The organism is Protaetiibacter sp. SSC-01, assembly GCF_014483895.1.
Lineage (GTDB): Bacteria > Actinomycetota > Actinomycetes > Actinomycetales > Microbacteriaceae > Homoserinibacter.
In genome coordinates, this window is the sequence record NZ_CP059987.1 from 565,417 (window position 1) to 795,222 (window position 229,806).

General features: G+C 71.5%; 204 protein-coding genes, 4 tRNA genes and 2 pseudogenes (2 of these 210 cut by a window edge). 141 read left to right on the forward strand and 69 right to left on the reverse strand.

The window, feature by feature from the left end:
* The 3 genes in view from H4J02_RS02665 to H4J02_RS02675 are tightly spaced (each overlapping or abutting the next) and all read right to left on the reverse strand, a layout consistent with a single transcriptional unit that may run on beyond the window.
* Positions 1-101, reverse strand: partial view of a DUF6262 family protein gene (locus H4J02_RS02665; RefSeq protein ID WP_222942203.1) — the 5' end (the start) only. The gene continues 322 nt to the left of window position 1, outside the view; only the first 101 of its 423 coding nucleotides appear in the window; its start codon is at positions 99-101; the stop codon falls past the left edge of the window.
* Complete coding sequence (locus H4J02_RS02670; protein ID WP_187675585.1) at positions 94-2,013, reverse strand: site-specific integrase; 1,920 nt, start codon at positions 2,011-2,013, stop codon at positions 94-96. Before H4J02_RS02670 ends, H4J02_RS02665 begins: the two co-directional genes overlap by 8 nt.
* The gene (locus H4J02_RS02675) at positions 2,006-3,070 is read right to left on the reverse strand and encodes a tyrosine-type recombinase/integrase (RefSeq protein WP_187675586.1); all 1,065 of its coding nucleotides are present in this window, start codon (positions 3,068-3,070) and stop codon (positions 2,006-2,008) included. The genes H4J02_RS02670 and H4J02_RS02675 overlap by 8 nt, the downstream gene beginning before the upstream one ends.
* A 79-nt stretch (positions 3,071-3,149) precedes the next feature.
* Here H4J02_RS02675 and H4J02_RS02680 point away from each other — a divergent pair.
* The 4 genes from H4J02_RS02680 to H4J02_RS02695 all read left to right on the forward strand — a co-directional run bounded on the left by H4J02_RS02680 (position 3,150) and on the right by H4J02_RS02695 (position 5,543).
* Positions 3,150-3,221, forward strand: a tRNA-Thr gene (locus tag H4J02_RS02680).
* A gap of 15 nt (positions 3,222-3,236) precedes the next feature.
* Positions 3,237-4,196 (forward strand): DMT family transporter, encoded by a 960-nt coding sequence (locus H4J02_RS02685; RefSeq protein ID WP_187675587.1) that lies wholly within the window; start codon positions 3,237-3,239, stop codon positions 4,194-4,196.
* Positions 4,197-4,327: 131 nt separating this feature from the next.
* Positions 4,328-4,768 carry a cupin domain-containing protein gene (locus H4J02_RS02690; RefSeq protein ID WP_187675588.1) on the forward strand — a complete coding sequence of 147 codons (441 nt, stop codon included), beginning with the start codon at positions 4,328-4,330 and terminating at the stop codon, positions 4,766-4,768.
* A 148-nt stretch (positions 4,769-4,916) separates the two neighbouring features.
* Positions 4,917-5,543, forward strand: coding sequence for an alpha/beta hydrolase (locus tag H4J02_RS02695; RefSeq protein ID WP_262406186.1), 627 nt, complete (start codon positions 4,917-4,919; stop codon positions 5,541-5,543).
* A gap of 27 nt (positions 5,544-5,570) precedes the next feature.
* Here the strand turns inward: H4J02_RS02695 and H4J02_RS02700 are convergent, their stop codons facing one another.
* Positions 5,571-6,125 carry a nitroreductase family protein gene (locus H4J02_RS02700; protein WP_262406187.1) on the reverse strand — a complete coding sequence of 185 codons (555 nt, stop codon included), beginning with the start codon at positions 6,123-6,125 and terminating at the stop codon, positions 5,571-5,573.
* Positions 6,125-6,544: a peptide-methionine (R)-S-oxide reductase MsrB gene (gene msrB, locus H4J02_RS02705; RefSeq protein WP_187675589.1), complete on the reverse strand. Its 420-nt coding sequence runs from the start codon at positions 6,542-6,544 to the stop codon at positions 6,125-6,127. Before msrB ends, H4J02_RS02700 begins: the two co-directional genes overlap by 1 nt.
* 95 nt (positions 6,545-6,639) lie before the next feature.
* Here msrB and H4J02_RS02710 point away from each other — a divergent pair, with 95 nt between their 5' ends.
* The 6 genes from H4J02_RS02710 (at position 6,640) to groL (ending at position 11,981) form a co-directional block, all read left to right on the forward strand.
* Positions 6,640-7,680 carry a DUF2332 family protein gene (locus H4J02_RS02710; protein ID WP_187675590.1) on the forward strand — a complete coding sequence of 347 codons (1,041 nt, stop codon included), beginning with the start codon at positions 6,640-6,642 and terminating at the stop codon, positions 7,678-7,680.
* Between the two features lie 67 nt (positions 7,681-7,747).
* Positions 7,748-8,053 carry a DUF3263 domain-containing protein gene (locus H4J02_RS02715; RefSeq protein WP_187675591.1) on the forward strand — a complete coding sequence of 102 codons (306 nt, stop codon included), beginning with the start codon at positions 7,748-7,750 and terminating at the stop codon, positions 8,051-8,053.
* Positions 8,054-8,629 (forward strand): LytR C-terminal domain-containing protein, encoded by a 576-nt coding sequence (locus H4J02_RS02720; protein WP_187675592.1) that lies wholly within the window; start codon positions 8,054-8,056, stop codon positions 8,627-8,629.
* 210 nt (positions 8,630-8,839) lie between these two features.
* Positions 8,840-9,040 (forward strand): cold-shock protein, encoded by a 201-nt coding sequence (locus H4J02_RS02725; RefSeq protein WP_187675593.1) that lies wholly within the window; start codon positions 8,840-8,842, stop codon positions 9,038-9,040.
* 110 nt (positions 9,041-9,150) lie between these two features.
* On the forward strand, positions 9,151-10,197 hold the full coding sequence (locus tag H4J02_RS02730) for a DUF3048 domain-containing protein (protein ID WP_187675594.1): 1,047 nt from the start codon (positions 9,151-9,153) through the stop codon (positions 10,195-10,197).
* Positions 10,198-10,361: 164 nt separating this feature from the next.
* On the forward strand, positions 10,362-11,981 hold the full coding sequence (gene groL, locus H4J02_RS02735; RefSeq protein WP_187675595.1) for a chaperonin GroEL: 1,620 nt from the start codon (positions 10,362-10,364) through the stop codon (positions 11,979-11,981).
* A gap of 350 nt (positions 11,982-12,331) precedes the next feature.
* Here groL and H4J02_RS02740 read toward each other — a convergent pair whose 3' ends face one another.
* The 3 genes from H4J02_RS02740 to H4J02_RS02750 are packed head-to-tail and all read right to left on the reverse strand — an operon-like array spanning position 12,332 to position 15,123.
* The gene (locus H4J02_RS02740; protein ID WP_187675596.1) at positions 12,332-12,622 is read right to left on the reverse strand and encodes a WXG100 family type VII secretion target; all 291 of its coding nucleotides are present in this window, start codon (positions 12,620-12,622) and stop codon (positions 12,332-12,334) included.
* 9 nt (positions 12,623-12,631) lie between these two features.
* A complete protein-coding gene (locus H4J02_RS02745; protein ID WP_187675597.1) occupies positions 12,632-14,389 on the reverse strand; it encodes a cell wall metabolism sensor histidine kinase WalK in 1,758 nt (585 codons plus the stop codon).
* Positions 14,390-14,430: 41 nt separating this feature from the next.
* On the reverse strand, positions 14,431-15,123 hold the full coding sequence (locus H4J02_RS02750; protein ID WP_187675598.1) for a response regulator transcription factor: 693 nt from the start codon (positions 15,121-15,123) through the stop codon (positions 14,431-14,433).
* Between the two features lie 120 nt (positions 15,124-15,243).
* Between H4J02_RS02750 and H4J02_RS02755 the strand changes: the two genes are divergently transcribed.
* From H4J02_RS02755 to H4J02_RS02765, 3 genes are all read left to right on the forward strand, one after another.
* Complete coding sequence (locus H4J02_RS02755) at positions 15,244-16,491, forward strand: NAD(P)/FAD-dependent oxidoreductase (protein ID WP_187675599.1); 1,248 nt, start codon at positions 15,244-15,246, stop codon at positions 16,489-16,491.
* Between the two features lie 82 nt (positions 16,492-16,573).
* On the forward strand, positions 16,574-17,377 hold the full coding sequence (folP, locus tag H4J02_RS02760; RefSeq protein WP_187676395.1) for a dihydropteroate synthase: 804 nt from the start codon (positions 16,574-16,576) through the stop codon (positions 17,375-17,377).
* A complete protein-coding gene (locus tag H4J02_RS02765; RefSeq protein WP_262406188.1) occupies positions 17,356-18,117 on the forward strand; it encodes a pyrimidine reductase family protein in 762 nt (253 codons plus the stop codon). Before folP ends, H4J02_RS02765 begins: the two co-directional genes overlap by 22 nt.
* Positions 18,118-18,704: 587 nt before the next feature.
* On the opposite strand, the gene H4J02_RS02770 is transcribed toward H4J02_RS02765, so the two are convergent.
* The 3 genes from H4J02_RS02770 to H4J02_RS02780 all read right to left on the reverse strand — a co-directional run bounded on the left by H4J02_RS02770 (position 18,705) and on the right by H4J02_RS02780 (position 22,715).
* The gene (locus H4J02_RS02770) at positions 18,705-20,342 is read right to left on the reverse strand and encodes a DNA repair helicase XPB (protein WP_187675600.1); all 1,638 of its coding nucleotides are present in this window, start codon (positions 20,340-20,342) and stop codon (positions 18,705-18,707) included.
* Between the two features lie 245 nt (positions 20,343-20,587).
* A complete protein-coding gene (locus H4J02_RS02775; protein ID WP_187675601.1) occupies positions 20,588-22,462 on the reverse strand; it encodes a helicase-associated domain-containing protein in 1,875 nt (624 codons plus the stop codon).
* Positions 22,452-22,715: a multidrug ABC transporter ATPase gene (locus tag H4J02_RS02780; protein WP_187675602.1), complete on the reverse strand. Its 264-nt coding sequence runs from the start codon at positions 22,713-22,715 to the stop codon at positions 22,452-22,454. Before H4J02_RS02780 ends, H4J02_RS02775 begins: the two co-directional genes overlap by 11 nt.
* A 52-nt stretch (positions 22,716-22,767) precedes the next feature.
* Between H4J02_RS02780 and H4J02_RS02785 the strand changes: the two genes are divergently transcribed.
* Together H4J02_RS02785 and H4J02_RS02790 are read left to right on the forward strand one after the other, a co-directional pair.
* The gene (locus tag H4J02_RS02785) at positions 22,768-23,148 is read left to right on the forward strand and encodes a cold-shock protein (RefSeq protein WP_187675603.1); all 381 of its coding nucleotides are present in this window, start codon (positions 22,768-22,770) and stop codon (positions 23,146-23,148) included.
* A gap of 4 nt (positions 23,149-23,152) precedes the next feature.
* Positions 23,153-23,806 (forward strand): DUF3027 domain-containing protein, encoded by a 654-nt coding sequence (locus H4J02_RS02790; RefSeq protein WP_187675604.1) that lies wholly within the window; start codon positions 23,153-23,155, stop codon positions 23,804-23,806.
* Here the strand turns inward: H4J02_RS02790 and H4J02_RS13965 are convergent.
* Positions 23,747-23,920, reverse strand: a pseudogene (locus H4J02_RS13965) (DUF2530 domain-containing protein); the annotation flags it as partial. The gene H4J02_RS02790 and the pseudogene H4J02_RS13965 sit on opposite strands and share 60 nt — an antisense overlap.
* Before the next feature lie 9 nt (positions 23,921-23,929).
* The gene (serC, locus tag H4J02_RS02795) at positions 23,930-25,039 is read right to left on the reverse strand and encodes a phosphoserine transaminase (RefSeq protein ID WP_187675605.1); all 1,110 of its coding nucleotides are present in this window, start codon (positions 25,037-25,039) and stop codon (positions 23,930-23,932) included.
* 57 nt (positions 25,040-25,096) lie between these two features.
* Between serC and H4J02_RS02800 the strand changes: the two genes are divergently transcribed.
* From H4J02_RS02800 to H4J02_RS02830, 7 genes and pseudogenes are all read left to right on the forward strand, one after another.
* On the forward strand, positions 25,097-25,789 hold the full coding sequence (locus tag H4J02_RS02800; protein ID WP_187675606.1) for a metal-dependent transcriptional regulator: 693 nt from the start codon (positions 25,097-25,099) through the stop codon (positions 25,787-25,789).
* 338 nt (positions 25,790-26,127) lie between these two features.
* A complete protein-coding gene (locus H4J02_RS02805; protein ID WP_187675607.1) occupies positions 26,128-26,625 on the forward strand; it encodes an HNH endonuclease in 498 nt (165 codons plus the stop codon).
* Between the two features lie 245 nt (positions 26,626-26,870).
* Positions 26,871-28,016, forward strand: coding sequence for a CHAP domain-containing protein (locus H4J02_RS02810; protein ID WP_187675608.1), 1,146 nt, complete (start codon positions 26,871-26,873; stop codon positions 28,014-28,016).
* A gap of 67 nt (positions 28,017-28,083) precedes the next feature.
* A tRNA-Arg gene (locus H4J02_RS02815) sits at positions 28,084-28,155 on the forward strand.
* A gap of 446 nt (positions 28,156-28,601) precedes the next feature.
* A pseudogene (locus H4J02_RS02820) lies at positions 28,602-28,796 on the forward strand (transcriptional regulator); the annotation flags it as partial.
* A 72-nt stretch (positions 28,797-28,868) separates the two neighbouring features.
* Positions 28,869-29,270 carry a hypothetical protein gene (locus tag H4J02_RS02825; RefSeq protein ID WP_187675609.1) on the forward strand — a complete coding sequence of 134 codons (402 nt, stop codon included), beginning with the start codon at positions 28,869-28,871 and terminating at the stop codon, positions 29,268-29,270.
* 57 nt (positions 29,271-29,327) lie between these two features.
* Positions 29,328-29,678, forward strand: a complete 351-nt coding sequence (locus H4J02_RS02830) for a DUF488 domain-containing protein (RefSeq protein ID WP_187675610.1) — start codon at positions 29,328-29,330, stop codon at positions 29,676-29,678.
* A 1-nt stretch (position 29,679) separates the two neighbouring features.
* Here H4J02_RS02830 and H4J02_RS02835 read toward each other — a convergent pair whose 3' ends face one another.
* A complete protein-coding gene (locus H4J02_RS02835; protein WP_187675611.1) occupies positions 29,680-30,834 on the reverse strand; it encodes an SLC13 family permease in 1,155 nt (384 codons plus the stop codon).
* 100 nt (positions 30,835-30,934) lie between these two features.
* On the opposite strand from H4J02_RS02835, the gene H4J02_RS02840 reads away from it, so the two are divergent.
* Entirely contained in the window at positions 30,935-31,405 is a 471-nt protein-coding gene (locus H4J02_RS02840; RefSeq protein WP_187675612.1) for a GNAT family N-acetyltransferase, read from the forward strand.
* Between the two features lie 15 nt (positions 31,406-31,420).
* On the opposite strand, the gene H4J02_RS02845 is transcribed toward H4J02_RS02840, so the two are convergent.
* Entirely contained in the window at positions 31,421-32,044 is a 624-nt protein-coding gene (locus H4J02_RS02845; RefSeq protein ID WP_262406189.1) for a bifunctional 2-polyprenyl-6-hydroxyphenol methylase/3-demethylubiquinol 3-O-methyltransferase UbiG, read from the reverse strand.
* A gap of 181 nt (positions 32,045-32,225) precedes the next feature.
* On the opposite strand from H4J02_RS02845, the gene H4J02_RS13970 reads away from it, so the two are divergent.
* Positions 32,226-36,104 carry an AAA family ATPase gene (locus H4J02_RS13970; protein ID WP_397420147.1) on the forward strand — a complete coding sequence of 1,293 codons (3,879 nt, stop codon included), beginning with the start codon at positions 32,226-32,228 and terminating at the stop codon, positions 36,102-36,104.
* Positions 36,105-36,687: 583 nt separating this feature from the next.
* Here the strand turns inward: H4J02_RS13970 and mscL are convergent.
* Both mscL and H4J02_RS02860 read right to left on the reverse strand, forming a co-directional pair.
* Entirely contained in the window at positions 36,688-37,107 is a 420-nt protein-coding gene (mscL, locus tag H4J02_RS02855) for a large conductance mechanosensitive channel protein MscL (protein ID WP_187675614.1), read from the reverse strand.
* A gap of 49 nt (positions 37,108-37,156) precedes the next feature.
* Complete coding sequence (locus tag H4J02_RS02860; RefSeq protein WP_187675615.1) at positions 37,157-37,744, reverse strand: 5-formyltetrahydrofolate cyclo-ligase; 588 nt, start codon at positions 37,742-37,744, stop codon at positions 37,157-37,159.
* A 60-nt stretch (positions 37,745-37,804) separates the two neighbouring features.
* Between H4J02_RS02860 and galU the strand changes: the two genes are divergently transcribed.
* The 12 genes from galU to H4J02_RS02920 all read left to right on the forward strand — a co-directional run bounded on the left by galU (position 37,805) and on the right by H4J02_RS02920 (position 45,568).
* Complete coding sequence (gene galU, locus H4J02_RS02865) at positions 37,805-38,734, forward strand: UTP--glucose-1-phosphate uridylyltransferase GalU (RefSeq protein ID WP_187675616.1); 930 nt, start codon at positions 37,805-37,807, stop codon at positions 38,732-38,734.
* A gap of 47 nt (positions 38,735-38,781) precedes the next feature.
* Positions 38,782-39,426, forward strand: coding sequence for a GNAT family N-acetyltransferase (locus H4J02_RS02870; RefSeq protein ID WP_187675617.1), 645 nt, complete (start codon positions 38,782-38,784; stop codon positions 39,424-39,426).
* Positions 39,427-39,476: 50 nt separating this feature from the next.
* Positions 39,477-40,502 (forward strand): hypothetical protein, encoded by a 1,026-nt coding sequence (locus H4J02_RS02875; protein WP_187675618.1) that lies wholly within the window; start codon positions 39,477-39,479, stop codon positions 40,500-40,502.
* A gap of 62 nt (positions 40,503-40,564) precedes the next feature.
* Positions 40,565-40,637: transfer RNA gene (locus H4J02_RS02880), tRNA-Ala, on the forward strand.
* Between the two features lie 165 nt (positions 40,638-40,802).
* On the forward strand, positions 40,803-41,693 hold the full coding sequence (locus tag H4J02_RS02885; RefSeq protein ID WP_222942204.1) for an ABC transporter ATP-binding protein: 891 nt from the start codon (positions 40,803-40,805) through the stop codon (positions 41,691-41,693).
* A complete protein-coding gene (locus tag H4J02_RS13975; RefSeq protein ID WP_187675619.1) occupies positions 41,690-42,541 on the forward strand; it encodes an ABC transporter permease in 852 nt (283 codons plus the stop codon). Before H4J02_RS02885 ends, H4J02_RS13975 begins: the two co-directional genes overlap by 4 nt.
* Complete coding sequence (locus tag H4J02_RS13980; protein ID WP_187675620.1) at positions 42,534-42,776, forward strand: helix-turn-helix transcriptional regulator; 243 nt, start codon at positions 42,534-42,536, stop codon at positions 42,774-42,776. The genes H4J02_RS13975 and H4J02_RS13980 overlap by 8 nt, the downstream gene beginning before the upstream one ends.
* A 290-nt stretch (positions 42,777-43,066) precedes the next feature.
* A complete protein-coding gene (locus H4J02_RS02900; protein ID WP_187675621.1) occupies positions 43,067-43,210 on the forward strand; it encodes a hypothetical protein in 144 nt (47 codons plus the stop codon).
* 26 nt (positions 43,211-43,236) lie between these two features.
* Complete coding sequence (locus H4J02_RS02905) at positions 43,237-43,644, forward strand: nitroreductase/quinone reductase family protein (RefSeq protein ID WP_187675622.1); 408 nt, start codon at positions 43,237-43,239, stop codon at positions 43,642-43,644.
* Positions 43,641-44,078: a MarR family winged helix-turn-helix transcriptional regulator gene (locus H4J02_RS02910; protein WP_187675623.1), complete on the forward strand. Its 438-nt coding sequence runs from the start codon at positions 43,641-43,643 to the stop codon at positions 44,076-44,078. Before H4J02_RS02905 ends, H4J02_RS02910 begins: the two co-directional genes overlap by 4 nt.
* Positions 44,079-44,101: 23 nt before the next feature.
* Complete coding sequence (locus H4J02_RS02915; protein ID WP_187675624.1) at positions 44,102-44,566, forward strand: DUF3817 domain-containing protein; 465 nt, start codon at positions 44,102-44,104, stop codon at positions 44,564-44,566.
* Positions 44,567-44,626: 60 nt separating this feature from the next.
* Entirely contained in the window at positions 44,627-45,568 is a 942-nt protein-coding gene (locus H4J02_RS02920) for a metal ABC transporter solute-binding protein, Zn/Mn family (protein ID WP_187675625.1), read from the forward strand.
* 98 nt (positions 45,569-45,666) lie between these two features.
* Here the strand turns inward: H4J02_RS02920 and H4J02_RS02925 are convergent, their stop codons facing one another.
* The 4 genes from H4J02_RS02925 to H4J02_RS02940 all read right to left on the reverse strand — a co-directional run bounded on the left by H4J02_RS02925 (position 45,667) and on the right by H4J02_RS02940 (position 48,701).
* Positions 45,667-46,380 (reverse strand): hypothetical protein, encoded by a 714-nt coding sequence (locus tag H4J02_RS02925; RefSeq protein WP_187675626.1) that lies wholly within the window; start codon positions 46,378-46,380, stop codon positions 45,667-45,669.
* A 118-nt stretch (positions 46,381-46,498) separates the two neighbouring features.
* Complete coding sequence (locus H4J02_RS02930; protein WP_262406191.1) at positions 46,499-47,338, reverse strand: carbohydrate kinase family protein; 840 nt, start codon at positions 47,336-47,338, stop codon at positions 46,499-46,501.
* On the reverse strand, positions 47,335-48,072 hold the full coding sequence (locus H4J02_RS02935) for a FadR/GntR family transcriptional regulator (RefSeq protein WP_187675627.1): 738 nt from the start codon (positions 48,070-48,072) through the stop codon (positions 47,335-47,337). The genes H4J02_RS02930 and H4J02_RS02935 overlap by 4 nt, the downstream gene beginning before the upstream one ends.
* A 137-nt stretch (positions 48,073-48,209) precedes the next feature.
* Positions 48,210-48,701 (reverse strand): hypothetical protein, encoded by a 492-nt coding sequence (locus H4J02_RS02940; protein ID WP_187675628.1) that lies wholly within the window; start codon positions 48,699-48,701, stop codon positions 48,210-48,212.
* Positions 48,702-48,818: 117 nt separating this feature from the next.
* On the opposite strand from H4J02_RS02940, the gene H4J02_RS02945 reads away from it, so the two are divergent.
* From H4J02_RS02945 to H4J02_RS02990, 10 genes are all read left to right on the forward strand, one after another.
* A complete protein-coding gene (locus tag H4J02_RS02945; RefSeq protein WP_187675629.1) occupies positions 48,819-49,820 on the forward strand; it encodes a LacI family DNA-binding transcriptional regulator in 1,002 nt (333 codons plus the stop codon).
* Between the two features lie 142 nt (positions 49,821-49,962).
* Positions 49,963-50,808 carry a class II aldolase/adducin family protein gene (locus H4J02_RS02950; RefSeq protein WP_222942206.1) on the forward strand — a complete coding sequence of 282 codons (846 nt, stop codon included), beginning with the start codon at positions 49,963-49,965 and terminating at the stop codon, positions 50,806-50,808.
* A 5-nt stretch (positions 50,809-50,813) separates the two neighbouring features.
* Positions 50,814-51,941 carry a multiple monosaccharide ABC transporter substrate-binding protein gene (gene chvE, locus H4J02_RS02955; RefSeq protein WP_187675630.1) on the forward strand — a complete coding sequence of 376 codons (1,128 nt, stop codon included), beginning with the start codon at positions 50,814-50,816 and terminating at the stop codon, positions 51,939-51,941.
* Positions 51,942-52,031: 90 nt separating this feature from the next.
* Positions 52,032-53,561: a multiple monosaccharide ABC transporter ATP-binding protein gene (gene mmsA / locus H4J02_RS02960; RefSeq protein WP_187675631.1), complete on the forward strand. Its 1,530-nt coding sequence runs from the start codon at positions 52,032-52,034 to the stop codon at positions 53,559-53,561.
* Between the two features lie 29 nt (positions 53,562-53,590).
* Positions 53,591-54,835 carry a multiple monosaccharide ABC transporter permease gene (gene mmsB / locus H4J02_RS02965; RefSeq protein WP_187675632.1) on the forward strand — a complete coding sequence of 415 codons (1,245 nt, stop codon included), beginning with the start codon at positions 53,591-53,593 and terminating at the stop codon, positions 54,833-54,835.
* 219 nt (positions 54,836-55,054) lie between these two features.
* Positions 55,055-57,085 (forward strand): glycosyl hydrolase family 28-related protein, encoded by a 2,031-nt coding sequence (locus H4J02_RS02970; protein ID WP_187675633.1) that lies wholly within the window; start codon positions 55,055-55,057, stop codon positions 57,083-57,085.
* Between the two features lie 15 nt (positions 57,086-57,100).
* Positions 57,101-58,075, forward strand: a complete 975-nt coding sequence (locus H4J02_RS02975; RefSeq protein WP_262406192.1) for a LacI family DNA-binding transcriptional regulator — start codon at positions 57,101-57,103, stop codon at positions 58,073-58,075.
* A 101-nt stretch (positions 58,076-58,176) separates the two neighbouring features.
* Positions 58,177-59,493 (forward strand): MFS transporter, encoded by a 1,317-nt coding sequence (locus H4J02_RS02980; RefSeq protein ID WP_187675634.1) that lies wholly within the window; start codon positions 58,177-58,179, stop codon positions 59,491-59,493.
* A complete protein-coding gene (locus tag H4J02_RS02985; RefSeq protein ID WP_187675635.1) occupies positions 59,490-61,931 on the forward strand; it encodes a glycoside hydrolase family 3 protein in 2,442 nt (813 codons plus the stop codon). The genes H4J02_RS02980 and H4J02_RS02985 overlap by 4 nt, the downstream gene beginning before the upstream one ends.
* Positions 61,931-64,498, forward strand: a complete 2,568-nt coding sequence (locus tag H4J02_RS02990; protein ID WP_222942207.1) for a family 78 glycoside hydrolase catalytic domain — start codon at positions 61,931-61,933, stop codon at positions 64,496-64,498. Before H4J02_RS02985 ends, H4J02_RS02990 begins: the two co-directional genes overlap by 1 nt.
* 42 nt (positions 64,499-64,540) lie before the next feature.
* Here H4J02_RS02990 and H4J02_RS02995 read toward each other — a convergent pair whose 3' ends face one another.
* On the reverse strand, positions 64,541-65,983 hold the full coding sequence (locus H4J02_RS02995) for a rhamnulokinase family protein (RefSeq protein ID WP_187675636.1): 1,443 nt from the start codon (positions 65,981-65,983) through the stop codon (positions 64,541-64,543).
* Between the two features lie 6 nt (positions 65,984-65,989).
* Positions 65,990-68,029, reverse strand: a complete 2,040-nt coding sequence (locus H4J02_RS03000; RefSeq protein WP_187675637.1) for a bifunctional aldolase/short-chain dehydrogenase — start codon at positions 68,027-68,029, stop codon at positions 65,990-65,992.
* Positions 68,030-68,289: 260 nt separating this feature from the next.
* On the opposite strand from H4J02_RS03000, the gene H4J02_RS03005 reads away from it, so the two are divergent.
* The 5 genes from H4J02_RS03005 to H4J02_RS03025 all read left to right on the forward strand — a co-directional run bounded on the left by H4J02_RS03005 (position 68,290) and on the right by H4J02_RS03025 (position 74,098).
* Positions 68,290-69,828: a sugar ABC transporter ATP-binding protein gene (locus H4J02_RS03005; protein WP_187675638.1), complete on the forward strand. Its 1,539-nt coding sequence runs from the start codon at positions 68,290-68,292 to the stop codon at positions 69,826-69,828.
* Positions 69,825-70,811, forward strand: coding sequence for an ABC transporter permease (locus H4J02_RS03010; RefSeq protein WP_397420148.1), 987 nt, complete (start codon positions 69,825-69,827; stop codon positions 70,809-70,811). The genes H4J02_RS03005 and H4J02_RS03010 overlap by 4 nt, the downstream gene beginning before the upstream one ends.
* Complete coding sequence (locus tag H4J02_RS03015; RefSeq protein ID WP_187675639.1) at positions 70,808-71,863, forward strand: ABC transporter permease; 1,056 nt, start codon at positions 70,808-70,810, stop codon at positions 71,861-71,863. Before H4J02_RS03010 ends, H4J02_RS03015 begins: the two co-directional genes overlap by 4 nt.
* A 54-nt stretch (positions 71,864-71,917) precedes the next feature.
* The gene (rhaS, locus tag H4J02_RS03020; protein ID WP_187675640.1) at positions 71,918-72,952 is read left to right on the forward strand and encodes a rhamnose ABC transporter substrate-binding protein; all 1,035 of its coding nucleotides are present in this window, start codon (positions 71,918-71,920) and stop codon (positions 72,950-72,952) included.
* 141 nt (positions 72,953-73,093) lie between these two features.
* On the forward strand, positions 73,094-74,098 hold the full coding sequence (locus H4J02_RS03025; protein ID WP_187675641.1) for a LacI family DNA-binding transcriptional regulator: 1,005 nt from the start codon (positions 73,094-73,096) through the stop codon (positions 74,096-74,098).
* Positions 74,099-74,180: 82 nt separating this feature from the next.
* On the opposite strand, the gene H4J02_RS03030 is transcribed toward H4J02_RS03025, so the two are convergent.
* Positions 74,181-74,537 (reverse strand): L-rhamnose mutarotase, encoded by a 357-nt coding sequence (locus H4J02_RS03030; protein WP_187675642.1) that lies wholly within the window; start codon positions 74,535-74,537, stop codon positions 74,181-74,183.
* Between the two features lie 4 nt (positions 74,538-74,541).
* The gene (gene rhaI, locus H4J02_RS03035; protein WP_187675643.1) at positions 74,542-75,708 is read right to left on the reverse strand and encodes an L-rhamnose isomerase; all 1,167 of its coding nucleotides are present in this window, start codon (positions 75,706-75,708) and stop codon (positions 74,542-74,544) included.
* Positions 75,709-75,833: 125 nt separating this feature from the next.
* Here rhaI and H4J02_RS03040 point away from each other — a divergent pair, with 125 nt between their 5' ends.
* Positions 75,834-76,838, forward strand: coding sequence for a LacI family DNA-binding transcriptional regulator (locus H4J02_RS03040; protein ID WP_187675644.1), 1,005 nt, complete (start codon positions 75,834-75,836; stop codon positions 76,836-76,838).
* A 73-nt stretch (positions 76,839-76,911) separates the two neighbouring features.
* Entirely contained in the window at positions 76,912-77,628 is a 717-nt protein-coding gene (locus tag H4J02_RS03045) for a hypothetical protein (protein ID WP_187675645.1), read from the forward strand.
* Between the two features lie 125 nt (positions 77,629-77,753).
* Here H4J02_RS03045 and H4J02_RS03050 read toward each other — a convergent pair whose 3' ends face one another.
* The gene (locus tag H4J02_RS03050; RefSeq protein WP_187675646.1) at positions 77,754-79,187 is read right to left on the reverse strand and encodes a helix-turn-helix domain-containing protein; all 1,434 of its coding nucleotides are present in this window, start codon (positions 79,185-79,187) and stop codon (positions 77,754-77,756) included.
* Between the two features lie 107 nt (positions 79,188-79,294).
* On the opposite strand from H4J02_RS03050, the gene H4J02_RS03055 reads away from it, so the two are divergent.
* The 4 genes from H4J02_RS03055 to H4J02_RS03070 all read left to right on the forward strand — a co-directional run bounded on the left by H4J02_RS03055 (position 79,295) and on the right by H4J02_RS03070 (position 84,138).
* Positions 79,295-81,127 (forward strand): phosphoenolpyruvate carboxykinase (GTP), encoded by a 1,833-nt coding sequence (locus H4J02_RS03055; protein WP_187675647.1) that lies wholly within the window; start codon positions 79,295-79,297, stop codon positions 81,125-81,127.
* Positions 81,124-82,101: a class II fructose-bisphosphatase gene (gene glpX, locus H4J02_RS03060; protein WP_187675648.1), complete on the forward strand. Its 978-nt coding sequence runs from the start codon at positions 81,124-81,126 to the stop codon at positions 82,099-82,101. Before H4J02_RS03055 ends, glpX begins: the two co-directional genes overlap by 4 nt.
* Positions 82,102-82,225: 124 nt before the next feature.
* Entirely contained in the window at positions 82,226-82,897 is a 672-nt protein-coding gene (locus H4J02_RS03065; RefSeq protein ID WP_187675649.1) for a GntR family transcriptional regulator, read from the forward strand.
* 5 nt (positions 82,898-82,902) lie between these two features.
* Positions 82,903-84,138: an alpha-hydroxy acid oxidase gene (locus H4J02_RS03070; RefSeq protein WP_187675650.1), complete on the forward strand. Its 1,236-nt coding sequence runs from the start codon at positions 82,903-82,905 to the stop codon at positions 84,136-84,138.
* Positions 84,139-84,219: 81 nt separating this feature from the next.
* Here H4J02_RS03070 and H4J02_RS03075 read toward each other — a convergent pair whose 3' ends face one another.
* On the reverse strand, positions 84,220-84,654 hold the full coding sequence (locus tag H4J02_RS03075) for a MarR family winged helix-turn-helix transcriptional regulator (protein ID WP_187675651.1): 435 nt from the start codon (positions 84,652-84,654) through the stop codon (positions 84,220-84,222).
* Positions 84,655-84,692: 38 nt separating this feature from the next.
* On the opposite strand from H4J02_RS03075, the gene H4J02_RS03080 reads away from it, so the two are divergent.
* Positions 84,693-84,947, forward strand: a complete 255-nt coding sequence (locus H4J02_RS03080; protein WP_187675652.1) for a hypothetical protein — start codon at positions 84,693-84,695, stop codon at positions 84,945-84,947.
* Positions 84,948-85,042: 95 nt separating this feature from the next.
* On the opposite strand, the gene msuE is transcribed toward H4J02_RS03080, so the two are convergent.
* A complete protein-coding gene (msuE, locus tag H4J02_RS03085) occupies positions 85,043-85,621 on the reverse strand; it encodes an FMN reductase (protein WP_187675653.1) in 579 nt (192 codons plus the stop codon).
* 166 nt (positions 85,622-85,787) lie between these two features.
* Here msuE and H4J02_RS03090 point away from each other — a divergent pair, with 166 nt between their 5' ends.
* Positions 85,788-86,204, forward strand: a complete 417-nt coding sequence (locus tag H4J02_RS03090) for a pilus assembly protein CpaE (protein ID WP_187675654.1) — start codon at positions 85,788-85,790, stop codon at positions 86,202-86,204.
* A gap of 30 nt (positions 86,205-86,234) precedes the next feature.
* Here H4J02_RS03090 and H4J02_RS03095 read toward each other — a convergent pair whose 3' ends face one another.
* The gene (locus H4J02_RS03095; RefSeq protein ID WP_397420149.1) at positions 86,235-87,638 is read right to left on the reverse strand and encodes an MFS transporter; all 1,404 of its coding nucleotides are present in this window, start codon (positions 87,636-87,638) and stop codon (positions 86,235-86,237) included.
* A 62-nt stretch (positions 87,639-87,700) separates the two neighbouring features.
* Positions 87,701-88,603 (reverse strand): DUF4349 domain-containing protein, encoded by a 903-nt coding sequence (locus H4J02_RS03100; RefSeq protein WP_187675656.1) that lies wholly within the window; start codon positions 88,601-88,603, stop codon positions 87,701-87,703.
* 191 nt (positions 88,604-88,794) lie between these two features.
* Between H4J02_RS03100 and H4J02_RS03105 the strand changes: the two genes are divergently transcribed.
* Genes H4J02_RS03105 through H4J02_RS03115 form a run of 3 tightly spaced genes read left to right on the forward strand, consistent with a single transcriptional unit; the run spans position 88,795 to position 90,875 of the window.
* Positions 88,795-88,992: a hypothetical protein gene (locus tag H4J02_RS03105; RefSeq protein ID WP_187675657.1), complete on the forward strand. Its 198-nt coding sequence runs from the start codon at positions 88,795-88,797 to the stop codon at positions 88,990-88,992.
* A gap of 50 nt (positions 88,993-89,042) precedes the next feature.
* Positions 89,043-89,828 (forward strand): alpha/beta fold hydrolase, encoded by a 786-nt coding sequence (locus H4J02_RS03110; protein WP_187675658.1) that lies wholly within the window; start codon positions 89,043-89,045, stop codon positions 89,826-89,828.
* A 60-nt stretch (positions 89,829-89,888) separates the two neighbouring features.
* Positions 89,889-90,875 carry an aldo/keto reductase gene (locus H4J02_RS03115; protein WP_187675659.1) on the forward strand — a complete coding sequence of 329 codons (987 nt, stop codon included), beginning with the start codon at positions 89,889-89,891 and terminating at the stop codon, positions 90,873-90,875.
* Between the two features lie 199 nt (positions 90,876-91,074).
* Here H4J02_RS03115 and H4J02_RS03120 read toward each other — a convergent pair whose 3' ends face one another.
* The 4 genes from H4J02_RS03120 to H4J02_RS03135 are packed head-to-tail and all read right to left on the reverse strand — an operon-like array spanning position 91,075 to position 96,293.
* A complete protein-coding gene (locus H4J02_RS03120; RefSeq protein WP_187675660.1) occupies positions 91,075-91,929 on the reverse strand; it encodes a hypothetical protein in 855 nt (284 codons plus the stop codon).
* Between the two features lie 27 nt (positions 91,930-91,956).
* Positions 91,957-93,876 (reverse strand): polysaccharide deacetylase family protein, encoded by a 1,920-nt coding sequence (locus tag H4J02_RS03125; protein WP_187675661.1) that lies wholly within the window; start codon positions 93,874-93,876, stop codon positions 91,957-91,959.
* 6 nt (positions 93,877-93,882) lie between these two features.
* Positions 93,883-94,932 carry an NAD(P)-dependent oxidoreductase gene (locus H4J02_RS03130; protein WP_187675662.1) on the reverse strand — a complete coding sequence of 350 codons (1,050 nt, stop codon included), beginning with the start codon at positions 94,930-94,932 and terminating at the stop codon, positions 93,883-93,885.
* Between the two features lie 8 nt (positions 94,933-94,940).
* Positions 94,941-96,293 (reverse strand): nucleotide sugar dehydrogenase, encoded by a 1,353-nt coding sequence (locus tag H4J02_RS03135; RefSeq protein WP_187675663.1) that lies wholly within the window; start codon positions 96,291-96,293, stop codon positions 94,941-94,943.
* 260 nt (positions 96,294-96,553) lie between these two features.
* Between H4J02_RS03135 and H4J02_RS03140 the strand changes: the two genes are divergently transcribed.
* Positions 96,554-97,819: a glycosyltransferase family 2 protein gene (locus H4J02_RS03140; RefSeq protein ID WP_187675664.1), complete on the forward strand. Its 1,266-nt coding sequence runs from the start codon at positions 96,554-96,556 to the stop codon at positions 97,817-97,819.
* On the opposite strand, the gene H4J02_RS03145 is transcribed toward H4J02_RS03140, so the two are convergent.
* Both H4J02_RS03145 and H4J02_RS03150 read right to left on the reverse strand, forming a co-directional pair.
* The gene (locus H4J02_RS03145) at positions 97,820-100,498 is read right to left on the reverse strand and encodes a LuxR C-terminal-related transcriptional regulator (RefSeq protein ID WP_187675665.1); all 2,679 of its coding nucleotides are present in this window, start codon (positions 100,496-100,498) and stop codon (positions 97,820-97,822) included. It abuts the gene before it with no gap.
* A gap of 81 nt (positions 100,499-100,579) precedes the next feature.
* A complete protein-coding gene (locus H4J02_RS03150) occupies positions 100,580-101,794 on the reverse strand; it encodes an MFS transporter (protein WP_187675666.1) in 1,215 nt (404 codons plus the stop codon).
* Positions 101,795-102,083: 289 nt separating this feature from the next.
* Here H4J02_RS03150 and H4J02_RS03155 point away from each other — a divergent pair, with 289 nt between their 5' ends.
* Both H4J02_RS03155 and H4J02_RS03160 read left to right on the forward strand, forming a co-directional pair.
* Positions 102,084-104,549 (forward strand): ribonucleoside-diphosphate reductase subunit alpha, encoded by a 2,466-nt coding sequence (locus tag H4J02_RS03155; RefSeq protein ID WP_187675667.1) that lies wholly within the window; start codon positions 102,084-102,086, stop codon positions 104,547-104,549.
* 131 nt (positions 104,550-104,680) lie between these two features.
* On the forward strand, positions 104,681-105,682 hold the full coding sequence (locus H4J02_RS03160) for a ribonucleotide-diphosphate reductase subunit beta (RefSeq protein ID WP_187675668.1): 1,002 nt from the start codon (positions 104,681-104,683) through the stop codon (positions 105,680-105,682).
* A gap of 52 nt (positions 105,683-105,734) precedes the next feature.
* Here the strand turns inward: H4J02_RS03160 and H4J02_RS03165 are convergent, their stop codons facing one another.
* Positions 105,735-106,139, reverse strand: coding sequence for a pyridoxamine 5'-phosphate oxidase family protein (locus H4J02_RS03165; RefSeq protein ID WP_187675669.1), 405 nt, complete (start codon positions 106,137-106,139; stop codon positions 105,735-105,737).
* Positions 106,140-106,258: 119 nt separating this feature from the next.
* On the opposite strand from H4J02_RS03165, the gene H4J02_RS03170 reads away from it, so the two are divergent.
* The 4 genes from H4J02_RS03170 (at position 106,259) to H4J02_RS03185 (ending at position 109,675) form a co-directional block, all read left to right on the forward strand.
* Complete coding sequence (locus tag H4J02_RS03170; protein ID WP_187675670.1) at positions 106,259-106,714, forward strand: VOC family protein; 456 nt, start codon at positions 106,259-106,261, stop codon at positions 106,712-106,714.
* Positions 106,715-106,723: 9 nt separating this feature from the next.
* Positions 106,724-107,377 carry a pyridoxal 5'-phosphate synthase gene (locus H4J02_RS03175; RefSeq protein ID WP_187675671.1) on the forward strand — a complete coding sequence of 218 codons (654 nt, stop codon included), beginning with the start codon at positions 106,724-106,726 and terminating at the stop codon, positions 107,375-107,377.
* A complete protein-coding gene (locus H4J02_RS03180; RefSeq protein WP_187675672.1) occupies positions 107,374-107,862 on the forward strand; it encodes an ATP-binding protein in 489 nt (162 codons plus the stop codon). The genes H4J02_RS03175 and H4J02_RS03180 overlap by 4 nt, the downstream gene beginning before the upstream one ends.
* 115 nt (positions 107,863-107,977) lie before the next feature.
* Positions 107,978-109,675, forward strand: a complete 1,698-nt coding sequence (locus H4J02_RS03185; RefSeq protein WP_187676403.1) for an ABC transporter ATP-binding protein — start codon at positions 107,978-107,980, stop codon at positions 109,673-109,675.
* A 387-nt stretch (positions 109,676-110,062) separates the two neighbouring features.
* Here H4J02_RS03185 and hrpA read toward each other — a convergent pair whose 3' ends face one another.
* Positions 110,063-113,836: an ATP-dependent RNA helicase HrpA gene (hrpA, locus tag H4J02_RS03190; RefSeq protein ID WP_187675673.1), complete on the reverse strand. Its 3,774-nt coding sequence runs from the start codon at positions 113,834-113,836 to the stop codon at positions 110,063-110,065.
* 160 nt (positions 113,837-113,996) lie between these two features.
* On the opposite strand from hrpA, the gene H4J02_RS03195 reads away from it, so the two are divergent.
* Genes H4J02_RS03195 through H4J02_RS03210 form a run of 4 tightly spaced genes read left to right on the forward strand, consistent with a single transcriptional unit; the run spans position 113,997 to position 116,624 of the window.
* The gene (locus tag H4J02_RS03195) at positions 113,997-114,647 is read left to right on the forward strand and encodes a hypothetical protein (RefSeq protein WP_187675674.1); all 651 of its coding nucleotides are present in this window, start codon (positions 113,997-113,999) and stop codon (positions 114,645-114,647) included.
* Entirely contained in the window at positions 114,647-114,943 is a 297-nt protein-coding gene (locus tag H4J02_RS03200; protein WP_187675675.1) for a transcriptional regulator, read from the forward strand. Before H4J02_RS03195 ends, H4J02_RS03200 begins: the two co-directional genes overlap by 1 nt.
* Positions 114,940-115,824, forward strand: a complete 885-nt coding sequence (locus H4J02_RS03205; protein ID WP_187675676.1) for an ABC transporter ATP-binding protein — start codon at positions 114,940-114,942, stop codon at positions 115,822-115,824. The genes H4J02_RS03200 and H4J02_RS03205 overlap by 4 nt, the downstream gene beginning before the upstream one ends.
* Positions 115,821-116,624, forward strand: coding sequence for an ABC transporter permease (locus H4J02_RS03210; protein WP_187675677.1), 804 nt, complete (start codon positions 115,821-115,823; stop codon positions 116,622-116,624). The genes H4J02_RS03205 and H4J02_RS03210 overlap by 4 nt, the downstream gene beginning before the upstream one ends.
* On the opposite strand, the gene pntB is transcribed toward H4J02_RS03210, so the two are convergent.
* Positions 116,615-118,033 carry a Re/Si-specific NAD(P)(+) transhydrogenase subunit beta gene (gene pntB / locus H4J02_RS03215; protein WP_187675678.1) on the reverse strand — a complete coding sequence of 473 codons (1,419 nt, stop codon included), beginning with the start codon at positions 118,031-118,033 and terminating at the stop codon, positions 116,615-116,617. The genes H4J02_RS03210 and pntB overlap by 10 nt on opposite strands.
* Positions 118,030-119,598 carry a Re/Si-specific NAD(P)(+) transhydrogenase subunit alpha gene (locus H4J02_RS03220; protein ID WP_187675679.1) on the reverse strand — a complete coding sequence of 523 codons (1,569 nt, stop codon included), beginning with the start codon at positions 119,596-119,598 and terminating at the stop codon, positions 118,030-118,032. The genes pntB and H4J02_RS03220 overlap by 4 nt, the downstream gene beginning before the upstream one ends.
* 148 nt (positions 119,599-119,746) lie before the next feature.
* Between H4J02_RS03220 and H4J02_RS03225 the strand changes: the two genes are divergently transcribed.
* Positions 119,747-120,577 (forward strand): aldo/keto reductase, encoded by an 831-nt coding sequence (locus tag H4J02_RS03225; protein WP_187675680.1) that lies wholly within the window; start codon positions 119,747-119,749, stop codon positions 120,575-120,577.
* Here H4J02_RS03225 and H4J02_RS03230 read toward each other — a convergent pair.
* Genes H4J02_RS03230 through H4J02_RS03255 form a run of 6 tightly spaced genes read right to left on the reverse strand, consistent with a single transcriptional unit; the run spans position 120,574 to position 124,780 of the window.
* A complete protein-coding gene (locus H4J02_RS03230; protein WP_187675681.1) occupies positions 120,574-121,323 on the reverse strand; it encodes an MBL fold metallo-hydrolase in 750 nt (249 codons plus the stop codon). The two genes, H4J02_RS03225 and H4J02_RS03230, sit on opposite strands and share 4 nt — an antisense overlap.
* Complete coding sequence (locus H4J02_RS03235) at positions 121,320-121,859, reverse strand: hypothetical protein (RefSeq protein WP_187675682.1); 540 nt, start codon at positions 121,857-121,859, stop codon at positions 121,320-121,322. Before H4J02_RS03235 ends, H4J02_RS03230 begins: the two co-directional genes overlap by 4 nt.
* On the reverse strand, positions 121,856-123,355 hold the full coding sequence (locus H4J02_RS03240; protein WP_187675683.1) for a hypothetical protein: 1,500 nt from the start codon (positions 123,353-123,355) through the stop codon (positions 121,856-121,858). The genes H4J02_RS03235 and H4J02_RS03240 overlap by 4 nt, the downstream gene beginning before the upstream one ends.
* The gene (locus H4J02_RS03245) at positions 123,348-123,641 is read right to left on the reverse strand and encodes a hypothetical protein (protein WP_187675684.1); all 294 of its coding nucleotides are present in this window, start codon (positions 123,639-123,641) and stop codon (positions 123,348-123,350) included. Before H4J02_RS03245 ends, H4J02_RS03240 begins: the two co-directional genes overlap by 8 nt.
* The gene (locus tag H4J02_RS03250) at positions 123,638-124,456 is read right to left on the reverse strand and encodes an ABC transporter ATP-binding protein (RefSeq protein ID WP_187675685.1); all 819 of its coding nucleotides are present in this window, start codon (positions 124,454-124,456) and stop codon (positions 123,638-123,640) included. The genes H4J02_RS03245 and H4J02_RS03250 overlap by 4 nt, the downstream gene beginning before the upstream one ends.
* Positions 124,457-124,459: 3 nt before the next feature.
* Positions 124,460-124,780, reverse strand: coding sequence for a hypothetical protein (locus tag H4J02_RS03255; protein WP_187675686.1), 321 nt, complete (start codon positions 124,778-124,780; stop codon positions 124,460-124,462).
* A gap of 152 nt (positions 124,781-124,932) precedes the next feature.
* Between H4J02_RS03255 and H4J02_RS03260 the strand changes: the two genes are divergently transcribed.
* The gene (locus tag H4J02_RS03260; protein WP_187675687.1) at positions 124,933-126,774 is read left to right on the forward strand and encodes a thioredoxin domain-containing protein; all 1,842 of its coding nucleotides are present in this window, start codon (positions 124,933-124,935) and stop codon (positions 126,772-126,774) included.
* Between the two features lie 343 nt (positions 126,775-127,117).
* Here H4J02_RS03260 and H4J02_RS03265 read toward each other — a convergent pair whose 3' ends face one another.
* The gene (locus H4J02_RS03265) at positions 127,118-128,014 is read right to left on the reverse strand and encodes a sulfurtransferase (RefSeq protein WP_187675688.1); all 897 of its coding nucleotides are present in this window, start codon (positions 128,012-128,014) and stop codon (positions 127,118-127,120) included.
* Between the two features lie 9 nt (positions 128,015-128,023).
* Entirely contained in the window at positions 128,024-128,740 is a 717-nt protein-coding gene (locus tag H4J02_RS03270; protein WP_187675689.1) for a DUF4386 domain-containing protein, read from the reverse strand.
* 114 nt (positions 128,741-128,854) lie between these two features.
* Here H4J02_RS03270 and H4J02_RS03275 point away from each other — a divergent pair, with 114 nt between their 5' ends.
* From H4J02_RS03275 to H4J02_RS03285, 3 genes are read left to right on the forward strand one after another with little or no spacing between them, the layout of a single operon-like run.
* Complete coding sequence (locus tag H4J02_RS03275; protein ID WP_187675690.1) at positions 128,855-129,331, forward strand: hypothetical protein; 477 nt, start codon at positions 128,855-128,857, stop codon at positions 129,329-129,331.
* The gene (locus H4J02_RS03280) at positions 129,324-129,539 is read left to right on the forward strand and encodes a helix-turn-helix transcriptional regulator (RefSeq protein ID WP_187675691.1); all 216 of its coding nucleotides are present in this window, start codon (positions 129,324-129,326) and stop codon (positions 129,537-129,539) included. The genes H4J02_RS03275 and H4J02_RS03280 overlap by 8 nt, the downstream gene beginning before the upstream one ends.
* A gap of 50 nt (positions 129,540-129,589) precedes the next feature.
* Complete coding sequence (locus tag H4J02_RS03285) at positions 129,590-130,087, forward strand: DUF3060 domain-containing protein (protein ID WP_187675692.1); 498 nt, start codon at positions 129,590-129,592, stop codon at positions 130,085-130,087.
* A 54-nt stretch (positions 130,088-130,141) separates the two neighbouring features.
* On the opposite strand, the gene H4J02_RS03290 is transcribed toward H4J02_RS03285, so the two are convergent.
* Genes H4J02_RS03290 through H4J02_RS03300 form a run of 3 tightly spaced genes read right to left on the reverse strand, consistent with a single transcriptional unit; the run spans position 130,142 to position 133,870 of the window.
* The gene (locus tag H4J02_RS03290; RefSeq protein WP_187675693.1) at positions 130,142-130,750 is read right to left on the reverse strand and encodes a CoA-binding protein; all 609 of its coding nucleotides are present in this window, start codon (positions 130,748-130,750) and stop codon (positions 130,142-130,144) included.
* Between the two features lie 4 nt (positions 130,751-130,754).
* Positions 130,755-132,104, reverse strand: a complete 1,350-nt coding sequence (locus tag H4J02_RS03295) for an O-acetylhomoserine aminocarboxypropyltransferase/cysteine synthase family protein (protein WP_187675694.1) — start codon at positions 132,102-132,104, stop codon at positions 130,755-130,757.
* A gap of 41 nt (positions 132,105-132,145) precedes the next feature.
* Positions 132,146-133,870: a dolichyl-phosphate-mannose--protein mannosyltransferase gene (locus H4J02_RS03300; RefSeq protein WP_187675695.1), complete on the reverse strand. Its 1,725-nt coding sequence runs from the start codon at positions 133,868-133,870 to the stop codon at positions 132,146-132,148.
* 136 nt (positions 133,871-134,006) lie between these two features.
* Here H4J02_RS03300 and rsmI point away from each other — a divergent pair, with 136 nt between their 5' ends.
* From rsmI to H4J02_RS03345, 10 genes are all read left to right on the forward strand, one after another.
* Positions 134,007-134,813, forward strand: a complete 807-nt coding sequence (rsmI, locus tag H4J02_RS03305) for a 16S rRNA (cytidine(1402)-2'-O)-methyltransferase (RefSeq protein ID WP_187675696.1) — start codon at positions 134,007-134,009, stop codon at positions 134,811-134,813.
* A 101-nt stretch (positions 134,814-134,914) separates the two neighbouring features.
* Entirely contained in the window at positions 134,915-136,507 is a 1,593-nt protein-coding gene (metG, locus tag H4J02_RS03310; RefSeq protein ID WP_187675697.1) for a methionine--tRNA ligase, read from the forward strand.
* Complete coding sequence (locus H4J02_RS13985; protein ID WP_262406193.1) at positions 136,504-137,424, forward strand: TatD family hydrolase; 921 nt, start codon at positions 136,504-136,506, stop codon at positions 137,422-137,424. Before metG ends, H4J02_RS13985 begins: the two co-directional genes overlap by 4 nt.
* On the forward strand, positions 137,421-138,245 hold the full coding sequence (rsmA, locus tag H4J02_RS03315) for a 16S rRNA (adenine(1518)-N(6)/adenine(1519)-N(6))-dimethyltransferase RsmA (RefSeq protein ID WP_262406194.1): 825 nt from the start codon (positions 137,421-137,423) through the stop codon (positions 138,243-138,245). Before H4J02_RS13985 ends, rsmA begins: the two co-directional genes overlap by 4 nt.
* A gap of 13 nt (positions 138,246-138,258) precedes the next feature.
* Positions 138,259-138,786, forward strand: coding sequence for a DUF4287 domain-containing protein (locus tag H4J02_RS03320; RefSeq protein ID WP_187675699.1), 528 nt, complete (start codon positions 138,259-138,261; stop codon positions 138,784-138,786).
* A gap of 68 nt (positions 138,787-138,854) precedes the next feature.
* Positions 138,855-139,787, forward strand: coding sequence for a 4-(cytidine 5'-diphospho)-2-C-methyl-D-erythritol kinase (locus H4J02_RS03325; RefSeq protein WP_187675700.1), 933 nt, complete (start codon positions 138,855-138,857; stop codon positions 139,785-139,787).
* A 338-nt stretch (positions 139,788-140,125) separates the two neighbouring features.
* Positions 140,126-140,485 carry a helix-turn-helix transcriptional regulator gene (locus H4J02_RS03330; protein WP_187675701.1) on the forward strand — a complete coding sequence of 120 codons (360 nt, stop codon included), beginning with the start codon at positions 140,126-140,128 and terminating at the stop codon, positions 140,483-140,485.
* A complete protein-coding gene (locus H4J02_RS03335) occupies positions 140,482-142,143 on the forward strand; it encodes a SulP family inorganic anion transporter (RefSeq protein WP_187675702.1) in 1,662 nt (553 codons plus the stop codon). The genes H4J02_RS03330 and H4J02_RS03335 overlap by 4 nt, the downstream gene beginning before the upstream one ends.
* Before the next feature lie 46 nt (positions 142,144-142,189).
* Positions 142,190-144,178 (forward strand): ABC-F family ATP-binding cassette domain-containing protein, encoded by a 1,989-nt coding sequence (locus H4J02_RS03340; RefSeq protein ID WP_187675703.1) that lies wholly within the window; start codon positions 142,190-142,192, stop codon positions 144,176-144,178.
* Between the two features lie 121 nt (positions 144,179-144,299).
* Positions 144,300-145,085 (forward strand): SDR family oxidoreductase, encoded by a 786-nt coding sequence (locus H4J02_RS03345; protein ID WP_187675704.1) that lies wholly within the window; start codon positions 144,300-144,302, stop codon positions 145,083-145,085.
* Between the two features lie 273 nt (positions 145,086-145,358).
* On the opposite strand, the gene H4J02_RS03350 is transcribed toward H4J02_RS03345, so the two are convergent.
* Complete coding sequence (locus H4J02_RS03350) at positions 145,359-146,372, reverse strand: YafY family protein (RefSeq protein ID WP_187675705.1); 1,014 nt, start codon at positions 146,370-146,372, stop codon at positions 145,359-145,361.
* A 99-nt stretch (positions 146,373-146,471) separates the two neighbouring features.
* On the opposite strand from H4J02_RS03350, the gene H4J02_RS03355 reads away from it, so the two are divergent.
* The 7 genes from H4J02_RS03355 to H4J02_RS03385 are packed head-to-tail and all read left to right on the forward strand — an operon-like array spanning position 146,472 to position 152,958.
* Positions 146,472-146,897 (forward strand): VOC family protein, encoded by a 426-nt coding sequence (locus tag H4J02_RS03355; RefSeq protein ID WP_187675706.1) that lies wholly within the window; start codon positions 146,472-146,474, stop codon positions 146,895-146,897.
* Between the two features lie 54 nt (positions 146,898-146,951).
* Positions 146,952-147,962: a 3-oxoacyl-ACP synthase III family protein gene (locus H4J02_RS03360; protein ID WP_187675707.1), complete on the forward strand. Its 1,011-nt coding sequence runs from the start codon at positions 146,952-146,954 to the stop codon at positions 147,960-147,962.
* The gene (locus tag H4J02_RS03365; protein WP_262406195.1) at positions 147,959-148,771 is read left to right on the forward strand and encodes a glycosyltransferase family 2 protein; all 813 of its coding nucleotides are present in this window, start codon (positions 147,959-147,961) and stop codon (positions 148,769-148,771) included. Before H4J02_RS03360 ends, H4J02_RS03365 begins: the two co-directional genes overlap by 4 nt.
* A complete protein-coding gene (locus H4J02_RS03370) occupies positions 148,768-149,919 on the forward strand; it encodes a cytochrome P450 (protein WP_187675708.1) in 1,152 nt (383 codons plus the stop codon). Before H4J02_RS03365 ends, H4J02_RS03370 begins: the two co-directional genes overlap by 4 nt.
* Positions 149,916-151,568: a class I adenylate-forming enzyme family protein gene (locus H4J02_RS03375; protein ID WP_187675709.1), complete on the forward strand. Its 1,653-nt coding sequence runs from the start codon at positions 149,916-149,918 to the stop codon at positions 151,566-151,568. The genes H4J02_RS03370 and H4J02_RS03375 overlap by 4 nt, the downstream gene beginning before the upstream one ends.
* On the forward strand, positions 151,565-152,473 hold the full coding sequence (locus H4J02_RS03380) for an NAD(P)-dependent oxidoreductase (RefSeq protein WP_187675710.1): 909 nt from the start codon (positions 151,565-151,567) through the stop codon (positions 152,471-152,473). The genes H4J02_RS03375 and H4J02_RS03380 overlap by 4 nt, the downstream gene beginning before the upstream one ends.
* A gap of 50 nt (positions 152,474-152,523) precedes the next feature.
* On the forward strand, positions 152,524-152,958 hold the full coding sequence (locus H4J02_RS03385) for a siderophore-interacting protein (protein WP_187675711.1): 435 nt from the start codon (positions 152,524-152,526) through the stop codon (positions 152,956-152,958).
* Between the two features lie 323 nt (positions 152,959-153,281).
* Here H4J02_RS03385 and H4J02_RS03390 read toward each other — a convergent pair whose 3' ends face one another.
* A complete protein-coding gene (locus H4J02_RS03390) occupies positions 153,282-154,526 on the reverse strand; it encodes a cytochrome P450 (protein ID WP_262406196.1) in 1,245 nt (414 codons plus the stop codon).
* Positions 154,527-154,631: 105 nt separating this feature from the next.
* Entirely contained in the window at positions 154,632-156,083 is a 1,452-nt protein-coding gene (locus H4J02_RS03395) for a sugar transferase (RefSeq protein WP_187675712.1), read from the reverse strand.
* A gap of 135 nt (positions 156,084-156,218) precedes the next feature.
* Between H4J02_RS03395 and H4J02_RS03400 the strand changes: the two genes are divergently transcribed.
* The 14 genes from H4J02_RS03400 to H4J02_RS03465 all read left to right on the forward strand — a co-directional run bounded on the left by H4J02_RS03400 (position 156,219) and on the right by H4J02_RS03465 (position 172,299).
* Positions 156,219-157,598 carry a polysaccharide biosynthesis tyrosine autokinase gene (locus tag H4J02_RS03400; RefSeq protein WP_187675713.1) on the forward strand — a complete coding sequence of 460 codons (1,380 nt, stop codon included), beginning with the start codon at positions 156,219-156,221 and terminating at the stop codon, positions 157,596-157,598.
* A gap of 16 nt (positions 157,599-157,614) precedes the next feature.
* The gene (locus tag H4J02_RS03405; protein ID WP_187675714.1) at positions 157,615-158,232 is read left to right on the forward strand and encodes a low molecular weight phosphatase family protein; all 618 of its coding nucleotides are present in this window, start codon (positions 157,615-157,617) and stop codon (positions 158,230-158,232) included.
* 76 nt (positions 158,233-158,308) lie between these two features.
* Positions 158,309-159,778 carry a lipopolysaccharide biosynthesis protein gene (locus tag H4J02_RS03410; RefSeq protein WP_187675715.1) on the forward strand — a complete coding sequence of 490 codons (1,470 nt, stop codon included), beginning with the start codon at positions 158,309-158,311 and terminating at the stop codon, positions 159,776-159,778.
* A gap of 52 nt (positions 159,779-159,830) precedes the next feature.
* Positions 159,831-161,579: a 2-succinyl-5-enolpyruvyl-6-hydroxy-3-cyclohexene-1-carboxylate synthase gene (gene menD / locus H4J02_RS03415; protein WP_187675716.1), complete on the forward strand. Its 1,749-nt coding sequence runs from the start codon at positions 159,831-159,833 to the stop codon at positions 161,577-161,579.
* Complete coding sequence (locus tag H4J02_RS03420; protein WP_187675717.1) at positions 161,576-162,673, forward strand: NAD-dependent epimerase/dehydratase family protein; 1,098 nt, start codon at positions 161,576-161,578, stop codon at positions 162,671-162,673. Before menD ends, H4J02_RS03420 begins: the two co-directional genes overlap by 4 nt.
* A gap of 131 nt (positions 162,674-162,804) precedes the next feature.
* Positions 162,805-163,959, forward strand: coding sequence for a hypothetical protein (locus tag H4J02_RS03425; RefSeq protein ID WP_187675718.1), 1,155 nt, complete (start codon positions 162,805-162,807; stop codon positions 163,957-163,959).
* Positions 163,960-164,032: 73 nt separating this feature from the next.
* Entirely contained in the window at positions 164,033-165,172 is a 1,140-nt protein-coding gene (locus H4J02_RS03430) for a polysaccharide pyruvyl transferase family protein (protein WP_187675719.1), read from the forward strand.
* Positions 165,169-166,257, forward strand: coding sequence for a glycosyltransferase (locus tag H4J02_RS03435; protein WP_187675720.1), 1,089 nt, complete (start codon positions 165,169-165,171; stop codon positions 166,255-166,257). Before H4J02_RS03430 ends, H4J02_RS03435 begins: the two co-directional genes overlap by 4 nt.
* Before the next feature lie 61 nt (positions 166,258-166,318).
* Positions 166,319-166,996, forward strand: coding sequence for a WecB/TagA/CpsF family glycosyltransferase (locus H4J02_RS03440; RefSeq protein WP_187675721.1), 678 nt, complete (start codon positions 166,319-166,321; stop codon positions 166,994-166,996).
* Entirely contained in the window at positions 166,993-167,997 is a 1,005-nt protein-coding gene (locus tag H4J02_RS03445; RefSeq protein WP_187675722.1) for a glycosyltransferase family 2 protein, read from the forward strand. The genes H4J02_RS03440 and H4J02_RS03445 overlap by 4 nt, the downstream gene beginning before the upstream one ends.
* Before the next feature lie 100 nt (positions 167,998-168,097).
* A complete protein-coding gene (locus H4J02_RS03450; RefSeq protein ID WP_187675723.1) occupies positions 168,098-169,882 on the forward strand; it encodes a DUF4012 domain-containing protein in 1,785 nt (594 codons plus the stop codon).
* 92 nt (positions 169,883-169,974) lie between these two features.
* Positions 169,975-170,493: a hypothetical protein gene (locus H4J02_RS03455; protein ID WP_187675724.1), complete on the forward strand. Its 519-nt coding sequence runs from the start codon at positions 169,975-169,977 to the stop codon at positions 170,491-170,493.
* Positions 170,494-170,598: 105 nt separating this feature from the next.
* Complete coding sequence (locus H4J02_RS03460) at positions 170,599-171,327, forward strand: CPBP family intramembrane glutamic endopeptidase (protein ID WP_187675725.1); 729 nt, start codon at positions 170,599-170,601, stop codon at positions 171,325-171,327.
* Positions 171,328-171,564: 237 nt separating this feature from the next.
* The gene (locus H4J02_RS03465) at positions 171,565-172,299 is read left to right on the forward strand and encodes a hypothetical protein (protein WP_187675726.1); all 735 of its coding nucleotides are present in this window, start codon (positions 171,565-171,567) and stop codon (positions 172,297-172,299) included.
* Positions 172,300-172,358: 59 nt separating this feature from the next.
* Here H4J02_RS03465 and H4J02_RS03470 read toward each other — a convergent pair whose 3' ends face one another.
* Positions 172,359-172,850 (reverse strand): MarR family winged helix-turn-helix transcriptional regulator, encoded by a 492-nt coding sequence (locus H4J02_RS03470; RefSeq protein ID WP_187675727.1) that lies wholly within the window; start codon positions 172,848-172,850, stop codon positions 172,359-172,361.
* 64 nt (positions 172,851-172,914) lie between these two features.
* On the opposite strand from H4J02_RS03470, the gene H4J02_RS03475 reads away from it, so the two are divergent.
* Together H4J02_RS03475 and H4J02_RS03480 are read left to right on the forward strand one after the other, a co-directional pair.
* Positions 172,915-173,901: a nucleoside hydrolase gene (locus H4J02_RS03475; RefSeq protein WP_262406197.1), complete on the forward strand. Its 987-nt coding sequence runs from the start codon at positions 172,915-172,917 to the stop codon at positions 173,899-173,901.
* A gap of 38 nt (positions 173,902-173,939) precedes the next feature.
* Positions 173,940-174,011, forward strand: a tRNA-Gln gene (locus H4J02_RS03480).
* 254 nt (positions 174,012-174,265) lie between these two features.
* On the opposite strand, the gene H4J02_RS03485 is transcribed toward H4J02_RS03480, so the two are convergent.
* From H4J02_RS03485 to H4J02_RS03500, 4 genes are all read right to left on the reverse strand, one after another.
* Positions 174,266-174,511, reverse strand: coding sequence for a hypothetical protein (locus tag H4J02_RS03485; protein ID WP_187675729.1), 246 nt, complete (start codon positions 174,509-174,511; stop codon positions 174,266-174,268).
* A 74-nt stretch (positions 174,512-174,585) separates the two neighbouring features.
* Positions 174,586-174,903 (reverse strand): hypothetical protein, encoded by a 318-nt coding sequence (locus tag H4J02_RS03490; protein WP_187675730.1) that lies wholly within the window; start codon positions 174,901-174,903, stop codon positions 174,586-174,588.
* A 52-nt stretch (positions 174,904-174,955) separates the two neighbouring features.
* Positions 174,956-175,837 (reverse strand): RNA polymerase sigma-70 factor, encoded by an 882-nt coding sequence (locus tag H4J02_RS03495; RefSeq protein WP_262406198.1) that lies wholly within the window; start codon positions 175,835-175,837, stop codon positions 174,956-174,958.
* A gap of 85 nt (positions 175,838-175,922) precedes the next feature.
* A complete protein-coding gene (locus H4J02_RS03500) occupies positions 175,923-176,384 on the reverse strand; it encodes a MarR family winged helix-turn-helix transcriptional regulator (protein WP_187675732.1) in 462 nt (153 codons plus the stop codon).
* Positions 176,385-176,478: 94 nt separating this feature from the next.
* On the opposite strand from H4J02_RS03500, the gene H4J02_RS03505 reads away from it, so the two are divergent.
* The 4 genes from H4J02_RS03505 to H4J02_RS03520 all read left to right on the forward strand — a co-directional run bounded on the left by H4J02_RS03505 (position 176,479) and on the right by H4J02_RS03520 (position 180,254).
* Positions 176,479-177,429, forward strand: a complete 951-nt coding sequence (locus tag H4J02_RS03505) for an RNA polymerase sigma-70 factor (RefSeq protein WP_187675733.1) — start codon at positions 176,479-176,481, stop codon at positions 177,427-177,429.
* A gap of 90 nt (positions 177,430-177,519) precedes the next feature.
* On the forward strand, positions 177,520-178,470 hold the full coding sequence (locus tag H4J02_RS03510; protein WP_187675734.1) for an alpha/beta hydrolase: 951 nt from the start codon (positions 177,520-177,522) through the stop codon (positions 178,468-178,470).
* A gap of 55 nt (positions 178,471-178,525) precedes the next feature.
* On the forward strand, positions 178,526-179,242 hold the full coding sequence (locus H4J02_RS03515; RefSeq protein ID WP_187675735.1) for an alpha/beta fold hydrolase: 717 nt from the start codon (positions 178,526-178,528) through the stop codon (positions 179,240-179,242).
* Positions 179,243-179,297: 55 nt separating this feature from the next.
* Complete coding sequence (locus H4J02_RS03520) at positions 179,298-180,254, forward strand: alpha/beta fold hydrolase (protein WP_187675736.1); 957 nt, start codon at positions 179,298-179,300, stop codon at positions 180,252-180,254.
* Positions 180,255-180,305: 51 nt separating this feature from the next.
* Here H4J02_RS03520 and H4J02_RS03525 read toward each other — a convergent pair whose 3' ends face one another.
* The 5 genes from H4J02_RS03525 to H4J02_RS03545 all read right to left on the reverse strand — a co-directional run bounded on the left by H4J02_RS03525 (position 180,306) and on the right by H4J02_RS03545 (position 183,992).
* Positions 180,306-181,052, reverse strand: a complete 747-nt coding sequence (locus H4J02_RS03525; protein WP_187675737.1) for an SDR family oxidoreductase — start codon at positions 181,050-181,052, stop codon at positions 180,306-180,308.
* A gap of 82 nt (positions 181,053-181,134) precedes the next feature.
* On the reverse strand, positions 181,135-181,554 hold the full coding sequence (locus H4J02_RS03530; RefSeq protein WP_187675738.1) for a GNAT family N-acetyltransferase: 420 nt from the start codon (positions 181,552-181,554) through the stop codon (positions 181,135-181,137).
* Positions 181,544-182,296: an SDR family oxidoreductase gene (locus H4J02_RS03535; protein ID WP_187675739.1), complete on the reverse strand. Its 753-nt coding sequence runs from the start codon at positions 182,294-182,296 to the stop codon at positions 181,544-181,546. Before H4J02_RS03535 ends, H4J02_RS03530 begins: the two co-directional genes overlap by 11 nt.
* An 89-nt stretch (positions 182,297-182,385) precedes the next feature.
* On the reverse strand, positions 182,386-183,543 hold the full coding sequence (locus H4J02_RS03540; protein WP_187675740.1) for a family 1 glycosylhydrolase: 1,158 nt from the start codon (positions 183,541-183,543) through the stop codon (positions 182,386-182,388).
* A gap of 98 nt (positions 183,544-183,641) precedes the next feature.
* Positions 183,642-183,992 carry a metalloregulator ArsR/SmtB family transcription factor gene (locus tag H4J02_RS03545; RefSeq protein ID WP_187675741.1) on the reverse strand — a complete coding sequence of 117 codons (351 nt, stop codon included), beginning with the start codon at positions 183,990-183,992 and terminating at the stop codon, positions 183,642-183,644.
* Between the two features lie 84 nt (positions 183,993-184,076).
* On the opposite strand from H4J02_RS03545, the gene H4J02_RS03550 reads away from it, so the two are divergent.
* From H4J02_RS03550 to H4J02_RS03565, 5 genes are all read left to right on the forward strand, one after another.
* On the forward strand, positions 184,077-185,441 hold the full coding sequence (locus tag H4J02_RS03550) for an FAD-dependent oxidoreductase (RefSeq protein WP_187675742.1): 1,365 nt from the start codon (positions 184,077-184,079) through the stop codon (positions 185,439-185,441).
* A complete protein-coding gene (locus tag H4J02_RS13990) occupies positions 185,438-185,851 on the forward strand; it encodes an arsenate reductase ArsC (protein ID WP_262406199.1) in 414 nt (137 codons plus the stop codon). The genes H4J02_RS03550 and H4J02_RS13990 overlap by 4 nt, the downstream gene beginning before the upstream one ends.
* Entirely contained in the window at positions 185,848-186,360 is a 513-nt protein-coding gene (locus tag H4J02_RS13995) for a GNAT family N-acetyltransferase (RefSeq protein ID WP_262406200.1), read from the forward strand. Before H4J02_RS13990 ends, H4J02_RS13995 begins: the two co-directional genes overlap by 4 nt.
* 202 nt (positions 186,361-186,562) lie before the next feature.
* Positions 186,563-187,672, forward strand: a complete 1,110-nt coding sequence (locus H4J02_RS03560; RefSeq protein WP_187675743.1) for a YbdK family carboxylate-amine ligase — start codon at positions 186,563-186,565, stop codon at positions 187,670-187,672.
* A gap of 52 nt (positions 187,673-187,724) precedes the next feature.
* Positions 187,725-188,942: an FAD-dependent oxidoreductase gene (locus H4J02_RS03565; RefSeq protein WP_187675744.1), complete on the forward strand. Its 1,218-nt coding sequence runs from the start codon at positions 187,725-187,727 to the stop codon at positions 188,940-188,942.
* A 16-nt stretch (positions 188,943-188,958) separates the two neighbouring features.
* Here the strand turns inward: H4J02_RS03565 and H4J02_RS03570 are convergent, their stop codons facing one another.
* Positions 188,959-189,549, reverse strand: a complete 591-nt coding sequence (locus H4J02_RS03570; protein ID WP_187675745.1) for a hypothetical protein — start codon at positions 189,547-189,549, stop codon at positions 188,959-188,961.
* 245 nt (positions 189,550-189,794) lie between these two features.
* Here H4J02_RS03570 and H4J02_RS03575 point away from each other — a divergent pair, with 245 nt between their 5' ends.
* From H4J02_RS03575 to H4J02_RS03585, 3 genes are all read left to right on the forward strand, one after another.
* Positions 189,795-190,964, forward strand: coding sequence for an MFS transporter (locus H4J02_RS03575; RefSeq protein WP_187675746.1), 1,170 nt, complete (start codon positions 189,795-189,797; stop codon positions 190,962-190,964).
* 62 nt (positions 190,965-191,026) lie between these two features.
* A complete protein-coding gene (locus H4J02_RS03580) occupies positions 191,027-191,542 on the forward strand; it encodes a PadR family transcriptional regulator (protein WP_187675747.1) in 516 nt (171 codons plus the stop codon).
* A gap of 4 nt (positions 191,543-191,546) precedes the next feature.
* Positions 191,547-193,259 carry an AarF/ABC1/UbiB kinase family protein gene (locus tag H4J02_RS03585; protein WP_187675748.1) on the forward strand — a complete coding sequence of 571 codons (1,713 nt, stop codon included), beginning with the start codon at positions 191,547-191,549 and terminating at the stop codon, positions 193,257-193,259.
* Between the two features lie 62 nt (positions 193,260-193,321).
* On the opposite strand, the gene H4J02_RS03590 is transcribed toward H4J02_RS03585, so the two are convergent.
* The 3 genes from H4J02_RS03590 to H4J02_RS03600 are packed head-to-tail and all read right to left on the reverse strand — an operon-like array spanning position 193,322 to position 197,190.
* Positions 193,322-194,590 carry an APC family permease gene (locus tag H4J02_RS03590; RefSeq protein ID WP_187675749.1) on the reverse strand — a complete coding sequence of 423 codons (1,269 nt, stop codon included), beginning with the start codon at positions 194,588-194,590 and terminating at the stop codon, positions 193,322-193,324.
* Entirely contained in the window at positions 194,587-195,702 is a 1,116-nt protein-coding gene (locus tag H4J02_RS03595) for a DNA glycosylase AlkZ-like family protein (protein ID WP_187675750.1), read from the reverse strand. The genes H4J02_RS03590 and H4J02_RS03595 overlap by 4 nt, the downstream gene beginning before the upstream one ends.
* A 3-nt stretch (positions 195,703-195,705) precedes the next feature.
* Positions 195,706-197,190 (reverse strand): peptide MFS transporter, encoded by a 1,485-nt coding sequence (locus H4J02_RS03600; RefSeq protein ID WP_187675751.1) that lies wholly within the window; start codon positions 197,188-197,190, stop codon positions 195,706-195,708.
* A 134-nt stretch (positions 197,191-197,324) separates the two neighbouring features.
* Here H4J02_RS03600 and H4J02_RS03605 point away from each other — a divergent pair, with 134 nt between their 5' ends.
* From H4J02_RS03605 to H4J02_RS03615, 3 genes are read left to right on the forward strand one after another with little or no spacing between them, the layout of a single operon-like run.
* Positions 197,325-199,652, forward strand: a complete 2,328-nt coding sequence (locus H4J02_RS03605) for an alpha-galactosidase (RefSeq protein ID WP_187675752.1) — start codon at positions 197,325-197,327, stop codon at positions 199,650-199,652.
* Positions 199,649-201,100, forward strand: a complete 1,452-nt coding sequence (locus H4J02_RS03610) for a glycoside-pentoside-hexuronide (GPH):cation symporter (protein WP_187675753.1) — start codon at positions 199,649-199,651, stop codon at positions 201,098-201,100. Before H4J02_RS03605 ends, H4J02_RS03610 begins: the two co-directional genes overlap by 4 nt.
* Positions 201,087-202,973, forward strand: coding sequence for an alpha-glucosidase (locus H4J02_RS03615; protein ID WP_187675754.1), 1,887 nt, complete (start codon positions 201,087-201,089; stop codon positions 202,971-202,973). Before H4J02_RS03610 ends, H4J02_RS03615 begins: the two co-directional genes overlap by 14 nt.
* A gap of 90 nt (positions 202,974-203,063) precedes the next feature.
* Here H4J02_RS03615 and H4J02_RS03620 read toward each other — a convergent pair whose 3' ends face one another.
* Complete coding sequence (locus H4J02_RS03620) at positions 203,064-205,160, reverse strand: glycoside hydrolase family 18 protein (protein WP_187675755.1); 2,097 nt, start codon at positions 205,158-205,160, stop codon at positions 203,064-203,066.
* A gap of 148 nt (positions 205,161-205,308) precedes the next feature.
* Between H4J02_RS03620 and glmU the strand changes: the two genes are divergently transcribed.
* The 15 genes from glmU to H4J02_RS03695 all read left to right on the forward strand — a co-directional run.
* Positions 205,309-206,745, forward strand: a complete 1,437-nt coding sequence (gene glmU / locus H4J02_RS03625) for a bifunctional UDP-N-acetylglucosamine diphosphorylase/glucosamine-1-phosphate N-acetyltransferase GlmU (RefSeq protein ID WP_187675756.1) — start codon at positions 205,309-205,311, stop codon at positions 206,743-206,745.
* 259 nt (positions 206,746-207,004) lie between these two features.
* Positions 207,005-208,015, forward strand: a complete 1,011-nt coding sequence (locus H4J02_RS03630) for a TerC family protein (protein WP_187675757.1) — start codon at positions 207,005-207,007, stop codon at positions 208,013-208,015.
* 31 nt (positions 208,016-208,046) lie between these two features.
* Positions 208,047-208,577, forward strand: coding sequence for an FHA domain-containing protein (locus H4J02_RS03635; protein ID WP_187675758.1), 531 nt, complete (start codon positions 208,047-208,049; stop codon positions 208,575-208,577).
* Between the two features lie 188 nt (positions 208,578-208,765).
* Complete coding sequence (locus tag H4J02_RS03640) at positions 208,766-209,608, forward strand: PP2C family serine/threonine-protein phosphatase (protein ID WP_187675759.1); 843 nt, start codon at positions 208,766-208,768, stop codon at positions 209,606-209,608.
* 1 nt (position 209,609) lies between these two features.
* Positions 209,610-210,926: an FHA domain-containing protein gene (locus H4J02_RS03645; protein WP_187675760.1), complete on the forward strand. Its 1,317-nt coding sequence runs from the start codon at positions 209,610-209,612 to the stop codon at positions 210,924-210,926.
* Positions 210,926-212,626, forward strand: a complete 1,701-nt coding sequence (locus tag H4J02_RS03650; protein WP_187675761.1) for a serine/threonine-protein kinase — start codon at positions 210,926-210,928, stop codon at positions 212,624-212,626. Before H4J02_RS03645 ends, H4J02_RS03650 begins: the two co-directional genes overlap by 1 nt.
* Positions 212,623-213,357, forward strand: a complete 735-nt coding sequence (locus H4J02_RS03655; RefSeq protein ID WP_397420150.1) for a hypothetical protein — start codon at positions 212,623-212,625, stop codon at positions 213,355-213,357. Before H4J02_RS03650 ends, H4J02_RS03655 begins: the two co-directional genes overlap by 4 nt.
* An 86-nt stretch (positions 213,358-213,443) precedes the next feature.
* Positions 213,444-219,038, forward strand: a complete 5,595-nt coding sequence (locus H4J02_RS03660) for an Ig-like domain-containing protein (RefSeq protein WP_187675762.1) — start codon at positions 213,444-213,446, stop codon at positions 219,036-219,038.
* A 45-nt stretch (positions 219,039-219,083) separates the two neighbouring features.
* Complete coding sequence (locus tag H4J02_RS03665; protein WP_187675763.1) at positions 219,084-220,052, forward strand: MoxR family ATPase; 969 nt, start codon at positions 219,084-219,086, stop codon at positions 220,050-220,052.
* Between the two features lie 2 nt (positions 220,053-220,054).
* Positions 220,055-221,341, forward strand: a complete 1,287-nt coding sequence (locus tag H4J02_RS03670) for a DUF58 domain-containing protein (RefSeq protein ID WP_187675764.1) — start codon at positions 220,055-220,057, stop codon at positions 221,339-221,341.
* Positions 221,338-223,770 carry a transglutaminase domain-containing protein gene (locus tag H4J02_RS03675; RefSeq protein WP_187675765.1) on the forward strand — a complete coding sequence of 811 codons (2,433 nt, stop codon included), beginning with the start codon at positions 221,338-221,340 and terminating at the stop codon, positions 223,768-223,770. The genes H4J02_RS03670 and H4J02_RS03675 overlap by 4 nt, the downstream gene beginning before the upstream one ends.
* On the forward strand, positions 223,767-228,266 hold the full coding sequence (locus tag H4J02_RS03680; RefSeq protein ID WP_187675766.1) for an FtsK/SpoIIIE domain-containing protein: 4,500 nt from the start codon (positions 223,767-223,769) through the stop codon (positions 228,264-228,266). Before H4J02_RS03675 ends, H4J02_RS03680 begins: the two co-directional genes overlap by 4 nt.
* 118 nt (positions 228,267-228,384) lie before the next feature.
* Positions 228,385-228,681, forward strand: a complete 297-nt coding sequence (locus tag H4J02_RS03685; RefSeq protein WP_187675767.1) for a WXG100 family type VII secretion target — start codon at positions 228,385-228,387, stop codon at positions 228,679-228,681.
* A 90-nt stretch (positions 228,682-228,771) separates the two neighbouring features.
* Positions 228,772-229,107, forward strand: coding sequence for a hypothetical protein (locus H4J02_RS03690; protein WP_187675768.1), 336 nt, complete (start codon positions 228,772-228,774; stop codon positions 229,105-229,107).
* Positions 229,104-229,806, forward strand: partial view of a hypothetical protein gene (locus H4J02_RS03695; protein ID WP_187675769.1) — the 5' portion only. Its footprint extends 629 nt past the window's final position; 703 of the gene's 1,332 nt are visible here — the first part of the coding sequence; its start codon is at positions 229,104-229,106; its stop codon lies off the right edge, out of view. The genes H4J02_RS03690 and H4J02_RS03695 overlap by 4 nt, the downstream gene beginning before the upstream one ends.

Consider the following 229,806-nt stretch of genomic DNA (forward strand, 5'->3'; position numbering starts at 1 on the left):
ATGGCTTTCCTCTGCTTGTCGAGCCGTCGAACGGCAGCACGAACCGCCGTCAGCGATCGGTCTGATCGAGCCCGTGCGGCGTCCGTCAGATGCTCAGGCAACTCCGGCCTCCCCCTGGTCGCGACGCTGGATCTCCTCCAGGCTCGCGATGAGCTTCGTGAGCGCGAGGAAGGGCTTGCGGTTCTTCTCGACGATGCGGGTGTGGCCCTCGACCTCGGCCAGCTCCATCATCTTCGCGTGGTCGTCTCGTTGATCGCGGAGAACAGGCAGGTAGTCCGGGGTCGTCATGAAGAGCGGACAGTACAGGCAGGCATTGGCGTGTTCACACGTCTCGCCGCAGGGCATTCCGCAACGACCGTTCGGCAGCGCCTGAGCGGCGCCCCCGAGGAAGGCATGGGTCCACGCGGCCTCTTCCATGAGGCCGGTGGGCCGCTCAACGAGCTCACCGGTGTTGGTGACCGCCCGCGATCGCTCCCACTCGTCGCGCACCTTCTGCTCGGAAAGGCGCGCGTACACCTGGGTCGTGGTCATGCTCTTGTGCCCGAGGAGCTTCTGCACCGCGGCGATCGACATGCCGCTTTCGAGCCAGTCGGTCGCGTTCTGGTGCCGGAACATGTGTGGCGTCACTCTGAGGAACTCTCCGTCGGAGCCTCGAATGTCGAGGTCCTCGATGAGCTTCGTAAGCGAGGCGTTGACGAGCGTAAGGGTGATGACGCGATCGGATAGGTCGCGTGCGAACAGGTTGCGTGTACCGGGGTACTTCGACTGCTTGTGGGCGATGTGCTCGACGATGGCGACGGCGAGCTCCTCGTTGATGGGAGCGGTCGCCATATCGCCGCTCTTGGAATCGCGGTAGGCGATGGACCACTTGCCGCCGCCTAGGTCGAGTACGCAGTCCATCGTCATCCCTGCCGCGATGTCTTTGCGGCGCAAGCCGGTCTCGGCTGCGATGCGGATGATCAGGCGGCAGTCGAGGTCTGCGACGAGTTGAAGGTTGCCGGCGTGGCGCAGCCTTGCGATCACGTCCTTGCCGATCAGCCGCGGTGGGCTGGCAGGGATCTTCGGGCGTTCGTTGGGGAGCAGGCGGGCGCTTCGCCTGATGTCCGCCCATTCGTTGAGAGTTGCCTCGTCGATGAAGAGATTCACCGCTCCGAGGATCGCGTTCTGGTGCTTCGCGCTGTACCTGGCACCGGGCCGCTTCTCCAGGGAGACCACGTAGCCGAGGAACCCCAGCATGTGGTCGCGGGTGAGGTCGCTCCAGCGGGTGACCCCTTGCGTGTCGAGCCACGTGCAGAAGGTGACGACGTGCCCGTGGATGGCCTGGATGTACTGGGGTGCGCCGATTTCGGCGTTGATGCGGTATGCCATCCAACGCTCCACCGATGCCGCGAACTCGGGGTTCGTGATGAGGTTGTGGTTGACGTAGGCAGCTCCGCCAGCGGACGCGATTCCCAGGTAGCGACGCGTCGGCTCGACCCCGCTTAGCACGCAGAGCGCGTCGAGGGTGTCGAGGAGGAACCCTCGTGCGAGGTCACGGTAGCCCCCGGCCGCGCGGCTGATCTCCTCGATCTTGATGCGGTTCTGGCGCAGGTCGAGCAGCGTCTCGACGTGATGCTTCCTGAGCGATCGCGCAAGCGCGGCGACTGCCGCGGGCAAGGTCGTCCGGCCGCGCTTTCCTCGCTCGTGCAGTCCCAGCGCGAGTTCGTTTCGAACCGTGCGCGAGCCGGCGGCCAGGACCTCGAATCCTCCGGCGAGCTTGTGCGGGCGTTGCCGTTTGCGTTCTCGAAGCCACTGCTCCAGGCGGAGATTCTGGCGTTCGAAGGCTGCGAGGTCGGTGCGGCAAAGCGGGATCTCGCGACGCTGTGACTCGCGAGAGCAGCCGGCGACCGCGCAGGGCGGGTTGGAGTAGCGTCCCTCGGAGTCAAAAGGGATCGGGTCGAGAAGGAAGGCCTCGGGGAGATGCTCGACAAGGTCGATCGACGACGGCGCAGGTTTGCGCAGCGCGCTAGTCACGGTCCCACGCTCCCGCCTCGATGAGCTGTTGACGCACCTTGTCGACGTCCAGGTGGTTGTAGGTATCGAGTGTCGTCTGCACCGTGGAGTGGGTGACCAGGTATGAGATGGTCTCGATCGGCACCTGCTTGCCGATGAGCCGGGTCACATAGGTGTGGCGGAAGGTGTGGGCCGACCAGCCGTAGATGCTGGTCTTCTTCTGAAGCCGTGCGACGGTCTGCTCGACCGACTGGTAGGTAAGCGGCCTTCCGTACTCGCCAGCCCAGAGGTTCACGAAGACGAAGTCGGAGTCGAGGTCCCGATACTCGGCGTGCATGTACGCCGCGTACAGGCGGATGAGGCTGGCGGATACGGGGATCATGGCGTAGTTGTAGCTCTTGTTCCGTGCGTCGATGCCCGGCTCGTTCGGCCGCTTCATCACCGCGATCGTTGAGCTAGGCACTCGCACGTCGGAGTGTCGCAGCAGCAGGGCTTGACCGATTCGGAGGCCGGTCTCGTCGAGCAGCGAGAACAGGAAGCGGTCCCGCAGGTTGCTTGTTGCGTCGATGATCCGCTCGACCTGGTTGTCGTCCAGGATCTTCAGCTCGGCGCTCGGCGATCGCAGTCGTGGGCCGACGGTTGCGACGTACTCGGCACGCTCCGAGTACCGGTTCTTGCGGACGCGCGCCGCCTTCAACAGGACGGAGTACACCGGGTCGTTTGCCGTTGCGTGACGGTACCGCGCGAACGATGTCACCGCAGACATGGCGCGGTTGACGGAAGCGGGCTTGCGCCGTCCATCAGTCCGGTTCGGGGTCGCGAGCGACGGGTCCGGGGTGCGCATGTGGGCGATGAACTTCGCCAGCTCCTCGTTCGTGATGGCACTCCATGCGAGGCTGGATTCTTCGAGGAAGGTGTAGAAGTGCGCGAGGTCGAACGCGTAGGCGCGGATCGTGTTCGTCGATCGTTCGATGGACGCGAGGTGTCTGAGGAATGGGGTCACCTCGGGGATCGGTACGCCGCGCTGGTCCAGCACGGCCCACCTCTCGGGCGTTTCGACGGATACGGCTTGGGCCACTCGACCTCCTCGATGACAGGCGCGCTGTAGTGTGTCATCGACGTCCGTCATCGCTCGCTCGATGACGTTGATGACAGCCGCCTCCTTTGCTCTGGATAGCGTCGCTCTTGTAAAGCGAGGGTCGTCGGTTCGAATCCGACAGGAGGCTCCACCCGGACGGAGGGCCATGACGCACGAGCACGCGCTGCGCCCGTTCGTCACCACTGCATCCGTCATCGGTGCGGTCATCGTCGGCGGCTTCATGGCCGCCCAGTCGCGGGTCAACGGCGAGCTCGCCCACGAGCTCGGCGACGGCATCCTCGCTGCTCTCATCTCGTTCGGCTCGGGCGCCGTCGCGTGCGCGCTCGCGCTCATCGTGTGGCGACCCGGTCGCCGCGGTCTCGGCCGCATCCGCGACGCGCTGCGGGACAAGCGGATGTCGCCCTGGTTCCTCGTGGGAGGCGCCGCGGGTGCGCTCATGGTCACCTCTCAGGGCCTCACCGCAGCGGTCGTCGGTGTCGCGCTCTTCTCGGTCGCGCTCGTCGGCGGGCAGACCGTCGGGTCGCTCATCGTCGACCGCCGCGGCATCGGAACGATGCCGCCCAAGGCGCTCACGGCACCGCGGCTCGCGGGCGCACTCCTCGCCGTCGTCGCCGTCGTATGGGGCGTCTCCGGTCGCCTCGCGGGCGACGCGCCGTGGTGGCTGCTCGCGCTGCCCTTCGTCGCAGGCATCGCGACGTCGTGGCAGCAGGCCGCCAACGGCCAACTTCGCGGCGCGGCGGGGTCGGTGCTGAGCGCCACCTTCGTGAGCTTCGTCGCGGGCACGATCGTGCTCGCCGTCGCCGCGGCCGTCGACGTCGCGATCGTCGGACCGCCTGCGGCGTTCCCGACGGATGCGTGGCTCTACTCCGGCGGGCTGCTCGGCATCGTCTTCATCGCGGGGGCCGCCGCGATCGTGCCGCTCGTGGGCGTGCTGCTCTACACGCTCGCCGCGATCGCCGGCCAGCTCACGGTCGCCGTGCTGCTCGACGTGCTGCTGCCGGTCGGCGACGCGCACGTCGACGTCGCGACCATCGGGGGCGCCGCGCTCGCGGTCGTCGCCGTCGGCATCGCGTCGTTCCGTCGCCCCGGGCACCGCAGAGCCTGAGCGCGCGCCGGCCGCCCCCAGCACGCCGTCGCCCAGACCGACCGTCGCCCAGACCGACCGTCGCCCAGACCGACCTCGGGCCACCCGAACGGGCGTCGCAGCGGCTCCCGGCCCCGCCATACAGTCGGAGGATGCGCCGAACCCGACTCGTCCTCGTGTGCCTGCTCACCGCATCCGCCGCCCTCCTCGCGGGCTGCACCGCCACCTCACCCGTCGCCGTCGACGAGCTCGGCGCCGGCGAGCAGACCGCCGCCGTCGACGTGGAGGTCGACGGGCCCGCCGCGGTCACCTTCCGCCGCATCACGATCCAACCCGGTGCCGGCACGGGGGAGCACTGCCACTACGGCCAGCTCATCGCCGTCGTCGAGCAGGGCACCTTCACCCACCGCGCCCCCGTCTACCCGACGGGCGTGCACGTGTACGAGGCGGGTGACTCGATCATCGAGGGCGCCGACTACATCCACGAGGGCGTCAACGAGGGCGACGAGCCGGTCGTGCTGCTCGTCACCTACATCACGGAGGAGGGCAAGCCGCTCGCCGAGACGGACCTCGCGAACTGCGACCAGGGGTAGCGTCCGGCTCGCGGCGGGGTGCAGGCTGGGGGCCAGCATCCCGGCGCACATCCCCCGGTGCGCCCGCAGAAGGGGGCACCACCATGAGCACCACTCCCCATGCCGAGAGCGTCGTGCTCGTACACGGCGCCTACGCCGACGGTTCGTCGTGGAGCGAGTCATCCCCCTGCTGCTCGACGCGGGCCTCGAGGTCATCGCCGTGCAGAACCCGCTCACGACCCTCGTCGACGACGCCGCCGCGACCCGCCGCGCCCTCGCGCGTGCGACCGGTCCCGTCGTGCTCGCCGGGCACTCCTGGGCGGGCACCGTCATCTCCGAGACGGGCGGCGACGACAAGGTCTCCGCGCTCGTCTACATCGCGGCGCGCGCACCCGACGCGGGGGAGGACTACGGCGCGCTCGCCGGCGGGTTCCCCGCACCGCCCGCGAGCGCGGGCCTCGAGCACGCCGACGGCTTCGCGCAGCTCTCCGAGGACGCGTTCCTGAACGACTTCGCGAACGGCGTCGACGAGCGACGAGCGCGTGCGCTCTACGCCGTGCAGGGGCCGATCTCCGACGAGCTGTTCAGCTCGCACACGACCCACGCGGCGTGGCACGACAAGCCCACGTTCTACTCGATCTCGCGGAACGACCGCACGACGTCGCCCGAGCTCGAGCGGTTCCTCGCCGATCGGATGGGCGCGCACACGATCGAGCTCGAGAGCGGCCACCTCGCGATGGTGACGCACCCGCGCGAGGTCGCCGACCTCATCCTGCTCGCCGCCGGGAGGTCGTGAGCGGATGCGGGAGCCGCATCCGAGGGCTCAGAGGCTCGACAGATGCTTCTTCGCCGTGACCGGCTTGCGCTTGCCGCTCTTCTTCTCGGGCTTCGACCCGACGTAGAGCCAGCCGAGCAGACGCTCGTCGGGGGCGAGCTCGTGCGCACGGTGAACGGCGCCCGAGCGCGTGTAGTGGCCCGTGCGCCACATGACGCCCCAGCCCGCCTCGTCGAGCAGCAGGCTCAACGCGTGGGCGACACCGGATGCGACGGCCTCCTGCTCCCAGTCGGGCACCTTCGCGCTCGGCTTCGGCGAGACGACGACGGCGAGCAGGAGCGGCGCGCGCAACGGCTTGCGGGCGAGCTTCTCGGCATCCGATCCGGTCGCCCCGGAGTCCTCGGCGATCGCGCGGCCCACGCGCTCGCGCGCCTCGCCGCGGATCGCGATGACCCGCCACGGGCGTAGCGCCGCGTGGTCGGCGACCGTGCCGGCGACCTCGATCGCGCGCAGCAGCTCCTTGTCGCTCGGAGCCTCGTCGCCCACGGAGGAGTGGGACCGCCGCCGCAGCATCGCGTCGGCGGCGGAACCCTTCTTGGCCATCAGTGGCCCGCTGCGGCCTCGCCCTCGGCCTGGAAGCCGAGCGAGAGGGAGTTCATGCAGTAGCGCAGCCCCGTGGGGGTGCCGAAGCCGTCGTCGAACACGTGGCCCAGGTGGCCGCCGCAGTTCGCGCAGCGCACCTCGGTGCGCACCATGCCGAGCGAGGTGTCCTCGAGCAGCTCCACGGCATCCGGGTTCACCGAGTCGTAGAAGCTCGGCCAGCCGCAGCCGGAGTCGAACTTCGTGCCGCTCTTGAACAGCTCGGCGCCGCACGCGGCACACGTGTAGAGGCCCGCGCGGTGCTCGTCGAGCAGCTCACCCGTCCATGCCCGCTCGGTGCCCGCCTGGCGCAGCACCCGGTAGCGGTCCTCGCCGAGCTCCTCGCGCCACTGCTCCTCGGACTTGCTGACGTTGTAGCCCATCGCGTCCCCTTTCCTCGCACATCCTAGGTACCCGCTCCGGGCACCCGCTCGATACAACGTCGCGGGACGTCTCGGAGTTCCCGGATGATGTGGAGATGACGGAGGGCACGCGCGACTGGTACCTGCGGGCCGCGCGCGAGCTCGCGGCCACGTCGCCGCGGCAGGTGGAGTGGTGCTTCGGCGTCGCCCATGACGACCGCGTGCTCGCCCTGCTCGACGCCCTCCCGCGACCCGCGCGGCAGCCGTCGCTGCTGTTCGCGGTCGCGGCGTACCTCGGCGTGCCCGACGCGCCCTACGCCGTGTGGGCGGATGCCGTGCTCGCCCGCGCGGAGGACCTCGCACGCGAGCTGCCGCGCCGCCGCGTGCAGACGAACGAGCCCGGGCGCTGCGTGCCGCTCCTCGTGGCGCTCGCCCACATCCCAGGACCGATCGCCCTCGTCGAGCTCGGCGCGTCGGCGGGGCTCTGCCTGCTGCCCGACCGGTACGGCTACCGCTTCCGCACGCCGGACGGCGAGGCAGGGGTTGCACTCGGCGACGGCAGCCCTGTGCTCGAGGCCCGACTCGACGCCGTGCTCGTCCCCGACGCGCTCCCCGACATCCGCTGGCGGCGGGGCGTGGACCTCGCACCGCTCGACGCGCGCGACGCCGACGACGCGCGCTGGCTCGAGGCCTCGCTGCCGCCCGACCGGCCCGAGCGGCGGGAACGCCTGCGCGCCGCACTCGCGGCGGCGCGCGCGCACCCCGTCGAGGTCGTCGCGGGCGACGCGCTCGCCGCCCTGCCCGCCGCGGTCGCGGACGCGCTCGCCGCCCTGCCCGCCGCCGCGACCGCCAGCGCGACCCTCGTCGTCGCGACGCTCGGCACCGCCGTCTACCTGCCGCCCGCCGACCGCGAACGCCTGCTCGCGGCGATCGCCGGGGCGGGCGGTCGGGCCGTCACGTTCGAGGCCCGCGGAGCCCTGCCCGAGGTCACCGAGCGCTGGGCCGCGCTCGCGGCGGAGGGGCGAGCGGATGCCGCCGCTGGCTTCGTGCTCGCCCTCGACGGGGTGCCCCTCGCATCCGGCTCCCCGCACGGCGACGTGCTCGAGGCTGTGCGTCCTCCCGCGGGTCGCCCGGGCACGGAGGCTCACCGCTCCTAGGCTGGCGGCGTCGACCGGATGACGCCGGTCTCCGACGTCAGCCCGCACGAGATCAGGGAGGTGCCGCATGTCCGCCAGCTCGGGCGCCGCGCGCCTCACTCCGGCCGAACCGCTCGACCCGTTCTCGCGGCGCGTGCTCGAGTTCGAGGACGCCTGGGCGGGGCGGACGGGGGCGAAGGCCTCGGCCATCCGTGCCGAGTTCGACGTGGCACCCGCACGTTACTATCAGCTTCTGTCGGCCATACTCGATTCGCCGGCAGCGCTGCGCCACGACCCACTCCTGGTGCGCCGATTGCAGCGTGTGCGGGATGCCCGGGCGGCAGCCCGCGCCTCCCGAACCTTCCGCATCGACACCCAGGACCCGACCGACTAGATGGCCAGCTTCCCCCGCGACCGCTTCGACGACATCCCCGGCGGCGTCGACCGCGTCGGCGCGCACCGCGCCCCCGGCCGTCGCGGCCGCGGCTGGATCGGCTTCGGCTGGGCCGTGCTCGCGACCGCCGTGCTGACCGTCGCGGGCCTGTTCCTGCTCTCGACGTTCGACCCGACCTTCAAGCTGCCGTTCGCGCAGGAGACCCCGACGCCGACGCCCACGCCGACCGTCGTCGAGACCGCCGAGCCGATCACCGACCCGCTCGCCGTGGACCCCGAGTACCTCGGTCAGCTCACGCTCGCCGTGCTCAACGGCACGCCGACGCAGGGCCTCTCGAACACCGCAGGCGACCAGATCGCCGCAGCCGGCTGGCCGAACCCGAGCCGCGCATCCGCGTCGAACACCGAGGAGCCGACGACGATCGTCTACTTCTCGAACCCCGACGACGAGGGCATCGCGCGCGGCATCGCGCAGCTCGTCGGCGCGAGTGACGTGCAGCTGTCGGACGCGTTCCCGATCGCGGCGATCACGGTCGTGCTCGGCGAGGACTACGTCCCGCCGGCGCCTGCCGGCTAAACCGCTCCGATGGCGGGCTGAACGGCCTCCTCGCGCCCTCCACGGCCGCCGGTGTTACGCCGATGTTTAATCTGCGTTGAATCTTGCGAACGGGGCGCGATTTCGGGCCTCCTGCGCGATTTCGCGCCCCGCCGCGTCGCTAGCATCACCCCGTGCTCGGCCACACGTAGGCCGCGGCACGCGACACGAACACAGCAGGGGAGCAACACGATGGCCAACGGAACCGTGAAGTGGTTCAACGCGGAGAAGGGCTTCGGCTTCATCACGTCGGACGGCGGACAGGACGTCTTCGTGCACTACTCGGCCATCGACATGCCGGGCTACAAGGTGCTCGAGGAGGGTCAAGCCGTGACCTTCGAGGTCGGCACGGGCGCCAAGGGACCGCAGGCCGAGACCGTCCGCCCCGTCTGAGCGAGCGCCGACGACCCCGGCTGTGTCGGACGCGCGGGTCGCGTCGGACGCGCCGGACGCGCCGACGGCAAGCGGCGGCCGACCGCCTCGGTCGCCCTAGCATGTCGCTCATGGAATCCCGGGGGCGTCGTCTGATCGGCGCTCTCGCACTCGCGGTGAGCGCACTGCTCGCGGGCTGCACGGCGGCCGCCGCACCCATGCCGGCAGTGAGTCCGACACCGACGAGCACCTATGTCTCCACCTACGAGACGCCCGCGCCCGTCGTCTACGCACCGCTCACGGGGATGCCGGTCGACGACCCGGCGAGCCTCGCGCATCCGTCGCTCGCCGCGAAGATCGACGACCACACGGCGGCGCGCCCGCAGGTGGGCCTCGAGGCGACCGACATCGTGTTCGAGGAGCTCGTCGAGGGCGGCCTCACGCGCTACGTCGCCGTGTGGCACTCGAACGTGCCCGCCGAGATCGGCCCCATCCGCTCGATCCGCCCCATGGATCCCGACATCATCTCGCCGCTCGGCGGCATCGTCGCGTACTCGGGCGGTCAGCAGCGCTTCGTCGCGATGATGCGCGACACGAACGTCTACAACGCCATCCACGGCATGCGCGACACGGATGCGGTCATGTTCCGCACGAAGTCGAAGGCCGCGCCGCACAACGTCATCGTGAAGGCGCAGGAGCTCATCGGCATGCACCTCGACCTCGCGGCGCCGCAGCAGCACTTCTCGTTCGCCGCGGATGCCGCGGGCTCGACCGCCGCACGCGAGGGCCAGCCCGTCGCGGGCATCGACCTCACCTTCGGGGCGCCCTCGCATCCGTCGTGGAGGTGGGATGCGGCCTCGTCGCGCTGGCTGCGCTTCCAGAACGGTGCCGTCGACCTCGACTCCAACGGGGCGCAGCTGTCGGCGGTCAACGTCGTCGTCGTGCGCGTGCCCGTGTCGTTCGGGCTCGGCGTGCCGAAGACCGAACTCATCGGCGGCGGCGAGGCTCTCGTGCTGTCGGACGGCAAGGTCGTGCACGCGACGTGGTCGAAGGGCGACCGCCTCGCGCCCATCCGTCTCGTCGACGACACGGGGGCCGTCATCCGGCTCGCCCCCGGCAACAGCTGGGTCGAGCTCGTGCCGCAGAGCGGCGCCGCCGACCCGGTGCCCGTCGGCTGAGCCGCGGCCTCTCAGCGTCGCCCCGCGGATGCCGTCTGCGCGCGTCGTGCACGCGGTGGTCGGCTTGCACTCACCCCGACCGAGTGCCAGACTGATCTCTGGCACTCGCGATCATTGAGTGCCAAATCACTGTGGATCACGTCCGGGAGGGACGACACTAACCCATGGCTAAGATCATCGCTTTCGACGAGGAGGCCCGTCGCGGCCTCGAGCGCGGCCTCAACACCCTGGCCGACGCCGTCAAGGTCACCCTCGGGCCCCGCGGCCGCAACGTCGTGCTCGAGAAGAAGTGGGGCGCCCCCACGATCACGAACGACGGCGTGTCCATCGCCAAGGAGATCGAGCTCGACGACCCGTACGAGAAGATCGGCGCGGAGCTCGTCAAGGAGGTCGCCAAGAAGACCGACGACGTCGCGGGCGACGGCACCACGACCTCCGTCGTGCTCGCCCAGGCGCTCGTGCGCGAGGGCCTGCGCAACGTCGCGGCCGGCGCCGACCCCATCAGCCTCAAGCGCGGAATCGAGAAGGCCGTCGCGGCCGTCGAGACCGAGCTGCGCGCCAACGCCAAGGAGGTCGAGACGAAGGAGGAGTACGCGGCCACCGCGTCCATCTCCGCCGCCGACCCCGAGATCGGCCAGCTCATCGCCGAGGCGATCGACAAGGTCGGCAAGGAGGGCGTCGTCACCGTCGAGGAGTCGAACACCTTCGGCACGACGCTCGAGCTCACCGAGGGCATGCGCTTCGACAAGGGCTACCTGTCGGCGTACTTCGTGACGGACCCGGAGCGCCAGGAGGCGGTCTTCGAGGACCCGTACATCCTCATCGTCAACAGCAAGATCTCGAACATCAAGGATCTGCTCCCCATCGTCGACAAGGTCATCCAGGCGGGCAAGCAGCTGCTCATCATCGCCGAGGACGTCGACGGCGAGGCTCTCGCGACGCTCGTCGTGAACAAGATCCGCGGCATCTTCAAGTCGGTCGCCGTCAAGGCCCCCGGCTTCGGCGACCGCCGCAAGGCCCAGCTGCAGGACATCGCGATCCTCACGGGCGGCCAGGTCATCTCCGAGGAGGTCGGCCTCAAGCTCGAGAACGCCACCCTCGACCTGCTCGGCCAGGCGCGCAAGGTCATCGTCACCAAGGACGAGACCACGATCGTCGAGGGCGCCGGCTCGGCCGACGCCATCGCGGGCCGCGTCAAGCAGCTCCGCCAGGAGATCGACAACACCGACTCCGACTACGACCGCGAGAAGCTCCAGGAGCGCCTCGCCAAGCTCGCGGGCGGCGTCGCCGTCATCAAGGCGGGTGCGGCCACCGAGGTCGAGCTCAAGGAGCGCAAGCACCGCATCGAGGACGCCATCCGCAACGCGAAGGCGGCCGGCGAGGAGGGCATCGTCGCCGGTGGTGGCGTCGCGCTCATCCAGGCGGGCAAGACCGCGTTCGAGAAGCTCGAGGTCTCGGGCGACGAGGCGACCGGTGCGAACATCGTCAAGGTCGCGATCGACGCGCCGCTCAAGCAGATCGCCCTCAACGCCGGTCTCGAGCCGGGCGTCGTCGTCGACAAGGTGCGCAACCTCCCCGTGGGCCAGGGCCTCAACGCCGCCACGGGCGAGTACGTCGACATGCTGTCGGCCGGCATCAGCGACCCGGTGAAGGTGACCCGTTCGGCGCTGCTCAACGCGGCTTCGATCGCCGGTCTCTTCCTCACCACCGAGGCCGTCGTCGCCGACAAGCCCGAGAAGAACCCGGTTCCGGCCGGCGACCCCACGGGCGGCATGGACTTTTGACCGTAAGTTGAGGCCGCGAAGCGGGCTCAACTGAAGGTCAAAGGTCGAGGAGCGCCGCGCGAGAGCGCGACGCGTCTCGAGACCTAGATCTCGCAAGACAAGCGGGCGGTTCCCTTCGGGGAGCCGCCCGCTTCGTCGTTCGGGGGTAGCTCGGGGGCTGGTTTCGACACGCGCCTGCGGCGCTACTCAACCAGGGGGGGCGCCTGCGGCGCTACTCAACCAGCGGGCAGGGGCGCCTGCGGCGCTCCCGACGAGCGGGTGGTGCGCCGGCGGCGCTACTCAACGAGCGGTATCGCTCGCTGGTTGAGTAGCCCGCGCAGCGGGCGTGTCGAAACCAGCCCCCGTGCTGCCTACCGCAGGAACAACCGCGTGTTGTGCTGTTCGATCTCGGCGTACTGCTGGCCGGCCTGCGCGAGCGAGGTGCCGATCGCGCCGAGCGACTCCTCGACGCGCTGCTGCGTCGTGCGCCACTCGGCGACGACGGCGTGGAACGCGGTCGCGGCACCGCCGCGCCACGATGCCTGCAACTGCTCGAGCTGAGAGTGGAGCGCCGTCACCTCGGACTGGATGCGCGCGACGGTCTGTCGGGCGGCCGCCGCGTGTGCGAGGACGGCTTCGCTGTCTACCTGGAACGTGGTCATGCCGCCACGTTAGGGACGCGGTGCGGTCCCGTTCGGCGCGGCCGCGGCATCCGTGGACTCCGGCTCCTCGTCGGGGCTGGGGGCGAGCGGGATGCTGACGCGGAACGTCGCACCGCCGCCGGGCGTCTCGAGCACCTCGACGTGACCGTCGTGCTTCGCGACGATGCCTGCCACGATCGCGAGCCCGAGCCCGGAACCGCCCGTCTCGCGAGTGCGGGACGTGTCGGCGCGCCAGAAGCGCTGGAAGATCTTCTCGCGCAGCTGCGGGGGGATGCCCTCGCCGTGGTCGACGATCGAGATGACGCCGTAGCCGCCGCGGCGGTCGACTCCCACCTCGAGCTCGATGGGGCTGTCGTCGGGCGTGAAGCGCATGGCGTTGCCGATGAGGTTGGTGACGACCTGGCGCAGCTTGTCTTCGTCTCCGCGCACGATCGGGCCGACCTCGGGCAGCGGCACCGCGCCCGTCGTCGTGCTCGCGGCGGTCGTCTCCGCGACGGCCGGCCGACGCCGGCGCAGGCGCGCGAGGGCCGAGCCGGCGAACGCGATGGGCCCCGTCATGGTCGTCGCGGGCGGCGTGACGTGGGCCGCGGTGGCCGGTCGAGCCGCGGGCGGCTCCGTCACGGGAGGCGTGGTCGTGGTCGCGGATGCCGCGCCCGCCTCGCCGTCGGCGGCATCCGCCGGCGGGTCGATCGGCTCGGGCACGACGACCGTGATGCGGCGCAGCGGCGCCGAGGCGGATGCGTCGAGGGCGGCATCCTGCGCGATCGGCAGCAGGTCGACCGGCTCATACACGACCGTGCGCGGCTCGTCGAGGCGGGCGAGCTCGAGCAGGTCCTCGACGAGTCCTCCCATGCGGATCGCCTCGCGCTCGATGCGGTCCATGGCCTGGGCGACGTCGTCGGGCTTCTGCAGGGCGCCCATCCGGTACAGCTCGGCGTAGCCGCGCAACGACACGAGGGGCGTGCGCAGCTCGTGGCTCGCGTCGCCCACGAAGCGACGCATCTGCTCGACGGCGCGCTGCCGGTCGGCGAGGGCGAGGTCGATGCGCGCGAGCATCGCGTTGAGGGAGCGGTTGAGGCGGCCGACCTCGGTGTTCGGGGTGGCGCCTCCGAGGCGCTGGCTGTAGTCGCCCGCGGCGAAGCGCGCGGCCGTGCGCTCGACGTCGCGCAGCGGCGCGAAGGTGCTCGTGACGAGCAGCTGGGTCACCGCGGCGCCGAGCAGCACGACCGCGATCGCGAAGAGGAAGAAGATGAGGCTGTAGCGCGTGATGGTCGTGTCGATGTCCGTCACGTCGATGCCCGCGACGAGCGTCGCGAGCGAGCCGTCGGAGCCCGTGAGCACGCTCGTCATGACGCGCCACTGGCCGCGACCCGTCGCATCCGTCACCGTCGAGAGATTGCTGTCGTGCAGGTAGCCCCACGAGAGGGTCATGTGCGAGAAGTCGGGCTGCAGCGACGACCTCGGCACGTTCTCGCACACGACGCCGCCCGAGGCGTCGACGATCGCGACGAGGTAGCCCGGCTCGTAGCGGAAGTTGCACGTCGCGAGGTTGTCGGGCGCCGAGTCGGCCGTGCCGACCACCTGCTGGAACCAGGACGAGACGGATGCGTCGCGCTGGTCGAAGAGGTAGGTGCGCAGCACCGTCATGGTGCCCATGCCCGCGACGGCGAGGCCGAAGGTCAGCAGCAGGACGGTGACGCCCGTGATCTTGGTGCGGAGGGAGACGCCGTTCCACCACCGCTCGAACGACGCGTGAAGCTTCGCCATTCAGTGGCCCCGCATCCGTCGCCCCGCGGCCTGGCGGACCGTCACGCCTTCGCGGTCTTGAGCATGTAGCCGAAGCCGCGCTTGGTCTGGATCATCGGCTCGGAGGAGTGCTGGTCGATCTTGCGCCGCAGGTACGAGATGTAGCTCTCGACGATGCCCGCGTCGCCGTTGAAGTCGTACTCCCACACGTGGTCGAGGATCTGCGCCTTCGACAGCACGCGGTTGGGGTTGAGCATGAGGTAGCGCAGGAGCTTGAACTCGGTGGGGGAGAGTTCGACGGGCACGTCGCCGACGGTGACCTCGTGCGTGTCCTGGTCCATCGTGAGCTCGCCCGCGCGGATGATGGCGTCTTCCTCGTCCTGCATGGTGCGGCGCAGGATGGCCTTGATGCGCGCGACGATCTCGTCGAGCGAGAAGGGCTTGGTGACGTAGTCGTCGCCGCCGACGGTGAGGCCCGTGATCTTGTCCTCGGTGTCGTCCTTCGCGGTGAGGAAGAGGATGGGCGCGGTGTAGCCGGATGCGCGCAGCCGCTTGGTGACGCCGAAGCCGTTCATGTCGGGCAACATGACGTCGAGGATGATGAGGTCGGGCTCCTCGTCGAGGACCGCCGAGATGGCCTGGGCGCCGTTGCCGACCGCGCGCACGGCGAAGCCGGCGAAGCGGAGGCTCGTGGTGAGCAGGTCGCGGATGTTGGGCTCGTCGTCGACGATGAGGATCTTGGGTCCGTCGCTCATGCGCCCCATTATCTCTGAAAGTTTTCTGAATGTCACCTGGAATATCAGGCGCGGGCTGTCTACCCCCGCGCGGGGGCCAGCGGCCGGGCGCGGCGGCGGAGAGCGGCGTAGCCTCGCCGCATGACCGCTGAACGCATCGTCATCGTCGGAGCGGGCCTCGCCGGGGCGGCTGCCGCCGCCGAGCTGCGGGCCCGCGGGTTCGCGGGCGAGGTGACTCTCGTGGGGGCGGAGCCACACGCGCCCTACATCCGACCGCCGCTCTCGAAGGGCTACCTAGCGGGGGACGACGAGCGCGGCTCGTTCGACGTGCACCCCCTCGGCTGGTACGCGGAGCGCGACATCCGGTTCCGCGCGGGGGAGACGGCGGCCGGGATCGACCGGGCCTCGCGCGTCGTAGCCCTCGCGGGCGGCGAGGCGCTCGCCTACGACCAGCTGCTGCTCGCGACGGGCTCGACACCGCATCCGCTGCCCGTGCCGGGCGGGGACCTCGCGGGCGTGCACCTGCTGCGCACGATCGACCAGGCGTACGCCCTGCGCGCCGCGATCGCCGACGGCGGGCGTCGCGTCGTCGTCGTCGGCGCCGGATGGATCGGCATGGAGGTCGCGGCGACCGCGCGCACGCTCGGGAACGATGTGACCGTGCTGCTGCGCGGCGAGGTGCCCCTCGTGTCGCAGCTCGGCGCGGAGCTCGGGGCGGATTTCGCTCGCCTCCACGAGGAGAACGGCGTCGTTCTGCGCCGCGGGGCCGAGGTGCGCGAGCTCGTCGGGGGCGACGCCGTCACGGGGGTGCTGCTCGCCGACGGTGAGCTCGTGCCGGCGGATGTCGTGGTCGCCGCGGTCGGCGCTGCGCCCGCGATCGGGCTCGCGGCATCCGCGGGGCTCGAGACGGGCGACGGCGTGCACGTCGACGCGCGGCTGCGGACGTCCGACGAGCGCATCTGGGCGGCGGGTGACATCGCCGCGATCCTGCACCCCGTGCTCGAGACGGCCGGGCTGCCCGCGCGCATCCGCAGCGAGCACTGGGCCAACGCCGAGAAGACGGGCCCGGCGGCGGCGCGCTCGATGCTCGGCGACGGGACGCCGTACGACGCGATCCCGTACTTCTACACCGATCAGTTCGACCTCGGCATGGAGTACACGGGGTTCCCCCAGCTCGCCGCCGAGGGCGAGGTCGTCGTGCGCGGGGCGCGCGCGGGGCGCGAGTTCATCGCGTTCTGGGTGCGCGACGGTGCGGTCGTCGCGGGGATGAACGTCAACGTGTGGGACGTCGCCGACGACATCGAGCAGCTCGTGCGTGCCGGCTTGGCGGGCGCCGCCGTCGACCGGGCACGGCTCGCCGACCCGGCGGTGCCGCTCGGCGACCTCTAGCATCGTGCCCGTGACCTCCGCGCCCTCCCTCGTGCGCCGCATCGGTGCGCGCGAGTTCGACTTCTCGCGGCGCGTCGCCGTCATGGCGATCGTCAACCGCACGCCCGACTCGTTCCACGACAAGGGGGCGACGTTCGCGCTCGACCGAGCGGTCGAGGCGGCTCTCGCCGCGGTCGCCGACGGCGCCGACTGGGTCGACGTTGGCGGCGTGCCGTTCGGACGCGGGCCGGTCGTCGAGCTCGAGGAGGAGCTCGAGCGGATCGTGCCGCTCGTCGCAGCGGTGCGCGCCGCATCCGACGTCGTCATCTCGGTCGACACCTTCAACGCGCGCGTCGCGGAGGCCGCGCTCGCCGCGGGTGCCGACGTCGTCAACGACACCTCCGGCCTGTGGGACCCGGACATGGCATCTGTCGTCGCGGCGTCGGAGGGGCACATCGTGCTCACGCACTCGCTCACCCCGCCGCGCACGCCGCATCCGTCGCCCCGCTACGACGATGTCGTGCGCACCGTCGTCGACCACCTGCGCTCTCGCATCGACACGGCGCTCGCGGCGGGCGTGCCGTTCGAGCGGCTCATCGTCGACCCCGGGCACGACCTCAACAAGAACACGCTGCACTCGCTCGAGCTCACGCGGCGGCTCGGGGAGGTCGCCCAGCTCGGGCCGCCCGTGCTCGTGGCGCTCTCGAACAAGGACTTCATCGGCGAGACGCTCGACCGCACGCAGTACGAGCGGCTCGAGGGCTCGCTCGCGGCGGCCGTCGTGTCGATCATCAACGGCGCCCGCATCGTGCGCGTGCACGACGTGCGCGCGACGGTCGCGGCGGTGCGTATGACGGAGGCGATCCTCGGCTGGAGGGAGCCGGCGTGGCTGAAGCACAACATGTGACGATCGACCGGGTCTGGCCCGACCCGGCGGGGGACCTCGGCGACGACGAGCTCGTCGAGGCGCTACTCGCGTCGGGCGACGTGCTGCGGGTGAACTTCGTGTCGTCGGTCGACGGGGCGGCGACGCGCGACGGGCTCTCGGGCGGGCTCGGCGACGACGCCGACCGCCGCTACTTCGAGCTGCTGCGTCGCGTCGCGCAGGTCGTCGTCGTGGGGGCGGGCACCGTGCGGGCCGAGGGCTACGGGCCGCTGCGGGTGTCGGATGCGTCGGCCGCGTGGCGGGAGGAGCGCGGGCTGCCGCCGCATCCGGTGTTCGCGATCGTGTCGGGCTCGCTCGACCTCGACCCCGCGTCGCGCATCTTCGCCGAGGCGCCGGTGCGGCCGATCGTCGTCACGACGCCCGGGCGTGACATCGCTGCGTTCGCGGGAGTGGCGGATGTCATCGAGTGCGGGACGGGCTCGCGCATCGACGCGGATGCCGCGGTCGCGGCCCTGCGCGCACGAGGCCTCACGCGCATCCTGAGCGAGGGCGGGCCCACCATGTTCGGGGCGTTGCTCGCGGCCGACCTCGTCGACGAGCTGTGCGTGACGGTGTCGCCGACGCTCGAGGCGGGTGACGCGCGCCGCATCGCGACGGGTCAGCTGCCCGACCCGCGTGCGCTCGAGCTCGCGCACGTGCTGCGTTCGGGGTCGACGCTGCTGCTGCGGTACCGGCGGAAGCGCTCCACCGCCGCCTCCTGAGCGGAAGTCGGGCCTCGATACGGCAGGTGACCAGCGGTAGAGCAGCCGCGCGAGTTCACCGCTGGTTGAGTGCCGCGCGCCGTGCCCGGAGGGCGCGACGCGCGGCGTATCGAAACCCGAGGGACGTATGAGGTGCGGAGGTTCCGCATTCATGGCCGGCTGTTGAAACGTCGGTGCGAGGGTTTCGATACGCGTCGTGCGCTTCGCGCGCGGCGCTACTCAACCAACGGGAGGGGGGCACGTCTCCGGACGCGGGGTTCGATAGGTGATCGCGCGTGTTCACCGCTGGTTGAGTGCCGCGCGCCGCGCCGGAGGCGCGACGCACGGCGTATCGAAACCCGAGGGACGGATGACGTGGGGAAGGATCGCATCCCGTGGCCGGCTGTTGATACGCGGTGCGAGGGTTTCGATACGCGTCGTGCGCTGCGCGCGCGGCGCTACTCAACCAACGGCGGAGGAGCCCTGCGAGGGTTTCGATACGCGTCGTGCGCTGCGCGCGCGGCGCTACTCAACCAGCGGTGGGGGCGGCGGCGCCCCGCACTGAAACCGCCGCGGCGCTGCTCAACCAGCGGGAAGCGGCACCGCGGCTACGCCACCAGCTCGTGCGCGTCGAGGATCGTGTACGAGTAGCCCTGCTCGGCGAGGAACCGCTGGCGGTTCTGCGCGAAGTCCTGGTCGACGGTATCGCGCGCGACGAGCGTGTAGAAGTTGGCCGGCAGGCCCGACTCCTTCGGACGCAGCAGACGCCCGAGGCGCTGCGCCTCCTCCTGGCGTGAGCCGAACGAGCCCGACACCTGGATGGCGACGGTCGCCTCCGGCAGGTCGACGGAGAAGTTGGCGACCTTCGACACGACGAGCACCTTCGTCGTGCCGTCGCGGAACTCCTGGAACAGCCGCTCGCGCTCGGCGACCGGGGTGGCACCGGTCAGCTGGGGCGCACCGAGCGCATCCGACAGCTCCTCGATCTGGTCGAGGTACTGGCCGATGACGAGGATGCGCTCGCCGTCGTGCTTCGCGACGAGGTCGCGCACGACCTGCAGCTTCGCGGGGGCGGTGGCGGCGAGGCGGTAGCGCTCGTCGTCGGCGCTCGCGGCGTACTCGAGGCGCTCAGACTGCGGCAGGTCGATCCGCACCTCGAAGCACGAGGCGGGGGAGATGTAGCCCTGCGCCTCGATCTCCTTCCAGGGGGCGTCGAAGCGCTTCGGGCCGATGAGGCTGAACACGTCCGACTCGCGGCCGTCCTCGCGCACGAGCGTCGCCGTCAGGCCCAGGCGGCGGCGCGCCTGCAGCTCGGCGGTGAGCTTGAACACGGGCGCTGGCAGCAGGTGCACCTCGTCGTAGACGATGAGGCCCCAGTCGAGCGCGTCGAGGAGCGCGAGGTGCGCGTACTCGTCCTTCCGCTTCGCGGTGAGGATCTGGTACGTCGCGATTGTGACCGGCTTGATCTCCTTCGACTGGCCGGAGTACTCGCCGATCTCGTCCTCGGTGAGGGTCGTGCGCTTGAGCAGCTCCGCCCGCCACTGGCGCGCCGACACCGTGTTGGTCACGAGGATGAGCGTGTTGGTGTCGGCGGCGGCCATCGCGCCCGCCCCGACGAGCGTCTTGCCGGCGCCGCACGGCAGCACGACGACGCCCGAGCCGCCCGCGAAGAAGTTGTCGACGGCCTGGCGCTGGTAGGGGCGCAGCCCCCATCCGTCCTCGACGAGGTCGATGTCGTGCGGGGTGCCGGGGGTGTAGCCGGCGTGGTCCTCGGCGGGCCAGCCGATCTTCAGCAGCTCCTGCTTCACCTGGCCTCGCGCCCACGGCTGCAGCGTCCACTCGGTCGAGGTGCGGCGGATGCCGAGGAACGGGGCGACCTTCGAGTTGCGCGTGATCTCGGCGAGCACCGCGGCATCCGCGCCCCGGATCACGAGCTCGCCGTCGTCGTCGCGCGCGATGATGAGGCGGCCGTAGCGGCCCACCGTCTCCTCGATGTCGATCTGCACCGTCTGCGGCACCGGGAACTTCGCATAGCGGTCGAGCGTCGCGAGCATCGCCTCGGCCGTGTGGCCGGCGGCGCGGGCGTTCCACAGACCCAGGCGCGTGATGCGGTACGTGTGCACGTGCTCGGGCGCGCGCTCCAGCTCGGCGAAGATCGCCAGCTCGTGCCGGGCCTCCTCCGCCTCCGGGTGCGCGACCTCGAGCAGCACGGTGCGGTCGCTCTGCACGATCAGCGGTCCGTTCATAACCGAGCAAGCCTACCGGCGGGGGTGCGGATGCCGCTGGGCGCGTTCCGCTGGCCGAGTGCCGCGAGGCCGCATCACCGCTGGTTGAGTGCCGCGCGCCGCGCGCGGAGCGCGCGACGCACGGCGTATCGAAACCTGACGGGCGGATGACGTGCGGAGGGATCGCATCCGTGGCCCGCTCTTGATACGCGGGTGCGAGGGTTTCGATACGCGTCGTGCCGCGCGGTCGCGCGGCGCGGCGCTACTCAACCGACGGAGGAGGGGGCGGGCTGCACCTCGACGATGTGCGACAGGGGGAGGGTGCGCTCGATGTCGGCGCGACGGTCGCGTGCCCGCAGCCGCCCGCCGGCGAGGGCCGCCGGCTCGAGCAGGTAAGGCACCTCGGTGCCGTCGGGCATCCGCACGACGACGGTGACCTGCAGCTTGCCGCGGATCGCGAGCTCGAGCTGGCGCGCGTTCCACGCCGCACCGCTCTCCTCGGGCTGGTCGGCGGCGGCGTCGCGGATGCGCGCCACGATGCGCAGGGCGGGGTCGGGTGGCGGTTCGCTCGGCAGGGTGCGGGCGGTCGCACGCCGCACGGCGCGGATGACGCCCTCGGCGTCTTCGTAGACCGCGGGATAGCGCGCGTCGACGAGCGCCCAGTAGAGCGTCTCGGCGTCGAAGCGGCTGACCGCCCGGTGGTCGCCCGTGCGACGCAGGCCGAGCGGCGCGAGGGTCTGGTCGATGACGAGCTGCCCCACGAGCGCCGGGTCGTCGGCGCGCACGGAGGAGTGGGCGTTCGCATCCGCTGTTCCCGGCGTCGGGTCGACGGCGCCGACGCGCAGGCTCCCGAACCGCGCGGCGGTCTCTGTGAGGAGGTAGTCGAGGGGTTGCGGGATGCCGGTGAGCGAGATCTCGGCGAGCAGCGCGCGCACGTCGTCGACGGTGAGCCCCGTCGTGAGGGCGCGCGTCACCGACGCTGAGGTGATGCGGTAGCTCGACGCGAGCCCCACCGACTCGACCTCGGCGGTCTCGCGCAGCCGCCGGTCGACATCCGCCGCGAGGGGCCCGGGGGCGATGACCGAGAGGTCGTGCTGGATGTACACCTGCCGCACGTCGGGCGGAAAGAGCGCCCCGATGGCCTCGGCCGCCGCATCCGCCCCCTCGGCGAGCAGGGCCGCGCCCGCGGTCGACGGAACGGAGCCGCCGACGATGCCGAGCAGCTCGGCGGAGCGCACGACGGCGCGCGTGCGCTCGGGCAGCCAGTCGCCGCCCGCCGGGTAGAGCCATTCGAGGTAGTCGAGCAGGCCGTCGCCCCAGCGCGCACCGGCGCGGGCGCGCAGCTGCTCCTGCAGCTCGACGGGCACGCGCGCGAGCCAGCCGGATGCGAGGGTCGTCCACCGCTCGACGCGCGGCGATCCCGCCCAGGCTTCCGCGGCGGGCGACACCCGCCAGGCGCCGTCGACGGTGCTCGCGAGGCTCGCGCCCTCGGCGAGCTCGAGGAGGGTGACGAGCTCGACGTCATCGCGGGCGCCCGAGGCGGCGAGCAGCCGCCGCCAGTCGGGGAGGGCGACGCCGCCGCGCTGCAGCATGCGCGCGGGTTCGCGCTCGAGCGCCGTCACGAGCTCGCCGACCGCGGTGACGGCGGCGAAGGCTCGCTCGCCCGCCGCGCGGTCGGCCGCGGCCCGGTCGTCGCCGTGCACGGGCTCGAGGGCTGCGGGCGGGCGGGCGTCGATGAGCTGCTCGGGCGAGGGCAGGTTCTGCGCGGGCCACGCCAGCAGCAGCTCCGTGAGCCGGTCGGATGCCAGGAGCCGCCCGTCGTCGTCGCTCAGGAGCGCGAGGGCCGTGAGCTTCTCGAGCGCGGCGGCCACGTCCTCGCGCCCGCGACGGGTGCGCACGGCGATCGCGTCGGCATTCGCTTCTCCGAGCACGACGGATGCGAGCACGGCGAGGGCGGTGCGGTCGAGGTGCGTGAGCGCGGCCTGCAGGGACGCGGGGTCGAGGAGCGCCTCGGCGAGGTCGAAGACGTCGCGGATGCCGGCCTCGCGCACGGGGCGCGCGTGCAGGAGCTCGACGAGGACGTCGTCGGGCAGCGCCCGCAGCCGAGCCGCGAGCGCGAGGGCGGAACTGCTACCGCTCACCGTCCCGCGCGAGCCGGCTGCGGCGGACGGAGCTGACGATGAGGAAGGCGACGATGAGCAGGAACGCGAGCGGCAGACCGAAGTAGCCGACGAGCATCGCGGCGGGCCACACGCCCTCCGACATGTCCGTTCCCGTGCCCGAGGCGATCATGGTGGCGACGATCGCGATGACCGAGACGCCCACGACGGCAGCGATCATGGCGGCCAGCACGCGTTCGATACGATTGAGCGGGACGGGGGCGTTCTCGGGCACGAGACAACACTATGCCCCGTGCGCCCACCGGATTCAGCGAGAGAGGCTCGGCATGCCCACCGGCAAGGTGAAGTTCTACGACGATGACAAGGGCTTCGGCTTCATCACGTCCGATGACGGCCAGGAGGTCTTCCTGCACGCCTCGGCGCTGCCGGCCGGCGCCGTCGTGCGCTCGGGCACGCGTCTCGAGTTCGGGATCGCCGACGGCCGCAAGGGCGCCCAGGCGCTCTCGGTGCGCGTGCTCGACCCCGCGCCGAGCCTCAGCAAGCTCAACCGCCGCCCCGCGGATGACATGGCGATCGTCGTGGAGGACCTCGTGAAGCTGCTCGACGGCGTCGGCGCGAGCCTGCGCCGCGGTCGCTACCCCGACCGTGCGCACGGTGCGAAGATCGCCGCCGTGCTGCGCAAGGTCGCCGACGACTTGGACGCGTAGGCGCGTGGCCGACGACGGGCTGGTGCGCCTCGCGCGCGAGGCGCTTCTCGAGATCACGCCGGAGGCGACGGTCGGCGAGGTTCTCGAGCAGTCGACCGCGGAGGACGGCGTCGTCACGCTGACCTTCGCGACGACGATGCAGGGCTACCCCGGCTGGCACTGGACGGTGTCGATCGCGCAGCTCCCCGGCGAGGAGCCGACGGTGCTCGAGGCGGAGCTGCTGCCCGGCGAGGGCGCGCTGCTCGCGCCCGACTGGGTGCCGTGGTCGGAGCGTCTCGAGGAGTACCGCGCGGCTCAGGCCGCGGCGGCCGCCGAGGCGGGGGCGGAGGACGCGGACGACGATGGCGATGAGTCGGACGACGACGCGGATGAGGACGACGACTCCGATTCCGACGACGACGACGACGATGACGACGACGACTCGGACGATGACGATGACGACGGGGACGACGACGCGGACGACGCCGACGACTTCGACCCGGACGACGACTTCGGCGACGACCCCGACGACGGCATCGACTTCGAGTCGGACGCGTCAGGCGCGGCGGCGGAAGTGCACGTAGACGAGGCCGACGAGCCCGATGCCGATGCCGACGAGGCAGGTCCACAGCCACCACACGCGGCCGGACTCGACGAGCGGTCCGACGAAGAGGAGTAGGGCGCCGAAGCCGAGCACCCACAGCACGAGCCCGGCGAGGATCGCCGCGCGGTCGTCCGTGGGCACCGGCGCGGGATCGGGGCGCCGCTCGCTCTCGCTCAGCCAGAACCGCATGCCGCGAGCCTAGAGCGCGCCGACCACGTAGTCGATCGAGGCCGTGAGGGCCCGGATGTCGTCGGGGTCGACCGCCGCGAAGGTCGCGACGCGCAGCTGGTTGCGGCCGAGCTTGCGGTACGGCTCGGTGTCGACGATGCCGTTCGCGCGCAGAACCGACGCGACGACGGCCGCGTCGACGCTGTCGTCGAAGTCGATCGTCACCACGACCTGGGAGCGGTGCGCCGGGTCGGCGACGAACGGCGTCGCGAAGTCGCGCTCCTCGGCCCACGCGTACAGGTGGCTCGACGACTCGCGCGTGCGCGCATCCGCGAACGCGAGCCCGCCGTTGCCGTTCATCCAGTCGAGCTGGGCCTCCATGAGCAGGAGGGTCGCGAGCGCGGGCGTGTTGAGCGTCTGGTCGAGGCGCGAGTTGTCGACGGCGTTCTTGAGGCTCAGGAACTCGGGGATCCAGCGGTCGGATGCGGCGATCGTCTCGATGCGCGCGATGGCGGCGGGGCTCATGGCCGCGAACCACAGGCCGCCGTCGGCCGCGAAGTTCTTCTGCGGGGCGAAGTAGTAGACGTCGGTCTCGGCGAGGTCGACGTCGATGCCACCGGCGGCGCTCGTCGCGTCGATCACGGTGAGCGCGCCCGCGTCGCCGTTCACGCGCGCGACCGGGGCCATGACGCCCGTGGAGGTCTCGTTGTGCGGCCAGGCGTAGACGTCGACGCCCTCGACGATCTCGACCTCGGCGCGCGAGCCGGCGGGCGCGTCGACGACGTGCGGGGCCTCGAGGAACGGGGTCTTCGCGGCGGCGGCGAACTTCGCGCCGAACTCGCCGAAGGTCAGGTTCTCGCTGCGGCGCTCGATGAGGGAGAAGGCCGCGGCATCCCAGAACGCGGTCGAGCCGCCGTTGCCGAGCACGATCTCGTAGCCGTCGGGAAGGCGGAAGAGCTCGGCGAGGCCCTGGCGCACGCGGCCGACGAGCTGCTTGACGGGCTTCTGGCGGTGCGAGGTGCCGAGCAGCCCCTCGTTGGCCGCGAGGTGGGCGACCTGCTCCGGTCGCACCTTCGACGGGCCGCATCCGAAACGACCGTCGGCGGGGAGGAGGTTCTGGGGGATCTGGATGTCCGGCACGCGACGAGTCTATTGAGCCTCCCGGTAGGCTGGACGCCGACGTGCAGGGAGGCCACGATGACCGATCTGGTCGATACGACGGAGATGTACCTTCGGACGATCCTCGACCTCGAGGAGGAGGGGATCACACCCCTGCGCGCCCGTATCTCCGAGCGTCTCGGGCACTCCGGCCCCACCGTCTCGCAGACCGTCGGACGCATGGAGCGCGACGGCCTCGTCGTCGTCGAGGGCGACCGTCACCTCGCGCTCACGGCCGAGGGCCGCAGCCGCGCGATGCACGTCATGCGCAAGCACCGCCTCGCCGAGCGCCTGCTCGCCGATGTCATTGGTCTCGACTGGGCGTACGTGCACGACGAGGCCTGCCGCTGGGAGCACGTCATGAGCGAGCAGGTGGAGCGTCGGCTCATCCAGCTGCTCGGCAACCCCACCGAGTCGCCCTACGGCAACCCGATCCCCGGCCTCGACGAGATCGGGGGCACGCCCGCCGGCAGCTTCCTCGATGGCGTCGAGAGCATCGTGGCGCGCGCGTCGTCGGCCGTCGGCGAGACGACGGGCCTCGTCCGCCGTCTCGGGGAGCCCGTGCAGTTCGAGCCGGAGCTGCTCGCTCAGCTGCGCGAGGCGGGCGTCGTGCCGGGGGCGACGGTCAACCTGTCGACCGCGGGCTCGTACGTCATCGTGCAGGTCGACGGATTCGGCGACGGGCTCGAGCTGCCCAACGAGGTCGCGTCCCACATCTACGTCGAGGCGTGAGCCGCCCGCGGCAACTGCCCCGCGCATCCGTCACGGGCGTGTAACGCGTTCTGTGTCGCTCCGCGCGTGACCACCCGACGGGGTTACCCTGGGGCTCTCGGAGGTTCTTCGGACCGGGGAGGGCATATGCGTACCGCGCACCGCATCCGCACCATGGATGCGCGCGCGCTGTTCCGCATACAGCTCAGCAGCCGGCCCGACGTGCACTGTCACGTCGCGGTCGTGTGAGGCGCTGTCGTTCGCGACGGCGCCTTTTCTGTTCTCATCTCCGGTACGCGGTCTCCTCCGGGAAGGTCGACGGCCTGCACGCCATGCAGGCCCACTCGAGAGGAGACCCGTTGCGAACACTGGTACTCAACGCCGGCTACGAGCCGCTCGCCGTGGTGTCGTTCAAGCGAGCCCTCGTGCTCGTGCTGTCGGGGAAGGCGGTCGTCGTCGCGAGCGACGACGAGCACCCCGTGCACGGGATCGCGGGGGAGTGGGATCGCCCGTCGGTGATCCTGCTGCGGCGCTACGTGCGGATCCCGACCGGGCGCGCGGTGCCCGTGTCGAGGCGCGGCGTGCTGCGGCGCGACGACCAGCGGTGCGCCTACTGCGGCGTGCACGCGTCGACGATCGACCACGTCATCCCGCGCTCGCGCGGCGGGGCCGACAGCTGGGAGAACCTCGTGGCGTGCTGCCTGCGGTGCAACAACATCAAAGGCGACCGCACGCCGCAGGAGATGGGGTGGTCGCTGCGCTTCGCGCCCCGGCCCCCGCACGGCACGGCGTGGCTCGTACGCGGGACGGATCGCGCGCAGCCCGAGTGGCGCGAGTTCCTGGCCCCGGCGGCGTAGCGTTTTCGCCCGTTCGCGACGGGATCCGTCGCCGTTTCCGCCCGAAGCTGAGAAAAGCCTGGTGGTCAAGGCTGTCTGCCCCGATATACGGGCCGTTATCGAGACGTGACAATTCCGGGCATGGCGGGTAACGTCGAACGGGTCGCTTCAACCCGGAGAGCAACTTCTACGTGACTGAGAACGAGACCCGCGCGGTACTGGGACTTCCCCAGACGGCCGCGACGACCCCCTCGGAGACGCACCCGTTGACCCAGCAGGCTGCCTCCGACGCGGTCTCGAACCCTCCTGTCGCCGAGGCTCTCCCCTCGCGCCGCTCGCTCCGCGGCACGGTGCCGCCCGTCACCGCCGCGGTCGACCGTCCCGCCGTGACGACTCCGCCGGTGCCCGGATCCCGCCGCGCCGCGCGCGAGGCGCTCGCGAGCGCGCAGCCGCTCGTCGCATCCGTGCCGGCCGTGCCCGTGACGCCCGTGCCCGTGGCGCCCGCCGCCGCATCCGCCGTCTCCGTGCCGAGCGTGGCCGCGCCGTTCGGCACCTTCGAGCTCACCCCCGCGCCTGCGCCCGTCGAGGCCGAGGCGGCGCCCGCCGCGGCGACCTCCGGCACCCGCGCCCGCCGCGCATCCGCCGCCCAGACGGCCCCCGCGCCGCGCGCCGTCACGACCGGCCCCGTGCGCCGCAAGGGCACCGTGCGCAAGCGTGTGAGCGCCGCGGGCACGATGGTGCTCGTCGGCGGCCTGTTCGTCTCCCTCACGCTCCCCGCCTACGGTTCGGCCGACTACACGGGCGAGCTCGCCGAGGCCGCGGCCGAGGCCGACGGTCAGACGCTCGCCCTCAAGGCCGACATCAGCGCGACGGAGGCCGCACCGGCCGACACGCGCGACGGCTACGACACGGTGAGCGCGTCGGACCTCAAGCGCCTCTACCGCGACGCCCTCCGTCAGGAGCGCATCGCCGTCTACCTCGCCTCGGGCGCGCAGGCGCTCGGCGACGACTACCCGTGGGCCACCGAGCTCGGCATGAGCCAGGGCGGCGGCCTCTCGCCGCTGCGCTACTTCGTGCGCCAGTGCGTCGACTTCGTGGCGTGGCGCCTCAACCGCGACGCCGGCAGCTACGGCGTTCCGTTCAAGTACGACTGGTCGTCGCTCACGCCCGGCGGCGGCAACGCGTCGTCGTGGAAGCGCCAGTGGGAGAACCACGGATGGGCCACGAGCACGACGCCCTCGCCCGGCTGGGTCGCCTGGTTCCCCGGTGCCAACCACGTCGCCTACGTCAACAGCGTGCTCGGCGACGGCTCGGTGCTCATCGAGGAGTACAACTGGGGCGGCGCCGACGTCTACAACCAGCGCATCATCGACGCGGGCTCCGCGATCTACCTCTCGCCGCCGCCGCGCTGATCCGCGGTCGCCTCCCGTCCGCCGGCAGGCGTGACCCCCGCATCCGCTCGATAGACTCGGGCGGTCAGCCTCTGTAGCTCAATGGAAGAGCAGTTCCGTCCTAAGGAAAGGGTTGGGGGTTCGAGTCCCTCCAGGGGCACGACGCGAGGAGCGCGCGCACGAGCTCGCGTCCGAGGCCGCGAGAGGTGCCCGTCACGAACCAGGTGGCGGGGCGGTCGGTGGGGTAGGTCATGGTCGTGTCCTTCCGAGATGTTCGATCTGGTCGTCCCAGCGTGCGACCGCGCGGCGGCCCGTGGAGCGGCCTAACCGGCCCTCCTCCGCCTAGGACGCGGAGGGCCAGGCGGGGCACCCGCATCCGGGTCGACATTGGCTGCATGATCGGCCGGAACCAGGAGCTCGCGGACTTCCTCCGTCGCGCCCGCGCGAGCGTCGACCCCGACCGCAGCGGTCTGCCGAGCCCGGGATCGTCGACGCGATCGCCCGCGCTCTCGACCTCGACGAGGCCGGTCGCGAGCACCTGCACCACCTCCCGAGTTCGCGGCGTGGTGGCGGGAGCACCGCGTCTACCGCCGCACCCATGGCGACAAGCGGTTCCGGCATCCGGTGGTCGGCGAGCTCACCCTGCAGTACGAGTCGCTCACGATGCCGGGCGACGACGACCAGACGCTCTTCCTCTACACGGCCGGACCCGGAAGCGCCCACGCCGAGACCCTCGGGCTGCTCGCGAGCTGGGCGCTCGACGAACCCGCCCGCCGCGCCGCCCGCATGCCGCGAGGCTGAGCCGGGGGCGGCATCCGGATGTCCCCAGGACGAGCGGCATGACGGCGCTCGCCGGACGGCTATCTTGGTGCCATGGCATCGAGGGCGGACAAGAAGCGCGCGCGCGACCTCGTCGACACCCTCGTGTGGGACCTGCCCGAGATGAACCCCCGCGTCGGCACGCTGCCGCCGAACCCGGGCGGCCTCGAGCACGCCGCCGAGATCGACGTGCTGCCGGGCATCAAGGCGCTGTGCTTCCCCGACGGCGACGCGTGGCGCGGGCTGCTCGTGCAGTACGACGCCGCGACCGGAGCGGTGACGGGCACGATGGAGCACCAGATCCGCGCGCACTCCGACGAGGACGCCCCGCGCTGGGCGCAGCTCGTCATCTACGACATCCTCGCGAGCGCCGTGAAGAGCGCCCCGAGCGAGGCGGCCGCGGCGATCCCCCGCGAGCGTCTCGCCAAGGTGTCGCAGCTGCTCGAGCGCCTCTGACGGTCGACTCGCCCGAGCCGGTTGACCCGCGCTCTGCGGCGGGCCAGGCTCGGGGGCATGGGCGAGATCGTCGTCAAGCGCGTCTACGAGCCCGCGGATGCCGCTGACGGCTTCCGCGCGCTCGTAGACCGGCTCTGGCCCCGCGGGGTCTCGAAGGAACGCGCCGAGCTCGACGCGTGGTGGAAGGACCTCGCGCCGTCGAACGAGTTACGCACGGCGTGGCACGCCGACCCCGACCGCTTCGAGGAGTTCGCGGCGGCCTACCGCGCCGAGCTCGACGGGCGCGACCTCGCGGAGGCGCTCGGCGCCATCCGCTCCCACCCTCGTGTGACGCTGCTCTTCGGAGCCCACGACACCGAGCGCAACCACGCCATCGTGCTGCGCGACCACCTGCTGCCGCGGGTCTGACTCACACCGTGAGCGACAGCGCGAGCGTCGCGGCCGCAACCGTGAGCGGCGCCGCGACGACGCCGAGCAGCATGTAGCGGCGCCACGGCAACTCGACCCCGAGCGCGCGCAGCCGGTCGTGCCAGAGCAGCACGGCGAGCGACGCCCACGGGGTCACGAGCGGGCCCGCGTTCACACCGATGAGCAGCGCCGCGATGCGCGCGGGGGAGTCGGCGAGGGGCTCGAGCGCGAGGTAGGCCGGGAGGTTGTCGATCGCGTTCGCGCCGAGCATTCCGGCGCCCGCCAGGCGCAGCAGCGCGAGCGGGTCGTCTCCCGAGCCCGTGAGCTCGGCGAGCACGGATGCGAGCCCGAGCGCGTGCGCCGCCTCGACCACGAGGAACAGGCCGCCCGCGAACAGCAGCAGCTCCCACGGCACGAGGCCGAGCCGCACGGCCACGCGGTCGCGCACCGCGAACGCGACGACGAGCACGAGGGCCGCGACGGAAGCCGGGATCCACACCGGCATCCCGCTCACGAGGAACGGGATGAGCACGGCGACGACGGCAGCCGACACCCAGAACAGCACGGGGTCGTGCGGATCGTCCGCGGCGACGGGCTGGTAGCGCGTGCCGATCGAGCGGCGGAACACGATCGCGATGACGACACACGGGACGAGCACAGCGACGAGCGCGGGCGCCCACACGAGCGCCGCGAAGCGCGCCGGGTCGGAGAAGCCGAGCGCGTGCTCCGCGAGCAGGTTCGTGAGATTCGACACCGGCAGCAGGAGCGAGCCCGTATTCGCGAGCCACACCGTCGTGAGCGCGAACGGCAGCGGCGGGTAGCCGTGGTGGCGCGCGAGCAGCACGACGACGGACGTCAGCAGCACGGCCGTCGTGTCGAGCGAGAGGAACACCGTCGACGCGACGGCGAGCAGCACGACGAGCGCCCACAGCACCCAGCCGTGCCCGCGTCCGAGCCGCGCGAGACGCTCGGCGACGGCCGCGAAGACGCCCGCGCGATCGGCGAGCTCGGCCACGACCGTCACGGCGACCGCGAACAGCAGCACGGGCCAGACGCGCTCGACGACACCCACCGCATCCGCCGCCGGGAGCAGCCCCGTGACGACGGCGGCGCCCCCGACGAGCAGGAGGCCGCAGCCGACGAACGCGAGACGCACCGCATGAGATTACGGCCTCGCGGATGCCGCGCATGACACGCGTCGGAAAGCGCCGATCCGACACGCGCACGTAACGTGCGCGCGCCATCATGGGAGCACGATGACCGCACCCGCGATCGCCCTCGGCGACCTGACCGACCCGCGCGTGCTGCGCCTGCTCGAGGACCACCTCGCCGACATGCACGCGACCTCGCCGCCCGAGAGCGTGCACGCCCTCGACGTGACCGGGCTGCAGCATCCCGCAGTCACGTTCTGGGCGCTCAGCGACGGCGACGACGTGCTCGGCTGCGTCGCCCTCAAGGAGCTCGCGCCCGACCACGGCGAGCTCAAGTCGATGCGCACGGATGCGGCGGCGCGCGGGCGCGGGCTCGGTCGCCTCCTGCTCGCGCACGTGCTCGATGAGGCACGCGCCCGCGGGTACACGCGCCTCAGTCTCGAGACGGGCACCGAGGACTTCTTCCGTCCCGCCCGGGCGCTCTACGCGAGCGCAGGCTTCACCGAGACGGGTCCCTTCGCCGACTACGTGCTCGATCCGAACTCGGTGTACATGACGCTCGAGCTCGGCGGCTGAGCTCGACAGACCCGATCAGCGCGGGGGCTTCGTCCACAGCACGGTGTAGCGCCAGAAGAGGTGCGCACGGAAGACGGCCCCCGGCAGCAGCTCGTCCACGATCCGTCGCATCGCGCGGTAGCTCTCCGGGGGCGGCCAGACGGTCGGCGCCGCATGCTCCCAGTGACGCCGCCTCGTGAGCAGCTGGTACGGCCGGTTCGCGAGGGCCCCGGCGAGGCTGCGCGCGGCATCCGCCGGCGACGCGACCGCCGCGAGACCCACGATGCCGAGCAGCCCCCCGGGCGCGAGCAGCTCGCGCATCCGGATGAGGCCGGCGCGCGCGTCGAGATGGTGCAGGGTGGCGACGGATGCGACCACGTCGAACGACGCGGGCTCGAACGGATGCGTCATCACGTCGTCGCGGACCAGCTCGACGCGTGCGGCGTCGATTCCCGCGAGCTCGTCGCGGGCTCGGGCCAGCGAGGGGCCGTCGAGGTCGATGCCGACCACACGGGCCACGCGTGCGGCGAGCTCACGCACGAGCAGCCCGTCTCCGCATCCGACGTCGAGCGCGCTGCGGGCAGAGGCGGGCAGGGCGTCGAGGATCACGCCCTGGTAATGCAGGTTGTGGTTCCACCGGGGGTCGCTCGCCGAATCCACCCCCTCAGCCAACCACCAGTGTGCCGCCCGCGTCGTCATCCGCGCGAACGACGCCGCCGAGCGGCCGGGGCGGCGGCTGCCGGATCGACGCGTTTCGCTCCCGGGATAGCGGGCGCAGTCGACCTATCGTGGCCGTGTGTGGCCTGCCAACCGTCGGGATGACGACTCCGGGGAGATTCCTGTGACCCCTCACGCATCCGTGCAGCCGGTGACGGCTCCGTTGCTCGCGCCCGCCCCCGCTCCGCGGGCCGTCGCCGACCCCGCGCGCGACGCGTGGCGCGACGAGCTGACTCGCCTCGGCGGTGTCTCGCCGCTGCTCCACTTCGTCGACTCGCCGACGACCCGCATCGAGCTCTCCACGACCCACCCGGGCGGCCTCGCGCGCTTCATCACGGGCAAGCCCACCCTGCTGTCGCAGCTCATCCGCGACGACCTCGCCCTGCGCGCCGCCCGCATCGCGGCCGAGCGCATCACGGCGAAGGGGCTCGAGCTCTCCACGACGCGCGGTCTCGACAGCGTGCACCTCGGCATCGGCATCGTGCGCTGGACCCACGAGCGTGTCGACCACTGCGCGCCCCTCCTGCTGCGCCCCCTCGCCATCCGCCGCCACGGCCGCGACTACGAGCTCAAGCTGCGCGGCGCCGCGGTGCTCAACCCGGCGCTCGCGCGGACGCTCGAGAAGCAGTACGGGATCTCGCTCGACGCCGCGACGTTCGTGGCGCTCTCCGACGACGACGGCACCTTCAAGCCCAACGCCGTCATCGACCAGCTGCGCCGCCTCACGGGCCACCTCGGCGAGATCATGGTGCAGCCGCGCCTCGTCGTCTCGTCGTTCGAGGAGGTCGCGCAGGCGCTCGTCGCCGACGCGAAGAACCTCGAGCACCCCGTGCTCGACGCCGTCGGGGGCGACGCGACCGCCAAGTGGGCGCTCGAGGAGGCCTACCAGGCCGTCGAGCAGGCGGATGCCGACCGCCGCGACCCGTCCGTCGACACCCTCCTGCTCGACGCGGACGCCGAGCAGGAGCACATCGTGGCGCAGATCGCCGCAGGCAACTCGCTCGTCGTGCGCACGATGCCCGGCACCGGCGCGACGCAGACGATCGTCAACGCGCTCGGCCTGCTCGTGAGCCAGAACAAGCGCGTGCTCGTCGTGAGCCCCCGCCGTGCGAGCCTCCGCGGCATCGCGCAGCGGCTCGCGGATGTGGGCCTCGCCGGCCTCGCCGTGACCCCCTCGACCCTGCGCCGCGACGTCGTGCGCGGCATCGCCCGCAACGAGAAGGCGACACAGCCGCAACTCGCCGAGGTCGACGAGGCGCTCGTGCGCCTGCGCAGCGTGCTCGTCGACTACCGCGAGGCGCTCTCCCGCACCGACGGCACACTGTGGGTGTCGGTCTTCGACTGCGTGGCCGAGCTCTCCCGCCTCGCGCTGCTGCCGCATCCGCCCACCACGACCGCGCGGCTCTCGCCCCGCGCCGTGCGCGCCCTCGCGGGCGACCGGGCGAGCGTCGCGAACACGATGGTCGAGGCCGCGCGCCTCGGCGAGTTCCGCTACGGCCCTGGCGACTCGCCCTGGTACGGCGCCCAGTTCGCGACGGGCGAGGACGCCGCGCGCGCGCACGGCATCGCCAAGCGCCTCAACGCCGAGACGCTGCCGCGCCTGCTCGTGAAGGCCAACGAGGTCATCGGCAAGACGCGGATGCGTCCGTTCACGACCGTCGCCGAGCTCGGCATCTACCTGCGCCTGCTCTCCGACCTGCGCGACACCCTCGACAAGTTCGAGCCGGCCGTCTTCGACCGCTCGCTCGCCGAGCTCATCGTCGCGACCGCGCCGCGCCGCGAGGCCCCCGAGATGTCGGGCGCCAACCGCCGCCGTCTCAAGAAGCTCGCGAAGGAGTACGTGCGCCCCGGCATGCACGTCGGCGACCTGCACGAGGCGCTCAGCAGCATCCAGCAGCAGCGCATCCTGTGGCAGCGCTACGTCGCCGCGGGCGTCACGCCCGAGGTGCCGACGGGCATCTCCGACGTGCAGGTCGCGTGGCAGCAGGTCACGGCCGACCTCTCCGAGCTCGACGGTCCGCTCGGCCGCACCGCGCCGGGGTCGCAGCTCTCCGAGCTGCCGCTGCACCAGCTGTCCGACCTGCTCGAGGCGCTCGCGGCCGAGTCCGACGTGCTCAACAACCTGCAGGAGCGCAGCGCGCTCATGCAGAAGCTGCGCGACCTCGAGCTCGACGACTTCATCGCCGACCTCGCCGCGCGCCACGTGCCCGAGGAGCAGGTTCCCGCCGAGCTCGAGCTCGCCTGGTGGCGCTCCGCGCTCGACAGCCTGCTCGTCGACGACCGCGCCCTGCTGGGCGCGAAGACGGATGTGCTGCAGCGTCTCGAGGCCGACTTCCGCCTCGTCGACGAGGCGCACCAGCAGGGCAACGCGGGGTCGCTCGCGTGGCAGCTCGCCGAGAGCTGGCGCATCGGCATCATCGACTGGCCCGACGAGGCCGCCGCGCTCAAGCAGCTCATCACCGCGAACGGGCTGACGTCCGAATCGCTGCAGCGCCTCGCGCCGCACCTGTCGCGCACCGTCGCGCCCGTGTGGCTCGTCTCGCCGTACGAGGTCGACCAGGTGAGCGACACGATGCCCGTCGACGTCGTCGTGCTCGTCGACGCGGGCGCCACGACGATCGCCGAGAACGTCGGCGCCATCCGCCGTGCCCGCCAGGTGATCGCGTTCGGCGACCCCGTCACCCAGACCCCGGCCACCTTCCGCATCGGTCTCGACGAGGGCGAGGAGTCGCCCGTCGCGGTCGCGTACCCGTCGCGCATCGGGATGCCGGTGCGGGTGACGAAGGCGGAGGAGGCGCAGGACGTCGACGAGGTCGATGGTGAGGCCGGGGCTGATTTCGACACGTCGCCTGCGGCGACTACTCGATCAGCGGGCGATGCCGACGAGACCGAGACCGACGACGTCGTGGAGGAGGCGGAGGAGGCGGTCGCCGAGACCGACCTGCACGGGCGCTCCGCGTTCGCGCAGCTCGCATCCGTGCTCCCGACCATGAGCCTCACCCGCAGCTACCGCGCAGGCGGCGAGGACCTCGCAGAGCTCGTCAACCGCCGCTTCTACGGCGGACGCATCGACGCGCTGCCTTGGGCCGGCTCGTTCCTCGGCCACGGCAGCCTCTCGCTCGACTACATCGAGAACGGCACGGGCCTGCCCGACCCCGACACGGGAGCCGTCGAGTCGGTCGACGCCGAGGTCGCGCGCGTCGTCGAACTCGTCATCGACCACGCCGAGACCCGGCCGCGCGAGTCGCTCATGGTCGTCACGGCATCCGACAAGCACGCCGTGCGCGTCATGGATGCCGTGCTCGCCGCCATGAGCGCGCACCCCGCGCTGAGCGAGTTCCTGCTCGGCGAGCGTTCCGAGCCGTTCGCCGTGCTTCCCGTCGAGCGCGCCGTCGCGCAGAGCCGCGACCGCGTCGTGTTCTCGCTCGGCTACGGGCGCACCCCGCACGGACGCGTGCTGAGCGACTTCGGGGCCCTCGGGCGACCCGGGGGAGAGCGCCTGCTCGCCGTCGCCATGACCCGCGCCCGCCGCTCGCTCGTCATCGTCACGTGCGTGCAGCCCGACGACCTCGACGAGACCCGCATGAAGCACGGCGCCGTCGCGCTCGCCGAGCTGCTCGGCGAGATCGCGTCGCGCCGCGCCGAGCCGCCGCTGCCCGACGACTCCGACCCCATGCTCGTCGACCTGTCGCGCCGGCTCGAGACCCGCGGCCTGCGCGTCGCACTCGGCCACCGCGGCAAGCTCGGCCTCGTCGCCGCCAACGGCGGCATGTGCGTCGTGGTCGACACCGACTCCGTGTTCACCGGACGCAGCCTCCGCGAGGCGCTGCGCCTGCGCCCCGAGGTGCTGCGTCGCCTCGGCTGGCACTACGCGCGTGTGCACGCCTTCGAGCTGTTCACCGACCCGGATGCCGTGGCCGACCGCATCGCGCGCATGGTCGGACTCGCGGGCGGCCCCGTCACCGAGGAGATCCCCGTCGTTGCCGGACACACCGCGCCCTGACGAGCAGCAGCCCGACGAGCAGCCGCCCGACGAGCCGCGAACGCGGCGGAGACGACGTGTGACCACGCCGCCCCCGCCCGGGAGCGACCCGCATCCGCTGCCCGAGCCGCCGCGTCACTCGCCCACGGAGAACGACGAGCGGATGCGCCGCGACAAGCCCCCGCATTGGGGCTGAACGGCCCGCCACCTGACGGCGGCGGGCTGCGCTGTCGGGCGCCGCGACAATCCGCGGCGCTGCGCGGCGAATCCCGCGACCCGCTGTTGATACGCGGTGCGAGGGTTTCGATACGCGTCGTGCGCTTCGCGCGCGGCGCTACTCAACCAACGGAATGGGGCGGCGGACGCGGGACGCGCGGCGCGAGTTCACCGCTGGTTGAGTGCCGCGCGCCGCGCCCGGAGGGCGCGACGCACGGCGTATCGAAACCCGAGGGACGTATGACCCGCGCGGGCTGTACTGCCCGCTGATCGCTCCCGCGTGTCATCTGCTCGTCGGGTCTCGATACGCGCGTGGTCGCGCTCCGCGCGGCCGCGCGCACTCGACCAGCGGTAGAGCGGCGGCGCGTGCAGGAGCCAGCGGGACGGCTCAGACCCGCTTCTGCTCCGCCAGCAGGTCGCGGATCTCCGCGAGCAGCTGGGTCTCGGTCGGCCCGGCCTCCTCTTCGGCGATGCCCTTCTTCGCGGCCTGCCGCTCGCGCAGCTTGTTGACGGGCAGCACGAGCACGAAGTAGACGACGGCCGCGATGATGAGGAAGTTGATGACGGCCCCGATGACGGCGCCGAAGTACATCGTCGCCTCGCCGCCCTCGGTGGTCGGGATGGTTACGGGGAGCGCCTTGTCGAGCGAGTCGGCGCGGAAGAGCGCGCCGATCGCCGGGTTGATCACGGCGTTCACGATCTGGTTGACGATCGCGGTGAAGGCGGCGCCGATGACGACCGCGACTGCGAGGTCGATCACATTGCCGCGGAGGATGAAGTCCCTGAAGCCCTTCACGGTAGCTCCCATTCTGTTCCGGGGGATCGGCGGGTGCGCCGCTCTCCAGGCTACGGGCCGCTCAGCGCTTTGCGAAGGTGAGGATGCCGCTCGGCGTCACGACGCCGTCGACGGGCATGTCGTGGCGCTCCACCGGCACCTCGTCGACGAGCTCGTCGTCGTAGATGACGGCGTACACGGGAGGGCAGCCCTCCATCGAGCCGAGCGTCTTGTCGAAGTAGCCGCGCCCCCATCCGAGCCGCATGCCGTCGCGTGCGACGCCCGCGGCGGGCACGAGGATGAGGTCGACCCCGTTGATCGCGATCGGCCCGAGCAGCTCGCTCGACGGCGTCGGCATCCCGAGCATGTCCTGCTCCTCGTCGGCGCCGTCGTAGGGCGCCCAGTCGAGCAGGCCGTCCTCGCGCGAGACCGGCAGGAGGATCCGGATGCCGCGCTCGTCCGCCCAGCGCAGGAAGCCGCGGGTCTCGGGCTCGTCGGGCGTCGACAGGTACGCGGCGATGAAGCCCACGTCGAGGTCGGACGCGAGCTGCACGAGGTGGCGGGTCAGCGCCTCGGTCGCGCGCTCGCGCTCGGTGGCGGTGCGGATGCGGCGGCGCTCGCGGAGCTCCGCGCGCATCGCGCGCTTCCTGTTCTCCGCTTCGTCGGGCACGTGACCGATTGTAAGAGCCTTGACATTTCGCCGACACACCCCGCTGATAGCCTGGCCCGCATGCCTACCAAGATCACCAAGGCGGTCATCCCTGTCGCGGGACTCGGCACGCGCTTCCTCCCGGCGACCAAGGCGATGCCGAAGGAGATGCTCCCCGTCGTCGACAAGCCCGCGATCCAGTACGTGGTCGAGGAGGCGGTCGAGGCGGGGCTGCACGACGTGCTGATGGTCACCGGCCGCAACAAGACCGCGCTCGAGAACCACTTCGACCGCGCCGGCGAGCTCGAGGCCGTGCTCGTGAGCAAGGGCGACGACGAGAAGCTCGAGAAGGTCAACTACTCGACGGGCCTCGCCGACGTGCACTACGTGCGCCAGGGCGACCCGAAGGGCCTCGGCCACGCGGTGCTGCGCGCGAAGATGCACGTCGGGCACGAGCCCTTCGCGGTGCTGCTCGGCGACGACATCATCGACAACCGCGACCCGCTGCTCTCGCGCATGCTCGAGGTGCAGGAGGCGCTCAACACGACCGTCGTCGCGCTGCTCGAGGTCGACCCCTCGCAGACCCACCTCTACGGCATCGCGACCGTCGAGCCGACCGACGAGGAGGACGTCGTGCGCATCACGGGCCTCGTCGAGAAGCCTCCGGCCGGTGAGGCGCCCAGCAACCTCGCCATCATCGGCCGCTACGTGCTGCGTCCGGAGATCTTCGAGGTGCTGGAGCGCACGCAGCCGGGCAAGGGCGGCGAGATCCAGCTCACCGACGCGCTCGAGGAGATCGCGACCGGTCCGACGTGGACGGGCGGCGTGCACGGTGTCGTGTTCCGCGGCCGCCGCTACGACACGGGTGACCGTCTCGACTACCTCAAGGCGATCGTGCAGCTCGCGAGCGACCGCGACGACCTCGGCCCCGACTTCCGTGGGTGGCTCCAGGGGTTCGCGCAGGGCCTCGGCGGCCAGGCGGATGACGACCAGGGTGGCGAAGACGGCTGACGCGCCTGCGCGCGGTGTCCCCGCGCGGCAAGTAGTCTGACGCCGAGATGGCCACACCGACCCTGAGCGACGGGCGCGTCACGATCCGCCCGATCCGCATCCGCGACGCACGCCCGCTCGAGAACGAGCTCCTGGGCAACCGGGCGTGGCTGCGGCAGTGGGAGGCCACCAATCCCCACGGGCCAGCGGGCTTCGACGTGAAGGCGTCGATCCGCTCGCTCCAGGCGCACGCGCGCTCGGGCGGCGGGTTGCCGTTCGTCGTCGAGCACGACGGCGAGTTCGCGGGCCAGCTCAACGTCTCGGGGATCGTCTACGGCTCGCTGTCGTCGGCGACGATCGGCTACTGGGTCGCGGAGCGCTTCGCGGGTCGCGGCGTCACGCCGACGGCCGTCGCCCTCGCGACCGACCACTGCTTCTTCGGCCTCGGCCTGCACCGCATGGAGATCTGCATCCGGCCCGAGAACGCCCCGAGCCTGCGGGTCGTGCAGAAGCTCGGCTTCCGCTACGAGGGGCTGCGGCGGCGGTACATCCACATCAACGGCGACTGGCGCGACCACTTCTGCTTCGGGCTCGTCGTCGAGGAGGTTCCGACGGGCGTGCTTCGGCGCTGGAAGGACGGCCGCGCGCCCGAGTCGGCGGCGCGGATCCCGGATGCCGACCTGCAGGCGGCGACGCGCCCGCTGCGGTTCTAGCCGCGCGCGCCTAACCGGCCCCGCCCGCATCCGCTCCTACCCTGGGCGACATGGATCTTTCGGGCGCGGGAACGGCGATCATGCTCGCGCTCGCGGCCGTGCTCTGGTTCCTGTACCTGCTGCCGAACTGGATGCGTCGCCGTGAGTTCCTCGCGACGGAGCGCAACGCGACCCGCCTGCAGCGCGCGATCCGCGTCATGGCCGAGACCGCGGAGGCGCCCGTCGAGCTGCGCGTCGAGGCGACCGCTCGCGACGTGGCCCGCACGGAGCGCCTGCTCGAGCAGGAGCGCCGCCGCGCCGAGGCGCTCGAGCGCGCCGAGGTGCACGCCGCCGAGCTGCGCGCCCGCGCCGCCGAGGCGCAGGCCGCCGAGCTCGAGCGCGTGGCCCGTGCCGCCGCCCGCAGCCACGGCCCCGTCCCGATACCCGCTGCGGCCCTCGCACCCTCGGCGACCACGCTCGCCTTCGCCCGCCTCCGTCGCGCGCGCCGCGTCGCGGGGCTGCTGCTGCTCGCGGCGGTCGTCGTGGGCGCGGTGCAGCTCCTACTCATGGCGTCGACCGGTGTCGCACTCGGCGCCTGGTTCGTGCTCGGCGGATGTGTCGTGGCCGTCGCGACGTCGGTGCGGATGCAGGGGCGCATCGCCGCGCGCGCCCGCGCGCTCGCGACCGAGGTGACGGCCGTCGCCCCCGCGCGCCGCACCCGATCGACGCTCATCGACGCGGAGCTCCCGCAGGAACGCGTGTCGCGCGAGTGGACGCCCGTGCCGATCCCGAAGCCCCTCTACATCGAGCGCGGCGAGGCGCCTCGCGTGCCCGTCACGCCGCCTGTCAACGCCGAGGAGCTGCTGCGCGCGGCCCACGAGGAGGCACAGCGCGCGCTCGCCGCCGCCCACGCGGAGCCCGAGGTCGTGCCCTTCCGCCGCCGCGACGAGGCCGCATCCGCTGTTCCGGCCGAGAGCGCCCCCGCGGCGCCCGAGCGCCCGGCGGCGAGCCGCTTCGCCTCGATGGGCGTTCTGGGCGACGTCGACTCGGCGATGCCCGACCTCGACGAGGTTCTTCGGCGCCGCCGTTCGGGCTGAGCCGGCGCCGCGGCCGTGGTCAAGGACCCCTCCGCCGAGGTGATATCGTGTTCAGGCAGTCCGGGCCCATGGCGCAGTTGGTAGCGCGTCTCGTTCGCAATGAGAAGGTCGGGGGTTCGAATCCCCCTGGGTCCACAACCTGGCTCCCGGAGCCGCACACGACAGAGACCGCCCCTCGGGGCGGTCTTCTTCGTCCTACGGCTCGCGTACGTCGCCCAGCGCCTCGAGGTGTTGTGCTGCCGCGTCGCGATGTAGTACAACTACTACATTCGGTAGTGGACGGATGACGGGAGGGGCGGAATGGGCCACGATGCGGTCATCGAGGTCGACGGCCTCGCGATGAGCTACGGCTCTACGACGGTGCTGCGCGGCGTCGACTTCCGGGTCGGTCGGGGCGAGGTCGTCGCGCTACTCGGCCCGAACGGCGCCGGCAAGTCGACCACGATCGAGATCCTCGAGGGCTTCCGCGCCCCGTCCGGCGGCCGTGTGCGGGTGCTCGGCGAGGATCCCCTCCGCGCGGAGGAGGACTGGCGCTCGCGCATCGGCGTCGTGCTGCAGTCCTGGCGCGACCACGGCCGCTGGCGCGTGCGCGAACTGCTCGACCTGTTCGCCCGGTTCTACCTGCCGTACGGGCGACGCACCTTCGACGTGGACGAGCTGCTCGAGATGGTCGGCCTCACGGCGCAGGCCGGCGCCCGCATCCGCACCCTCTCGGGTGGGCAGCGGCGACGCCTCGACGTCGCGATCGGCATCGTCGGGAGACCCGAGATGCTGTTCCTCGACGAGCCCACGGCGGGATTCGACCCCGTGGTGCGCCGCGAGTTCCACGAGCTCGTGCACAAGCTCACCGACCTCGAGGGCACGACCGTGCTGCTCACCACCCACGACCTGAGCGAGGCCGAGCGGCTCGCCGACCGCGTCCTCATCCTCGACGGCGGCGTCATCGCGGCCGACGACAGCCCCGACGAGCTCGCCCGCCGCGTCGCCCGCACGAGCGAGGTGCGGTGGCTGCAGGAGGGCGTGCGGCACGTGCACGCGACGGAGGACGCCACCGCGTTCGTGCGCGACCTGCTCGTCACGCACACCGACGGCATCGCCGAGCTCGAAGTGACCCGCGCCGACCTCGAGGACACCTACCTCGCGATGGTCCACGCGAGCGGCGCGACGCGAGAGGAAGGAGAGCCGCGATGAGCCCCACCGCATCCGCCATCCTGCGCACCGGCGTGCGCCGAGGCGTCGTCGAGTTCCGCAACATGCTGCAGACCCCGAGCGAGGTGATCTACTACGTCGTCGGGATCATCGGCCTCGTCATCGCCCTCGTCGTCCTGCGCGAGACGACGCTCGACGACTCCGGGTTCCCCCTCGTCCGCTTCCTGCTCCCCGGCCTCATCGCGATGCAGGTGCTCATCGCCGCGTGCTTCGGTCCGGCCACCGTGCTCGCGACCGAGCGCGAGGACGGCACGCTGCTCCGCCACAAGTCGCTTCCGCACGGGATGCGGGGCTACCTCACCGGGCTCACCGTCCGGGCGGCGCTCGAGACCGTGATCGCCCTCGCGATCGTGCTCGTTCCGGCGACGTTCCTCGTCGACGGCCTGTGGGAGCGCGGCCCGATCGTGCTGCTCGGAGTGCCCATCGTGCTGCTCGGGCTGCTCGCCTTCCTCCCGCTCGGCTTCATGGTCGGGTCGGTGTTCCACAACCCTCGCGCCGTCGGCGGCTGGGGCTTCGTGAGCATCATGATCATCGCCATCGGCTCCGGGCTGTTCTTCCCTCTCGCGGCTCTTCCCACGTGGGTGCAGATCATCGTCGTCGCGCTGCCCGTCTACTGGTTCGGCCACGCCCTCCGCAGCGTGATCCTGCCGGCGGATGCGGCGGTGCTCGAGGTGGGCGAGGCGTGGTTCCCGCCCATCTCGCTGGGGGTGCTCGCCGTGTGGGCCGCCGTCGGGCTCGTCCTCGCGCCCGCGATGCTGCGCCGCTCCGCGCGACGCGAGTCGGCATCCGCGATCGAGCGTCGTCGACAGGCGGCACTGCAGCGTGTCTGAGCCGGTCGATTGCGTCTACAACCGCATCGCGACCCTGCGCGCCGATCGCGGTGTGACCCGGCGCGAGCTCGCGGAGGCGCTCGCGGTGCACTACCAGACGGTGGGCTACCTCGAGCGGGGCGAGTACAGCCCGAGCCTGCACCTCGCGCTACAGATCGCGCGCTACTTCGACGTGCCGCTCGAGTTCGTGTTCTCCCTCGACCCCTTCACCCCGCTCGGGTCGGAGGGCCGTTAGGGGCTCCGCTGCGCGCGGGAGCCGGCTTGATCCGGCGGGGCGTCGATCGCTAGCCTCGCGAGCGAGCATCCCGATCGATGTCCTGGGGGACCCGAAGCCGTGCGACCTCGAGCTCGCGCCGCGCTCGCCGCCGCCGCCCTGTGGGCGGTCGTGGGAGCACTCGTCGTCATGCCGTCCGCGGCAGCCGCTGCCGTCGAGCCGGTGGCGGTCGTCTCGGCGGAGGGGCCGGGTGTCGCGTTCGTCGAGCCGGCGGCATACGCCTCCGCCCTCGCGATCATCGACGACACCCCATGGACCACGGCGACGAGGCGTGCGAGCCGGGGTGGCTCTTCATCGTCCTCGCCGTGACGGCGCTCGCGATCATCGTCGTCGTCGTCGCGGTCGTCGCGCGCCCTGACCTCCCGCTCCCAGCCCGCGAGGGCGCATCCGGTTAGGCTGGCGCGAGCGAGAAGGGGGCGGTGTGGCGGACTTCAACGAGCGCATCATCGAGGAGTTCCGGGCGAACGACGGGACCGTGACGGTCGCCGGCTTCGGGCGCAGCCTCGTGCTGCTGCACCACCGTGGGGCGAGGTCGGGCGTCGAGCGCGTGACGCCCGTCATGGGCCTCCCGTCGGAGCACGGATGGCTCATCGCCGCGTCGAAGGGCGGCGCCCCCGAGAACCCCGCGTGGTTCCACAACCTGCTCGCGCATCCCGACACCGTCATCGAGACGCCCGACGACGGAGAGGTCGCCGTGCACGCGGAGCGGCTCGAGGGCGACACGCGTGACGCGGCCTGGGCGCGGTTCGTCGAGGCGAGCCCCGGCTTCGCCGAGTACGAGCGACGCACCGAGCGCACCATCCCCGTCGTGGAGCTGCGGCGCCGATGAGCGGACGCTCCGCCCGTCCGCCGTTCAGCCCGGTCGTGTCGCTGCTGACGGTCTCGGCCGTATGGGAGGCGCGCCTCGATCAGGAGCTGCGGGAGCTCGGGCTCACGACCCGCAAGTACGGGCTGCTCGGCCACATCCGCTCGACGCCCGGCATCTCGTTCTCGGAGCTCGCGCGCCGCTCGCGCATCACGGTGCAGTCGGCGCACACGGCCGTGAGGTCGCTCGTCGACGCGGGCCTCGTCGCGGACGCCACGGCGCACGCGGGGGCGGCGTCGGTGCTGCGCGTGACCGACGACGGCGTGCGCGTGCTCGACGCGGCCGAGCAGCGCCTCGCGGCGCTCGACGCGGAGCTCACGGCGGGCGCGGCGGGGCTGAGCGAGGCGCTCGAGGGCATGCACGACGACCCGTTCACGGGCGGCGCCCGGCAGAGGTGACGACCTTCAACTAGGCTGAAGGCGTGTTCCGTACGCCCCACAGCCTCTTCCGCGTGCTCGCGATCGCCGAGGTGTTCTCCTGGACGCTCCTCATCGTGGGCCTCATCCTGCGCGCGACCGCCGACCTCGCGATCGCGACGACGATCGGCGGCACGATCCACGGCTTCGTGTTCCTCTCCTACGGCGCGACCGCGGTGCTCGTCGCGCTCAACAACCGCTGGCGCCCCGTGCCGACCGTGGTCGCCATCGCGAGCGCGATCGTGCCCTACGCGACCGTGCCGGCCGAGCTGTGGCTCGCGCGCACGGGTCGCCTCGCGGGGGAGTGGCGCACGGAGCCCGTCGTCGAGCCGGCCGATCGTCGCTGGTACGACGCGCCCCTGCGCTGGTTCCTGCTGCGGCCGTGGCTGCTCGCGCTCCTCGTCGTGCTCGCGGTCGTCGTGCTCTTCGTCGTGCTGCTCATCGTCGGGCCGCCGGGCGGGCGGCACTGAGCGGTCGCCCGACGGCACCTGCTTTTGACAATCATTATCAATAAGCCTTAGGGTCGGAGCATGCTCCGCTCCGCCCGCGCCGCCCTGCCCGCCGTGCTCATGGCATCCGCGCTCACGCTCGCCGGATGCGCCCCTGACGCGGTTGGAACCGGCGACGGCGACGACCCCATCCGCATCGTCGCCTCCACGAACGTCTACGGCGACGTCGCAGCGACGATCGCGGGCGACGCGGCCGAGGTGACGTCGATCATCCACGACGCCGCACAGGACCCGCACGACTACGAGGCGACGCCGCGCGATGCGCTCGCCCTCAGCGAGGCGGACCTCGTGATCGTCAACGGCGGGGGATACGACGCCTTCATGGGCACCCTGCTCGACGCGCACGGCGGCGACCCCGTCGTGCTCGACGCGGTCGAGCTCGCCGACCTCGACGTCGAGGCGGGGCACGACCACGGCCACGATCACGACGACCACGATCACGCCGTCAACGAGCACGTCTGGTACGACCTGCACGTCGTCGAGCTGCTCGCCGAGGAGCTCGCCGAGCACCTCGCAGCTCTCGACCCCGCGAACGCCGAGACCTTCGCGGCGAACGCCGCCGACTTCGTCGACGGTGTCGGCGCGCTCGAGGCCACGGCATCCGCGATCGCGGAGGCGCACAGCGGCGCACGCGTCGCGATCACCGAGCCCGTGCCGCTCTACCTGCTCGAGGCGGCCGGGCTCGAGAACGCGACGCCGCCCGCGTTCAGCGAGGCGATCGAGGAGGGCACGGATGCGCCCGCGCTCGTGCTCCGCGACGTCGAGGCGCTCGTGAGCGACGGCTCCGTCGCGTTCCTCGCCTACAACGCGCAGACCGTGGGCCCGCAGACGGAGGCCGTGCTCGCGGCCGCGACGGGTGCGGGCACGCCGGTCGTGTCGTTCAGCGAGCTGCTGCCCGAGGGCGACGACTACCTCGGCTGGATGGCGGCGAACCTCGCCGCGATCGAGGCCGCTCTCACCTGACCCGAGTCATCCATCGCTGAGTGGTCGGTTTCTCGCCTCAAACGGCGCGGATAGGGCCAGAAACCGACCGGTCAGCGAAGGATGCGGCGAGCCGCTCGTCAGCGGCCCCAGGCCGAGCGCGGGGCCGGGATGACGGGCACCGGGTTGTAGTGCCAGTGCGAGCCGTTCGCGTAGTGGCCCGACGCCCACGGCGACGCCCAGATGGCGCGCTCGATCGCGGCCGTGTCGGTGCCCGCCATGAAGGCCTCGCGGATGCCGGCGTAGCCCCGGTTGCGCAGGAGCGCGTCGGCGGCGTTGCGGGCCGCGGCGACGAGGTCGACGTTGCTGCCCGTGCCGCCCGGACCGTAGCTCGCACCCCACCCGTTGTTGAGCGGGTTGTTGCGCGTCCACCAGGAGTCGACGTAGTTCTCCTGACGCATCCAGCGTGTGATGACCGTGACGTTGACGTCGTTGACGGGGAAGCCCGCGTAGAGCAGCACGAGCTTCGCCCAGTCGTGGTTCGTGCCGCCCGCGATGAACGTCTCCTCGCCGTCGGTCGCGTCGTACTCGTCGCGCTCGACGGCGCCCGTCGCCTCGAGGTGCTGCTTCGCCGCCACGGTCGAGACGTCGACGTCCTGCGCGTGCTCGGCGGCGTAGGCGGCGATCGACGCGGCCTCGCTCTGCGGCGCGGGAGGCGCGAGCGAGAAGGTCGCGATGAAGCCGAAGCTCACGAGGATGGCCGCTCCGACGAGCGCGCCGCGCGTTCGGCTGCTCGCGCGGGAGGCGTCGAGCCTCTCGCGGAGCATGCGGTGAACCGGGGTGGTCTTCGTCATAGGCGATCCGGCGCCGACCGATGGGGGGGGGGGTGCTCGGCGCGCGCGCCAGGCTAGCAACGGGGTGTGGGAACGGCCTGGGAGTGGGGCCGGGCGGTGTCCCGGCCGGCGCGGCGCGTCAGTCGCCGAGCGACGGATGCAGGTGCCGCGTGGCGAGGGCCTGGACCGCCTGGCGCGCGCCCGCCTCGAGGCTCCGCCCGACATCCGCTCCCGACAGGTGCGCGTCGAGGAATCCCGCGAAGAACGCGTCGCCCGCGCCGTTCGTGTCGACGACGGTCGCGAGGGCCGCATCCGCCGACCAGCGCCGCCCGTCGGCGTCGAGCGCGATCGCGCCATCGGCCCCGAGCGTGCACACGGCGATGCGCGGGCCCGCGTCGATGCAGCGGGCGAGCAGCGCCCACGGGTCGTCCGTGCGGTCGGCGTTCATGAACACCGCCTCGGCCGCCTCGAGGAACGGGCGGTGGAACGCGCTCTCGCCGTCGTAGTCGTGCAGGTCGGTCCACACGGGGATGCCCGCCTCGCGCGCCGCGGGCAGCAGCTCGGCGCCGCGTGGCGCGAGGTCGACGACGGCGAGGTCGGCATCCGCGAGCGCGGCGGGATCGGATGCCTCGGGCGCGGGCTCGTCGGGCGTCGCGAGGTAGAGGGAGAGCCGCTCGCCCGCGGGCGTCATGAGGTTGAGGTGCTGCTCGCTGCGCGCCGCCGCGTGCAGCCGCGCTTCGACGCCGCCACGCACGAGGGCCTCGCGGATGCGCGCGCCCGCCTCGTCGGGGCCCACGAGCGCGTCGAGCACGACGTCGCGACCGAGCGCCGCGAGGTGCAGTGCCTTGCCCGCCGAGGTACCGCCGAGCGTGTCGAACCAGTCGCGCGCGAACTCCATGTGCGGCACGGGCTGGGGCAGCGCATCGAGCACGACCATGCGGTTCCAGGATGCGGGGCCGACGACGCGGATGCGGGTCACGCGGCCGCCTCGGCGCGCAGCAGCTGCGCCGCCGTGCGCATGTGCGATCGCATGGCCGCCGACGCGGCCTCGGGGTCGCCCGACGCGATCGCCGTGAGCACGGCGCGGTGCTCGTCGAGCGCGATGCCCGCGAGGCGGCGGGCCTCGGGGGTGCCGCCCGCGAGCGAGCGGAGCAGGCCGTGCGTGATGTCGAGCAGGTCTTGCAGGGTCGTGTTTCCCGTCGCGCGCGCGAGCTCGCGGTGGAACTCGCGGTCGGCGTCGATGAAGACGCCGAGGTCGTCGAGGTTCGCCGCCGCACGGTCGAGGTGCGGGGAGAGGCGTGCGGCGGTCGCCGCCGGGGCGCGCTCGGCCGCGAGCCACGCCGCGTGGATCTCGAGCGCGCTACGCAGCTCGACGAGCTCCTCGAGGTCGCGCTCGCCCACGAGCATGCTCCAGCGGATGCTCTCCGGCAGCACGGCGCTGCGCTGCGAGCGCAGGAAGGTGCCTGCGCCGGGACGCGTCTCGACGACGCCGAGGGTGTCGAGCGTCGCGAGGGCCTCGCGCACGGCAGACCGGCTCACGGCGAGCACCTCGGCGAGACGCCGCTCGGGAGGGAGGCGCGCGCCGGGCGCGATCGATCCGCTCGTGAAGAGCTCGAGCAGGCGCGACGTGACGGCCGACGCCCCGCTGCCGGGCGCCAGCGGAACGAGCGCATCGCAGATCAGATGCGCGTCGCTGCTCGGGTACGCCGGCATGACGTCACGGTAGCAACGTCGTGCGACAGCGGGGGAGCGCCCGTCCGGGGGTGGACGGATGGGTATCGCTGGGCTGGTTTCGACACGCGCCCTGCGGGCGCTACTCAACCAGCGGGCAGGGCGCCGGCGGTGCTCATTCAGCGGGAGGGCGGACGCGGCGCACGGAGGGAGCGGCCGCCGAGGAAGTCGAGCAGGGCGGCGGCGGTGTCCTCGAGCACGGGGCCGCGGCCGAAGCTCCAGTCGGCGTCCGTGGCCCGCAGGCTGTGGCCCGCGATGACGGCGCGGATCTCGGTGGGAGCGGATGCGGCCCTCCCGAGTGCGACGGCGCCCGCGGCTCGCGGGGGCACGGCGGCCGTCGCGCCGATGCGCGCGCACAGGTCGAGGTACGCGTAGACGGCTCGGTCGAGCTCCGCCAGCTTCGTCGGGCGCGGCGTGCCGTCGCGGCGGACGCGGGGCGCGGGGAGGGCGGCGTCGAACGCGTCGGCCGCCGCCGCATCCGGATGCTGCGCGAGCGCGGCGCTCGCCGCCTCCCGCACGGCCGCGAGCTCGGCGTCCCAGCCCGGCTGGACGCCCGACTCGTCGACACGGGGGCGCCCGAAGAGGGGCAGCTCGCGCCAGACGTCGGACATGGTGCGCCCAGCATAGGCCGACGCGGAATGTGACTGTCACATTTCTGGCGGGGCCTATGTCATCATGGCCGGACGGCAGCCGCATCCGACTGCCGCAGCACGCCCGAGGAAGCGCCCGTGACTCTCGACCCGGCCGGCGGCCGTCCGCCCAGCATCCGCGATGTCGCGCGGCTCGCCGGGGTGTCGCACCAGACCGTCTCGCGCGTGCTCAACAACCACCCGAGCATCCGCGACACGACGCGGCAGCGCGTGCTCGACGTCATGGCCGAGCTGCAGTACCGACCGAACCGAGCCGCCCGCGCGCTCGCCTCGAGCCGCTCGCGCACGATCGGCATCCTCTCGGCGATGAGCACCGACTACGGGCCCGCGTCGATCATGACGAGCGTCGAGGCGGCCGCGCGCTCGAACGGCTACTGGGTGAGCATCGCCAACATCGACCCGACGGTCGAGAACTCGATCGCCGACGCGCTCGACCAGCTGCGCGCGCAGGCCGTCGAGGGGATCGTCGTCGTCGCACCGCAGAAGCGCGTGTTCGAGGCGCTCGCGACGCTGCCGTTCGAGGTGCCCTACGTGGCGCTGCAGTCGGTCGGCGAGAACGGTCACGCTCTGTTCTTCGACCAGTACGCGGGCGCGCGCCTCGCGACGCGGCACCTGCTCGAGCTCGGCCACCGCGGTATCTACCACCTCACGGGTCCGCAGGACTGGATCGAGGCGGATGCGCGCATGCAGGGCTTCCTCGACGAGATGAACGCGTGGGACGCGCCCACGACGGCGCCCATCCTCGGCGACTGGTCCGCCGACTTCGGCTACTTCGCCGGACAGGAGCTGCTGCGCGTGCGCGATTTCACGGCGGTGTTCGCGTCGAACGACCAGATGGCACTCGGTCTGCTGCACGCCTTCCGCGACGGCGGCGTCGACGTGCCGGGCGAGGTGAGCATCGTGGGCTTCGACGACATCCCCGAGGCCGCGCACTTCTGGCCTCCGCTCACGACCGTGCGCCAGGACTTCGCCGAGCTCGGCAGCCGCGCCGTCGCGTTCCTGCTGGGGGAGCTCGACGAGACGCGCACGATCGAGCCGCAGCTCGTGGTGCGCTCGTCGACGGCTCCCGCGCACCGCTGAGGCCCCGCCGCGACCGCGCGGGCCCGTTACCCGGTCGAGACGCGCTCGACTTGACATCGCGCGCCGCACCGGACGTATAGTGCTCGATGTGACCGGTAACAGTGAACGGTCACATTATGGGACGAGGGAGTCGGGAGGCCCGGTGAACCGCTTCGAGCCGCGCATCGAGGTGGCCGTCGCGCGCGTTCGCGCCGAGGTCGCCCGACTGCACAAGCTGCTCGTGCGCGGGGGCCTCGCGACCTGGACGAGCGGCGTCGTCTCCGGCCGTGTGCCCGACTCCGAGCTCTTCGTCATCAAGCCCGGCGGCCTCGACCACTCCGAGCTCGCGCCCGACAACATGGTGCTCGTCGACCTCGACGGCAACGTCGTCGACGGCACCCCCGGAGCCGAGCACCCGCCCACGCGCGGCGTCACCGTGCACGCCGCCCTCTACCGGCACTCGGACGACATCGGCGGCGTCGTCCACACCCACTCGCCCTACGCCACCGCGTTCGCCCTTCGCGGCGAGTCCGTGCCTGCCGTCTCGACGACCGTCGCCGACGAGTTCGGCGGCCCCGTGCCGCTCCTGCCCTACACGGGCCCGGATGCCGAGGTCGCCCGCGAGGTCGCCGCGGTCCTCGACGCGCAGCCGAGCCGCGCCGTGCTGCTCGAGCGTCACGGCGCCTACGCCGTGGGGGAGCGGCCGCGCGACGCGGTCCGCGCCGCCGTGCTGCTCGAGGACGCCGCGCGCGCCGTGCAGCTCGCCCGCGCGACGGGCGCCGACATCCGCCCCCTCGACACGGGCGACATCGCCCGCATCCGCGACCGGCGCCTGCGCGTCGATGCGGAGCGCCGCGCCGCCGAGCGCGACGCCGAGCTCGCGACAGCGGGCTCCTACCCGACCTCCCGACCGGGCTCGACCCGGACAGGCGGCGAGACCGGTTCATGGACGACACCGGGATCGATCGGCTCCACCCCCGACAACGACGTCCGCACCAACACACAGTGAAAGGAATGACCGTGAAGACGAAGAAGTTCGCGCTCGCCGCCATCGCGGCCGGCTCCATGCTCGCGCTCGCCGCCTGCTCCCCCTCGGGCGGCGACGGCGGCTCGGGCGGCGGAGACGGCGGCCTCATCGGCGTCGCCATGCCCACCAAGAGCTCGGAGCGCTGGATCCAGGACGGCAACGCCGTCAAGGCCGCGCTCGAGGCCGAGGGCTACAGCGTCGACCTGCAGTACGCCGAGGACGACATCCCCACGCAGGTCGCCCAGGTCGAGAACATGATCACGAAGGGCGCCGAGGCGCTCATCATCGCGTCGATCGACGGCACCACCCTCACCGAGGTGCTCCAGAACGCGGCCGACGCCGACATCCCGGTCATCGCCTACGACCGCCTCATCAAGGGCACCGAGAACGTCGACTACTACGCCACCTTCGACAACTTCAAGGTCGGCCAGCAGCAGGCGTGGACCGTGCTCAACGGTCTCGGCCTGACCGACCTCGAGGGCAACCCCGCCGCGGACGCCCCCGCCGGTCCGTTCAACATCGAGCTCTTCGCGGGCTCGCTCGACGACAACAACGCGTTCTTCTTCTGGGACGGCGCGATGGACGTGCTGCAGCCGCTCATCGACGAGGGCACCCTCGTCGTGCAGTCGGGTCAGACCGACATCGAGCAGGCCGCGACGCTCCGCTGGGACGGCGAGACCGCCCAGAGTCGCATGGAGGACCTGCTGACCGCGTACTACTCGGACGGCACGCAGGTCGACGCCGTGCTGTCGCCCTACGACGGCATCTCGCGCGGCATCATCTCGGCCCTCACCGACGCCGGCTACTCGGTCGGCGACGAGTGGCCGATCATCTCCGGCCAGGACGCCGAGGTCGACTCGGTCAAGGCGATCCTCTCGGGTGAGCAGTACGCGACCATCTTCAAGGACACGCGTGAGCTCGCGAAGGTCGCGGCCGGCATGGCCGTCGCCCTTCTGAACGGCGAGGAGCCCGAGGTCAACGACACCGAGACGTACGACAACGACGTGAAGACGGTGCCCTCCTACCTCCTGGCCCCGGTGCAGGTCGTGAAGGACAACGTCGAGTCGGCGCTCGTCGACACCGGCTACTGGACGGCCGAGGAGCTCGGCCTCTAAGGAGCCCGGGCCTACTGGCAACCACCGATGGTGGGGGAGGATGAGAGTCCTCCCCCACCATCACCGGAATCGACGAGGAAGACGGCGATCGTGACAGACAACATCCTGGAGATGCGCGGCATCACCAAGACCTTCCCGGGCGTGAAGGCCCTCTCGAACGTGACCCTCCAGGTCGCGCGCGGAGAGATCCACGCCATCTGCGGCGAGAACGGCGCCGGCAAGTCGACCCTCATGAAGGTGCTGTCGGGTGTCTACCCGCACGGCAGCTACGACGGCGACATCGTCTTCGAAGGCGAGACGGTCGCGTTCCGCGGCCTCGGCGACTCCGAGGCGAAGGGCATCGTCATCATCCACCAGGAGCTCGCCCTGAGCCCCTACCTCTCGGTGGCCGAGAACATCTTCCTCAACAACGAGGTGAAGTCGCGCACCGGTCTCATCGACTGGAACCGCACGAACCACGAGGCGAAGAACCTCCTCACGCGCGTCGGCCTCAACGAGAACCCGACCACGCCCATCCGCCAGCTCGGTGTGGGCAAGCAGCAGCTCGTCGAGATCGCCAAGGCGCTCTCCAAGGACGTCAAGCTGCTCATCCTCGACGAGCCCACCGCGGCGCTCAACGACGAGGACTCCGACCACCTGCTCGACCTGATCCTCTCTCTCAAGGAGCAGGGCATCACGTCGATCATCATCAGCCACAAGCTCAACGAGATCCGCAAGATCGCCGACTCGGTCACCGTCATCCGCGACGGCAAGACGATCGAGACGATGCCGCGTCAGGAGATCTCCGAGGAGCGCATCATCAAGGACATGGTGGGCCGCGACCTCGAGCACCGCTACCCCGACCACACGCCGCACATCGGCGAGGAGCTGCTGCGCGTCGAGGACTGGACCGCCCACCACCCGCAGGACCCGACGCGCGTCGTCGTCGACAACGTCAGCATCAACGTGCGCGCGGGCGAGATCGTCGGCATCGCGGGGCTCATGGGCGCAGGGCGCACCGAGTTCGCCATGAGCCTCTTCGGCCACTCCTACGGCTCGCGGATCTCGGGGCGCGTCTTCCTGCGCGGCAAGGAGATCAAGACCCGCACGGTGTCGGAGGCGATCGAGAACGGCATCGCCTACGCGACCGAGGACCGCAAGACCTACGGGCTCAACCTCATCGAGGACATCAAGCGGAACATCTCGATGGCCTCGCTCAAGAAGCTCGAGAAGTACGGCCTCGTGCACGACAACGAGGAGTACAAGGTCGCCGACGACTTCCGGAAGTCGATGAACATCAAGGCGCCCAACGTGCTCGCCAAGACCGGGAAGCTCTCCGGCGGCAACCAGCAGAAGGTCGTGCTGTCGAAGTGGATCTACTCGGATCCCGAGGTGCTCATCCTCGACGAGCCCACGCGCGGCATCGACGTCGGCGCGAAGTACGAGATCTACACGATCATCAACCGGCTCGCGGCCGAGGGGAAGGGCATCATCGTCATCTCCTCGGAGCTGCCCGAGCTGCTCGGCATCTCCGACCGCGTCTACGCCCTCTCCGAGGGTCGCATCACGGGCGAGCTGCCCATCGAGGAGGCCACCCCCGAGGCCGTCCTGACCCTCATGACCCAGGAACGTCCCCGCTGACCTGCGGGCGAAGAGAAGGAACCGCACCCATGTCCAATGCTCAGACCCCGACCCCGACGGAGTCGCAGGCGGTCGGCGGGAACATCAACCCGGCTGAGAACAAGTTCACGTCGTGGCTCAGCCACGTGCTGGCCGACCTCGGCAAGAACGGCATCTTCATCGCGCTCATCGCGGTCGTCGTGCTGTTCTCGTTCACGACCAACGGCATCCTGCTGCGCCCGCAGAACATCTCGAACCTGATCGTGCAGAACGGCTACATCCTCGTGCTCGCGATCGGCATGGTGATGGTCATCGTCGCCGGGCACATCGACCTCTCGGTGGGATCGGTCGCGGCCTTCGTCGGCGCGTGCTCGGGCGTCTTCGCCGTGCACTGGGGCCTGCCGTGGTGGCTGTCGATCGTGCTGTCGCTCGCGATCGGCGCCCTCGTCGGCGCCTGGCAGGGCTTCTGGGTGGCCTTCGTCGGCATCCCGGCGTTCATCGTGACCTTGGCGGGCATGCTGATCTTCCGCGGCCTCGCGCTCGTCGTGCTCGGAAACCAGAACATCGGCTCGTTCCCGACCGAGTACCGCGCGCTCGGCAACGGCTTCCTCACGAACGTCTTCGGCGACTTCGAGGTCGACCCGCTGACGCTCGCGATCGGCGCCCTCGCGATCGTGCTGCTCGCGATCCAGCAGGTGCGCACGCGCCGCGGTCGCATCAAGTACGGCCAGGAGGTCGAGCCCGTCGTCTGGTTCGTCGCGAAGCTCGTGCTCGTGTCGGCGGCGATCGTCTTCTTCGCCTACGCCCTCGCGACGTACAAGGGCATCCCGGTGACCCTCATCGTGCTCGCGGCGCTCGTGCTCATCTACGGCATCGTCATGAACCGCACGGTGTTCGGCCGCCACATCTACGCGATCGGCGGCAACCGCCACGCGGCCGAGCTCTCGGGCATCAAGACGCGTCGGGTCGACTTCTGGCTGTTCGTCAACATGGGCGTGCTCGCCGCGCTCGCGGGCCTCATCTTCACCGCCCGTCTCAACCTCGCGGGCCCGAAGGCCGGCGACGGCTTCGAGCTCGAGGCCATCTCGGCGGCCTTCATCGGCGGTGCCGCAGTTCAGGGCGGCGTCGGCACGATCGGCGGCGCCATCATCGGCGGCCTCATCATCGGCGTGCTCAACAACGGCATGTCGATCATGGGCATCGGCATCGAGTGGCAGCAGGCCGTGAAGGGCCTCGTGCTGCTGCTCGCGGTCGCGTTCGACGTCTACAACAAGCGCCGCTCGGGCCGCGGCTGACGCGTCGCCGACGGGGCCTGTGGTGGTGTCCCGTCGGCGGCTTGCGCAAGGGATGCCGTCCTCCGTGCTGGGGGACGGCATCCCTTTGCGCGTTGTGCTGCAAGAAATGGACATTTTCCCGTCATTTCCCGTGTGAGCCTTGTCCTCGGCCTGAGGCCGCTCGTACAGTCGGGCCGATCGCACGCCGTCGTGCGACCCCCCGAGAGAAACGAGTCGACGATGACCCGAGCCCGGTCCCTCCTCGCCGCGACCCTCGCGGGCGCCCTCGCGACGAGCGTGCTCCTCGGCGGCGCGGCCACCGCATCCGCCGCTCCCGCCGCCCCCGCGGCCCCGAGCGCTGCGAAGGTCACGCGCGCGGCCCTCGACCCCGCGCTCGTCGCGGGGCGCGGCGCCGAGCTCGGCTTCCACGAGCAGGAGGCCGAGAACGTGCGCCACACGGGCACGGTCATCGGGCCCGACCGCACGGCCTACACGCTCGCGGCGGAGGCGTCGGGGCGCAGCGCCGTGCAGCTCGCGCGCGGGCAGTTCGTCGAGTTCACGCTGCCGGCCGCGGCGAACGCCATCACCGTGCGGTACAGCATCCCGGATGCTCCGGGCGGCGGCGGGATCACGGCTCCCCTGAGCGTCAAGGTCGGAGGCGGCCCGACCCGCACGATGACGCTCACCTCGCAGTACTCGTGGCTCTACAACCAGTACCCCTTCACGAACGACCCCAGCGCCGGCCTGCTGCACCCCGACTGGTGGATCACCGAGTGCGGCTGCGTGCCGGGCGAGGGCTACGCGGTGCAGACGCCCTTCCGGCCCATGCACTTCTACGACGAGCAGCGCATGCTGCTCGGGCTCACCTACCCCGCGGGCACCCGGGTGCGGCTGACGATGCCGGGGAACAGCGAGGCCGCGTGGACCGTCATCGACCTGCTCGACAGCCACAAGGTGGCGGCGCCGCACGTGCGGCTCAAGGCCGCCAACGTGCTGCTCTTCGGCGCCGACCCGACGGGGCGCCGGGACTCGGCGGCCGCGATCGAGAACGCCATCGCGTCCGCGAAGAAGCTCAAGCTGCCCGTCTACATCCCGCCGGGGGTGTACCAGGTGAACCGGCACATCGTCGTCGACGGCGTCACGATCGAGGGGGCCGGCAGCTGGTACACGACGATCCGGGGGAAGGAGGTCGCCCTCGCCGAGCAGGCGCCCGACGGCTCGTGGCACACGGGCGTCGGCTTCTACGGCAAGGACGCCGCGGCGGGCGGCAGCCGGAACGTGCACCTCTCGGGCTTCGCCATCCAGGGCGACGTGCGCGAGCGCATCGACACCGACCAGGTCAACGGCATCGGCGGCGCGCTCAGCGACTCGACGATCGACGACCTCTACATCCAGCACACGAAGGTCGGCATCTGGCTCGACGGACCCATGAGCAACGTCAAGATCACTGACACCGTGATCGTCGACCAGATCGCCGACGGCGTGAACTTCCACCGCGGGGTCACCGACTCGAGCGTCACGAACTCGTTCATTCGCAACACGGGCGACGACGCGCTCGCAATGTGGTCCGAGTCGACCTCGAACGCCCGGAACACCTTCGCGCGCAACACCGTGCAGACCCCGAGCCTCGCGAACGGCATCGCGGTTTACGGCGGCACCGACATCACGATCGTCGGCAACCTCGTGGCCGACCCCGTGCGCGAGGGCTCGGGCATCCACCTCGGCGCCCGCTTCGGGGCCGAGGCCTTCGCGGGGGTCATCGACATCGCCGACAACACGGTCGTGCGGGCGGGCACCTACGAGCTCAACTGGAACATCGGTCTCGGCGCGATCTGGATGATGGCGCTCGACCGCTCGATCGCGGCCGACATCCGAGTGCGCGGCGACCACATCCTCGACAGCACCTACAACGCGCTCATGCTCGTCTCCGACTGGCCCGTGAAGGATCTGTACTCGATCAGCGGCGTCGCGTTCTCCGACCTGCGGATCGACGGCACGGGCACCTCGGTGCTGAGTGCCCGGGCGGCCGGCTCGGCGAGCTTCCAGAACGTGGACGCGCGCAACGTCGGCGCGGTCGGGGTCAACAACTGCGGCAGCTTCAACTTCCCGCCGACGGGAAGCGAGTTCTCGATCGCCGACCTCGGCGGCAACGACGGCGGCGGCACCACGGGTCCCTGGCTCGCGGCCTGGGAGCTGCCGAACACGATCACGTGCGACGACCGCCCGCCCGTCGTCGCGCCGCCTGCCCCGTCGCCGTGGGTGCAGCCGTGATCTAGGGTGGCCCTCGTGGGCAAGCGGGTGACGGCGGCGGATGTGGCCCGCTCGCTCGGGCTGTCGCGCGCGACGGTCGGGTTCGTGCTCAACGACACCCCCGGCCAGACGATCTCGGAGGCGACGCGCGAGCGCGTGCTCGCGGAGGCGAAGCGGCTCGGCTACCGCCCCCACACGGCGGCCCGGGCGCTCGCGAGCGGACGCAGCCACATCGTGCTCGCGCTCCTGCCCGACTGGCCCATGGAGTACAGCATGCGCACGCACCTCGACGAGGCGGCGCTCGTGCTCGACCGGGCGGGCTACTCGCTCGTGACGATGACACCGCATCCGGGCGGCCAGGCCGTGCCGCTGTGGGAGAGCCTCGCGCCCGACGTCGTGTTCGCGCTCGCGCCCATCCCCGACGAGCAGTACGACGCCATCCGCGCGACGGGGGCGGCCACGATCATCCCGGGCCGCGACGAGGCCGTCGTCGCCGACGAGCTGCACTTCGCCGACGGTCCGCGCCTGCAGGTCGCCCACCTGCTCGAGCGCGGTCGCCGTCGCATCGCCTTCGCGGGCACGACGGATGCGCGCCTCGCCTCGCTCGTGGCCGAACGCCGTGCGCTCGCCGACGCGACGCACCGTGAGCTCGCGGGCGAGCCGCTCGCCGCATCCGCCGACCTCGACGAGACGGATGCCGCCGCGCGCGTCGCCGAGTGGGTCGCGGCGGGAGTCGACGGGGTCGTCGCGTACAACGACGACGTGGCGGCGCTCGTGCTCGGTGCGGCGCTGCGACAGGGGATCGCCGTGCCCGAGGAGCTCGCGATCGTGGGCCACGACGACTCGCCGATCGCGCGCCTGCTCGTGCCGGCGCTGTCGAGCGTGCGCGTCGACACGGCCGGGCTCGGGCGGTTCCTCGCCGACCTCGCCCTCAGCCGGGTGTCGGGCGCGGAGCCTCCCGGCGTGGGCCCCGAGGCGACGAGCGAGGTCGTGCGGCGTGAGACGAGCTGAGAGTCGCCGCGCGGCTGCCTTGCGCGGGGGCGGATGCTCGCTTACGCTGTGCTAGCGCGCGCTAGTTCTGGTGCGCGGGACAACCCGACAACGGAGTCGACATGACCATCGAGAGCCCGGTGCCCGCCGCGCCCACCCCCGCATCCGCCGCAACCGCATCCGCCGCCACCGCATCCGACGGGAGTAGGGCGCCCGAGCCGCAGAAGAAGGTCGGCGGGCTCTTCCTGACCCTCTACGGCCTGCTCAACTTCGGGCTGTACCTCACGGTCATGATGCCCGCGCTCTTCAGCCTCCCATACAAGATCGGCGTCATCGCGCCCGACGACAAGGTCGCCGTGCTCGCGATCGTCACGACGGTCGGCGCGATCGTCGGCGTCATCGCGGGGCCCGTCGCGGGGGTGCTGAGCGATCGCACGCGCACGCGCATCGGCCGCCGTCGCCCGTGGCTCATCGGCGGGCTCGCGACGCTCGCACTCGGCTCGTCGATCGTCGCCCTCGCCGACTCGGTGCCCGTGCTGCTGCTCGGCTGGGGTGTCGTGTCGCTCGCGGGCGCCGCCAACGCCGCGGCCATCGCGCCCGTCGTCGCGGAGCGCGTGCCCGAGGCGCAGCGCGGCACCGTCGGCGCGATCGTCGGCGTCGCGACCCAGCTCGGCGGCGTGCTCGGCTACTCGATCGGCGGCCTGCTCACACAGGACCTGCTGCTGCTCTTCCTCGTGCCCGTCGCCGCCTTCGCCGTGCTCGGCGTCGTCTTCATGCTCGCCGTCCGCGAGCCCATCATCGAGCTGCCGCGCACGACCGTCGCCGAGACGTTCCGCAGTCTCGTCTTCAACCCGCGCCGCTACCCCGACTTCTCGTTCCTCTGGATCGGCAAGCTGCTCATGCAGGTCGCGCTCGCGTTCCTCTCGACCTACCAGCTCTACTTCGTCATCGACCGGCTCGGCTTCACGGCCGAGGAGGCGGGCGGTCAGCTCGCGCTCGTCGGAGGCATCGGCATCCTCGTGACCATGACGTTCGCGGTCGTGTCGGGCATGCTCTCCGACAAGCTCAAGCGCCGCAAGGTGTTCATCTACACCGCCGCCGTGCTCTCGGCGGTCGGCCTCGGCCTCATGGCCTTCACCGACGGGTTCGGGATGTTCTTCGCGGCCGTGCTCTTCATCCTCGGCGCCGCGGGCATGTTCGGCTCGGTCGACGTCGCGATGGCGAGCGACCTCGTGCCGCAGCGCGACCAGGCGGGACGCTGGATGTCGATCTACAACCTCGCGGCGACCCTCTCGACCGCGCTCGCCCCGCTCGCGGGTGCCGCACTTCTCATGGCCGGCTCGGCCGACTCGACGAACTACACGGCGCTCTTCATCGGCGGCGCCGTGCTCGCCCTCGGCGTCGCCCTCTCGACCCGCTTCGTGAAGGGGGTGCGATGACCGCGGTCGCCGCGTCGACGATGGAGGAGCAGCTCGCAGCGCTCACGCTCGACGAGAAGCTCCTGCTGCTCGAGGGCCTCGAGTCGTGGCGCACGCATCCCGTGCCGCGCCTCGGCATCCGCTCCCTCTATCTGACGGATGGGCCGCACGGCGTGCGCAAGGTGCGGTCGGCGGCCGGCGGTTTCGGCATCGTCGACAACGAGCACTCGACGGCGTTCCCGACCTCGGCGACCCTCGCGAGCACGTGGAACCCGCAGCTCGCCGAGCGGATGGGCGCCGCGATCGGGGCGGAGAGCCGCGCGCTGGGCGTCGACGTGCTGCTCGCGCCCGGCGTCAACATCAAGCGCAGCCCGCTGTGCGGCCGCAACTTCGAGTACTTCTCCGAAGACCCGCTCGTCTCGGGCGTGTTCGGCAGCGCCGTCGTGCGCGGCGTGCAGTCGCAGGGCGTCGGCACCTCGGTCAAGCACTTCGCCGCCAACTCGAACGAGGACTACCGCTTCGTGGGCGACAGCGTCGTCGACGAGCGGGCCCTGCGCGAGATCTACCTGCGCGCCTTCGAGCGCGTCGTGAAGGAGACGCGACCCGAGACGGTCATGTGCGCCTACAACCAGGTGAACGGCACCTTCGCCTCCGAGAACCGCGAGCTGCTCACCGGCATCCTGCGCGAGGAGTGGGGCTTCGACGGCGTCGTCATGACCGACTGGGGCGCGACCCACGACCGCGTCGCGGGCGTGGCGGCCGGATGCGACCTCGACATGCCGGGATCCGTGCCGCACAACCGCGCGATGCTGCGTGAGGCCGTGCGCTCGGGTGCGCTGCCGCTCGACGTGCTCGACACCTCGGTGACGCGGATGCTCGAGCTCGTCGCGCGGCACCCCGAGCGCGAGGCGCTGACGTACGACGCCGAGGTGCACGCCAAGCTCGCACGCGACATCGCCGTCGAGGGGGCCGTGCTGCTCGCGAACGACGGCACGCTGCCGCTCGGGGCGGCATCCGGCTCCCTTCTCGTCGTGGGCGAGTTCTTCGAGCGGATGCGGTTCCAGGGCGCCGGCTCGTCGCTCATCAACCCGCCGAGCATCGTGAGCCCGCGCGACGCGTTCGACGCGCGCGGCGTCGAGTACCGCTACGAGCCGGGGTTCCGCTCGATGCGCGAGGAGCGGGATGCGGCCCTCGAGTCGGCGGCGCTCGACGCGGCGCGCTCTGCCGACACCGTGCTGTTCTTCGCCGGTCTGAGCGATCTCGAGGAGAGCGAGGGCTTCGACCGCACGCATCTCGGGCTCCACGACAGCCAGACCGCGCTGCTCGAGGCGCTGCTCGACCAGGGTGCGCGCGTCGTGCTCGTGCTGTTCGCGGGCGCACCCGTCGAGCTGCCGTCGACCGACCGGCTCGCGGCCGTGCTGCAGATGTACCTGCCCGGCATGCGCGGCGGGGATGCCGTGGCCGCGCTGCTGCTCGGCGAGGCGAACCCGAGCGGACGCCTCGCGGAGAGCTGGCCGCTGCGCGTGGAGGACACGAGCGCGTACGCCGACTACGACCGCGGCGAGATCGCGCGCTACGCGGAGTCGATCTACGTGGGCTACCGGTTCTACGACGCCGCGGGCACGCGGCTCGCATTCCCCTTCGGGCATGGGCTCTCGTACACCGCGTTCGAGTACCGGGATGCCGCGCTCGACGTCGACGGCGATCGGGTCGTCGTGCGCGTGACCGTCGCCAACACGGGTGCGCGCGACGGCGCCGAGGTCGTGCAGCTCTACGTGCGGAACGCCCCGAGCGCCGTGTTCAAGGCCGAGAAGGAGCTGCGCGCCTTCGCGAAGGTGCGCGTTCCCGCGGGCGGCGAGGCCGTCGCGCGCCTCGAGTTCGCGCTCGGCGACCTCGCCTACTGGGACGTCGAGCGTCACGACTGGGTGCTCGAGGACGGCGACTACGAGGTGCTCGTCGCGGCGTCGGCGGCCGACGTCCGGGTGCGGATGCCGCTCGCCGTGACGGGGCACGAGCGGTCGCGCTCGCCGTACCCGCCGGAGGTCGACCGTGACTACGCGACGCCGCCCGCCGGCATCCCGGACTCCTTCCCTGCCCTGCTCGGACGGCCCGTGCCGGAGGATCCGCGGCACGGACGGCTCCACCTGGAGCTGCGGCTGGGCGACGCGCGCGGCACCTTCCTCGGGCGGATCGTCTCGCGTGCGATCATCGGCGCGGTTGAGAAGCCGTATCGCGAAGCGCTCGCGCTTCCCGACTCGCTCGAGCGCGACATCCGCGTCAAGAACGCCTACTTCCTGTGGCGCATGATGCCGACCGCGTCGATGCGCTCGCTCGCGATGTCGTCGGGCGGCGCGTTCTCGTACAGCACGGCCGAGGGCTTCGCCCTGCTCGCGGCGGGGCACCCCATCCGGGCGATCCGGGCCTTCCGCCGGTACCGGCGGAAGGGAGAGGGCGCCTGATGCGCATCGCGTCGCTCACGCTCGACGGGCTCGCGTCGGGGCTCGTGACCGACGAGGCGCCGCGCATCGCGTTCGCGCTCGAGTCGGACGTGCCGGGGGAGGAGCTCGCGAGCGCGCGCATCAGCTCGGGAGACTGGAGCGCCGAGACGACCGACCAGCTCGGCACCGTCTACGGAGGCCCGCTCGAGCCCCGCAGCGAGTACACCGTGCACGTCGTCGCGACGGGCACGAGCGGTGAGACGGCCGAGGCGACCGCGACGTTCCGCACCGGACGCCTCGGCACGCCGTGGACGGCGCGTTGGATCACGGATGCCGCGTACCGCACCCCGAAGCACGCCTCGCCCGTGCCGATGGTGTTCCGCGCGCGGGTCGCGGCCCGGCCCGGCCTGCGCCGAGCTTGGATCGAGGCCACCGCGCTCGGCGTCTACGAGCTCGAGCTCGACGGGCGCAAGGTCGGCGACCGCTACTTCGCGCCGGGCTTCACCTCGTACCGCCACCAGCTGCAGTACCAGACGTACGACGTGACGGAGCTCGTCTCCTCCGACTCGACCCTCACCGCGACCGTCGCGGGCGGCTGGGCCGTCGGATCCTTCACCCACAAGCGCAAGAACCGCATCTACGCCGGCCGGCAGGCGCTCCTGCTCGAGCTGCACCTCGCCTACGACGACGGCACCGTGGAGACGATCGCGACGGGCCCCGACTGGCAGGTCAGCACCGACGGCCCCGTGCGCATGGCGGAGTGGTACGACGGCGAGACCGTCGACGCGACCGTGACGCCCGAGCAGCAGACGTGGCGGGCGGCGGCCCTCGCGGGTGAGCCCGCGGGGCGTCCGCGCATCCTCGCCGACTACGGCCAGCCCGTGCGGGTTCAGGAGGTGCTGCGACCCGTCGCGCAGACGGTGGCCGCGAGCGGCGAGCTCGTCTACGACTTCGGACAGAACTTCGCCGGGGTCGTGCGCGCACGCATCCGGGGCTCCCGTGGGCAGACGGTCGTGTTCCGGCACGCGGAGGTGACGGTCGACGGAGAGCTCTTCGTGAAGTCGCTGCGCACCGCGAAGGCGACCGCGGCGTATACGTGTGCCGAGGGGGAGCAGACATATTCCCCGCGCTTCACGTACATGGGCTTCCGCTACGTCGGCGTGACGGGCGTCGACGCCGCCGACCTCGAGCTCGAGGCGCTCGTGCTGCACTCCGACCTCGAGCAGACGGGCGACTTCGCGTGCTCCGACGAGCGCCTGAACCGGTTGCAGTCGGCGATCCGCTGGGGCGGGCGCTCGAACTTCGTCGACATCCCGACCGACTGCCCGCAGCGCGACGAGCGCGAGGGGTGGACGGGCGACTACGCCGTCTTCGCCTCGACCGCGTCGTACAACTTCGACATGGGGCGCTTCCTCGGCAAGTGGCTGCGCGACGTCACCGCCGAGCAGTCGCGCGGAGGCGGCATCCCCATGGTCGTGCCGCGCGCCGGCAACCCGTTCCCCGTCGTCGCGACCGCCGCGTGGGGCGACGTGTGCGTGCTCGCGCCGTGGGCCGAGTACCTCGCGCGCGGCGACCTCGGGATGCTGCGCCGTCAGTACCCGACGATGCGCCGCTTCCTCAAGGCGGCCGCGTGGTGGGCGAGCCTCTTCTCGGTGCGGCCCGACCGTCGCCGCATCTGGCGGTTCCTCTTCCACTTCGGCGACTGGACGGCGCCCGACACGGATGTGAAGGGCTGGCTCCGCCGCGGACGCTGGGTCGCGACCGCGTACCTCGCCAACTCGTACGGCATCGTGGCGCGCATCGCGGAGCTGCTCGGCGAGGACGCCGACGCCCGCCGTTTCCGCACCGAGCGCGAGCGCGTCATCCGGGCCTACCGCAACGTCTTCACCGATGGCGCGGGCACGCTCGGCACCGAGTTCCAGACGGGCTACGTGCTGCCGCTCGCCTTCGGCATGACCGAGGGCGCCGAGACCGAGCGCATGGCTGACAACCTCGTGCGGCTCATCCGCGACGCGGGCGGGCACCTGCAGACGGGCTTCACGGGCACGCCGTTCATCCTCTTCGCGCTCTCCGACAGCGGTCGGCTCGACGACGCCTACGAGCTGCTCATGCAGACCTCCTGCCCCTCGTGGCTCTACATGGTGGAGTCGGGCGGTACGACGATCTGGGAGCGATGGGACTCGCTTCGCCCCGACGGCACCGTCAACACGGCCGACCTGCAGACGGGCGAGGACACGGGCGGCGGCATGGTGTCGTTCAACCACTACGCCGCGGGCGCCGTGGGCGACTGGATGTACCGCCGCATCGCGGGGCTCGAGCCTCTCGACGGGGGTTACCGGCGGTTCCGCGTGCGGCCGCTGCCGGGCGGCGGGCTCACGTGGGCGCGGGGCAGCGTGCGCACGCCGTACGGGGTGGCGAGTTCGTCGTGGAGTCTCGACCGCGAGAAGTTCACCCTCCGAGTCGAGGTCCCCGCGTCGACCCGGTGCGAGGTCCACCTCCCCGACGGCACCCACCACGAGGTCGGCGCCGGCACGCACGAGTTCACGTGCGCTGACCGGTCGGTTTCTGGCCCCATTCCGGCGGTTTAGGGCCAGAAACCGACCAGTCAGCGATGGATGACGCGGGCCCCGTCAGGGGGCGTAGCGGGTGACGGGGAACGAGCGGGCGACGAGGGCGCGGAGATCCTCGAGCGACCCCGAGACTAGGCCGTGGGCGCGGGCCTGCACGAGCACGTTGCCGATCGCGGTCGCCTCGACGGGGCCCGCGACGACGGGCAGGCCCGTCGCCTCCGCCGTGAGTCGGCACAGCAGCTCGTTCTGCGAACCGCCGCCGACCAGATGCACGGTGCGGATGCGCACGCCCGAGAGCTCGGACGCCCTGCGGATCGTCTCGGCGTAGGCGCGCGCGAGGCTCACGAGGACCGAGCGCACGAGCTCCGGCCGCGACTGCGGCGCGCGCAGGCCGCGCTCGGCGAACCACGCCGCGATCCGCTCGGGCATGCCGCCCGGCGCGAGGAACAGAGGGTCGTCGGCGTCGAACACCGGCACCTCGCCCGTGACCTGCTCGGCGGCCGCGAGCAGCTCGGCGAGCTCGATGCGCTCGCCGGACTTCTCCCACTCGCGCACCGACTCCGACAGCAGCCACAGGCCCATGACGTTGTGCAGATAGCGCACGCGCCCGTCGACGCCGCCCTCGTTCGTGAAGCCCGCCAGCCGGCTCGCCTCGCTCACGACGGGCCGGTCGAGCTCGACGCCCACGAGCGACCACGTGCCGCACGAGATGTAGGCGACGTCGCGGTCGGTCGACGGCACCGCGACGACCGCGGAGGCGGTGTCGTGCGACCCGACCGCGGTGACCACCGCATCCGTCTTCCCCGTGCCGCGCAGCGCGCTCGGCAGCAGCGGGCCGAGCACCGTGCCGGGGTCGACGAGGGTGCGCGTGAGGTGGGCGGGGAGGTCGAGGCGCTCCATGAGGGCGGCGTCCCAGCGTCCGCTCGACACCTCGACGAGGCCCGTCGTCGACGCGTTCGTGCGCTCCGCGACCTGGCGGCCGGTGAGCCAGAAGGCGAGCAGGTCCGGGATCAGCAGGAAACTGTCGGCCCGCTCGAGAGCGCCCGCGAGCCGGTCGGCCGTGAGCTGGAAGAGCGTGTTGAACGGCAGGTGCTGCAGGCCGTTGCGCGCATACAGCTCGGATGCCGGCACGCGCTCGTGCACGACGTCGACGGCCGCGAGGTTGCGGTCGTCACGATAGGAGTACGGCTCGCCGAGCATCCGTCCGTCGCGCAGGAGCGCGTAGTCGACGGCCCACGAGTCGATGCCGATCGAGAGCAGGCCGGGGGAGCGGCGCACGCCCTCCGCGAGCCCCTCGACGACGTCGCGGTACAGCTCGGTGATCGACCAGTGCAGCCCGTCGGGCGTGCGCACGGGCGCGTTCGCGAAGCGGGCGACCTCCTCGAGACGCAGCGCGCCGTCGTCGAGGTGACCGAGGATGACGCGGCCGCTCGTCGCGCCGAGGTCGACCGCGGCGACGGTGCCGCGGGCGCCCGTGCCGCTCGCTCTCGTGCCGGATGCCATGCCCGCCTACCGCAGGAACGCCGCGGCGACACCCGCGTCGACCGGGATGTGCAGCCCCGTCGTGTGCGAGAAGTCGGGGCCCGTGATGGCGGCGACCGCGTTCGCGACGTTGTCGGGCAGCACCTCGCGCTTGAGGATCGTGCGCTGCGCGTAGAACTTGCCGAGGTCGTCCTCGGGGATGCCGTACGTCTTCGCGCGGTTCGCGCCCCATCCGGAGGCGAAGATGCCAGAGCCCCGCACGACGCCGTCGGGGTTGACCCCATTGACGCGCACGCCGTGCTCGCCGAGCTCGACCGCGAGGAGGCGCACCTGGTGGGCCTGGTCGGCCTTCGTCGCCGAGTAGGCGATGTTGTTGGGGCCCGCGAACACGGCGTTCTTCGACGCGATGTAGACGATGTCGCCGCCCATGCCCTGCTCGATGAGCACGCGCGCCGCAGCCTTCGCCACGAGGAACGAGCCCTTCGCCATGATGTCGTGCTGCAGGTCCCAATCCTTCTCGGTGGTCTCGAGCAGCGGCTTCGAGAGCGAGATGCCTGCGTTGTTGACGACGAGGTCGACGCCTCCGAAGGCGAGCACGGCATCCGCGATCGCCGCCTCGACCTGCTCGGCGTCGGTCACGTCGACCTGGACGCCGATCGCGACATCCGCGTTGCCGAGTTCGGCCGCGGCGGCCTGGGCCTTCGAGGCGTCGAGGTCGGCGATGACGACGCACGCGCCCTCCGCGGCGAGGCGGGTCGCGATGGCCTTGCCGATGCCGGATGCGGCGCCCGTCACGAAGGCGACGCGCGTCGCGTGCGACTTCGGCTTCGGCATGCGCTGCAGCTTCGCCTCCTCGAGCGCCCAGTACTCGATGCGGAACTTCTCGGCGTCGGAGATCGGGGTGTAGCGCGAGACGGCCTCCGCGCCGCGCATGACGTTGACGGCGTTGAGGTAGAACTCGCCGGCCACACGCGCGGTCTGCTTGTTGGCGCCGAAGCTGAACATGCCGACGCCCGGCACGAGCACGATCGCCGGGTCGGCGCCGCGCATGGCGGGGGAGTCAGCATCCGCGTGGGCCTCGTAGTAGGCGGTGTAGTCGGCGCGGTAGGCCTCGTGCAGCTCCTTCAGACGCGCGATCGCGTCGTCGACGGATGCGGCGGCCGGCAGGTCGAGCAGCAGCGGCTTGACCTTCGTGCGCAGGAAGTGGTCGGGGCAGCTCGTGCCGAGGGCGGCGAGCGCCGGAGCCTTCTCGGATGCGAGGAACTCGAGCACGCGCGGGTCGTCGGTGAAGTGGCCGACCATGGGCTTGTCGTGGCTCGCGAGGCCCCGGATGGTCGGGAACAGGGCGGCGGCCTTCGCGCGACGCTCGGCCTCGGGGAGGGCGGCGTTCGCGGGCACGTGCGCGCCGAACGGGGCGGCGTCGCCGTGCTCGTCGAGGTAGGCCTGCGCGGTGTCGATGATCCAGCGGCTGTTGGTCTCGGCCTCGTCGCTCGTGTCGCCCCACGCCGTGATGCCGTGACCGCCGAGGATGCAGCCGATCGCCTGCGGGTTGTCGCGCTTGATGGCGGCGATGTCGAGGCCGAGCTGGAACCCGGGGCGGCGCCACGGCACCCACACGACCTTGTCGCCGAAGGCCTTCGCCGTGAGCGCCTCGCCGTCGGCCGCCGTCGCGAAGGCGATGCCCGCATCCGGGTGCAGGTGGTCGACGTGCGGGGCGTCGACGAGGCCGTGCATGGCGGTGTCGATCGAGGGGGCGGCGCCGCCCTTGCCGTGCAGGCAGTAGTCGAAGGCCGCGACCATCTCGTCTTCGCGGTCGACGCCGGGGTAGACGTCGACGAGCGAGCGGACCCGGTCGAGACGCAGCACGGCGAGGCCCGCCTCGGTGAGGGTGCCGAGGTCGCCGCCGGAGCCCTTCACCCAGAGCAGCTCGACCTCCTCGCCCGTGACGGGGTCGATCGCCGTGCCCTTCGCGGAGGTGTTGCCGCCCGCGTAGTTGGTGATCTTCGGGTCGGAGCCGAGGCGGTTGCTGCGCGCGATGAGCTGCTCGACGGGTGACGTCTCTGTCATGGGAGGGGTCCTCTGTATCAGCGTCGTGAATCGTTTCAAACGATAGTCGCCGCCGTCTGTGCACGCAAGGCGCGGCTGGAGCCGCGCCCGGGCGGCGGGGAAGCGACTCCCGCCGTGAGGTCATGGCTCCGGCCGTGCCACGGACTCTTGACGCGGCGCGGCGGCGGACCTATGGTGTCTGAACACCGGCTGAAACGATTCAGGTCGTGTTCAGTGAAACGTTGCAGCCGACGCGATCACCCCACCCGGAAGAGACGACGATGTCCGACATCCCCGACGCCGACGCGGCCGCGCCCGACATGGTCCCCGTGCTCGAGCTCAGCCGCATCGCCAAGGCGTTCGGCGCCGTCGTGGCGCTCACCAACGGCACCCTGCGCCTCGAGCGCGGCAGCATCCACGCCCTCGTCGGCGAGAACGGCGCCGGCAAGTCGACGCTCGTCAAGATCGTCGCGGGCCTCTACCAGCGCGACGCGGGCGAGTTCCTGCTCGACGGCGAGAGCGTCGACTTCACCTCGACCGCGCAGGCGAAGGACGCGGGCATCGCCGTCATCTATCAGGAGCCGACGCTCTTCCCCGACCTCTCGGTCACCGAGAACCTCTTCATGGGCCGTCAGCCGCGCGGCGCCCTCGGCGTCATCGATCGCAAGGCGATGCGCGCGGAGGCGCTCTCGCTGTTCGAGCGGCTCGGCGTGCGCATCGACCCCGACCGCCCCACCCTCGGCCTCTCGATCGCCGACCAGCAGATCATCGAGATCGCGAAGGCCATCTCCTTCGACGCCAAGGTGCTCATCATGGACGAGCCCACCGCGGCGCTCTCGGGCGTCGAGGTCGAGCGGCTCTTCGCGGTCGCTCGGGGCCTCCGCGACGAGGGCCGCGCCATCCTCTTCATCTCGCACCGCTTCGAAGAGGTCTTCGCGCTGTGCGACACCGTCACGGTCATGCGCGACGGCGCCTACATCGCGACGAGCCCCATCGGAGAGACGACGGTCGCCGAGATCGTGCGGCAGATGGTGGGGCGCGACGTCACGACGCTCTTCCCCAAGCTGGAGGCGCACATCGGCGACGTCGTGCTCGAGGTCGAGGGGCTCACGCAGCCGGGCGTCTTCGCCGACGTGAGCTTCGTCGCGCGTGCGGGCGAGATCGTCGCGCTCGCGGGGCTCGTCGGCGCGGGCCGCAGCGAGATCGCGCGCGCCGTCTTCGGCGTCGACCCCTACGCATCCGGCACCGTCAGGGTCGACGGCAGGCCGCTCCCCAAGCGCTCGCCCTCCGCCGCCATGCAGGCGGGCATCGCCCTCGTGCCGGAGGACCGCCGCCAGCAGGGCCTCGTGCTCGAGTCGAGCGTCGCGCGCAACGCGACCCTCGCCATCCGCCGGGCCCTCGCGCGCCTCGGGCTCATCACGAGCGGCGCCGAGAACGCGAGCGCGCGCATCTGGGCGAGCCGCCTCGAGGTGAAGACCGCCGCGCTCGACACCGAGGTCGGCACGCTGTCGGGCGGTAACCAGCAGAAGGTCGTGCTCGCGAAGTGGCTCGCGACGAACCCCCGCGTGCTCATCGTCGACGAGCCGACGCGCGGCATCGACGTCGGCACGAAGGCCGAGGTGCACCGGCTGCTGTCCGAGCTCGCCGGGCAGGGCCTCGCGATCGTCATGATCTCGTCCGAGCTGCCCGAGGTGCTCGGCATGGCCGACCGCGTGCTCGTCGTGCACGAGGGCCGCATCACGGCCGACATCCCGCGAGCGGATGCGACGGCCGAGTCGGTCATGTTCGCCGCGACCCATGCAGAGGGGGAGGCCGCGTGACCCGCCTGCGCCACCTGCTCACCGCGCGTGAGACCGGCATCGCCCTCGCGCTCGTGCTCGTCGTCGTCGCGACGACCGTCAAGAACCCGTCGTTCCTCTTCTCGGCCGACGGCTTCCGCGACCTGCTGCTGACGCCGTCGATCCTCATGCTCGTCGCGGTCGGCCAGGCGATCGTCATCATCACGCGCAACGTCGACCTCTCGGTGGGCTCGGTCGTGGGCCTCACCGCTTACCTCACGGGCCGCGTGTTCATCGACCTGCCGGGCGTGCCGTGGCCGCTCGTGTTCCTCATCGGGCCGCTCTTCGGCGCGCTCCTGGGGCTCGTCAACGGCGCGCTCGTCGCGTTCGCGAAGGTGCCAGCGCTCGTCATCACGCTCGGAACGCTCTACGCCTACCGCGGCATCAACGTCATGTGGACGGGCTCCGACCGCATCAACTCGTCCGACATGCCGCGCGAGTTCCTCGCCCTCGGCACGAGCTCGCTGCTCGGCATCCCGTACCTCACGATCATCGCGCTCGTCGTGCTCGCCATCGCCGGATGGTTCATGTACACCCAGCGCCAAGGCCGCGAGCTCTACGCGATCGGCTCCGACCCCGCGGCCGCGCACCTCTACGGCCTCAAGGTCACCCAGCGCGTGCTCGCCGCGTTCGTCGTCGCGGGCGCGCTCGCGGGCCTCGCGGGCGTGCTCTACGCCGCGCGCTACGGCACGGTCAGCTCGCAGGCCGGTTCCGGATGGGAGCTGGATGCCGTGGGCGCCGCCGTCATCGGAGGCGTCGCGATCTTCGGCGGCTCCGGCACCGTGTGGGGCGCCGCGATCGGCGCCTACCTGCTGCTCACCATCAACCGCGCCCTCCCCGTCATCGGGGTGCAGGACTTCTGGCAGCGCGCCGTCGTGGGCGTGCTCATCCTCGGGGCGATCGTGCTCGACCGCGTGCTCGCCGTGAGAGCGAGCCGCCGGCTCACGGAGGCGAGGGACCGATGACCGCCGACATCCAGCACGCGCCCGTGACGCGCAGCTACCGCGACTACGCGCATCCGCTCTGGCGTCGCCTGCTGTTCACGCGCGAGGCCGCGATCATCGCGCTGCTCGTGATCGTCTACGTCGTCGCGGCGCTCACGGTGCGCAACTTCGCCGCGCCCATCACGATCACCTACCTGCTGCTCGACGTCGCGACGATCCTGCTCATCGCGCTGCCGATGACGCTCGTGATCATCACGGGCGAGATCGACCTCTCGGTCGCGAGCGTCGTGGGGCTCTCGAGCGTCACGCTCGGAACCCTGCACCAGGCGGGGCTGCCGATCGAGGCCGCGGGCCTCGTGGCGATCCTCGTGGGGGCGCTCGCGGGGGCGATCAACGGGTTCTTCATCACGGTCGTCGGGCTGCCGTCGCTCGCCGTGACGATCGGCACGCTCGCCCTCTTCCGCGGCCTCGCCGTGGGCCTGCTCGGCACGACTGCGGTGACCGACTTCACGGAGTTCTGGACCGACCTCGCGAAGTCGAAGATCCCCGGCACGCCCATCCCGAGCGTCATGATCGTGTTCGTCGTGCTCGCGATCGCGTTCGCGGTGCTCCTGCACTTCACGCCCTTCGGGCGCGGCGTCTACGCGATCGGGCTCTCGAGCGAGGCAGCGCGCTTCTCGGGGGTGCGCGTCGAGCGCACCAAGTTCATCCTCTTCGTGCTGAGCGGCACCGTCGCGGCGCTCGCCGGCGTCTACTACACGCTGCGTTTCGGCAGCGCGCGCGGCGACAACGCGACGGGCCTCGAGCTGAGCGTCATCGCGGCCGTGCTGCTGGGCGGCGTGTCGATCTTCGGCGGCCGGGGCAACATCCCGGGCGTCATCGCGGGCGTGCTGCTCATCGGCATCATCGGCAGCGCCCTGCGGCTCGCGAACGTCACGAGCGACGTCATCAACATCATCACCGGCGCGCTGCTCGTCGCCTCGGTGGTGTCCACGAGCGTCCTGGCCTGGGTCCACCGCAAGCGGATCGGGGCGGGCATCAAGAAGGGGCCCCCGGCGCCTGCGCAGGACTGAGGACCCCCCGACGTCGATGCAATCACATCGGCACCAAGAAAGAGGAGAGAGACAATGACGTTCAGCACCAAGCGTGCGGGCTCCCTCGCGGCGATCGCCGTGGCGGTCGCCCTCGTGGCCACCGGATGCGCGGCATCCGACGGCGGTGACGGCGGCTCGGGCGGCGGCGACGGCGGCAACCTCGCCATCACCTTCCTGCCGAAGAACCTCGGCAACCCCTACTTCGACACCTCGTCGAAGGGCGGCAAGGCGGCCGTGGACGAGTTCGGCGGAACCTTCGCCGAGGTCGGGCCCACCGAGGCCGCCCCGGATGCGCAGGTCAGCTTCATCAACACCCTCACCCAGCAGGGCGTCGGGGGCATCGTCGTGTCGGCGAACGACCCCGAGGCCATCTGCGACGCCCTCAACGAGGCACGCGACACGGGCATCAAGGTCGTCACGTTCGACTCCGACACCAACGCGGACTGCCGCGATCTGTTCATCAACCAGGCGACCGCCGAGGGCATCGCCAAGGTGCAGGTCGACACGATCGCCGAGCAGATCGGCGGCGCGGGTGAGATCGCGATCCTGTCGGCCACGGCCAACGCGACCAACCAGAACGCGTGGATCGAGCTCATGAAGGAGTACCTCGCATCCGACTACCCCGACATCCAGCTCGTCGACGTCGTGTACGGCGACGACGACGACCAGACGTCGTTCGACAAGACGGCGGCGCTGCTGCAGACGCATCCGAACCTCAAGGGCATCATCTCGCCCACGACGGTCGGCATCGCGGCCGCGGCGCGCTACCTGTCGACCTCGGAGTTCAAGGGCAAGGTCGCGCTGACCGGTCTCGGCACCCCGAACCAGATGCGGGACTTCGTCGAGGACGGCACCGTCACGGCGTTCGCGCTGTGGAACCCGGAGGACCTCGGCTACCTCGCGGCGTTCGCCGCGAAGGCGCTCATCGAGGGTGAGATCACGGGCGAGGAGGGCGACACCTTCGAGGCCGGGAAGCTCGGCTCGTACACGGTCGGCGAGGGCGGCGCCGTGCTGCTCGGCGACCCGTACGTGTTCGACGCGGACAACATCGGCGACTTCGACTTCTGAGTCGAATCGTCACGGGGCCCGGCCGGTGTCGCGCCGGCCGGGCCCTCCTGTCCTGTCCCGCCCTGTCGTGTCCCGCCCGATCATGTCCGGCCATGTCATGTCCGGGGCCCGGGACGACGTGAAGGCCCTGGAGGTGGAGCGATGGTCGTGAGCATCCGCGACGTCGCGCGCGAGGCCGGCGTCTCGGTGGGCACCGTGTCGAACGTCCTCAACAAGCCCGACGAGGTGTCCGCCGACTCGATCGCGCGGGTGCAGACGGCGATCGAGAAGCTCGGCTACGTGCGCAACGACGCTGCGCGCCGGCTCCGCGCGGGCGTGAGCTCGACCGTCGGCTTCATCGTGCTCGACGGGCGCAACCCCTTCATCAACGAGGTCGTGCGCGGTGCCGAGGATGAGGCGTCGCGGCACGGCATCGCGATCCTCGTCGGCAACACGGATGAGGACCCGGCTCGCGAGGAGATGTACCTCGACCTCTTCGCCGAGCAGCAGGTGCGCGGCGTGCTCATCTCGCCGTACGGCGACATCACGCGCCGGCTGCAACGGCTGCGCGAGCGCGAGGTGCCCGTCGTGCTCGTCGACCGCATGAACCCCGAGGGGCGGTTCAGCGCCGTCGCCACCGACTCGGTCGCGGGAGGGCGGATGGCGGTCGAGCACCTGCTCGCGCAGCGCCGCCGCCGGCTCGCCTTCGTGGGTGGCCCCTTCGACATGCGCCAGGTGCGCGACCGGCTCGACGGCGCTCGGTGGGCCGTCGACGAGTCGGGCACCGGGGCGACCCTCGAGGTCATCACGACATCCGCTCTCTCGGTCGAGGAGGGGGTCGCTGCGGGCCGGCGCCTCATGGAGCGACCGCCCGCGCAGCGCCCGGATGCCGTGTTCGCCGGCAACGACCTCGTCGCGCTCGGCCTGCTGCAGTCGCTCGCGGAGGGCGGCTCGCTGCTCGTGCCCGACCGCATCGCGCTCATCGGCTTCGACGACATCTCGTTCGCGGCGGCGGCGGCCGTGCCGATCTCGTCGATGCGGCAACCGGCGCGCGCGATCGGACAGACGGCCCTGCGCATCCTGCTCGAGGAGGCGGGCGACCCCGCCCTCATCCCACGGCAGACGGTCTTCCGCCCCGAGCTCGTGGTGCGCGCCTCCACCCGCTGACCCCGCTATCCGCGAGAGTACGTACTTTTCGGTCCTCTCGGCAGTGAAAGCACCCAAAAGTACGTACTTTCGCGGACCCGCGCTAGGACATGGCGGCGAGCTGGTCCTCGAGGTGGAAGACCTCGCGCAGCTGCGGGGCGCCCTGGTCGGGGCGCGTGCCGGGCAGCGCGACGAAGAAGTCGGCGGCCTCGGCCTCCCAGGCCGCGGTGCGCGGGTCCGCGGCGAGCGCGGCGGCGGATGCGGCGTCGTCGTCGGTCTCGTAGTAGCCGATGAGCAGGCCGTCCTCCCGCAGGAAGAGGGAGTAGTTGCGGCGGCCGGCATCCGCGATCGCGCGCAGCATGTCGGGCCACACGGCGCGGTGCCGCTCGACGTACTCCGCCATCCGCTCGGGCTTCACCTGCAGCTGGAAGCACACCCGCTGCACCGTCGGCCGTGCCATGGGCTCAGGCCCCCCAACCCGCCTGCGCGCCGCCCTGGCGACCGTCGATGATGCTCTGCGCGTAGCCCGACGCCGCGTACGCGGCCATGGGGTCGCCCGCGAGGCCCTTCGCCTCGCGGTACGCGGCCAGGCCGGGCCGCACATCCGTGTAGAAGGCGTCCATGAGGATGCCGTTCGCAGCGAGCACGTCGCCCGCGGCCTGCGCGGCGGCGAGGGCCTCGCGGTCGACGAGCAGCGCGCGCGCCGTCATCTCCTGCACGTTGAGCACGCTGCGGATCTGACCGGGGATCTTGTCCTCGATGTTGTGGCACTGGTCGAGCATGAACGCGACGTCGGAGTCGCGGCCGTAGCCGCCGCCGCGCACGACCTCGAAGATGATGCGGAAGAGCTGGAACGGGTCGGCCGCCCCCACGATGAGGTCGTCATCCGCGTAGAAGCGCGAGTTGAAGTCGAACGAGCCGAGCTTGCCGAGGCGCAGCAGCTGCATGACGATGAACTCGATGTTGGTGCCGGGTGCGTGGTGGCCCGTGTCGAGGCACACGACGGCGCGGTCGCCGAGCGCGGCGACCTGGGCGTAGGCGGTTCCCCAGTCCGGCACGTCGGTGTGGTAGAACGCCGGCTCGAAGAACTTGTACTCGAGCACGAGGCGCTGCTCGTCGCCGATCCGCTCGTAGATCTTCGCGAGCGAGTCGGCGAGGCGGTCCTGGCGGCCGCGGATGTCGTCCTGGCCCGGGTAGTTGGTGCCGTCGGCGAGCCAGATCTTGAGGTCGCGGCTGCCGGTCGCGTTCATGATGTCGATGCACTCGTAGTGGTGATCGATGGCCTTCTGACGGATGGCGGGGTCGCTGTGGGTGAGCGAGCCCAGCTTGTAGACGTCGTCCTGGAAGGTGTTGGAGTTGATGGTGCCGAGCGCGACGTTGTTCTCCTCGGCGTGGAGGGAGAGGTCGGTGTAGTCGTCGACCTTGTCCCACGGGATGTGCAGCGCGACGGTCGGCGCGAGGCCCGTGTGGCGGTGCACCTGCGCGGCGTCGGAGATCTTCTCGTAGGGGTCGCGCGGCACGCCGGGCTGCGCGAACACCTTGAAGCGGGTGCCGGAGTTGCCGAAGGCCCAGGACGGGAGCTCGATGGCCTGCTCGTCGAGGAGGGGCGCGATCGCGGTGAGGTCGGTCATGTTTCCTGCTGTCTCGTCGTTGAAACGATTCACTATCAGGGCTACAGTAGGGCGCACCCCGGCGGAGGTCAAGTCGTCCGCTAGTGTCGCAACCGCGTGACCACGTGCCGGAGAAGGGGGAGCCGATGGCGGTCTCGATCCGCGACGTGGCCGAGCGCGCCGGCGTCTCCGTCGGAACCGTCTCGAACGTTCTCAACCGCCCCGACCGGGTCTCGGATGCCGTGGTCGGCCGCGTGCACGATGCCATCCGCGAGCTCGGCTACGTGCGCAACGACGCCGCCCGCCAGCTGCGCGCCGGACGCTCGAGTTCCGTCGGGCTCGTCGTGCTCGACGCGCGCAACCCCTTCTTCACCGACATCGCCCGCGGCGCCGAGGACGAGGCGGCCGAGCACGGCGTCGCCGTGCTGCTCGGCGACAGCGACGAGAAGCCCGAGCGCGAGGCCGCCTACCTCGATCTCTTCGAGGAGCAGCGCGTGCGCGGCGTGCTCGTCTCGCCCCTCGGCGACATCCGCGAGCGCCTCGAGCGACTGCGCGCGCTCGGCACACCCGTCGTGCTCGTCGACCGCATGGCGGAGGACGACGTGCTCAGCTCGGTCTCCGTCGACGACCACGCGGGCGGCCGCACGGCCGTCGCCCACCTGCTCGAGCAGGGCCGCCGCCGCATCGCCTTCGTCGCGGGCCCGCTCGCCATCCGCCAGGTCGCCGACCGTCTCGCCGGTGCGCGCGAGGCCGTCGACGCGGTGCCGGATGCGTCCCTCGAGGTGCTCGAGGGAACGGCGCTCTCGGTGCTCGAGGGCCGGCGGATGGGGGAGCAGCTCGTCGCGCGCCCCGCATCCGAGCGCCCCGACGCCGTCTTCGCCGCCAACGACCTGCTCGCCGTCGGCCTCCTGCAGGCGCTCGTCATGCGCGGCGAGGTGCGCGTGCCCGAGGACGTCGCGATCGTCGGCTTCGACGACATCGACTTCGCCGCCGCGACCGTCGTTCCGCTCAGCTCCATCCGCCAGCCGAGCCGCCTCATCGGCCAGACCGCGCTGCGCATCCTGCTCGAGGAGGCCGACGACCCGACGCTCGCGCCGCGCCAGGTCGTGTTCCAGCCCGAGCTCGTCGTGCGGGAGTCGAGCGCGTTCTGACCGTCCCGGACGGTCGAGGAGCGCGCGGGCAGTCGCTCGCGGCTCGAGACGACCCGGGGTGCATGATGGTGCCGTGAGCGACACCACCTCCCCCGAGCCGAAGCCGGAGTCCGCCGCGACGCCGGCGGCGCCCGCATCCGTCCCCGCCGCATCCGCGCCCGCCGCGACGCCGCCCGCCGGAAAGCCCGCAGCGCCGAAGAAGCACGAGACGCCCGCGGAGGCGGAGGAGCGCCGCGCCCGCCGGGGCACGGTCATCGCGGGCGCCGTGACGCTGCCGCTCATCACGCTCGGCGTCGTGCTGCTCGCGGTGCCGCTCGCCGTCTGGTACCTCAGCACCGTCATCCGCACGCTCGTCGTCGTGGTCGCGAACATCGTCTCCGGCAGCGGCGCCGCGAAGGACGCCAACTCGACCCTCGGCCAGATCGACCCCGCCGCCCTCGGCGGTGTGACGCTCGGCTTCGCGATCGTGGGTGCCGTGTTCGTGATCGCGGCCTGGCTCTTCAGCTTCTTCGTGCTGCGCGCGCACCGCGTCGAGCGCCCCGGCTACGTGACCGGGTTCGGCGTCACGGTGGGGCTCGTCATCGCGACCGTGCTCACCGCGACGGTCGGCGCGCTCACCGGGCTGCTCTTCGGCACGGCCCGCACCGTCGGCCAGGTGCTCGGCAACGCGGCGCTCAGCATCGCGCTCACGGGGCTCGGGTCGGTCGCGGTGACGGTCGTCACGGGCATCCTCGTGTGGCTGTGGATGTCGCGGATCTTCCGCACGCGGGTGGCCGACCCGGCGACGTGATCCGCGGGCTGGTTTCGACACGCCGCTGCGCGGCTACTCAACCAGCGGAGATCGCGCTGGCGGCGCCACCCGCTGGTTGAGTAGCGCCGAAGGCGCGTGTCGAAACCAGCCCGCCTGGTGACCCCTCAATCCCCCACGCGGTGCGCCTCGAGGAACTCGTACAGCTCGCGGTCGTCGACGCCCGGGTAGGTGCCCGACGGCAGCGGGCTGAAGATGTGGGCGTGCACCTTCGCGCTCGTCCACGCCTTGCCCGCCCAGCGCGACGCGAGCTCGCTCGGCGGACGCTTGCAGCAGCTCGCATCCGGGCAGCGCGACTGCTCGCGCCGCGTCGCCTCGCGCCCGCGGAACCACTTCGACTCGGTGAACGGCACCCCGATCGTGATCGAGAACTCGTCGGTCGCGCTCGTGCCCGTCTGCGCGGACTCGAAGAAGGTGCCCTCGGGGGTGTCGGTGTACTGGTAGAACTCGGTCGTGCGGTTGGTGCGCGCGAACGCCGTGCGGGCCGCCCAGTAGCGGCACACGATCTGCCCCTCGACGCCGCCCGTGACATCCTTCGGCAGCCGCAGGCCGTCGTTTTCGTAGGCCTTCGCGACCGAGCCGTCGTCGGCCACCCGCAGGAAGTGCACGCGCATGTCGAGGTGCGCCGTCGCGAGGTTCGTGAACCGCAGGGCGGCGGCCTCGTGGGTCACGCCGAACGCGTCGCGGAAGTCCTCGATCGCGATGTCGCGATCCTGCTTCGCCTGCGCGAGGTGCCGCACGGCGTGCGAGCGCGGCATGAGGCACGCGGCCGCGAAGTAGTTGATCTCGAGCCGCTGCTGCAGGAACTCGGCGTAGTCGCGCGGCGGCTCGTGCTCCAGCAGGCGGTGGGCGATCGCCTGCAGCGCCATCGAGCGGAGACCGTGGCCACCGGGGATGGACGCGGGCGGAAGGTAGATGCGCCCGTTCTCGAGGTCGGTCACCGAGCGGGCCGAGTGCGGCAGGTCGTGCACGTGCACGAGCTCGAAGCCGAGGCGCTGCGCCGCGAGCGCGACCTGCCGGTGCGTGACGGCTCCTCCGTCGTAGCCGACGTCGCGCATGACGCCCTCGGCGAGCTCCTCGATCTCGGGGATGTGGTTGTCGGCCTCGCGCATGCGGGCGCGCAGCTCGGTGTTGGCGCGCCGCGCCTCCTCGGGCGTCGCGATCTTCTCGCGTGAGCGGCGGTGCAGCTCGCGGTGCAGGCCGACGAGCGCCTCGAGCACGTCGTCGGGCATCGAGCGGCCCGGCCGCACGGTCGGCAGCCCCAGCTCGGCGTACAGGGCGCCCGACTGCGCGCGCTCGAGCTCGATCTCGAGCGCGGCGCGGGCCGACGGGGGCGCGTCGTCGAGCAGCTCGGAGACGGGGATGCCGAGGTGCGCCGCGATCGCCGACAGAAGCGAGAGGCGCGGCTCGCGCTTGCCGTTCTCCATGAGGGAGAGCTGGCTCGCGGAGACGCCCACCGCCTCGCCGAGCTCGCCGAGGGTGAGGTCCGCCGCGGTGCGGAAGTGCCGCATCCGCTGGCCGAGGGTCGAGAGATCCGGCATGAATGCACGATAGGGCAATTTCGCGCGAAATTTCCAATCAGGATGGCGCTCATACCCCGCAATGCCCCTTCAAAGTGGAATCACGCCGATTCTTACAGGAGGACACCATGGCTGCGTCGCCCACGCCCGTCGCCCCCGTCCGCTCGCTCGACGAGTGGGTCGCCGAACACGTCGAACTGCTGCAGCCCGACCGCGTCGTCTGGATCGACGGCTCGCGCGCGCAGCTCGACGGCCTCCTGCGCGAGATGGTCGACGAGGGGCGCATCCTGCGCCTCAACGCCGAGCTGCGCCCCTACAGCTTCCTCGCCCGCTCCGACCCTGACGACGTCGCGCGCGTCGAGTCGCGCACCTTCATCTGCTCGGAGCGCGAAGAGGATGCCGGGCCCACCAACAACTGGCGCGAGCCCGAGGCCATGCGCGCCGAGCTGCGCGAGCTCTTCGCGGGCGCCATGCGCGGGCGCACCCTCTACGTGCTGCCGTTCTCGATGGGGCCTGTCGGCGGCGCCCTGTCGCGCTACGGCGTGCAGCTGACCGACTCGGCGTACGTCGTCGCGTCGATGTCGATCATGACGCGCGTGGGCGACGCCGTGCTCGACCGCATCCGCGCCGGCGCCCGCTGGGTGCCCGCGTTGCACTCGGTCGGCGCGCCCCTCGAGGAGGGGCAGGAGGACGTGGCCTGGCCCTCCAACCCGGTCAAGTACATCTGCCACTTCCCCGAGACCCGCGAGATCGTGTCGTTCGGCTCGGCGTACGGCGGCAACGCGATCCTCGCCAAGAAGTCGTTCGCGCTGCGCATCGCATCCGCCATGGCGCGCGACGAGGGATGGCTCGCCGAGCACATGCTGCTGCTGCGCGTCACCGACCCGCGCGGACGCCGCTTCCACATCGCCGCGGCGTTCCCCTCGGCGTGCGGCAAGACCAACTTCGCGATGCTGCGCTCGAGCCTGCCCGGGTGGGAGATCGAGACGCTCGGCGACGACATCGCGTGGCTCGCGCCCGGCTCCGACGGCCGCCTGCGCGCCATCAACCCCGAAGCGGGCTTCTTCGGGGTCGCGCCCGGCACGGGCCCCGGCACCAACCCGACCGCGATCGACACCCTGTGGGGCAACACGATCTTCACGAACGTCGCGCTGCGCCCCGACGGCGACGTGTGGTGGGAGGGCCTCACCTCCACCCCGCCCGAGGGCCTCGTCGACTGGCGCGGCGAGCCGTGGACGCCCGAGAGCGGCCGACCCGCCGCCCACCCCAACTCGCGCTTCACCGTGCGGGCCGCGCAGTGCCCGTCCATCGCGCCCGACTGGGACGACCCGAACGGCGTGCCCATCGACGCGATCATCTTCGGCGGGCGGCGCGCCACGAACGTGCCGCTCGTCGTGGAGGCGCGCGACTGGGAGCACGGCGTCTTCCTCGGGGCGACCATCGCATCCGAGCGCACCGCCGCGGCCGAGGGCGAGCTCGGCGAGCTGCGCCGCGACCCCTTCGCGATGCTGCCGTTCTGCGGCTACAACATGGGCGACTACTTCCAGCACTGGCTCGAGGTCGGCCAGCGCCTGCGCCGCACGGGCGGTGTGCCCGCCGTGTACCAGGTCAACTGGTTCCGCAAGGGCCCGGAGGGCGAGTGGCTGTGGCCCGGCTTCGGCGAGAACGGCCGCGTGCTCGCGTGGATCATCGAGCGCATCGCGGGCGAGGCCGCCGCATCCGACACCCCGCTCGGCAAGGTGCCCTCGATCGGCGGCATCGACTACCGCGCCGCGGGCGTGAGCGACGAGGCGTGGCAGGAGCTGTTCCGCATCGACGAGAAGGCGCTGCTCGCCGAGGCCGACGACACCGAGGCGTTCCTCGAGCAGTTCGGAGACCGGCTGCCGGATGCGATCCGCCGCCAGCTGTGCGGCCTGCGCGAGCGGCTCGGAGCGACGACGGCGAAGAAGGCGGTCGCGTGAGCTTCGTCCTCGGTACCGCGGTACCCGATCGCAACCTCGCCCTCGAGCTCGTGCGCGCGACCGAGGCGGCCGCAATCCGCGCATCCGCCTTCGTCGGGCACGGCGACAAGAACGCGGCCGACAAGGCCGCCGTGGATGCCATGCGCGCCTTCCTCGGCACGGTCGCGTTCCGTGGCACCGTTGTGATCGGCGAGGGGGAGAAGGACAAGGCCCCCATGCTGTTCAACGGCGAGGTCGTCGGCACGGGCGACGGGCCCGAGTGCGACATCGCTGTCGACCCGATCGACGGCACCTCGCTCACGGCGGCCGGCCGGCCGAACGCGATCTCGATGATCGCGGCGTCCGACCGCGGCACGATGCTCGACGCGTCGAGCGTGTTCTACATGGACAAGATCGTGACGGGGCCAGCGGGAGTCGGCATCGTCGACATCCGCCGCCCCATCGGAGACAACCTGCGCGCCCTCGCGAAGGCGTCGGGCAAGCGCGTCGGGGACCTCGCGGTCGGCGTGCTCGACCGCCCGCGCCACGAGGGGCTCGTGGCCGACATCCGCGCGGCGGGGGCGGGCGTGCGCCTGCTGCTCGACGGCGACGTCGGCGGCGGCATCGCGGCCGCCTCGCTCGACGGCGACCTCGACATGTGCGTCGGCATCGGCGGCAGCCCCGAGGGCGTCGCGACGGCGTGCGCCGTGAAGGCGCTCGGCGGGCTCATCCAGGGGCGGCTCGTGGCGGGCGACGACGCGGAGCGCGAGCGCGGCGAGGCCGCGGGCCTGCTGTTCGATCACGTCTACGAGGCCGACGACCTCGTGCGCGGCGACAACACCTTCTTCGTGGCGACGGGCGTCACCGACGGCGCGCTGCTCGAGGGTGTGCGCAAGCTGGGGCCCGTCATCCGCACCGAGTCGATCGTCGTGCGCGGAGCATCCGGCACCGTGCGCCGCATCACGGCCGACTACCGAGCCGCCCGCTGGGAGTAACGCGGGGTTCGCGGCGCAGCTGGAGCCGTGACCGCGCGGCGGGAGTTGTTTCTCCCGCCGCCGAGTCGCAGCTCCAGCTGCGCCACGGTCAGATTGTCTGACAATCTGGTATTGTCTGACAATCATGCGAGCGACGGATGCGGCAGGCGCGGGCGCCACGGGTGCCGTGCGCCCGGATGCCGTGGTCGCCTCGCTCCGCACCGCGATCCTCGCGGGCACGGTCGAGCCCGGCAGCGCCGTGACCGAGGCGCTCGTGTCGGAGACCTTCGGCGTCGCCCGGCCCACCGCGCGCATCGCGATCGACCGGCTCGTCTCCGACGGCATCCTCGAGCGCGAACCGCACCACGCGGCGCGTGTGAAGCGGCTCGGCCGCGACGACATCGCCGACCTGTTCGCGGCCCGCGCGGCCGTCGAGTCGGCCGCCGTCGAGCTGCTCGCGGGCACCGCGCGCGTGCCGGCCGACGCATCCGCCGCCCACGAGCGGCTGCTCGGACTCGAGGCCGACGCCTCATACTGGGCGATCGACCTCGCGTTCCACCGCGCCCTCGTGCAGGGCGCGCCCTCGACGCGGCTGCCGCGGCTGCACGATCAGCTCATGGGTGAGATCGAGTTCGCGCTCGCCCAGGTCGACGCGCACCGCCTGCGCTCGACGCGCGAGGTCGCCGCCGAGCACGGGCGCATCCTCGACGCCGTCGCCGCGGGCGACGCGGCGCTCGCCGAGCACCTCACCCGCAGCCACATCCTCGCGTCGCGCGACCGCCTGCTCGCGCACTTCGACATGCAACACGGAAGGTGACCCCGGTGGTCAAGCGCCAGTTCCCCCGTCCGGTCGAGATCCTCGACCTGATGAAGTTCAAGAAGCCCGAGCTCGACGGCAAGAAGCGCCGTCTGAACCAGGCGCTCACGATCTACGACCTGCGCGACATCGCCAAGCGCCGCACGCCGAAGGCCGCGTTCGACTACACCGACGGCGCCGCGGAGGGCGAGCTCTCGCTCGCGCGCGCACGCCAGGCGTTCGAGGACGTCGAGTTCAGCCCCCGCATCCTGCGCCCTGCAACCGACGTCGACACGAGCTCGACGATCCTCGGCGGGCCGTCGGCCTACCCGTTCGCGATCGCGCCCACCGGGTTCACGCGCCTCATGCAGACCGAGGGCGAGATCGCGGGGGCGGGCGCGGCGGGCGCGGCCGGCATCCCGTTCACCCTCTCGACGCTCGGCACGACCTCGATCGAGGACGTCAAGGCGGCGAACCCCGACGGACGCAACTGGTTCCAGCTCTACGTCATGCGCAACCGCGACATCTCGTACGGCCTCGTCGAGCGCGCGGCCGCCGCGGGCTTCGACACTCTGCAATTCACCGTCGACACCCCCGTCGCAGGCGCGCGCCTGCGCGACAAGCGCAACGGCTTCTCGATCCCGCCGCAGCTCACGGTCGGCACGATCATCAACGCGATCCCGCGGCCGTGGTGGTGGTTCGACTTCCTCACGACGCCGAAGCTGGAGTTCGCCTCGCTCTCGACGACGGGCGGCACGGTCGGCGAGCTGCTCGACGCCGCGATGGACCCGACGATCTCCTTCGACGACCTCGACATCATCCGCGAGATGTGGCCGGGCAAGATCGTCATCAAGGGCGTGCAGAACGTCGAGGATGCGAAGCAGCTCGCGGCTCGCGGCGTCGACGGCATCGTGCTCTCGAACCACGGCGGTCGGCAGCTCGACCGCGCGCCCATCCCGTTCCACCTGCTGCCGGATGTCGTGCGCGAGGTGGGCAGGGACGTCGAGGTGGGCGTCGACACCGGCATCATGAACGGCGCCGACATCGTCGCATCGGTCGCGCTCGGCGCGAAGTTCACGATGATCGGCCGCGCCTACCTGTACGGCCTCATGGCGGGCGGCCGGGCGGGCGTCGACCGCACGATCGCGATCCTCACGAGCGAGCTCGTGCGCACGATGAAGCTCCTCGGTGCGTCGACCCTCGCCGAGCTCGAGCCCGCGCACGTCACCCAGCTCGAGCGACTCACCCCGCGCCGCCGCTGACGCACCCTTCGCTGACTGGTCGGTTTCTGGCCCTAAACCGCTCGGATGAGGCCAGAAACCGACCAGTCAGCGTTCGCGGGGTCAGCGGGCGGCGGCGATCACCTGGTGGAGGGCGGCGCGGAGGGACTCGAGCTCGGGGAGGCTCATGCCGAGGCGCTCGACGACGCGGGGCGGGATCGTCTCGGCCTGCGCGCGCAGGGCGGCCCCCGCATCCGTCGTCGAGATCTCGAGCACGCGCTCGTCGTCGACGCTGCGCCGCCGGGCCACGTAGCCGAGCGCCTCGAGGCGCTTGAGCAGCGGGGAGAGGGTCGCGGGGTCGAGCTGCAGCTCGTCGCCGAGCTCGCGCACCGAGCGTGGGCTGCGCTGCCACAGGGCGAGCATCACGAGGTACTGCGGATGCGTGAGCCCGAGCGGCTCGAGGAGCGGCCGGTAGATCGCGTTGACGCTGCGCGAGGCGACGGCGAGCGCGAAGCACACCTGGTTCTCGAGAGCCAGCACGTCGGGGGAGTCGGCCATGGAGCTATCGTACGGAATCCGTTAGTACACTAATGATTGTGACACGAACGGATGGCGAGGAGAGGGCCGACGGCTTCAGCCGTGGCAACGACTTCTCGGGCGGCTCGGGCTTCTTCAACCGACTCAACCGCCGCCTCTTCCCGTGGCTCGGACCGCCTCCGCTCGGCCCCTACGACCAGCCGAAGCAGGCGCCGGCCCGCGATCGCGGCTGCCCGCTGTGCGGCCACGCGATGGCCGAGCACACGAAGGGCGTCAGCGACGGGCGCACGCTGCTCTACTGCCCGGAGGGCTGAGTCGCCCGGCGGCGGTCTCGAGACGCGTCGACTTCGGCGGCGCTCCTCGACCACCTAGGAGTAACCCGGCGGCGGTGTCGACCACCTCGTTGTCGTCAGACGACGACGGCCTCGCGCGTCGCGACGTTGGCCAGCAGTTGGCTGCGCACGAGCGGCAGCGCGCGCGAGAGCGACGTCTCGATGCGCTCGTCGAGGTCGGCGGAGGTCACCCGGTAGTCGGTGAAGTCGCGCTCGTTCGCGAAGATGCCGAGCGGCAGCGTGAGCGCCTGGAAGAACCCGAACAGCGGCCGCATCTGGTGTTCGACGAGCAGCGCGTGCCGGTCGGAGCCGCCCGTCGCGGTGAGCACGATGGGAGTGTCGACGAGGGCGTACTGGCCGACGTAGTCGAAGAAGAGCTTGAAGAGCCCCGAGTAGGTGGCGCGGTAGGCGGGCGAGCCCACGACCAGCACGTCGGCGGTCTCGACGGCCTCGAGCGCCTCCTGGGCGACCGGGCCGAGGTTGGAGCGGTAGCCGCCCGCGGCGAGCGACGGCAGCACGGTCGCGAGCTCGATGATCTCCGCCCGACCGGCGAGCTTCTCGGCGAACGCCTCCGAAACGCGGCGCACGAGCGCGGTCGTGCGCGAGGGGTCGGTGGGGCTCCCGCTCACTCCGACGACGCGGATCGTCTCGCTCATGCGCTCCTCCTCCCGCCGCGGACCTCACGGCGCCCTGCGATCCTGTCACCGCCACCTGGAACCGCGTCCCAATGCGTCCCGAGGTTGCAGTTCGTGACACCGTGTTGCAGCCGTGACGGATGCCGCGGGCCAGCGCGCGCATCATGTGCGCGGGCAGGATGGGGGCATGATCTCGACCCGACTGGCCCGCGAGCTTCGCGAGGCGGGCCTCGTGTGGGCCCCCGTCTCGGGTGACGCGTTCCAGCTGGAGGGCGGCGAGTTCGAGGGCGACGTCTTCACGGTGAGCGACATGACGATCGAAGCGCACCACTACGCCACCGGCTCGGTGCTGGGCTTCAACGGCACGACCGAGTGGGCGCTCGACTCCGTCGCCCTCGACGATGCGCTGTGGCTGCCGCGCGAGGAGCAGCTGCGCGACCTGCTGCGCGGCTCGTTCCGTTCGCTCGAGCGCATCCCGCAAGGCGCAGGGGCGCGCTACCGCGTCACGACGGAGCGCGGTGGCGCCGTCACCGTGTTCGAGGCCGACGACGCGACCGAGGCGTACGGCGAGGCGCTGCTCGCCCTCATCCGCTCGCTCGCCTGACGGACCGGCCCGACCACCGGGCCGCGGCGCTCAGTCGGATGCCGCCTGGTCGGCCCCGAGCGCGGCGCGGCTCGAGGTCGGCAGCTCGCTCTCCTCGGCAGGCACCGACTCGCGCTGCTGGAGGTAGAGCCCCGAGATGTGCCGGTAGGCGGGCGTGAGGAACGCGAGCGCCGCCGCGACGACCATGACGAGGCCGGCGATGAGGAAGACGAGCGCGATGCCGCGCGCCGCCCCGTCGCCCAGCAGCCAGCCCCACGCCTCGCGTCCGGACCCCGACTCCATGTAGGGGATGATGAGGAACTCGGCGAGGGGCGCGATGAGGAACGCCGTGATGGGCGCCGCGGCCGACTCGAAGGCCGCCGCGAAGCCGAACACGCGCCCCTGGGTGCGGAACGGCACGACCTTCTGGATGACGGTCTGCTCGGACGCCTCGACCGCCGGGATGAGCATCATGTACAGCCAGATGCCGCCCGCGTAGAGCCACCACCAGTCGCGGATCGTGAAGAGGGCACCGAGCGCGCCCATGATCATGACGAGCACGAGCATCGTGCGGATCGGGTTGCGGCCGAGCCCGAACCTCGCGATGACGATGCCGCCGATGATGAACCCCGTCGAGGTCACGCCGAGCACGATGCCCCACCACTCGACGGGGAACAGCTCGAGACCGTACGGGTCCATGAGGGCCATGTAGACGCCGCCGATGAGGTTGTTGAAGGTCGAGAAGATGATGAGCGCGAAGAGGCCGGTCGCCGCGCGCACCGCCGTGATGCTGCCGCGGAGGTCGACCAGGCCGGTGCGATTCGGGTCGCGCACGGGCTCGTCTTCCGGCACGCGCAGGAAGAGCAGGTGCACGAGGGCGGCGGCGGTCAGCACGAGCGCGATCGTGAGCGTCCAGCCCATGCCGAGCCAGCCGATCGAGAGGCCGCTGAAGACGCTCGTGACGGTGAACGCGAGACCCTGCACGGTGCCGACCATCCCGTTCGCGTTGGCGTGACGCTCCTCGGGCACGAGCAGGGTGACGGTCGTGGAGAGCGCGATGTTGCGCATGTTCTCGACGACGCCGCCGATGAGGATGATCGTGGTGAAGAACCAGAACGCGGGCCCGCCGATGTCGACGAGCTGCGACTCCGGGTAGAGCAGGTAGAGGCCGCCCGCGATGCCGAACGACACGAGCGTGACGATGCTCGCGAAGATCATGACGCGGTGCTTGCGGTGCCGGTCGACGATCGTGCCGAACATCATCGAGAAGAGCGCGAGCAGCAGCATGTACGCCCCGCCGATGATGCCCGTCGCGAGCACGGAGCGCGTCTCGAGGTACACCCAGAAGGTCAGGGCGAACCACAGGTAGCTCGTCGTGACGTTGGCGATGCCCGTGTTGACGAGCACCTGGAGGAAGGTTCGCACCGGGTCAGGGTAGCCCGAAACCGCCGACATGTGAACAGCGTCCACATATCGGCGGCGTGTCGGGTCGGTTCAGCCCGGCACCGTCGGGGGGTTCAGGATGCGGCGGGCGGCGCGGGCGGCATGGGCGCCCCGGGAGGAGCCGCCGTGGGCGCCGCGCCGCGGCCCACGCGTCGCGCGACGTACACGGCCGCCACGACCCCGACCGCGAGGAGCACGAGCCAGGGGAGCGCGACACCGAGCCCGACGGCCACGCCCGCCCAGAACCCGACGAAGGCGTTCCAGCCGGCCACGAGCCCCTCCCAGAAGTTCGTCGGCCCCTCGGGCGGCGGTGCGACGCCCTCGGCGCGCAGGGTGAGCGTGATCGTCGACATCGCGACCTGGTCGGCGAGGGCGCGCTGCTCGGCCTCGAGGGTCTCGAGCTGTGCCTGGCGGTCGGCGATCGCCGTCTCGAGCGAGATGAGATCGGCCGTCGTCTCGGCCGTCGCGAGCCACGCGGTGAAGCGCGCGATCGACGCCGTGAGCGTCGTGATGCGGCTCTCGATGTCGCGCTGACGCTCGCCCACCGAGACGGTCGAGAAGTCGGTCTGGTCGACCGTGCCGAGCTCGTCGAGGCGCTCGCGCACCTCGTCGACGCTGTCGGCGGGCACGCGCAGCGTGAGCCGCGCGCTGCCGCCCTCGCCGTCGCGAGCCGCGTACTCCGTGCGGGCGTCGACGCGCCCGCCGACGGATGCCGCGATCTCGGTCGCGAGCGCGGCGGCCGCGATCGGGTCCTCGGCGGTGACGGTCACGGTGCCCGTGATGACGAGGGCGCGGTCCTCGGGGCTCGCGGCCTCGTCGGCCGCCCCGCGGGATTCGCCGTCGACGGCCTGCGGGGCCTGCTGGCCGGTGCCGCCGGAGTCGGACGCTCCCTCGAACGACGCGGAGCATCCGCTGAGGGCGAGGGTCGCCGCAGCGAGCGCGGCGAGGACAGCTGCTGTGCGGGGGATGTGCCTCATGCTCGTCACGCTAGGGAGCGGCGGATGCGAGCACCACCCAACTTTCGTCACGATTCGGTCGTCATCCGGTCACGCCGGAGGGCCTCCGCGGATGCTGTCAAGCCCGTTCCGCAGCCCCCGCATCCGGAGTTGTATGGGGGAAAGCGGGGGCGAACCGGCCCCGGCGGAACGCCTGCCACGAGGAGGACGACATGGGGTTCATGGACGACGCCAAGGACGCGGCCGAGGCCACGGGCAAGAAGGTCGGCGAGTGGGCCGACGACACCAAGGAGCGCGTCTCCGACAAGGTCGACGAGGTCAAGGCCGACGCCGACGTGAAGCGCGCCGAGGCCGACCGCGACCGCGTGCACGCGAAGAACGACTACAAGGAGAAGCTGCGCGAGGACTGACCTCCCGCCGCTGACCTCCGTCCACCCCGTGCCCCGCTAGCCTCGGGGGCATGGGGTGGAATCCGTTCCGGCGCGCGCCGCTTCTGCACGTGGCGCACGACGAGGGCGAGGGGCCCGTCGCCGTCTTCCTGCACGGCATCGCGTCGTCGTCGCTCACGTGGACGTTCGTGCGCCCCCTTCTGCGTGACCGCTACCGCTGCGTCTGCATCGACCTGCTCGGCTTCGGCGGGTCGCCCATCCCCGAGGCGGCGGAGTACACGCTCAAGGAGCACGTGGATGCCGTCGCGCGCTCGATCGCAGCGTTGCGTCTCACAGAGCCCTTCGTGCTCGTCGGGCACTCGATGGGCGCCCTCATCGCGACGCGCTACGCGGCGCGCAACCCCAAGCGCGTCAGGCGCCTCGTGCTCGTGAGCCCGCCCATCTACGTCAACCCCGAGGCACTCTCCGACGACCGCGACCGCCTCGTGCAGGACTTCTACCTCAAGGCATACCGCTACATCCGCGCCAATCGCGAGTTCACGCTGCGCAACGGCGGCATCGTGGGCAGGCTCCTCGAGATCCCCCAGGTCATGGACATCAACGAGCGCACGTGGGTGCCGTTCGTGAAGTCGCTCGAGCACACGATCGAGTCGCAGACGACGATCAGCGACCTCGCGGCCCTGCGGATGCCGGTCGAGATCGTCACGGGAACGCTCGACGAGTTCACCTCGCCGGGCGGCATCCGCATCGCGGAGCGGCTGCGCGGTGTGACGGTCACGCGCGTGCGCAGCGCCGACCACGTGATCGGCAAGCGCCTCGCGCGGGCGGTCGCCGCGGCCGTCGACGACGACGGCTGACCCGCTGGTTGAGTAGCCGCGGAGCGGCGTGTCGAAACCAGCCCACGTAGGCTCGTACCCATGCGTCACAACTCCCTCGGCCGCACCGGCCGCAACGTCTCCGTCATCGGCCTCGGCACCTGGCAGCTCGGCGCGGACTGGGGTGAGGTGAGCGAGGCCGACGCGCGTGCCGTGCTCGACGCGAGCCTTGCATCCGGTGTCACGTTCTTCGACACCGCCGACGTCTACGGCGACGGTCGCAGCGAGTCGATCATCGGCGCGTGGCGCCGCGACAACGCGGATGCCGACGTCACGGTCGCGACGAAGATGGGCCGCCGCATGGAGCAGGTGCCCGAGAACTACGTCATGGACAACTTCCGCGCGTGGACCGACCGCAGCCGCCGCAACCTCGGCGTCGACACGCTCGACCTCGTGCAGCTGCACTGCCCCCCGACGCCCGTCTACTCGTCCGATGCCGTGTTCGACGCGCTCGACACCCTCGTCGAGGAGGGAGTCGTGGCGAACTACGGCGTGAGCGTCGAGACGGTCGACGAGGCGCTCACCGCGATCGCGCGCCCGAACGTCGCGACCGTGCAGATCATCCTCAACGCGTTCCGCCTCAAGCCGCTCGACGCCGTGCTGCCGGCGGCGCAGGATGCCGGCGTCGGCATCATCGCGCGTGTGCCGCTCGCGAGCGGCCTGCTCTCGGGCCGCTACACGCACGAGACGACGTTCGCCGAGAACGATCACCGCACCTTCAACCGCCACGGCGAGGCCTTCGATCAGGGCGAGACGTTCTCGGGCGTCGACTACGACGAGGGTGTCGAGGCGGCGCGCGAGTTCTCCGCGCTCGCGGCGGATGCGGGCCTCGCGCCCGCGACGGCCGCGCTCGCGTGGGTCGCGCAGCTGCCCGGCGTCTCGACCGTCATCCCCGGTGCGCGCAACGTCGCGCAGGCGGAGTCGAACGCCGCCGCGGGCTCGGTCGACGACCTCGGCGAGGACTTCCGCAAGGCCGTGCGCGAGCTCTACGACCGCCGCTTCCGCGCGGCGATCCACGAGCGCTGGTAGGCGCTCAGGCGAAGAGGCGGCGCGTAGGCGCCGCATCCGCCGCGCCCGCCACACGTCTCACACGCGTTCCTTGACATCGGCGCAGACCCTGAGGCGGCGAGGCCACTCCTGAGGCCGGCCGGCCCCGCTCGGCCGAGGCGGCGGGCCCCCCACCGGTCCCGCCGCCTCGGTTTCGTCGCATCCGGATCGACGGATGCCGTCAGCGCACCCCGCTCGTCGTCACGATCCACGACCACGGGCCGGGCGGCACCTCCCACTCCTCGACGAAGCGCCACGAGATGCCCGTCGCGATCCCGTCGAGCTCGGGGAACCCGAGGCACCCCGTGAGCGCGGGCGAGACGTCCATCCCCGCCCCGCCGTAGCGGGTGTTGACGGGCCGCGCGTCGTCGGCGCCGAAGACGTAGGCGGCGTCGTGGTACTCGCCGGGTCCCGCGTCCTGGATCTGGCCGTAGCAGACGCGGTCGCCGCGCACGAGCTGCACCCACCGGTTCTTGAGGTAGCTGAAGTCCCGGTCGCCGCGATGGGAGCGGTACGGCTCGCGCCCTGCCCACGGGATGACGGCGTCGCGCTGCGCGAAGCCCGTGGGGTCGTTGGCGTCGTCGTACGGCAGGTCGAGGTAGAAGGGGTTCTGGCGCGGTGTCATGCTCGTCGGGAAGAACCCGTTCGCGGCCGTGCGCGCCTCGGTGCGGCATCCGCCCCCCGCGACGACGCCGTCGCATCCGCCGTAGGCGCCGTACCAGTCGGAGTCGTAGGTCGAGATCATCTGACTCCCGTCGGGGGCGCTCGCGTCGAAGATCTCGCCCACCCAGAAGGTCGTCGAGACGATGCCGTGGTGCCAGGGGTAGGCGGATGCGCCGCCTCCGCCGCCCCCGCCCCCCGCGTCGGCAGGTGGGGGCGGCGTCGCGATGTCGGTCGGGGTGGGCGTCGGCCCGGGGGCCACGCGCGCCTCACCCGTGCGTCGCGGGGTCGCCGTCGCGGTCGGCGTCGGCACGGGCGCGGGGCCCGGCGCCCCGCACGCGACGAGGACCGCCGCCATGGCTCCCAAGACGGCCACGGCTGCGATCCTCGCCCCGCGCATGGATCAGGATGCCGCTGGGGGCGCCGCCTCCTGCGGCGCGGCATCCTCGGCCGTGGGAGATTCGGCCGCCTCGGCGGGAGGCGCGGTCTCCGCCGGGGTCTCCGCGGTCGTCGGTTCCTGAGCGGGCGGGTCGACGGTCTCCTCGGCCGGCGGGTCCGCCGGTGCGAGCTCCGTCGCGGGCGGTTCCGCCGGGGGAGCCGCGAGCGGCTCGACGACGCTCTCGACCACGGGTGGCGCTTGCACCATCGCGTAGTCGTCGGTCACGAGCGTGCCCGGGGCGAAGATGTTGAGCCCGAAGCTGATGCCGGTGTACCCGGGCGGGATCGCATCCGTCTGCCACACGGCCTGCGTCCACTCGGATGCCGGCGCGAACCACGGGCTCGATGTCCAGTACTCCCACGCGCCCGTCGTCGTGCGCAGGTAGACCGCGAACTGGGTGACGACGGTGGACCGGTACCAGCCGGAGAGCTGGTAGCTCTGCCCGGTCGTGACGCTCGGAGCGCACGCCCCGAGGTCGAGGGCCTGGATGATCTTGCCCTCGCCCGACACGTAGTTCGTGATCGTGACCTGGCTCGCGACGTCGCCCGAGCGCCCCGGGCTCACGAGCGAGAACTCGGCGTCGTTGGCGCCCCACGGCGCCCGGTACCAGCAGGCCGGGAAGCCGTTCTGCATGGTCTCGAGGTCGGGGTTGATGACGGCGTTCCCATCGGTCGGCGGCGGCACGACGGGCCCGTTCACGAGCGGCTTGGCGGCGCCGCCGACGACGTCGCCGACCGTGCGGACGACCGTGTTGCGGGTGTCGCCGCGCTCGTCGAGCCAGGACGCGAATGCCTCGAGCATCGATGCGCTGATGTCGAGCTCGCCGCAGCTCGTGGTGCACACGTCGTGGAAGGTGAACTGCAGCCAGCCGCCTCCGTGCGACTCGCCCGCGAGCACGATGCCCGTGAGGTCATCGAGCGTCCAGGTCTCGTCGAACTGGTCGAGCGCGAGGGTGATCGCGGGGCGCGCCGGAGGCACGCTCTCCGCCCAGTCGCAGTCGAAGCATCCGAAGCGCGAGCGGATGTCGCCGAGGTTGCGCCCGCTGTTGTAGCCGCAGTCGACGACCGCCTGGGCGACGTCGTCGGTGAGCGCGGCGAACGGATAGGCGAAGCTGCGCACCGTGAAGCCCCAGTTGCTGAGCTGCACGCGATCGTCGCACACCTGGCGCAGCACCTCGTCGTGCGGCACCGACGTGAGGTCGACGTGCGTGACGCTGTGCCCGCCGATCTCGTTGCCGGCCGCGGCGAACGCCTGCAGCTGGCCGAGGGTGAGCTTGCCGGGGGTGCCGACCGTGCCCGAGTTGACGTAGAACGTCGCCGGGAGTCCGTGCGCGCCGAGGATGTTCGCGGCGATCGCCTGGCCCGCGTTGCCGTCGTCGAACGTGAGGCTCACGTAGGTGAGCGGGCCGGTCTTGGCAGGCGGGTCGGTGGGGTCCGTCGGATCGGTGGGGTCGGTCGGGTCGGTCGGATCGGTGGGGTCGGTCGGATCCGTCGGATCGGTGGGGTCGGTCGGATCGGTGGGGTCCGTCGGTTCTGTGGGGTCCGTCGGATCGGTGGGATCAACCGGATCCACGGGGTCGACCGGATCCGCGGGACCCGCCGGCGTCGTCGGCGTCGTGCCGACCGGGTCGGCGGGCGTCGACGGCGGGTCGGCCGGCGGGTCGGCCGGCGGGTCTGCCGGGTCCTGCGGCGCGGGGTCCGCGGGCGGAGCGGGGTCAGGCGCCGGGGGCGGCGAGGGGTCGGGATCCGCGGGCGCCTGCGTCGCCGGGGGCGTCGTGGGCTGCGTCGTGGGGTTCCGCACGGTGTGGTTGCCGGCGGCGAAGGAGATCAGAAGGGCGAGGACCGCCGCGAGACCTCCCAGTCCGAACAGGCGTCGTCTGGTCATGATGGGTCACCTCGATGTGCTGATGGCAGGGACATGCGTGCGACCTGCTCGGACGTACGCCCGGAACGCGCCCCACTCCTCCGACTGCGCCGCGCCGGGGTCGGCGAGCGTGGAGGCGACGCTCCACACGATCTCGTCGATGCCGGTGTGCGGCACGAAGCCGATGAGCTCGTGCGCGAGCGAGTTGTCGGGCACGCGTCGCCGCATGTCCTCGAAGCCCGCCCCGTAGGCCTCGTCGTAGGGCACGAGGCGGATGGGGCTGCGGCTGCCGGTGAGCCGCACGATGGTCTCGGCGAGCTCGAGGATGGAGATCTCGGTGCCGCCGCCGAGGTTGACGGCCTGCCCGATCGCGCGGGACTCCTCGATGAGCCGCACGAACGCGGGCACGACGTCGTACACCGACGAGAAGCACCGCGACTGGCGACCGTCGCCGAACACCGTGAGCGGCTCCTCGCGGAGCGCCTGCCCCACGAGGTTCGGCACGACCATGCCGTAGCGGCCCGTCTGACGGGGGCCGACCGTGTTGAAGGGGCGCGCGATCGCGACCTCGAGGCCGTACTCCTGCAGGTAGGCGTGCGCGAACGACTCGTCGAGCCCCTTCGCGGCGGCGTAGGTCCAGCGCGCCACGAGCGGGGAGCCCAGGATGCGGTCGGCCGACTCGGCGAGCGCATCCGAGGTGTTCTTGCCGTAGATCTCGCTCGTCGAGACGAGCAGGAGCTTCGCCCCGTGGGCGACGCACGCGTCGAGCACGTTCTCGGTGCCGTGCACGTTGACGCGCAGGCCCTCGAGCGGATGCTCGACGATGCGTCGCACGCCCACCGCGGCGGCCAGGTGGAACACCCGATCGCTTCCCCTGACCGCCGCGCGGACCGCGCCGGGGTCGAGAACCGACCCCACGCGATATTCGAGCCGGGGATCGTCGATGACGTCCCGGAGGTTGTCGGGGCGCCCCGTCGACTCGTCGTCGAGCACGACGACCTCGTCGCCCAGGTCGAGCAGGAGCTCGACGAGGTGGCTGCCCAGGAATCCGGCTCCGCCGGTGACCGTGCTGCGCATGGCGGGCCTCACAGGGTCACGCGCCGCGGCACGGCGAGCTCGCGATAGCTCGCGTCCAGCACGAGGTGCCGCTCGTCGATCCACGACAGGTCGAGCTCGCGGTGCCGCGTGTGGATGACGACGAGGTCGGGGGCGAAGCCGAGCGGATCCCGCACCGTCTCCGTGACGCGCCCGTCGAGCATCCGCGCCTGCGGGCACAGCGGGTCGAGGTACTCGACGATCGCCCCGCGCCGCTCGAGGCCGTGGATGATCTCGAGCGCAGGCGACTCGCGCAGGTCCGCGACATCCGGCTTGTACGAGACTCCCACGACGAGCACGCGCGCTCCGCCGAGGCCGCGGCCGGCATCCGAGAGCACCTGCGCGGCGCGCTCGACGACGCGGGCGGGCCGCGCCGCGATCTCCGACATCGCCTGCGTGATCATGGGCGCGGCGACGCGACGCTCGCGCAGCTGCCACAGCAGGTAGTGCGGGTCGCACGGGATGCAGTGGCCACCCACTCCGGGACCGGGCAGGAACGGCATGAAGCCGTAGGGCTTCGTCGCCGCCGCGTCGATCACCTCGGTGACGGGCACGTCGAGCTCGCGGCAGATGTCGGCGACCTCGTTCGCGAGCGCGATGTTGACGGCGCGGAAGGTGTTCTCGAGCAGCTTCGTCATCTCCGCCGCCGCGAGCGAATCCACCCGGTGCACGCGCGCCGTGTAGCGCGACAGCACGGCCGAGGCGCGCATCTCGCAGCTGGGGGTGGCGCCGCCGACGACGCGCGGCACCGACTCGTGCTCGTACGCGTCGTTGCCGGGGTCGATGCGCTCGGGGCTGAACGCCACCGAGATGTTCCTGCCGGGTGTGAACCCGCGCTCGACGAGCGGGGTCACGAGCAGGTCGTCGGTGCATCCGACGTAGCTCGTCGAGGTGAGCATGAGGATCTGGTCGGGCACCGCGTTCGCGACGACCGAGTCGCACGCCGACCGCAGCATCGTGAGGTCGGGCACGAGGTGGTGGTCGACGGGCGTCGGCACGCACACGATGACGGCCGTCGCGCGCCGCAGCATCGTGGGGTCGTCGGTGATGGCGAAGCGCGGGTCGCGCAGAGCCTCGGTGAGGCGGGCGCGGTCGCTGTCGAGCAGGTCGGCGTCGCCCGAGCGGATGGTCGAGATGCGCTGCGGGGAGATCTCGAGCCCCAGCACGCGGGCGCCGGCGTGGTGGTACGCGAGCGCCGTGGGCAGGCCCACGTAGCCGAGGCCGACGATCGCGATGTCGAAGTCGGCCGCGTACTGCGGGGGGACGGAGGGGAGTGCCGAGGATCCGAGATCGGGCCTGGGGTGACGGCGGCCCACGAGGGGGCGCGTTTCGAGAGACGTCATGGTGGGGGCCTCCATGGCGACGCCGGGGGGACGGCGCGTCGGGTGATGAGGGGACAGGGTGCGGCGCCCGTTCGGGAACCGGTGGGCCCAATGTCGACCTCGCTGCGGGGCGGGTCAACGCGGATGCGGCAGGTGTGCGGAACGCCCCGTCGCCGGATGCGGATCCCCGCAACGGGGTGCGGGGATCCGCGCGAGGCCTACGGGCACAGCGGATGCGCCCCGGTCGTAGGGTCGGGATCGAACCCGATCGAGGAGGCCCCATGGTGGCTTTCGTCGTGACCGCCGTCGTGGTGGTCGGCATCAACACCCTGCTCTGGGTGGGCGCGGGCCTCATCCGCGTCGTCGCCGCGCGCGTGCGCCGCGGCGCGCCCCGGGGTGCCGGCCGCGTGCCCGAGCCGCGCGACGTCGCGATCGTCATCGCGGCGCACGACGAGGAGCTCGTCATCGAGGCGACGATCCGCTCGGCGGCGCGCCAGGTGCCCGTCGAGAACGTCTTCGTCGCGTGCGACGGCTGCACCGACCGCACGGCCGAGGTCGCGCGCGCGTGCGGGGCGATCCCCCTCGAGATCGTGCCGAACCGCGGGAAGGCGGGCGCCATCCGCGCGATCGTCGACGAGCTCGACCTCGCGCGCCGCTTCGAGGTCATGCTGCTGCTCGACGCCGACAGCCAGCTGCACGACGACTACCTGCGCTCGGGGTTGCCCGCGTTCGCCGACCCCGAGGTCGTCGCCGTCGCGGGGCGCGCGACGACGCTGCTCGACCCGCCGCCCCCGACGCTCGGCGGACGCATCCTCGTGGCCTACCGCGAGCGGCTCTACCTGAGCGTGCAGTACCTGCAGAAGTTCGGCCAGGCCGCGCGGCTGCTCAACGCCGTGTCGATCGTGCCCGGCTTCGCGAGCATGTACCGCACGCGCGTGCTCGCCGACATCGACATCGATGCGCCTGGCCTCGCGATCGAGGACTACAACATGACCTTCGAGGTGCACGCCAAGCGCCTCGGTCGCATCGCGTTCCGGCCGGATGCCGCGATCGCGCTCACCCAGGACCCCGACAACCTGCGCGACTACCGCAAGCAGATGGGCCGCTGGAGCCTCGGCTTCTGGCAGACGGTGCGCCGCCACGGCCTGCGCGCGGGCCGCTTCTGGACGCTCCTCGCGATCTCGATCGGCGAGCTCGTGACGAGCAGCGTGCTCATGCTGCTCGTGCTGCCCGTCGTGCTCGTGAGCCTCGCGGCGACGGCGCTCGCGGCATCCGGCGCCGACCCCTCGGGTGTCGCGGCGGGCATCGCGGCGACCGTGCCGCCGCTCGCGATCGTGCTGGGCGTGCTCGTGCCCGACTACCTGCTCACGATCCTCGCGGCCGCGCTCTCCCGGCGTCCCGTGTACCTGCTGCTCGGCCCGCTCTTCCCCGCCCTGCGGATGCTCGACGCGTGGCTGTGCCTGCGCGCGATGGCGCACGCGTACCTGCGGCGGCGCGCCGACGGCCGCTGGACCTCGCCCTCGCGCCGCACGGTCGCGCGTGCCTGATCACGACAGCAGCGACACGAGGTGGGCGCGCGAGCGCGCCCCGACCTTGCGGTAGATGCGCGTGAGGCGCAGCTCGACCGTGCGCACCGAGAGGAAGAGCGCGGCCGCGATCTCCTTGTTGTGCAGGCCGCGCACGACGAGCTCGGCGACGGCGCGCTCGTCGTCGCTCAGGAGCGCGAGGCGCGCGGGCGGATGCGGTGCGTCGGGTTCCGGCGTGAGCGTCGCGGCGCTCGCGGACGGGGTGGGCGCCGCCATCCACGGGCGCGCGCCCGCTCCCGCGAACGCGATGCGGGCGTCCGCGGCCGCCTCCTCGGACTCGGGGACGGCCCCCGCCGCGGCGAGGCGCCGGCCGTAGGCGCGATGGAGGCGCCCGAGCTCGAAGACCGAGTCGCCGGGTCGGTGCAGCGAGACCGCCCAGAGGTAGCGCTCGCGGAGGTCCTCGTCGTGTGCCGTCACGACGACGGTGCGGGCGCTCGCGAGGGTCGACCAGCGGCTCTGGTGGGCACGCGCCGCCTCCGCGAAGCGATGCGCGACCTCGCGTGCCGCGCTCATCCGCCCGGTCTCCACGAGCACCTCGACGAGCTCGGGGAGGTGCCGCGTGAGCCGGGGGTCGTCGATCGCGGCGGCGACCGTGTCCGCCACCTGGAGCAGCTCGCTCGCGGTCGCCAGGTCGCCCCGCAGTCGGGCGATCTCGGCGCGGAAGAGCAGGGCGCGCGCGGTGGGCAGGGGCCCGACGCGTGCGGCCGCGTTCTCGGTGCACGGTGCGGCCACGGCCTCGGCGCCCTCGAGGTCGCCCGCCGCGAGCCGCGCCCAGGCGCCCAGCGGCACCATCCCCGCGGGGCCTTCGACCCCGGGATGCTGCGTCTCCCAGTCGCTCGCGAGCTCGAACGCCTGGCCGATGCGCCCCTCACGGGCTGCGCAGTCGATCGCGAGCGCGGTGAGCCAACCCGCCCACATGCGGCTCGGGCGGGCGAGGGAGTGCGCGAGCCGGCTGATGAGCTGACGCGCCCGCGCGTAGTCCCCCGCGAGGGTCTCGGCCCGCGCATGCAGCGCGATGAGCAGTGGATCGCGCGCGTCGTCGCTCGCGTGCGGGATCCCGTCGACGCTCCCGAGGAGCGCCCGTGCCGTCCGTGCCATCGAGCGCGTCTCGGACGTCGTGCCCGGCGCGAGCCCCGACTCCAGCCCCATGAGCGGTCCGCGCGCGGCGTGGAAGTCGCCGCGCGCCGCGGAGACCGCGGCGAGCGTCGCGGCCCAGCGCGCCACGAGCTCGGGGTCGGCGTCCGCGAGCAGCGCATCGGTGTGCGGTGGCCGTCCGGCGAGGTAGTCGGCGCGCAGGCGCGAGATCGCGACCCGCAGCCGGTCGTCGACGTCCGCGGAGGGGTCGGATGCGGCCAGTTGCAGGTAGCGCTCCGCGAGCTCCGGCTCGCCCGCCGCGAGCAGCTCGTCGGCGACCGTCGCGAGGGCGCCCGCGAGGCCGTCGCCGCCCGAACGCACGGCGCGGTCGGCGAACTCGATCGTCGCGTGCGGGTGGCCGAGCCGCGCGCTCTCGGCCGCCGCCTCGAGAAGCGGGGCGCGCAGGTCGGCCGCCGGATCGGCCCAGCTCGCGTGCCACGCGTCGAGCAGCGGGCCCGAGCCGGCGCGCAGCTCGAGGTGCAGCTCCCGCCGCGCCCGCGAGGGCAGCCCGTCGGCGAGGGCCGAGCGCACGAGCGGGTCGGCGAGGGTGACGAACGCGCCCGCCTCCCGAACCGCGCCGAGGTCGATGAGCTCCTGCAGCGCGTCCTCCGCGTCGTCGCCCCACGAGCCGACCGACGCACGCGGATGCAGGGGCGCTGTCGCGAGGCGGTCGAGCACCGCGACGTGGCTCGCCCCCATCCGGCGAGTGAGCCGCTCGAGCGCGTGCCACGCCGCCCGCCCGGGGCGCGGCGGCAGGCGGAGGCCCTCCCTCCCGTGCAGCTGCTCGGGTGAGAGCGAGTCGAAGAGCGACACGAGGGTACGCAGGTTGCCGCCCGCGACCGAGGAGAGGATGCGAAGCGTGCCCGGGTCGATGCCCGCCGGGGCGACGGCGCGCGCATCCGTGTCGTCGACCGGGAGGAGCTGCACCGACTGGACGCCCACGAGCGGCTCGTCGCTCGGGATGTCGGCGGCGGACGCGACGAGGCGGATGCCCGAGCCGGCCAGGTGCCCCGCCATGTAGCCGATGACCCGGCGGCTCGCGGCATCCATCGCGTCGATGTCGTCGACGAGCAGCAGGGTGCGGGGGAGGCCGAGCCCGCGGAGCACCGCGAGCAGCTCGGTGGCGGCCTCGGAGATCGCGGCCTCGTCGTCGGAGCGCAGGGCGAACCTCCCCGTGAACTCCGCGACCCGCGGGTCGCCGATGCCGGCCAGGATCGCCGAGACCCCCGAGAGCGGCCATCCGTTCTCGGCGGGATTCACGGGCACGAGGGATGCGATGTCGGTGTGGGCCGCGAGGCTCTGCGCGAGCACGGTGCTCCTGCCCGCCCCGGGGGCGCCCAGGATGAGGAGCGCACCCTCCTGGGGGCTCCGGGCGATCGCGTCGACGGCGGCGAGCGCCTGCTCGTGGCAGCGGAGCATGACCGTGGGGCCGGTCAGCTCCGCGGCGAGCGCGTTCGGGCAGGTGAAGATGACATCGGGAAATCCATCTCCGTGGGTGGGGGGCATCGCCGGGGGGCGACAATCCGGTCTACCGTGACCAGGAGGTTCTCCGCAAGAGCCCGTTGCGGGCAACCGCCGGAGCTTCGCTCAACTCGGGGTGATCGGGACCGGCTCGGTGTCGGGGATCGGGCTCGCGTCGCGGCCCCGCAGGTCGGGCAGCGCGCGCACGAAGACCGCCGGCACGATCGCCCCGAGCAGGCCGAAGGCCGCGGCCGCGATGAAGCCGCCCTGGGACCCGAGGTCGTCGATGAGGAACCCGGCGATCGCGGAGCCGAGCGCCGCGCCGATGAGCTGGCCGGTGCCGATCCAGCCGTAGGCCTCCGCGGTGTCGGAGAACTTCACGCTCGCCGAGACGACCGTGAACATGACCGCGAGAGCCGGCGCGATGCCGACGCCCGCGATCGCGAGGGCGCCCGCGATCGTCCAGAACTCGAACGCCCACACCGCGACGAGGCAGCCGACGAAGACGATGAGCATGCGGCGGGCGAGCGCCCACGGGCCGATCGGCACGTGCCCGAAGCCGAGGCCGCCCGCGAGCGACGTGATCGAGAAGATCGCGAGCACGAGACCCGCCTCGAGCCCGCCCTCGCCGAAGTGCGACACGACGCCGGCCTCGACGGCCGCGCACGCCCCCACGAGCAGGAAGCCGACGACGGTGGAGAGCAGCACGGCCGGGCGCTTGAGCACGACGCCGAAGGCGCGCTTCGAGCGTGGGATGCGCACGCGTCCGAGCTCGGGGGATGCGATGAACCACGCGCCGCCTCCCACGAGGAAGGCGACCGACAGCAGGATGCCGACGACGCTCGAGATCTGCAGCGACACGAAGGTCACGACGACGGGTCCGAGCACCCAGATGAGCTCCTGAGCCGAGGCGTCGAGCGAGAACAGCGGGGTGAGCTGCCGCGAGTTGACCATCTTGGGGTAGATCGTGCGCACGGCGGGCTGCACCGGCGGGTAGCTGAGGCCCGCGATGAGGCCCGTGAGCATGAACGCCCAGAGCGGGAGCGTCGCGGGCGCGAGGGCGATGAACGAGATCGCGACGGCGCACACGGCGGTCGTGAGGATGAGCACGGGGCGCATCCCGAAGCGGCCCATGAGCCGGCTCGTGGCGGGGCCCGAGATCGCCTGCCCGATGGACGTCGCGCCGAGCACGAGGCCCGCTGCGCCGTAGCTGTGGAAGATGTGCTCGATGTGGATGAGGAAGCCGAGCGACAGCATGCCGCCGGGGAAGCGGGCGAGCAGCTGCGCGGCGATGATCCGGGCGACTCCCCGGGTGCGCAGCAGGTCGAGATAGGCGTTCACGGCCCTCCGAGCCTAGTGCCGACGCCCGACGTCGCGACCCGTGTCGGACGGGCCTCCTAGGGTGTGGAAAGTGTGCATAACAGCGGCGAAGTTATGCACATCTGTGGATGACACGCCCACAACATCTAGGGTTGGCCCGCTGTCGGCGGCCCGATATATAGTGGTGGAACCTCCGGGCCGGGGGAGAGCGAGGAAGCTGGCGAGCGGTCCGTCGAGGTGCGTTCTCACCAGGGTTTTTCATCGGAGTTCGGGGCGCGCAGAGAGGCTGCGCGGGGAGGAAAGGGATCACGTGACCATCACCGTCGTGAAGCGCAACGGAGAGCGCGAGCCGTACGACGCCAACAAGATCAACCTGGCGATCGAGGAGGCGAGCCGCGGACTCTCCGAGGAGATCACCTGGGTCACCCAGATCGCGTCGGAGCTCGAGCTCACGCTCTTCGACGGCATCACGACGCAGCAGCTCGACGAGGCCGTCATCCAGGTCGCCCTCCAGAACGTCAAGGACGACCCGCAGTTCGACACCGTCGCCGCGCGCCTCCTCCTCAAGACGATCTACAAGCGCGTGCTCGGCGACTACAGCACCGACGAGGAGCTCAAGGACCTCCACCGCGCCCACTTCGCGCGCGCCATCAACCGCGGCGTCGACGAGCTCCTGCTCGACTCGCGCTTCCCCGCCCTCTTCGACCTCGACCGTCTCGCCGACGCCCTCGAGCCGAGCCGCGACGGCCTCCTCAAGTACATCGGCGTCGTCACGCTCAACAACCGCTACGGCATCAAGGCCCGCAACGGCGAGCCGCTCGAGGTGCCCCAGTTCTTCTGGATGCGCATCGCCATGGGCCTCTCGCTCAACGAGGCCGACCCCACGAGCCACGCGATCGAGTTCTACGACAAGATGTCGAAGCTCGAGTACCTCGCCGCCGGCTCGACGCTCGTCAACGCGGGCACCGCCTACCCCCAGCTCTCCAACTGCTTCGTCATGGAGATGCACGACGACATCGAGCACATCGCCAAGAGCGTGCGCGACGTCATGTGGCTCACGAAGGGCACGGGCGGCATCGGCCTCTCGGTCACCAAGCTCCGTGCGCAGGGCTCGCCCATCCGCTCCAACAACACCATGAGCACGGGACCCATCCCGTTCATGCACACGATCGACTCGGTGCTGCGCGCGGTCAGCCGCGGCGGCAAGAAGTTCGGCGCCCTGTGCTTCTACATGGAGAACTGGCACCTCGACTTCCCCGAGTTCCTCGACCTGCGCCAGAACTCGGGCGACCCCTACCGCCGCACCCGCACCGCCAACACGGCCGTCTGGATCTCCGACGAGTTCATGAAGCGCGTGCAGAACGACGACGACTGGTACCTCTTCGACCCGCTCGAGGTCGCCGACCTCAACGAGCTCTACGGCGAGGCGTTCTCGAAGCGCTACGCCGAGTACGTCGCGCAGGCCGAGGCCGGCCAGCTGCGCATGTTCAAGAAGATCTCCGCGCGGTCGCAGTTCAAGGACATCCTCATGTCGCTCCAGACCACGAGCCACCCGTGGCTCACCTGGAAGGACACGATCAACAACCGCGCCCTCAACAACAACACGGGCACGATCCACCTCTCGAACCTCTGCACCGAGATCTGCCTCCCGCAGGACCTCGAGAACATCTCCGTCTGCAACCTGGCCTCCATCAACCTCTCGACCCACCTCAAGGTCGACGCGAACGGCGGCCTCGGATTCGACTGGGAGCTCATCGAGGACTCCGCGCGCAGCGCCGTGCGTCAGCTCGACAACCTCATCGACATCACCGAGTCGTCGGTCGCCGAGGCGGACCACGCCAACCAGATGAACCGCGCCATCGGCCTCGGCGTCATGGGCTTCACGGATGTCGTCGAGAAGCTCGGCTTCTCGTACGAGTCCGAGGAGGCCTACGCCCTCATGGACGAGATCATGGAGCACGTCTCCTACGCGGCGATCGACGAGTCGGCCGACCTCGCCCGCGAGCGCGGCTCGTACGCGAACTTCGAGGGCTCGCGCTGGTCGCAGGGCCTCGTGCCGTTCGACTCGATCGAGCTCACCGAGAAGGACCGCGGCATCGCGATCACGGTCGACCGCACCATGCGCCTCGACTGGGACCGCCTGCGCGAGAAGGTCAAGGGCGGCATGCGCAACGCGACGCTCATGGCGATCGCGCCCACGGCATCCATCGGCCTCGTCGCCGGCACCACGCCCGGCCTCGACCCGCAGTTCGCTCAGATCTTCAGCCGCTCGACCTCGAACGGCAAGTTCCTCGAGGTCAACCGCAACCTCGTGGCCGACCTGCAGCGCCTCGGCATCTGGGAGAAGGTGCGCGAGCAGGTGCTGCGCAGCCAGGGCGACATCCAGGTGATCGCCGAGATCCCCGACGAGCTCAAGAAGGTCTACAAGACGAGCTTCCAGCTCTCGCCGTACGCCTTCATCGAGGTCGCGGCGCGCGCCCAGAAGTGGATCGACCAGGCCATCAGCCGCAACATGTACCTCGAGACGCGCGACCTCGGCGACATGATGGACATCTACTACAAGGCGTGGGAGAAGGGCGTCAAGACGACGTACTACCTGCACGTCAAGCCCCGTCACCAGGCCGAGCAGTCCACCGTCAAGGTCAACAAGGCGGAGGAGATCACGGCCGGCGCCAAGCGCGGCTTCGGCGCCGCAGGCCCCGCGGCCGCCCCGGCATCCGAGGCTCCCGCCGCCGCCCCCGGCTCGCCGCGTCGCGGATTCGGCGGCCTCGCATGAGCGGCTACACCGCCGTCGACGAGTACGCCGTGCCCGTCGACCCCATGGACGAGCTGCAGTGCGAGAGCTGCCAGTAACCCGACGCGGTCTCTGACCCGAGCGGCCACGTAGTACAAGAAGGACGACACTTCATGCCCATCCTCGGCACCGGAGTCCAGGAAGGACTCCTCCTCAAGCCCATCACCTACCAGTGGGCGATGGACCTCTACGACCAGGCGGTCGCCAACACCTGGTTCCCCAACGAGATCCAGCTCGGCGAGGACCTCGCCGACTTCAAGAAGATGACCGACGAGGAGCGCCACGCGGTCACCTTCCTCATCTCGTACTTCAACCCCAACGAGCTGCTCGTCAACAAGGCGCTCGCGTTCGGGGTGTACCCGTACGTGAACGCGCCGGAGGCGCACCTCTATCTCGCGAAGCAGATGTGGGAGGAGGCCAACCACTGCATGTCGTTCGAGTACGTGCTCGAGACGTTCCCGATCGACCGCAACGAGGCCTACAACTCGCACGTCGACATCCCCTCCATGGCGCGCAAGGAGGAGTTCGAGGTCAAGTTCATCAAGCGGATGACCGAGGAGACCCTCGACATCACGACGACCGCGGGCAAGCAGGACTTCATCCGGAACCTGATCGCCTACAACATCATCCTCGAGGGCATCTGGTTCTACTCGGGGTTCATGGTGGCGCTCTCGTTCCGTCAGCGGAACCTGCTGCGCAACTTCGGTTCGCTCGTCGACTGGATCGTGCGCGACGAGTCGCTGCACCTCAAGTTCGGCATCAACCTCATCCTCACGGTGCTCGACGAGAACCCCGATCTGCAGACCCCGGAGTTCGCGGCCGAGATCAAGCAGATGATCCTCGACGCCGTCGAGATGGAGGAGCAGTACAACAACGACCTGCTCCCGAACGGCATCCTCGGCCTCAACGCGAACTACATCAACCAGTACGTGAAGTACCTCGCCGACCGTCGCCTCGAGGAGCTCGGCTTCGGCACGCACTACAACGTGGTGAACCCGGCCAAGTGGATGGCGACGGCGAACGACACGCTCGAGCTCGTCAACTTCTTCGAGTCGACGAACACCTCCTACGAGGCGAACGCCAAGGCGTCGACGGGCGACCGCCCGAAGGAGTAGGGCCCGGCCGCTTCGCCAGGGCGCGGACCCCGTCGCGGGGTCCGCGCTCGGCTCACTCGGATGCGTCGCGGCGGAACCGCCGCCCGCTCACCTTGTCGGGCGTGATGCGCACGTAGTTGTGCTTCTCCGACGGGGCCCAGCTCACGAGCCCGAGCACGCCCGTGTGCTCGATCTCGTCGTCGTACTCGAGGCGCTCCGCGGTGCCCCAGAGGATGACGCTCCAGGCGACCTCGTCGTCGGTGTGGTCCACCTCGAAGGCGACGCGCGGCCGGTCGAGCACGAGCTCGAGCTTCGTGCCGGGCGCGCTGCGGAACAGCACGCTGCGCCCGCCCACCGAGTAGTTCACGGGGAACACCTCGATCTCCTCGCCCTCCGCGAAGACGACGCGTCCGATGCGCCCCGTGCCCAGCAGGTCCCAACAGGTCTCGATGTCCAGCGTCTCCGCTCCGTGCTCCATGCACGCACCCTACGGCCGCCGACGCGCGGGGTCGAGAGGGCGAAGGTCCCGCGGGGCTTGACGCGGCATCCGGCGCCTGCGAATGTGGACAGCGTTCACATCAGACGTGGAGGTGCCGGATGTCTCAGAAGATCACACCGTTCCTGTGGTTCGGGGGTCGGCTGGGGGAGGCGATCGAGCTGTACACCTCGACCTTCCCCGACAGCGAAGTGCTCGAAACCGTGGACAGGGACGGCCAGCTCTTCACCGCGAACTTCCGCATCGGCGGCATCGAGGTGTCGGGCATGAACGTGCCCGAGGGGCCGGTGTTCAACGAGGCGATCTCGCTCGTCGTCGACTGCGACGATCAGGCCGAGGTCGACCGCTACTGGGAGGCGCTCACCGCGGGCGGCGGCCGCGAGGACCGCTGCGGCTGGCTCGTCGACCCGTTCGGCGTGAGCTGGCAGATCACCCCGCGCCGACTCATCGAGCTCGTCAACGACCCCGACCCCGCGCGTGCGCAGCGGGCGATGGAGGAGATGCTGACGCAGAACAAGATCGACATCGCCGCGATCGAGCGAGCCGCCGACGGCTAGCCTCGACGCGTGACCACCGAGCTCCGCGCGCGCCTCCGCACCCTGCCGTCGTTCCCGCGCGAGCTGCCCGAGTTCGCCCCGGATGCCGCGCCGACGACCCCGCAGGAGCTCTTCCTCGCGTGGCTCGACGAGGCCGTGGCCACGGGCGTGCTCGCGCCGCACGCCGCGACGCTCGCGACGGTCGACGAGACGGGTCCGAGCGCGCGCGTGCTCGTGCTCAAGGACGTCGACGCCGACGGCTGGGCGATCGCGACGCCCGCCGACAGCCGTCCGGGCCAGGCGATGACGGCATCCGGCCGCGCGGCCCTCACCTTCTTCTGGCCCGCCCTCGGGCGGCAGGTGCGCGTCGAGGGGGAGGTGCGCCGAGCGGATGCCGCGGATGCCGCCGCCGACTTCCGCGACCGCCCCGCCGAGGCGCGCGCCACCGCGCTCGTCGGGCGCCCCACGCCGACGCTCGCGGACGATGCGGAGTACGCGGCGGCGCGTGCCGAGGCGCTCGCACGTGTCGAGGCCGACCCCTCGCTCGTGCCCGAGACCTGGGCCCTGTGGTGGGTCGCGCCGGGCACCGTCGAGTTCTGGCAGGCCTCGCACGACCGCGCCCACACGCGCCTTCGCTACCGCGCCGACGCAGACGTCTGGGTGCGTGAGAGGCTGTGGCCGTGAACCGCCCGTCCCTCCACCTCGTCTTCGGTCTGCCGGGCGCGGGCAAGTCGACGCGGTCGCGGCACATCGTCGAGACGGAGTCGGCGGTGCGGCTCGACCCCGACCCGTGGATCGTCGCGCTCGGCGTGAGCCTCGTCGACTACGACTTCCGCTTCACGCTGCAGCACCAGCTGCTCGCGCACGCGGGCGACATCCTGCGGGTGGGCGCGAACGTCGTGGTCGAGTTCGGCACGTGGTCGCGAGTCGAGCGCGAGGCCGTGCGGCGGGTCGCCGTCGACGCGGGTGCTCGCACCGTGCTGCACTTCGTCGACGCCCCGCTCGACGAGCTCGTCCGGCGCGTCCGCGAACGCGGCGGACCCGACGCCGAGGCTCTCATCGCCGACGTGCTCATCGGGCTCTCCGACCGGTTCGAGCGCCCCGACCCCGACGAGATCGCGCTCTACGACCGCTACGTCGGCCCCGAAGACGACCCGCTCGCGGCATAGCCGCGCCGTCTCGGCGACGGTCGCCCGGGCGTGAGAGGCTGTCGCCGTGACCACGCCGCCCACCACCACGATCACGGTCGTCGACGCCGATCGCCCGCTCCGCAGCCTCGGGCGGATGCTGCGCGCGTACCGCGGCCGGCTCGCGATCGCCGTGCTCGCCTTCGGCATCAAGGACAGCCCGCTGTGGCTCCTGCCGGTCATCACGGCATCCGTCATCGACGTCGTCGTCGCGGGCGGGCCGGCGATCCGCCTCGCGTGGGTCGCCGCGGGCGCCGTCGTGCTGCTCGCGCTCAACTACCCGATGCACGTGCTGTTCGTGCGGCTGTTCTTCGGCACGAGCCGCGCCCTGGGCGCGCAGCTGCGCAACCGTCTCGCCGAACGCCTCCAGAGTCTCTCGATCGGCTTCCACTCGCGGTCGTCGGCCGCCGTCATCCAGACGAAGGTCGTGCGCGACGTCGAGAACGTCGAGCTCATGTTCCAGCAGGCCGGCCCGCCCGCGCTGTCGGCGGTGTTCTCGCTCGCGGGAGCCGTCACGATGACGGCGATCGCGGTGCCGCAGTTCCTCGTCGTCTACGTGCTCACCGTGCCGGTCGCGGCGACGCTCACCCTCGCCATGCGGAGGCGATCGGCTCGCCGCAACGAGGACTTCCGCCGCGAGGTGGAACGGTTCTCGAGCCGCGTCGGCGAGATGGCGACGCTCATCCCCATCACGCGCGCGCACGGCCTGGAGCGCGTCGCCCACGAGCGCGTCGCCCGCAGCGCGGAGGGCGTGCGCGACGCCGGCATGACGCTCGACCTGCTCAACGGCCGGTTCGGAGCGGCCACCTGGATCTCCTTCCAGCTGCTCGGGATCGGCTGCCTCGTGATCGCCGCCCTCGCGGCGATCTCGGGGTGGCTGCCCGTCACCGCCGGCGAGGTCGTGCTGCTCGGCTCCTACTTCTCGATCCTCACGGGCGCCGTCACCCAGCTCGTCTCGATGATCCCTCTCGTCGCCAAGGGCCTCGAGTCGGTGCGGTCGATCGCCGAGGTCATGCAGGAGCCCGACATCGAACGCAACGAGGGAAAGGAGGCGGTCGAGGCGGTCGAGGGCCGCATCCGCCTCGAGCGCGTCGCCTTCCGGTACCCCGGCTCCGACGGCGGCGCCCTCGACGACATCGACCTCGACGTTGCGCCCGGCGAGACGATCGCCTTCGTCGGGCCGTCCGGCTCCGGCAAGTCGACGATGCTGAACCTCGTGCTCGGCTTCCTGCGGCCGAGCGAGGGCCGCATCCTGCTCGACGGGCGCGACATGGAGACGCTCGACCTGCGCACCGTGCGGCGCCACGTGTCCGTCGTGCCGCAGGAGTCGGTGCTCTTCGAGGGCAGCATCCGTGAGAACGTCGCCTACGGGCTCGACAACGTGCCCGACGAGCGGGTGCTCGCGGCCCTCGCGGATGCCAACGCGCTCGAGATCGTCGAGGCCCTACCCGACGGATGGGACACCGTCGTCGGGGAGCGCGGCGCCCGACTCTCGGGTGGGCAGCGGCAGCGCATCGCCATCGCGCGCGCCCTCGTGCGCGACCCCCGCATCCTGCTGCTCGACGAGGCCACGAGCGCCCTCGACACCGAGTCGGAGGCGAAGGTCAAGCAGGCGCTTGACACGCTCATGCGGGGCCGCACGACGCTCGTGGTCGCGCACCGGCTCTCGACGATCCGCTCCGCCACCCGGATCGTCGTGCTCGACCACGGGCGGATCGCCGAGGTCGGCTCGCACGACGAGCTGCTCGCCGCCGGCGGCCGCTACGCGCAGCTGCACCGCATCCAGTCGGCGTAGGGCGCGCCTCTCCCGCTGGTTGAGTAGCGCCGCGCGCGGAGCGCGCGACCCCCTGCCGTTGGTTGAGTAGCGCCGCGCCGCGCGACGCGCGGCACGACGCGTATCGAAACCCTCGCACCGCGTATCAACAGCGGGCCACGGGATGCGATCCCTCCGCACGTCATCCGCTCCTCGGGTTTCGATACGCCGTGCGTCGCGCGCTTCGCGCACGGCGCGCGGCACTCAACCAGCGGTGAACTCGCGGCGCGCGCAGCGATCACGGAGCGCGGCACTCAACCAGCGGTCACCTCGCGGCGTGCGGGGACCCCCTTTTCCGTTGGTTGAGTAGCGCCGCGCGCGAAGCGCACGACGCGTATCGAAACCCCCGCACCCCGCATCAACAGCGGGCTACGACTCCAGCGCCTTGCGGATGCGTTGCACCGAGACGGGGCCGGCGGCGCCGAGGTGCTGGGCGAAGAGCGAGAGGCGCAGCTCCTCGAGCATCCAGCGCACCGCGACGAGCCTCGGCGGGGTGTTGCCCGCGTGCGGCAGCGCACCGCCGGCCTTCGTGTAGAGCGCCGTCACCTCCTCGACCTGCGACTGCCACGCGCGGTCGCGGCCGGGGTTCTCGGCGAGCTTCTGCACACGGAACACGATGCCCGCGAGGTACACGGGGTAGCGGCGCAGCTGCGCGAGCCCCGCCCGCCGCACGAACCCCGGATGCACGAGCGCGGCGAGCTGGGACCGTGCGTCGCCGAGAGACCCCATGAAGGCGAGGCTCGACGCCGACGAGATGGCCTTGTCGGCGTCCTTCGCGGCCCCGAGGATGCGCGCGACGAGTCCCGCGGCGCCGAACAGCGCATCCACGAGTCCCGCATTGACGGTCTCCTGCAGCGCACGGAACCCGTCGGGCGTGCGCGGGGAGGCATCACCCGCGAGCTCCTCGACGACGGCGATCATGATGTCGTCGAGCAGCGCCCTCGTCGAGGCGTACGGCGCCGTCGCGAGCAGCAGCTTCTCGGTGCCCGTGAGCTGGTCCTGAACGTAGCCGAGCGGGCTCGGCAGGGTGAGCGCGACGAGGCGGTGCACGCCGCGCACCTGCGAGGCCTCGGCCTGCGCACGGCTCGCGAACACCTTGAGGTCGACGCCCGAGCCCGTGTCGACGAGGGCGGGGTAGCCGACCACGGTCGACCCGCCCTGCTTCGCGGTGACCTGCTCGGGCAGCTTGCCGAGGTCCCACTCGGTGATGCCCGTGCGCTCGATGTCGCGGCCGGGGGTCGCCGCGGCGGTCGCGACCGCGACATCCGTGCGGGCGCGCTCGGCGAGCCGCTTCTGCAGCGCGGCGAGGTCGCGCCCCGCCGCGAGCGTGCGCCCGCGCTGGTCGACGACCTCGTAGCGCATGCGCAGGTGCGGCGGCACACGGTCCCACTCGATGTCGGATGCCGCGACGGGCGTGTGCGTCGCCGCCCGGATGGCGTCGGCGAGCGCCTCGCCGACGGGGGCGTCCGAGTACACCGGCAGCTGCGCGCCCAGCCGCCGCGCCCAGTCGGCCGCCGGCACGACGTTCTTGCGGATCGCCTTCGGCAGCGCCTTGATGAGCGCCGTCAGCAGTTCGTCGCGCAGGCCCGGCACGAGCCAGTCGAAGCCGCGCTCGGCGACGCGCGGCAGCACGGCGAGCGGGATGACGACGGTCACGCCGTCGTCGTCGGCGCCGGGCTCGAAGCGGTAGCGCAGCCGGAAGCGCGTGTCGCCCTGCACCCACTCGTCGGGGAAGCCGGATGCGTCGCCCTCGTCGTCCTCGAGGAGGTCCTCGCGGCGCATCGTGAGCAGCTCGGGCGTCTCGGCCTTCGCCTTCTTCCACCAGCTCGCGAAGCGGCGCGAGTCGGTGACGTCGTCGGGGATCCGCGCGTCGTAGAAGGCGAAGACGGCCTCGTCGCCCGTGAGGATGTCGCGGCGGCGCGTGCGCTCCTCGACCTCGGCGAGCTCGCGGCGCAGCTTCTCGTTGTCACGGTCGAACCCGAGCAGTGCCGAACGCTCCAGCTCGTGCGGCCAGTCGCCCTCGACGAGCGCGTGCCGGATGAAGAGCTCGCGCGCGAGGGGCGCGTCGATGCGGGCGAGCTGGGCGCGCCGACGCGGCACGATGGGCACGCCGTAGAGCGTGACCTTCTCCCACACGAGAGCGGCGCCCTGCTTGCTCGACCAGTGCGGCTCCGAGTACGAGCGCTTGGCGAGGTCGCCTGCGAGCTTCTCGGCCCAGGCGGGGTCGACCGCGGCGACCGTGCGCGCGAAGAGGCGCGAGGTCTCGACGAGCTCGGCGGCCATGACGGCGTTCGGCTGCTTCTTCGCGAGTCCCGAGCCGGGGAAGATCACGAAGCGCTGGCCGCGCGAGCCGAGGTAGTCCTTCTTGTCGGGGTCGCGCAGGCCGAGCCGCGACAGCAGCCCCGCGAGGATCGAGCGGTGGATGGCGTCGGCATCCGTCGAGCGCTCGCCGGGCTTGAGGCCCACCGACTTGGCCGCGCGCGTGAGCTGGCGGTAGAGGTCCTGCCACTCGCGCACGCGCAGGTAGTTGAGATATTCCGCCTTGCACATACGTCGGAAGGCGTTGCCGCTGCGCTCCTTCTGCTCGTCCTCGAGGTGGTTCCAGAGGTTGAGGAGCGAGATGAAGTCCGACGAGGGGTCGCGGAAACGCGCGTGCGCGGCATCCGCCTGGGGTCGCATCTCGAGCGGTCGCTCGCGCGGGTCCTGGATGGAGAGGCCCGCGACGATCGCGGCCACCTCGCGCACGACGCCCTGCTGCCCGGCCTCCACGAGCATCCGCCCGAAGCGCGGGTCGACGGGCAGGCGCGCGAGGTCGCGGCCGACGCGCGTGATGCGCTGCTCGGCGTCGACCGCGCCGAGCTCGCGCAGCAGGTCGAGGCCGTCGGCGATGCCCCGCGAGTCGGGCGGGGTGAGGAACGGGAACTCGCGGATGTCGCCGAGCCGCAGCTCGAGCATCTGCAGGATGACGGCGGCGAGCCCCGTGCGCAGGATCTCGGGGTCGGTGAACTCGGGGCGCCGCTCGAAGTCGTCCTCGGAGTAGAGGCGGATGGCGATGCCCGGCGAGGTGCGGCCGGCGCGGCCCGAGCGCTGGTTGGCGGAGGCCTGGCTGATCGCCTCGATCGGCAGGCGCTGCACCTTGGCGCGCGGCGAGTAGCGGCTGATGCGCGCCGTTCCGGCGTCGACGACATAGCGGATGCCGGGCACCGTGATGCTCGTCTCGGCGACGTTCGTGGCGATCACGACGCGGCGACGGATGCCGGGGGCGCGTCGCGTGTCGAAGACGCGGTGCTGGTCGGCGGCCGAGAGGCGACCGTAGAGCGGCACGACCTCGTCCTTGGGGAACCGTCCGCGCACGACGTCCGCGGCATCCCGGATCTCCGACTCCCCCGAGAGGAACACGAGCACGTCGCCCGCCTCCTCGCGCTCGAGCTCGGCGAGCGCGTCGACGATGCCCTGCGCGACATCCCGGTCGGAGGAGGCGGCACCCTCGTCCTCGGCGTCGTCGGAATCGTCGCCCGCCTCGGCGACGAGCGGCCGGTAGCGGATCTCGACGGGGTAGGTGCGGCCCGACACCTCGATGACGGGCACCTCGGCGCCGATGGCGTTCGAGAAGTGGCGCGCGAAGCTCTCGGGGTCGATCGTCGCCGAGGTGACGATGACCTTGAGGTCGGGGCGGCGGGGGAGCAGCCGGGTGAGGTAGCCGAGCAGGAAGTCGATCGTGAGCGATCGCTCGTGCGCCTCGTCGATGATGATCGTGTCGTAGGCGCGCAGCTCGCGGTCGCGCGAGAGTTCGGCGAGCAGCACGCCGTCGGTCATGAGCTTGATCGCGGTGTCGGTGCGCGTGCGGTCGTCGAAGCGCACCTGGTAGCCGACGACGGTTCCGAGGTCGACGCCCAGCTCGGATGCGATGCGCTCGGCGATCGAGCGCGCCGCGATCCGACGTGGCTGGGTGTGCCCGATGCGCTCGCGCCCGAGCTCGAGGCAGATCTTGGGCAGCTGCGTCGTCTTGCCCGAGCCGGTGGCGCCCGCGACGACGACGACCTGGTGGTCGCGGATGGCGTCGGCGAGCTCGTCGTGCGCCTGGCTGACGGGCAGCTCCGGCGGGTACGAGATGTGGTACGCGGGCGTGGACGTGGCGGACATGAGCCCTCCAGGCTACCGCCCGCCCTCGTCCCTCGTGGTCTGGTGTCAAACGCTGCCGCGGTTGGCCCGCCGCGGCAGGGATATCTGCAGCCCGACGGCAAGCGCGGCAGCGTTTGCCAACTTGCTTGACTCGCAGAGAGGTTTGCGTTACAAAGTAGGCATGGATGACGAACTCGACGTCGCGGCGCCGGGCGACGCCGACCTCAGCCCCGAGGAGATGCTGGCCCTCATCGATGGTCAGACCCGCGGCGTGAGGCGCGCCTTCACCGCGCAGGTGCCCGTCTACTACTTCGTGTGGGGCGGCGCGTGGCTCGTGGGCTACCTCGTGCTGTGGTCGGGCTGGGAGGGCACCACCTCGCCCGTGCAGCTTCCGCTGTGGATCGGGGCGATCGTCTTCGGCCTGCTCATCCTCGGTGCCGCCGTCACCTCGGCGGTCGTCGGCGTGCGGGCGAACCGCGGCATCAAGGGCGTGAGCGACTTCGTCGGCACCCTCTACGGGCTCTCGTGGCCCATCCTCGGCACGGCCTTCGCGGCCGTCGGCGTCGCGATCCAGCGCGCAGGCGCCTCGAGCGACGTCACCGCGATCTACTACACCTCGGCGTACGCCCTGCTCGCGGGCGGGATGTACCTCGCGGGCGCCATGATCTGGCGCTCGGTCGACCAGCTCGTCATCGCGCTCATCCTCATCGTCGCCGCGGCCGTCACCGGGTTCTTCGGCGCCCCCGCCAACATGCTCGCGATGGCGCTCATCGTCGGGCCCGCGCTCATCGTCGGGGGCATCGTGTCGGTCGTCCGCCTGCGGAGGCTCTGATGGACGAGCTCGACCCCGTCATCCACGCCTCGGCCAGGTTGCGCATCACGGCGGCGCTCGCGGCGCTCGAGCGGGGCGACCGGATCTCGTTCCCCCGATTGCAGGAACTGCTCGGCATGACGGCGGGCAACCTCTCCACCCACCTGCGGAAGCTCGAGGACGCGGGCTACGTCGACGTCGACAAGACCTTCCAGGGCCGCTCGCCCGTCACCTACCTGTCGCTCAGCCAGACCGGACGCCGCGCCTTCGAGGACTACACCGCGCAGCTCCGCACGCTCCTCGGAGGAACCCCATGACATCCCTCGCCACCCTCGCCGGCGTCACGCGACGCTACGGCGACCTCACCGCCCTCGACGACGTCAGCATCGACATCGCCGACGGGCAGATCCTCGGCCTGCTCGGCCCCAACGGCGCCGGCAAGACGACGCTGCTCTCGCTGCTGGCGGGCCTCATCCGCCCGACGCGCGGCACGGTGCGCCTCTTCGGGCGCGACCCGCGCGACGCATCCGCCCGACAGCACCTCGGCACGACCCCGCAGCAGACCGCCCTGCCCGAGACGCTGCGCGTGCGGGAGGTCATCGACTTCGTGGGCGGGCACTTCGCCGAGCGGATCCCCACCGTCGAGCTCGCCGAGGAGTTCGGCCTCGCCGAGCTGCTCACGCGCCAGACGGGCGCCCTCTCGGGAGGCCAGAAGCGCCGCCTGAGCGTCGCGCTCGCGTTCGTCGGCCGCCCGAAGCTCGTGCTGCTCGACGAGCCCACGACGGGCCTCGACATCGACGGACGCCGCGTGCTGTGGGATGCCATCCGCCGTCAGCGGGAGGGCGGTGCCTCGATCGTCGTCACGAGTCACTACCTCGAGGAGATCGAGCAGCTCGCCGAGCGCGTCGCCGTCATCGCCGGAGGTCGCGTCGTGGCCGATGACGACCTCGCGACCGTCATCGGCTCGGTCGGCACCCGCTGGGCGAGCCTCGTGAGCCCCGAGGCCGCGCGCATCGCCGCGCTGCCCCAGGTGGCCGGTTCCCGCATCGACGGCGACCGCGTGGAGCTCTCGCTGCGTGACGCCGACGCGTTCGTGCGCGACCTCGTCGCGACGGGCGCCTCCTTCATCGAGCTGCAGCTGCGCAGCGCCACCCTCGAGGAAGCGTTCCTCTCGATCGTGCGAGGAGAAGGCGCATGACCACCGCATCCGCGTCGGCACCCGCCGTCGTCTCCACCTCGCCGGGCGGCGGGCTCGTCGGCCTCGGGCTGCTGCACGCCAAGTACCTGCTGCTCGAGACGGTGCGCGTGCCGATGGCCGTCATCGGCCCGATTGTGTTCCCCGCGCTCTCGTTCGCGTTCTTCATCCTCCCGCAGCGTGGCCTCGTCGAGAACCCGACGGGCGCCGCGCAGGCGGTCATCCAGCTCATGGTCTTCGCCGTGATGGTGAACGCGCTGTTCTCCTACGGCCTCAACATCTCGCAGGCCCGCGAGGCGCCCTGGGAGCCGTACCTGCGCACGCTCCCGGCGCCGGCCGGGGCGCGCATCCTCGGCCAGGTGCTCTCGGTGGGCCTCATCGGCGTGCTCGCGCTCGTGCCGCTCTTCCTCATGGGCGCGCTCTTCACGGAGGCGCACGCGGATGCCGCGGGCATCGCGCTCGGGTTCGTCGCGCTCGCGCTGTCGTCGCTCCCGTTCGTGTTCGCCGGTATCGCGATCGGCTACGCGCTGCCGTTCAAGGCCGCGATCGCCGTCATCCAGATCGTGATGTTCGGGCTCGCGTTCGCGGGAGGGCTGTTCCTGCCGCCCATGATGTTCCCCGACTGGCTCGACACCGTCTCGCGCTTCCTGCCCTCCCGCGAGGCGCGCGAGCTCGTCATCTGGGCGGTGCAGGGCGGTGAGGTGCCGCTGCTCGAGCTCGTCGGCGCCGCCGTGTGGACGGTGCTGCTGCTCGCGGCCGCGCTCGTGCTGTACCGCCGCGACGAGGGGCGCCGCTACCGCTGAGCCGGGAGCGCGCGGAGGATGTCCTCCACGCGCTCCTTCGCGTCGCCGAACAGCATCTGCGCGTTGTCGCGGAAGAACAGCGGGTTCTGCACGCCCGCGTAGCCCGACGCCATCGAGCGCTTGAACACGACGACGTTCGCCGCCTCCCACACGCGCAGCACGGGCATCCCTGCGATGGGCGAGCCCGGGTCCTCCGCCGCGGCGGGGTTGACCGTGTCGTTCGCGCCGATGACGAGCACGACATCCGTCTCGGCGAGGGAGTCGTTGATCTCGTCCATCTCGAGCACGATGTCGTAGGGCACCTTCGCCTCGGCGAGCAGCACGTTCATGTGGCCCGGCAGGCGGCCCGCGACGGGGTGGATGCCGAAGCGCACCTCGACGCCGCGCGCCCGCAGGCGCTCGGTGAGCTCTGCGACGGGATACTGCGCCTGGGCGACGGCCATGCCGTAGCCGGGCGTGATGACGACCGAGCCGGCGGATGCGAGCAGCTCGGCCACCGAGGCCGCGTCGATCTCGCGGTGCTCGCCCTGCTGCTCGTCGCCGCCCGTCGGCGCCGCGATGCCGAAGCCGCCTGCGATGACGGAGAGGAACGAGCGGTTCATGGCCTTGCACATGATGTAGGAGAGGTAGGCACCCGACGACCCGACGAGCGCACCGGTCACGATGAGCAGGTCGTTGTTCAACAGGAAGCCCGCCGCGGCCGCCGCCCAGCCCGAGTAGCTGTTGAGCATCGACACGACGACGGGCATGTCGCCGCCGCCGATCGACGCGACGAGGTGCCAGCCGAGCAGCAGCGCGAGCACCGTGACGGCGACGAGCGACCACAGGCTCGGCGTGATGACGTACCAGACGGTGAGCGCGAGGAAGAGCACGAGCGCGCCGACGTTGAGCACGTTCTTGCCGGGCAGCATGAGCGGCTTCGAGCTGATGCGCGCCGAGAGCTTGAGGAACGCGACGATCGAGCCCGTGAACGTCACGCCGCCGATGAACACGCCGATGAAGACCTCGGCGTGGTGGATGTCGCGCAGCGCGCCGCTGAGGTGGTCACCCGCGAGGTGACCGTTCCAGCCCACGAGCACGGCGGCGAGACCCACGAACGAGTGCAGCAGCGCGATGAGCTCCGGCATCCCCGTCATCTCGACGACGCGCGCCCGCCACAGGCCGATCGCCGCGCCCACGAGCACCGCGACGGCCATGAGGGTGAGCCCGAGGCCGCCCTGCGGTAGCTGCCAGCCGGATGCCGCGGTGAGCCCGACGGTCGCCACGAGCGCGATGACCATGCCCGCGATGCCGAACGCGACGCCGCGGCGCGACGTCTCGTGCTTGCTGAGCCCCGCGAGACTCAGGATGAACAGCAGCGCGGAGACGATGTAGGCGGCGTCGGCGGCCGCCTGCGCGAACGCGATCACTTCTGGTTCCCCTTCTGGAACATCGCGAGCATGCGTCGCGTCACGGCGAAGCCGCCGAAGATGTTGATGCTCGCCACGAGCACGGCGACCGCCGCGAGCAGCTGCACGGCGAGCGAGCCGTCGGCGATCTGCACCATCGCGCCGACGACGATGATGCCGCTGATCGCGTTGGTGACGCTCATGAGCGGCGTGTGGAGCGCGTGCGCGACCTTGCCGATCACGTAGAAGCCGATGACGACCGAGAGCGTCAGCACGAGGAAGTGCTGCGGCAGCGGCGCGGGCGCGAACGCGCACACGAGGAAGAGCACGAGGATGCCGGCCCCGATGAGCGCCGTGCGGCCGCGCGGGCCGAGCGCGCGCTTCGGCGCGGGGGCGGCATCCGCTGCGGGGGCCGTGACGGCTGACGCGGGCGAAGCGGATGGCGGCGCGGCCGACACCTGCACGGGTGGCGGCGGCCAGGTGACGGCGCCGTCGCGCGTGACCGTGACGGCGCGCTGTACGACGTCGTCGAAGTCGAGCGTGAGCGTGCCGTCCTTGCCGGGTGTGAGCAGGGTGAGGAGGTTGAGCAGGTTGGTGCCGAAGAGCTGCGACGACTGCTGCGGCAGGCGGCCCGCGAGATCGGTGTAGCCGAGGATGACGACGCCGTTCTCGGTGACGACGCGCTCGCCGGCGACCGTGCCCTCGACGTTGCCGCCCTGCGCCGCCGCCATGTCGACGATGACGCTGCCGGGCTTCATGCTCGCGACGTCGACGGCCGTGATGAGGCGCGGGGCCGGGCGCCCGGGGATGAGGGCGGTCGTGATGATGATGTCGACGTCGGCGGCCTGCTCGCTGTAGAGCTCGGCGGCGCGGCGGTCGTAGGCCTCGCTCGTGGCCCTCGCGTAGCCGTCGGAGGAGACCTCCTTCTGCTCGTCGGGCACGACGACCTCGAGGTACTCGCCGCCGATCGAGCGCACCTGGTCGGCGACCTCGGGGCGCGGGTCGGTCGCGCGCACGATCGCGCCGAGGCTCGAGGCGGCCCCGATGGCCGCGAGCCCCGCGACGCCTGCGCCCGCGACGAGCACCTTCGCGGGCGGCACCTTGCCGGCGGCGGTCACCTGGCCCGTGAAGAAGCGGCCGAACTCGTTCGCCGCCTCGACGACGGCGCGGTAGCCGGCGATGTTCGCGGTCGAGCTCAGCACGTCCATCGACTGCGCGCGCGAGATGCGCGGCACGGCGTCCATCGCGAGGGCCGTGACACCCTGGGCCGCGAGCTTCTCGAGCAGCTCGGGGCGCAGCGCCGGGCTCAGCAGGCCCACGAGCGTCGCACCCTCCCGCAGCCGCGCGATCTCGTCGTCGGTCGGCGGGTTGATCTTGAGCACGATGTCGGATGCCCACGCGGCCGCGCGGTCGACGATGGCCGCCCCCGCCTCGGTGTATGCGGCATCCGGGAACGACGATCCGGCGCCCGCGGTGGTCTCCACGACCACCTCGTAGCCGAGGGCGACGATCTTCCCCGCGGTGAGGGGCGAGACGGCGACGCGCGTCTCACCGGGCTGTTCGGCGACGATGCCGATCTGTGTCATGTTTCTGGCTCTCCTGGTCCGGGTAGGGGCCGGATTTCCGACTCTAGGCCGCGGCCGCCCGGTGCACCCAGCGTTTTCCGAGCGAAAGACTCGGCGTTCTTTCGTCAGAGGCAACACCGCGGGGTGCGCGAGGGGGAGGATGGAAGGTATGACTGTTCCCCTCATCACACTCAACGACGGCCACACGATCCCGCAGCTCGGCTTCGGTGTCTTCAAGGTCGACCCCGACGAGGCGGAGCGCGTCGTCACCGACGCCCTCGAGGTCGGCTACCGCCACATCGACACGGCCGCCGTCTACGGCAACGAGGTGGGCGTCGGTCGCGCGATCGAGAAGTCGGGTATCCCCCGCGAGGAGCTCTTCATCACGACGAAGCTGTGGAACTCCGACCAGGGCACGCAGTCGGCGTTCGACGCGATCGATCTGAGCCTCGAGAAGCTCGGCCTCGAGTACGTCGACCTGTACCTCATCCACTGGCCGCGCCCCGACCTCGACCGCTACGTGGAGACGTGGCTCGCGATGGAGCAGATCCGCGACGAGAAGAAGACCCGCTCGATCGGCGTCTCGAACTTCCACCAGCCGCACCTCGAGCGCGTGATCGCCGAGTCGGGCACGGTGCCAGCCGTCGACCAGGTCGAGCTGCACCCCGCGTTCCAGCAGCGCGAGCTGCGCTCCTTCGCGGAGCCCCTCGGCATCCGCACCGAGGCGTGGGGCCCGCTCGGTCAGGGCAAGTACGACCTGTTCGGCGAGAAGGCGGTGCAGGATGCCGCGGCCGCGCATGGTGTGAGCCCCGCGCAGGTGGTCGTTCGCTGGCACCTGCAGAGCGGCATCGTCGTGTTCCCGAAGTCGAACTCGCGCGAGCGCATGGCCGCCAACTTCGACGTGTTCGGTTTCGAGCTGAGCGCGGATGAGATGGCCGCGATCGACGGCCTCGACCGCGGTCTGCGCGTCGGGTCGGACCCCGAGAAGGCGACCTTCTAGACCTCGATCGCCACGCGTGCGCCGCGCGGGGTGTCGACGAGCACCTCGTCGAGCCCCGCGTCGGCGAACGCCATCTCGAGGTCGGCGCGGCTCTCGGAGAAGTGGGCCCAGTCCTCGACGTGCACGCCGACGACGCGACGTGCGCCGAGCATCCGGGCGGCGTCGGCGGCCTTCTTCGAGGTGAGCGTGAGGGCGACGGGCACGGGCGAGACGCGAGCCGCGCCCGCGAACAGGATCGCGATGTCGACGGGCCCGAAGCGCGAGGCGTGCTGGTGCACGAGGGCGAGCGAGGAGTTGTCGCCCGAGACGTAGAGCGACGGCTCGCCGGGCGCGGTGACGAGGAAGGCCGTGACGGGGCCGATGCGCGAGGCGAGCACGCGCGGACCGTGGCGGCCGGGCAGTGCGGTGACGGTGACGTCGCCGAGGCGGTGCTCCTGCCATGGCTCGAGCCCGACGACGGGTGCGCCGAGTTCGGCGGCCGCCTCGGGCAGCGAGAGCACGAGCGGGCTGCGCATGGCGAGCTCGCGGCCGCTGTCGTCGAAGTTGTCGGCGTGGCCGTGGTGGCTCAGCAGCACGAGGTCGACGGGCTCGATCGCGGATGCCGGCAGGCCCGGCCCCGCGGTCTTGTCGAGGTCGTGCTCGGGGTAGTGGTGGGGCTCGTCGAAGGTCGGGTCGAGCAGGATGCGCAGCCCCGCGTATTCGACGAGGGCTGTCGGGCCGCCGATGTAGGTCACATGGGTGGTCATGCGCCGAGTGTAGGGGCGCGGCGCTCGGCGGGCGAGGGCCCGGCGGCGCGCCAGGCACGTCGGTCGGCGGTGGGCAGGGCGAGTGAGACGGCGTGCGCGACGCCGAGCACCCAGCCCGCGATGACCTCCGCGGGTGCGACGGTCACGAGCGGTGTCGCGGCGACGGATGCGGCGAGCGGCGCGAGCGGCCCGGCCGCGGTCACGAGGCGGTCGCGTCGGCGAGGGAGCGGCTCGCGGCGGATGCGCGCCATGAGGGTGCCGCACTCGAGGGTGACGCGCCCGTGTGGGGCGAGCACGCGGTAGGCGGCGACGTGCCCGAGCTCGTGGACGGCGTTCGCGACGAGGGCGAGGCCCAGCACGGCGGCCCCGTGGGCGACGACCGTGTGCCCCGTCGCGATCGCGACGCCCGCCGCGAGGCCGAGGCCCGCGATGGCGGGGGCATCCGCTGCGAGGAAGGCGACGACGCCCCGGGCGACCGCGCGCACGAGCCCTGGGGGGAGGGCCATCGCGCGGCCGCCGAGGGGCGCGTCGCTCATGCGATCGCGAGGTCGTCGACGCGGCGGCGCCGGGTGGCCGCGATCCAGCCCGCAGCGAGGAGGGCGACGGATGCCGCGAGGGCGATCCACGCCGTGGGCTCCGGTCGGCCGTCGGCGATGAGCTGCAGCGGCACGATGGCGAGGGCGAAGATCGCGAACGACGCGGCGCTCGTGATGGTCGTCGCGAGTGGACTCTGCTGCGACCACGGCACGAGCACGCCGCCGAGTGAGGCGGCGAGGCACAGCGCGACGCCGACGCCGAGGCGCTGGGCGGCGTTCGCGGCGTCGACCGTGCCGGTGCCGAGGAGCACGGCGGCGCTCGCGACGGCCGGCACGGCTCCCACGACCGCGGCCGCCGCGAGCCGTTCGGCGGCGATCCGGGGCGCGTCGGCGCCCACGCCCCGCACCCACCATGAGGTGCCGTGCGTGAGTCCGAACGCGAACATGCCGATCGCGAAGGGCGCGACGAGCGGCACGCTCGTGAGCGGATGGGTGAGCAGCTCGAGCTCGCGCGCGGCGGGTGTCGCAAGGGCGACCGCGAGCACGAGGGATCCCGCGCCGAGGATGAGGAACTGCGGCAGGCGCACGAGCGCGAGGGCGTGCACGGCGACCCCCGCGGCGACGCGACCGCGCGGAAGGGGCGCGCCCACGAGCATCCGCGTGTGCTCGGCGGTCGCGAGCCGCGACGGGAATCGCAGGGCGAGGGCGACGAGCGCGGCGACGACGAGCGCCCACGCGACGAGGATCGCGCTCGCGAGCAGGGCGCGGCTCGGCTCGCTCGTCGTCGCGAGCTGCGCGACCGCCTCGAGGGGCGAGAGCGGCACCTCGGCGTCGGGGCGGGGCGCCGGCACGAGGTAGGGCCCGGATGCCGCGAGCAGCCCAGCGAGCACGACGACGGCGGCCGCGCCCGCGGCGTACGCGTGGGGCAGGCGGGCGCGCGCGGCCGCCGAGTAGACGAGCTCGAACGCGGAGGGGATCGCGAGCGCCGCGAGGACGAGCAGTCCGAGGTGTGCGCTGAGGGCGCCCGCGGCTCGAGCCGGCTCGTGTGCGTAAAGCGTGACGAGGAGCACGCCGAGCGGCGACGCGAGCACGAGCGAGAACGCCGTGCCGAGCAGCACCGTCGGCAGCCGCTCGCCCACGACGCGCGCGGCGGCGCCGACCGGGAGCACGGCCGCGAGGTCGCCGAGGGCGCTCGACCGCGGGCGGGTCGCGGCGAGGAGCAGCTGGGGGAGGGCCCCGCCGACGACCGCGCCCGCGGCGGTGATGCGGAGGAAGGGCGTGCGCGGCACCTCGGCCGGCAGCTCTCCCGCCGCGGTCAGGGTTCCCGCGATGAACGTCGACACGAGCGCCGCGAGGGCGGCGCACAGCACGAGCGCGACGACGATCCCGGCATCGACGACGCGCGGTGCGCCGCCGAGCGCCGTCGCCGTGTGACGGCGCCACACCGTCCACGAGGCGCGTGCGAGCACGCCGGCGCCCGCGAGAACCTCAGCCATCCGCGGGCTCCCGGCGGATGCGGTTGCGCCGACCCGCGAGCGCCCCGAGGAGGGCGGCGAGCGCCGTCCACACGAGGAGCGCGACCGCCATGCCGCCCCAGTCCGGCAGGAACGCGAGCTGCGGCATGCCGTCGACCGTGACGAACTCGGCGCGGATGATGCCCGGCACGTGGACGCCGGAACGCGTGGAGAACGCGATCGCGATCGCCGCGAAGCACGCGATGACGAGACCGAAGACCCCGGTCGCGAGGCCGGCGATGGCGGCGGTGACGGTCGTGCGGATCATGGGGTCGTCCTCTCGGGGGTGGGGTGCAGGGGGAGGTTCTCGTCGGCGGCTTCGGTAATCGGCAGCACCTCGCGCAGCAGCTGCTCCTCGGCGGCGTCGTCGAGCCCGTCGCTCGTGAGGCGCGGGAAGGCTTGCTCGAGGTCGTCGGCGGCCGCGAGCTCGCGGAGGTGCGCCGGTGCGCCCTCGGCGACGACGCATCCGCTGTCGAGCAGCCACACGTGGTCGCTGTCGCGCTCCGCCCGCAGCAGGTCGTGCGTCGCGACGAGCACGGAGCGGCCGCCCGCCACGAACCCCGCGAGGTAGCGCCGCACGAGCGCCGCCGCGCGCGGGTCGAGCCCGCGGAACGGCTCGTCGAGCACGAGCACGAGGGGGTCGTGCGCGACGGCGGCGACGAACTGCAGCTTGCGCCGCATGCCGTGGGAGTACTCGGAGATCTGCCGCCCGAGCGCCTCGCGGATGCCGAGCAGCGTGCACAGCGCATCCGCCCGCTCCCCGTCGTCGCGTCGCCGCAGACGGTCGTGCAGGGTGAGGTACTCGCGGCCGGTGAGGGCACCGGGCAGCGGCAGGTCGTCGGGGGCGTAGCCGAGCAGGGCGCGGGCGGCGGGTTCGCGGATGTCGATGCCATCCACCTCGACGCGGCCCGTGGTCGGCGGCAGCAGCCCCGTGAGGATGCCCAGGGTCGTGGTCTTGCCGGCACCGTTGGGTCCGAGCAGGGCGTGGGTGCGCCCCGCCCGGACCCGCAGGTCGAGCGGCTGCAGCACCCGTCGCGACCCGCGAGAGAGCGAGATGCCGCGGGCGTCGAGCAGCACGGTCACGCGTCAGGCCCGGCGGCAGGCGAGCTGGAACCAGCCGTTGCTCTGCGTCGGCCAGTGCACCGCGGGCCACCAGTTGGGGCCGAAGTACGAGTGGCAGTAGATGATCCACGCCGCGGCCGCGCCGACGACGGCGATGAGGGCGACGGCGGCGGCGACCGCGATGACGGCGATGAGGATGAGCGGCGCGACCTCGTTGGTGATGTCGGGCCCGGTGCGCTCGGCCCGGGCGGTGAGGACGGACGTGACCCGGTGCGCCGCGGACCGCGCGGCGAGGTCGAGTCGCACGCCCGCGCGCACGGCGGGGGTGAGGGTGAGGACGGTCATACGGGGACTCCTTCGTTGTGGGATTGCGGAGGGGAACTGACCTAGCAAGCCTGATTCATCAGGCGATGCGTCATTACTAGCAGGCCTGCGCTGCCGTCCACCAGCGATCTCCGGCATCTGTGGAGAAGTCGTCGAGGCGTACCCTCGGGAGGATGGGAAGCCGCCTCGCCGACGCCGTCAGCCCCTACCTGCGTGCCCACGCCGACAACCCCGTCGACTGGTGGCCGTGGGGTCAGGAGGCGTTCGCCGAGGCCGCGCGCCGCGATGTGCCCGTCATGGTGTCGATCGGCTACGCGACGTGCCACTGGTGCCACGTCATGGCGCGCGAGTCGTTCTCCGACCCCGAAGTCGCCGCCTACCTCGACGAGCGCTTCGTCTCCGTCAAGGTCGACCGCGAGGAGCACCCCGACGTCGACGCCGCCTTCCTCGCCGCCGCATCCGCCTTCACCCACCAGCTCGGCTGGCCGCTCACGGTTTTCGCGACGCCCGAGGGGCGCGTGTTCTTCGCCGGCACCTACTTCCCGCCGCGCCCCGTGCAGGGAGTGCCGTCGTTCCGTCAGGTGCTCGAGGCGGTCGACGAGGCGTGGACCGATCGCCGCGCCGAGGTCGAGGCGACGGGCACCGCCGTCGCCGAGGCGCTCGCCGCACGGCCCGACGACCCCGAGACGCCGCTGCCCGGCGACGCCGAGCTCGCGGCCGCCGTCGCCGAGCTCGCCGGCTTCGAAGACCCCGAGTTCGGCGGCTTCGGCGTCGACGCCAAGTTCCCCAACGCGCCCGTGCTGACCTTCCTCGCCGAGCGCGCGATCCACGGTGACGCCGCCGCGCGCGCCTTCGGCGAGCGGCTCTACGCCGCCACCCTCGCGCTCCGCGACCCCGTCGAGGGCGGCTTCTTCCGCTACGCGGTGCGCCGCGACTGGACCGAGCCGCACTACGAGCGCATGCTCTCCGACAACGCGCAGCTGCTCGACCTCGCGACCGCCCACGGCGACGCGGAGGGGGCGGATGCCGTGGCCGGCTTCCTGCTCGACGTGCTGCGCCTGCCGGGCGGCGCTTTCGCATCCGCTCAGGACTCGGAGAGCCTCGTCGACGGGCGCCGCAGCGAGGGCGGGTACTACGCGCTCGACGCCGAGGCGCGCGCCGCGCAGCCGGCGCCCGCGCTCGACGCGAAGGTGCTCGCGGGGCTCGACGGCCTCGCGATCGGGGCGCTGGCCGACGCGGGCGTGCGCTTCGGTCGGCCCGAGTGGGTGCGCGCCGCGTCGGAGGCGGCGGATGCCGTGCTCGCCGTCCATCTCGAGCGCACGCCCGAGGGCCCGCGGCTGCGGCGCGCGAGCCTCGACGGACGCGTCTCCGACGCCGTCGCGACCCTCGAGGACTACGGCGGGCTCTCGGGCGGGCTGCTGCGGCTCGCGCTCGCGGAGGGCGACGCGGCGCGGGGCGAGCTCGCGCGCGAGCTCGTCGACGCGTGCGTCACGGGTGACGCCGTCGCGGCGCCCGGGGGAGGGGACCCCGTGCTCGCCGCGCGCGGCATCGCCGTCGACGCCGACCGCAACGAGGGCGCCATCCCATCGGGACTCGCCCTCATCGCCGACGCCGCCGCCCGCCTCGGCGGGCTGGTCGACCCCGGCTACCTCGACGTCGCCGCGCGCGCCCTCGCGCCGAGCCTCGGCGCCGCGCTCGAACGCCCCATCGCCTACGGCTCGACGCTCGCGGTCGCCGCGCGCCTCGCGGCCCCGCAGGCCGAGCTCGTCGTCGTGACCCCGGATGCGGTGGCCGCCGACGACCCGCTCGTCGCCATCGCGCGCGGCTGGGCCCGGCCGGGCCGCACCCTGGCGATCGTGACGGAGGCGCAGACGGCGGCGCTCGCGGCATCCGGGTTCGAGCTCTTCGCGGAGCGCACTACCCTGGGCGGGGCCACCACCGCGTACCTCTGCGAGGGCTTCACGTGCCGCCTGCCGGTGACGGATGCGGAGGAGCTGCGTGTTGCCGCTGGTTGAGTAGCCGGCAGAGCCGGCGTATCGAAACCCGGCCGGCGTCATACGTTCGTCGGGTTTCGATACGCGTCGCTGCGCGCCGCACTCAACCGGCGGTGAACGGGGGCCGCGGCGTGCGCGCCTTACCGCTGGTTGAGTGCCGCGCGCCGCGCCGGAGGCGCGACGCACGGCGTATCGAAACCGGACCTGTGTCATACGTTCGCCCGGTTTCGATACGCGTCGCTGCGCGCCGCACTCAACCCGCGGTAGAGCGCGGGGGCTGCGCGCCGCACTCAACCCGCGGTAGAGCGCCGGGGCTGCGCGCCGCACTCAACCCGCGGTAGAGCGGGGCCGCTGCGCACCGCACTCAACCGGCGGCGGACGCGACCTCCGCTGTCACGAGCGGCGCATCCGGATCCGCGACCCACTCGTTGAGGGAGCCGTCGTAGATGGCGACCGAGCGCTCGCCGAGGAGGGTGAGCGCGAGAGCACTCGAGGCGGCCGCGATGCCCCCACCGCAGTAGGTGATGATCTGCGGGGCGCCGAGTGCGGGGGCGAGGCGCTCGCGGAGCGCGTCGGCACCGAGGAGCGTGTTGACGTCGCGGTCGACGAGGAGCCCCGCGGGCGCCGAGGTCGAGCCGGGGATGTGGCCGGCACGCGCGCGCGAGACGACCTCGCCCGTGAACTCCTTCGGCGGCGTCGAGCACACGAGCGCTGCCTCGCGCTCCCCGCGCACGACGGCCTCGACATCCGCCTTGTCGGCCCACAGCTCGGGCCGCGGCCGGGCGGTGAACGCTCCCGGCACGGGCTCGACGTGCCCGAGCACGAGCTCGCGCCCCTCGGTGCGCCACTTCTTCAGCCCGCCGTCGAGCACGGCGACGCGGTCGTAGCCGAACGCGCGGAACAGCCACCACAGCCGCGCCGCCCACTGGCCCACGGCCGTGTCGTAGACGACGAGCACGGCGCCGTCGCCCACACCGAGCGCACCCGCCGCGGTGGCGAAGCGCTCGGCGTCGGGACGCGTGAACGGGTAGGCGCCCTCGGGGTCGGAGAACTCCTCGATGAGGTCGGCGAACACCGCGCCCGGCACGTGCCCCTCGAGCAGGTACTGCTCGTGCCCGCTCATGTAGCCGGTGCGCCCGTCGGGCCGCGTGAAGCTCACGACGGATGCGTCGGCGACGACGAGGCCCTCGCTCCCGAGGTGGTCGGCGAGCCACTGGGTGGAGACGAGCGGTGCCGGGGGTGCGGGCAGTTCGGCGGTCATGCCAGCACGCTAACCCCGCGCTGTGACATCCGTCCGGGTGCGCGCAACACGTCGTAACCGGACCTCGGGACGGATGCCGACGAACAGCAGGTAGCCGATCATCCACAGCTCGCCGACGGTCGCGAGGTACGCGAGCGCCTCGCCCACGGGGGCCAGGGCCGCCCACGCGCCGAGGAGCGTGCCCAGCACGTAGCCCACCCCGCCGGCGATGAGCGCCCAGCCGAGCACGCGCGGCATCCGCCCGGTGGCGAGCGCGAACGCGCCCATCGGCAGCAGCCACAGCCCGAAGAAGACGGCGCCTCCCTCCCAGGCGGCGGCGCTCAGCCCGTGCAGGAGCGCGACGGTCGCGGCGGCGTCGCCGGCGGGTGCGAGGGTCGGGTCGGATGCGACGGCGAGCGAGGTCGAGAGGAAGCCGGCGCAGCCGAGGATGGCGACGGCGTTCGCGAGCCCGAAGGCCGCGACGCCGAACGCCGCGGTGGGGTGGTCGCGGCGGAAGAGGGCGTAGAACCCCCACGCGGCGAGCGCCTGCGTCACGACGATGAGCAGCTCGAACACGATCGCGAGCTGGGCGAGGCCGGGGTCGTCGCGCAGGCGCCCGAGCGCGGCATCCGGGTCGCCGGGGGCCGTGATCTGCGTCCTGAGCACGAGGTGCCCGATCATGCCCGTGACGGCGACGCCGAGGTAGGCGGCTCCCGTCCAGCGGGCGGTGGCGGTGAGCGAGGGCATGGTGTTCTCCGATCCGGTATGTCAAGCTTTCTTGACATCCGGACGCTAGCCGCGGCGCGCGGGCAATGTCAAGAATGTTTGACATTGAGCCCGCGGAGGCCTACCGTTCGAGTCATGGACGCAGACCTCGACCGCATCCCCGCCACCACGAGCGAACGGGCCGCCTGGATCGCGGCGGTGCTCACACCGCTCACCGCCATCGGCTACTTCGCCGTCGTACTGCCGCAGCTCGGCGGGCAGCCCGTCGCCGACATCGGGTGGCAGGCGCCGATGCTGTGGTCGATGGGGATCAACTTCCTCGGCACGATCGTCGTCACGATCATCGCGACGATCATCGCCGGCATCGGGGCGGGGCTGCGCCGCGAGGAGCTCGACACCTCCTCCGACGAGCGCGACCGCGAGATCGACCGCCACGGCGGCCGCGTCGCCCTCGCCGTCGCCGCCGCGGGCCTCCTCGTCGCGCTCGTGCTCGCGATGCTCGAGGCAGACCCGTTCTGGATCGGCAACGCCGCCTTCCTCCTGGGCGCCGCCGGCGCGACGGCGGGCGCGATCGCGCAGGTGCGGGCCTACCGCGGAACGTTCCGTGGTTAAGGCCACGCGCGTCACCAACGACATCCGCGAGCTCCGCGCCGCGCGCGGCGTCACCCAGGTGGAGCTCGCGGCCGCCGTCGGCGTCACCCGTCAGACGATCATCGCGATCGAGCAGGGCCGCTACTCGCCGTCGCTCGAGATGGCGTTCCAGATCTCCCGTGCCCTCGGGGTGCGGCTCGACGAGGTCTTCCACTACCCCGAAGACTGAGCGCGCGCAACCCGGTCGTCGCGCCGCATCCGCCGACCTAGCCTGGCCGCATGTTCCGTCGACGCGCAGCCATCGTCCTCCTCGCGGGTTCCGCGATCGCCCTCAGCGGATGCGTCATGCTCCCCGAGGTCGACGGACCCGACCCCGACCCGGCCCCCGGTGCCTCGGATGCCGCACTCACGTGCGACGGCGAGCTGCGGCTCGACCAGCCCGGCGAGTACCGCGTCGGCGACTGCGACGAGCTCGAGATCGCGGGGCAGAACATCGAGGTCGTCGCGGGCGAGGTCGGCTCGCTCGTCATCCGCGGCGATGACAACGAGGTCGAGACGGGGTCGCTCGGGTCGGTCGACATCGAGGGCCAGGACAACGAGATCGACGCGACCGACGTCGGCGACGTCGAGATCGCGGGGAATCGCAACAGCATCGACAGCCGCGGCGACGTCGGCGCCGTCGCGATCCAGGGCAACGAGAACGAGATCGAGTACGGCGGGGACGTCGGATCCGTCGACGACGGCGGCGACCGCAACGAGGTGCGGCAGGAGCGCTGAGCGCGCGAGCCCGTCAGCGCGGCGGCGTCAGCGCGCCTCGAGCGCGCTACCCCGTCAGCGCAGCGTCTTGCGCGAGGTGATCTGCCCGGTGTCGAATCCGAGCAGGTGCAGCCCGCCGTTGAAGCGCGCGTGCTCGACCTTGATGCAGCGGTCCATGACGACCGTGAGGCCCTTCGACTCGCCGTAGTACGCGGCCTCCTCGTTCCAGATGCCGAGCTGCACCCAGATCGTCTTCGCGCCGATCGCGAGAACGTCGTCGATCACCTGCGGGATGTCGCTCCCGCGGCGGAACACGTCGACGATGTCGGGCACGACGGGCAGGTCGGCGAGCGACTTGTACACCGGCTGCCCGAGGATCTCGGTCGCGTTCGGGTTCACGAAGTAGAGGTCGTAGTCGCTCGACTGCTGCAGGTAGGTCGCGACGAAGTACGACGAGCGCGCCGGGTTGGGCGAGGCGCCCACGATCGCGACCGACTTCGCGCGGCGCAGGATGCCGAGGCGCTCCTGGGCGCTCGGGCCGATCCACGTGCGCTTGCTGCGCAGCAGCTTCGCAAGGGGCGAGTCCGCGGGCAGCGAGCAGGAGAGGCCGTTTTGCAGGTTGACGGTGGTCTCGGCAGGCTCGACCCGGCGCTCGACGTCCGGAGTCTCGGTGACGGCGCTCATGCGGTCATTCTCCCCTCGTCGCGATGGTCAGCGCTCGATCGAGGTCGTAGAGGATGTCGTCGATGTCCTCGATGCCGACCGAGATGCGCACGAGGCCCGGCAGCACACCGCCGTCGAGCAGCTGCTGCTCGGTGAGCTGCGCGTGCGTCGTCGAGGCGGGGTGGATGACGAGGGTCTTCGCGTCGCCGATGTTCGCAAGGTGGCTCGCGAGCTCGACCGACTCGATGAACCGGCGGCCCACCGTGCGCGAGTCGCTCGTCGCCGAGCCCTTCACGCCGAAGCTGAACACGGCACCGGGTCCGAGCGGGAAGTAGCGCTCCGCGCGGGCGAAATGCGGATGCGACGGCAGGCCCGCCCAGTTCACGAACTCGATGCGGTCGTCGGCGGCGAGGAACTCGGCCACCTTGCGCGCGTTGTCGACGTGCGCCTGCATCCGGAAGGGCAGCGTCTCGACGCCCTGCGCGAGCAGGAACGCCGAGTGCGGTGCGAGGGCCGGGCCGATGTCGCGCAGCTGCTCGGCGCGCAGGCGCGTGAGGAACGCGTACTCGCCGAAGTTGCCGTGCCAGTTGAGGCCGCCGTAGTGGGGCACCTCCTGGTCGAAGAGCGGGAAGCGCTCGTTCGCCCAGTGGAAGCGGCCCGACTCGACGACGGCGCCGCCGAGGGTCGTGCCGTGGCCGCCGAGGAACTTCGTGGCGGAGTGGATCACGACATCCGCCCCCCACTCGATCGGGCGGTTGAGGTAGGGGGTCGCGACGGTCGAGTCGACGATGAGCGGGATGTGGTGCGCGTGCGCGACCTCTGCGAGGCCCTCGAGGTCGGCGATGTCGCCCGAGGGGTTCGTGATCGACTCGACGAAGATGAGCTTCGTCTTGTCGGTGATCGCGGCGGCGTAGTCGGCCGGGTCGGTGCCCGTCACGAACGTCGTTTCGACGCCGAAGCGGCGCAGCGTCACGTCGAGCTGCGTGACCGATCCGCCGTAGAGGCTCTGTGCCGCGACGATGTGGTCGCCCGCGCCCGCGAGCGACGCGAAGGTGATGAACTCCGCCGAGAGCCCGGATGCCGTGGCCACGGCCCCGAGGCCGCCCTCGAGCGACGCGATGCGCTCCTCGAACGACGCGACCGTGGGGTTCGCGAGGCGGGAGTAGATGTTGCCGTACTTCTGCAGCGCGAAGCGGGCCGCCGCATCCGAGGTGTCGTCGAAGACGAACGCGCTCGACTGGTAGATCGGCAGGGCGCGTGCGCCGTGGACGGCGTCGGGGATGTTGCCGGCGTGGATGGCTCGGGTGCGGAAACCCCACGCGTGGTCGGAGCCGTGGGCGGGGGCGGCGGGCGCGGCGGCGTCGCTGTCTGGCATCCGATCAGGCTACCGGCGGCTCCGGAGTGTTGCGGTGTGTTTCAGATCCAGGAGCGGAACCAGTAGTGCAGCTGCTGGAACCACACGGGGGTGGGCTGCGCCGACCACAGCGGCCAGAAGAACACCGAGGTCAGCACGACGATCGCGAGGTAGACGCCGACGGTCGTGAGCCCGGCCAGGCGGCGCGGCCGCGGGTCGGTGCGCGAGCCCGCGACTGCGGCGATCGCGGCCGTCAGCGCGAGCACCATGAAGGGCTCGAAGGCGATCGTGTAGAACTGGAACACCGTGCGGTGCAGGTAGAGCAGCCACGGCAGGTAGCCGGCCGCGATCCCCGTCAGGATGAACGCCTCCGCCGTGACCGTGTGGCCGCGCAGCAGCCGCAGCACCGTGCGCACGAGCACGTAGCCGAGCGCCGCCGTCGCACCCCACCACAGGAACGGGTTGGCGATGTCGAGGATCGCCTCGGCCCACCCGTCGCCGACGTTCTCGTAGTGCATGCTCGTCGGACGCACGAGGAAGAGCCACGTGAGCGGGTTCGCCTGGTAGCTGTGCTCGCTCGTGAGACCGGCATGGAAGTTCATGATCGCTGCCTGGTAGTGCCACCAGTTCTGCACGTCGAACGGCACCCACGCGAGGGCGCCCTCCCACGCCTTCCCGCCGCCCGACTCGATCCAGCGGCGGTAGTAGCCGCCGTCGGTCGCGAACCAGCCCCCCCAGCTCGCGACGTACACGACGAGCGCGAGCGGCACGAGCAGCACGAAGTTGGCGGGACCCTGGCGCAGCACCGCCGAGGCGCCCCACGTGGGGATGCCGACGCGCTTGCGCAGGAAGGCATCCGCCACCACCGTGTAGAGGCCGAACGCGGCGAGGAAGTAGAGGCCGTTCCACTTGACGCTCGCGGCGCAGCCGAAGGCGAGCGCCGCCGCGATGAGCCACGGGCGCGCCCACAGCACGGGGCCGAGCTCGATCGGCTGGCCGGTGGCGCGTCGGCCGGCCGCCCACTCCTCGATGCGCCGGGCCACGCGTTCTCGGTCGACGAGCACGAAGTACGCGCCGAGCAGGGCGAAGAACGCGACACCGGTATCGAGCAGCGAGACGCGGCTCAGCACGATCGCGTTGCCGTCGATCGCGAGCAGGCCGCCGGCGAGCACCGCGAGCGTCGTCGAGCCGAACAGCCGCTTCGCGACGAGCATCGTGAGGGCCACGAGCAGGATGCCGACGACCGCGATCCCGACGCGCCAGCCGAACGCGCTGTCGGTGCCGAACGCGGCCATCCCGGCGGCGATGATCCACTTGCCGAGCGGCGGGTGCACGACGAACGAGGCGTCGGTCGAGTAGACGTCGGGGTCGCCAGCGGCGAACGACGTGTTCGCGTCCTCGGGCCAGCGCGACTCGTAGCCGAGGTTCGAGAGAGTGTACGCGTCCTTCACGTAGTACGTCTCGTCGAAGACGATCTGGTGCGGGTGGTCGAGCCCGACGAGGCGCGTCGCGGTCGCGACGGCGAGCACCGCGGCGGGCGCGCCCCACTCCGCGATGCGGCGGATGCGGGGGTCGGCCGCCCAGCGCTGCCACGCGTCGTCGAGGCGCGAGCCCGTGGGTTCGGGGTGCGACGGCTGTGGGCCGTACCCTGGCCCACGCCCGGGGCGCGGTTCAGTCGCGGGTTCGGACTCGGCGCTCACGATCCCGTCGAACTCGGCGGCCCGCCCGGTCCCCGCAGCGCGCTCGGTCCCCGCAGCGCGCCCGGTCCCCGCAGCGCGCTCATCCATCCCGGCATCGTATCCGCGGCCGCCCGCGTCGTGCCCTCCCGTCCCCTGTCCGCGAGAGTACGTACTTTTCGCCCAGAACCGGCCCTGCAGCGCGAAAAGTACGTACTCTCGCGGACGAGGGCGGGAGGATGGTGGCGTGATCATCCTCGCGGCGACGCCCATCGGCAACCTCGGCGACGCCTCGCGGCGGCTCGTGGAGGCGCTCGAGAACGCCGAGGTCATCGCGGCCGAAGACACCCGCACGACCGTGCAGCTGCTGCGCGCCCTCGGCGTCGACAACCGCCCGCGCCTCATCGCCCTGCACGAGCACAACGAGAGCGCGAGAGCAGCCGAGCTCGTCGAGCTCGCGCGCGAAGGAGACGTGCTCGTGCTCTCGGATGCCGGCATGCCCACCGTCTCCGACCCCGGCTTCCCGCTCGTCGCGGCGGCGGCGGATGCGGGGGTCACGGTCACGGCGATCCCCGGTCCCAGCGCGGTGCTCACGGCGCTCGCGGTGTCGGGCCTGCCGACCGACAGGTTCTGCTTCGAGGGGTTCCTGCCGCGCAAGGGGCGCCTCGCCGCCATGCGGCCGCTTGCGAGCGAGCCGCGCACGCTCGTCTTCTTCGAGTCGCCGCACCGCATCGCCGACGCCCTCGCCGACCTCGCGACCGCGTTCGGCGCGACCCGCCGCGCCGCCGTCTGCCGTGAGCTCACGAAGCTGCACGAGGAGGTCGCGCGCGGCACCCTCGCCGAACTCGCCAAGCGCTTCGCCGACGGCACGCGCGGCGAGATCGTCGTCGTCGTGGAGGGCGCCGCCCCCGCGACGGCGAGCTTCGACGACGCGCTCGCGCAGGTGCGGGCCCTCACGGCATCCGGAACCCGACTCAAGGAGGCGACCGCCGAGGTCGCCGAGGCGACCGGCCTCTCGCGCCGCGAGCTCTACGAGGCCGCGCTCAAGAGCTGATCGCGGCCGAGGTCTCGAGACGCGTCCGCCTCGCGGGCGCTCGACCACCGGACACGGGCGTCCGCCGTCACAGACACGGGCGCGCAACTAGACTCGTCGCCATGCCATCCGGCGAGAGCTTCTTCATCACGACCCCCATCTTCTACGTCAACGACGTGCCCCACATCGGTCACGCCTACACGGAGGTGGCGGCCGACGTGCTCGCGCGCTGGCACCGCCAGGCGGGTGACGACACGTGGCTGCTCACGGGCACCGACGAGCACGGCCAGAAGATCCTGCGCACCGCCGTCGCGAACGGCGTCGAGCCGAAGCAGTGGGCCGACAAGCTCGTCGACTCGGCCTGGCTGCCGCTGCTCGAGACGATCGACATCGCCAACGACGACTTCATCCGCACGACCGAGCCCCGCCACGAGGACGCGGTGGCGCTCTTCCTGCAGAAGCTCTATGACGACGGCTTCATCTACGCCGGCGAGTACGAGGGCTACTACTGCGTCGGCTGCGAGGAGTACAAGCAGCTCGACGAGCTCGACACCCCGACCGAGGGCGAGTACGCGGGCCAGCTCGTGTGCCGCATCCACTCGCGTCCGGTCGAGATCCTCAAGGAGAAGAACTACTTCTTCCGCATGAGCCAGTTCACGGATGCGCTGCTCGACCTCTACGAGACGCAGCCCGACTTCGTGCAGCCCGAGAGCGTGCGCAACGAGATCGTGCAGTTCGTGCGCCAGGGGCTCTCCGACCTCTCCATCTCGCGGTCGAGCTTCGACTGGGGCATCAAGGTGCCGTGGGACCCGTCGCACGTCGTCTACGTGTGGTTCGACGCGCTCCTCAACTACGTCACGGCGGTCGGCTACGGCACCGACGACGAGCAGTTCGCGCGCCGTTGGCCCGCCTACCACCTCGTCGGCAAGGACATCGCGCGCTTCCACGCCGTCATCTGGCCGGCCATGCTCATGGCCGCGGGCCTGCCCGTGCCGCGCAAGGTGTTCGGCCACGGCTGGCTGCTCGTCGGCGGCGAGAAGATGTCGAAGTCGAAGCTCACGGGCATCGCCCCGCAGCAGATCACCGACACCTTCGGCTCCGACGCGTTCCGCTACTACTTCCTGCGCGCGATCACCTTCGGGCAGGACGGCTCGTTCAGCTGGGAGGACCTCTCGGCCCGCTACCAGGCCGAGCTCGCGAACGGCTTCGGCAACCTCGCCTCGCGTGTCATCGCGATGGTGGGCCGCTACTACGACGGCGCGCTCCCCGCGCCCGCCGGGTACACGGATGCCGACCTCGCGATCCAGCGGGTCGTCGCGAAGGCGGCGGCGGACGCCGACGACGCGATCGAGCGCTTCGCCATCAACGAGGCGATCGCCGCGATCTGGACGATCGTCGATGAGCTCAACGGCTACATCACCGAGCAGGAGCCGTGGGTGCTCGCGAAGGACGAGGCCACCCGCGCGCGCCTCGGCACCGTGCTGTACACGGCATCCGAGGGGCTCCGCGCGCTCGCGACGCTGCTCGCCCCGATCATGCCGATCGCGACGGGCAAGCTGTGGGCGGCGCTCGCGGGCGAGGGCCACGGGCCGCTCGCCGAGCAGGGCGTGCGCGAGGCCGGCACGTGGGGCGTTCTGCAGCCGGGATCGGCGGTGAGCCCCCTCGAGCCGCTCTTCCCGCGCATCGAGGACGTCGCCGACACGGGAGCCGCGTGACCGACGCGTTCCTGCGCGCGAGGGAGGCTCCGGACGGGCCTCCCCGGGACTACCCGCCCCTGCCCGAGGCGCTCGTCGTGCCCGTCTACGACAACCACACGCACCTCGAGATCGCCGACGGCGCCGAGCCTCTCGACTACCGCGAGCAGCTCGACCGCGCCTCCGCGGTCGGCGTGAAGGGCGTCGTGCAGGTGGGCACCGACCTCGCGACGTCGCGGTGGAGCGCGGATGTCGCATCCGTCGAGCCGCGCGTGCTCGCCGCCGTCGCGATCCACCCGAACGACGCGCCCGAGCTGCTCGAGCAGGGTCTGCTCGACGAGCACCTCGCGGGCATCGACGAGCTCGCGGCCCGGCCGCGCGTGCGGGCGATCGGCGAGACCGGGCTCGACTTCTTCCGCACGGATGAGGCGGGGCGCGACGCGCAGTACCGCTCGTTCGAGGCGCACATCGAGATCGCGAAGCAGCACGGTCTCGCGCTGCAGATCCACGACCGCGACGCGCACCGCGAGGTCGTCGAGACGCTCGACCGCGTCGGCGCCCCCGAGCGCGTCGTGTTCCACTGCTTCTCGGGCGACGCGGGCTTCGCGCAGCTCGTCGCGGAGCGCGGATGGTTCCTCTCGTTCGCGGGCACGGTCACCTTCAAGAACGCCCCGGCACTGCGCGAGGCGCTCGAGGTGATCCCGCGCTCGCGCATCCTCATCGAGACGGATGCGCCCTACCTGACCCCGATGCCGTTCCGCGGGCGGCCCAACGCGCCCTACCTCATCCCGCACACCCTGCGCGCGATGGCGGCGCACCTCGGAACCGACGCCTCGATGCTCGCGGCGCAGATCACCTCGACGACGGAGCTCGTCTACGGCCACTGGGACGACGAGCCCGTCGACGCCCCGCGCGGCCCCTACGAGGACCAGACGTGAGCCTCCTGGGCCCCGCCGAGATCCGCGACCTCGCCGACGCCCTCGACCTGCAGCCCACGAAGAAGCTCGGCCAGAACTTCGTCGTCGACGGCAACACGGTGCGCAAGATCGTGCGCACGGCATCCGTCTCCGAGGGCGAGCACGTCGTCGAGGTGGGGCCGGGCCTCGGCTCGCTCACCCTCGGCCTGCTCGAGGCGGACGCCCGCGTGACGGCGATCGAGATCGACAAGCGGCTCGCCGAGCAGCTGCCGCACACCGTCGAGGCGATGCAGCCCGGCGCCCCGCTGCAAGTGATCTCCGCCGACGCGCTGCGCGTCGAGGGCGTGCCGGGGGAGCCGACGGCGCTCGTCGCCAACCTGCCCTACAACGTCTCGGTGCCCGTGCTGCTGCACCTGCTCGAGGTCGTGCCGAGCCTCGCGAGCGCGCTCGTCATGGTGCAGGCGGAGGTCGGCCACCGGCTCGCCGCCGCGCCCGGCTCGCGCGTCTACGGCTCGCCGAGCGTCAAAGCCGCCTGGTACGGCACGTGGTCGATCGCGGGCACGATCAGCCGCCAGGTGTTCTGGCCCGTGCCGAACGTCGACTCGGTGCTCGTCGGTTTCCGCCGCGGCGAGCTGCCCGGCACGGAGGAGGAGCGGCGGGCGACGTTCGCCCTCGTCGACGCCGCGTTCGGGCAGCGGCGGAAGATGCTGCGGCAGGCGCTCGCGGATGCGCTCGGCGGCTCGGCCGCGGCATCCGCTCGTCTCGAGGCGGCTGGCGTCGACCCGACGGCCCGCGGCGAGCAGCTCACCGTGGGGGACTTCCTACGCGTCGCCCGCGCGTAGCAGGATCGGTCACGTGGCGATCAGGGGCAGCGACGAGACCGTCTCCGACGAGGCGCTGACGGCCGCGACCGGTCGGGCGCCCGGCGAGTGGTTCGCGCTGCTCGACGCGGCGGGCGCGACGGGCTGGACGCATAGCGTGATCGCCGATTGGCTGCGCGCCGAGCACGACGTCGACCCGTGGTGGTGCCAATCGATCACGGTGCGCTACGAGCAGGCGCGCGGCCTTCGGCTGCCCGGGCAGCAGGCCGACGGCACCTTCTCGACGAGCACCTCGCGCACGGTCGACGGCCCGCTCGAGGCTGCGTACGGGCGCGCCGTCGCGGCGTTCCGCGCCGAGCTCGGCGAGCCGGCATCCGCACGCGACACGGGCGCGCGGCCCTACGCGCGCTACCCCGGGCGCGACGCCGGGTCGGTGCTCGTGACCGCCGAGGCGACGTCGAGCGGGCGCGTGCGGGTCACCGCCACGCACGAGCGGCTCACGGGGCCCGAGGCGGTTGCGGATGCCAAGGGCGCGCTCGCGGGCATCCTCGCCCGGCTCTGACAGGGGTCGCGCACGGGGGCCACCGCGCGGGGTCAGACGACGCGTTCCACCTCCCTTAGGGTGGAGCAATGACCACCTCCGGGCGCGCTGCGGTGCACGTCAAGGCGCCGGGGAAGATCAACGTCTTCCTCAAGGTGGGGGCCATCGACGACACCGGCTACCACGACGTGGCCATCGCCTACCAGGCCGTCTCGCTGTGCGAAGACGTGCGCGTCACCGAGGCGAGCGACTTCTCCATCGAGGTCACCGGCTCGGTCGAGCTCTCCCGGGTGCCGGTCGACGGCTCCAACATCGCCATCAAGGCGGCCCGCATGCTCGCGGCGCGCACCGGCTACGACGGCGGCGCCCACATCCGCATCGACAAGCACGTGCCGGTCACGGGCGGCATGGGCGGCGGGTCCGCGGATGCCGCGGCCACCCTCGTCGCGTGCGACGCGCTGTGGGGCACCGAGCTGCCGCGCGAGGAGCTGCTCGACCTCGCCCGCAAGCTCGGCGCCGACGTGCCCTTCGCGCTCACGGGCGGCACGGCGATCGGCACGGGACGCGGCGACGAGCTCTCGCCGGCCCTCGCATCCGGGAGCTTCCACTGGGTGCTCGCGCTCGCCGACTTCGGGCTCTCCACGCCCGCCGTCTACTCGGAGCTCGACGAGCACCGCCGCCGCCACGCGCAGGACATCTTCCCCGCCGACCCGCGGCCGCAGGTGGCCACGAACGTGCTGCAGGCGCTGCGCGCGGGCGACCCGCACATGCTCGCCGAGGCGATGCACAACGACCTGCAGGCCCCCGCGCTGCACCTCGAGCCGTCGCTCGCGGAGGTGCTCGAGCTCGGCGAGCAGAACGGCGCCCTCGCCGGCATCGTCTCGGGCTCCGGGCCGACGGTCGCGTTCCTCACCGCGGATGTCGACTCCGCCCTCGAGCTGCAGGTCGCCCTCTCGGCGGCTCGCCTCAACGTCGTGCGGGCCACGGGGCCGGTGCACGGGGCGCGGATCGTCGCGGACTGACCGTGCCTTCGCGGCGGCGGCGGTGCTTCGCGCGCCCTCCCGCTGGTTGAGTAGCGCCGCTTCGCGCGCCCTCCCGCTGGTTGAGTAGCGCCGCGTCGCGGCGCGTATCGAAACCAGACGAACGTGTGACGTCGGTGGGGTCTCGATACACCGCCGCGTCGCGGCGGCACTCGACCAGCGGGGAGCGCGGGCGCCCTCGCGTCCAGCGGTGAACACGCCGAACGCGGTGAACGCGGGCTCCCCCGCGACCAGCGGGGAGCGCGGTGGACGCGGTGAACGCGGCGAACGCGGGCGCCCACGCGACGGACGGTGAACACGCGCGATATGATGACTTCATCATGCCGTTCTCCCGCTCCGAGCGCCCCCTCTACGAGGTGAAGGCGGGGCTCTTCAAGGGGCTCTCGCATCCGTTCCGCATCCGGCTGCTCGAGCTGCTCGCCGACGGCGAGGAGCACACCGTGGCCGAGCTGCAGGAGGCCACCGGCCTCGAGGCCTCGCACCTGTCGCAGCACCTGGCCGTGCTGCGCCGCCACCGGCTCGTCGCCTCGGACCGCCGCGCGAGCCACGTCTACTACCGGCTCGCGCACGCCGACGTCGCCGAGCTGCTCGCCGTCGCCCGCCGCCTGCTCGCCGACATCGTCGCCGCCGACTCGGCGCGCGCCGCCGACGTGGCCGCCCTCCCCGAGCTGCCGCGATGAGCGCCGCGGACGTCGCGCGCCGCACGGGCCGCCGCATCCGCGCCCTCCTGCCCTCGGCCGAGGACTACCGCCCGCTGCGCCGCAGCTGGCGCGGCGACCTCGTCGCGGGCCTCACGGTCGGCATCGTCGCGCTGCCGCTCGCGCTCGGCTTCGGCATCTCGTCGGGCGCGGGGGCGGAGGCCGGCCTCATCACCGCGATCATCGCGGGCGTCGTCGCGGCCGTGTTCGGCGGCTCGAACGTGCAGGTCTCGGGGCCGACGGGCGCCATGGTCGTCGTGCTCGCGCCGATCGTCGCGCAGTACGGCGTGGGCGCCGTCGCGCTGCTGAGCGTCATGGCGGGCGTGATCGTGCTTGTCGCGGGGGCGCTGCGCCTTGGCCGGGCGGTGTCGTTCATCCCGTGGCCCGTCATCGAGGGCTTCACGCTCGGCATCGCCGTCATCATCTTCCTGCAGCAGGTGCCCGCGCTCACGCGCGCCGACACGGGCGGCACGAGCCACACGAACGTCGTCGTCACCGCGGTCGACACTCTCGTGCACGCCGACCCCGCCTACCTGCTGTGGGCGCTCGGCGCCGTCGCGGTCGTCGCGCTGTGCATGGTGCTGCTGCCGAAGCTGCACCCCTCGATCCCGGGCTCGCTCATCGGCATCGCGCTCGTCGCCGTCCTCGCGCTCCTGCTGCCCACACCCCTCGCCGACATCGGCGAGCTGCCGAGCAGCCTGCCGCCGCCGAGCTTCCCCGCCCTCGACCTCGGCACGCTCGGCCACCTCGCGCTGCCGGCGCTCACGGTCGCGGCCCTCGCGGCGATCGAGTCGCTGCTCTCGGCGCGCGTCGCCGCATCCCTCGCCGACACGGGCCCCTACGACCCCGACCGCGAGCTCGTGGGGCAGGGACTCGCATCCGTCGCCGCGGGACTCTTCGGCGGCATGCCCGCGACGGGTGCGATCGCGCGCACCGCCGTCAACGTGCGCTCGGGCGCCCAGACGCGCGTCGCCGCGGTGTTCCATGCGGTCGTGCTGCTGCTCGTCGTGCTCGTCGCCGCCCAGCCCGTGGGCCTCATCCCGCTCGCGGCGCTCTCGGGCGTGCTCATGGTCACGGCGGTGCGGATGGTGCACCGCGCGACCGTGCGCAGCATCCTGCGCTCGACGCGCGCCGACGCGATCGCCTTCGTCGTCACGGCCATCGTCACGATCTCGGTCGACCTCATCGTGGCCGTCGCGATCGGCATGGTCGTGGCGGGCATCTTCGCCATCCGCAGCCTCTCTCGGGCCACCGGCGTCACGCGTGAGGAGCTGGGCGAACCGGTGCCGGGCGACGAGCGCATCGCCCTCATCCGCCTCGACGGTCCGCTGTTCTTCGCCGCCGCCGACCGCGTGTTCGACACCGTGACGGCGCTCGAGAACGTGTCGGTCGTGATCCTGCGGATGTCGCAGATCGAGCTCGTCGACGCGACGGGCGCGCACGTGCTGAGCGAGATCGTGCAGCGACTGGAGGCGCGCGGCATCACAGTGCTCATCAAGGGCGTGCGCGAGGGGCACGTCGAGCTGTTCCGCACCGTCGGGGTGCTCTCGGCGCTGCGGCACCACAAGCACCTCTTCGACGACCTGCCCTCGGCGATCGAGCACGCCCGCAGCCACATCGCCCGGGAGGCGGCCGGCTGACGCGGCCGTGCAGGTCCGGCCCATCCGCGCCGCCTAGGCTCGACGGGTGGCACACCTGCTCGGCGCCGAGAGCATCTCCCTCTCGTTCCCCACGAAAGACGTCTTCGACGACGTCACCGTCGGCATCGACGAGGGCGCGCGCATCGGCGTCGTCGGACGCAACGGCGACGGCAAGTCGACGCTGCTGCGCATCCTCGCCGGCCGCCAGCAGCCCGACTCGGGCCGCGTCACGGTGCGCGGCGGCACGCGCATCGGCATGCTCGACCAGTCCGACCGGCTGCCCGAGAACGAGACGATCCACCACGCCGTCGTCGGCGACCGCGCCGAGCACGAGTGGGCGGGTGACGCGAAGGTGCGGGATGTCGTGCGCGGCCTGCTCGGGGATCTCCCCTGGGATGCGCGCATCGGCGAGCTCTCGGGAGGCCAGCGCCGCCGCGTGGCCCTCGCCGCGCTCCTCTCCCGCGAGTGGGACGTCGTGTTCCTCGACGAGCCCACCAACCACCTCGACGTCGAGGGCGTCGCGTGGCTCGCCCGGCACCTGAAGACCCGCTGGTCGAAGAACCAGGGCGGACTCGTGGTGGTCACCCACGACCGCTGGTTCCTCGACGAGGTGTCGACCGACACGTGGGAGGTGCACGACGGCATCGTCGAGCCGTTCGAGGGGGGTTACGCCGCGTACGTGCTGCAGCGGGTCGAGCGCGACCGGATGGCGGCGGCATCCGAGGCGAAGCGCCAGAACCTCATGCGCAAGGAGCTCGCGTGGCTGCGCCGCGGCGCGCCCGCACGCACGAGCAAGCCGAAGTTCCGCATCGAGGCGGCGAACCAGCTCATCGAGGACGTGCCGCCCGTGCGCGACAGGGTCGCGCTCGAGAAGCTCGCGACGTCGCGACTCGGCAAGGACGTCGTCGACCTCGAGGGCGTCTCGGTCGCGTTCGACGGCCGCGAGATCCTGCACGAGGTGACGTGGCGCATCGCTCCCGGCGAGCGCACCGGCATCCTCGGCGTCAACGGCGCCGGCAAGTCGACCCTGCTGGGCGTCGTCGCGGGCACCGTCGCGCCCGACGCGGGGCGCGTGAAGACCGGCAAGACGGTGAAGCTCGCGGTGCTCGACCAGCGCCTCGCCGAGCTCGACGAGATCGCGAACGACCGGGTCGCGGATGTCATCGGCCGCCAGCGGGCCAGCTACCGCACCGGCGCGGGCGCCGAGCTCACGCCCGGTCAGCTGCTCGAGCGCCTCGGCTTCTCGAACGCGCAGCTCTCCACCCCCGTCAAGGACCTCTCGGGCGGCCAGAAGCGTCGTCTGCAGCTGCTGCTCATCCTGCTCGACGAGCCCAACGTGCTCATCCTCGACGAGCCCACCAACGACCTCGACACCGACATGCTCGCCGCCATGGAGGACCTGCTCGACTCCTGGCCCGGCACCCTGCTCGTCGTCTCACACGACCGCTACCTCATCGAGCGCGTCACCGACCAGCAGTACGCCGTCATGGGCGGACGGATGCGGCACCTCCCGGGTGGGGTGGATGAGTACCTGCGGCTGCGTCAGACCGGGGCTGGTTTCGACACGCCCGCTTCGCGGGCTACTCAACCAGCGGGTGGGCGCGCCCCCACCGCTGGTCGAGTGCCGTCGCGCAGCGACGCCCCCACCGCTGGTCGAGTGCCGTCGCGCAGCGACGGTGTATCGAGACCCGACGAACGTCAGACGTCGGCTGGTTTCGACACGCCCGCTTCGCGGGCTACTCAACCAGCGGGTGGCGCCGCCCCCTCCGCTGTTCGAGTGCCAGCGGGTGCGGGCGCCGCCGCCACCCTCTCCGGCGCCGAGCGCCGCGCCGCCGAGAAGGAGCTCGCATCCGTCGAACGCCGCATGGCGAAGGTGGGCGACGCGATCACCGCGATGCACGCGGCGTTCGCGACCGCGGACCAGAGCGACTACGCCGAGCTGCAGCGACTCCAGGCCGAGCTCGCGGGGCTCGAGGCCGACTCGAGTGCGCTCGAGGAGCGCTGGCTCGAGCTCGGTGAGCAGCTCGAGGGCTGACCCCCGCATCCGCTCCGGCGAGGGGTCGGGGCGGGACCGAAGTCCCTGTGCGCCGCCCCGCGGCATCCCTAGGCTCCGAAGTGTGGCGACGACGCAGACGCCGCCGGAGAGGGAGAGCGAGATGCGCACCTACGTTGTGACCGGAGCCGCTTCCGGCATCGGCAAGACCACCAGGGAACTGCTCGAGAGCCGCGGCGAGCGCGTGATCGGCGTCGACCTCGCGGGGGCCGACGTCGATGCCGACCTGTCGACGCCCGCGGGCCGCGCAGGCCTCGCGGATGCCGTGACGGCTCTCGCCCCCGATGGCATCGACGCGATCGTCGCGAACGCGGGCGTCGCCCAGTTCACCCCGCTCACCGTGAGGGTCAACTTCTTCGGCGCCGTCGCGACGCTCGAGAACCTGCGTCCGCTGCTCGCCGCATCCGCCGCCCCGCGCGCGGTCGTCACGTCGTCGTTCTCGTCGCTGCAGGACAACGACCCCGAGCTCGTGAGCCTGCTGCACGCGGGAGACGAGGATGCCGCGGTCGCCCGGGCGGATGCGCTCGTCGAGCAGCAGCTCGGCCACCTCATCTACGCGTCGACGAAGCGCGCGATCTCGGAGTGGGTGCGCGCGCAGTCGATCACGCCCGAGTGGGCGGGCGCGGGCATCCCGCTCAACGCGGTGGGCCCCGGCGTCATCGTCACCCCGATGACCGCGGGCTTCCTGGAGACGCGGGAGGGTCGCGACCAGCTCGCCCAGGCCGTGCCGATGCCGCTCGCCGGGCCGGCCGAGCCGATCGTCGTCGCGCGGCTCATCGCGTGGCTGACGAGCGAGGAGAACACCCACCTCGCGGGCCAGACCGTGTACGTCGACGGCGGCGCCGACGTCGCGATCCGCGGACCGCACGTCTTCGGCACCAGCGACTGACCCGGCCCGCCCTCGTCTCCCGGCCCGCCCTCGTCTCCCCGTGAGGGCGGGTTCCCCCGAGGCGTCACCCCCGGTTGCCGCGCCCGCACGGGAGGTGGCGCCTCATTCCTCGAACTGGCTGTAGTCGGTGACCATCGGCCGGATCTCGACCGCGACGCCGGGCAGCCCGAGCGAGGGGGTCGAGGTGTACGTGATGACGAACTTCATGGCGGTGTCCTCTCGTCAGGGGAACCGTGTCACCCCCGCCCGTGCGGGGCAGGCGCCCGCGGCGTGTCAGGGGCCGACGGATGCGGATGCCTCGCTCGCGCGCCCGGCGAGCGTCGCGAACGCGGCGGCGAGCTCCGCGGGCTCCGCCGCCGTGACGTCGGCGTCGAAGCGGAGGAGCGAGGCGGCGAGGGCGACCCACGACCAGGAGCCGGCGTGCACGCGTGTGCACGACGCGTCGACCGCCTCGACGGCGGCGTCGGCCGCGAAGGGCGCCACGCGGTCGAGCGGGAGCGCGAGCACGACGGCGCCCCGGCAGGGCCACTCGGCGGAGCCTGACGTGCCGCCGCGGAACCGCGCGGCGGAGCCCGCCGCGCCGCCGCGGAACCGCGCGGCGAGGAACGCGTGCGGGTCGCCGCCCGGCAGCTCGCGCGGGGCGAAGCGGGCGCCGCGCGCGGAGCGGAGCCGCATCCGGTCGACGCGGAAGACACGCCAGTCGGCGCGGTCGACGTCCCACCCGATGACGTACCAGCGGCCGGCGCGCGCGACGAGGTGGTGGGGTTCCGCGCGACGCGGGGGCGCATCCGTCTCGTCGCGGTAGTCGAAGCGCAGCGTCTCGCGGGCGCGCATCGCGGCGCTCACGGCGAGCAGCAGCGCGGGGTCGACGGGGTCGGCGGGGTCGACGGCGTCGGCGGCGGCACGCGTCACGGCGGTCGCGAGCGCGTCGACGCGGTGCCGCAGGTGCGACGGCATCACGGTGCGCACGGTCGCGAGGGCGCGCTCGGCGGGCTCGCCGATGTCGGCGCCGGATGCCGTGGCCGTCTGCAGCGCGATCGCCACGGCGACGGCCTGCTCGTCGTCGAACAGCAGGGGTGGCAGCTCGGAGCCCGCGTCGAGGCGGTAGCCGCCGTCGGGCCCCTTGACCGCCCGCACGCGGTAGCCGAGCTCCCGCAGGCGGTCGACGTCGCGGCGCACGGTGCGCACGCTCACCTCGAGCCGCTCGGCCAGCACCTCGCCCGGCCAGTCGCGGCGCGCCTGCAGCAGTGAGAGCAGCTGCAGCATCCGCGAGGTCGTGTCGGCCATGGCTCGAGACTAGATCGGGAAGAGGCCGAGAACTGTCCTGTACTGGGCGAAGACTGGCGAAGCCGCATCCGGCACCACACCCTCACGAAGGAGATCGCGATGACCATCGCCACCACGCCCCACCTCAACTTCCGCGGCGACGCCCGCGCGGCGCTCGAGTTCTACCAGTCGGTCTTCGGCGGGCAGCTCGCGCTCGTGCGCTACGTCGACGCGGGAGCCGTCACCGACCCCGCCGAGGCCGAGCAGATCATGTGGGGGCAGGTCGCCTCCGACGCGGGCTTCCGCGTCATGGCCTACGACGTGCCGGGCCACACCGAGTGGGCGCCGGGCGTCATCCCCGTGTTCGTCTCGGTGCGCGGCACCGACGCCGACGAGCTCACCGGCTACTGGCAGAAGCTCGCCGAGGGCGCGACCGTCGTCGTGCCGCTCGCGCCCGCGGGCTGGTCGCCCCTCTATGGCATGCTGCGCGACCGCTTCGGTGTCACGTGGGTGCTCGACCTCGAGGTGCCCTGGTCGCCCGAGTGATCGGGTGACCCCGGCGGCACGGATACGGCATGCGCTCTCGCTAGGCTCGCATCCGTGCCGTCACCCGTCTCCACCCGCGTCGTCGGGCTCGGTGTGCACCTGCCCGAGCACGTGCGCACGACGGCCGAGACCGAGGCCGAACTGCGTCGCCGCAACAGGGGTGTGCGCCTGCCGACGGGCCTCATCCGCCGCATGACGGGGGTCGAGACCGTGCACCTGCGGCCCGACGGATGGGACGCCTCCGACCTCGCCGTCGCCGCCGCCCGCGAGGCGCTCGCCGAGTCGCCCGGCGACGTCGACCTCGTGCTGTTCGCTTCCGCGAGCCAGGACCTCGTCGAGCCCGCCACGAGCCACATCGTCGCCGCGAAGCTCGGCGTCGACGCGCCCGTCATGGACGTCAAGAACGCGTGCAACTCGGTCGTCAACGCGATGCAGGTGGCCGACGCGTTCATCCGCACGGGGCAGTACCGCCGCGTGCTCATCGCGTCGGGTGAGGCGCCGACGGTCGCCGTGCGCTGGGACGTCGACGGCCACGAGCGCTTCCTGCGCTCGTTCCCCGGCTACACGATGAGCGATGGCGGTGCCGCGCTCGTGCTCGAGGCGTCCGACGTGCCGGATGTCGGCATCCGCTCGACGCGCTTCCTCGCCGTCTCGCGCCACTGGGACGTCGGCACGCTGCCCGGCGGCGGCACGATGCGCCCACGCGACGTCGACGCCGAGTACTTCGACATGGACGGGCACGGGCTGCAGCAGGCGTTCCTCGAGCTCGGCCCCGAGCCCGTGCTCGGCCTGCTGCGCGACCGCGGCCTCACGTGGGACGACTTCGACCTCGTCGCCATCCACCAGGTCGCCCTGCCCTACCTGCCGCCGATCTTCGAGCGCCTCGGCGTGCCCGACGACCGCACCGTCATCACGGTGCGCGACCACGGCAACCTCGCCTCGGTGACCCTGCCGCTGCAGCTCAAGCTCGCGCGCGAGCGCCGGATGCTGCACGAGGGCTCGCGCGTGCTGCTCATCGGGCTCGCGGGGGGTATCTCGCTCGGGCTCGTCGAGGTCGTGTGGTGAGCGGTGCGGTGGGCTCGTCGGCGGGCTTGTCGTCGGGCGCGGGCCGGCTCGCGGTCGTCGTGCCGGTGTACCAGGAGGCCGCCGGCATCGCGCCGACGCTCGAGGCGCTCGCCGCGCAGCGCGACGCCGACTTCGATGTGATCTTCGTCGACAACGGCTCGACCGACGGATCGGCGGATGTCATCCGCGCCTTCGCCGCGTCGCACGGCCTGGCGAGGTGGCGCGTGATCGACGAGCCGCAGAAGGGCACGGGCGCTGCCGCCGACACGGGCATGCGCGCCGCGATCGACGCGGGCGCGACGCTGCTCGCGCGCACCGACGCCGACTGCCTGCCCCGAGAGGACTGGACGGCCTCCGTGCGCCGCGCCCTCACGCCGCGCGAGGAGGGCGGCCTCGGGCTGCGCCTCGTGGGCGGCGAGCTCGTCGCGCGCCGCGACGAGGATGTCGGCTGGGCGACGCGTGCCCTGCTGCGCGGCGCTGTGCACCTCGCCGAGGCGTTCGGCCGCATCCGTCCGGGCAACCGCGGCGACGGGTACCTCGGGCCCTACATGATGGCGGCCGGCTGCAACGTCGGCATCACGGCCGAGCTCTACCTCGCGGCGGGTGGCTTCCCGCGCACCGCGATCGAGGAGCTGCACGAGGACCGCGCCCTCGTCAACGCCGTGCGCCGCATCACGAGCGACTACGCGCGGAGAGCGGATGTCGTGGTGTTCGGGTCGAGCCGTCGCGTGCGCGCGTGGGGGCTCCGGCGCACGCTGCTCTGGTACAAGGACCACGCGTACAAGCCCGAAGTGGTCGACATCCGATGACGGCCGAGGTCGCGACGCGGCGGGACGCGGCGGTAGTGCGCGCGGCGCATCCGTTCGCCTTTCCGCTCGTCTCGGCCGTGCCCGGGCCGGTGCGTCGTGTGCCGGGCCTCGGGGTGATCGTGAAGGACGCCGCCCTGCTGCGCGGCGTGCTCATGGACTCCGCCCACTTCTCGAAGAACGGACCCGGCGCCCCCAGCGATCTGTGGACGCCCGTGCTCGGACCGCGCGTGCTGCTCAACATGGAGGGCGCCGATCACCTCGCGCTCCGTCGGCAGCTCGCGCCGCTGTTCTCGCCGTCGTTCGTCGACGGGTTCGTCGCCGAGAGCCTGGGCGCGGCGACGCGTTCGCTGGCGGCGGCGCTCGCGGCGGGGGAGCCCGTCGATCTCGTCGCCCACGCCCGCCGCGGCGCGAGCCACGTCATCTCGCGGCTCGTCGGCCTCGAGGAGGGCCGTTTCGACGACGCGATGTTCGCGCGCGTCTCGGCCGTCACCGGCTACGTGACTCTTGCGCGTCCGCGGCTCGGCCCGCGTCAGCTCGCATCCGCTCGTGCGATCCTCGGCGAGCTCGGCGAGCACGCGGCGCGCGCCTACGCCGGCGACGAGTCGACCGTGCCCGGACGGATGCGCGCCCTCGGCCTCGACGAGCGCGAGGCTCTCGGGGCGGTCGGCGCGTTCGTGCTGACGGGTACCGAGACGATCGTGTCGTACCTGCCACGACTCGTGGCGCTGCTCGTCGACTCGGGGTGGCATGCGCGCATCGCATCCGACCCGGCGCGGGGTGCCCTGGATGCGGCGATCGCGGAGGGGCTGCGGGTCACGACGCCGTCGCCCGTCATGCTGCGAGCGGTATCAGCGCCGACGCGCATCGGGCCGGTCGCCGTGCGCCCGGGCGACCGCGTCATCCTCGGCACCTACTGGGCCGACACGGCGCTCGGCGCCTTCGACCCCGAGGGCAACCCGTCGGCGTCGCTCAAGCAGCTGTGGTTCGGTGCGGGTGCCCACTATTGCCTCGGGGCGCCGCTCGCGATGGCGCAGATCCGCCTCGCGCTCGACGCCCTGCTCGCGCATCCGGGTCTCCGCATCGAGCGCCGTCGCCCCGCGCGCGGCGTGCTCATCCCCTCCTACGCCGAGCTGGTGGTGCGCGCGTGAGCGACCTCGTGCTGTCGGTGCTGCGCGCGTGCGACGCGACGCCCGACGCCCCTGCGCTCACGGCGCACGGGCGCACGTGGAGCTACCGCGAGCTCGGCCGCCGCATCCGGAGCATCGCCGCGGGGCTCGCGGATGCCGGCCTCGCCCCCGGCGACCGCGTGCTGTTCTCGGTGCGCCCCGGCCCCGACGCCGTTACCCTCGCGCTCGGCATCGTCGGCGCGGGCGGCACGGTCGTGTTCGCCGACCCGGGGGCGGGGGAGGCCCTGTTCCGGGCGCGCGCGAACCTCGCCGCGCCGCGCTGGGTCGCCGCCGAGTCGCTGCTCTACCTCGCAAGCTCCGGGCCGCTGCGTCCGCTCGCACGTCGGCGCGGGCTCGAGCTCGCGCCCTACGGGCGGCTCGTTCCGGATGCGCGCCACCTCCGCGCGGGACGCTGGCTGCCCGGCGTGCCCCGCGGCGCGCTCGCCCTCGACCGGCTCGCGGCGGGGCCCGGCCACCCGACTGCCGGCGCCGACACCCGTGATCCCCGCGCCGACCGCGCCGACCGCATCCGCCCCGGCGCCCCCGACGACGAGGCGCTCGTCGTGTTCACCTCCGGCACGACCGACGTGCCGAAGGCCGTCGTGCACACGCGCGGCTCACTCGGCGCGGGGCTCGGCGACTTCGCCGACGGCGTCGGCATCCGCCCCGGCCTGCGCGTGCTCACCGACCAGCTCATGGTCGGCATCCCCGCCCTCATCGGCGGCGCCCACTGGACGATGCCCGCCCCCGGCCTCGACCCCGGCGCGCGGCCCGAGGCGTACCTCGAGCATCTCGGCGACGCCGAGCTGCTGTTCGCGAGCCCCGCGACGCTCGACGCCATCCTCGCCGCGCTCGACGCGCGCCCCGAGCTGACGCCCGCGCTCGAGACGATCGTGCTCGGCGGTGCCCCCGTGCTGCCGCCGCTCCTCAGGCGCGCGTTCGAGCGGATGCCGGACGTGCGCATCCAAGCCGTCTACGGCATGACCGAGATCCTGCCCGTCGCGATCGCCGACGGCGCCGAGAAGCTCGCCGCGCCCGCGGGTGGGGGAGATGCGGTCGGCCGCCTCGTGCCGAGCGTGCGCGCACGCATCGACGACGGCGAGCTCGTGCTCTCGGGCGCCGGCCTCGCGCGCGGCTATCTCGCCGAGTTGCCCGAGCATCCGCTCGCCGAGCTGCACACGGGCGACCTCGCCGAGCTCGACGGCGACCGGCTCGTGCTGTGCGGGCGCGCGAAGGACATGTTCATCCGCGGCACGCAGAACGTCTACCCGGGCTTGTATGAGCCGCTCATCGCGGGGCTGCCGGGCGTCGCGGATGCGGCGATGGCCGGGGTTCCGGATGCCATCGGCGACGACCGCATCCTCGTCGCGGTGGTGCCCGCGCTGCATCCGCCCGCCGAGACGAGCACGTCGCATCCTCTCGCCGCCGAGGTGCGCCGCCGGCTGCCGGGGCTCATCGACGCGGGCGTGCTGCCGGATGCCGTGGTCGCCGTGCCCGCGCTCCCGCGCGCGGGCCGCTCGCGCAAGCTAGACCGCGCGGCCCTCGCGGGGATGCTCGCGCCGTTCGTTCCACCCGCCGTGGCTGAGTCTGTGTCGGCCGCACCCGTCGCCGACCCGGGGGAGCGCGCATGAGGATCGCCGTCACAGGCGCGTCGGGGTTCATCGGCGGCGCCGTCGCCACCGCCCTCGCCGCCGAGGACCACGACGTCACGGGCTTCGGTCGTCGGGCGCGCGGCTGGTCGCATCCGCGCGCCCGCTACCGGGTGTGGGACATCACCGAGGGGCTGCTCAAGGGCGACCGCGACTTCGACGCCGTCGTGCACTGCGCGGCCCTCGCCGACGACTGGGCGCCGCTGTCCGAGGCGATGCGCGCCAACCGCACGGGCACGCGGCACGTCGTGGCCAGCTTCCCGGGCGCGCGCATCGTGCACCTGTCGACGTCGTCGGTGTACGACGCGTTCACGCCGACCGTCATGGCGCGCGAGGACGCGGCGCCCGTGAACCACTTCCTGTCGAGCTACTCGGAGTCGAAGACCTTCGCCGAATTCGAGGTCGCCGCCGCGGATGCCGTGGTGCTGCGCCCGCACGCCGTCTACGGCCCCGGCGACACGACACTGCTGCCGCGGGTGCTCGAGGCGGTGCGCGGCGGTCGGCTCGTGCTGCCCGAGGGGGCGCGCGTGCCGCACTCGCTCACGCACGTCGACACGCTCGTGGAGGCGGTGCGGCTGTCGCTCCGCGGCCCGGCGGGCGTCTACAACGTCGCGGATGCGGAGCCCGTGTCGCTCGCGGACGTGTTGGAGGAGTTCCTCGCCCGCCGCGGGGTGAAGGCGCGCATCGTGCGGCTGCCCTACGTGGCGGCGTTCCAGGCTGCGGGGCTCGCCGAGCGTGCGGCCCGCATCCGTCGCCGTCGCCCCCGCATCACCCGCTACGCCGTGAGTCAGCTGGGCCTCGAGCGCACGCTTGACCTGTCGGCGGCCCGCGAGTCGCTCGGCTTCCGCCCGGCCGCCACGACTCTCGCCGGCGCCGAGCTGTGGTAGCGGTCGACTAAGGTTAGGCGAGCCTTACCGCGACCTCGACAGGACGCCCGATGAGTTTCCGCGACGCCCGCAGCTACGACGCCCATGCCCTCCTCGAGGTGGTGCGACGCGAGCAGGTGACCCCGCACATGGTGCGCGTGACGGTCGCGGGCGACGACCTCGCCGACTTTCCCGACCACGGCTTCGACCACTGGTTCCGCCTGTTCCTGCCGCGACCCGAGGCGGATGAGGCGCTCGGCCGCCTGCCGAGGAAGGTCGACATCATCGGCACTCCTCATCGCGCAGCGCGGCCGTCTCCGGGAGGGCAGGCGGCGCCGACACATCGCCCAGGGAGGCGAGGAAGTCGGCAAGCGGGGTCATGCATCCATGATCCCAGGATTCGAACATACATACGAGAGTCCGAGCGACATTCGTGGAAAGGTCGTGGTGGCCCGGGCTGTGGGCGAGAGGCGAGCCCCGGGGCCGACCCGACACGCCGCCCCTAGCCGCACTGCACGACGCTGGCCCCCCGCCCGATACGAAGCCCGGCATTCGCCCGCGGGTGCTCGAGCCCGCGCCCGCCCGCCGCGCCACCGCCGCTATACCGCTGGTTGAGTAGCCCGCAGAGCGGGCGTGTCGAAACCAGCCCCGGCAAGCCCCAGCCCCGACCCCCCCCGACCCCGGCCCGACCCCGGCCCGACCCATCCCCAGCCATCCCCGGCAAGCCCCATCCCCAGCCAGCCCCCGCCAGCCCCCGCCAAGCCCGAGCCCCAGCCCCAGCCCCAGCCCAACCCCAGCCCAACTCAGCCAGCCCCAGCCGGCCCGCCCCCTAGACCTTCTCCACCACCAACGACGCATAAGCCGGAATCAGCACCCGACGCCCATACCGCCGAGACACCACGCGGTACCCCCGCCCGTCCCCGACGAGCAGCTCCAGCACCGCCGCGAGCTCCGCCCGCGCGAGCGGCCCGCCGAGGCACAGGTGCCGCCCGGCCCCGAACCACAACTGCCGGTTGTGCGGCAGGTACGGCCGGTCCATGCGGAACGCCCCCGCGACGTTGTTGGCCGTCCAGGTGAGCACCATGACGCGGTCGCCGGCGCGCAGCATCCGTCCGGCCACCTCGACGTCGGCGAGCACGGAGCGTCCGATGAGCGGCGCCGGGCTCGTCACCCGCAGCGCCTCGCGCACGGTGTCGTCGCGGTGCTCGGGGTGGGCGAGCAGCCGCGAAAGCTCGCCGGAGTCGACGAGGATCGCCGCCATCCGGGCCATCGCGGATGCCGCGGTCTCGGTTCCGGCGACCATGAGCAGCGTCGAGAGCCCCTTGGTCTCCTGCAGGGTCAGCCCGAGCTCGCGGCACCGCCCGATGACGGTGTCGGGTGCCGCCGAGGAGAAGACGTCGTCGATGTGCCCGGTGAGCTCGTCGACGATGCCGCGCGCGAGGGCGATCTTGTCGGGCGGCAGCTGCGTGTCGGCGGTCGTGCCGAGGGCGATGGATGCGAGCCGCTCGCCCGTCGCGAAGATGTCGCGGTAGGCGTCGTCGCCACGCGCGGGGTCGACGGGCAGGCCGAGAAGCTGCGTCACCATCCGTCCGACGAGGATGCGGGAGAGGTCGGCGAGGTCGAGCCGCTCACCCGCCTCGAACGCGGCGCGCGCCTCGCGCAGGCGGTCGCCCCACGCGTGCTCGACGAACGCGGCCGACGTGCGCTCGGTGAAGAGCTCCTTGCTGCGGGTGCGGAGGTCGTGGTGGCCGGGCCCGTCGAAGAGGTCGTACACCCAGTCGCCGAGGATCTGCGCCCACAGGTGCCCCACGCCGCCCTCCGACAGCAGCGTGAGGTGGGCGGGGTCGTTGAGCAGGTTGCGCGCGACCACCGGGTCGGACGTGATCCACCCGAGCCCCGGCACCTTCATGATGGGCCGAGCGAACTGCCCGAGCCAGTTGAGCACCGGCAGCGCGGGCCGTGCCGCACGCAGCAGGCGGTGCTCGTGTGCGGCGGCCCCCGACCCGATCCCGTCGGCGATCAGACGGATGCGGCGCTCGCGCGGGGCGGCGTCCAGTTCGGCGGCGACGGGCACGGGGTCAGCCTAGGGGCACCCAGGTGGTCGAGCAGCCCCGCGCCCACCCAGGTGGTCGAGGAGCGCCGCGAAGCGACGCGTCTCGAGACCACCCCACGCACAACCTCAGTAAGCCCCATTCCGCGCCAACACGGCCTTGAGCGTGCGCCACAGCAGCACGACATCGCCGACGAGCGACCAGTTCTCGACGTAGTAGAGGTCGAGGCGGATGCTGTCCTCCCACGACAGCGAGCTGCGTCCGCTGACCTGCCACAGGCCCGTGAGTCCCGGCCGCACGAGCAGGCGGCGGTGCGCGGCTTCGTCGTACAGCTCGACCTCGCGCGCGAGCGGCGGGCGCGGGCCCACGAGCGACATCGACCCGCCGAGCACGTTGAACAGCTGCGGCAGCTCGTCGATCGAGAACCGCCGCATGAAGCGACCGACGGGGGTGACGCGCGGATCGTCCTTGAGCTTGAACAGCACCTCGTTGCCGGCGTCGCGCTCGCGCTGCAGCAGCTCCCCGAGCCTCGCTTCGGCGTCGACGACCATGCTGCGGAACTTCAGCATCCGGAACTTCTCGCCGTGCAGGCCGATGCGTTCCTGTTTGAACAGCAGGGGGCCGCGCGAGGTGAGCTTGACGGCGAGCGCGGCGGCGATGAGCACGGGCGACAGCACGATGACGAGGAGGAGCGCGCCCAGGTAGTCGAACGCCCGCTTCGTGAAGCGCCCGGCGCCCTCGTAGCGGGGCGTCTCCACGTGCACGAGCGGCAGGCCCGCGACGGGGCGGGTGTGGATGCGGGGGCCGGCGACGTCGACGAGGTTCGGCACCATCACGAGGTGCTGCTCGCCCGGGACGAGCGTCCACGACAGTTCCCGCACCTCGCGCGCCGACATCCCGTGCCCGGCCGCCATGATGACGGTGTCGGCGTGGTGCTGCTTCATGACGGCTTGCAGTTCGGCCACAGGTTCGACGGGGATGCCGGATGGCAGGTCGACGATGGCGCCCGGCCGCGTGGTGCACACGGCGACGGGGTAGTACCCGGCCGATGATTGGCGGCGCAGCGTCGCGATGATGTCCCGCACGTCGCGAGAGCCCCCGACGACGACGCAGCGTGCGCTGTAGCGACCGAGGCGGCGCACCGAGTTGAGCCACTGCCGCCACAGCCACCGCTCCAGCAGCAGCGCGACGATTCCCGCGGGCAGAGCCACGAGAAGGTACCCGCGGCTGAACTGGATCTGGAAGGCGAACCCGATGATCGCGACGACGCCGAAGAGTTGCAAGCTCGAGGCGGCGACGCGCTTGTACTCCTCCGGACCCGCGCCGACGATGCGGGATTCCCGGGTGGCTCCGATGGTCAGCACGAGTGCCCACGCGAGTACGAGCAAGACCGAGAACATTGTGTAGTTCACCGTGAAGGTCGTCAGCTTCTCGGGAACGCCCACCCGCTCAGAGTCGTCGCCGAACCAGAGGAGCTGAGCGCCCCATACGGCCCATACGACGACGAAGAAGTCGCTCCAGGCGAGGCGGCGCGCGTATCTGAGGCGCCAGTTCGTCCTCGTAGTCTCCCCAGAACCCACGAAGGGTCACCCTACCCGGGCAGTGTGTCCGGGATGTGACGTGACCTTGAGCCGCCAAACACTGATTGTTCGTCGGCTAGGCTGTCCGAGCGCTGCAGCGGCGCTCAGGCGTTACCGAGCCCGGAGGTTTACTACGTGGAGTTGCGCGACTACCTGCGTATCCTCCGGCGCAATTGGCCCGTAATTCTGGTCATGCTCGTGCTCGGTACTGCTGGGGGTGCCACCTTCTCGCTGCTTCAAACGCCCCAGTACGAGGCGACCACCAAAGTCTTCGTATCCGCATCGAGTGCCGACACGGTGTCCGACCTCAGCGCGGGCAACAGCTACACCCAACAAATCGTGCGCAGTTACGCCGAGGTAGTCACGACCGGCCTCGTGCTCGACCCGGTCATCTCGGAACTGGGACTCGACGAGTCGCCGCAGGAGCTCGCGGATCGGGTCAGCGCGTCGGTCAAGCTCAATACCGTCATCGTCGACATCACGGTGACGGGCCCCGACCCGGAGCTCGCTGCACAGATCGCTAACGCGATCGCGGACAACCTCATCGATGCGGTCCCCGAACTCACGCCGGCGAACGCAGAGGGCGTCGTGCCGGTCAAGGTAACGGTCACCCAAACCGCGCAGGTGCCCGCCGAGCCCGTGTCGCCCCGCGTGCTGCTCAACACCGCGCTCGGGGCGCTCATCGGCCTAGCGCTCGGGGTAGGAGTCGCTGTGCTGCGGAGCGTTCTCGACCAGCGCATTCGCGGCCAGCGCGACATCGAGCTTGTGACGGACCGCCCGATTCTCGGGGCCATCGCATACGACGCGAAGGCGAAGGAACGTCCTCTGATCGTCCACGCCGACCCCCTCAGCCCTCGCGCAGAGTCCTTCCGCGCGCTGCGGACCAACCTGCAGTTCGTCGACATGGGTTCAGAACGTCGCAGCTTTGTCGTCACCTCGTCGATCGAGAGTGAGGGAAAGAGCACCACGACGGCGAATCTGGCGATCGCTTTGCGCGACTCGGGGCTCAACGTCTGCGTCATCGAGGGGGATCTGCGTCGGCCCAAGCTCGTGGAGTACCTCGGCCTCGAGGGGGCGGTCGGGCTGACGGACGTGCTCATCGGCCGGGCCCCGCTCGCTGACGCGCTCCAGCGCTGGGGACGCAACAACATGTTCGTCCTTCCCGCCGGGCAGATTCCGCCGAATCCGAGCGAGTTGCTCGGTTCGGCCGCGATGGCGAAGCTGCTGCGCGATCTCGAAGCAGAGTTCCACATCGTGCTCGTCGACGCTCCGCCGCTGCTTCCCGTGACTGACGGTGCGATCCTTGCGAAGCAGACCTCGGGGGCGATCGTGGTCGCTGCGGCCGGACGTACCCAGCGGACCCAGCTCGAGGGGGCCCTCAAGTCGCTCGACAACGTCGATGCGAAGGTGCACGGTCTCGTGCTCACGATGATGCCTACAAAGGGCCCGGACGCGTACGGCTACGGTGCGTACGGCTACGGCTACGGGGACGCGCAGGATCCCGCAAAGCGCTGAGAATCGGAGTCTGCAGGTGACCGTCGCCGAATCCCCGTTCCGGGTGCTCTTCGTCTGCACGGGGAACATCTGCCGATCGCCTCAGGCTGAGCGCCTGTTGGTCGCCGAGCTTGCTCGCCGCGGTCTCGGCGACGCGACCGAGGTCTCGAGCGCCGGTGTCGCTGCACTCGTCGGGAATCCGATGGACCCGCAAGCCGCCGCTCACACGATTGGCCACGGGGGGAACCCGGGTGACCACTCGGCTCGACAGGTCGATGCGTCGATGATCGACGCAGCCGACCTGGTGCTCACCATGGAGCGGACTCATCGCGCGGCGGTGGTTCGCATGGTGCCCCGCGCGAGCCGGTATGCGTTCACGCTGCCCGAGTTCGTACGGCTCGCTGTCGACCTTCGGGATTCGGGTGAGGCGGGCCAGGTAGGTAAGTCGTTCGGGGTGCCCGAACGCATGCGGTGGCTCGTGCCGGAGGTCGCCGCACAGCGGGGGGTGTCTCTGCCCACAGCCCCGGAACATGACGAGGTCGAGGACCCGTACCGCAGGTCGGAAGAGACGTATAGGCGCTCGGCGGCGCGGGTGGCCGCCGCCGTCTCCGCGCTTGTCGAGGTCATCGTCGACCTCGGAGAGATCTATCGCTAGTCAGCGCGATCTCGTCGTGGATGCGCTGCGATGGGGGAGAACCGGTGACCGTCGCACGCACGGCTAGGGTGTCACAGTGAGCGACGCGATGAGCCGAGGGGCGCGTGGCGCCAGCCACATGTTGCTCGCGCAGGTCGCTCGCGTGGGTATCCAATTCCTGTCCGTCGTGGTGTTGGCGAGACTGCTCGCACCGGAGGCGTTCGGTGTCGTCGCGATGGTCACGGTCTTCATCTCCTTCGGTGAGATGTTGCGGGATCTCGGGCTGACGACGATCGGCTTGCAGCGTCCCGATCTGACGCATCAGCAGGCGTCGAACTTGTTCTGGATCAACTCCGGGCTCGGTCTCGTCACCGCGATCGCGCTGGCCGCCTCCGGGGGGCTCCTGGCGATGATGTATCAGGACGCTCGGATGCTCCTCCTCGCGCCGGCTCTGGCGCCCGTGCTGTTGATCAACGGCGTGACCGCTCAGCTCCGCGTTCAGCTCGCGCGTTCGCGCCGGTTCATCCCGATAGCTGCGTCCGATCTGGCGTCCCCTGCGATGAACCTCGCGGTGGCTGTGGCCCTCTCTCTCCTCGGCTTCGACTACTGGGCGATCGTTATGGGCGCTCTCGCCGGTCCGCTTTCCGCGTTCGTCGTGATCGCGGCGTCCGCACGATGGGTGCCGACGCGGCCGCGTAGCGACGGATCGTCGCGGACTCTGGTCAAGGACGGCGCCGCCTTCGGCATGGCGCACTTCCTGACGTTCGTCTCTCAGAACCTCGACACTGTGATCGTCGGCGTGCGTTGGGACGCGGGGAGCGTGGGGATCTACAGCCGTGCGTATCAGTTACTCCAAGTCCCCGTGAGCAGCCTCGTGGGTCCGCTGAGTCAAGTCGTCGTCCCGACCGTCAATGCGGCTGCAGCCGAGGGGCGCCCCGTCGATGTGGTCCTGCAGCGAATCCAGTTCGCCCTCGGATTGGCGATCACCAGCCTGTTCGTTGTCACCGGAGCGACCGCCGATTGGCTCATTCCCGCGATGCTCGGCCCGGATTGGGTCGCTGTGGTGCCCCTCTTCCAGATCATCGCGATCGGCGGGGTGTTCTGGGGCTTCTCGAACGTCAACTACTGGCGCACGATCATCGGCAACAACGGCATGCAGCTCGCCTACTACAACCTCGTCTCTAAGGGTCTCGGTATCGCCCTCATCGTCGTGGGCAGCTTTATCAGCATCGAGGCCGTCGCCTCTGCTGTCGCGCTGTCGCTGTTCATCAACTGGGCTGGCGGCCTCGTGTGGTTCTGGAAGGCTGCGCACTGGCCGTCGGCGCAGTACTTCCGCGAGGCGCTTCGAATCTTGGTCCCCGGACTCGTCGTCTACGCGGTGAGTTGGGGGCTCATGCAATATGTCGGGGGCGCAGAGCGCTGGTGGGCCGCGATCGCCGTCGGCCTGTTCGCCGGCGCTGCTCTCATCGGGTCGATACTGCTTCAGCGAGAAGGCCGGGAGCGCCTGCGGGGTGCCCTGGCGATCATCCGGCGAATGGCACGGCGTGCGCAGGGCCCCGCAACGTGACCGCAATGTCGGCTGGTTAGACTGACGCGGACTCTAGGGGGAACCGAGCCGCATGTATGCGTCCCAGAAGAACGTTCAGATCCTCGTCGCGCTGCTCAAGGAGCACGGCGTTCGGCATGCGGTGATCTCGCCGGGATCGCGGAACATGGCGTTGGTGCGGAGCCTCGAGAATGATCCGTTCTTCACCTGCTATTCCGTCGTCGACGAACGGAGCGCTGCGTACTTCGCGATCGGCGTCTCCCTCGCCAATGACGAAGCGCCGGTCCTGCTCAGCTGCACCAGCGCGCAGGCCACGCGAAACTACCTCCCCGGGCTCACCGAGGCCTACTACCGGGGGACGCCGATCGTCGCGATCACCGCCGACTACCGGGAGAGCCATATCGGGCAGGGCCTGATGCAAACCGTCGACCAGATGTCGATGCCGAAGGACACCCACAAGGCGTCGGTGCGCCTGCCGGTGGTCTCCGACGAGGACGATGCTTGGTACTGCGAGCGACTCGTCAACGAAGCACTTCTCGAGCTGCACCACCACGGGACAGGACCGGTCCACATCGATCTGCCGATCGACGAGCATTGGGAGGGCTACGTCGAGTCGCTTCCGTCTGTGAAGCGCATCGATCGCTACACGATGCAGACGCCCGATCTTCCGCCGCTCGGAGCCAGCAAGATCCTCGTCGTCGTCGGCGAGCATGCTCCTTTCTCTGCCCAGCAGGCGCAGGCGTTGGAAGCGTTCGTCGAGGCGACCGGCGCCGTCGTGTACACGACCCACCTGTCCAATTACCACGGCGCGGGCTCGGTCAACGGAAGTCTCGTGGTGCTCAATCTGAAGGGGAAGGGTGCAGACGCCTACACCCCCGAACTACTCATCACGGTGGGCGGTCAGCACGGCGACTACGACATCGCGAGCGTGCTCAATGCGATGAAGCCGCGGCACTGGCGCGTGAGCCTGGACGGACGGATCCAGGACACGTACGGTTCGCTGGAAGCGGTCTTCGAGATGTCGGAGGCCGACTTCTTCAGCGCCTACGCGTCGAGGCAGGTGGCGGAGCCCAGTCGCGAGTTCCAGGCGACCTGGGAGAAGGCGAACGCCGAGCGCGCCATCCCGGATGGCCTGCCGCTTTCGCACGCCTTCGTGGCCGGTGTCCTGGCGCCTCAGATCCCGCACGGATCCAGCATCCATTTCGCGATACTCAGCGCGTACCGCAACTGGAGCTTCTTCCATCTCCACCCCTCCATCGCCGGCTATTCGAACGTCGCCGCGTATGGAATCGACGGATGCGTATCGACGTTCATCGGGCATTCCGTCGCGACCGAGGAGCTCACATTCCTCGTGGTGGGTGATCTCAGCTTCTTCTATGACATGAACTCGATCGGTATCCGTCATGTCAAGAACAACGCCCGCATCATCCTCGTGAACAACAACGGGGGCGGTGAGTTCCGTCTGTACAGCCATGCAGCTGACCGGTATTTCGGGGAGGACGCCGATACGCACATCGCCGCAGCCGGCCACCACGGGATGGCTCAGGCGTGGGCGGAGTCCATGGGTTGGCTCTATCGTGCGGTTCGAACAAAGCAGGACCTGGTAGATGTCGCGGATGCGTTCGTGTCCCCGAGCGACAAGCCGTTCATCATCGAGGTGTTCACCACCATGCACGACGACTCGGAGGGCGTGCGGATCATCCGCGAGGCCAACACGCACGAGAGTCTCGCCCGGCGACTCGCTAAGCGTCTGCCTCCGTCCGTAGCGGATGCGGTTCCGCCGCGAGTCAAGGAGCTCGCAAAGCGGGTCATCAAGAGGTGACCTCGCTCCTCGTCCTCGGGGCGACCGGGATTATCGGCACGCACATCGTCAGCGCGGCGGTGGAAGCCGGTGTGCGGGTGACGGCCGTGAGTCGCGGGAACCGCCCCGCGAGGTTCCCGGATGGTGTCAGGCGAGTCGCGGTCGACGGCAGAGATCCGACATCCATGGAAGGGGTGCTGGCCGGAAGCCAGTTTGACGCCGTGATCGACCTCCTGTCGTTCGGCCCGGAGCACGTGAGCATGACCCTCAACTGGGTGAGGCGTTTTTCCGACCGCTACGTCTTCATCTCATCGGCGACCGTGTCGGAGTCGGCGCCGCCAGGAGCCGTGATCGACGAGAACTCGCCGCTTGTGAACTCCGGATGGTCATACCCGCTGAAGAAGGTTGCCGCCGAGCAGCTCCTGGGGGACGTGATCGCCGACGGCGACCTGGATGTCGTGATCGTTCGCCCCTACATCATCTACTCCGAGCAGCGACTTGCGTTCGGGCCCTGGGAATCAGACGAGGTCATGGCGCGCATCCGCTCCGGCCGTCCCATCGCGCTACCGCAGGAAGTCGCCGTAGCGAGGACTTCGGTGACGCACGCCGCCGATGCCGCGCGTGCGGTGGTCGCGCTGTCACTCGCCCCAGGAGCCTCTGGTGCCACGGTCCAAGTCGCGTCCCCCGAGACGGTGACCTGGCGTGAGATCTTCGATATCGCCGCTGACGCGGTCGGCGCACCTGTCGACCTCCACACCATGCCTGAGAGTCAGTTCATCGCCGCGCTACCTCACCTCAGCGGGAAGGTGGGCGACCGCGTCAAGGATCGTGCGTTCTCCACTGCAGGTCTGGAGCAAGTGCTGCCCGATTTCCGGTTCGACATCGGCGTTGGGGAGGGGTATCGGGAGATCATCGACCAGGCGACTCCGCGACGTCATCCCCTGACCCGCATCGACGGCGTGCATGATCGGTTGCTTTCGGAAACCGGTGTCAGAGCGCCCGCGCCGCGGGGACTTCAGCTTCGAGAGCACGCGCGTTACGCCATTGGACGGTCGCGAGCGCTCAGTGAACTGCACGCCACGCTGCGTCGCGCGCACTTGGGAAACTACAACTAGGAGCGTTCCCGCCCGTGTCGCTGACGCGGACGCCGCGGCGGTGCGCCGCGTTGTACCGTGGGCGGGTGCCGCGACCAATCGAGCAGACGAGATCCGCGGAGGTGCCCCGTTTCATCCGCTCGGCTCTCTACGTGGTGCTCTACGTGGCGGCAATTGTCAGCGTCCCATTCGTCGGCCAATATGGACCGCTGCCCTCGACCGTGATGTTGGACGCTTGGTTCGGCCTGTTCCTTATCAGCGCGCTACTGACGAACCGATGGAACGCGCCCTTGCTGCTTGGGGTGGTCGTCGCCTTCGGATTCACTCGGGTTGTCGGGTTCTTCGCTACCAGCTCTCCCGCCGAGGACTTCTTCCAAGCGTATCGATGGGTGTTTTATCTCGCTGCTTTCGCTATAGGGGTGAGGCGGGTGTGGACGCCGGTGGGCGGCCTCGTCGCGCTCACCTGGACTCTGCTGTCACTCGCCACGGTCAAAGCAGCGCTCGGCGTGGTACTTGTGTCCGGCTCCCTTCGCCCGGGACTCTTTCTCGAGAACAACTTCGAACTGGCGTTGTTCTGCGGGTTGGTCGCGGTGATGTATCGATTTCTTGGCCGCGGCAGATTTCCGATGATCGCCTTGCTGGGGGTGCTCGTGCTGTTGTCGGGATCGCGAAGTGGCGCCGTGACGTATGTCGTGCTGCTGGTGTACGCCTTCACGCAGATTCCGCGGACGCACTCGACGCTGTTCCTGAGATTCGTCACTCTTATCGCCGCGCCAATCGGCGTGTTGATACCGGTGTGGATCTTCAGCGAGCGAGCTGACGGAAGTCGCATCGACCGGCTGAACTTCCTGGACGTCTTTCTGTATGAGACCAGCGATTGGAACCTGCTCAACTGGCTCCTCGGCACTCCGCCTATCACGCCTCTGAGCAACGAAGGTTGCCTAGCGCTCGCCTGGTATCAGGACCTTTTCGCGAGCACGGGTGACGGGTCGTGCTATGTCGTGATCCTGCACGCGTTCGTTCTGCGTGTGATCTTCGACGCGGGTTTGCTTGGACTCGGATTGGCGTTCGGCGTGGCTTGGGTAGCGCTGAGGAGGTCCGACGTCAGCAGGATGCTATCGCTCACGTTGATCGGTATTGCGGCCGCCAACAGTCTGTCAGTGTCCGGCCTCAATAACCCGTACGTCGCTTTGCCGATCTTGCTCGCGATGCTTACCGCAAAGGTCGCGGTCCACGGCGCCGAGATGAGCCGAGGCTCCGGTGCCGTCGAAGGGGCTGAGTTCGGACCTGAGGTCAAACGTGCTTGAACCTGTCCGCTAAGTTCGTTCGAAGCCGTGGTTCCGCGGCGGGGAGGAGTTAGCTGTGCCCCGAGGGCAGGTCTTGATCCGAACCTTGCCGCTCGATGTAGGCAACTACGGCGGAGTCCTTCAGGCCTACGCCCTCCAGCAGGTGCTCGTAGAGTTGGGAGCCGATCCGGTGACCGACACCTCGCGAGTCGACGCGGAGTCGTCTGTCAAGGCGTTCGTTCGCAAGGCGGTGGTCGAACTCCCGCTCCTCGCGAGGTTTGCTCGGCCTTCGTGGGTCGACCGCGTGGCGCACGACCGTCGCGCGGAGGCGATCGGAGCTTTCGCCCGCGAGCGCATTGCGACAGTCCGGTTGTTCGAGATGTCGGGCGCACGCCGCCGCGACTTCCTCGAGGGATGCGAGCTTCTCCTCGCCGGCAGCGACCAGGTGTGGCGGCGGCAGTACGCTGACGTGCTCTCCTACATGTTCGACTTCGTTGAGACGGCCTCGATGAGGCGAGCCTCGTACGCCGCGTCCTTCGGCCTCGACCACGTGGAGGACTACGACGACGGGACGCTTCGAGATGCGCGTCGCCTCTTGGCCCGGTTCCACGCCGTATCCGTGCGCGAGAACTCCGGGGTCGAGATCTGCCGCGATGTCCTCGGGGTTTCAGCCGTCCGTCACCTAGATCCGACCCTGCTGCTGCCGCGCGAGCGGTATGCCGCGCTCCGGTCGGAGGTCAAGGGCGACGCGAAGCGGTCGTTGGGCGTGTACGTGCTGGACAGGCGTCCTGACTACGGCACCGCGATCGCAGCGGCCGCGGGCCGACTGGGTGCTGACCTCGTATCCATCAAGGGCGATGACGGCTCGCATTGGGGCGTGCGGGAACGCGCCCCGCTGACGGTCGAAGAATGGCTGGCGGGGATCCAGGACGCCGACTACCTCGTGACGGACTCCTTCCACGGCACGGTTTTCGCGATCATCCATCATGTCCCGTTCATCTCGGTGGTGAACTCCGATCGCGGTGCCGCTCGCTTCGTCGATCTGCTTCAACCCCTCGGCTTGGCGGATCGGATGGTCTCGCCCGACGAACTCCGGGAGGACGAGCTCGTGACCAGGATGCGTGGCGCAATCGACTGGTCGGCCGTAGACGCTGCTCTCGACCAGGATCGGCGAGCGAGTCGCGAGTACCTCGCCTCGTTGCTCGACCCGCGCGCGACGGAGGTCCGGTCGTGAAGCCGACCAGCTTCGTGTTCGTGCAGCCGCACTTGAAGTTCGGCGGTGCCGAGAGCCAGACCGTCGCCATCGTGAACGGGTTGGTGGGTCGCGGACATTCCTGCACCGTCGTGTTGCACAGCAGGCAGGGAGAGCTACTCACGCGCCTCGACCCGCGCGTCAACGTCGTCAGTCTGGGATTCGAGTCGCACGTCGCCGTGCTGCTGGGTGCCGTCCGCATACGGAAAGTGCTTGAGAGACTTCCCGCGTCAGTCGTGGTGACCCGGCTCTGGTCGAGTGTGATGGTCGTAGGCCTTGCGGCCTCTCGCGTCCTCAAGCACGACTACTACTTCTATGAGGACCTCGACCCTCGCGACCACGCGCGATTCATCCGCCTCGGGCGCCTCAAGCAGTCCATCGTGCGGCGGATCTACCGGAGGAGCGCGGATCAGCTGGTCGCGAACACGGTGCACGTCTCGGAGGCAATGCGCGACGCGTATGGACTCGCCGCGTCTCCCCGCGTTATCGAGTGTGGGGTCGAGAGCGCGTCGCTGCGAGCTCGTGCGGCGGAATCGCCCAAGGTGCGTGTCCCCTTCCGTGATGGCGCGCTGCGGGTGGTGACCGTGGGCAGCCTCATCGAGCGCAAGGGTCTTCGGGAGTTGCGTGCGTCGCTCGATGCGCTCGACCGCCTCGTTGATTGGGTGGTCGTAGGCGAGGGACCGCTTCAAGCCTGGCTCGCTGCGCGAGACGACGACGGGGGACGCGTGAAGACGACTGTGGTCGACGGGACTCTGAACCCCTTTCCGTACGTCTCGCAAGCCGACGTCATGGTGCACGGCGCGCTGAGCGAGTCGCTCGGCGTCGTGATTCTCGAGAGCGTCGCCCTCGGAACCCCGGTCGTTGCCAACGCCGCGAACGGACCACGCGAGATCTCGCGCTCGCTTCCCGACGCACCGATTCAGCTGTTCGATGTGAATGATCCTGAGTCCCTTCGCCGCGCGCTGAACGCGATCGCGGCATCCCCGGGGGCTCCGGTGGATCTCGGCGTGTACGAGCTGGATGCGACGCTCGGCAAGTGGGAGGCGCTCGGTCGGGCCCATGACTGACGAAGCCGCGGCGACATCGAGGTGGACCGAGGTTCCTTTCCTCGGAGTCCGCGTAACGCCCATGACTGCTGACGAGGTCGTCGAGTGGGTCGACGATCATCGCGGAGGCAAGCACTTCGTCGCCAACCACAATCTGCACAGCGTCCACCTCCACAAGACGCTCGCCTCGTTCCGTCGCGCCTACGACCTGGCTGATCTCGTGGTGGTGGACGGGTCACCGGTCCTCTGGCTGACGAGGCGGCGTCGTCCCGAATTGGGCCACGAGTATCGCACCGGATCGACTGACTGGATCGCGCGCCTGGGTGATTCGATGAGCCCGGGCGAGCTGTGCCTGGTGGGCGCGTCGGCGGAGTCCAACCGCCGCGCAGTGGAACGGCTCACCGCGGACCTCGGACCGAAGGGTTGGAGAGTGCGCGGTATCGACGGCTTCCGCGACAACGCCGAGACGCTCGATTGGCTGAGAGGCGGCGTGCCGACACTCGTTCTCGTCGGTATGGGGATGCCGAGGCAAGAGGAGTTCCTGCTCGAGAACTGGGAGAAGCTCCCTCCCGCTGTTTACGCGACGGTCGGTGGAGCGATCGACTATGTCGCGGGCACGACCAACCTCGCGCCACGCTGGATGGGGCGGCTTGGCGTCGAGTGGCTGTGGCGCCTTGCGCACGAGCCGCGGCGCCTCGCGGCCCGTTACCTCGTCGAACCGCTGGCCCTCGCATGGCTCATCGTGGTGAGGCGGCGATGACCGAATCGCCAACCGTCAGCGTCGTCGTCACCTTCTACAACAACGTGGACTACGTCGAGCGTGCGCTGCGACAACTCGCTTTGCTCGACGAGGAGCCGTTCGAGGTGCTCGTGACCGACGATGGCTCGACCGACGGCACAGCTGACCTGCTCCGCGCCGGGCTCGACATCCTGCCGGGGGCGCGCTTGATCGCAGTCCGCCAGAACTCCGGGATCGCCGCGATGAGGAACCTCGCGGTGCGAGAGGCCCGCGGGGACTATGTGTGGTTCCTGGATGCCGATGATGTCTGGCTGCCCGAGGCCGCTGGTGAGCTGCGACGACTGATTGGGGGCGGTGCGGCAGACATCGCGATGGTCCGTGCCAAACGGGGCACCACCGTGGGCGATCCCCGGGCGAAGGTGCTCGACTCCGCGGCCGCCGGAGCCTACGAGGGCGACGACGTCGTCCGGCTGTTGCTGACAGGGGGAGTGCGCGGGTACCTCTGGAACAAGGCGATCCGGCGCACCCTTCTCGCGGCGCATCCGTTCCCGGAACGCCGCGCCCAGGAGGACTTCGCCGTCATCAGCGAGATCCTCCTCGCAGGCGCCCGATTGGTGGTCTCGGACCGCGTGCTCTACTGGCACATCGAGCGACCGGGGTCGCTGACGAATACACGGATCTCCGACTTCAGCGACCTTGAGGAGACGTGCAATCGAGTGTTGGAGTTGGTGGGCGCCGACCCCCGGGCAGCGACCCGCTTCGCGGATGAACTGGCGTTCTTCCGTCAATGGTTCTATGTCTCGAGCGTCGTCAATACGAGCATCCGACTCGGTGTCGCCGACGCTCGCACAGCGGGGCAGGTGCGTCAGGCGAGACGCTCGATCACCTTTCACTCCGTGCGGGCCACCGCGCGGGTCTCCCGACGTGAAGGGCTCATCGCGTTGCTGATCAAGACGCTCGGCCCGTTCTACCCGCCCGTCTATCGCGCGTACGTCCGGCGCGAGCGGAGCTCGTCGGCCTGACCGCAGCGACGGAGCAAGGTCGTCATCCGGTAGCGTCGAGTCATAGCTGACCGGTATTCACCCCTCGATGTGACGCTGGCGAGACGCACGGACGGAAGACATGACTCAATCCCATCACGCGCATCAGGCGCGCCCTTCGTGGGTTCGGTGGGTCGTTCTCGGCGGGATCGCACTGCTCCTCATCTGGAGCGGTTGGTTGGTGGTTCGGGGCCTGATTGCTCGGGATCAGTTGACGGCCGCCGCACCTGCTGCACGAGAGCTCGCCGCAGTGGTCGTCGAGGGCGAGGCCGAGGCGACGGCGCCGCTTGCGGCGGAGCTGAAGGACCGCGCGGACACCGCCTGGGAGATGACCCATGATCCCGTGTGGCGCGCGAGCGAGTATGTGCCCTGGGTGGGACCCAACCTCGCGGCCGTAAGGCAGATCACCGAGGTGGCCCGCACCATCACGGGCGAAGGTATCGACCCGCTTCTCGCAGCGGCGACGGAGTTTGATGCCGAAGCGTTCGCGGTCGTCGACGGCAGAGTCGACCTCGGTCCGATCATCGCGGTGCGAGGCGACATCGATCTCGCGAACGCGGCCATGACGTCGGCGCGTGAGCAGGCTGCCGCCATCGACATCGATGCGACCGTCGGGCCGGTGCGTGATGCGGTGGATCAGATGCTCGCCTTGGTCGGAGACGCGACGAGTTCCGTCGACGCTCTCGACCGCACTGCGCATCTCCTTCCCGCAATGCTCGGGCAGGGTGGCTCCCGGAACACGCTGGTGCTGATCCAGAACAACGCCGAGCTCCGAGCTTCGGGCGGGGTCAGCGGAGCCCTCGCGCTGCTGACGGCGAGCGACGGAAAAATCGACCTCGCCGGCCAGGCGTCGACTCGGGACTTCGACCCGCCGTTCGATGAGCCCGTGGTGCCGCTCGACCAGCCCACGGAGTCGCTCTACGGCGCTATCACGGGTGAGTACATCCAGAACGTGAACCTCACCCCCTGGTTCGACACCACTGGCGAGCTCTCCAAGATGATGTGGGAGCGGCGATTCGGGGGAACGATCGACGCCGTCGTCGCGGTCGATCCCGTGCTCCTTTCGTACCTGCTGGAAGCCGCTGGTCCGGTGGAGGTCGGCGACGTGACGCTCAGTTCGGACAACGCGGTGGACGTGCTGCTGAGCGAGACCTACGCGCGTTTCGCTGAACCTGCCGATCAGGATGCGTTCTTCGCTTCGGCCGCTCAGACCGTGTTTGCTGCGGTGACCGGTGGCGACGTCGAACCGCGGGCCCTTGTGGAAGCGCTGGTGCGCGGCGGTGAAGAGCGTCGCATCCGCATCTGGAACGCTCGTGCGGAAGAGCAGCGGCTCGTGGAAGGCACCACATTGTCCGGCATCCTGCCCGCCGACAATAGTCAGGGTCCGGGCATTGGCGTCTACTTCAACGATGACACCGGGGCCAAGATGGACTACTACCTCGACGCCGACGTGAAGGTCGGATCGGGCGTATGTCGAGGTGATGGGCGGCCGACCTACCGCGTCAGCGTGACCCTCACGAGCACGGCACCCATGGATGGAGCCACATCGCTTCCCGATTACGTAACCGGCGGAGGGCGATACGGTGTCGAGCCCGGCAGAATCAAGACATTCGTCAATGTATATGGTCCCGTAGGGTCCGCAACTCAGGGTGTGACCTATCCCGGCTCTGCCGACCAACTCAATGGCCAAGTGGCGATCGACCGTGGTCGCCCGGCCGTGGTCGTCCCTACCGAATTGGCGCCAGGAGAGACCATCACGCTTGTCTACGATTTCCTTGGACAGACCCGGGAGCGCGGCGCGCTCACCCTCGACGTCACACCGACTCTTAACGTCACGGAAACACAGCACCGTTCCCTCAATTGCTGAGGCTGTGTAAACTTCACGTCACGTGCGTTGCCGTGGGGGCGGCGTAGCCGGATCGATACGAGGGAGACTGCGCTCCGGCGCAAAACGGGACTATGAAGCTCAAAAAGACCATCACCGCACTAGCTGCCGCGTTCGCGCTCACCATCGGGGGCGCCGCGTCGGCCGCCATCGCCTACACGCCCGCGGAGTTCGCGTCGGGCCCTGCGACCGTCGCCCCGGGCCAGCCCGCGACGTTCGCGTTCGACAGCTTCCAGCCGAACGAGCCCGTGACCTTCACTCTCCGCGGTGAGAACGCCTCGGGCGCAACCCTGGCAGCGCTCGCGGTGGTCGACGAGAAGTCGCTCGCCAAGGCCGCCGACGGCTCCGGCGTCGCCACGGTGACGGTGACCCTTCCGAGCAACGCGGTCGGCAGCTACACCCTCACCGCGACTGGCGCCCAGAGCGGATCGGCTCAGACCACCATCACGGTGTCGATCGCCGCGACCGGTGCCGACGTCTCGCCGGTGCTCCTGTGGGGTGCGGTCGGCGCTGTCGGCCTCGGTGCGATCGCGCTGATCGCCGTCGCCGCGGTTCGCCGCAGCCGTCAGTCGGAGCTCGTCGAGCAGCGCTGACAACAGACCACGCGAAGGCCCCGCCGCAGGCGGGGCCTTCGTCATGTGGACCGCGGATGCCGCACCGCCTCGCGCGCGCCACCGACCGTCGGTAGCGTGGCACCCATGAGCGACGCCCCCGCCCGACGGCGCCCCCGCACCAAGTCCCACTACCGCGAGCCCTACAACGCACTCACCACCGCGGCAGTCGCCTACTTCGTGGTGCTGCTGCTCCTGCTGCTCGTCACCCCGCGCATCCCCGCCATCGGCGAAGGCGGATGGATCAGCCAGCTGCTCAGCTTCCTCATCGTGTGGGTGCTGCTCGTCGGCGCCGTCGTGTTCGCCGCCCGCCGCTTCGGGCGCGGCTCGCTCGAGCGCGACGCAGGCCTCCGCATCCACTGGATCGACGTCGGCATCGGCCTGCTCACCGGACTCATCGTGCGCTTCGCCGCCGAAGGCGTCGCGCCCGCGGCGAGCACCCAGATCACCCTCGACGGCGTCGTGCCTGTGCCGCCGCTGCCCGCGCTGCTCGTGCTCATCGTCGGCGCGGGGCTCATCGCGCCCGTCGTCGAGGAGCTGTTCTTCCGGGGGCTGCTGCAGCGCAGCGTCTCGGGGCTCGTACCCGGCGGGCGAGCGGCGCGGATCATCGTGTCGGTGCTCGTCAGCACGCCGCTGTTCGTGCTGCTGCACCTCGTGACGGCCCAGCCTGGGGCCTGGATGTCGGTTGCGATCATCGTCGGGATGGGTGGGCTGCTGTTCGGGGTGCTGACGGCGGTGACGCGGCGGCTCGGGGCGAGCATCGCGGCGCACGTGGTGTTCAACGGGCTCGGGTTGCTGTTTCTTTACGCGAGGTGAGTGGTGCGGGGGCTGGTTTCGACACGCGCCTCCGGCGCTACTCAACCAGCGGGTGTGCGGGCCTTCGGCGCTACTCAGCCAGCGGGTAAGCTGCGGCCGCGGGGGTTTCGATACGCCCGCTTCGCGGGCTACTCAACCAGCGGAGTAGGCCGTCTCGCGGGCTACGCGATGGCTGCGGCGGCGTTGGTGCTCCTCGCCGGGTGTGCGCCGGCCGCGGCGCCGGGGGTGCCGGAGGGGGTGACCGTCGCGATCGTGCAGCAGCGGTCGGACGTCGCCGAGCGGATGGCGCAGGTTCGTGTCTACAACGGCGGCGAGGCGGCGCTCGCGCTCGCGGGGGTGCGGGTCGACGACTCGCGGTTCGCGGCATCTGTCGAGATCGAAGCGGATGCCGAGCTCGCTCCGGGGAGGACCGTCGACCTTCGCTTCGCGCTGCCCGAGGTCGCGTGCGGCGGCGACGTGGAGGTGCGCCGCAGCGTCGCGCTCGAGCTCGCCGATGACGAGGAGGTCGTCGCCGACCTCACGGGCGCCGACGACTTCACGAACGCCCTGCACGAGCGCGAGTGCCTCATGCGCGACATCGCGCAGACCGCGACGCTCGAGTGGAGTGACTTCGTGCCGTCGGCGCCCGGCGCGCCCGCGCACGCGATGCTCACGGCGACGCCGACGGGCGCGGGGGAGCCGATCGAGCTGCGCGGCATCCGCTCGACGAACCTGCTGCGGTTCAAGCCGAAGGACGGGGAGTTCTGGAAGCTCGGGCTCGAGCTCGACGCGGGGTCGCCGGTCACCGGCGTCGAGGTGCCGCTCGTGCCGCAGCGGTGCGACCCGCACGTCGTGCAGGAGGACAAGCGCGGCACGATCTTCACGATCGACGTCGAGGAGCCTCGGGAGGGGAGCGTCGAGCTCAAGATGCCGCCGGAGATGAAGGCGCGGGTGCTGACGTGGGTGGCCGAGTGGTGTGAGTTCGGGAAGTAGTTGCAGCCGGGTGGTGGTCTCGAGACGCGTCGCTTCGCGGCGCTCCTCGACCACCTGGGTCAGTCGAAGTCGAGGATGAGCTTGCGGAGGAGCCCCGCGAGGCGCTCCTGATCGGCGGGGGAGAGGGCGCCGAGCAGCTCCCGCTCGCGCTTCACGAGGTCGGTCATGGCGCCGTCGACGGCGGTGCGCCCCGCATCCGTCATCTCGACGAGCACGCCGCGACCGTCGTGCGGGTCGGTGCGGCGCTCCACGAACCCGCGCTCGACGAGGCGGTCGATGCGGTTCGTCATGGTGCCGCTCGACACGAGCGTCTGCTGCAGGAGCGCCTTCGGGCTCGACTGGAAGGGGGCTCCCTCGCGACGCAGGGCGGCGAGCACGTCGAACTCCCACGGCTCGAGGCCGGAGCTGTTGAACGCGTCGCGGCGTGCGCGGTCGAGGTGCTTCGCGAGCCGGCCGACGCGCGACAGCACCTGCAGTGGGGAGAAGTCGAGCTCGGGGTGCGCCTGCTGCCACGCGGCGACGATCCGGTCGACCTCGTCGTTCTCGGGCATCTGCCCATTATGGCGAGCCCGGCGGCGATCCGGACGGATGCGCGCGCTCAGGCAGAATGATCCGGTGCCGATTCCCGTGATCCTCGACGTCGACACCGGCGTCGACGACGCCCTCGCCCTGCTGTTCGCCGCCGCACATCCCGAGCTCGACCTCATCGGGGTGAGCTGCGTCGCCGGCAACGCGAGCCTCGAGCGCGTGGTCGAGAACTCGCTGCGGGTGCTCGCGGTCGCCGGTGCCGGACACGTGCCGGTCGCGGCGGGCGCCCACCGCCCGCTCATCGAGCCGGCGCGCGACGCGGGCCACGTGCACGGCGCCAACGGCCTCGCCGGCATCGAGCTGCCTCCCGCCGCGCGCGAGGCGGAGGCGGATGGCGCGGTCGCCTTCCTGCGCCGCACGATCCTCGAGCACCCCGAGCCGGTGACGCTCGTGACCCTCGCCCCGCAGACGAACGTGGCCCTGCTGCTGCGCACGCATCCGGGGGTCGTCGACAACATCGCCCGCATCGTGTTCATGGGCGGCTCGGCGGGCCCCGGCAACGCGACCGCGGTGGCCGAGTTCAACGTGTGGCACGACCCCGAGGCGGCTGCGATCGTGCTCAGCTCGGGCGTGCCTCTCTACATGTACGGTCTCGACGTGTTCGAGCGCGTGGCGGTGCCTCAGGATGTGGCGCTCGAGCTGGCGGCGTCGGCCGACCCGCGCGCGGCGCTCGTGGGGCAGCTGCTGAACCACCGCATCCGCGACACCGAGGGCGGCGAGTCGGTATACCTCGGGCACATCGGCGACGCGGGCGCCGTGTGCAGCATCGTCGCTCCGGATGCGTTGCGCACCGAGCGCCTGCCGGTGCGGGTCGAGCTCGCGGGCTACGGGCGCGGGCAGACGGTCGTCGACCGGCGGCGGTTCCCGGGCGAGGACCTGTTCCACGGCCTCGCCGACGGCTGGGCCGAGGTCGAGGTGGCGCTCGGGATCGACGACGAGCGCATCGCGAACCTGTTCCTCGACGCCGTCGTGCCCGGCCGGGCAGCGGATGCGGCCCCCGCGGACGCGGGCTGACTCGCGCTGGCAGAATGAGACGGCGCCGCGAGGCGCGATCCGCTTTGGTGTAACGGCAGCACGACGGCCTTTGGAGCCGTTAGGTCCAGGTTCGAATCCTGGAGGCGGAGCATCGAGGGGTTCCCGTAGCTCGCGGGGGTCGTGTTCCCGAAACGATGCGGGGATGGGATCAACCGATCGGGCAGCTACGGGCGCGTCGGCCTTGGCTATGCGGGCAACCGCGTGATGAGGTTCGCGAATCCGGGGCGATGGAGACGATTCCGATGTACCGCGATCAGAATGGTCATCACCGCTTCGCACGTGGACGTCGGCCCGGCCGAGCATCCGGCATCGAGGGTGATGCTGGGCCCCACGAAGCGCCTCCCTAATGCAATGGCTTCGCCGAGCAGATGGAGAAGCCGCTGCTGTCGCTCAGCCAGCCGTTCCAAACGAACCACGCCAGCGGTCCCGCCAGGGGGCAGCAGACGATGAACACCGCCCATGCGAAGAAGGCGAGGGGAGCGTGTGCCGAGTAACTGCGATGCGCTCCGGCGATCGCCAGCCCGGCAAAGAGAACGATCGCGCCAGAGACCACGACTCCTGCGAGGAGGAGCGGCCACGTGTCGATCATGACGACCCCCGAGGCGGTGGAGTTACGGCGGCTTGAAGCCGCCCGGGCGCCTCCAACGTACTGCGGGGACGTAGTCAAAGAAAAGGCGAGTCGGACGGAGCGGAACGAGGGGGAGGCCATCGCCGCAGCTTCTCGGGAGCGGTCCACATCCAGAGCTCGAGGATCGGGGCTCTCGCGCTTCCGACCGCCAGCAGGGCGACGACCGTTCCATCGGGTGCCACGACGCGGACGCCAGACGTGCCGTTGATGCGCGCGGGGGCCGGAACTCGACCTCCGCCGCTCACCTGGGCGATGAGCTGCTGCGCCACGCGGCGGCGTCCGCGGAAGCTTCCGCCCTCGACGCTGCCCGAGTCGACGACCAGGCGCACGCGGGCGTGCAGCGTCCGCCTCACCTGACGCGGATCCCGCCTCTCGAGTGCGGCGATCAGGAGGGCGGCCGGTTGCTCACGCACCATGGGGCGTCACGGCGCCCAGCTTGTGCGGGTTCATCATCCAGAGGATGCGCTCGACGCCCTGCGGCGAGCACTCGAGCGCGAGCACCGCGAACACCGCGCCTTCGCGGCTCAGCACCATCGAGGGTCGTCCGTTCGTCGTGGTCGGCGTCGCGTCGACGCCCTCCCAGAAGTGCTCGTGGAACGCGCGCACGAACTTGGCCACGCGGTCGCGCCCGACGACGGGGATCCTCGACGCCCGCACGACCCCGCCGCCATCGGAGAGCGAGACGACATCCTCGGCGAGCAGCGCCTCGAGTCGGTCCAGGTCGCCCGTCCGCGCGGCGGCGACGAACGCCGCCAGCAAGCGGTGCTGCTCCGCGTCCGTCACCTCGCGTCGACGCTCGGATGCCAGATGCTTGCGGGCGCGGCTCACGAGCTGTCGTGCGGCCACGACCGAGGTCTGCACGACCACGGCGACCTCCTCGTACGGGTACGCGAAGGCCTCGCGCAGCACGTAGGCGGCCCGCTCGGTCGGGCTCAGACGCTCGAGCATGAGCAGCACGGCGACGCCGAGCGCCTCGGCGCGCTCGGCGCCGAGCGTCGGGTCGTCGCTCGTGTCGACGGGCTCGGGCAGCCACGGGCCCACGTACACCTCCCGGCGCACGCGAGCGGACTGCAGCTCGTTGATCGCCAGGCGCGTCGTCATCGTGACGAGGAACGCGATCGGCTCGACGACGTCGGCATAGTCGACCCGCTCCCACCGCAGCCACACCTCCTGCAGCACGTCCTCGGCCTCCGCGGCGCTGCCCAGCATCCGGTAGGCGACCCCGAAGAGCCGGGGGCGGGCGGATTCGTAGAGCGCCAGGGCGTACGACGGTGCGGTGCCGGTCACGACGGTCCTCTCCCCGGTCGGGCAGACCGGTCTCATGAGAGAGACAAGACGGCAGACCGAGGTGTGACCGATCCGACGAAGAAAGTCAGATCGAATCCGCGCCGTCGAGCGCGTCGCCGCGCGCCGTGATGTCGCGCAGCACCTCGAGGGCCTGCTTCGAGCTCGCGGGGGTGAATCCGAATGCGGAGCGGATGCCGGCGTAGATATCGGGCGCGTGCCGGCGCAGCTCGCTTCCCTCGTGTGTGAGGGTGACGATCACCGTGCGCTCGTCCTGGATGCTGCGGGTGCGCTTGACGAGGCCGCGCTGCTCGAGGCGCTTGAGCAAGGGCGTGATGGTGCCGTACTCGACGCGCAGCCGCTCGGCGAGCTCGCCGACGGTGTGGTCGCCGTACTCCCAGAGGCACGCGAGGGCGATGTACTGCGGGTACGACAGACCGATCGGCTCGAGCAGCCGCCGGTATTCGGCCATCACCACGCGGGAGGCCTGGTACAGGTTCCAGCAGACCATCTCGCTGAGGGGGATCGCGCCGTCGTTCGCCTTCGCCATGACAGAAACCTAGCACTCTAAATAAAAGAACCCTATTGACACGCGCACGAGGTATAGGCGTAGGGTGGCCGCGAGCACTCGAGGGAGCACCCAGATGCGGTCACACGACGAGAACCTCGCGCTTCGCCAGGAGCACCGTGCGGAGCGGCGACACGACATCCCCCAGCAGGCCGGCGCGGCAGACCTCGACGCCGCCGCGCGCGCGTTCCAGACGCTCAGACCCCGCCTGTTCGGCATCGCGTACCGCGTCGTCGGCACGGTCGCCGAAGCGGAGGACGTCGTGCAGGACGTCTGGATCAAATGGCACGGCTACGACAGGTCGACGGTCGGCAACCCCGAGGCCTTCCTCGTGACCATGACCACGCGCACGGCGATCAACGTGCTGCACTCGGCGCGCGCCCGACGGGAGACCTACATCGGCCCGTGGCTGCCCGAGCCCATCGACACCGAGGCGAACCCCGAGCTCGAGGCCGAGCACAACGAGTCCCTGTCGTTCGCGGTGCTCGTGGTCATGGAGTCGCTCTCGCCGGCCGAGCGCGCGGCCTTCGTGCTGCGCGAGGCCTTCGGCTACGAGTACGCGGTCATCGCGGCCATCCTCGAGACGACGGAGGTGGCCACGCGCAAGCTCGTCAGCCGCGCGCGGGAGCACGTCACCTCCGGTCGGCGGCGCAGCGTCCCCATGCCGCAGCACCATCGGATGCTGCGGGCCTTCGTCGCGGCCGCCCGCTCGGGCGACGTCGCGCAGCTCGAGCGGCTGCTCGCCGAGGACGTCATCAGCTATTCCGACGGCGGCGACGTCGTGCACGCCGCGCGCATCGCGATCGTCGGGCGCGATCGCGTCGTCAAGTTCGTGGCCGCGTTCTCGCGATGGTTCTGGGCGGGGATCGAGGTGCGCGAGATCGAGGTCAACGCCGAGCCCGCGATCGCGATCGTCGCGGGAGGCGAGCCGGTGACCGTCCTCACGATGGTCGCGTCGCACGACGGCATCGAGCGTCTTTACTGGCTGCTCAACCCCGAGAAGCTGGAGCGTATCCAAGCCGCCTGAGCGATCGGCGGTCACAGCCCGGCCGCGACGGCTGTCTTCCTGAGTGACGCCCCAACCGGGGCGCGAACCGATCAGCGAAGGCAGACCCCCATGACCGAACACACCCTCGAGCCCGCGGCGGCCGACATCGTCGCCGCGACCTCGCGCCCGCCGCTCCTCCACGAGCTCGGCGTCGACGGCGCCCGCAAGGTGCTCGACGACCTCCAGGCGGCCCCCATCGACAAGCTGGACGTCGACGAGCGCTGGGTCACGGTGCCCGCATCCGTCGGAGACGTGCGCGCCCGCATCGTGACCGCCCCCGGAGCCGCCGGGCCCCTTCCCGTCGTGCTCTACATCCACGGCGGCGGATGGGTGCTCGGCAATGCGGGAACGCACGACCGCCTCGTGCGCGAGCTCGCCGTCGGGACGCGCGCCGCTGTCGTCTTCGTCGAGTACGACCGATCGCCGGAGGCGCGGTACCCCGTCGCGATCGAGCAGGCGTACGCCGTCGCCGAGTGGATCACGGCCTCCGGCGAGGCCGAGGGCTTCGACGCGAGCCGGCTCGCGATCGCCGGCGACTCGGTCGGCGGCAACATGACCGCCGCCGTCACCCTCATGGCGAAGCAGCGCGGCACCGTGCGCTTCGTGCACCAGTCGCTCTACTACCCCGTGACCGACGCGGGCCAGGACACCGACAGCTACCGCGAGTTCGCGAGCGGCTGGTACCTGACCGCCGCAGGCATGGCGTGGTTCTGGGACTCGTACCTTCCCGAGCACGGCAAGCGGAACGAGATCACGGCGTCGCCGCTCCGCGCGAGCATCGAGGAGCTCGCGGGGCTGCCGCCCGCGTTCGTGATCGTCGACGAGAACGACGTGCTGCGCGACGAGGGCGAGGCCTACGCGCGCAAGCTCACGGCTGCCGGCGTGCGCACGGTGTCCGTCCGCTACAACGGCACGGTCCACGACTTCATGATGCTCAACCCGCTGCGCGCGACGGCCGCGACCTCGGCCGCCGTCGCCCAGGCCATCACGGTGCTCCGATACTTCCTCGGAACCGACTGATCCCCGCTCACCCCCCCGCCTACCCCCGCTCACCCCCAACAGAGAGAAGAGAACAATGAGCACCCCCACTCCCACGGTCGTCCTCGTGCACGGCGCCTTCGCCGAGTCCGCGAGCTGGAACGACGTCATCGGCGAGCTGTATCAGAAGGGCGTGACCTCGGTCGCGGTCGCCAACCCGCTGCGCAGCGTGAGCGTCGACGCCGCCTACCTGCGCGACGTGCTCGACAGCATCGAGGGTCCCGTCGTCCTGGCCGGCCACTCCTACGGCGGCTTCGTCATCACCGAGGCGGGAGCACACCCCGCCGTCAAGGCGATCGTCTACGTCTCCGCGTTCGCGCCCGCCCAGGGTGAGACCGCGTTCGAGCTGTCGACGAAGTTCCCCGGCAGCACCCTCGGCGACGCCCTCACCGCCTATCCGGTGTCGACCGGCGGGAACGAGTTCGCCATCCGTCGCGACGTCTTCCGGCAGCAGTTCGCCGCCGACGTCGACGTGCAGACGGCCGGACGGATGGGCGCGACCCAGCGGCCCGTCACCGAGAAGGCCCTCACCGAGCCGCTCCCGACGACGGCGCCCGCGTGGACGACGCGTCCCTCGTGGTTCGTCTACGGCGAGCTCGACCTCAACATCCCCGCCGAGCTGCAGCGGTTCCAGGTGGAGCGCGCCGGCGCCCGCGGCGCCCGCGAGATCCCCGGGGCGTCGCACGCCCTCAGCGTCTCGCAGCCCCAGGCGGTCGCGGACACCATCCTCGAGGCCGTCGCGGCGATCTCCTGATCCGGGTGGGGCGGCGCGCTTCGGTGCGCCGCCCCTTCTCCGCACGGAGGACCTCATGCGAGACGCAGACGCTCGGCTCGAACCGCTCCACACGGTCACCACCTCGGTGCTCGAGATCGCCTACGCGGATCTCGGCCCGGCGGACGGGCGACCCGTCGTGCTCCTGCACGGCTTCCCGTACGACATCCACAGCTACGTCGACGTCGCGCCGATCCTGGCCGGACGCGGGCACCGGGTGCTCGTGCCCTATCTGCGCGGCCACGGGCCGACGCGCTTCCTGTCGCGGACGACCCCGCGCTCGGGGCAGCAGGAGGCCCTCGGCCGCGACGTGGTCGACTTCCTCGACGCGCTCGACCTCCCGCGCGCGATCCTCGCCGGCTACGACTGGGGAGGCCGTGCGGCGTGCGTCGCGGCCGCCCTGCATCCCCGGCGGGTGGAGGGGATCGTGTCGGTGAACGGCTACCTCATCCAGGACATCGCGGCCGCGTCGACGCCCCTACCGCCAGAGCTCGAGGCCGGCTTCTGGTACTTCTACTACTTCCTCACCGACCGCGGGTACGCGGGGCTCGCGCGGCACCGACGGGAGATCGCCGACGTGATCTGGCGGCGCAACTCGCCCGACTGGCTCTACGACGAGGCCACGCTCGACCGGGCGGCGGACGCGTTCCGCAACCCCGACTACGTCGACGTCGTCATCCACTCCTACCGCCACCGTCTCGGGCAGGCGGCGGGCGCCGACGAGTACGAGCGGGACGAGACAGCGCTCGCGGCGCTGCCCCCGATCCGCGTGCCGGCCGTGACGCTCGACGGCATGGCCGACGGCAACTTCCCGGCGACCGACGGCACGGCATCCGCTGCCCATTTCGCGGGGCCGAGGGTGCATCACCAGATCCCGCACGCCGGGCACAACCTGCCCCAGGAGGCGCCATTCGCGTTCGCGCAGGCCGTGCTCGAGGTCGCACGGCTCGCCGAGCTCGTCGGCACCCCGGCCGCACGCGCGGCCATCCGATAGCAGCAGCGAAGGCCCCGCGTTCGACGCGCGGGGCCTTCGCTGTGCGACCGGTCAGCGTTGGGCTTCGAGCCACTCCGCGAACCGGATGGTGCCGAGGTCGGCGCCCGGGCCGGGAACGAGGGTGTCGGGGCCGGGGTGTCCGCCGAAGTAGCCTGCCTCCTCGTCGGCGACGACCTCGCGGGGGTCGCCGAAGAAGCGGAGCGCGCGCCGCACGAACTCGTCGAGGCCGAACCGCTCCGGGCCGCCGATCTCGCGGTCGCCGTCGAGAGGCGCCGCAGCCGCCGTCTTCGCGACCGCGGCGGCGACCTCGCTCGACGCCATCGGCTGCACGGGCGCGGAGGGCAGGCGCACGATGTCGCCGTCGGTCGCCGAGTCGCCGATGCCGCGGGCGAACTCGAAGAACTGGGTCGCGTGCACGATCGAGTACGGCACTCCCGACGAGCGGATGAGCCGCTCCTGCGCCTGCTTGGCGCGGAAGTAGCCCGCCTCGAGCATGCGCTCGATGCCGACGATCGAGAGCGCCACGTGGTGCCCGACCCCCGCCTCCTTCTCGGCTGCGAGGACGTTCGTCGTCGACGTGCGGAAGAAGTCCATGACCGCGTCGTCGGAGAAGTCCGGCGAGTTGGAGACGTCGACCACCACATCCGCGCCCGCGAACGCCTCGCTCAGGCCCGTGCCGGCGATGGTGTCCACGCCCGTGCTCGGTGCCGCCGCGACGGCGTTGTGCCCGTGCTCGGTCAACCGCTCGATCACCTGCCTGCCGATGAGGCCGGTGCCGCCGATCACCACGATCTTCATATCTCTCTCCTTCGTGTCGGGGCCCGGCCGGACGGCTCGGACCCATCAGGTGGACAGGCCACCGGATGCCGTTGTGACGCGCTCAGCGCACGACGACCCCGGCGTACTCCCCGTGGGCCTCCACGAACCGTCGGATCATCGGGCACTCGACGATCACGCGCTCGCCGCGCTCCATCCGCTCGTCGAGAACGTGGGCGATGAACGCGGTGCCGATGCCGAAGCCGCGCAGCTGGGGATCGACGTAGGTCGAGCGCAGCACGGTGGGGCCGCCTCCGAGGTGCGCGTAGCGGATCACGCCGACCTCGCGGTCGCCGATGATGGCGCGGTACTCCTGCGTCTGCGGGTCGTCGAGCACGCGCAGATCGACGTCGGCCTCGGCGCTCGGCGTGAGGAACTCGACCGAGCCGGCCGCAGCGAGCGCGGACGCGGTGCCCTCATCGAGGAAGCCCATCCCGTCGGGGTAGCCGGCGGTGTCGGGGTACTCGAAGCTCTCATGCTGCATGGCGGATCCAATCGTCGAAGCGGGTGGGCATGAGGACGGCCTCGGGCCCCGGGAGGAGCTCGTCCTCGGCGAGGTCCGTGCCGAAGTAGGTCGCGAGCGGGTCGGCGATCACCTGGCGCGCGTCGTTCTGCACCCAGAGCCGGGTGCGGACGACGCTGTCGAGGCGGAACCGCTCGGGGCCGGCGAACTCCGTGATCGCCCGCGTCGGATCCGCCGTCGCCACCCGCAGCACCGCCTCGGCGACGTCGTCGGCGGCCATCGGCTGCACCTGCGCGTGCGCGACGCGGACGACGCCATCGCGCGTCGCCGCCTCGGCGATGCTCAGGAGGAACTCGAAGAACTGGGTCGCGTGGACGATCGAGAAGGGGTGCCCGGACGCCCGGATGAGACGCTCCTGTTCGAGCTTCGCCGTGAAGTAGCCGCCCTCCGACGCCGCGAGCCGGTCGGTGCCGACCACCGAGAGCGCGACGTGGTGCGACACCCCGGCCGCCGCGCCGTAGCTCAACAGGTTGAGGGTCGACGTGGCGAAGAACTCCTGCGCTCCCGCGTAGTCGGTGTAGGAGGAGTTGGTGACGTCGATCACGACGTCGGCGCCCTCCAGCGCGCGCTCGAGCCCCTCCCCGGTGAACGTGTTGACGCCCGTGGCCCGCGACGCGATGACAGGCTGGATTCCCCCCTGCAGCAGCCGCGCGGCGACCTTCGAGCCGATGAGGCCTGTACCTCCTGCGATGACGATCTTCATGCAAGGAAGACAGCGCTGATGTCCCGACTGTGACTGCCCGATCCGGCCGGCACCGGGCCCCATGCCCCGCAGAGTGACGTCGCCGGCGGTCAGACGACCGCGTTCCTCCTGGCGGCCTCACGGAACCACTCGGCGCTGAGCTTGGGCGTGCGCTCGAGCGTGTCGAAGTCGACGTAGATGAGGCCGAAGCGCGTGCCGTATCCGTCCATCCACTCGAAGTTGTCCTGCGCCGACCAGTGGAAGTACCCGTGGACGGGAACGCCCTCCGCGGTGGCCCTCTGCAGCTGGCCGAGACTGGCGCGGAGGAACATCACGCGGTCGGAGTCGTACACGCGGCCGTCGTCCGCGACGACATCGGATGCGCCGCATCCGTTCTCGGTGATGTAGATCGACTGCGCGCCCCAGATCGACTGCATCTGTCGCGGGGCCCAGTACATGACCTCGGGGTCGAGGATGTGCCACGCCGCCAGCATCTTCGGGTGGGAGGCGTTGATGGGGATGTCGCGGTAGCCGGGGGCGTCATCCGAGGGCTCGACGTACCAGCCGGGCTTGTAGACGTTGATGCCGATGAAATCGAGCGGTGAGGCGATGATCTGCAGCTCCTCCTCGGAGAAGACGGGCGTGCTCCCTCCCGCCGAGGCGAGGTACTCATCCGTCTGTCGCGCGCCGATCGCGGCGGGGCTGCCGGAGGTGCCGGAACCGTCTGCGGTCAGCACAGCAGCGACGCGGGCATTGTCGGCGTACACCTCGATGCGGATCTCGTGGTGCTCGGCCTCGGCCAGGGCGGTGGTGAAGGCGCGGTCGAAGTCGGCGCTCTCGAAGGTCGCGAAGTGCCATAGGCCGTCGCCGCGGCGCAGGATCACGTTGAGGAACTCGCGCTGACCCGGGCGGAGGTCGATCGGCTCGAATCCTCGCGATCGAGGCACCCCCGCCCATCGGAGCTGCACCGGGTCGACGTCGGGGCGGAGCCGACCGTCGGTGCGTACCTCGGATACGCGGCCGATGCATCCGATCGCGGCCGTCTTGCCGACGTTCTCGATGCCGACGCGCACCCATTCCCCGTCGCCTCCGTCGCCCACCGGGCCGCGACGCAGCCACGGCTCGGTGCTCGCGAAGGTCACTCGCAGTCGAGGGGACCGGAATCGATCGAAGAAGCCGAGCGCGACGAGCGATGTCGTGATGACGACGAGCACCGTGGCGATCGCACCTGCCCAGGCAGCGACCGGGCCCCACTCGATTCCAGTCATTGGACCGCTCCATACGCATCCGTCGGGGCCAGGGTACGACCCGTGGGCGTCGTCGCGATAGCGTGCGCCGTGCGCCGTGCGCCGTGCGGCTCAGCTGGTCACGCGGTCGTCAGCAGCTCGGCGACCGCGTCGAGCGAGCCGGGCACGAGGCGGTAGTACGACCACGTGCCGCGCTTGCTGCGGGTGAGGAAGCCCGCGTCGACGAGCAGCTTGAGGTGGTGCGACACCGTCGGCTGGCTGAGGCCCACGGGTTCGGTGAGGTCGCACACGCAGGCCTCCTGGCCCTCGGATGCCGCGACGATCGAGATGAGACGCAGGCGCGTCGGGTCGGCGAGGGCCTTCAGCCGGTGTGCGAGGTCGGCCGCCTGCTCGGTGGGGATCGTCTCGCGCGTGAGCGGGGCGCAGCAGGCCGCGAGATCCCGGACGGGCAGCAGCTCGATGGTGGACACGCGCCCAGCATAGCCTTACATTGACATTCTTCGATGAACTGCGGTACACCTTCATCGAAGAACGTCGATATCCGAAAGGCGACCATGACCCTCACCGACCTCGAACTCCCCGTGCATACGGGCGCGCGCCTGGAAGGGCTGCCGGTCGCGATCATCGGCGCCGGGCCCATCGGTCTTGCGGCGGCGGCCCACCTCGTCGAGCGCGGCATCGACTTCGTCGTCTACGAGAAGGGTGACACCGTCGCCTCGTCGATCGCGTCGTGGGGTCACACGCGGCTGTTCTCTCCGTGGTCGCTGCTCGTCGACCCCGCCGCCGAGCGGCTGCTGCGCGAAACCGGATGGCAGGCACCGCCCGCCGACGCGCTGCCGACCGGCGCCGAGCTCATCTCCGACTACCTCGCCCCGCTGGCCGCGCTCGCCGAGATCGGCCCGCGCATCCGGTACGGCACCGAGGTCGTCTCGGTGTCGCGCGAGGGCATGGACCGCACTCGCTCGACCGGCCGGGAGCACATGCCGTTCCTGCTCCGCACGCGAACCGAGGGCCGGATCGCGGATGTCGCCGCGCGTGCCGTGATCGACGCATCCGGCACCTACGCGACGCCGAACCCGCTCGCGTCGTCGGGGCTTGACCCGCTCGGGCTCGACGAGGTGCGCGACCGCGTCACGCACGCGCTGCCGGATGTGCTGGGCCGCGACCGCGCGCGCTTCGCCGGCCACCACACGCTTGTCGTCGGCGCCGGCCACTCCGCCGCCAACACCCTGCTCGCGCTCGCGCGGCTGGCCGAGCTCGAGCCGGGCACCCGAGTGACGTGGGCCATCCGCAACGCGAGCGCTGTGCGGGTCAGCTCCTCGGCGGATGATGAGCTGTCGGCGCGCGCATCGCTCGGGGGTGCGCTCGAGGCGCACGTCGAGAGCGGCGTGATCGCGAAGCTCGACCGCTTCGAGATCGTCTCGCTCGCCCGCGATGGCGAGCGCGTGCTCGTCACGGGGCGCCGCGGCGACGAGCTCGAGACGGTGGAGGCGGATGTCGTGGTCAACGCGACCGGGTTCCGTCCCGACCTCGGGATGCTGCGCGAGGTCCGCCTCGACCTCGACGAGATCGTCGAGGCGCCGCGCCTGCTCGCGCCCATGATCGACCCGAACGTGCACTCGTGCGGCACCGTCTCGCCCCACGGTGTGGCCGAGCTGCGGCATCCGGAGCCGAACTTCTTCATCACGGGCATGAAGAGCTACGGACGCGCGCCGACGTTCCTGCTGGCCACCGGTTACGAGCAGGTGCGCTCGATCGTCTCGTGGCTCGCCGGCGACGTGGAGGCGGCCACGCGCGTCGAGCTCGTGCTGCCTGCGACGGGCGTGTGCAGCACCGACCTCGCGGCGGGCTCGTTCAGCACGGATGCGTCTGTCGGGTCGTGCAGTACGGGCGCCGTCGGCGGAAGCTGCTGCTCGTGACCCACACGCCCACCGTGCTCTTCGTGTGCGTGCACAACGCCGGCCGGTCGCAGATGGCCGCCGGCTACCTGCGGGCGCTCGCGGGCGACCGCGTCGAGGTGCTCTCTGCGGGATCCGAGCCCAAAGATCGCATCAACACCGTCGCCGTCGAGGCGATGGCGGAGGAGGGCATCGACATCGCCGGCAACGTGCCGAAGGTGCTGACGGTCGACGCCGTGAGGGAGTCGGATGTCGTGGTCACGATGGGCTGCGGCGACACCTGTCCGGTGTTCCCCGGCAAGCGCTACGAGGACTGGGAGCTCGACGACCCCGCCGGCCAGGGCATCGAGGCCGTGCGCCCCATCCGCGACGAGATCCGGCGTCGCGTCGAGCAGCTGATCGCGGAGCTCGACCTCGAGGCGGCGCGTTGACCGTAGAGCTCCGCGAGCTGCGCCGTGACGACTGGCCCGAGGTGGAGCGCATCTACGCCGAGGGCATCGCCACCGGCCATGCCACCTTCGAGTCCGCGCCGCCGGAGCGTGACGCCTTCCTCTCGACTCGCGTGCCGGGCCTCTCGTGGGTGGCGGCACTCGACGACCGCATCGTCGGCTGGACGGCCGCCTCGCGGGTCTCCGCGCGCGACGCCTACCGGGGCGTCGTCGAGCATTCGGTCTACGTGAGCTCGGATGCGCGGGGCGGGGGAGTGGGTCGCGCCCTCCTCGAGCAGTTGCTCCGATCCGCCGACGCCCTCGACATCTGGACCGTGCAGTCGTCGATCTTCCCCGAGAACACGGGGAGTCTCGCCCTCCACGAGCGGTGCGGATTCCGCATCCTCGGTCGTCGTGAGCGCATCGCCAGGATGCGCTACGGCCCCGAGGCGGGTCGGTGGCGCGACACGCTCCTCCTGGAGCGGCGCAGCGCGGTCGTCGGGGGCGAGTGAGAGTCGCCGCCGGATCGCGGGATGCGCGACGCGTCGACAGGCTCGATGCCCGCCGATGCACCGGCATGGTGCCGCTGGAGTGGATCCGGCCTGTTGTTGCTACGGGGTCGCTCGCGGGCGCGACCGCGCGCGCAAGCCACCGCATCCGTCGGGTGCGACCCGCGCACGCCGCGTTAGGGTGGCGCAAACGCGAGGGGGCACCTTGTCGAGAGCGAGCACACCCGGCACCGAGGCCGCGAGCCGCTACCCGCGGTTCGGCGTCGAGGAGGAGTTCTTCCTGCTCGACCCCGCCGACGGGCGCAACGTGCCGCTCGCGGCGGCCGTGCTGGAGGCGCTCCCCGCATCCGCGCGCGAGCGCTCGAAGAGCGAGTTCCTCGCGAGCCAGATCGAGCATGCGACCGGCATCTGCGAGACGGCCGCCGACGCCCGGGAGCAGCTGCTCGAGTTCCGCGCGGGGCTCGCCGCCGCATCCGCCGCGGTGGGGGCCGTGGCCGCGGGGATGGGCACGCCCTACCGCGCCGAGCAGCATCCGACCCTCTCGCCCGGCGCCCGCTACGCCGAGCTCGCCGAGCGCCACGCGACGCTCATCGACGAGCACCAGGTGGCCGCCGTGCATGTGCACGTCGGCGTGCCCGAACCGGATGCCGGCGTGCGGGGGCTGCGCATGGTCGCCGCGTGGCTGCCGCTGTTCAAGACGATCAGCGGCAACTCGCCGTGGTGGAGCGCCGCCGACTCGGGCTTCGCGAGCTGGCGCACCGTGCTGCTGCGCCGCTGGACGACAGGCGGATGCCCGCCCGCCGTCGCGGACGCCGAGGAGTACGCCGCACGCTCGAACGCCCTCGTCGGAATCGGCGGCACGCGCGACGAGGCGACGGTCGCGTGGGACGTGCGCCTCTCATCCCGCTACCCGACGGTCGAGCTGCGGGTCGTCGACGCCCAGCTGACCGCAGACGACGCCCTGCTCACGGCGCTCATCGCGCGCGGGCTTGTGTCGGCCGCGATCCGCGACCCGGATGCCGTGCCCGCCTACGATCCGGAGCTCGTCGACGCGGCCATCTGGCACGCCGCGCGCTTCGGTTTGTCGCAGGGAGTCGCGGTGCCCGGCGGCGAAGGCCTCGCTTCGGTCGGTGCGGCGATCGAGGCGCTCCTGGGCGCGCTCGACTCGTCGGCCGACGACCTCGCCGTCATCGAGCGCGGGCTGCAGCGCGTGCTCGAGGAGGGTACGGGTGCCGAGCGGCAGCGCGCCGCGGCGGGGGACGGCGGGTGGGATGCGCTGCGCCCGTATCTCGAGGACTCGCTGGCGGCGAGCTGATGCGCGCTGCGACCTCCCCGCATCCGCCCATCCGCTGCGGCATCATGACCCCATGACCGAACGGACCACGTGCGTCATCGTCGGGGGCGGCCCCGCGGGCATGATGGCGGGGCTCATCCTCGCGCGCGCGGGGGTCGAGGTGACGGTGCTCGAGAAGCACGGCGACTTCCTGCGCGACTTCCGCGGCGACACCGTGCACCCGACGACGCTCGAGCTGCTCGACGAGCTCGGGCTCATCGACGCGTTCAACGCGATCCCGCACGCGAAGATCCGCCAGCTCGTGGCCCGCAGCGAGGACGGCCGGCGCATCGCGATCGCCGAGCTCGGGCGGCTCAAGATGAAGTACCCCTACATCACGCTCGCTCCGCAGTGGGACTTCCTGAACATCCTCGCGTCGGCGGGCGAGCGCGAGCCCGCGTTCCGTCTGCTCATGAGCGCGGAGTTCACCGAGCTGCTGCGCGACGGCCGGCGCGTGACCGGTGTGCGCTACCGCACGCCCGAGGGGGAGCGTGAGCTGCTCGCCGACCTCACGATCGCGGCCGACGGGCGCTGGTCGCGGGCGCGCGAGCAGGCGGGCATCGAGGTCACCGATTTCACCGTGCCGTTCGACCTGTGGTGGTTCCGGCTCGACGCCGAGGGCCCCGTCGAGGAGTCCGTGCTGCCGACCTCCGCCGACGGTCGCCTCTTCCTCGCGATCCCGCGCGCGGGCTACGTGCAGGTCGGCTGCCTCATCCCGAAGGGCGCGGATGCGACCCTCCGCTCCGAGAGCATCGCCGGTCTGCGCGCCGCGGTCGCGAAAGCCATCCCGCCCGTGGCGGCCGCTGCGCCCCGGCTCGAGTGGGACGACGTGAAGTTCCTCGACGTCAAGCTCAACCGCATCGCCTCGTCGTGGCACCTCGACGGCTTCCTCTGCATCGGCGACGCAGCCCACGCGATGTCGCCCGCAGGCGGCGTCGGCGTGAACCTCGCGGTGCAGGACGGCGTCGCCGCGGCGACGATGCTCGCGCAGCCGCTGCTCGACGGCACCCTCACCGAGCGCGACCTCGCCGCCGTGCAGAAGCGGCGCGCATCCGCCGCGATCTTCACGCAGCGCCTGCAGCGCGGCATGCACCGCGTGCTCGGACGCACCGTCACGAGGAGCGAGGGGCTCGAGTTCCCGGGGCCGGTCGTCTGGCTGCTCGACCGCATCCCCGCGCTGCGGGTCGTGCCGGCGCGGCTGCTCGCGGTGGGGCGGCGACCGGAGCGCGCGCCGGAGTTTGCGCGGCGCTGACGGTGCGGGGGTGCGGTTAGGTCAGCGGGGGGACTTCTGCGCGAGGCGAATCCGCACAGGCAGCCCCGTTGGGGAGGTGAATCCCCGCGACGCACGTCGGATGCAACTCGCAGTAGCGGAGCGTCAGGGGGAGGTCACTGGCCTTGCTGGACTCGATGAGCTTGTCGCGGAGATAGCGGACGGGCAGCAGCTCGAGAGGTATTGGCTGCGTTCGGTCATCGGCGAACTCGGCAGGTTCGCCGTCGATGCGGACGGGAGTGGAATGAGGGCTCGCGTTCAGCGTCCTCAGCTGGCGCTTCACCTTTTTGATCTTCTTCCTCAGTGTCTTCAGCGAACCCACCGGTCCAGAGGCGGGGGCGATCACGACGACGCTGGGGATCGCGTTGACGATCACCGGCGAACCACGCTCATCCGGGAGAGTTCGCGACTTGCGCTTCAGCGGAAGGAGCCCGTTGACGAGCCTGATGAAGAGGCTGCCGACATGCTCCAGCTCTTCGAGCGAGCGACCGTTGCGGACCAGAATGTTCACAGCCGCGACGGTGACCAATCCAGCGACGACGACTCCGAAAGCGATGAGTCCGACCGTGATGATCGTCCAGGCGTCCACAGCAACTCCTTATCGGAGACACCTCCCTACCGCCGGAGGTGTCTCTGCTCAGAGTGCGCGTGATGCGATCTCGGGTCCTTCGTTAGGGAGCCATCAGGCTCGGTCCGCTGCGGTAGTGGCGGTGTTCAGTTACCGTTACCGTTTCGTGATCTTCGCGTTGGGGTCAGTGTACGACTATGCATTCCTCGTCGTCCATAACTTTCCGACAGGAATTTCGACGTGCGCGGCGCGGATAGCCTGGACGGGTGACCCACCCGACCTCGGTGCGTCGAGTGTCCGCGGCCCGGTGGGGCGTCGCCGCGCTCTTCGTCGCCAACGCCATCGTCTTCGCCTCGATCGCCACCCGCTACCCCGAGCTCAAGGAGACCTTCGGGCTCGGCGAGCTCACGTTCGGTCTCATCGTCGCGTGCGGTCCCGTGGGTTCGATCTTCGGCAGCATGGTCGCCGGCCGCATGGTCGCGCGCCTCGGGGCGATCTCCGTCGCGGTCGGCTCCTCGGCGACGCTCGGCCTGTTGCTCGTGGGTGTCGGCTTCGTCGGGCACCCCGTGCTGCTCGCGGCGGCCCTCTTCGTGATCGGGTTCGCGGATGCCACGGGCGACGTCGGCAACAACGCGCACGGCCTCGACGTGCAGCGGCTCATGGGCCGCTCGATCATCGTCGGCCTGCACGGCGCGTGGAGCGCGGGCGCGATCGCGGGCGGGCTCGTCGGGCTCGGCGCGCTGCAGCTCGCGGTGCCCGCGAGCGTGCAGTTCGCGGTGGTCGGCGGCGCGATCGTCGTCGGGAGCCTCGTCGCGCTGACGACCCTCGGCCTGCCGGAGCCCGTCGTGCACGAGACGACGCCTGCGACATCCGGGCGCTCGCGGCTGCTGAGCGCGGTGCTGCTCGCCGCGTGCGGCGTCGCCGTCATCGGTGCGTTCCTCGAGGACCTCGGCTCGACGTGGGGCGGTGTCTTCCTCGTGCAGGAGGCGGGCGCCGACATCGCCGACTCCGCGTTCCCGTTCGTCGCGCTCATGGCGGCGCTCACCCTCGGCCGTTTCGTCGCCGACCCGCTCGTCGACCGCTTCGGGCCGGTCGCGACCGTGCGGCTCGGGGCGGCATCCGCGTTCCTCGGGGTGCTCGCGGTCGGTGCCGTCCCCGCGCAGGCCGCGGTCATCGTCGGCTTCGCGCTCGTGGGGCTCGGTGTCGCGCCCATGATCCCGCTCGCGATGGCGGCCGCCGAGCGCGCGCCGGGCCTCGGGCGCGGCACGGGACTCGCGATCGCCGCGACCCTCATGCGCGTCGGGATGCTCGCATCGCCGCTCCTCGTCGGCGCGATCTCCGAGGTGACGGGCCTGCGCGTCGCCGTGCTGCTGTGCCTCGTCGTGCCGGTCGTGGCGCTGCTGCTCGCACGGGCGTTGCGGCCGCCGCAGGGCTGAAAGTCCCTGCACATCCGGCGGAGCGGGGCGTATCGTGAGGCCCACCGTCGAGAGGACCCCCCATGCGCTCACCGGCTTCACACGGATTCGACCTGTGGGAGGCCGTCGATGGCCTCCGCGAGACGCTCGCGTCGGCCGGCGGGTGGCGCACGCCGCCCGACGTGCGCACGGCCGTGCTCGTCTCGCTGCGCGGTGAGCCGCTGCACGGTTACGGCGTGATCCAGGCGATCGAGGAGCGCACGGGATGGCGCCCCGGCCCCGGCGAGGTGTACCCGATGCTGCAGCAGCTCGTCGATGAGCAGCTCGTGGTCTCGGTGCAGGAGGGTGAGCGCAAGGTGTTCAGCCTCACCGAGACCGGGCGCGCGGCGGCCGAGGCCGCCGTGGAGCCGGATGCCGCATCCGGCGAATCGATGCACGAGCGCGTCTCGCGCCACGCGGCCCTGCCGAAGGCGGGCGCGAAGCTCGCGCAGGCGGCCGCCGTGGTCGCGCAGAGCGGCACGCCCGAGCAGGCGGAGCGCGCCGTCGCGATCCTCGACGAGGCGCGCCGCAAGCTCTACGCGATCCTCGCCGAGGACTGACCGGATGCCGCAGGCGGCCGCCGCGCCCGCGCCCACGGGCACGGGGCGGCCCGACGAGCGCCAGCTGCGCGGGCGCTATCGACGCATCATGCGCCTCGCGACCCGCACGCTCGTGCGCGAGTGGTGGTTCGAGCTCGTGCTGCCGCGCATCGGCCTGCGCCGGGTCTCGGTGAAGAGCCGCCCCGAGCGGATGCGGCGGTTCGCGCGGCGCTTCCACGACCTCGCCGTCGACCTGGGCGGCCTCATGATCAAGGTCGGGCAGTTCATGTCGTCGCGCCTCGACGTGCTGCCGCCCGAGGTCACGCGCGAGCTCGAGGGTCTGCAAGACGAGGTGGCGCCCGCGGACTTCGCCGGCATCCGGGCGCTCGCGGAGGCCGAGCTCGGGCTGCCGCTCGCCGAGGCCTACCGGTGGTTCGATCCGCAGCCGATCGCCGCCGCATCCCTCGGGCAGGCGCACCGTGCGCGGCTGTCGCCCGCGATCGCATCCGATGTGGGGTTCGAGCAGGTGGTCGTGAAGGTGCAGCGGCCGGGCATCGCCGAGATCGTCGCGGTCGACCTCTCGGCGCTGCGTCGGGTGGCCCGCATCCTGTCGCGCGTGCGGATGGTGTCGACGCGCGTCGACGTGCCGGCGCTCGTCGAGGAGTTCGCGGCCACGAGCCTCGCCGAGATCGACTACCTGCACGAGGCGTCGAACGCCGAGCGGTTCCGCGCCGACTTCGAGGGCGACGAGCGCGTGACCGCGCCCGAGGTCGTGTGGGACCGCACGACCCTGCGCGTGCTGACCCTCGCCGACGTCACCGCGATCAAGATCACCGACGTCGCCGCGCTCCGGGCGGCGGGCATCGCACCGGATGCCGTGGCCGACGAGCTCGCGCGCGCGACCTTCCAGCAGATCTTCGTGGCCGGCTTCTTCCACGCCGACCCGCATCCGGGCAACATCTTCGTGACGCCGGATGCCGGCGGTGCGACGGGATGGCGGCTCACCTTCGTCGACTTCGGGATGATGGGCGAGATCGACGACCGGCTGCGCGCGGGACTGCGGGACTTCATCCTCGCCGTCGTCGCGCGTGACGGCCGCGCGCTCGTCGCGTCGCTCGAGCGGCTCGGCGTGCTGCTGCCGGGGGCCGACACCGAGGAGCTCGAGCGCGCCATGTCGGCCTCTTTCGACCGCTTCGGCGGCATGGGCGTCGCCGAGCTGCGGGCCGTCGACCCGCGCGACCTCGAGGCGTTCGCGCGCCAGTTCGGCGACACCGTGCGCACGCTGCCCTTCCAGCTGCCCGAGGACTTCCTGCTGCTCATCCGCACGATCTCGCTCGTCTCGGGCGTGACGAGCGCGCTCAACCCGCGCTTCAACATGTGGGACGCGGTCGACCCCTTCGCCCGCACCGTGCTGCTTGGCTCGAACCGAGACCTCCGCGCGATCGGCCAGCAGGCACTGGGCTACGCCACGACCGTCGCGCGCCTCCCGCAGCGCCTCGACCAGCTCGCGACGCGCATCGACCGCGGGCAGCTCGCGATCCGCGCGCCCGGCGTCGAGCGCCGCATCTCCTCGATCGAGGCGACCCTGCGGCGCCTCATCTCGGCGATCGTGTTCGCGGCGCTCCTCTTCTCGGGCGTGCTGCTGCGCCGCGGCGGCGACGACGTGATCGCGTGGGTGCTCATGGCGGCATCCGTCGTGCCGCTCCTGCACCTGCTCGTCACGTGGCGGCGGCGCTGATCGTCAGCCGCGTACCCCGCTGGTTGAGTAGCCCGCGTAGCGGGCGTATCGAAACCCCCGCGCTACCGACCCACCCGCAGCCGCACGGCGCGGTACGCGACGCCGACGGCCAGCACCGTGACGCCCACTGCGATCGAGACCGGGGGCAGCGTCGCGACGAGCACGACGCATCCGACAGCCCCGAGCACGGCGAGCGCGCGCGGGTAGCGGCGGTGTGCCGCGTCCTGGGTGAGGGCCGACGCGTTCGCCACGAGGTAGTAGAGCAGCACGCCGAAGCTCGAGAAGCCGATCGCGCCGCGCAGGTCGCTCACGGCCACGATCGTGCACACGACGAGGCCGACGGCGAGCTCGGCGCGGTGCGGCACCTGGAAGCGCGGATGCACGGCCGCGAACCAGCCCGGCAGGTCGCGCGTGCGGGCCATGGCGAGGGAGGTGCGGCCGATGCCCGCGATGATCGCGATGAGCGCTCCGAGGGCGGCCGCCGCCGCACCCACCGCGACGACGACGCCCGGCCAGGCCGCACCGCTCGTCGCGGCGACGTCGGCGAGGGGAGCGGCGGATGCGGCGAGTCCCGCCGGTCCGAGCGCGCCGAGCGCCGAGAGGGCGACGAGGGCGTACACGACGAGCACGATCCCGAGCGCCGCGACGATCGCGCGAGGGATCGTGCGGGCGGGGTCGCGCACCTCCTCGCCCATCGTCGCGATGCGCGCGTAGCCCGCGAACGCGAAGAACAGCAGCCCCGCCGACTGGAGCACGCCGTAGGGCGTGACCTCCGCCCCCGGCGCCCCCGGCGACGCCGCCGCGGGCGCCGGGTGCGAGAACCCGATCGTCACGGCGACCGCGAGCGCGACGAGCGCGACGACGACGAGCACGCGCGTGACGAGCGCCGTGCGCGTCACGCCGAGCGTGTTGACGACCGTGAGCATGACGACCGCGGCGATCGCGACGGGCTTGGCCCACGCATCCGGAACAGCGTAGGCGGCGAAGGTGAGCGCCATCGCGGCCGCGCTCGCCGTCTTGCCGACGACGAACGACCACCCCGCGAGGAAGCCAGGCCACGGCCCGAGTCGCTCGCGTCCGTACACGTAGGTGCCGCCCGAGGTCGGGTACTGCGCCGCGAGCTGCGCCGACGACGTCGCGTTGCAGAACGCGACGAAGCCCGCGACGACGAGCCCCGCGAGCAGCCAGCTGCCCGCGGCAGCCGCGGCCGGGGCGAATGCGGCGAAGACGCCCGCGCCGATCATCGACCCGAGGCCGATGACGACGGCGTCGATGAACGTCAGGCGCCGCGCGAGGGGGCCGGATGCCGGAGAAGCGACGGGCTCGCTCATCGGGGGACCGCCTCGGTCAGGCGCACCTCGGCGTCCGCACCCGCGACTCTCCCGCGCGCCGCGCGCTCGAGCGCCTCGCGAGCGGGCGGTGCGTGCTCGGCGAACCACGACACCTCGACGTCGGAGCCCGCACGGCGCCAGATGCCGCGCACGCGACCGCCCTCGAGGACGAGTGCGGCCCCGCGGGTCGCGAGTGCGCGCCGCTCGGGCGCGATCACGTGAGGATCCGCCGTACCCGGGCCGAGCACCCACTGGTCGTAGCCCGGCACGAGACACAGCGCAGGGGAGCCCGACGCGCTCTCGATCGCATCCGCATCCGCGTCGAGCGCGAATGCCGGGGTTCCGTCGACGTGGAGTTCGACGACCCGCCCGCTCGCGCGCAGCGCCGAGAGCCAGCTCGCGATCCGCTTGCGCCCGGCGCTCAGCCCATCGCCGAGCCAGTACGCGAGGTTGGCCTCCGTCGCCGGACCGTATGCCGCGAGGTAACCCTCGATGACCGCGGGGCCCGCGTCGTCGAGCTCGGCGACGCCCGTCCAGCCGGGCACGCCGTCGAAGGATGCGAGCGTCGCGTCGCCGTCGCGGTCGGGCCCGAACCGCAGATCGCCCTGCCACATGAAGGGCTTGAGGAAGGTGTCGCGGCTGTCGACGAACGCGTGGCCGACGTGGCCGAAACGCGCGGACGCCGAGATCGCGGCCGCGAGCTCGGCGCGGGTGAGGGCGCCGGGTGCCACAGCGGCCCGCACCTCCTCGCGCAGCGCGGGCCACGCATCCGCCTGCACTCCGTAGAACTCGACCCAGCTCGTGCGCGCCCACTGCCGACCGGCGGCGCGCACCGTGAGCGCGGCGGCCGCCCCGGCGGGCGTGAGGTACTGGGTCGAACCGCGGTGGGCGTAGACCTTCACGACCTCGCCTGCCGCGACGGCCTGCGCGAGCGCGCCGGATTCGCCGGGCTCGTCGGCAGCGAGGCGCAGACGCACCGCGAGGTCGGCGTCGCCGAGCCACGCGGGCACCGCCTGCAGTCGCGTGACCACCTCGAGAGCGGATGCCGCGCGCGTCTCACCGAGGAACTGGCGCTCCGCGCGCCACGCGAGCGCGCCCGCCCGCGACGCCATCCGCTACCGCACCCCGCGCATGAGCGCGAGCACGGGCTTCGCGCCGAGCCACAGCGCGGCACCGAGGGCGGCCGCGATGAGCCCCAGCACGAGGAAGTACGGCACCTCGTCGTGCGGGTCGTAGAACCCGGCGAGCCACCCGGCGAGCGAGGTGCCGAGCGAGACAGAGAGGAAGTACAGCGCGACCATCTGCGTGTGGAATCGCTCGGGTGCGAGCTTCGTCGTGACCGAGAGGCCGGGCGGCGAGATGAAGAGCTCGGCGATCGTGAAGACGAGCAGGATGCCGACGATCGCGAGCAGGGGCGTCGAGTTCTCGGGTCCGTTCGCGAACGGCAGGAACAGCAGGAACGCGCCGCCCATGATGATCGCGCCGAGCGCGAACTTGACGGGCGCTGGCGGCTGGCGCCGCCCCATCCGGGTCCAGATCGCGGCGAAGACGCCCGACAGCACGATCACGAAGATCGGATTGATCGAGTTGACCCACGAGACGGGCATCTCCCAGCCGAGGATCTCGCGGTCGAGCCGCTGGTCGGAGTAGATCGTGAGCACCGTGAACTGCTGCTGGTAGAGCGACCAGAACCCGACGTTGACGATGAAGAGCGGGATGAACGCGATGACGCGCGAGCGCTCGTCGGCGGAGATGTTGCGCGACGCGATGATGACGACGAAGTACGCGATCGCCGCCGCGGCGACGACGATGATGACGACGGCCGCGAGGTTGTCGGCGCGGATGACGCCGAGCAGCACGAGGGCGAGGAGCGCCACGAGCCCCGCGACCGCGATGCCCGCGACGAGCCCGACGCGCGTGCGGGGGAGCGGGTTGGCGACCGTGCGCGACGAGTCGGGCAGGCCGCGGCGGCCGATCGAGTACTGCACGAGGCCGAGCGCCATGCCGACGGCCGCGGCGCCGAAGCCCCAGTGGAAGCCGATCGAGCTCTGCAGCAGGCCCGTGATGAGCGGGCCGAGGAACGCGCCGAGGTTGATGCCGAGGTAGAAGAGCGAGAAGCCCGCATCGCGACGGTCGTCGTCGCGCGCGTAGAGGGTGCCGACGACCGCGGTCGCGTTGGCTTTCAGGCCCCCCGAGCCGACCGCGACGAGCACGAGGCCCACGCCGAGGCCCCACACGCTCGGCAGCAGGGCGAGCGCGATGTGCCCGCACATGATGACGATCGCGCTGAAGAACAGCACGCGCTCCGAGCCGAGCACGCGGTCGGCGAGCCACGCGCCGAGGATCGCGCACAGGTACACGGTGCCGCCGTACGCGCCGACGATGCCCGTCGCCACGGTCTCGTCGATGCCGAGGCCGCCGTCGGCGACCGAGTAGTACATGTAGATGAGCAGGATGCCCTGCATGCCGTAGAAGCTGAACCGCTCCCACATCTCGACGCCGAACACGTGCGCGAGGGCCCACGGCTGTCCGAAGAAGCGGGTGTCGCCGTCCCGCCCGGCGGAGCCCGCATCCGTCCCTCGCCTCGCCGCGTGGTCCATTGGCCCAGGCTATCGCGCGTCCTCCCCCGTGTGGGGGGACAGGCGGATGCGCCTCTCGCGCCGCCGATAGACTCGCCCCGTCGGCGACCCGAAGTCCTCGCAACGTTGCGAGCGCCGGCATACCGGGGGTTGGTGTGATCGAGGTCCGCGACGGCGTCTTCTTCCTGCAGACCCGCACCACCTCCTACTGGTTCGCGCTCACCGAGCACGGGCACCTCGAGCACCTCCACTACGGTCCGCTCCTGCCGCCCCAGGATCCGTCGGCACTCCGCGTGAAGCGCACGGTCGAGTTCGGCGCGACCGTCGTCTACGCGCCGGGCGAGATGGAGTACGGACTCGACGCGATCCCGCTCGAGTACTCCGGAATCGGCCAGGGCGACTACCGGATGTCGCCCGTCGAGGTGTTCACGACCCACGGCGCCGACACCGACTTCGTGTACCGCGACCACCGCCTGCTCGACGGCACCGTCGCATCCGCCGGCCTGCCGATCGCCGACGGCGGCGAGGGCGTCCAGACCCTCGAGGTGACGCTCGCCGACGAGCGTGCCGGGCTCGAGCTCGCCCTGCTCTACACGGTGTTCCCCGACGTCGACGTCATCACCCGGCGCGCGGTGCTGCGCAACACGGGCGAGGGCACGGCCGAGCTCGCGAAGCTCGCGAGCCTCCAGCTCGACCTGCCCGACCGCGGCTACACGATCCGCACCTTCGACGGCGGATGGATCCACGAGGCCCACGCGCACGACCGGCCCGTCACATCCGGCGTCTTCTCGACGGGCAGCACGACCGGGGCGAGCAGCGCGCGGCACAACCCCGGCACGCTGCTCTTCGCCTCCGACGCCGACGAGGAGCGCGGCTGGGCCTACGGCTTCAACCTCGTGTACTCGGGCAACCACGCGACCTCGTTCGAACGCGACCAGCACGGCTCGGTGCGGGTCATGGCGGGCATCCAGCCGCAGGCGTTCCGCTGGCCGCTCGCGCCCGGCGAGGCGTTCGAGACCCCGGAGGCGGTGCTCGCGTTCTCGGACGAGGGCCTCAACGGCCTCTCCGATCGGATGCACCGCTTCGTGAACGGCCACATCACGCCCGCCGCGCAGCGCGGGGTGCCGCGGCCCGTCGTCTACAACTCGTGGGAGGCGGCGTTCTTCGAGATCGACGAGAAGCGCCTCACCGCGTACGCGCGCCAGGCGGCGAAGCTCGGCGTCGAGCTCTTCGTGATCGACGACGGATGGTTCGCCGGCCGCGCGGACGACACGCGCGCGCTCGGCGACTACACCGTCGATGCGAAGAAGTTCCCGGCCGGCATGAAGGCGCTCGTCGACCGGGTCGCGAAGCTCGGCATGCGCACAGGCATCTGGGTCGAGCCCGAGATGGTGTCGGAAGACAGCGAGCTGTACCGGGCACACCCCGACTGGGCCCTGCGCATCCCCGGGAAAGCCGCGCGCGAGGGCCGCCACCAGCAGCTGCTCGACCTGTGCAACCCCGCCGTGCGCGACTACATCGTCGAGCAGGTCGGCGCGCTCATCGACGACAACGGCTTCAGCTACGTCAAGTGGGACATGAACCGCCACATGGCCGACGCCTACTCGCCGCACGTCGCGCACCCCGGCATGACCGCGCACGCGTTCCAGCTCGGCCTGTACGAGGTGCTCGAGCGCATCTTCGGGCCGCGCCCGCACGTGCTGCTCGAGATGTGCTCCTCGGGCGGCAACCGCTTCGACCTCGGGATGCTGCGCTGGGCGGCCATGATCTGGACCTCGGACGACACCGACCCGATCGAGCGCCTCGACATCCAGCAGGGCATGTCGTACCTCTACCCGCAGAGCGTCGTCAGCGCCCACGTGTCGGCGTCGCCGCACCAGCAGACCCTGCGCGACACCCCGCTCTCGACGCGTTTCAACGTCGCCGCATTCGGATGCCTCGGCTACGAGTACGACCTCGACTTCCTCACGCCCGAGGAGAAGCGCGAGATCACCGAGCAGATCGCGTTCTACAAGCAGCATCGCGAGCTGCTGCAGTTCGGGCGCTTCCGTCGCATCCCGAGCGGGCGTCGTGAACGCGTCATGTGGCAGATCGGGGAGGGAGATGCGGCGATCGTCGGCAACTTCCAGCGCGGCGTGCGCGCGGCGCCCGAGCGCGACATCCTGCCCATCGCGGGGCTGCATCCGGATGCCGTGTACCGCGTCGACGCCAAGCCGCAGCGCATCATGCTCGACCGCCTCGGGGCGCTCGTCAACCACGTGAGCCCCGTGCGGCTCGACCCCAACGGCCTCGTCATGAACGTCGTGAGCAAGCGCCGCAGCCTGCCCGACGGCGTCGAGAGCTACCACGGAACGGGCGAGCTGCTCGCCGCCGGCATCAAGCTCGAGATGCAGTTCAGCGGCACCGGCCACAACCCCGCCGTGCGCATGCTCGGCGACTTCGGATCCACCCTGTACACCGTCGTACGAGAGGACGCCACGTGAGCACCACCACCGGCAGCACCCGAGCTGCCCGGGCGCAGACCCTGCGCAACCGATTCGGATTCGGTATCGGCACGATCGGCCGCGACGCGGGCTACACGCTCATCAGCATGTTCCTGCTGTTCTACCTATCGGACATCCTCGCGGTGTCGACGCCCGTGTTCGCGAGCGTCACCGTCGCGCTCGTCGCCGTGCGCGTCTTCGACGCCGTCATCGACCCGTTCGTGGGGGTGCTCGTCGACAACACCCGCACGCGGTGGGGCAAGTTCAAGCCGTGGATCCTCGTCGGCGTCGTGATCGCCGGCGTGCTCATGCTGCTGCTCTTCACGCCCTTCGCGCTCGACGACGCCGCATTCGTCGTCGTCTTCACCGCCGTGTACCTGGCCTGGAGCGTCGCCTTCGCCGCGAACGACATCGGCTACTGGTCGATGCTGCCCGCGCTCACCCAGGAGCAGTCCGAGCGCGAGCGCATCGGCGCGTTCGCACGCATCTGCGCCTCGATCGGAACCTTCGGCATGGTCGTCGCGATCGTGCCCGTCTCGAGCGCGATCGCGGAGGCGATCGGCGACATCCGCTGGTCGTTCTTCGTCGTCGCGCTCGGCGTCGTCGTGCTCACGATCGCCCTCCAGGGCGCCATGCTGCTGCTCACGCGCGAGGACCGCACCCTCTCTGGCCAGCCGCACACCCGCTTCCGCGAGCTCATCTCGGTCATCTTCCGCAACGACCAGCTGCTCGCCGTCGCCGTCGCGTTCGTGCTGTTCAACGTCGCGTTCGCGGTCACCACGAACTTCGGCATCTACTACTTCAAGTACGTCTACGGCGACGAGGACATGTACTCGGTCTTCACCCTCGTGCTCGGCGTCTCGCAGCTCACCGCGCTCGTGGTCTACCCGGCGGTCGCCCGCCGGATGTCGCGGCGGATGCTGTTCACGATCACGCTCGTGGCCGTCGTCGTCGGCTACGCCCTGTTCTTCTTCACGCCGCCGAGCGGCCTCGCCATGATCATCGTCTCCGGCGTGCTCGTGTTCGCGGCGCAGGCGATGATCCAGGTGCACATGCTCATGTTCATCGCCGACACCGTGGAGTACGGCGAGCACAAGCTCGGCCGCCGCAACGACGGCGTCACGCTCTCGCTGCAGCCGTTCATCTACAAGCTGAGCTCAGCGGTCGCGACGGGCGTCACGGGCTGGGCGGTCATCGCCTCGGGCATCAAGGACGCCGGCGACACCGCCATCACCGACGACGGGCAGCTGCTCGTGCGCGTCGTGATGTTCGTCGTGCCGGCGCTCCTGATCGCGCTCAGCTACGTCGTCTACCGGATGTTCTACAGGCTCGACGAGAGCCGCTACGAGGCGATCGTCGAGGAGCTGCGGGTGCGCAAGGCCGCGGCCGCCGGGGTCGTCGAGCCGGAGACGGAGGCCGAGGCGGCGGACGAGCATGCCGGCGCATGAGCTGACGCGCCGCAGCCGCGTGCGCGAGCTGTACGCGCATCCGCTCGGCCGCGACGTCGTCGAGAGCCTCGCCCTGCAGGTGGGGCGCTCGCCGAAGTGGATCGACAACCCGTTCGTCGGCTCGGTGCGGCTCTCGGCCCTTCCGAAGCTCACGGGCGGTCGCATCGACGACGCGTTCGTCGACGCCCTCGTCGCGCTCCTGGCGACCGTGCCCGACGTGCCCGCACCGAACGGCGGGCCGCTGCGCGAGGCGTGGTTCAAGGAGGCCGTTTTCTACCAGGTGTACCCGCGGTCGTTCCAGGACTCCGACGGCGACGGCATCGGCGACCTGCGCGGCATCCTCTCCCGCCTCGACTACCTGAAGGGCCTCGGGGTCGACGCCCTCTGGCTCTCGCCCATCTACGACTCGCCCATGGACGACATGGGCTACGACATCCGCGACTACCGCGCGATCCTCGCCGAGTTCGGAACCCTCGACGACTTCGACGCGCTCGTGGCCGGGCTGCACGAGCGCGGCATGCGGCTCGTCATGGACCTCGTTGTCAACCACACCTCCGACGAGCATCCGTGGTTCCAGGAGGCGCTGCGCGACCCCGCGTCGCCCTACCGCGACTACTACTTCCTGCGCGAGGGCGACCCCGGAACGCCGCCCAACAACTGGCGCTCGTTCTTCTCGGGCTCGGCCTGGCGCTGGTTCCCCGAGGCGGGGCTCTGGGGGCTGCACCTGTTCTCGTCCAAGCAGATGGACCTGAACTGGGAGAACGAGCGGATGCGCGCCGAGATCGTCGAGATGGTGCGCTGGTGGCGCGACCGCGGCGTCGACGGCTTCCGCCTCGACGTCATCAACTACATCTCGAAGACACCCGGGCTGCCCGACGGCAACCGGCTCATCGGAGACCTCATCGGCTGGACGGGTATGGAGCACTACTTCCACGGCCCGCGTCTGCACCACCACCTGCGGCAGCTGCGCGCCGAGGCCTTCGACGACCCCGACTGCGTCGCGATCGGCGAGACGCCCGGCATCGGGCCGCAGATGGGCAAGCTTATGGTGGGCGACGACCGCCGCGAGCTCGACATGGTGTTCAACTTCGAGCACCTCGAGACGCCGGGCAGGAACCGCTTCGACGACTACCGCTACGACCTGCGGTTCCTCAAGCGCTACTACACGCGCTGGCAGGCCGAGTACGGCACGGGCTACTGGATGAGCCTCTTCTTCGACAACCACGACAACCCGCGCTTCGTGTCGAAGGTCGACCCGCGGCCCGAGCACGCGGTCGCGATCGCGAAGCTGCTCGCGACCATCCAGTTCACGCTGCGCGGCACCCCGTTCCTCTACCAGGGGCAGGAGATCGGCATGGTGAACCAGGCGTTCACCTCGCTCGACCAGCTGCGCGACGTCGAGAGCATCAACCTCGCGGCCGAGCTCACCGCATCCGGCATGGACGCGGATGCCGTGTTCGCGCGCGTGCTCGCGGGCTCCCGCGACCACACGCGTGTGCCCATGGCGTGGGATGCGGCGGGCGGCTTCACGACCGGCACGCCCTGGATCGAGGGCGACGGCGACCTCACGATCAACGTGGCCGACCAGGGGGGAGACGCGGCATCCGTGCTCGAGTGGCACCGGAGCCTCATCGCGCTGCGCCGCGGCAGCCGCGCGCTGATCTACGGCGACACCGTCACCGAGCGCAGCCCGCGCGACCAGTGGCGGTACCGCCGGGTGCTCGACGGCGAGGAGTGCCTCGTCGTGCTCAACCTCACGGATCGACCGGTGCGCACCGCGGCCCCGCCCGCGGGAGCCGAGCTGCTGCTCGCGAACGGCGGCGAGGGGCGCGACCTCGACGCCTACGGTGCGCAGCTCTGGCGCGTCAGCTGATCAGCGCGCGGAACCGGCCGGCGCCGCACTGATGACTGCCGGTGGCGCCGGCCGGGAGCCCCCGAGACAGGTGAGGGCTCGTCCTGCGCGTCAGCGGGACCGCACCGCCCTCCGCCGCATCAGGAGCAGAAGGGTGCCCGCCGCCGCAAGGAGCGTCGAAGCAGCGGCGGGCACGATCCAGGCCGCACCCGTCGCGGCGAGCACGGGGTCCACGGCCGCGGCAGCGACGACACGGTAGGTGACGGTCGTCGTCGACTCGAGCCCGGCGCCGTTGCGCGCCGTCACCGTGAACTCGTGCTCGCCGAGCGTCGAGGTGGGGAGTCGCACGCCGTCCGCGACGGTGCCCGTGCAGGCGGCGACGCCCGAGTGCGGGTCGGCGCACGAGAAGTCGGCGACCAGCGTCGAGCCCTGCTCGACCTCGCCGGGCGCGAGGGCACGCGCATCCGGAGCCGCGGCGACCGGGGTGCGGATGTCGATGACGGGGGCCGAGGCGTCGATGCGCACGCCCGCGCGCGCCGTGGTGCTGCGGCCGTCGGCGTCGTAGACGGTGAGCGTGATCTGGTGGCGGCCGTCGTCCTCGATGACGAGCTCGTGCTCGCCCTCCTCGACGACGATCGGCTCGCCGCCGTCGATCACGATCTCCATGCGGTCGAGCTCGGTCTGCCGCGGGATGCCCTCGAAGCGCACCGTCACGGGGCCGTCGAACCAGCCGGATGCCGGCTCGTCGGGCACGCTCACGATCGCGCCCGGCGCCTCCGGGTCCTCGGGCTCGTCGACGAGGAACGCGTTCTTCACGGCCTGCAGGAGCGGGTTCGAGCCGTCGGGCAGGGCGCCGTAGTTGAGCGTCCAGAGGATGGTGCCGCCCGCGCCGCCGGCGCGCGTGTAGGCGCCCTTCGCGGCGATCGACTCCTCGTCCTCGTACGACAGCATCCCCGCGGGGTAGCGCTCGGGGTCGAGCGCGGGGACGTAGCCCCCGTCGCCGTACACCCGGTAGGTCGACGACGCCTCCTCGTCGAAGTGACGCACGCCGTTGTCGAGGTAGCCGAGGCGCACGAGGTTCTCCCACGCGAGCGCGTTGTCGTCGACCTCGTAGATGTCGTTGCCGGCCGCCTCGGTGTCCTGGCGCGGGCCCGTGATGGTCGGGCCGTAGTAGATGCCGTAGAAGCCGATGCCCATGCCGATGCGCTCGCGCGGCACACCGGAGCGCACGTAGGCGTCGATGCTCGAGTCGATGCTCACCGGGTGCGTGCCCGTCTCGCCGTCGAGCGCGCCCGAGAACCACGAGTCCCAGCCGGCGCCGTTCCACGTCGTGCCGATGCCGTAGCTCATGAGGTTGTACTGGTCGACGAGCAGCGCCACGTCGACCTGCCACTGCGCGACGGTGCCGCCGGGGCCCATCTCGTTGATGCTGATGGGGTACCCGGGGAAGGTGATGAGGCCGGGGTCGGCTGCGTAGCGCGGACGCGTCGCCATCTCGGCGCGGATGTCGGTGATGAGCGCCGTGAGGCGGCGCACCGCCTCGGTCACGCTGATGTCGACGCCGCACTCCCACGCCTCGCCGCCGATGCAGTTCTCCCAGTCGATGTCGACGCCGTCGTAGTCGTGCTCGACCATGTAGTCGACGATGTTCTCCACGAACGTCGGGCGCATGGCATCCGTCGTGGACGCGACGAAACCGCGGCCGTCGAAGCCGTCGCCGCCCAGCATGAGCAGTGCCTTCGTGCCCACGGCGTGCGCGAGACGGATGGCCTCGTCTTCGACAGTCGTGCCCGGGTAGGGCGACGCGTCGGGGTCGTGGGCGCTGCCTGCGCCCTCGACGACCTCGCCCGGCTCGCCGTCGAGCGACCCGCCGCCCGGGGCGACGCGGCCGAACACGAAGTGCGTCATCGCGGTCATGTCGATCTCGTCGGGCTCGTAGCCCTGGTCCCAGTACCAGCCTGCGTAGTATCCGGTCACCCACGGGTCGTCGTTCTCGGGCGGAGCGCTCGGCGACGGGCTCGGTGCTGCGGGTGCGGCGGCGACGGCGCCGATCGAGAGCAGCGGCGACGACGCGGCGGCGGCCGTGATGAGTGCCGCGGCGACGAGCGCGGCGAACGAGATGGAAATGCGACGAATGACCGGATGCACGGCCGACCCCCCTGGCGGTGTGCGCACGACGAAGTCGTGGCGACCGGACGTCGGCCGCACCCCGAGCCTCGCGGTCCCGGCGGACCGGGCGGCAGGGACACCTGCCCTCGAAATTCTGGGACACAGGCGGGGTGGTGAATTTCCGGGGCCGGGTCGGTTCGCGCATCCGTGGGGGACCGCCGACGGCGCGACGCGGCAGAATGAGGGCATGACCGACCCCCGCCTCGCCGTCGTCGTCCTCGCAGCAGGGGAGGGCACGCGGATGCGCTCGCGCCGTGCCAAGGTGCTGCACCCGATCGCGGGGCTGCCGATGATCGCACACGTGCTGCAGACCGCGCGCCACCTCGAGCCCGCCTACGTCGAGGTCGTCGTGCGCCACCAGCGCGACGACGTCGCCGCCGCCGTGCGCGAGTACCTCGACGACGCGATCGTCGTCGACCAGGACGACGTGCCCGGCACGGGCCGCGCGGTCGAGCTCGCCGTCGAGGCGCTCCCCGCCGACTTCGACGGCGACGTCGTCGTCGTCTCCGGCGACGTGCCGCTGCTCGACGCCGTCACCCTCGGGGCGCTCCTCGAGCAGCACCGCGCGGCAGCGGCATCCGCCACCATCCTCTCCGCCGTGCTCGACGACGCGACCGGATACGGCCGCATCGTGCGCGACGCCGACGGCTCGGTCACCGCGATCGTCGAGCACAAGGATGCCGACGAGACCGTGCTCGCGATCACCGAGATCAACTCGGGCAGCTACGTCTTCGCCGCCTCCGCACTGCGGGAGCTGCTGCCGCAGGTCGGCAGCGCCAACGCGCAGGGCGAGAAGTACCTGACGGATGTCGTGGCGCTCCTGCGGCAGACCTCGGCCCCCGTCGCGGCCGTGCCCGTGACCGAGAACTGGCGCGTCGCGGGCGTCAACGACCGTTCGCAGCTCGCCGAGCAGGCCGCGCGCCTCAACGCCATGATCGTGCGCGGACACCAGCTCAACGGTGTGACCATCCACGACCCCGCGACCACCTGGATCGACCTCACCGTCTCCATCGGACAGGACGCCGAGATCTGGCCCAACACGCGACTCGCGGGCGCCACGACGATCGAGCGCGACGCATCCATCGGTCCCGACACGACGCTCGTCGACTGCGAGATCGGCGAGGGCGCGGTCGTGAAGCGCACGGATGCGACGCTCGCGGTCGTGAAGGCGTACGCCGAGGTCGGACCGTTCGCCTACCTGCGCCCCGGCACCGAGCTCGCGGGCGGCGGCAAGATCGGCACCTTCGTCGAGACGAAGAACGCCAAGATCGGCCGCGGCTCGAAGGTGCCGCACCTCTCTTACATCGGCGACACCGAGGTGGGGGAGGGGTCGAACATCGGCGCCGGCACCATCACCGCCAACTACGACGGCGTCGACAAGCACCGCACGACCGTCGGGTCGCACGTGCGCACCGGATCGCACAACGTCTTCGTGGCGCCCGTCACGATCGGCGACGGCGCGTACTCGGGGGCCGGCACCGTCATCCGCAAGGACGTGCCCCCGGGCGCCCTCGCCGTCAACGTCGCCCCGCAGCGCAACATCGACCGCTGGGTGGCCGCCAACCGGCCCGGCACCGCCGCGGCGGATGCCGCTGCCGCGGCGCCGAGTAACACGTCTGAGTAACACGGCCGGTCGCCGTCACCCGCTGGTTGAGTAGCGCCGCAGGCGCGTGTCGAAACCAGCCCACGTGAGCCCGGCGGCTGTGGCTAGACTGGGCGGGCGAAGGGGAGTATCCCACCTCGTCGCGGCCGTCATCACGGGCTCCGTTGCCGCAGCCCCGGCCGCGACCGCGGCAACCGCACCGGACGAGATCCGGAGGGTCGCCGCGCGGGAGAGACGTTCGAGGATCCTCCGTCCCCCGAAACCCCCGAAAGGTTCTCCGTTGGAACTCGCCCTCCCGCTCTGGTTCGAGATCGGCACCTACGCCTTCCTCGCCCTCATCCTCGCGTTCGACCTCATCCTCGCGTTCAAGCGCCCCCACGTGCCGTCGACGCGTGAGTCGGCGCTCTGGATCGGCTTCTACGTCACCCTCGCCCTGCTCTTCGCGGGCGCCATGCTGCTCATCGGCGACGCCGAGCACGCGGGCCAGTTCGTCGCCGGATGGCTCACCGAGTACAGCCTGTCGATCGACAACCTGTTCGTGTTCCTGCTGATCATGGCCCGCTTCTCCGTGCCGCGTCAGTACCAGCAGGAGCTGCTCATGGTCGGCATCATCCTCGCCCTCGTGTTCCGCGGCATCTTCATCCTGCTGGGCGCCGCGCTCATCGAGAACTTCAGCTGGGTGTTCTACATCTTCGGCGCGTTCCTCATCTTCACGGCCATCCAGCAGGCCCGCACCGGCCACGACGACGAGGTCGAGGCCGAGAACAAGATCCTCGGCTGGCTGCGCCGCCGCGTCGCCGTCACCGACGAGTTCCACGGCTCGAAGATGCGCGTCGTGATCGACGGCCGCAAGACGTTCACCCCCGTGCTGCTCGTGCTCATCGCCCTCGGCACGACCGACCTCGTGTTCGCGCTCGACTCGATTCCCGCCATCTTCGGCATCACCCAGAGCGCCTTCATCGTGTTCACCGCCAACGTGTTCGCGCTCATGGGCCTCCGCCAGCTGTACTTCCTGCTCGGCGACCTCGTCGAGAAGCTTGAGTACCTCAAGTACGGCATCGCGTTCATCCTGCTGTTCATCGGCGTGAAGCTCGTATTCCACGCGATGCACGAGAACGAGCTGCCGTTCATCAACGGCGGACACCCCATCGAGTGGGCGCCGGATATCAACACGTGGACCTCGCTCGGCGTCATCGTCGCCTCCATGACGGTCGCCGTCGTCGCGAGCCTCATCCGGATGCGCCGGGTCGCCCTGGCAGAGAAGTCGGACTCCACCGGCGAGCGCCCTTGACGCGGCATGCGGGCGTGGAAATGATCTAGGGGTGACCGACAGCACACCCGGATACCAGCCCGAGGAACCCGTGCTGCGGCCGCCGTGGTTGCAGGGGGGCGACCTCGAGCAGGGGCTCATCGACACCCGCACCAAGATCGTCGGCCGCGGCATGCCGCCACGCGACCCCTCGGAGCCCGTCTTCTTCCCCGGCGGACCGCCGCGGCACGTCACCGGCTGGGTGCTGCTGCTCGCCGACGGCGACCGCGTCGCCGTCGACGGTCCCCTCGTCATCGGCCGCAAGCCGTTCGATGTCGAGGGCTTCCCGGGCGCGAAGCTCGTCGCCGTCGTCGATCGCGAGAAGACCGTGTCGAAGAACCACGCCATCCTGCTGCCGTACGACGGCGGGCTCTTCGTGCTCGACCTCAACTCCACCAACGGCGTCGCCGTCGTCGCCAACCGCCGCCGCAGCGCCGTCACCTCGACCGAGTTCACCCCGGTGCCCGATGGCGCCGTCATCGAGCTGGGCTCGTACCTGCTCGGCGTCGACCACGTGCCGGCAGCCGAGCAGCCGGCATCCTGAACCTTTCTAGGCGCCAAACGCTGCAGCGTTCGGCGCCGGGCGCCAGACATCACTGGCGCGTAAGGCGAAACGCTGCAGCGTTTGGCCACCGGTGACGGGTGCCATGGGGAGGGGTACCCACGGATGCGGCGCGTGAGGGCCGCTCCCGCTTGCTAGCGTTGCCGGGACCGCGATACGAGGGGAGCGCCGTGGACACTCGCGAGGATCTCGCGATCGGCGACGTCGTCGTGCAGCTCCGCTACGAGGGCGCGAGCGACGTCGGCGCGGTGCGCTCCGCCAACGAGGACAGCTTCCTCGCCGCCCCTCCGTTCTGGATCGTCGCCGACGGCATGGGCGGGCACGCCCATGGCGATCTCGCGAGCCGCTCCGCGGTCGAGGTGTTCGACCGGCTCACCGGCGACGGCCCCGTCGGGGCGCGCGCCGTACTCGCCGCCGTGAAGGCCGCCAACGCGGCCGTCGTCGACCTGCGCACCGACTCCATCTCGGGCACGACGCTCACGGGCGTCGCGATCGTCGACGTCGACGGCGCGGGCCCCCACTGGATGGCGTTCAACGTGGGCGACTCCCGCACCTACAGCTGGGACGGCCGCCGCCTCGAGCAGCAGAGCATCGACCACTCGGCCGTGCAGGAGCTCATCGCGGCGGGGGTCATCGCCCCCGAGGAGGCGGCCGGCCACCCGCAGCGCAACGTCGTCACGCGGGCGCTCGGTGCGGAGGTCGAGGTCGACCCCGACATCTGGCTGCTTCCCCTGCGCGGACGCCAGACGTTCCTGCTCTGCAGCGACGGGCTCACGAAGGAGCTCAGCGACGAGGAGATCGCGCGCATCATCGTCTTCCACGACCAGCAGTCGAGCCGCGAGCCCGACGGCCCGAACCTCGCCGAGCGTCTCGTCGGGGCGGCCGTCGCCGCGGGGGGTCGCGACAACGTGACCGTCGTGATCGTCGAGTCGTCGGTCGAGGAAGCTGCATCCGACCCGGAGGAGACGGTCGACCGCGACCGTCGCCTCGAGGACACACTCCCGAGGGCTTGACGTGACGCATCGCTACACCGCAGCAGCCGACGGCTGGCTCGCATTCATCACCCCGTCCCGGCAGCTGTTCGTGGGCGCCGAGCTGGAGCCGGCGGTGATCGACCGGCTGTGGGCGCGCATCCGCGACGAGCGTGGGCCCGCCGGCCTGCTCGAGACCCTCACCGCGAACGGCCTCTTCGCGACGCCGCCGTTCGCGTTCGTCGAGGCGGGCGACGGCGGCGTGAGCGTCATCGTGCGCGGCGACGCGACCGTGCGCTCGGGCGCCGAGCAGGTGTCGGGTGCGGGCGCCACGACGTGGATCGAACGACGGATGCCGGGGGGCTCCGTCGGGGTCGCCCTCGCCGGGCGCGGTGGCAGCGAGCTGCCCATCGAGGCGGGGGTCGTGCGCGCGTCGGCGTTCGCGACGGGGTCCGGTGCTCTGCCGGTCGCGCCCGCGGCGAACCCCGCCGTCGCATCCGCCCCGCCGGAGACAGCCGCCGCATCCATCGCGCCGACCGACGCGACCGAGGCACCGGCGCCCGGGGACCTCGCGGGCGCAGCGCCGACCGCGACCCCGACCCCCGACGAGTTCATGCCGCCGCCCGCGACGGGCGCCGCGCCGACGCCGCCCGTGTTCGTGCCGCAGGTCTCGGAGCTCACCGTCACGAGCCTCCCCGACGAGCCGCACGCCGAGGAGGGCGCTCCCGAGACCGAGCCCGCCGCATCCGCCGAGCCCGCCGCATCCGCCGGCGACGCAGCCGCGGGCGACGGCTACGACTACCTGTTCGGCGACACGATGTACCGCTCGGTCGAGGACGCCGCCGTGCGCCCGGCCGAGCCCGAGGAGGGCGCCGAGTCCGACGCCGACGCAGCCGCGGAATCCGACGCCGCCGCCGAGCCCGAGGGCGACCACGACGGCAGCACCGTGCTCGCGTCGTCGATCACGCGCACGGGCCGCCAGCGTCGGCCGCGCGGCGCCGCCGCCGCCGCACCCGCGGCCCCGTCGGTCGTCGTCGTGCTGCCCGGCGGCACCCGCGAGCCCCTCGACGAGGCCCTCGTGCTCGGCCGCTCGCCGAGCGTCTCGGGTGTGCCCGCGGGCCAGCTGCCGCGCCTCGTGACGCTCACGGGCGGCGACCAGGACATCTCGCGCTCGCACCTGCGCATCGCGCTCGAGGGCGGCACCGTCGTGGTCACCGATCTGCACTCGCGCAACGGCACGACGATCGTCATGCCGAGCGGCGAGAGCCAGAAGCTGCGCGGCGGCGAGCCGACCCCCGTCATCGTCGGAACGCGCATCGACCTCGGTGGCGGCATCGAGCTCGCGCTCGAGGAGGTCTGATGCGCCGACCCACCTCGACGCCCCCCGAGCTGCCCGGCTACAGCTATGTGCGCCTGCTCGGCTCGGGCGGCTTCTCCGACGTCTTCCTCTACGACCAGCAGCTGCCGCGTCGCCGCGTCGCCGTGAAGGTGCTGCTGCTCGACGAGCTCACGCCCGCCAACCGCGCGGCCTTCGCGGCCGAGGCGAACCTCATGGCGCAGCTGTCGGCGCACCCCTACATCGTCACGATCTACCACGCCGACGTCGCATCCGACGATCGCCCGTACTTCGTCATGGAGTACTGCTCGGGCCCGAGCCTCGCCGAGCGCTACAAGCAGGCGCCCCTGCAGGTCGCGGATGCGCTGCGCACGGGCGTGCGCCTCTCGAGCGCCGTGCACACGGCCCACCTCGCCGGCATCCTGCACCGCGACATCAAGCCCGCCAACGTGCTCGCGAACGACTACGGCTGGCCGGCGCTCACCGACTTCGGCATCTCGTCGGCCGTCGACGACGCCCTCCCCGCGCACACGACGACGCTCGCGGGCGCGCTGAGCGACACGGGCACGGGCGGAACGAGCGGCCAGGTGGGCCTCTCGGTGCCGTGGTCGCCGCCCGAGATGTTCGAGGACGACCCCGACCCGGATGTGCGCAGCGACGTGTTCTCGCTCGCCGCGACCATCTGGACGGTGCTCGCGGGCCAGACGCCCTTCGAGGTGAAGGGCCGCTCGAACGGCACGCTCGACCTCATCGGCCGCATCGAGCGCGGCGCGATCACGCCCATGGACCGCACGGACGTGCCGCGTTCGCTCATCGCGGTGCTGCAGAAGGGCATGGCGACCGAGCGCGAGGACCGCTTCGCGAGCGCCCTCGACTTCGGCCGCGCCCTGCAGCGCGTCGAGATGGAGCTCGGCTACGCGCGCACGGAGCTCGAGGTGCCGAACCTGCACCTCGAGACCCCCGAGCGCCCCGCCGACACGGGCGGCGCCGACGAGACGCGGGTGCGCCAGGTGGCGACGATCGAGGCGCAGCCGGTCGCTCCCGCGCCGGCAGCGCCCCCCGCATCCGCCGACGAGACCCGCGTGCGCGGCGCGACGACGATCGACGCCCAGCCGCGTCCGGCCGCGCCGGGGGCGGTGCCGTCAGCCGCGACGATCCCGCCCGCGCCCTCGGCCGCATCCGCTCCCACCGCGCACGAGGCGGCGCCCACCGAGACCGTCATCCGCCCGCGCGGCCCTGTCGCGGCCCCGGCCGAACCGACCCCGGCGCCCGATGCCGCGGCCGAGCCCCGCTCGCGCCGCGGCCTCGTGACGGGCATCGTGCTCGGCGTCGTCGCGGTCGTCGTCGCGGCGGCCGTCGTCATCGGAATCGTCCTGTCGGGGGGAGCGCCCGATGCCGCACCCACCCCGAAGCCCAGCTCCGGCGGGGGAGGCGGCGAGGCGATCGTGCCGACGACGATCCCCGTGCCGGTGCTCGCGGGCGCGCCGACGCTCGAGGGGGCGACCGTGACGTTCACGGTCGAGAACCCCGACCCGGAGGACGACGACCAGTTCATGTGGCAGCTGAGCAACCGGCCCGACCTGCCGCAGCGCCACACGAGCGCCGACGGCGTCATCGCCGTCGACGGCTACGCGGCGGGCTCGCCCCTGTGCATCGACGTCATGGTGCTGCGCAAGGGCAAGACCTCCGACGTCCTGATCGCCTGCTACCCCCCGGTGGGATGATGACCAACTCCCTGCGTATCGACTTCTGCGGCGAGAAGTACACCGCCGCGCCCGGCGCCGACTTCGTGATCGGCCGCGAGGGCGACCTCGAGATCGACGACAACCCGTACCTGCACCGGCGCTTCCTGCTGCTCACGGAGGAGCGGGGCCTGTGGTGGGTCGCGAACGTCGGCACGCTGCTCTCGGCGACGATCACCGACGGCTCGGGCGGCGTGCAGGCGTGGCTGCCGCCGGGCGGCCGCATCCCGATCGTCTTCCCGACGGTGCAGGTGCTCTTCAGCGCGGGCTCGACGACCTACGACTTCACGATCGAGAACGACGAGGAGTACTTCTCGACGACGAACATCCACTCGGGCGCCTCGGGGACGACGACCATCGGGGTCGTGCCGCTCACGAGCTCGCAGCGGCTGCTCGTGCTCGCCCTCTCGGAGCACGTGCTGCGGCAGGACTCCCCGGGCCGCGGCGAGATCCCGAGCTCGGCGGAGGCCGCGGAGCGTCTCGGCTGGCCGCTCACGACGTTCAACCGCAAGCTCGACAACGTGTGCGAGAAGCTCGACAAGGTGGGCGTGCAGGGGCTCCGCGGAGGCCGCGGCAAGCTCGCCACGAACCGCCGCGCGCGCCTCGTCGAGTACGCCGTCGCGAGCCGGCTCGTGAGCCGCGAGGACCTCGTGCTGCTCGACCGGAACGCCGCCGCGGGGGCCTCGGCGGGGTCCGAGGAGGATGGGGAGTAGTCCCCTGTCAAGGCCGGAACCCGAGTCTCTCTCTCGTGCTAGCCTGAACGCGCTTGTCCCCCGATGCGGGGTCGAACGGGCGTTGCATGAGGGGGTTCCAGGGGGTGACGGCGAGAGATTGGTGGCGTGCGCGCCGGAAGACCGTCGCAACCGTCACAGCGATCTCGCTCGTGGCCGGCACGACCCTCACCGTCGCCGCTCTGCACCCCGGTTTCCCGGTCACCGACGTCGAGCTGACCTCGCGTGACGTGTGGGTCACGAACGGCGAGCTGCTGCGCGGCGGCCGGCTCAACAAGCAGATCGACGAGCTCAACGCCTCGGTCACCGCGTCGTCCCCCGATTTCGACGTGCTGCAGGACGGCGACTCGCTCTTCCTCGTCGACCCCGACAACAGCCGCCTCGAGTCGGTCGACGCCGCGTCGACGGCCGTCACGAGCTCGGTCGACCTCCCGCCCGACGCCGAGGTGTCGTACGGCGGCGAGGTCATCGCGGTCGTGTCGCGCGGCCAGCTGTGGGCTCTGCCCGCGGTCGGCGACCTGCGCCTCGACGTCGTCTCGCAGCCTCCGCTCCTCGAGCTCGGCGACGGCGGCCACGCCGTCGTGACGGGGGCGGGCGAGATCGTCGCGGTCTCGATCGAGGAGAGGAAGCTCTACCGCATCCCGACCCTCGCCGATGTGCCCGTCGAGTCCGACTTCCCGCGCATCGGCGACTTCGAGCTCGCCGCGATCGGCGACCGGGTCGTCGCGCTCGACCACTCGACGAACCAGCTCGTGCTCGACGACGGCACGGTGCGCGAGCTCGGCGATGCGAAGGCCCTGCGCCTCCAGCAGTCGGGCCCCGCATCCGACTCCGCCGTGCTCGCGACGGGCTCGGGCCTGCTGCGCGTGAACCTCGGCTCGGGCGACGTCGAGACGATCGACGCGCAGGTGCCGAACGCCGCGAGCGACACGGATGACGTGGCCGCGCCCGTCAACCAGGAGGGCTGCGCGCACGGGGCGTGGGCGCACGCGCAGCGCTACGTCTTCGCGTGCGCGGGGGCCGACGCCGCGATCTACGACATCGAGCAGCCGACGCAGGGCGACCGCCTCGAGTTCCGCGTCAACCGCAGCGTCATCGCGCTCAACAATCTCGCGAACGGCAACGTCTGGCTCCCCGCCGAGAACATGCGTCTCGTCGACAACTGGGAGGACGTCATCCCGCCCGAGCAGGAGGAGACCGAGGAGGAGGGCGACGACACCTCGGCGCTGCAGTCCTTCGAGGACACCCTCGCGGAGCGCACGGACGAGAACCGGCCGCCGACGGCGCTCGACGACGAGTACGGCATCCGTCCGAACCGCACGACGATCGTCGCGGTGCTCGACAACGACTCCGACCCCGACGGCGACGTGCTCGTCATCTCCGACCATTCGCCGATCGCCGAGTCGACCGGCCGTCTCGACTACATCGACGGCGGGCGCGCGCTGCAGTTCACGCCGGCGCTCGACTACACGGGCGGCGTGAGCTTCAGCTACACCGTCGACGACGGCCGCGGCGGCACGGCGACGGCGAACGTCACCGTGCGCGTCGTTCCGGATGCGCTCAACGCGGCGCCGATCGAGCTGCGCACCTCCGCGACGAGCGTCGAGGCGAATCAGACGATCGCGTACAACGTGCTGTCGAACTGGCGCGACCCCGACGGCGACGACCTGTTCCTGCAGGGCGCGGCGCCCACCTCGGGCGACCTCGTGCGCTACACGCCCGACGGCCTCATCACCTTCACGCACCAGACCTCGGAGCTGGGCGAGAAGGAGGTGCAGTTCCAGGTGACCGACGGCGGCGAGGTCGTCACGGGCAAGCTCGTCGTCGACGTGAAGCCCGCGGGCGAGCTGAAGCCCGTCGGCACGCCCGACTTCGCGACGGCGTTCACGGGTGAGCAGGTCACGATCGAGCCCCTCGAGAACGACCTCTCGCCGTCGGGCGCCCCGCTCGCGCTCACGAGCGTCGACGAGCCGGGCGACGGCGCGTCGATGTCGTTCGACCCGCAGAAGGGCCAGGTGCAGTTCTCGGCCGGAGCCCCCGGCATCTACTACTTCGAGTACTCGCTCGCCGCCGGCTCCGCCTCGAGCAAGGGCATCATGCGCGTCGACGTGAAGGACGTGCCCGCCGACGACCAGCCGCCGATCGCGGTGAAGGACACCGCCTACCTGCGCAGCGACGAGCCGACGACGGTCTCGGTGCTGAGCAACGACGTGAGCCCCGTCGGCCGCATCCTCGCCGTGCAGTCGGTGTCGGTGCCGCCGGACGTGCAGGCGAAGGGCGTCGTCGTCGAGCTGCTCGAGTCGACCCTCGTGCGCGTCACCTCTCCGCAGACCCTCACCACGCAGATCGGCTTCACGTACACGATCTCGGATGGCGTGCGGTCGTCGACCGCGGGCGTCACGATCGTGCCGGTGCCCCCCCTCACGAAGCACCAGCCGCCGATCGCGCGCGACGACGAGGTCACGGTGCGCGCGGGCGACATCGTGACGGTCGACGTGCTCGACAACGACGAGCACCCCGACGACTCGCGGATGTTCCTCGCGGACGAGCTCGTGAGCGAGCCCTCGGCGGGCCTCGCCTTCGTCAACGCCGACCACGTGCGTTTCCAGGCGCCCGATGAGCCGGGCCAGTACCAGGCCGCGTACCGCGTGCTCGACGCGTACGGCGAGAGCGCCGCCGCGACCGTCACCTTCACGGTGACGCCCCTCGACGAGGACTCGAACCGCGAGCCGCGGCCGGAGCCCGTCGTGGCGCGCGTGCTCTCGGGCGGCAGCATCCGCATCGACCTGCCGCTGCAGCGCATCGACCCGGACGGCGACTCGGTGCAGCTACTGCGCACGCCGACGACCCCGACGATGGGCTCGATCGAGGAGATGGGCGCCGACTACCTCACCTACACGGCGTTCCCCGGCATGAGCGGCACGGACTCGTTCTCGTACCAGGTGTTCGACGCCTTCGGGAAGACCGGCACCGCCGACATCCGCATCGCCGTCATCGCCCCGCCCGAGTCGACGCAGAACCCGAGCGCCGTACCCGACAGCGTCTCGGTGCGGCCGGGCAAGATCGCGCAGGTCGACCTGACGGCGAACGACTCCGACCCGCAGAGCTCGCGCATCTCGGTCGACAAGAAGCTCGTCGAGGTGCCCGAGGGCATCGAGGCCGAGGTCGTCGACGGCCGCTTCCTCGTGCTGCAGGCTCCGGATGAGGAGGGCACCTTCGCGATCCGGTACCGGCTCACGAACGAGCTCGGCGGGTCGAGTCAGAGCTACGCGATGGTGCAGGTGACCCCCGACGCCCCGCTCATGCCGCCGATCGCGACGGACCTGCCGATCGCTCAGAAGGACATCGCGGGCAAGAGCTCGATCACGGTCGACGTCTTCGACGGGTCCGCCTACAACCCGGGCGGTCGGAACTCCGACCTCAAGGTGACGCTCGAGGGCCCGAACGCGGGTTCCGCCGAGCTCGTCGTCGAGCGGCACGGCAAGATCACGGTCACGCCCGCCGAGAAGCGCCAGGCGATCGCGTACCGCGTGACCGACCCCGAGACCGAGCTCTCCGCCACGGCGTTCCTGCTCGTGCCGGCGGCGGTCGACGAGAGCTTCGACGATCCGCCGTACCTCGACCCGAACCTGCCGATCCAGTACGTGCCGATGAACGAGTCGCGCGAGTGGAAGCTCTCCGACCTCGTGAAGGTGCCGTCCGGCCGCAAGGCGTGGATCGCCGACCCGTCGAGCGTCTCGTCGCTCATGAGCGACGGCACGCCGAACTACGTCGACGAGACGACGATCCGCTACCAGGGCGGTCTCGACTACCGCGGCCCGGCGTCCATCAGCTTCACGGTGACCGACGGCGCGTCGAAGGACGACCCGAAGGGCAACACGCAGGCGCTCACGATGCAGATCGTGGTGGGCGACCCCGAGTTCCGCGACACCCCGCCGACGTTCACGACGCCCCAGGTGCCGCTCGAGATGGGGGAGCAGGCGACCGTCGACCTGCGCGCGGCGACGGGGCACCAGAACCCGCAGATCCTGCAGCAGGTGACCTACTCGGATCTCACGGGGCTGGGCGGCCGCATCGACGGGCGCCTCGACGGCTCGGTGCTGACGCTCACGACGCCACGCAACACCCCGAAGGGCACGACGTTCGACGTCGGCGTGACGCTGCGGTGGGACAAGTTCACGGTGCAGGGCACGGTGCACGTGACGGTCGTCGGCTCGACGCGTCCGCCCGCGCTCGCCGTCGACGACGCCTACGAGACGCAGCGCGGCGACGGCACGGTCGTCGCGAGCCCGCTCGGCAACGACTTCAATCCCTACGCGGGAACCGGAGAGCGCCTCTCGATCGTCGACGCGAAGGTGCAGAACACGGGCGAGCCCGCGGGGGTGACGTTCACGGCCGATCAGGTACGCATCTCGCCGAACCCGAGCCTCAAGTCGGGCACGATCAACGTCGTCTACACGATCGAGGACGCCACCGAGGACCCCGACCGCCGCGTCAACGGACTCATCACGCTCGTCGTGAGCGACGTGCCCGACCAGGTGCAGAAGCCGACCGTGCCGACGCAGGGCGACGAGGGGGCGGTCTCGATCGGCTTCCAGGCCCCTGCCGCCAACGGCAAGGAGATCACCTCGTACGAGGTGCGCTCCGAGCCGGCCGTCTCGACGCCCGCGAACTGCGCCCCGCCCGGGTGCACGATCACGGGTCTCACCAACGGCACGACCTACCGGTTCTCGGTGCGCGCGATCAACTTCCACGGTCCGGGCGCGTGGTCGACGCTCTCCGACCCGGTGATCCCGTACGGCACGCCGCAGCAGCCCGCGCCCGTCATCACGGTCGTCGACCAGTTCGCCCCGAACGCCGTCATCCGCGCGACGTGGAACGAGGTCAACGCGAACGGCGGCTCGGTCACCTACCGCTGGCGCCTCGACGGCGGCGGCTGGAGCGCCGCATCCACGAGCCGGTCGACGGGTGACCTCACGGTTCAGGGAGGCGCCCACACGGTCGAGGTCATCGCGACCAACTCGGGCGGCAAGCAGAGCCCGGCCGGTGCCGTGACCTCGGCGAACATCGCGACGCAGACGACGCCGACGGCGCCGAACGTGTCGGGGGCGGATGTGCGTGACGGCCAGGCGCCCGGCTCGATCCGCTGGACCTGGTCGGGCGGCGCCGCCTCGACGGGCGGCATGGCGAACGTCACCTACCAGGTGAGCGTGGACGGCGGCGGCTGGATCGACAAGGGTACGGCGACCAACCACACGGCGAGCAGCCTCTCCGCGGGCTCGCACAGCATCCGGGTGCGCGCCGTCAACAAGGCAGGCACGGGCGCGATCGGCAACGGCGGCGCGGGCAACATCTCCAACCCGCCGCCCCCCGCCCCCTCGGTCGAGATCATCGGCAAGGGGACGCGTGAGACATGCCAGGGCGGCGGCACCTGCCACCGCGCGCTCGTGCGATTCACGAACGTGCCGGCAGGCACCTACTCGCTCGCGATCTCGAGCGGCGGCTGGACGACCTCCGACCCGCGCTCGACCTACATCGGCGGCAACGGCACGGCGGAGTCGGGCGGCTACCTCGGCATCCGCGACGCGCAGGTGTGCGTGCAGATCAGCGGTCCCGCGAGCTACCGCCCGTGCGTCTCCGCGGCGACCTGGAACAGCTGGTAACGGCGACCTCCCCGCACGAACCCCCTCCCCGAAAGGCCACACGACATGCCCGTCACCCAGGAACAGGCGACCTGGTTCGCCGACGCGTTCCAGAAGCTCGTCGCGAACGTCGACAAGGCGATCGTCGGCAAGGACCACGTCATCAAGCTCGTGCTCACCGCCCTCATCTCGGACGGCCACGTGCTGCTCGAGGACTACCCGGGCACGGGCAAGACGGTGCTCGCGAAGTCGCTCGCCAACACGCTCGACGGCACCACGAGCCGCATCCAGTTCACGCCCGACCTCCTCCCGTCGGACGTCACGGGCGTGCAGATCTACGACCAGGGCAAGGGCCGTTTCCAGTTCCACCCGGGACCGATCTTCGCGTCGATCGTGCTCGCCGACGAGATCAACCGCGCCTCGCCGAAGACCCAGTCGGCGCTCCTCGAGGTCATGGAGGAGGGCGTCGTGACGATCGACGGCGAGGGCCACTCGGTCGGGGCCCCGTTCCTCGTCATCGCGACCCAGAACCCCGTCGAGCAGGCCGGCACGTACAAGCTGCCCGAGGCGCAGCTCGACCGCTTCCTCATCAAGACGAGCCTCGGCTACCCCGACGCGAAGACCGCCGTCGGGCTGCTCATGGACTCCTCGACGCGCGCCCGCGCATCCCTCGTGTCGCCCATCATCAAGCCCGAGTCGATCGTGGCGATGTCGGCGCTCGCGAACGAGGTGCACACCGACGAGGCCGTCATGCAGTACCTCGCCGACATCGTCGACGCGACGCGCAAGCACCGTGACGTGGTGCTCGGCGTGAGCATGCGCGGCGCCATGGCGCTCGCGCGCGCGGTCAAGACCTGGGCGATCGCGAACGGGCGCACCTACGTGACGCCCGACGACATCCGCGACCTCGCCGTGCCCGTGCTCGCGCACCGCCTCGTGATCGACCCGGAGTCCGACTTCGCCGGCGTCAAGGCCGAGGACGTCGTGGAGCGCATCCTCGTCGACATCGAGCCGCCCGCCTACCGCGCAGCCTGAGCATGACGACAGCCCGACTCGGCGGAGCGGCCGGACCCCTCGCGTCCGTGCGCGCCCGCATGCGACTCTTCGCGAGAGGCGTCGCGAACGTCGTGACGCCTCTCGCGCGCGCCGTCTGGCGCGTCGTCGGGCCGGTCGTGCGCGTCGTGTCGGTGTCGGGCTGGATCGTGCTCGGCCTCGCGGTGCTCTCGCTCGTGCTCGCCGCGGTCTTCGGCTGGCAGGAGTTCACCTTCCTCGGGTGGGTGCTGCTCGCGGCGCTGGTCGTCTCCACGGCGTTCCTGCTCGGCCGGTCGAGCTACGGGGTGCTCATCGAGCTCAACCCGCGTCGCGTCGTCGTGGGCGACCGTGCGATGGGGCGCATGCTCGTGACGAACACGGGCCCCCGCAAGCTGCCGCCCACCCGGATGGAGCTGCCGGTCGGGCGGGGAGTCGCCGAGTTCCAGCTGCCCACGATGACCCCCAAGCAGGAGCAGGAGGAGCTCTTCCAGGTGCCGACGAACCGCCGCGCCGTCATCGTCGCGGGACCCGCGGAGTCGATCCGCGGCGACCAGCTCGGCCTCCTGCGTCGCGCCGTGAAGTGGGCCGACCCCGTCGAGCTCTTCGTGCATCCGCGCACAGTGCGCCTCGCCTCGAGCGCCGCGGGCCTCGTGCGCGACCTCGAGGGCCAGGTGTCGCAGAAGATCACCAACAACGACCTCGCGTTCCACGCCCTGCGCCCCTATGTGCCCGGCGACGATCGCCGCTACGTGCACTGGCGCACCTCGGCCCGCATCGGCCAGCTCATGGTGCGGCAGTTCCAGGAGACCCGCCGCTCGCAGATCATCATCGTGCTGCCGACGAGCGCCCAGTTCTACGCGAGCGAGGAGGAGTTCGAGCTCGCCGTGTCGTGCGCCGCCTCGATCGCCGGCCAGGTCATGCGCGACGGCACGCAGCTCGACGTCGTGAGCGAGATGGGCCTGTGGCGCACGCGCACGGTCGTCTCGATGCTCGACTCGTCGTGCCGCCTCGAGTACGGCCACACGGGCGGGTTCTCGGGACTGCGCGAGCTCGTGCGCGAGCGCACGAAGCGCCTCGCCGCGCCGAGCGTCGTCGTGACGGTCGGGGGTTCGAAGCTCGGCCCGGGCGACATCCGCACCGTGAACACGGTGTTCGGGCCCGACACGAACCACCTCGGCGTCACGGTCGACGCGGGCGCCCAGCCGCGCCTCGGCTCGGTCGGCGGGATGCTCATGCTCACCGTCGGCCGGCTCGAGGACCTGCCGCCTCTCTTCCGGGGGCTCGCCTCGTGACCGCGACCACGTCATCCGCTCCGGCGCCCGCGCCCGAGCGCACCCGCCCGGGCCTCGCGCTGCCGTCGGGCCGCACCTGGTTCGACATCGCGGTGCTGCTCGTGCTCGCCGTGCTCGGCGTGCTCGGCTTCGCGCCCTCGTACGGCGGCTACAGCTTCCTGCTCGCGGGCCTCGGCGGGCTCGTGCTCGGCGCCGTCACGGGCGTGCTCACCTCGATGCTGCGCCTCGGGGGCCTGCTGACCTTCGTCGCGGCCGTCGTCGGCTACTTCGTGGTCGGCTCCGCCGTGGCCGTGCCGAGCCTCGCGCTCTTCGGGTTCCTGCCGACGCTGCAGTCGCTCGCGAGCCTCGCCGTCGGAACCGTCTTCGGCTGGGCCGACCTGCTGACGCTCTCGACGCCCGTCGGCGCGCCCGCCTACATCGCCGTCGTGCCGTACGCGTCGTCGTGGCTCGTCGCGCTCGTGTCGACGCTCCTCGCGACGCGCTGGCTCGCGCGCCGACCGCGCGCGGCGTGGCGCTTCGGCGTCGCCCTCGTGCCGACCGTGGTGCTCTACCTCGCCGGCATCCTGTTCGGAACCCAGGAGGCCTACCAGGCCGGCATCCGCGGCGTCGTGTTCGCCGTGCTCGCGCTCGTGTGGCTCGGATGGCGCCAGCCGGTCGGCGGCGTCGCCGCGAGCAGCGACACCTCGCTGCGCCGGCGCAAGGTGCTCGGCTCGGCCGCGATCGTCGCGCTCGCCGCGATCGTGGGCGGCGGTGCGGGCTTCTGGTTCTCGCCCGCGAAGGACGAGCGTTTCGTGCTGCGCGACGAGATCGAGCCGCCGTTCGACCCGCTCGACTACCCGAGCCCCCTCGCGGGCTTCCGTCATTTCACGAAGCAGGTGACCGACGAGGAGCTCTTCCGGGTCGCGGGCCTCGAGCCGGGCGACCGCATCCGGATGGCGACGCTCGACTCGTTCACCGGCAAGCTCTGGAACGTCACGGGCGCCGCCGCGAGCACGGCCGGCTCGGGCTCGTTCGAGCTCGTGGGCCGCTCCATCCCGCGCTCGCCGCTGCTGAGCCCGGTCGCGCACCCCGAGGTCGAGGTGACGATCGTCGGCTACGAGGACGTGTGGATCCCCGGCGTCGGCTACCCGACCGACTTCGAGCTCACGGGGGGAGAGGCCGCGAGCCACTCCGACGATCTCCGCTACAACGCCGCGACCGGCAGCATGGTGCTCACGACGGGCCTCTCGGAGGGCGACAGCTACCGCCTCGACGCCGTCACGCAGGCAGCCGCGACGGTGCAGGAGCTCGCGGATGTGCCGGTCGCCTCGGTCGAGCTGCCGCCCGTCGAGAAGGTGCCCGACATCGTCGCGTCCAAGGCGCAGGAGTGGGCCGGAGCATCCACCGCGCCCATCGACCAGCTCGAGGCGATCCGCCTCGTGCTCACGCGCGACGGCTTCCTGAGCCACGGGCGCGCATCCGACTCGGTGCCCTCGCGAGCGGGGCACGGCGCCGACCGCATCTCGGAGCTGCTCGAGGGCAACCAGATGATCGGCGACCAGGAGCAGTACGCCTCGGCGTTCGCGCTCATGGCCCGCAGCCTCGGCTACCCGGCGCGCGTCGTCATGGGGTTCGCGCCCGAGGTGCCCGAGGGAGGCTCGGCCGTCACGGTCACGGGCGACGACGTCACGGCGTGGGTCGAGGTGCCGTTCGAGGGCGTCGGCTGGGTCGCGTTCGATCCGACCCCGGATGAGACCGACATCCCGCAGGACCAGGTGCCGAAGCCGAAGAGCGAGCCGCAGCCGCAGGTGCGGCAGCCCCCGCGCGCCGAGAAGGACGCCGAGGACCTGCTGACGCCCGTCGAGCTCGAGGAGCAGGAGGACGAGGAGGACGACCCGCTGTTCGTCATCCCCGCGTGGGCATGGGGCGTCGGGATCGGCGTGCTGTCGCTCGCCGCGCTCGTCTTCCTGCCGATGCTCGTCGTCGCGTTCGTGAAGGGCCGCCGCCTGCGCAAGCGCCGCTCGGGCCCCGTGCCCGACCAGGCCGCGGGCGCGTGGGAGGAGCTCACCGACCGCTACTCGGAGCTCGGCTACGCGGTGCCGCCGAGGCTCACGCGCTCGATGCTCGCGACGCGTCTCGAGGTCCAGTTCCCGGCGAGCGAGGAGCAGGCGCCGCCCCGTCTGCGCGTGCTCGCCGCCGACGCCGACGAGCTCGTCTTCTCGGGCCGCGAGGGCGACCCGGCCGAGGCCGACGCCATGTGGACGCGCGCCCTCGACGCCGTCGACGTCGCCCGCGCGAGCGCGCCCCCGCGCGTGCGCCTGCTGAGCCGCTACCGCATCCGTGCGGGCCGCGACCTCGTCGCGCGCCTGACATCCGCCACCACCACCGCCACCACCACCGCCACCGCCGCCACCACCACCGCCGACGCACCGCGAAGGAGCGCCCGTTGAAGCTCAAGCTCACCCTGCAACGGCAGTCGGGGCCCGAGGCCGACATCGTCGTGACGGCGGATGCGGGGGCCACCGTCGCCGACGTCGCCGCGGGCATCCGCGCACGCGACCCGTACCTCGCGAAGCTCGGCGTCGCCGCGGACGCCCCCGTGACGCTCGCCGTGACCGACCCGGGTGCACCCGCCGCCCGCGTGCTCGACTCCGACTTCGCGCTCGCCGAGGCGCCCGTCGCGTCGGGCGCGAGCATCGCGATCGTGCCCGAGGGCACCTCCGCGCCGACGCCCCCGCCCGCGATCGCGGCGAAGCTCGTGGTCGTCGAGGGCCCGGATGCGGGCACCGAGTTCCCGGTCGTGCCCGGCACGAGCTACCTCGGCCGCGACGCGACGATGGCCGACCTCATCCTGAGCGACCCGCTCGTGTCGAAGCGCCACGCGCGCGTCGACGTCTTCAGCGGCGCCATCCGCCTCGTCGACCTCAACTCGGCCAACGGCCTCGAGGTCGACGGCGGCCTCGTGACGCGCGTCGACCTCGAGGACGGCGACACCGTGCGGGTGGGCGACTCGGTGCTGCGCGCCGCGATCGCCGCGCCCGCCGCGGCGACCGAGACACGCCCCGTCGGCCCGATCGCGTTCAACCGCTCGCCGCGCGTGGAGACCCGCTACCCGGGTCAGGAGTACGCGACCCCCGCCCCGCCGTCGGAGCAGGACGCGCAGCCCTTCCCGTGGCTCGCGCTCGTGGCGCCGCTGCTCGTGGGCGTCGTCGGCATCTTCTTCATGCGACGCGAGCCCGCGATGCTCCTGCTCGTGCTGACGTCGCCGCTGCTCATGTTCGGCACGTGGTTCGGCACGCGCCAGGCTCGCAAGCGCAAGCGCAAGCTCGACATCGAGCGCTTCAACGCGCGCGCCGAGCGGCTCGAGGCGACTCTCGCCGAGGAGCGCGAGCGCGAGCGCGCCATCCGTCGCGCCGAGAGCCCCACGACGGCGGAGGTGTACCAGCAGGCCGTCGAGCTCGGCCCCCTGCTGTGGACACGACGCCCCGAGCACTGGCAGTTCCTCTCCGTCAACCTCGGCATCGGCACGATGGCGTCGCGCAACGTCATCACGACGACGAAGGAGGACGAGGGCCTCCCCGAGTACGTCGAGCGCGCCGCGAAGATCAAGCACGACTTCCGCGACGTCTCCGACGTGCCCGTCACCGAGAACCTGTACTTCTCGGGCGCGCTCGGCATCGCCGGCCCGCAGCCCCTCGCGGCGGATGCGGCCCGCGGCGTGCTCGTGCAGCTCACGGGCCTGCACTCCCCGGCCGAGCTCGTCGTCGCCGCCGTCGTGTCGAACGCGTGGACGAACGAGTTCGAGTGGCTCAAGTGGCTGCCGCACACGGCGTCGCCGCACAGCCCCCTCGAGGCCGTGCACCTCGCGAACAGCCAGGCCACGGGGGGCGCGCTGCTCTCCGCGATCGAGGAGCTCATCGACTCCCGCACGAAGGAGCAGGAGCTGCGCGGCGCGAAGATGCTCGAGAACTCGGCCCTCGTCGCGGGTGCGTCCGCGGGCGACGGCGCCGAGGAGGTCGCCCCGCCTCCCGCCGCGACGCCCGCCGTCGTGCTCCTCATCTCCGACGACGCCCCCGTCGACCGCGCGCGTCTCGTGCAGGTCGCCGAGCGCGCCGCCGACGCGGGCGTCTACCCGGTGTGGGTCTCGGCGACGCAGCAGCAGCTGCCCGCCGTCGCGCGCACCTACCTCTCGGTCGACTCCGAGGGCGCGCGCGTCGGGCTGGTCCGCCTCGGCGACGAGATCACCGACGTGCGCCACGAGTCCGTCACGCGCGAGCAGGCCCTGTGGTTCGCGAAGCGTCTCGCCCCCGTCACGGATGCCGGCGCGCTCGTCGAGGACTCGAGCGACCTCCCGCGCTCGATCATGATGCTCTCGCTCGTGGGTCCCTCGCTCGCGACGAGCCCGTCCGCGGCGATCGGCCGCTGGCGCGAGAACGACTCGATCCACGACCGCTCGGGCGGTCCCCTCGTGCGCCGCCGCCCCGGCAAGCTGCGCGCGATCGTCGGCTCGGCGGGCGTCGATGCGATGCACCTCGACCTGCGCACGCAGGGACCGCACGCGCTCGTGGGCGGCACCACGGGATCCGGCAAGTCCGAGTTCCTGCAGGCGTGGGTGCTCGGCATGGCGGCCGAGTACAGCCCCGACCGCGTGACGTTCCTCTTCGTCGACTACAAGGGCGGCTCGGCCTTCGCCGATTGCGTGCACCTGCCGCACTGCGTGGGCCTCGTGACCGACCTGAGCCCGCACCTCGTGCGCCGCGCGCTCACCTCGCTGCGCGCCGAGCTGCACTACCGCGAGCACCTCTTCAACCGGAAGAAGGCGAAGGACCTCCTCGACCTCGAGAAGCGGGGAGATCCGGATGCGCCTCCCGCGCTCGTGCTCGTGATCGACGAGTTCGCGGCGCTCGCGGGCGAGGTGCCCGAGTTCGTCGACGGCGTCGTCGACATCGCGCAGCGCGGACGCTCCCTCGGCATCCACCTCATCATGGCGACGCAGCGCCCCGCGGGCGTCATCAAGGACAACCTGCGCGCCAACACGAACCTGCGCATCGCGCTGCGCATGGCCGACGAGTCCGACTCGATGGACGTCGTGGGCGACAAGATCGCGGGCACCTTCGACCCGTCGATCCCCGGTCGCGGCATCGCGAAGACCGGCCCCGGGCGCCTCACGCCGTTCCAGTCGGCCTACGCGGGCGGCTGGACGAGCGACACCCCCGCGCCTCCGAGCGTCGACGTCGCCGAGCTGCGGTTCGGCGCCGAGCACCAGTGGGAGCTCCCGGGCCGCGACGAGCAGCTCGCGAGCGAGACGCAGGCCGACCCCGGCCCCACCGACCAGGCGCGTTTGGTGGCGAACCTCGTGAAGGCGGCGGCGGAGGCCCGCATCCCGGCCCCGCGGCGCCCGTGGCTCGACGAGCTCGCACCCGTCTTCGACCTCACGCGACTGCACCAGCGCACGGATGCGGAGCTCGTGCTCGGCGTCGTCGACCTGCCGCAGCTGCAGAAGCAGCAGGAGGTCGTGTTCCGCCCCGACGTCGACGGCCACATCGCGTACTACGGGGCGAGCGGCGCGGGCAAGACGGTCGCCCTGCGCACCCTCGCGGCCGCGGCGGGCATCACGCCGCGCGGCGGCCCCGTCGACGTGTACGGGCTCGACTTCGCGACGGGCGGCCTCCGGATGCTCGAGGCGCTCCCGCACGTCGGCTCGATCGTCTCGGGCGACGACCCCGAGCGCGTCGTGCGGCTGCTCCGGATGCTGCGCGACGAGCTCGAGCGCCGCAGCGCCGAGTACACGGCCGTCGACGCCGGCACGATCGGCGACTACCGCCGCATCGCCGGGAAGCCCGACGAGCGCCGCATCCTGCTGCTCGTCGACAACTTCCCGTCGTTCAAGAACGAGTTCGAGATCGGCGCCTCGCGCGCCCCCTGGTACGGCGTCTTCCAGCAGCTGCTCGCGGAGGGTCGCGGCCTCGGCATGCACGTCGCGATCACGGCCGACCGTCCCGGCTCCGTGCCGACGGGCGTGGCATCCGCGTTCCAGCGCCGCATCGCGCTGCGCCTCGCGGACGAGGCCGGCTACATGCTGCTCGACGCGCCCGCCGACATCCTGTCGGCGACCTCGCCCCCCGGCCGTGCCGTCATCGACGGCGCCGAGGCGCAGCTCGCGATCGTCGGCGGTCAGGCCGGCGTCGCGGAGCAGGCGAAGGCTCTCGCGGCGCTCGGCGAGGCCATCCGCCGCACGGGTCGCGGCGAGGCCGCGGAGGTCGGCACGCTCGGCACCGAGATCCCGGCCGCGACGCTGTCCGCGGACGTCGACGGCAAGCCCGTGCTCGGCATCTCCGACGACACCCTCCAGCCCATCGGCTTCGAGGCGGGCGGCGTGTTCGTGCTCGGCGGCCCGCCCGCATCCGGACGCACCAACGCGCTGCGCTGGCTCGTCGCATCCGTCGAGCGCGCCCACCCGAAGGTCACCCGCTACTACTTCGGGTCGCCGCGCTCGGCGATCGGACAGCAGCCGGGCTGGGAGGGCAAGGCCCTCACCGTCGAGGATGCCGCGTCACTCGCGAAGGAGGTCGCCGCGACGGTCGCGGAGACGGGTGCCGAGGAGAAGATCCTCGTCGTCATCGAGCAGATCGGCGACTTCCTCTCCACCTCCGCCGACTCGGCGATGGTCGAGATGATCAAGGCCGTCAAGCGCAGCGACCACCTCCTGATCGCCGAGAACGAGAGCGGCGGCTGGGGCTCGTCGTGGCCCCTCCTGCAGGAGGTCAAGTCGGCGCGCACGGGCTTCCTGCTGCAGCCCGAGTCGATGGAGGGCGACACGATCCTCAAGACCTCGCTGCCGCGCGTCTCGCGCGGCGACTTCCCGCCCGGGCGCGGGTTCTTCATCGCGCGCGGCAAGGCCGTGCGGGTGCAGCTGCCGCTCACCGAGGGGGAGGCGGCCGGGTAGTCCGACCACCTGACCGGGGACCGGTCATGGGGAGTCATCCCCATCGACCCTTCCTCAACAACTCAATACAGTCGAAGACACCAGCCCCCGCTCCGGCGGGAACCACATAAGGAGCATCATGGCCAACCTCAACGTCACCTACGACGACCTCCGCGACGCCGCCCGCCGTCTGCAGGCCGGTAAGGACGACCTGCACTCGAAGCTCACCGAGCTCTCGAACCTCGTGAACCAGCTGACCGCCTCGGGCTTCCAGGCCGAGCAGTCGTCGGCCGCGTACCGCGACTCCTTCGAGCAGTTCCGCACGGGCACCGGCCAGGCGATCGACGGCCTCGAGGGCCTCGCGAGCTTCCTCATCTCGGCTGCCGACGCGCTGCAGCAGACCGACGAGGGTCTCGCCAACGCCATCCGCGGCTAGTCCGCGAGGACGGCCGGCCTCCCACCACCGCGGGAGGCCGGCCGCCGTCCTCTCACCTCCACCACCGCAGCACTCAGAAGGGAAGCCGGGATGGCCGAGCAGTGCATCAGGGTCGACTACGACCAGCTGACTCGTCTGCACACGCGACTGCAGACCGCGTCGTCGAACATGCGCGACGACTCGTCGACCATGCAGGAGCTCGCCGACGCCGTCGGCGACAGCCGCCTCGCCGACCGCATCCGGGAGTTCGGCAAGGACTGGTCGGTCCACCGCGCGAACATCCTCGAGAACGTCGACTGGCTGCGCGAGAAGGTCAAGATGATCGCCGACGAGTTCGAGAAGATCGACAAGGATCTCGCGACGGGCCTCACGAGCGCACCCGCCCCCGCACCCGCCCCCGCACGACGAGGACCGACGCCGGTATGAGCATCTACGACCCCGTTCCCGAGGCCCTCACCGGTTCTCCCACCACGATCTCCGCGAAGGCGCGCGTCATGACGGCGACCGCCGACGCGCTGCGCACCGCGATCTCCGAGCTCCGTTCCCTCGCGAGCGAGGACGTCACCATCAGCGAGGCCGTCGACGAGCTCCGCGTCAAGGCCGACGGCGTGCGCCACGACGTCGAGAAGGTCGAGACGCGCTACCGCAGCGCGGCGACCGCGATGGTGAGCTACCACAACAAGCTCGGCTCGGCGCAGACGCGCGCCGAGGCCGCACGCCAGCGCATCCGCGACAACAACTCCGAGGCCGCCTACTGGCGCCGCAAGAAGGTCGACATCGAGCAGCGCGTGCGCGCCGGCGAGAACTCGCAGGAGCTGCTCGACGAGCTGCTCGACGTCAAGAACCGCGTCGCGGGCTACGCGAACGAGTTCGCGAACGCCATGTCGGAGTACCTCGCCGCAGAGGGCGACAAGGAGGACGCCGTCACCGCGGCGATGTCCGCCCTCCAGAACGCGGCCGACACCGCCGGCCTCGACGACGGCTTCTGGGACCGCGTCGGCGCGGTCATCGAGGTCATGTACGAGTGGGCTCAGGAGAACCTGGGGCCGTGGATCGAGGCGATCCGCTCGGTGCTCGAGATCATCAAGGGCATCATCGACCTGCTCTCGCTCATCGTCGGCGTTC

Coding starts and splice junctions, on each gene's coding strand:
- H4J02_RS02875 (WP_187675618.1), top strand. CDS start 39,477: ATGGATCTTTCGGGCGCGGGAACGGCGATCATGCTCGCGCTCGCGGCC.
- msuE (WP_187675653.1), bottom strand. CDS start 85,621: ATGAGCGAGACGATCCGCGTCGTCGGAGTGAGCGGGAGCCCCACCGAC.
- H4J02_RS03050 (WP_187675646.1), bottom strand. CDS start 79,187: ATGCCGGATCTCTCGACCCTCGGCCAGCGGATGCGGCACTTCCGCACC.
- H4J02_RS03525 (WP_187675737.1), bottom strand. CDS start 181,052: ATGAAGATCGTGGTGATCGGCGGCACCGGCCTCATCGGCAGGCAGGTG.
- H4J02_RS03665 (WP_187675763.1), top strand. CDS start 219,084: ATGCCCGTCACCCAGGAACAGGCGACCTGGTTCGCCGACGCGTTCCAG.
- H4J02_RS03595 (WP_187675750.1), bottom strand. CDS start 195,702: ATGGCGTCGCGGGCGGGCGCGCTCGCGTGGCGCGCGGAGCGCCAGTTC.
- H4J02_RS03325 (WP_187675700.1), top strand. CDS start 138,855: ATGACCACCTCCGGGCGCGCTGCGGTGCACGTCAAGGCGCCGGGGAAG.
- H4J02_RS03380 (WP_187675710.1), top strand. CDS start 151,565: ATGAGGATCGCCGTCACAGGCGCGTCGGGGTTCATCGGCGGCGCCGTC.
- H4J02_RS03655 (WP_397420150.1), top strand. CDS start 212,623: ATGATGACCAACTCCCTGCGTATCGACTTCTGCGGCGAGAAGTACACC.
- H4J02_RS03275 (WP_187675690.1), top strand. CDS start 128,855: ATGGACGCAGACCTCGACCGCATCCCCGCCACCACGAGCGAACGGGCC.
- H4J02_RS02980 (WP_187675634.1), top strand. CDS start 58,177: ATGACCATCGAGAGCCCGGTGCCCGCCGCGCCCACCCCCGCATCCGCC.
- H4J02_RS02745 (WP_187675597.1), bottom strand. CDS start 14,389: ATGGCGAAGCTTCACGCGTCGTTCGAGCGGTGGTGGAACGGCGTCTCC.
- H4J02_RS03290 (WP_187675693.1), bottom strand. CDS start 130,750: ATGAGCGCCGTCACCGAGACTCCGGACGTCGAGCGCCGGGTCGAGCCT.
- H4J02_RS03140 (WP_187675664.1), top strand. CDS start 96,554: ATGGTGGCTTTCGTCGTGACCGCCGTCGTGGTGGTCGGCATCAACACC.
- H4J02_RS02740 (WP_187675596.1), bottom strand. CDS start 12,622: ATGACCACGTTCCAGGTAGACAGCGAAGCCGTCCTCGCACACGCGGCG.
- H4J02_RS03210 (WP_187675677.1), top strand. CDS start 115,821: ATGACCACCGCATCCGCGTCGGCACCCGCCGTCGTCTCCACCTCGCCG.
- H4J02_RS02825 (WP_187675609.1), top strand. CDS start 28,869: ATGGCATCGAGGGCGGACAAGAAGCGCGCGCGCGACCTCGTCGACACC.
- H4J02_RS03200 (WP_187675675.1), top strand. CDS start 114,647: ATGGACGAGCTCGACCCCGTCATCCACGCCTCGGCCAGGTTGCGCATC.
- H4J02_RS03670 (WP_187675764.1), top strand. CDS start 220,055: ATGACGACAGCCCGACTCGGCGGAGCGGCCGGACCCCTCGCGTCCGTG.
- H4J02_RS02715 (WP_187675591.1), top strand. CDS start 7,748: ATGTCCGCCAGCTCGGGCGCCGCGCGCCTCACTCCGGCCGAACCGCTC.
- H4J02_RS03205 (WP_187675676.1), top strand. CDS start 114,940: ATGACATCCCTCGCCACCCTCGCCGGCGTCACGCGACGCTACGGCGAC.
- H4J02_RS03040 (WP_187675644.1), top strand. CDS start 75,834: ATGGCGGTCTCGATCCGCGACGTGGCCGAGCGCGCCGGCGTCTCCGTC.
- H4J02_RS02730 (WP_187675594.1), top strand. CDS start 9,151: ATGGAATCCCGGGGGCGTCGTCTGATCGGCGCTCTCGCACTCGCGGTG.
- H4J02_RS03370 (WP_187675708.1), top strand. CDS start 148,768: ATGACGGCCGAGGTCGCGACGCGGCGGGACGCGGCGGTAGTGCGCGCG.
- H4J02_RS02995 (WP_187675636.1), bottom strand. CDS start 65,983: ATGGCATCCGGCACGAGAGCGAGCGGCACGGGCGCCCGCGGCACCGTC.
- H4J02_RS03485 (WP_187675729.1), bottom strand. CDS start 174,511: ATGATCGACACGTGGCCGCTCCTCCTCGCAGGAGTCGTGGTCTCTGGC.
- chvE (WP_187675630.1), top strand. CDS start 50,814: ATGACCGTGAAGACGAAGAAGTTCGCGCTCGCCGCCATCGCGGCCGGC.
- glmU (WP_187675756.1), top strand. CDS start 205,309: ATGACCGACCCCCGCCTCGCCGTCGTCGTCCTCGCAGCAGGGGAGGGC.
- H4J02_RS03015 (WP_187675639.1), top strand. CDS start 70,808: ATGACCGCCGACATCCAGCACGCGCCCGTGACGCGCAGCTACCGCGAC.
- groL (WP_187675595.1), top strand. CDS start 10,362: ATGGCTAAGATCATCGCTTTCGACGAGGAGGCCCGTCGCGGCCTCGAG.
- H4J02_RS03535 (WP_187675739.1), bottom strand. CDS start 182,296: ATGAAGATCGTCATCGCAGGAGGTACAGGCCTCATCGGCTCGAAGGTC.
- H4J02_RS03265 (WP_187675688.1), bottom strand. CDS start 128,014: ATGACCGCCGAACTGCCCGCACCCCCGGCACCGCTCGTCTCCACCCAG.
- msrB (WP_187675589.1), bottom strand. CDS start 6,544: ATGGGCTACAACGTCAGCAAGTCCGAGGAGCAGTGGCGCGAGGAGCTC.
- H4J02_RS02935 (WP_187675627.1), bottom strand. CDS start 48,072: ATGCCGGCGTACCCGAGCAGCGACGCGCATCTGATCTGCGATGCGCTC.
- H4J02_RS02725 (WP_187675593.1), top strand. CDS start 8,840: ATGGCCAACGGAACCGTGAAGTGGTTCAACGCGGAGAAGGGCTTCGGC.
- H4J02_RS03005 (WP_187675638.1), top strand. CDS start 68,290: ATGTCCGACATCCCCGACGCCGACGCGGCCGCGCCCGACATGGTCCCC.
- H4J02_RS02710 (WP_187675590.1), top strand. CDS start 6,640: ATGACGGAGGGCACGCGCGACTGGTACCTGCGGGCCGCGCGCGAGCTC.
- H4J02_RS03260 (WP_187675687.1), top strand. CDS start 124,933: ATGGGAAGCCGCCTCGCCGACGCCGTCAGCCCCTACCTGCGTGCCCAC.
- H4J02_RS03585 (WP_187675748.1), top strand. CDS start 191,547: ATGCCGCAGGCGGCCGCCGCGCCCGCGCCCACGGGCACGGGGCGGCCC.
- H4J02_RS03160 (WP_187675668.1), top strand. CDS start 104,681: ATGCCCATCCTCGGCACCGGAGTCCAGGAAGGACTCCTCCTCAAGCCC.
- H4J02_RS03455 (WP_187675724.1), top strand. CDS start 169,975: ATGAAGCTCAAAAAGACCATCACCGCACTAGCTGCCGCGTTCGCGCTC.
- H4J02_RS02770 (WP_187675600.1), bottom strand. CDS start 20,342: ATGAACGGACCGCTGATCGTGCAGAGCGACCGCACCGTGCTGCTCGAG.
- H4J02_RS03445 (WP_187675722.1), top strand. CDS start 166,993: ATGACCGAATCGCCAACCGTCAGCGTCGTCGTCACCTTCTACAACAAC.
- H4J02_RS03590 (WP_187675749.1), bottom strand. CDS start 194,590: ATGAGCGAGCCCGTCGCTTCTCCGGCATCCGGCCCCCTCGCGCGGCGC.
- H4J02_RS02920 (WP_187675625.1), top strand. CDS start 44,627: ATGCTCCGCTCCGCCCGCGCCGCCCTGCCCGCCGTGCTCATGGCATCC.
- H4J02_RS03330 (WP_187675701.1), top strand. CDS start 140,126: ATGCCGTTCTCCCGCTCCGAGCGCCCCCTCTACGAGGTGAAGGCGGGG.
- H4J02_RS02990 (WP_222942207.1), top strand. CDS start 61,931: ATGCGCATCGCGTCGCTCACGCTCGACGGGCTCGCGTCGGGGCTCGTG.
- H4J02_RS02900 (WP_187675621.1), top strand. CDS start 43,067: ATGGACCACGGCGACGAGGCGTGCGAGCCGGGGTGGCTCTTCATCGTC.
- H4J02_RS03500 (WP_187675732.1), bottom strand. CDS start 176,384: ATGGCGAAGGCGAACGACGGCGCGATCCCCCTCAGCGAGATGGTCTGC.
- H4J02_RS02910 (WP_187675623.1), top strand. CDS start 43,641: ATGAGCGGACGCTCCGCCCGTCCGCCGTTCAGCCCGGTCGTGTCGCTG.
- menD (WP_187675716.1), top strand. CDS start 159,831: ATGTATGCGTCCCAGAAGAACGTTCAGATCCTCGTCGCGCTGCTCAAG.
- H4J02_RS02785 (WP_187675603.1), top strand. CDS start 22,768: ATGCCCACCGGCAAGGTGAAGTTCTACGACGATGACAAGGGCTTCGGC.
- rhaI (WP_187675643.1), bottom strand. CDS start 75,708: ATGACCGACCTCACCGCGATCGCGCCCCTCCTCGACGAGCAGGCCATC.
- H4J02_RS03230 (WP_187675681.1), bottom strand. CDS start 121,323: ATGACCACCCATGTGACCTACATCGGCGGCCCGACAGCCCTCGTCGAA.
- H4J02_RS03220 (WP_187675679.1), bottom strand. CDS start 119,598: ATGACACAGATCGGCATCGTCGCCGAACAGCCCGGTGAGACGCGCGTC.
- H4J02_RS03685 (WP_187675767.1), top strand. CDS start 228,385: ATGGCCAACCTCAACGTCACCTACGACGACCTCCGCGACGCCGCCCGC.
- H4J02_RS03350 (WP_187675705.1), bottom strand. CDS start 146,372: ATGGCCGACACGACCTCGCGGATGCTGCAGCTGCTCTCACTGCTGCAG.
- H4J02_RS03300 (WP_187675695.1), bottom strand. CDS start 133,870: ATGGATGAGCGCGCTGCGGGGACCGGGCGCGCTGCGGGGACCGAGCGC.
- H4J02_RS03100 (WP_187675656.1), bottom strand. CDS start 88,603: ATGAGGCACATCCCCCGCACAGCAGCTGTCCTCGCCGCGCTCGCTGCG.
- H4J02_RS03145 (WP_187675665.1), bottom strand. CDS start 100,498: ATGCCCCCCACCCACGGAGATGGATTTCCCGATGTCATCTTCACCTGC.
- H4J02_RS03000 (WP_187675637.1), bottom strand. CDS start 68,029: ATGACAGAGACGTCACCCGTCGAGCAGCTCATCGCGCGCAGCAACCGC.
- H4J02_RS03225 (WP_187675680.1), top strand. CDS start 119,747: ATGACTGTTCCCCTCATCACACTCAACGACGGCCACACGATCCCGCAG.
- H4J02_RS03385 (WP_187675711.1), top strand. CDS start 152,524: ATGAGTTTCCGCGACGCCCGCAGCTACGACGCCCATGCCCTCCTCGAG.
- H4J02_RS03235 (WP_187675682.1), bottom strand. CDS start 121,859: ATGAGCGACGCGCCCCTCGGCGGCCGCGCGATGGCCCTCCCCCCAGGG.
- H4J02_RS03600 (WP_187675751.1), bottom strand. CDS start 197,190: ATGGACCACGCGGCGAGGCGAGGGACGGATGCGGGCTCCGCCGGGCGG.
- H4J02_RS03580 (WP_187675747.1), top strand. CDS start 191,027: ATGCGCTCACCGGCTTCACACGGATTCGACCTGTGGGAGGCCGTCGAT.
- H4J02_RS02830 (WP_187675610.1), top strand. CDS start 29,328: ATGGGCGAGATCGTCGTCAAGCGCGTCTACGAGCCCGCGGATGCCGCT.
- H4J02_RS02800 (WP_187675606.1), top strand. CDS start 25,097: ATGACCGATCTGGTCGATACGACGGAGATGTACCTTCGGACGATCCTC.
- H4J02_RS03245 (WP_187675684.1), bottom strand. CDS start 123,641: ATGATCCGCACGACCGTCACCGCCGCCATCGCCGGCCTCGCGACCGGG.
- metG (WP_187675697.1), top strand. CDS start 134,915: ATGCCATCCGGCGAGAGCTTCTTCATCACGACCCCCATCTTCTACGTC.
- H4J02_RS02750 (WP_187675598.1), bottom strand. CDS start 15,123: ATGAGCGACGGACCCAAGATCCTCATCGTCGACGACGAGCCCAACATC.
- H4J02_RS02885 (WP_222942204.1), top strand. CDS start 40,803: ATGGGCCACGATGCGGTCATCGAGGTCGACGGCCTCGCGATGAGCTAC.
- hrpA (WP_187675673.1), bottom strand. CDS start 113,836: ATGTCCGCCACGTCCACGCCCGCGTACCACATCTCGTACCCGCCGGAG.
- H4J02_RS03650 (WP_187675761.1), top strand. CDS start 210,926: ATGCGCCGACCCACCTCGACGCCCCCCGAGCTGCCCGGCTACAGCTAT.
- H4J02_RS03335 (WP_187675702.1), top strand. CDS start 140,482: ATGAGCGCCGCGGACGTCGCGCGCCGCACGGGCCGCCGCATCCGCGCC.
- H4J02_RS03530 (WP_187675738.1), bottom strand. CDS start 181,554: ATGCAGCATGAGAGCTTCGAGTACCCCGACACCGCCGGCTACCCCGAC.
- H4J02_RS03515 (WP_187675735.1), top strand. CDS start 178,526: ATGAGCACCCCCACTCCCACGGTCGTCCTCGTGCACGGCGCCTTCGCC.
- H4J02_RS03025 (WP_187675641.1), top strand. CDS start 73,094: ATGGTCGTGAGCATCCGCGACGTCGCGCGCGAGGCCGGCGTCTCGGTG.
- H4J02_RS03540 (WP_187675740.1), bottom strand. CDS start 183,543: ATGACTGGAATCGAGTGGGGCCCGGTCGCTGCCTGGGCAGGTGCGATC.
- H4J02_RS03270 (WP_187675689.1), bottom strand. CDS start 128,740: ATGCCCTCGCTCACCGCCACCGCCCGCTGGACGGGAGCCGCCTACCTC.
- H4J02_RS03355 (WP_187675706.1), top strand. CDS start 146,472: ATGACCATCGCCACCACGCCCCACCTCAACTTCCGCGGCGACGCCCGC.
- H4J02_RS03170 (WP_187675670.1), top strand. CDS start 106,259: ATGTCTCAGAAGATCACACCGTTCCTGTGGTTCGGGGGTCGGCTGGGG.
- H4J02_RS03055 (WP_187675647.1), top strand. CDS start 79,295: ATGGCTGCGTCGCCCACGCCCGTCGCCCCCGTCCGCTCGCTCGACGAG.
- H4J02_RS03450 (WP_187675723.1), top strand. CDS start 168,098: ATGACTCAATCCCATCACGCGCATCAGGCGCGCCCTTCGTGGGTTCGG.
- H4J02_RS03505 (WP_187675733.1), top strand. CDS start 176,479: ATGCGGTCACACGACGAGAACCTCGCGCTTCGCCAGGAGCACCGTGCG.
- H4J02_RS03550 (WP_187675742.1), top strand. CDS start 184,077: ATGACCCTCACCGACCTCGAACTCCCCGTGCATACGGGCGCGCGCCTG.
- H4J02_RS03510 (WP_187675734.1), top strand. CDS start 177,520: ATGACCGAACACACCCTCGAGCCCGCGGCGGCCGACATCGTCGCCGCG.
- H4J02_RS02925 (WP_187675626.1), bottom strand. CDS start 46,380: ATGACGAAGACCACCCCGGTTCACCGCATGCTCCGCGAGAGGCTCGAC.
- H4J02_RS03240 (WP_187675683.1), bottom strand. CDS start 123,355: ATGGCTGAGGTTCTCGCGGGCGCCGGCGTGCTCGCACGCGCCTCGTGG.
- H4J02_RS03520 (WP_187675736.1), top strand. CDS start 179,298: ATGCGAGACGCAGACGCTCGGCTCGAACCGCTCCACACGGTCACCACC.
- H4J02_RS02840 (WP_187675612.1), top strand. CDS start 30,935: ATGACCGCACCCGCGATCGCCCTCGGCGACCTGACCGACCCGCGCGTG.
- H4J02_RS03110 (WP_187675658.1), top strand. CDS start 89,043: ATGGGGTGGAATCCGTTCCGGCGCGCGCCGCTTCTGCACGTGGCGCAC.
- H4J02_RS03470 (WP_187675727.1), bottom strand. CDS start 172,850: ATGCCCGAGAACGACGAGGTCGACCGGATCGTCGCCGCGTGGCAGCAG.
- H4J02_RS03285 (WP_187675692.1), top strand. CDS start 129,590: ATGTTCCGTCGACGCGCAGCCATCGTCCTCCTCGCGGGTTCCGCGATC.
- H4J02_RS03460 (WP_187675725.1), top strand. CDS start 170,599: ATGAGCGACGCCCCCGCCCGACGGCGCCCCCGCACCAAGTCCCACTAC.
- H4J02_RS03030 (WP_187675642.1), bottom strand. CDS start 74,537: ATGGCACGGCCGACGGTGCAGCGGGTGTGCTTCCAGCTGCAGGTGAAG.
- H4J02_RS03135 (WP_187675663.1), bottom strand. CDS start 96,293: ATGACGTCTCTCGAAACGCGCCCCCTCGTGGGCCGCCGTCACCCCAGG.
- H4J02_RS02720 (WP_187675592.1), top strand. CDS start 8,054: ATGGCCAGCTTCCCCCGCGACCGCTTCGACGACATCCCCGGCGGCGTC.
- H4J02_RS03255 (WP_187675686.1), bottom strand. CDS start 124,780: ATGACCGTCCTCACCCTCACCCCCGCCGTGCGCGCGGGCGTGCGACTC.
- mmsB (WP_187675632.1), top strand. CDS start 53,591: ATGTCCAATGCTCAGACCCCGACCCCGACGGAGTCGCAGGCGGTCGGC.
- H4J02_RS02870 (WP_187675617.1), top strand. CDS start 38,782: ATGGCCACACCGACCCTGAGCGACGGGCGCGTCACGATCCGCCCGATC.
- H4J02_RS02940 (WP_187675628.1), bottom strand. CDS start 48,701: ATGTCCGACGTCTGGCGCGAGCTGCCCCTCTTCGGGCGCCCCCGTGTC.
- H4J02_RS03105 (WP_187675657.1), top strand. CDS start 88,795: ATGGGGTTCATGGACGACGCCAAGGACGCGGCCGAGGCCACGGGCAAG.
- H4J02_RS03065 (WP_187675649.1), top strand. CDS start 82,226: ATGCGAGCGACGGATGCGGCAGGCGCGGGCGCCACGGGTGCCGTGCGC.
- H4J02_RS03130 (WP_187675662.1), bottom strand. CDS start 94,932: ATGCGCAGCACGGTCACCGGCGGAGCCGGATTCCTGGGCAGCCACCTC.
- H4J02_RS02690 (WP_187675588.1), top strand. CDS start 4,328: ATGCGCCGAACCCGACTCGTCCTCGTGTGCCTGCTCACCGCATCCGCC.
- H4J02_RS02985 (WP_187675635.1), top strand. CDS start 59,490: ATGACCGCGGTCGCCGCGTCGACGATGGAGGAGCAGCTCGCAGCGCTC.
- H4J02_RS03165 (WP_187675669.1), bottom strand. CDS start 106,139: ATGGAGCACGGAGCGGAGACGCTGGACATCGAGACCTGTTGGGACCTG.
- H4J02_RS02700 (WP_262406187.1), bottom strand. CDS start 6,125: ATGGCCAAGAAGGGTTCCGCCGCCGACGCGATGCTGCGGCGGCGGTCC.
- H4J02_RS03615 (WP_187675754.1), top strand. CDS start 201,087: ATGCCGGCGCATGAGCTGACGCGCCGCAGCCGCGTGCGCGAGCTGTAC.
- H4J02_RS03690 (WP_187675768.1), top strand. CDS start 228,772: ATGGCCGAGCAGTGCATCAGGGTCGACTACGACCAGCTGACTCGTCTG.
- H4J02_RS03295 (WP_187675694.1), bottom strand. CDS start 132,104: ATGCCAGACAGCGACGCCGCCGCGCCCGCCGCCCCCGCCCACGGCTCC.
- H4J02_RS03565 (WP_187675744.1), top strand. CDS start 187,725: ATGACCGAACGGACCACGTGCGTCATCGTCGGGGGCGGCCCCGCGGGC.
- H4J02_RS03090 (WP_187675654.1), top strand. CDS start 85,788: ATGATCTCGACCCGACTGGCCCGCGAGCTTCGCGAGGCGGGCCTCGTG.
- H4J02_RS02685 (WP_187675587.1), top strand. CDS start 3,237: ATGACGCACGAGCACGCGCTGCGCCCGTTCGTCACCACTGCATCCGTC.
- H4J02_RS03125 (WP_187675661.1), bottom strand. CDS start 93,876: ATGACCAGACGACGCCTGTTCGGACTGGGAGGTCTCGCGGCGGTCCTC.
- H4J02_RS03075 (WP_187675651.1), bottom strand. CDS start 84,654: ATGGCCGACTCCCCCGACGTGCTGGCTCTCGAGAACCAGGTGTGCTTC.
- galU (WP_187675616.1), top strand. CDS start 37,805: ATGCCTACCAAGATCACCAAGGCGGTCATCCCTGTCGCGGGACTCGGC.
- H4J02_RS02755 (WP_187675599.1), top strand. CDS start 15,244: ATGACCGCTGAACGCATCGTCATCGTCGGAGCGGGCCTCGCCGGGGCG.
- H4J02_RS03095 (WP_397420149.1), bottom strand. CDS start 87,638: ATGTCGGCGGTTTCGGGCTACCCTGACCCGGTGCGAACCTTCCTCCAG.
- H4J02_RS13975 (WP_187675619.1), top strand. CDS start 41,690: ATGAGCCCCACCGCATCCGCCATCCTGCGCACCGGCGTGCGCCGAGGC.
- H4J02_RS03440 (WP_187675721.1), top strand. CDS start 166,319: ATGACTGCTGACGAGGTCGTCGAGTGGGTCGACGATCATCGCGGAGGC.
- H4J02_RS03195 (WP_187675674.1), top strand. CDS start 113,997: ATGGATGACGAACTCGACGTCGCGGCGCCGGGCGACGCCGACCTCAGC.
- rhaS (WP_187675640.1), top strand. CDS start 71,918: ATGACGTTCAGCACCAAGCGTGCGGGCTCCCTCGCGGCGATCGCCGTG.
- H4J02_RS03115 (WP_187675659.1), top strand. CDS start 89,889: ATGCGTCACAACTCCCTCGGCCGCACCGGCCGCAACGTCTCCGTCATC.
- mscL (WP_187675614.1), bottom strand. CDS start 37,107: ATGGGAGCTACCGTGAAGGGCTTCAGGGACTTCATCCTCCGCGGCAAT.
- folP (WP_187676395.1), top strand. CDS start 16,574: ATGGCGATCGTCAACCGCACGCCCGACTCGTTCCACGACAAGGGGGCG.
- H4J02_RS03185 (WP_187676403.1), top strand. CDS start 107,978: ATGCTGCGCGCGTACCGCGGCCGGCTCGCGATCGCCGTGCTCGCCTTC.
- H4J02_RS03345 (WP_187675704.1), top strand. CDS start 144,300: ATGCGCACCTACGTTGTGACCGGAGCCGCTTCCGGCATCGGCAAGACC.
- H4J02_RS03660 (WP_187675762.1), top strand. CDS start 213,444: ATGAGGGGGTTCCAGGGGGTGACGGCGAGAGATTGGTGGCGTGCGCGC.
- H4J02_RS02970 (WP_187675633.1), top strand. CDS start 55,055: ATGACCCGAGCCCGGTCCCTCCTCGCCGCGACCCTCGCGGGCGCCCTC.